The 200,529-nt window shown below is 65.5% G+C and carries 167 protein-coding genes, 1 tRNA gene and 1 pseudogene; 62 read left to right on the top strand and 107 right to left on the bottom strand.

Annotated elements, in window-relative coordinates; translation table 11 throughout:
• Positions 1-287 precede the first annotated feature (287 nt).
• The 4 genes from ACR9ZH_RS00845 to ACR9ZH_RS00830 all read right to left on the bottom strand — a co-directional run bounded on the left by ACR9ZH_RS00845 (position 288) and on the right by ACR9ZH_RS00830 (position 4,762).
• Positions 288-2,972, bottom strand: a complete 2,685-nt coding sequence (locus ACR9ZH_RS00845; RefSeq protein WP_481288858.1) for a M1 family metallopeptidase — start codon at positions 2,970-2,972, stop codon at positions 288-290.
• Between the two features lie 107 nt (positions 2,973-3,079).
• A complete protein-coding gene (locus tag ACR9ZH_RS00840; protein ID WP_481288857.1) occupies positions 3,080-3,439 on the bottom strand; it encodes a DUF1428 domain-containing protein in 360 nt (119 codons plus the stop codon).
• Positions 3,440-3,518: 79 nt separating this feature from the next.
• The gene (locus ACR9ZH_RS00835) at positions 3,519-4,061 is read right to left on the bottom strand and encodes a carboxymuconolactone decarboxylase family protein (RefSeq protein WP_481288856.1); all 543 of its coding nucleotides are present in this window, start codon (positions 4,059-4,061) and stop codon (positions 3,519-3,521) included.
• Positions 4,062-4,213: 152 nt separating this feature from the next.
• A complete protein-coding gene (locus ACR9ZH_RS00830) occupies positions 4,214-4,762 on the bottom strand; it encodes a peroxiredoxin (RefSeq protein ID WP_481288855.1) in 549 nt (182 codons plus the stop codon).
• A gap of 145 nt (positions 4,763-4,907) precedes the next feature.
• On the opposite strand from ACR9ZH_RS00830, the gene oxyR reads away from it, so the two are divergent.
• The gene (gene oxyR / locus ACR9ZH_RS00825) at positions 4,908-5,867 is read left to right on the top strand and encodes a DNA-binding transcriptional regulator OxyR (RefSeq protein ID WP_481288854.1); all 960 of its coding nucleotides are present in this window, start codon (positions 4,908-4,910) and stop codon (positions 5,865-5,867) included.
• 11 nt (positions 5,868-5,878) lie between these two features.
• Positions 5,879-6,484: a hypothetical protein gene (locus tag ACR9ZH_RS00820; protein ID WP_481288853.1), complete on the top strand. Its 606-nt coding sequence runs from the start codon at positions 5,879-5,881 to the stop codon at positions 6,482-6,484.
• Positions 6,485-6,491: 7 nt separating this feature from the next.
• Here the strand turns inward: ACR9ZH_RS00820 and ACR9ZH_RS00815 are convergent, their stop codons facing one another.
• Together ACR9ZH_RS00815 and ACR9ZH_RS00810 are read right to left on the bottom strand one after the other, a co-directional pair.
• The gene (locus ACR9ZH_RS00815) at positions 6,492-7,010 is read right to left on the bottom strand and encodes an adenine phosphoribosyltransferase (protein WP_481288852.1); all 519 of its coding nucleotides are present in this window, start codon (positions 7,008-7,010) and stop codon (positions 6,492-6,494) included.
• A 25-nt stretch (positions 7,011-7,035) separates the two neighbouring features.
• Positions 7,036-7,308: a putative signal transducing protein gene (locus tag ACR9ZH_RS00810; RefSeq protein WP_481288851.1), complete on the bottom strand. Its 273-nt coding sequence runs from the start codon at positions 7,306-7,308 to the stop codon at positions 7,036-7,038.
• Positions 7,309-7,404: 96 nt separating this feature from the next.
• On the opposite strand from ACR9ZH_RS00810, the gene ACR9ZH_RS00805 reads away from it, so the two are divergent.
• The 9 genes from ACR9ZH_RS00805 to ACR9ZH_RS00765 all read left to right on the top strand — a co-directional run bounded on the left by ACR9ZH_RS00805 (position 7,405) and on the right by ACR9ZH_RS00765 (position 16,824).
• Entirely contained in the window at positions 7,405-9,132 is a 1,728-nt protein-coding gene (locus tag ACR9ZH_RS00805) for a glutamine--tRNA ligase/YqeY domain fusion protein (protein WP_481288850.1), read from the top strand.
• A complete protein-coding gene (locus ACR9ZH_RS00800; RefSeq protein ID WP_481288849.1) occupies positions 9,132-9,689 on the top strand; it encodes a nucleoside deaminase in 558 nt (185 codons plus the stop codon). The genes ACR9ZH_RS00805 and ACR9ZH_RS00800 overlap by 1 nt, the downstream gene beginning before the upstream one ends.
• A gap of 16 nt (positions 9,690-9,705) precedes the next feature.
• Complete coding sequence (locus ACR9ZH_RS00795; RefSeq protein ID WP_481288848.1) at positions 9,706-10,413, top strand: TVP38/TMEM64 family protein; 708 nt, start codon at positions 9,706-9,708, stop codon at positions 10,411-10,413.
• A 76-nt stretch (positions 10,414-10,489) separates the two neighbouring features.
• On the top strand, positions 10,490-12,403 hold the full coding sequence (locus tag ACR9ZH_RS00790; protein WP_481288847.1) for an ATP-binding response regulator: 1,914 nt from the start codon (positions 10,490-10,492) through the stop codon (positions 12,401-12,403).
• An 88-nt stretch (positions 12,404-12,491) separates the two neighbouring features.
• Positions 12,492-13,178, top strand: coding sequence for a LuxR C-terminal-related transcriptional regulator (locus ACR9ZH_RS00785; protein WP_481288846.1), 687 nt, complete (start codon positions 12,492-12,494; stop codon positions 13,176-13,178).
• A 1-nt stretch (position 13,179) separates the two neighbouring features.
• Entirely contained in the window at positions 13,180-14,175 is a 996-nt protein-coding gene (phnD, locus tag ACR9ZH_RS00780) for a phosphate/phosphite/phosphonate ABC transporter substrate-binding protein (RefSeq protein WP_481288845.1), read from the top strand.
• A 180-nt stretch (positions 14,176-14,355) separates the two neighbouring features.
• Positions 14,356-15,666, top strand: coding sequence for a sensor histidine kinase (locus ACR9ZH_RS00775; protein WP_481288844.1), 1,311 nt, complete (start codon positions 14,356-14,358; stop codon positions 15,664-15,666).
• Positions 15,667-15,741: 75 nt separating this feature from the next.
• A complete protein-coding gene (locus ACR9ZH_RS00770) occupies positions 15,742-16,686 on the top strand; it encodes a DedA family protein/thiosulfate sulfurtransferase GlpE (RefSeq protein ID WP_481288843.1) in 945 nt (314 codons plus the stop codon).
• Between the two features lie 62 nt (positions 16,687-16,748).
• Positions 16,749-16,824: transfer RNA gene (locus ACR9ZH_RS00765), tRNA-Lys, on the top strand.
• Positions 16,825-16,846: 22 nt separating this feature from the next.
• Here the strand turns inward: ACR9ZH_RS00765 and queC are convergent.
• The 21 genes from queC to clpB form a co-directional block, all read right to left on the bottom strand.
• On the bottom strand, positions 16,847-17,533 hold the full coding sequence (queC, locus tag ACR9ZH_RS00760; RefSeq protein WP_481288842.1) for a 7-cyano-7-deazaguanine synthase QueC: 687 nt from the start codon (positions 17,531-17,533) through the stop codon (positions 16,847-16,849).
• Positions 17,534-17,548: 15 nt separating this feature from the next.
• The gene (gene queE / locus ACR9ZH_RS00755) at positions 17,549-18,241 is read right to left on the bottom strand and encodes a 7-carboxy-7-deazaguanine synthase QueE (protein ID WP_481288841.1); all 693 of its coding nucleotides are present in this window, start codon (positions 18,239-18,241) and stop codon (positions 17,549-17,551) included.
• A 4-nt stretch (positions 18,242-18,245) separates the two neighbouring features.
• On the bottom strand, positions 18,246-19,103 hold the full coding sequence (ybgF, locus tag ACR9ZH_RS00750) for a tol-pal system protein YbgF (RefSeq protein ID WP_481288840.1): 858 nt from the start codon (positions 19,101-19,103) through the stop codon (positions 18,246-18,248).
• 3 nt (positions 19,104-19,106) lie between these two features.
• Positions 19,107-19,616 (bottom strand): peptidoglycan-associated lipoprotein Pal, encoded by a 510-nt coding sequence (gene pal / locus ACR9ZH_RS00745; RefSeq protein ID WP_427461022.1) that lies wholly within the window; start codon positions 19,614-19,616, stop codon positions 19,107-19,109.
• Between the two features lie 239 nt (positions 19,617-19,855).
• On the bottom strand, positions 19,856-21,172 hold the full coding sequence (gene tolB / locus ACR9ZH_RS00740; RefSeq protein ID WP_481288839.1) for a Tol-Pal system beta propeller repeat protein TolB: 1,317 nt from the start codon (positions 21,170-21,172) through the stop codon (positions 19,856-19,858).
• 125 nt (positions 21,173-21,297) lie between these two features.
• Positions 21,298-22,242 carry a cell envelope integrity TolA family protein gene (locus tag ACR9ZH_RS00735; RefSeq protein ID WP_481288838.1) on the bottom strand — a complete coding sequence of 315 codons (945 nt, stop codon included), beginning with the start codon at positions 22,240-22,242 and terminating at the stop codon, positions 21,298-21,300.
• Complete coding sequence (gene tolR / locus ACR9ZH_RS00730) at positions 22,229-22,672, bottom strand: protein TolR (RefSeq protein ID WP_481288837.1); 444 nt, start codon at positions 22,670-22,672, stop codon at positions 22,229-22,231. The genes ACR9ZH_RS00735 and tolR overlap by 14 nt, the downstream gene beginning before the upstream one ends.
• 12 nt (positions 22,673-22,684) lie before the next feature.
• Positions 22,685-23,368: a protein TolQ gene (gene tolQ, locus ACR9ZH_RS00725; RefSeq protein ID WP_481288836.1), complete on the bottom strand. Its 684-nt coding sequence runs from the start codon at positions 23,366-23,368 to the stop codon at positions 22,685-22,687.
• 32 nt (positions 23,369-23,400) lie between these two features.
• Entirely contained in the window at positions 23,401-23,805 is a 405-nt protein-coding gene (ybgC, locus tag ACR9ZH_RS00720) for a tol-pal system-associated acyl-CoA thioesterase (RefSeq protein WP_481288835.1), read from the bottom strand.
• Complete coding sequence (gene ruvB, locus ACR9ZH_RS00715; RefSeq protein WP_481288834.1) at positions 23,802-24,842, bottom strand: Holliday junction branch migration DNA helicase RuvB; 1,041 nt, start codon at positions 24,840-24,842, stop codon at positions 23,802-23,804. Before ruvB ends, ybgC begins: the two co-directional genes overlap by 4 nt.
• A gap of 63 nt (positions 24,843-24,905) precedes the next feature.
• Positions 24,906-25,703, bottom strand: a complete 798-nt coding sequence (locus tag ACR9ZH_RS00710) for a hypothetical protein (protein WP_481288833.1) — start codon at positions 25,701-25,703, stop codon at positions 24,906-24,908.
• Between the two features lie 848 nt (positions 25,704-26,551).
• Positions 26,552-28,453 (bottom strand): potassium transporter Kup, encoded by a 1,902-nt coding sequence (locus ACR9ZH_RS00705; RefSeq protein ID WP_481288832.1) that lies wholly within the window; start codon positions 28,451-28,453, stop codon positions 26,552-26,554.
• 2 nt (positions 28,454-28,455) lie between these two features.
• Positions 28,456-29,052: a Holliday junction branch migration protein RuvA gene (gene ruvA / locus ACR9ZH_RS00700; protein WP_481288831.1), complete on the bottom strand. Its 597-nt coding sequence runs from the start codon at positions 29,050-29,052 to the stop codon at positions 28,456-28,458.
• The gene (gene ruvC / locus ACR9ZH_RS00695; protein WP_481288830.1) at positions 29,049-29,570 is read right to left on the bottom strand and encodes a crossover junction endodeoxyribonuclease RuvC; all 522 of its coding nucleotides are present in this window, start codon (positions 29,568-29,570) and stop codon (positions 29,049-29,051) included. Before ruvC ends, ruvA begins: the two co-directional genes overlap by 4 nt.
• 15 nt (positions 29,571-29,585) lie before the next feature.
• Complete coding sequence (locus tag ACR9ZH_RS00690) at positions 29,586-30,329, bottom strand: YebC/PmpR family DNA-binding transcriptional regulator (RefSeq protein WP_481288829.1); 744 nt, start codon at positions 30,327-30,329, stop codon at positions 29,586-29,588.
• A 163-nt stretch (positions 30,330-30,492) separates the two neighbouring features.
• Entirely contained in the window at positions 30,493-31,137 is a 645-nt protein-coding gene (locus ACR9ZH_RS00685) for an esterase/lipase family protein (protein ID WP_481288828.1), read from the bottom strand.
• Between the two features lie 13 nt (positions 31,138-31,150).
• Complete coding sequence (gene aspS / locus ACR9ZH_RS00680) at positions 31,151-32,923, bottom strand: aspartate--tRNA ligase (protein WP_481288827.1); 1,773 nt, start codon at positions 32,921-32,923, stop codon at positions 31,151-31,153.
• 74 nt (positions 32,924-32,997) lie between these two features.
• A complete protein-coding gene (locus ACR9ZH_RS00675; RefSeq protein WP_481288826.1) occupies positions 32,998-33,528 on the bottom strand; it encodes a DUF3011 domain-containing protein in 531 nt (176 codons plus the stop codon).
• Between the two features lie 87 nt (positions 33,529-33,615).
• Complete coding sequence (locus ACR9ZH_RS00670; protein WP_481288825.1) at positions 33,616-34,218, bottom strand: DUF3011 domain-containing protein; 603 nt, start codon at positions 34,216-34,218, stop codon at positions 33,616-33,618.
• A gap of 112 nt (positions 34,219-34,330) precedes the next feature.
• The gene (locus ACR9ZH_RS00665; RefSeq protein WP_481288824.1) at positions 34,331-34,621 is read right to left on the bottom strand and encodes an FmdB family zinc ribbon protein; all 291 of its coding nucleotides are present in this window, start codon (positions 34,619-34,621) and stop codon (positions 34,331-34,333) included.
• Between the two features lie 134 nt (positions 34,622-34,755).
• A complete protein-coding gene (gene clpB / locus ACR9ZH_RS00660; protein ID WP_481288823.1) occupies positions 34,756-37,338 on the bottom strand; it encodes an ATP-dependent chaperone ClpB in 2,583 nt (860 codons plus the stop codon).
• Positions 37,339-37,614: 276 nt separating this feature from the next.
• Between clpB and otsB the strand changes: the two genes are divergently transcribed.
• Together otsB and otsA are read left to right on the top strand one after the other, a co-directional pair.
• Positions 37,615-38,394 carry a trehalose-phosphatase gene (gene otsB / locus ACR9ZH_RS00655; protein WP_481288822.1) on the top strand — a complete coding sequence of 260 codons (780 nt, stop codon included), beginning with the start codon at positions 37,615-37,617 and terminating at the stop codon, positions 38,392-38,394.
• Positions 38,391-39,812 carry an alpha,alpha-trehalose-phosphate synthase (UDP-forming) gene (gene otsA, locus ACR9ZH_RS00650; protein ID WP_481288821.1) on the top strand — a complete coding sequence of 474 codons (1,422 nt, stop codon included), beginning with the start codon at positions 38,391-38,393 and terminating at the stop codon, positions 39,810-39,812. Before otsB ends, otsA begins: the two co-directional genes overlap by 4 nt.
• Positions 39,813-39,912: 100 nt before the next feature.
• Here otsA and pgeF read toward each other — a convergent pair whose 3' ends face one another.
• Both pgeF and rluD read right to left on the bottom strand, forming a co-directional pair.
• Positions 39,913-40,668, bottom strand: a complete 756-nt coding sequence (gene pgeF / locus ACR9ZH_RS00645) for a peptidoglycan editing factor PgeF (protein WP_481288820.1) — start codon at positions 40,666-40,668, stop codon at positions 39,913-39,915.
• Between the two features lie 2 nt (positions 40,669-40,670).
• Positions 40,671-41,645 carry a 23S rRNA pseudouridine(1911/1915/1917) synthase RluD gene (gene rluD / locus ACR9ZH_RS00640; RefSeq protein WP_481288819.1) on the bottom strand — a complete coding sequence of 325 codons (975 nt, stop codon included), beginning with the start codon at positions 41,643-41,645 and terminating at the stop codon, positions 40,671-40,673.
• Between the two features lie 69 nt (positions 41,646-41,714).
• Between rluD and ACR9ZH_RS00635 the strand changes: the two genes are divergently transcribed.
• Positions 41,715-42,542, top strand: coding sequence for an outer membrane protein assembly factor BamD (locus tag ACR9ZH_RS00635; RefSeq protein ID WP_481288818.1), 828 nt, complete (start codon positions 41,715-41,717; stop codon positions 42,540-42,542).
• 156 nt (positions 42,543-42,698) lie between these two features.
• Here ACR9ZH_RS00635 and ACR9ZH_RS00630 read toward each other — a convergent pair whose 3' ends face one another.
• The 6 genes and pseudogenes from ACR9ZH_RS00630 to ACR9ZH_RS00605 form a co-directional block, all read right to left on the bottom strand.
• Positions 42,699-44,315, bottom strand: coding sequence for an NAD+ synthase (locus ACR9ZH_RS00630; protein WP_481288817.1), 1,617 nt, complete (start codon positions 44,313-44,315; stop codon positions 42,699-42,701).
• A 209-nt stretch (positions 44,316-44,524) separates the two neighbouring features.
• Positions 44,525-45,562 (bottom strand): serine hydrolase domain-containing protein, encoded by a 1,038-nt coding sequence (locus tag ACR9ZH_RS00625; RefSeq protein WP_481288816.1) that lies wholly within the window; start codon positions 45,560-45,562, stop codon positions 44,525-44,527.
• Positions 45,563-45,564: 2 nt separating this feature from the next.
• Positions 45,565-46,265: pseudogene (locus ACR9ZH_RS00620) on the bottom strand (M15 family metallopeptidase).
• Complete coding sequence (locus tag ACR9ZH_RS00615) at positions 46,225-48,867, bottom strand: membrane dipeptidase (protein WP_481288815.1); 2,643 nt, start codon at positions 48,865-48,867, stop codon at positions 46,225-46,227. The pseudogene ACR9ZH_RS00620 and the gene ACR9ZH_RS00615 overlap by 41 nt, the downstream one beginning before the upstream one ends.
• Before the next feature lie 125 nt (positions 48,868-48,992).
• Complete coding sequence (locus ACR9ZH_RS00610) at positions 48,993-51,980, bottom strand: TonB-dependent receptor (RefSeq protein WP_481288814.1); 2,988 nt, start codon at positions 51,978-51,980, stop codon at positions 48,993-48,995.
• Between the two features lie 54 nt (positions 51,981-52,034).
• Positions 52,035-53,528: a transglutaminase-like domain-containing protein gene (locus ACR9ZH_RS00605; protein ID WP_481288813.1), complete on the bottom strand. Its 1,494-nt coding sequence runs from the start codon at positions 53,526-53,528 to the stop codon at positions 52,035-52,037.
• 206 nt (positions 53,529-53,734) lie between these two features.
• Between ACR9ZH_RS00605 and ACR9ZH_RS00600 the strand changes: the two genes are divergently transcribed.
• The 15 genes from ACR9ZH_RS00600 to ACR9ZH_RS00530 all read left to right on the top strand — a co-directional run bounded on the left by ACR9ZH_RS00600 (position 53,735) and on the right by ACR9ZH_RS00530 (position 68,485).
• On the top strand, positions 53,735-54,883 hold the full coding sequence (locus tag ACR9ZH_RS00600) for a DUF819 family protein (protein ID WP_481288812.1): 1,149 nt from the start codon (positions 53,735-53,737) through the stop codon (positions 54,881-54,883).
• A gap of 13 nt (positions 54,884-54,896) precedes the next feature.
• The gene (locus tag ACR9ZH_RS00595) at positions 54,897-56,291 is read left to right on the top strand and encodes a C40 family peptidase (RefSeq protein ID WP_481288811.1); all 1,395 of its coding nucleotides are present in this window, start codon (positions 54,897-54,899) and stop codon (positions 56,289-56,291) included.
• Between the two features lie 19 nt (positions 56,292-56,310).
• Positions 56,311-57,402 carry a dipeptide epimerase gene (locus tag ACR9ZH_RS00590; protein WP_481288810.1) on the top strand — a complete coding sequence of 364 codons (1,092 nt, stop codon included), beginning with the start codon at positions 56,311-56,313 and terminating at the stop codon, positions 57,400-57,402.
• Between the two features lie 8 nt (positions 57,403-57,410).
• Positions 57,411-58,256, top strand: coding sequence for a MurR/RpiR family transcriptional regulator (locus tag ACR9ZH_RS00585; protein WP_481288863.1), 846 nt, complete (start codon positions 57,411-57,413; stop codon positions 58,254-58,256).
• A 13-nt stretch (positions 58,257-58,269) separates the two neighbouring features.
• Positions 58,270-59,031, top strand: coding sequence for a L,D-transpeptidase family protein (locus ACR9ZH_RS00580; RefSeq protein ID WP_481288809.1), 762 nt, complete (start codon positions 58,270-58,272; stop codon positions 59,029-59,031).
• Positions 59,028-60,263, top strand: a complete 1,236-nt coding sequence (locus tag ACR9ZH_RS00575) for a dicarboxylate/amino acid:cation symporter (protein ID WP_481288808.1) — start codon at positions 59,028-59,030, stop codon at positions 60,261-60,263. The genes ACR9ZH_RS00580 and ACR9ZH_RS00575 overlap by 4 nt, the downstream gene beginning before the upstream one ends.
• On the top strand, positions 60,260-61,384 hold the full coding sequence (locus tag ACR9ZH_RS00570; RefSeq protein WP_481288807.1) for an NAD(P)/FAD-dependent oxidoreductase: 1,125 nt from the start codon (positions 60,260-60,262) through the stop codon (positions 61,382-61,384). Before ACR9ZH_RS00575 ends, ACR9ZH_RS00570 begins: the two co-directional genes overlap by 4 nt.
• A 104-nt stretch (positions 61,385-61,488) precedes the next feature.
• Positions 61,489-62,244, top strand: a complete 756-nt coding sequence (locus ACR9ZH_RS00565; RefSeq protein ID WP_481288806.1) for a COG4705 family protein — start codon at positions 61,489-61,491, stop codon at positions 62,242-62,244.
• Between the two features lie 92 nt (positions 62,245-62,336).
• Positions 62,337-63,707 carry an efflux transporter outer membrane subunit gene (locus ACR9ZH_RS00560; RefSeq protein WP_481288805.1) on the top strand — a complete coding sequence of 457 codons (1,371 nt, stop codon included), beginning with the start codon at positions 62,337-62,339 and terminating at the stop codon, positions 63,705-63,707.
• Entirely contained in the window at positions 63,707-64,840 is a 1,134-nt protein-coding gene (locus tag ACR9ZH_RS00555; protein ID WP_481288804.1) for an FtsX-like permease family protein, read from the top strand. The genes ACR9ZH_RS00560 and ACR9ZH_RS00555 overlap by 1 nt, the downstream gene beginning before the upstream one ends.
• Positions 64,837-65,568 carry an ABC transporter ATP-binding protein gene (locus ACR9ZH_RS00550; RefSeq protein WP_481288803.1) on the top strand — a complete coding sequence of 244 codons (732 nt, stop codon included), beginning with the start codon at positions 64,837-64,839 and terminating at the stop codon, positions 65,566-65,568. Before ACR9ZH_RS00555 ends, ACR9ZH_RS00550 begins: the two co-directional genes overlap by 4 nt.
• A 32-nt stretch (positions 65,569-65,600) precedes the next feature.
• Positions 65,601-66,491, top strand: a complete 891-nt coding sequence (locus ACR9ZH_RS00545; protein WP_481288802.1) for an efflux RND transporter periplasmic adaptor subunit — start codon at positions 65,601-65,603, stop codon at positions 66,489-66,491.
• A 10-nt stretch (positions 66,492-66,501) separates the two neighbouring features.
• Positions 66,502-66,861 (top strand): EamA family transporter, encoded by a 360-nt coding sequence (locus ACR9ZH_RS00540; protein WP_481288862.1) that lies wholly within the window; start codon positions 66,502-66,504, stop codon positions 66,859-66,861.
• On the top strand, positions 66,858-67,256 hold the full coding sequence (locus ACR9ZH_RS00535) for a DMT family transporter (protein ID WP_481288801.1): 399 nt from the start codon (positions 66,858-66,860) through the stop codon (positions 67,254-67,256). The genes ACR9ZH_RS00540 and ACR9ZH_RS00535 overlap by 4 nt, the downstream gene beginning before the upstream one ends.
• Before the next feature lie 5 nt (positions 67,257-67,261).
• Entirely contained in the window at positions 67,262-68,485 is a 1,224-nt protein-coding gene (locus ACR9ZH_RS00530) for a DegT/DnrJ/EryC1/StrS family aminotransferase (RefSeq protein ID WP_481288800.1), read from the top strand.
• Here the strand turns inward: ACR9ZH_RS00530 and ACR9ZH_RS00525 are convergent.
• The 7 genes from ACR9ZH_RS00525 to sucC all read right to left on the bottom strand — a co-directional run bounded on the left by ACR9ZH_RS00525 (position 68,482) and on the right by sucC (position 78,454).
• The gene (locus ACR9ZH_RS00525) at positions 68,482-69,360 is read right to left on the bottom strand and encodes an arginase family protein (protein ID WP_481288799.1); all 879 of its coding nucleotides are present in this window, start codon (positions 69,358-69,360) and stop codon (positions 68,482-68,484) included. The two genes, ACR9ZH_RS00530 and ACR9ZH_RS00525, sit on opposite strands and share 4 nt — an antisense overlap.
• A complete protein-coding gene (locus tag ACR9ZH_RS00520; protein ID WP_481288798.1) occupies positions 69,357-70,469 on the bottom strand; it encodes a GNAT family N-acetyltransferase in 1,113 nt (370 codons plus the stop codon). Before ACR9ZH_RS00520 ends, ACR9ZH_RS00525 begins: the two co-directional genes overlap by 4 nt.
• 15 nt (positions 70,470-70,484) lie before the next feature.
• Positions 70,485-71,888, bottom strand: coding sequence for an aspartate aminotransferase family protein (locus ACR9ZH_RS00515; protein ID WP_481288797.1), 1,404 nt, complete (start codon positions 71,886-71,888; stop codon positions 70,485-70,487).
• Between the two features lie 16 nt (positions 71,889-71,904).
• On the bottom strand, positions 71,905-72,612 hold the full coding sequence (locus ACR9ZH_RS00510; RefSeq protein ID WP_481288796.1) for an MtnX-like HAD-IB family phosphatase: 708 nt from the start codon (positions 72,610-72,612) through the stop codon (positions 71,905-71,907).
• 192 nt (positions 72,613-72,804) lie between these two features.
• Positions 72,805-75,813, bottom strand: a complete 3,009-nt coding sequence (locus ACR9ZH_RS00505) for a TonB-dependent receptor (protein WP_481288795.1) — start codon at positions 75,811-75,813, stop codon at positions 72,805-72,807.
• Between the two features lie 593 nt (positions 75,814-76,406).
• The gene (sucD, locus tag ACR9ZH_RS00500) at positions 76,407-77,279 is read right to left on the bottom strand and encodes a succinate--CoA ligase subunit alpha (RefSeq protein WP_166700972.1); all 873 of its coding nucleotides are present in this window, start codon (positions 77,277-77,279) and stop codon (positions 76,407-76,409) included.
• Positions 77,280-77,293: 14 nt separating this feature from the next.
• On the bottom strand, positions 77,294-78,454 hold the full coding sequence (gene sucC / locus ACR9ZH_RS00495; protein ID WP_481288794.1) for an ADP-forming succinate--CoA ligase subunit beta: 1,161 nt from the start codon (positions 78,452-78,454) through the stop codon (positions 77,294-77,296).
• Between the two features lie 255 nt (positions 78,455-78,709).
• On the opposite strand from sucC, the gene ACR9ZH_RS00490 reads away from it, so the two are divergent.
• Positions 78,710-80,353 carry a sensor histidine kinase gene (locus ACR9ZH_RS00490; protein WP_481288793.1) on the top strand — a complete coding sequence of 548 codons (1,644 nt, stop codon included), beginning with the start codon at positions 78,710-78,712 and terminating at the stop codon, positions 80,351-80,353.
• A 67-nt stretch (positions 80,354-80,420) separates the two neighbouring features.
• Positions 80,421-81,821: a sigma-54-dependent transcriptional regulator gene (locus tag ACR9ZH_RS00485; RefSeq protein ID WP_481288792.1), complete on the top strand. Its 1,401-nt coding sequence runs from the start codon at positions 80,421-80,423 to the stop codon at positions 81,819-81,821.
• Positions 81,822-81,842: 21 nt separating this feature from the next.
• On the opposite strand, the gene ACR9ZH_RS00480 is transcribed toward ACR9ZH_RS00485, so the two are convergent.
• The 8 genes from ACR9ZH_RS00480 to ACR9ZH_RS00445 all read right to left on the bottom strand — a co-directional run bounded on the left by ACR9ZH_RS00480 (position 81,843) and on the right by ACR9ZH_RS00445 (position 96,958).
• Positions 81,843-82,166, bottom strand: coding sequence for a DUF6984 family protein (locus tag ACR9ZH_RS00480; protein WP_481288791.1), 324 nt, complete (start codon positions 82,164-82,166; stop codon positions 81,843-81,845).
• Between the two features lie 819 nt (positions 82,167-82,985).
• On the bottom strand, positions 82,986-83,660 hold the full coding sequence (locus ACR9ZH_RS00475; RefSeq protein ID WP_481288790.1) for an ankyrin repeat domain-containing protein: 675 nt from the start codon (positions 83,658-83,660) through the stop codon (positions 82,986-82,988).
• Positions 83,657-84,610 (bottom strand): RHS repeat domain-containing protein, encoded by a 954-nt coding sequence (locus ACR9ZH_RS00470; protein ID WP_481288789.1) that lies wholly within the window; start codon positions 84,608-84,610, stop codon positions 83,657-83,659. Before ACR9ZH_RS00470 ends, ACR9ZH_RS00475 begins: the two co-directional genes overlap by 4 nt.
• A 16-nt stretch (positions 84,611-84,626) precedes the next feature.
• On the bottom strand, positions 84,627-90,518 hold the full coding sequence (locus ACR9ZH_RS00465; protein ID WP_481288788.1) for a hypothetical protein: 5,892 nt from the start codon (positions 90,516-90,518) through the stop codon (positions 84,627-84,629).
• A 99-nt stretch (positions 90,519-90,617) separates the two neighbouring features.
• Positions 90,618-92,180 carry a two-component system sensor histidine kinase NtrB gene (locus ACR9ZH_RS00460; protein ID WP_481288787.1) on the bottom strand — a complete coding sequence of 521 codons (1,563 nt, stop codon included), beginning with the start codon at positions 92,178-92,180 and terminating at the stop codon, positions 90,618-90,620.
• Positions 92,181-92,198: 18 nt separating this feature from the next.
• A complete protein-coding gene (locus ACR9ZH_RS00455; protein ID WP_481288786.1) occupies positions 92,199-92,648 on the bottom strand; it encodes a response regulator in 450 nt (149 codons plus the stop codon).
• Positions 92,645-94,441 carry a sensor histidine kinase gene (locus ACR9ZH_RS00450; protein ID WP_481288785.1) on the bottom strand — a complete coding sequence of 599 codons (1,797 nt, stop codon included), beginning with the start codon at positions 94,439-94,441 and terminating at the stop codon, positions 92,645-92,647. The genes ACR9ZH_RS00455 and ACR9ZH_RS00450 overlap by 4 nt, the downstream gene beginning before the upstream one ends.
• A gap of 168 nt (positions 94,442-94,609) precedes the next feature.
• Positions 94,610-96,958, bottom strand: coding sequence for a GH92 family glycosyl hydrolase (locus ACR9ZH_RS00445; RefSeq protein WP_481288784.1), 2,349 nt, complete (start codon positions 96,956-96,958; stop codon positions 94,610-94,612).
• Positions 96,959-97,124: 166 nt separating this feature from the next.
• Between ACR9ZH_RS00445 and ACR9ZH_RS00440 the strand changes: the two genes are divergently transcribed.
• The 4 genes from ACR9ZH_RS00440 (at position 97,125) to ACR9ZH_RS00425 (ending at position 101,790) form a co-directional block, all read left to right on the top strand.
• On the top strand, positions 97,125-98,174 hold the full coding sequence (locus ACR9ZH_RS00440; RefSeq protein ID WP_481288783.1) for a LacI family DNA-binding transcriptional regulator: 1,050 nt from the start codon (positions 97,125-97,127) through the stop codon (positions 98,172-98,174).
• 113 nt (positions 98,175-98,287) lie between these two features.
• Positions 98,288-99,517: an L-fucose:H+ symporter permease gene (gene fucP, locus ACR9ZH_RS00435; RefSeq protein WP_481288861.1), complete on the top strand. Its 1,230-nt coding sequence runs from the start codon at positions 98,288-98,290 to the stop codon at positions 99,515-99,517.
• A gap of 75 nt (positions 99,518-99,592) precedes the next feature.
• Entirely contained in the window at positions 99,593-100,573 is a 981-nt protein-coding gene (locus tag ACR9ZH_RS00430; protein ID WP_481288782.1) for a carbohydrate kinase family protein, read from the top strand.
• Complete coding sequence (locus ACR9ZH_RS00425; RefSeq protein ID WP_481288781.1) at positions 100,570-101,790, top strand: AGE family epimerase/isomerase; 1,221 nt, start codon at positions 100,570-100,572, stop codon at positions 101,788-101,790. The genes ACR9ZH_RS00430 and ACR9ZH_RS00425 overlap by 4 nt, the downstream gene beginning before the upstream one ends.
• Before the next feature lie 22 nt (positions 101,791-101,812).
• On the opposite strand, the gene ligD is transcribed toward ACR9ZH_RS00425, so the two are convergent.
• The 4 genes from ligD to ACR9ZH_RS00405 form a co-directional block, all read right to left on the bottom strand.
• Positions 101,813-102,685: a non-homologous end-joining DNA ligase gene (gene ligD, locus ACR9ZH_RS00420; protein ID WP_481288780.1), complete on the bottom strand. Its 873-nt coding sequence runs from the start codon at positions 102,683-102,685 to the stop codon at positions 101,813-101,815.
• Between the two features lie 3 nt (positions 102,686-102,688).
• Positions 102,689-103,651: a non-homologous end joining protein Ku gene (gene ku / locus ACR9ZH_RS00415; RefSeq protein ID WP_481288779.1), complete on the bottom strand. Its 963-nt coding sequence runs from the start codon at positions 103,649-103,651 to the stop codon at positions 102,689-102,691.
• Positions 103,652-103,845: 194 nt separating this feature from the next.
• Positions 103,846-105,753: a CocE/NonD family hydrolase gene (locus ACR9ZH_RS00410; protein ID WP_481288778.1), complete on the bottom strand. Its 1,908-nt coding sequence runs from the start codon at positions 105,751-105,753 to the stop codon at positions 103,846-103,848.
• A 183-nt stretch (positions 105,754-105,936) separates the two neighbouring features.
• A complete protein-coding gene (locus ACR9ZH_RS00405; RefSeq protein ID WP_481288777.1) occupies positions 105,937-106,173 on the bottom strand; it encodes a hypothetical protein in 237 nt (78 codons plus the stop codon).
• Between the two features lie 248 nt (positions 106,174-106,421).
• Here ACR9ZH_RS00405 and ACR9ZH_RS00400 point away from each other — a divergent pair, with 248 nt between their 5' ends.
• Positions 106,422-109,364 (top strand): autotransporter family protein, encoded by a 2,943-nt coding sequence (locus ACR9ZH_RS00400; protein WP_481288776.1) that lies wholly within the window; start codon positions 106,422-106,424, stop codon positions 109,362-109,364.
• A 4-nt stretch (positions 109,365-109,368) separates the two neighbouring features.
• Here the strand turns inward: ACR9ZH_RS00400 and ACR9ZH_RS00395 are convergent, their stop codons facing one another.
• On the bottom strand, positions 109,369-110,247 hold the full coding sequence (locus tag ACR9ZH_RS00395) for an EamA family transporter (protein ID WP_481288775.1): 879 nt from the start codon (positions 110,245-110,247) through the stop codon (positions 109,369-109,371).
• A gap of 27 nt (positions 110,248-110,274) precedes the next feature.
• Between ACR9ZH_RS00395 and ACR9ZH_RS00390 the strand changes: the two genes are divergently transcribed.
• A complete protein-coding gene (locus ACR9ZH_RS00390) occupies positions 110,275-111,411 on the top strand; it encodes an aminotransferase class I/II-fold pyridoxal phosphate-dependent enzyme (RefSeq protein WP_481288774.1) in 1,137 nt (378 codons plus the stop codon).
• Positions 111,412-111,417: 6 nt separating this feature from the next.
• Here ACR9ZH_RS00390 and ACR9ZH_RS00385 read toward each other — a convergent pair whose 3' ends face one another.
• The 5 genes from ACR9ZH_RS00385 to ACR9ZH_RS00365 all read right to left on the bottom strand — a co-directional run bounded on the left by ACR9ZH_RS00385 (position 111,418) and on the right by ACR9ZH_RS00365 (position 115,830).
• The gene (locus ACR9ZH_RS00385) at positions 111,418-111,918 is read right to left on the bottom strand and encodes a hypothetical protein (RefSeq protein ID WP_481288773.1); all 501 of its coding nucleotides are present in this window, start codon (positions 111,916-111,918) and stop codon (positions 111,418-111,420) included.
• 58 nt (positions 111,919-111,976) lie between these two features.
• Positions 111,977-112,750, bottom strand: coding sequence for a YdcF family protein (locus ACR9ZH_RS00380; protein ID WP_481288772.1), 774 nt, complete (start codon positions 112,748-112,750; stop codon positions 111,977-111,979).
• Between the two features lie 43 nt (positions 112,751-112,793).
• Entirely contained in the window at positions 112,794-113,165 is a 372-nt protein-coding gene (locus ACR9ZH_RS00375) for a response regulator transcription factor (protein ID WP_481288771.1), read from the bottom strand.
• An 86-nt stretch (positions 113,166-113,251) separates the two neighbouring features.
• Complete coding sequence (locus ACR9ZH_RS00370; protein WP_481288770.1) at positions 113,252-113,893, bottom strand: response regulator transcription factor; 642 nt, start codon at positions 113,891-113,893, stop codon at positions 113,252-113,254.
• Positions 113,890-115,830, bottom strand: a complete 1,941-nt coding sequence (locus ACR9ZH_RS00365) for a PAS domain-containing sensor histidine kinase (RefSeq protein ID WP_481288769.1) — start codon at positions 115,828-115,830, stop codon at positions 113,890-113,892. The genes ACR9ZH_RS00370 and ACR9ZH_RS00365 overlap by 4 nt, the downstream gene beginning before the upstream one ends.
• 259 nt (positions 115,831-116,089) lie before the next feature.
• Here ACR9ZH_RS00365 and ACR9ZH_RS00360 point away from each other — a divergent pair, with 259 nt between their 5' ends.
• Entirely contained in the window at positions 116,090-116,620 is a 531-nt protein-coding gene (locus ACR9ZH_RS00360; protein WP_481288768.1) for a helix-turn-helix domain-containing protein, read from the top strand.
• On the opposite strand, the gene wrbA is transcribed toward ACR9ZH_RS00360, so the two are convergent.
• Complete coding sequence (gene wrbA, locus ACR9ZH_RS00355) at positions 116,617-117,216, bottom strand: NAD(P)H:quinone oxidoreductase (protein WP_481288767.1); 600 nt, start codon at positions 117,214-117,216, stop codon at positions 116,617-116,619. The genes ACR9ZH_RS00360 and wrbA overlap by 4 nt on opposite strands.
• Positions 117,217-117,251: 35 nt before the next feature.
• Between wrbA and ACR9ZH_RS00350 the strand changes: the two genes are divergently transcribed.
• From ACR9ZH_RS00350 to ACR9ZH_RS00340, 3 genes are all read left to right on the top strand, one after another.
• Positions 117,252-117,521 (top strand): hypothetical protein, encoded by a 270-nt coding sequence (locus ACR9ZH_RS00350; protein WP_481288766.1) that lies wholly within the window; start codon positions 117,252-117,254, stop codon positions 117,519-117,521.
• Between the two features lie 75 nt (positions 117,522-117,596).
• Entirely contained in the window at positions 117,597-118,523 is a 927-nt protein-coding gene (locus ACR9ZH_RS00345; RefSeq protein WP_481288765.1) for a hypothetical protein, read from the top strand.
• Positions 118,513-118,716, top strand: coding sequence for a hypothetical protein (locus tag ACR9ZH_RS00340; protein ID WP_481288764.1), 204 nt, complete (start codon positions 118,513-118,515; stop codon positions 118,714-118,716). The genes ACR9ZH_RS00345 and ACR9ZH_RS00340 overlap by 11 nt, the downstream gene beginning before the upstream one ends.
• Positions 118,717-118,730: 14 nt before the next feature.
• On the opposite strand, the gene ACR9ZH_RS00335 is transcribed toward ACR9ZH_RS00340, so the two are convergent.
• A complete protein-coding gene (locus tag ACR9ZH_RS00335) occupies positions 118,731-120,299 on the bottom strand; it encodes an alpha-amylase family glycosyl hydrolase (RefSeq protein ID WP_481288763.1) in 1,569 nt (522 codons plus the stop codon).
• A 127-nt stretch (positions 120,300-120,426) separates the two neighbouring features.
• On the opposite strand from ACR9ZH_RS00335, the gene ACR9ZH_RS00330 reads away from it, so the two are divergent.
• The 3 genes from ACR9ZH_RS00330 to ACR9ZH_RS00320 are packed head-to-tail and all read left to right on the top strand — an operon-like array spanning position 120,427 to position 123,370.
• Positions 120,427-122,100, top strand: a complete 1,674-nt coding sequence (locus ACR9ZH_RS00330; protein WP_481288762.1) for an alpha-amylase family protein — start codon at positions 120,427-120,429, stop codon at positions 122,098-122,100.
• A 59-nt stretch (positions 122,101-122,159) separates the two neighbouring features.
• A complete protein-coding gene (locus ACR9ZH_RS00325; protein ID WP_481288761.1) occupies positions 122,160-122,918 on the top strand; it encodes a helix-turn-helix transcriptional regulator in 759 nt (252 codons plus the stop codon).
• 2 nt (positions 122,919-122,920) lie between these two features.
• Positions 122,921-123,370 (top strand): MarR family winged helix-turn-helix transcriptional regulator, encoded by a 450-nt coding sequence (locus ACR9ZH_RS00320; RefSeq protein ID WP_481288760.1) that lies wholly within the window; start codon positions 122,921-122,923, stop codon positions 123,368-123,370.
• 16 nt (positions 123,371-123,386) lie between these two features.
• Here the strand turns inward: ACR9ZH_RS00320 and ACR9ZH_RS00315 are convergent, their stop codons facing one another.
• Positions 123,387-124,016 (bottom strand): homoserine/threonine efflux transporter, encoded by a 630-nt coding sequence (locus tag ACR9ZH_RS00315; protein WP_481288759.1) that lies wholly within the window; start codon positions 124,014-124,016, stop codon positions 123,387-123,389.
• A gap of 108 nt (positions 124,017-124,124) precedes the next feature.
• On the opposite strand from ACR9ZH_RS00315, the gene ACR9ZH_RS00310 reads away from it, so the two are divergent.
• A complete protein-coding gene (locus tag ACR9ZH_RS00310; RefSeq protein ID WP_481288758.1) occupies positions 124,125-125,429 on the top strand; it encodes a NupC/NupG family nucleoside CNT transporter in 1,305 nt (434 codons plus the stop codon).
• 3 nt (positions 125,430-125,432) lie between these two features.
• A complete protein-coding gene (locus tag ACR9ZH_RS00305) occupies positions 125,433-126,287 on the top strand; it encodes a PfkB family carbohydrate kinase (protein ID WP_481288757.1) in 855 nt (284 codons plus the stop codon).
• 179 nt (positions 126,288-126,466) lie between these two features.
• Here ACR9ZH_RS00305 and ACR9ZH_RS00300 read toward each other — a convergent pair whose 3' ends face one another.
• The 4 genes from ACR9ZH_RS00300 to ACR9ZH_RS00285 form a co-directional block, all read right to left on the bottom strand.
• Entirely contained in the window at positions 126,467-127,213 is a 747-nt protein-coding gene (locus tag ACR9ZH_RS00300; RefSeq protein WP_481288756.1) for a glutaminyl-peptide cyclotransferase, read from the bottom strand.
• The gene (locus tag ACR9ZH_RS00295) at positions 127,213-129,846 is read right to left on the bottom strand and encodes a M1 family metallopeptidase (RefSeq protein ID WP_481288755.1); all 2,634 of its coding nucleotides are present in this window, start codon (positions 129,844-129,846) and stop codon (positions 127,213-127,215) included. Before ACR9ZH_RS00295 ends, ACR9ZH_RS00300 begins: the two co-directional genes overlap by 1 nt.
• A 123-nt stretch (positions 129,847-129,969) precedes the next feature.
• Complete coding sequence (locus ACR9ZH_RS00290) at positions 129,970-131,208, bottom strand: tetratricopeptide repeat protein (protein WP_481288754.1); 1,239 nt, start codon at positions 131,206-131,208, stop codon at positions 129,970-129,972.
• A 107-nt stretch (positions 131,209-131,315) separates the two neighbouring features.
• The gene (locus ACR9ZH_RS00285) at positions 131,316-132,191 is read right to left on the bottom strand and encodes an SDR family oxidoreductase (protein WP_481288860.1); all 876 of its coding nucleotides are present in this window, start codon (positions 132,189-132,191) and stop codon (positions 131,316-131,318) included.
• Positions 132,192-132,502: 311 nt separating this feature from the next.
• Here ACR9ZH_RS00285 and ACR9ZH_RS00280 point away from each other — a divergent pair, with 311 nt between their 5' ends.
• Both ACR9ZH_RS00280 and ACR9ZH_RS00275 read left to right on the top strand, forming a co-directional pair.
• Entirely contained in the window at positions 132,503-133,510 is a 1,008-nt protein-coding gene (locus ACR9ZH_RS00280) for a zinc-binding alcohol dehydrogenase family protein (protein ID WP_481288753.1), read from the top strand.
• A 131-nt stretch (positions 133,511-133,641) separates the two neighbouring features.
• Positions 133,642-133,995, top strand: a complete 354-nt coding sequence (locus tag ACR9ZH_RS00275; RefSeq protein ID WP_481288752.1) for a response regulator — start codon at positions 133,642-133,644, stop codon at positions 133,993-133,995.
• Positions 133,996-134,004: 9 nt separating this feature from the next.
• Here ACR9ZH_RS00275 and ACR9ZH_RS00270 read toward each other — a convergent pair whose 3' ends face one another.
• A complete protein-coding gene (locus tag ACR9ZH_RS00270) occupies positions 134,005-134,400 on the bottom strand; it encodes a nuclear transport factor 2 family protein (RefSeq protein ID WP_481288751.1) in 396 nt (131 codons plus the stop codon).
• 203 nt (positions 134,401-134,603) lie between these two features.
• Here ACR9ZH_RS00270 and ACR9ZH_RS00265 point away from each other — a divergent pair, with 203 nt between their 5' ends.
• Complete coding sequence (locus ACR9ZH_RS00265; protein WP_481288750.1) at positions 134,604-135,971, top strand: hypothetical protein; 1,368 nt, start codon at positions 134,604-134,606, stop codon at positions 135,969-135,971.
• 162 nt (positions 135,972-136,133) lie between these two features.
• Positions 136,134-137,507 (top strand): D-serine/D-alanine/glycine transporter, encoded by a 1,374-nt coding sequence (cycA, locus tag ACR9ZH_RS00260; protein ID WP_481288749.1) that lies wholly within the window; start codon positions 136,134-136,136, stop codon positions 137,505-137,507.
• A gap of 145 nt (positions 137,508-137,652) precedes the next feature.
• Here the strand turns inward: cycA and ACR9ZH_RS00255 are convergent, their stop codons facing one another.
• The gene (locus ACR9ZH_RS00255) at positions 137,653-138,972 is read right to left on the bottom strand and encodes a lysozyme inhibitor LprI family protein (RefSeq protein WP_481288748.1); all 1,320 of its coding nucleotides are present in this window, start codon (positions 138,970-138,972) and stop codon (positions 137,653-137,655) included.
• 152 nt (positions 138,973-139,124) lie between these two features.
• Here ACR9ZH_RS00255 and ACR9ZH_RS00250 point away from each other — a divergent pair, with 152 nt between their 5' ends.
• Positions 139,125-140,006 (top strand): intradiol ring-cleavage dioxygenase, encoded by an 882-nt coding sequence (locus tag ACR9ZH_RS00250; protein WP_481288747.1) that lies wholly within the window; start codon positions 139,125-139,127, stop codon positions 140,004-140,006.
• 42 nt (positions 140,007-140,048) lie between these two features.
• Here the strand turns inward: ACR9ZH_RS00250 and ACR9ZH_RS00245 are convergent, their stop codons facing one another.
• A complete protein-coding gene (locus ACR9ZH_RS00245; protein ID WP_481288746.1) occupies positions 140,049-146,006 on the bottom strand; it encodes an autotransporter domain-containing protein in 5,958 nt (1,985 codons plus the stop codon).
• 287 nt (positions 146,007-146,293) lie between these two features.
• On the opposite strand from ACR9ZH_RS00245, the gene ACR9ZH_RS00240 reads away from it, so the two are divergent.
• The gene (locus ACR9ZH_RS00240) at positions 146,294-147,367 is read left to right on the top strand and encodes an MraY family glycosyltransferase (RefSeq protein WP_481288745.1); all 1,074 of its coding nucleotides are present in this window, start codon (positions 146,294-146,296) and stop codon (positions 147,365-147,367) included.
• Here the strand turns inward: ACR9ZH_RS00240 and ACR9ZH_RS00235 are convergent.
• The 9 genes from ACR9ZH_RS00235 to ACR9ZH_RS00195 all read right to left on the bottom strand — a co-directional run bounded on the left by ACR9ZH_RS00235 (position 147,330) and on the right by ACR9ZH_RS00195 (position 158,632).
• Positions 147,330-148,505, bottom strand: a complete 1,176-nt coding sequence (locus ACR9ZH_RS00235; RefSeq protein WP_481288859.1) for a glycosyltransferase family 4 protein — start codon at positions 148,503-148,505, stop codon at positions 147,330-147,332. The two genes, ACR9ZH_RS00240 and ACR9ZH_RS00235, sit on opposite strands and share 38 nt — an antisense overlap.
• 5 nt (positions 148,506-148,510) lie before the next feature.
• A complete protein-coding gene (locus ACR9ZH_RS00230) occupies positions 148,511-149,554 on the bottom strand; it encodes a right-handed parallel beta-helix repeat-containing protein (RefSeq protein ID WP_481288744.1) in 1,044 nt (347 codons plus the stop codon).
• Positions 149,555-149,558: 4 nt separating this feature from the next.
• The gene (locus ACR9ZH_RS00225; protein ID WP_481288743.1) at positions 149,559-150,875 is read right to left on the bottom strand and encodes an asparagine synthase-related protein; all 1,317 of its coding nucleotides are present in this window, start codon (positions 150,873-150,875) and stop codon (positions 149,559-149,561) included.
• Between the two features lie 107 nt (positions 150,876-150,982).
• A complete protein-coding gene (locus ACR9ZH_RS00220; protein WP_481288742.1) occupies positions 150,983-152,020 on the bottom strand; it encodes an EpsG family protein in 1,038 nt (345 codons plus the stop codon).
• Positions 152,013-152,861 (bottom strand): glycosyltransferase family 2 protein, encoded by an 849-nt coding sequence (locus tag ACR9ZH_RS00215; RefSeq protein ID WP_481288741.1) that lies wholly within the window; start codon positions 152,859-152,861, stop codon positions 152,013-152,015. The genes ACR9ZH_RS00220 and ACR9ZH_RS00215 overlap by 8 nt, the downstream gene beginning before the upstream one ends.
• Positions 152,858-154,084 (bottom strand): polysaccharide pyruvyl transferase family protein, encoded by a 1,227-nt coding sequence (locus tag ACR9ZH_RS00210; RefSeq protein ID WP_481288740.1) that lies wholly within the window; start codon positions 154,082-154,084, stop codon positions 152,858-152,860. The genes ACR9ZH_RS00215 and ACR9ZH_RS00210 overlap by 4 nt, the downstream gene beginning before the upstream one ends.
• Entirely contained in the window at positions 154,084-155,064 is a 981-nt protein-coding gene (locus tag ACR9ZH_RS00205; RefSeq protein ID WP_481288739.1) for a nitroreductase family protein, read from the bottom strand. Before ACR9ZH_RS00205 ends, ACR9ZH_RS00210 begins: the two co-directional genes overlap by 1 nt.
• Entirely contained in the window at positions 155,061-156,395 is a 1,335-nt protein-coding gene (locus ACR9ZH_RS00200; protein WP_481288738.1) for an oligosaccharide flippase family protein, read from the bottom strand. The genes ACR9ZH_RS00205 and ACR9ZH_RS00200 overlap by 4 nt, the downstream gene beginning before the upstream one ends.
• Before the next feature lie 2 nt (positions 156,396-156,397).
• The gene (locus ACR9ZH_RS00195) at positions 156,398-158,632 is read right to left on the bottom strand and encodes a polysaccharide biosynthesis tyrosine autokinase (RefSeq protein WP_481288737.1); all 2,235 of its coding nucleotides are present in this window, start codon (positions 158,630-158,632) and stop codon (positions 156,398-156,400) included.
• A gap of 272 nt (positions 158,633-158,904) precedes the next feature.
• Here ACR9ZH_RS00195 and ACR9ZH_RS00190 point away from each other — a divergent pair, with 272 nt between their 5' ends.
• Positions 158,905-159,969, top strand: coding sequence for a polysaccharide biosynthesis/export family protein (locus ACR9ZH_RS00190; RefSeq protein WP_481288736.1), 1,065 nt, complete (start codon positions 158,905-158,907; stop codon positions 159,967-159,969).
• Positions 159,970-160,050: 81 nt separating this feature from the next.
• Here the strand turns inward: ACR9ZH_RS00190 and ACR9ZH_RS00185 are convergent, their stop codons facing one another.
• From ACR9ZH_RS00185 to ACR9ZH_RS00150, 8 genes are all read right to left on the bottom strand, one after another.
• A complete protein-coding gene (locus ACR9ZH_RS00185; RefSeq protein ID WP_481288735.1) occupies positions 160,051-160,419 on the bottom strand; it encodes a DUF6984 family protein in 369 nt (122 codons plus the stop codon).
• Positions 160,420-160,786: 367 nt separating this feature from the next.
• On the bottom strand, positions 160,787-160,927 hold the full coding sequence (locus ACR9ZH_RS00180) for a tautomerase family protein (RefSeq protein ID WP_481288734.1): 141 nt from the start codon (positions 160,925-160,927) through the stop codon (positions 160,787-160,789).
• Positions 160,928-161,076: 149 nt separating this feature from the next.
• Positions 161,077-162,273 carry an epoxide hydrolase family protein gene (locus ACR9ZH_RS00175; protein ID WP_481288733.1) on the bottom strand — a complete coding sequence of 399 codons (1,197 nt, stop codon included), beginning with the start codon at positions 162,271-162,273 and terminating at the stop codon, positions 161,077-161,079.
• Between the two features lie 141 nt (positions 162,274-162,414).
• The gene (locus ACR9ZH_RS00170; protein ID WP_481288732.1) at positions 162,415-163,188 is read right to left on the bottom strand and encodes an HD domain-containing protein; all 774 of its coding nucleotides are present in this window, start codon (positions 163,186-163,188) and stop codon (positions 162,415-162,417) included.
• Positions 163,189-163,358: 170 nt separating this feature from the next.
• On the bottom strand, positions 163,359-165,155 hold the full coding sequence (locus tag ACR9ZH_RS00165) for an XVIPCD domain-containing protein (RefSeq protein WP_481288731.1): 1,797 nt from the start codon (positions 165,153-165,155) through the stop codon (positions 163,359-163,361).
• Positions 165,156-165,167: 12 nt separating this feature from the next.
• Entirely contained in the window at positions 165,168-165,785 is a 618-nt protein-coding gene (locus ACR9ZH_RS00160) for a hypothetical protein (RefSeq protein ID WP_481288730.1), read from the bottom strand.
• A gap of 17 nt (positions 165,786-165,802) precedes the next feature.
• Positions 165,803-166,486: a hypothetical protein gene (locus tag ACR9ZH_RS00155; protein WP_481288729.1), complete on the bottom strand. Its 684-nt coding sequence runs from the start codon at positions 166,484-166,486 to the stop codon at positions 165,803-165,805.
• Positions 166,473-168,284: a type IV secretory system conjugative DNA transfer family protein gene (locus tag ACR9ZH_RS00150; protein ID WP_481288728.1), complete on the bottom strand. Its 1,812-nt coding sequence runs from the start codon at positions 168,282-168,284 to the stop codon at positions 166,473-166,475. The genes ACR9ZH_RS00155 and ACR9ZH_RS00150 overlap by 14 nt, the downstream gene beginning before the upstream one ends.
• Positions 168,285-168,977: 693 nt before the next feature.
• Between ACR9ZH_RS00150 and ACR9ZH_RS00145 the strand changes: the two genes are divergently transcribed.
• The gene (locus ACR9ZH_RS00145; RefSeq protein WP_481288727.1) at positions 168,978-169,259 is read left to right on the top strand and encodes a hypothetical protein; all 282 of its coding nucleotides are present in this window, start codon (positions 168,978-168,980) and stop codon (positions 169,257-169,259) included.
• Positions 169,260-169,410: 151 nt separating this feature from the next.
• Here ACR9ZH_RS00145 and ACR9ZH_RS00140 read toward each other — a convergent pair whose 3' ends face one another.
• Positions 169,411-170,070, bottom strand: a complete 660-nt coding sequence (locus ACR9ZH_RS00140; protein WP_481288726.1) for a hypothetical protein — start codon at positions 170,068-170,070, stop codon at positions 169,411-169,413.
• A 14-nt stretch (positions 170,071-170,084) separates the two neighbouring features.
• Here ACR9ZH_RS00140 and ACR9ZH_RS00135 point away from each other — a divergent pair, with 14 nt between their 5' ends.
• A complete protein-coding gene (locus ACR9ZH_RS00135) occupies positions 170,085-170,669 on the top strand; it encodes a hypothetical protein (protein WP_481288725.1) in 585 nt (194 codons plus the stop codon).
• A gap of 140 nt (positions 170,670-170,809) precedes the next feature.
• Here the strand turns inward: ACR9ZH_RS00135 and ACR9ZH_RS00130 are convergent, their stop codons facing one another.
• The 4 genes from ACR9ZH_RS00130 to ACR9ZH_RS00115 are packed head-to-tail and all read right to left on the bottom strand — an operon-like array spanning position 170,810 to position 175,679.
• Positions 170,810-171,391, bottom strand: coding sequence for a hypothetical protein (locus ACR9ZH_RS00130; RefSeq protein ID WP_481288724.1), 582 nt, complete (start codon positions 171,389-171,391; stop codon positions 170,810-170,812).
• A 45-nt stretch (positions 171,392-171,436) separates the two neighbouring features.
• Positions 171,437-172,246 (bottom strand): hypothetical protein, encoded by an 810-nt coding sequence (locus ACR9ZH_RS00125; RefSeq protein ID WP_481288723.1) that lies wholly within the window; start codon positions 172,244-172,246, stop codon positions 171,437-171,439.
• An 8-nt stretch (positions 172,247-172,254) separates the two neighbouring features.
• Positions 172,255-174,408, bottom strand: a complete 2,154-nt coding sequence (locus tag ACR9ZH_RS00120) for a peptidase domain-containing ABC transporter (RefSeq protein WP_481288722.1) — start codon at positions 174,406-174,408, stop codon at positions 172,255-172,257.
• Entirely contained in the window at positions 174,405-175,679 is a 1,275-nt protein-coding gene (locus tag ACR9ZH_RS00115; RefSeq protein WP_481288721.1) for an HlyD family secretion protein, read from the bottom strand. The genes ACR9ZH_RS00120 and ACR9ZH_RS00115 overlap by 4 nt, the downstream gene beginning before the upstream one ends.
• A 531-nt stretch (positions 175,680-176,210) precedes the next feature.
• Between ACR9ZH_RS00115 and ACR9ZH_RS00110 the strand changes: the two genes are divergently transcribed.
• Positions 176,211-177,359, top strand: coding sequence for a hypothetical protein (locus ACR9ZH_RS00110; protein WP_481288720.1), 1,149 nt, complete (start codon positions 176,211-176,213; stop codon positions 177,357-177,359).
• Positions 177,360-177,683: 324 nt separating this feature from the next.
• On the top strand, positions 177,684-178,193 hold the full coding sequence (locus ACR9ZH_RS00105) for a hypothetical protein (RefSeq protein WP_481288719.1): 510 nt from the start codon (positions 177,684-177,686) through the stop codon (positions 178,191-178,193).
• On the opposite strand, the gene ACR9ZH_RS00100 is transcribed toward ACR9ZH_RS00105, so the two are convergent.
• From ACR9ZH_RS00100 to ACR9ZH_RS00050, 11 genes are all read right to left on the bottom strand, one after another.
• Positions 178,162-179,157: an SOS response-associated peptidase family protein gene (locus ACR9ZH_RS00100; RefSeq protein ID WP_481288718.1), complete on the bottom strand. Its 996-nt coding sequence runs from the start codon at positions 179,155-179,157 to the stop codon at positions 178,162-178,164. The genes ACR9ZH_RS00105 and ACR9ZH_RS00100 overlap by 32 nt on opposite strands.
• Before the next feature lie 54 nt (positions 179,158-179,211).
• Positions 179,212-180,846: a hypothetical protein gene (locus tag ACR9ZH_RS00095; RefSeq protein WP_481288717.1), complete on the bottom strand. Its 1,635-nt coding sequence runs from the start codon at positions 180,844-180,846 to the stop codon at positions 179,212-179,214.
• A 251-nt stretch (positions 180,847-181,097) separates the two neighbouring features.
• Positions 181,098-181,391 carry a hypothetical protein gene (locus ACR9ZH_RS00090; protein ID WP_481288716.1) on the bottom strand — a complete coding sequence of 98 codons (294 nt, stop codon included), beginning with the start codon at positions 181,389-181,391 and terminating at the stop codon, positions 181,098-181,100.
• Positions 181,392-181,660: 269 nt separating this feature from the next.
• Positions 181,661-182,740, bottom strand: a complete 1,080-nt coding sequence (locus ACR9ZH_RS00085) for a DUF262 domain-containing protein (protein WP_481288715.1) — start codon at positions 182,738-182,740, stop codon at positions 181,661-181,663.
• Positions 182,737-183,576: an FRG domain-containing protein gene (locus tag ACR9ZH_RS00080; protein ID WP_481288714.1), complete on the bottom strand. Its 840-nt coding sequence runs from the start codon at positions 183,574-183,576 to the stop codon at positions 182,737-182,739. The genes ACR9ZH_RS00085 and ACR9ZH_RS00080 overlap by 4 nt, the downstream gene beginning before the upstream one ends.
• Positions 183,536-184,168, bottom strand: coding sequence for an Eco29kI family restriction endonuclease (locus ACR9ZH_RS00075; RefSeq protein ID WP_481288713.1), 633 nt, complete (start codon positions 184,166-184,168; stop codon positions 183,536-183,538). Before ACR9ZH_RS00075 ends, ACR9ZH_RS00080 begins: the two co-directional genes overlap by 41 nt.
• On the bottom strand, positions 184,165-185,385 hold the full coding sequence (locus ACR9ZH_RS00070) for a DNA cytosine methyltransferase (protein ID WP_481288712.1): 1,221 nt from the start codon (positions 185,383-185,385) through the stop codon (positions 184,165-184,167). Before ACR9ZH_RS00070 ends, ACR9ZH_RS00075 begins: the two co-directional genes overlap by 4 nt.
• Before the next feature lie 4 nt (positions 185,386-185,389).
• Positions 185,390-185,800 carry a very short patch repair endonuclease gene (locus tag ACR9ZH_RS00065; RefSeq protein ID WP_481288711.1) on the bottom strand — a complete coding sequence of 137 codons (411 nt, stop codon included), beginning with the start codon at positions 185,798-185,800 and terminating at the stop codon, positions 185,390-185,392.
• A gap of 90 nt (positions 185,801-185,890) precedes the next feature.
• Positions 185,891-186,661: a TSCPD domain-containing protein gene (locus tag ACR9ZH_RS00060; protein ID WP_481288710.1), complete on the bottom strand. Its 771-nt coding sequence runs from the start codon at positions 186,659-186,661 to the stop codon at positions 185,891-185,893.
• A 57-nt stretch (positions 186,662-186,718) separates the two neighbouring features.
• Positions 186,719-187,612 carry a histone H1-like repetitive region-containing protein gene (locus tag ACR9ZH_RS00055; protein ID WP_481288709.1) on the bottom strand — a complete coding sequence of 298 codons (894 nt, stop codon included), beginning with the start codon at positions 187,610-187,612 and terminating at the stop codon, positions 186,719-186,721.
• A 21-nt stretch (positions 187,613-187,633) separates the two neighbouring features.
• Positions 187,634-189,781, bottom strand: a complete 2,148-nt coding sequence (locus tag ACR9ZH_RS00050) for an adenosylcobalamin-dependent ribonucleoside-diphosphate reductase (RefSeq protein ID WP_481288708.1) — start codon at positions 189,779-189,781, stop codon at positions 187,634-187,636.
• Positions 189,782-190,155: 374 nt separating this feature from the next.
• Here ACR9ZH_RS00050 and ACR9ZH_RS00045 point away from each other — a divergent pair, with 374 nt between their 5' ends.
• The 4 genes from ACR9ZH_RS00045 (at position 190,156) to ACR9ZH_RS00030 (ending at position 195,553) form a co-directional block, all read left to right on the top strand.
• The gene (locus ACR9ZH_RS00045; RefSeq protein WP_481288707.1) at positions 190,156-191,526 is read left to right on the top strand and encodes a Do family serine endopeptidase; all 1,371 of its coding nucleotides are present in this window, start codon (positions 190,156-190,158) and stop codon (positions 191,524-191,526) included.
• 376 nt (positions 191,527-191,902) lie between these two features.
• Positions 191,903-193,399 carry a LysM peptidoglycan-binding domain-containing protein gene (locus ACR9ZH_RS00040; RefSeq protein WP_481288706.1) on the top strand — a complete coding sequence of 499 codons (1,497 nt, stop codon included), beginning with the start codon at positions 191,903-191,905 and terminating at the stop codon, positions 193,397-193,399.
• Positions 193,400-193,402: 3 nt separating this feature from the next.
• Entirely contained in the window at positions 193,403-194,101 is a 699-nt protein-coding gene (locus tag ACR9ZH_RS00035; RefSeq protein WP_481288705.1) for an HAD family hydrolase, read from the top strand.
• Positions 194,102-194,170: 69 nt separating this feature from the next.
• Positions 194,171-195,553, top strand: a complete 1,383-nt coding sequence (locus tag ACR9ZH_RS00030) for a leucyl aminopeptidase family protein (RefSeq protein WP_481288704.1) — start codon at positions 194,171-194,173, stop codon at positions 195,551-195,553.
• A gap of 196 nt (positions 195,554-195,749) precedes the next feature.
• On the opposite strand, the gene ACR9ZH_RS00025 is transcribed toward ACR9ZH_RS00030, so the two are convergent.
• Positions 195,750-196,034 carry a hypothetical protein gene (locus ACR9ZH_RS00025; RefSeq protein WP_481288703.1) on the bottom strand — a complete coding sequence of 95 codons (285 nt, stop codon included), beginning with the start codon at positions 196,032-196,034 and terminating at the stop codon, positions 195,750-195,752.
• Between the two features lie 91 nt (positions 196,035-196,125).
• On the opposite strand from ACR9ZH_RS00025, the gene ACR9ZH_RS00020 reads away from it, so the two are divergent.
• Positions 196,126-197,124, top strand: coding sequence for an alpha/beta fold hydrolase (locus ACR9ZH_RS00020; protein WP_481288702.1), 999 nt, complete (start codon positions 196,126-196,128; stop codon positions 197,122-197,124).
• A 170-nt stretch (positions 197,125-197,294) separates the two neighbouring features.
• Here ACR9ZH_RS00020 and ACR9ZH_RS00015 read toward each other — a convergent pair whose 3' ends face one another.
• The 3 genes from ACR9ZH_RS00015 to trpE all read right to left on the bottom strand — a co-directional run bounded on the left by ACR9ZH_RS00015 (position 197,295) and on the right by trpE (position 200,366).
• Positions 197,295-197,780 carry a DUF4019 domain-containing protein gene (locus ACR9ZH_RS00015; protein WP_481288701.1) on the bottom strand — a complete coding sequence of 162 codons (486 nt, stop codon included), beginning with the start codon at positions 197,778-197,780 and terminating at the stop codon, positions 197,295-197,297.
• 266 nt (positions 197,781-198,046) lie between these two features.
• Positions 198,047-198,706 (bottom strand): hypothetical protein, encoded by a 660-nt coding sequence (locus ACR9ZH_RS00010; protein WP_481288700.1) that lies wholly within the window; start codon positions 198,704-198,706, stop codon positions 198,047-198,049.
• A 184-nt stretch (positions 198,707-198,890) separates the two neighbouring features.
• Positions 198,891-200,366: an anthranilate synthase component I gene (gene trpE, locus ACR9ZH_RS00005; protein WP_481288699.1), complete on the bottom strand. Its 1,476-nt coding sequence runs from the start codon at positions 200,364-200,366 to the stop codon at positions 198,891-198,893.
• Between the last annotated feature and the right edge of the window lie 163 nt (positions 200,367-200,529).

Below are 200,529 nucleotides of genomic sequence, written 5' to 3'. Positions count from 1 at the left end.
TGGGAGGAGCCGGTGGCTGCCGTTTTTGGAGCGATTCCGCAGGGAGGCGTAGGCCGGACGAGGACTTAGCGAAAAAATGCAGGCGCCGGCGACCCGCCGCCACGCCCAAGCAAAACGGGATGGCGATAGCCGAGCCGGCAACCGCTCCCTGCGGCGAAGCCGCTTAAGACATGGGCACGCGCAAGCGGGGCAACCGACGCGAAAGGCTGTCGCGCGCGGTGCGCGCTCCTACAGAAAAAAGCCGGGCGATTGCTCGCCCGGCTTTCGTTACGCGAAGTGGAACGGGATCAGCGCAGGATGGCCTGCGGGTCCTGCTTGGCCTTCTGTGCCGAGCACAGCAGGATTTCCTCGCTGGTCTGGGCGAGGCCGCGTTCCGCGCCGCTCACCTGGCTCATACGCGGCTTGAAGAACGCGCTCAGGCGATCGGCTTCGGCCTTGGAGCAGCCGCCACCGCCGCCGAGGGCCGGGAGCCTGCCGCCGGCGAAGCTGCCCGTGCGGCCCACGATCTTGTCGTAGTTGGCGACGAACCACTTCCACATGTCCGCGCGCGAGGCTTCCGTGTCGCGACCGCCGTGGAGCACCATCGCCATCTCACCGACCTTCACGTCCTTGCCGAGCGCGAAATCGCGAGCCTTGTTGGCCAGCGCCGGATCCTTGATGTCGGCCAGCGCCGAAAGCATCGCGTTGCGCTTGGCCGGGTCCGAGGTCTTCGGGATCTCCGCGATGATCGCATCGACCGCCGGCGCGCCGCGTTCCTGCACCGCCACGCCCAGCGCGTCGCCGAGCAGGTCGGCATCGGCGGCTTCAAGGTCGAGGTGGCCGTCCTTCGTCTTCAGCGCGGCATCGCCCTGCTTCAGCAGTTCGGCACGCACCTCCGGCACGCCGATGTCCTTGTCGGCGAGGAAGCCGGCAAGCGCGGTGCGGGTCAGGGTGTCGTTATCCGGTTCGCCGGCCTTCTTGCGGTAGCCGAGTTCCTTGAGCTTCGGCAGGTAGGCGTCGCTGGCCCACTTGCGCAGGCGTTCGCGCTGCGCATCCGTCTGGGCCTCGTTGGCCACGATCCAGTGGAACGTGCCGAGCGGTGCGGTGAACACCTCGCGGGTCTTCGACGCGGTGAGCGGCTTGAACGCGGCCAGCACGTCGCCGGCATCGAGATCGCCATGCTGGAAACCGGCGCGCACGGCGTCGGCATAGGCCAGCTGCTCGGCGTCGGTCAGCGTACCCACCACCTTCGAGAGCGCGGCGAGATCGGCCTTGCTCTGCGCGAAGCGGTAGTAACCGCGGCCGTCGGCGTTCGGCAGCACCCAGCCGTTCTTCGCCGCGCCGTCGAGCACCATCGTGCCCGTCGCCTTGTCGAACAGTTCGCACTTGACCTTGTTGCCGCCGCCGTCGGTGCCGTAGCGCACGCACATCGGCACACCCCACACGCGCTTCGCGTCGCCGGTGCTGCCCAGCGGCAGGTAGCGGCTCTGCGAAAGATGCAGAACCGTCTTGCCGCCTTCGTTCTTCACTTCGGTGGCCACGTAGGGCACGCCGGACTGATCGAGGAAGCTGCGGAAGGCGCTCTTGAACTCATTGCCCTGGCCGGCGGCCTCGGCGATGGAATCGATCAGGTCGTCCGCCGTAGCGTTGGCGAACTTATGCTTCTGGATGTAGGCACGCATGCCCTTCTGGAACACCGGCTCGGTGACGTAGCCCTCGAACATGCCGAGGACCGCCGCGCCCTTCTGGTAGGTGATGCCGTCGAACGCCGTCTCGATGTCGCCGTTGCCGGTGATCGGCTGGCGGATCTTGCGCGCGCTGACCAGGCTGTCGTTGTTCATTGCGCCCTGGGCGCCGCGGACACGGTCGAGGTCGGCGCGATACTCCGGATGCACCTTGATGGTGACCTTCTGCTGCATCCAGGTAGCGAAGGCCTCGTTGAGCCAGATGTCGTCCCACCACTTCATCGTCACGGTGTCGCCGGTCCACTGGTGAGCCAGCTCGTGCGCATTGACGTTGAACGAGCCGCGCACGTACTGCGCCGCGGAATCCGGATCGATCAGCAGCAGCCAGTCGCGGAAGGTGACGAGGCCCGCGTTCTCCATCGCACCCGCGCTGAAGTCCGGCGCGGCAAGCAGGTCGAGCTTGTCATACGGATAGCCGAAGCCGTAGTAGTCCTCGAGCGTGTGGATGATCGAGCTGGTCTCGCCAAGCACGTGCTGCATGCGATGGCCTTCGCCCTTGGCGGCGATGCCGCGCAGCGGCGTCACATGCGTGCGGTACTGGGTCGGAGCGATATCCGGCCCCTTCACGACGTCCCACGGACCGACGGCGAAGGCGACCAGGTAGGTCGGCAGCGGCTTCGTGGTCGAGAAGGTCAGCGTCTTCCAGCCCGCGCCGGCCTTCTCTTCCTTGATCTGCGCGGTATTGGCCACGCCCTGGTCGTCGGCCGGAATGGTGAGGCTGATGTCGAACGGCACCTTGAACGACGGCTCGTCGAAGCCCGGGAAGGCATAACGGGCCGACACCGGCTCCATCTGCGTCATCGCATAGGGCACGCCTTCGTGCGAGACCTTGTACAGGCCCTGCAGCTGCTTGTTCAGCGGCGCGGTGAATTCCATCGCGAGGGTGATCTCGCCCTCGAGCTTCGCGCCCAGGTCGACCTTGGCGACACCTTCCTTCTCGGCCGCGACGGTGTACTTGCCGGCGTGCGTCTTGCCGGCGGCGTCGGTCACGGTGACCTTGGTGACCTTGAGGTCCTTGCCATGCAGCCAGACGAAGTCGGAGGGCTGGGTGAGCTTGATGCGGATGGCCGTGGTACCCGAGTAGTTCTCCTGCTTCGGGTCCACCTTGAAGGACAACTTATAGGATTCCGGCTGGGCCCAGGTGGGCAGGTGGCCGAGCGGCGGCGCGGCGTCCGTGCCGGCGGCGAGCGCGGCGCCACAGCAGGCGGCGAGCGCGGTGAGAACGAGGGGACGGACGAAACGACGCATGGCAGGTGGGACTCCCTGTGGGTAATCCCTGCATCCTGCGAACAGGGTGACCTTCGACACAGTGCCAGAAGGCACCCCCGGTTTCGCTGCAATGCGTCAGAACTTACTCAAAGCTCCACGATGGGCTTGAAGCCACCGAAGAACATCCGCTTGCCGTCGAAGGGCAGCGCCTTGGGGTCCGAGAAGGCGGCAAGCCGCGGATCTGCCATCACTTTCTTCAGGATCCTGTCGCGCTCACGGCGGCTCTCGTAGACGATCCAGGAGAAGACCACGACCTCGTCCGGCTTCAGCTTCACCGACTGCGGAAACGAGGTGACCTTGCCGGGTTTGACGTCGTCGGCCACGCATTCGGAATAGGCGAGCGCGCCATGTTCCATCCAGACCTTGCCGGCCAGGCGGGCCATCTTCTTGTAGTCGCCCAGGCGGTCGACCGGCACCGGTGCCACGAAACCGTCTACGTAGCTCATGACGAACCCTCCTCGCGTGGATGTGCGCGGAGAGTCGCCCATGAGGAAGAAAGGCCGTGTTAAGCGGCCTTTCGATGGATCAGCCTGCCGCGTCGGCCTGTTCGAGGACCACCGCCACCGCGTGGAGCACCGAAGCGATGCGCACGGCGCTCTGGATCGCCTGCACGCTGACCCCACCCTCGCGCAGCACGCGGTCGTGCGAGTCGATGCACATGCCGCAGCCATTCACCGCGGACACCGCGAGCGACACGAGCTCGAAGTCGTTCTTCGCGTCGCCCTTATAGGCGCCGATGACATTCATGCGCAGCTTCGCCGGAATGGTCTCGTATTCCGGGTGGCTGACGAGGTGCTGGAAGCGGTAATAGATGTTGTTCATGCCCATGATCGCTGCCGAGCCCTTGGCGGCGGTCAGCTGCTCGCTCGAGGCGTGCTCGGCGGCGAAAGCGGCGATCGCCTCGGTGAGCGGCTTGAAGCGGGAGGCATAGGCCGAACCCAGGGCGACCATCGCGATCTGGGCCATGCTGAGGCCCGGCGCGCCCGCTTCGCTCAGCACGGAGTCGAGGTTGAGCTTGAGGTCTTTCGCATATTCGGGAAGCTTGCTGCGCAGATCGGCGACGCTCATGGATGCACCTTTATCTTGGATGTAAGGGAAAGAGGCACGGAATGTCTCGGCGCCTGCGGGCACCGGTTCACGTGGGAACGCGAAAGAGGCGAAGGAGGGTGCCCCGCCGCGCGAGGGAGGGAACGCGGCGGGGACTTGGTGGAACGAGTCGATCAGGCGACCTTGAGGGTCTCGTCGCCGGCCTTCCAGTTGCAGGCGCATAGCTCGTCGGTCTGCAGGGCGTCGAGGACGCGCAGCACTTCGTCCGGGTTGCGGCCGACCGAACCGGCGGTGACGTAGGCGAACTGGATCACGCCATTCGGATCGACGAGGAAGGTGGCGCGCTGGGCAACGCCTTCATCGGTCAGGATGCCGAGGGCAGTGGTGAGGTCCTTCTTGATGTCCGCCAGCATCGGGAACTTCAGGTCCTTCAGGTCGGCGTGGTCCATGCGCCAGGCGCGGTGAACGAACTCGGAGTCGGTCGAGGCGGCCAGGATCTGGCAGTCGCGGTCCGCGAACTTCTCGTTCAGGTCGCTGAAGCCCTTGATCTCGGTCGGGCAGACGAAGGTGAAGTCCTTCGGATAGAAGAAGACAAGCTTCCACTTACCCTCGTAGGACTTGTCGGTCACGTCGACGAAGGCATCTTCGATCTTGTTGGCCAGCGGGCCACCGGCCACGGCCTTGAGGTTGAACTGGGGGAACTTGTCGCCAATGCTCAGCATTTAGACTCTCCGTTGAGGGTTGGGTGAAGGGCTTTCGGTGAACTCTTCCGTACAAGCTTACCGGCCGAGTACATATATTCCAAATCGATTGTAGGCATGAATGTGATAGGCTGCACCTATCACGAGGCCGTTCGAGACAGCCATCATGAATCTGCGCGATTTGTCCTACCTGGTTGCCCTGGCGGAATACCGCCATTTCGGGCGGGCGGCCGAAGCCAGCTTCGTCAGCCAGCCCACGCTCTCCACCCAGATCCGCAAGCTGGAGGACGAACTGGGCGTGGCGCTGGTGGAACGTACCCCACGGAAAGTCCTGCTGACGGAAACGGGACGTGAAATCGCGCGGCGTGCCCGTGCCGTGCTATCCCAGGTCGACGAGATCAAATCCATCGCCCAGCGCACCCGCGATCCCGAGTCGGGCACGATCCGCCTGGGCATCTTCCCCACCTTGGGCCCGTACCTCCTGCCCCACGTGATTCCGCGCCTGCGCGAGCGCTTCCCGCGGCTGGAACTCCTGCTGCGCGAGGAAAAGACCGAACAGGTGCTGCACATGCTGCGCGAGGGCACCCTCGACGCCGGCATCCTGGCGCTGCCGGTGCACGACGACTCCCTGCACGTGGAATTCCTCTTCGAGGAGCCCTTCGTCCTGGCCGTGCCGGGCGGCCATCCGCTGGCCGCGAAGCAGCACCTGCGCATGCAAGACCTTTCGCAACAGGACCTGCTGCTGCTCGAGGACGGGCACTGCCTGCGCGACCAGGCCCTGGAGGTCTGCCACATGGCCGGTGCGGGCGAGAAGTCCGGTTTCCGCGCCACCAGCCTGGAAACCTTGCGGCAGATGGTGTCGGCGAACGTGGGCATCACACTCCTGCCCGCCCTGGCGGTAAAGCCGCCTGTGGCGCAGTCGGCCAACGTGCGGCTGGTGGAGTTCGAGGCCCCGGCACCGAGCCGGCGGATCGCCATGCTGTGGCGGAAAAGCTCCGCCATGACGCCGTTCTTCGAAGCCCTGGCTGCCGTGATCCGCGACGTTCCCGCCGAACTCCTCAGCACGCGGGGCTGCGCCACGGGTCAACCGGAGGCGACGCCATCCGTTGCCCTCCCATCGTCCTAACGGTTCGTTCCATGCGCGTCTGGCTCGTCGTCCTGCTCCTGCTCTGCGGCTGGGGCGCGTACTCCTGGTGGAAGCACCGACCTTTTTACGAAGCATCGGGCATCCTCGCCCCCGATGCGCCCGCGCAGGAAGCCATCGGCGGCGGCAGCACGTTGAGCCGGGGACATTTCACCCTCAGCACACGGGCCTCCTTCGCGATGACCGGCCGCGTGCTGTCCCGCGAGGATTACCAGCTGGACGACCTGGCGCCGATCGCACCGACCGACCTGGCGATGGGCTGGGGGCGCATGTCGGACAGCGCGGTGCTCGACCGCATCCGCATCTCGCAGTCCAACCGCTTCTACTACTGGTATACGGACAACTTCCCGATCCCACGCCGCGAGATCGAGGATTCGAGCGCGAACATGCACATGATCCCGGCGAACGACGCCGCCGCCCGCGAACTGCGCGACGTCCGTCCCGGCGAGGTCGTCCACTTCGAGGGTTTCCTCGTCGACGTGAAGCGCGACGACGGCTGGCACTGGAATACCTCGCTGACGCGCGACGACACCGGTGCCGGCGGCTGCGAGATCGTGCTGGTGGAAAGTCTCCGGCCGGAGGCGCCGGCAGCCCGCTGAGCCGCGGTCAGTACCCGATCAGCACATGGAGCGGCGAACCCGCCGCCCAGCGGGAGCGCCCGTTGAGGCCGGCCAGTTCGATCACGACGCTGGCGCCCGCGACTTCGGCGCCCAGCCGCTCCACCAGCCGGCGGGCGGCTTCGAGCGTGCCGCCGGTCGCCAGTACATCGTCCACCACCACGACCTTCTCGCCCGGGGCGAGCGCGTGCGTGCCGATCTCCAGGCGATCCAGCCCGTACTCCAGGCCGTAGTCGACACCCACCACCGGCGGCGGCAGCTTGCCCGCCTTGCGCAGGGGCACGAAGCCGGCACCGAGCGCCCGCGCCATCGCCGCGCCGAAGATGAACCCGCGCGATTCGATGCCGCAGACGGCGCCGATGCCCATGCCCCGCCACGGTTCGCACATGGCGTCGATGCAATCGCCGAAGGCCGCCGCATCGGCAAGCAGCGGCGTGATGTCCTTGAACACGATGCCGGGACGCGGAAAGTCCGGCACGTCGCGGACGAGGTCGAGAATGGCCTGCATGGGTATCCTGGAAGGCGGAACGGGATCAGGCCGGGATGGTAACCGCGTCGAAGCCCTCGTCGGAGGCCGCTGCCTTGCGGGCCTCGGCCAGCTGGGCATCGATCTGCCGCACGATGCCCTCCGCCGCCTCCGCGGCGCCCTCCGGAACCATCACGGCCAGGAAGTCGCGGGCGGGCAGCTGGCCCACCGCGCCGGTGAGGAACTCCCCGGCGATGAACGCAGGAATCTCCTCCCGCTCCAGCGCGTCCTTCACGAGATGGGCGTCGATAAGGGATTCGGCGTGGTAGGCGATGCGCATGGGTGCACGCTACCCCGCCGGCAGGTTCGCGCGCAAGCGCGCTTCCCACAAGGTAAACTCGGAGGTTTGCCGCGCCCATCTCCCGAGCCTTTCGCGATGTCGACTGAAACACCCGTCCTGCAACAGCACTTCATCCGCCAGATCGTCCGCGACGACCTGGCGTCCGGCAAGCACGCGCAGATCCGCACGCGCTTCCCGCCGGAGCCGAACGGCTACCTGCACCTCGGCCACGCCAAGTCGATCTGCCTGAATTACGGGCTCGCCGCCGAGTTCGGCGGCGTCTGCAACCTGCGCTTCGACGACACCAACCCTTCGAAGGAAGACCTCGAGTTCGTGGAGGCCATTCAGCGCGACGTGAAGTGGCTGGGCTTCGAATGGGCCGAGCTGCGCCACGCGTCGGACTATTTCGAGGTCTTCTACCGCTCGGCACTGAAGCTCATCCGCCTGGGCGTGGCCTACGTGGACGACCTCAGCGCGGACGAAGTGCGCGAGTACCGCGGCACGCTCACCGAGCCGGGCCGCAACTCGCCGTACCGCGATCGTTCGATCGAGGAGAACCTCGACCTGTTCCGGCGCATGCGCGCCGGCGAGTTCGCCGACGGCAGCAAGACCCTGCGCGCGAAGATCGACATGAGCTCGGGCAACATCAACCTGCGCGATCCGGCGTTGTACCGCATCCGCAAGGTGCACCACCAGAACACCGGCGACGCCTGGCCGATCTACCCGATGTACGACTTCGCGCACTCACTCTCCGATGCGCTGGAAGGCATCACGCACTCGCTGTGCACGCTGGAGTTCGAAGACCACCGCCCGCTGTACGACTGGTGCGTGGACAAGGTGGACCTCGCCAACGACCCCGAACTCTGGGAACCGCTGGTCGAGTCCGGCTTGCCCACGGTGCCGAGCAAGCCCCGCCAGATCGAGTTCTCGCGCGGCAACCTCAATTACACCGTGATGAGCAAGCGCAAGCTGATCACCCTGGTGTCCGAGAACCTCGTGGACGGCTGGGACGACCCGCGCATGCCTACGCTGGCCGGCGTGCGCCGCCGCGGCTTCACCCCCGCGGGCATCCGCCTGTTCTGGGAACGCATCGGCGTGAGCAAGCAGAACAGCACGATCGACATGAGCGTGCTCGAAGGTGCCGTGCGCGACGATCTCGACGGCACGGCACCGCGCCGCCTCGCCGTCATCGACCCCCTGAAGCTGGTCATCACCAACCTCGACGAGGCGCACGCCGAGTCGCTCACCTTCCCGAACCATCCGAAGGACGAGTCGTTCGGCACGCGCAGCGTGCCGTTCTCGCGCGAGCTGTGGATCGAGCGCGAAGACTTCGCCGAAGTGCCCCCGAAGGGCTTCCATCGGCTGAAGCCGGAAGGCGAGGTGCGCCTGCGCGGCGTGGGCATCGTGCGTTGCGACGAGGTGGTGAAGGATGCCGGTGGCGAGGTGATCGAACTGCGCTGCACGCTCGACCCCGACACGCGCGCCGGCATGCCCGGTGCGGATCGCAAGGTGAAGGGCACCATCCACTGGGTGAGCGCGCGCGACGCCGTGCCCGCCATCGTTCGCCTATACGACCGCCTGTTCGACGTGACCGACCCGGACGACGACAGCGATGGCAAGACCTATAAGGACCACATCAATCCGCACTCGCGGCGCATCGTGCACGGCTACGTGGAACCGGCGGCCGCGGGTGCGATGCACGAGGACCGCGTGCAGTTCGAGCGCCTCGGCTACTTCGTCGCCGACATGCACGACCACACGCATGCCGCGCCCGTCTTCAACCGCATCGTGACCCTGCGCGACTCCTGGGCGAAGCAGGCCTGATGCTGTACGCGCAGGTCCACCTCACCCTCCCCGCCTGGGTGCACGAATCGGTGAACACCTCGGTGGACTACGCCGGCGACGAGGCCAAGGTCGCCCTCGCCATCGAGCTGTCGGCACTCAATATCGATCTCGGCACGGGCGGGCCGTTCGGTGCCGTGGTGTTCGACGGCAACGACCGCATCGTCGCCGTGGGCGTGAACCGCGTGGTACCGCACAACTGTTCGGTCGCGCACGCCGAGATGATGGCGTACATGACGGCGCAACAGCGCCTGCAGCGCTTCCGCCTCAACGAGGACGGGAGCCGCTTCGTGCTCGCGAGCAGTTCGCAGCCCTGCTGCCAGTGCTTCGGGGCGACGATATGGGCCGGCATCGACGAACTGCTGATCGGGGCCCGTTCCGAAGACGTGGAAGAACTCACCCCGTTCGACGAAGGTCCGCTTCCCCCGGACTGGATCGGTGAACTGGAACGCCGCGGCATCGCCGTACGGCGCGACATCCGCCGCGACGAGGCGCGCGCGGTGCTGCGCCGCTACGGCGAATCAGGCACGGCGTATTGAGCCCGGGGCGCGCCAGGTGAGCAGCCGTTGGCGCGCCCTGCTGCCGCTATGCCTGCTGCTGGTCGGCGGCGCCGCGCTGTTCGCCAGTGGAGCGCTCGACCGCTTCGAGCCGCACCACCTGCTCGCCGAGGAAGGCCGCCTACGCGCGGGAATCGCCGAACATCCCGTCACCTCGCGGCTCGCCTTCACCGGTCTGCTTACCGTGGCCATCGCCACCGGTGTGCCCGGCACGATCGTGCTGGTGATGGGTGGCGGCCTGTTGTTCGGGGCGGTCGAAGGCACCGCCCTGTCGTCGGTGTCGCTGGTGCTGGGCTCGCTCGCGCTCTACCTCGCCAGCCGCTACGCCTTCGGCTCCGGCCGGCGCGCACCGCCGGCCCTGGCCCAGCGCCTGCGTGCCGGCTTCGCCGCGCACCCTGTCACCTATGCGCTGGCACTGCGCTTCGTTCCCATCGTGCCGCTGGGCGCGATGACGGTGGCGCTCGCCTGGATGCGCTGTCCCCTGGGATTGTTCGTCTTGGCCACCTGGCTCGGCGGCACGGTATCGCTGTTCGTGGAGAGCTCGGTGGGCGCGGGACTGGGTGAAACCCTCGCGAGCGGCCATCCGATGGATGCCACGAGCCTGCTCGATGGCCGGATACTGGTTCCGCTGGCGGCCTTCGCTGTGCTGACCGTCCTGCCCCTCGCGGCGCGCACGCTGCTCGGCCGCCTTCGACGCGGGCCCTGACGCCGCCTCCACCGCGTTCTGCGCTAGGCTTACGTTCTCGCGCCGCCCTGGATGGGTGGTGCCAGGGGAATGATGCATGCGTGACGTATCCGCTCCATGGTTGGAAAAGGTCTGGCGCCGCACCTCGCTCGTGCAGCGCCTGACCTGTGTCGCCCTCGTGCCTACCGCGATCAGCGCGGTCCTGCTGGTCACCCTGCTCACCCGCCACCAGATGGACACCTTGCACGAGATGGGCCGCTCCACCGCGGACGCCATCGCCCAGCAGGCCGCGACCGTATCCGGCGAGGCCCTGCGCACCGGCGAACGGCGCGAGCTGGCCCGCATCGCACAATCCATCGTGCAGTTGCCGCAGGTGTCGCGCGTACGCATCAGCGATCGCGACGGCGAAATCCTGGCCGACCGGGTGAACGGCTCGATCGACGCCGGCGACGACAACAGTCTCACCGTGTCCCGCGAGATCCTCGACCCGTTGTCCCGCCGCGCGGTCGGCTCGGTCACCGTGGACGTGAGCGTGGAGGACGCCGTGGCCGCGCAACGCGCCAGCGTGCACAACGCCCTCGTCTGGCTGGCGCTCAGCCTGCTGATCGCGGTGGCGATCGGCTGGTCGACGGCGCGCTGGTTGAGCGCGCCGTTGCGCAATCTCGCCATCGCCGTGCGCCAGCTGGGCCTGGGCGACCGCACCGTGGTGGTGCCGGTCACCGACGATACGGAGATCGGCGACCTGCAGCGCGGCTTCAACGGCGCGGCTTCCAAGCTGCTGCATGCGCAGATCGGCATGGAGCGCGAGATCGCCACGGCCACCGACGAACTGGCGCGCAAGAACGCCGCCCTGGAGGCAGCCAGCGTCGCCAAGGCCCGTTTCCTCGCCGCCGCTTCGCACGACCTGCGCCAGCCGCTCTATGCGCTTACGCTGTTCTCCTCCGGCCTGGCCGTGGATGAGTACGATCCGGTGCGGCTGAACCGGATCGCGCACATCCAGGAATGCGTCGAGTCGCTCGACCACCTGTTCGGCGAGCTGCTCGACCTCTCCCGCCTCGAAACCGGCGCGATGCCTGCCGTCGTCCGCGACGTGCCGCTGGACGAGGTGTTCGAGGAAGTCAGCGTGAACTTCCGCATGGTGGCCGAGCAGCACGATCTCCGCCTCGTGGTGCGCACCACCCGGCTCTGGGTGCGCTGCGACCGGACCATGCTCGCCCGCATCCTCAACAACCTGGTGAGCAACGCGCTGCGCTATACGCGTACCGGCGGCGTGCTGGTCGGCGCCAGGCGCCGGCTCGACGGCACCGTGCGCGTGGACGTCTGGGACACCGGCCTTGGCATCGCCCAGGAACACCTCCAGCACATCTTCGACGAGTTCTACCGGATCGAAGGCGGCCCGGAAACCGGCCGGCCGGAAGGCACGCGGCGTGGCCTGGGACTGGGCCTGTCGACCGTGCAGAAGCTCGCCGGCCTGCTGGGTACGCGCGCTTCGGTCCGTTCGCGTCCGGGCAAGGGCACCCTCTTCTCCATCGTCCTGCCCGAAGTGCAACCCGGCATGATGGAAACCGTGTCCGTACCGGCCCCGGATCCCGGGATTCCGCGAGACATCGTGGGGATGCGCGTCCTCGTGATCGACGACGAACCGACGATCCTGGCCGGCATCAGCTACCTCCTGGGCAGCTGGGGTTGCGAGGTGATGACGGCGGAAGACGCCCAGCAGGCTATGGAGGCCGTCCACCAGTGGATGCAGCCGCCGGACATCGTCATTTCGGACCTGCGCCTGCGCGAGGGCACCGGCCTCGACGTCATCGAGCTGCTCGACCGCTATTACCGGCGCCGTCCCGGCGATCCCCCGCCGTTCGCTCGCGTGCTGATCACGGGGGAAACCCGCGGGGAGTTCCTGCGCCACATCGACCAGACGGCCACGCAGGTGCTGTTCAAGCCGGTTTCGCCCGAACGCCTCCACGAGGTAATGGTTTCCGCGTGGGCTGTCCATCGTGCGCCCGTCTGAGCCAGATGGCCTGCTTGCCGACCGGGGCCTGTAGGGCTATGGTCCGCTCAATGGGGTGGCTCGCAAGCCTGGCGGGCGGAGGAAAGGCATGCGTGTTCTGATCGCGGACGATCATCGTCTCATCATCGAGGGCGTGAAGCTCAAGCTTCGCGAGCTCGGCGATGATGTCCAGTTCGTCGAAGCCGAGAACGTCAAGGAACTCGAGCAGCGGCTGAAAGAGCTGCCGGCGCCCGACGTGGCCCTCATCGACATGGCGATGCCCGGCGCCGAAGGCGTCGACCACATCAAGGCCGCCGTGGCGGCCCTGCGCGATCCCAACGACGACACCGGTTCCCGGGGACGTCCGGTGATCGTCCTTTCGGGGACGGAGGACCCTTCGGCGATCCGCCATGTGCTGGATCTCGGCGTGCAGGGTTACATCCCCAAGTCTTCGCCGCCCGACGTGATTCTCAACGCCGTGCGCCTCGTGGTGGGCGGGGGCATCTACGTGCCGCCGGAAGCCATGAAATCGGCTGCCGCCAGCGTGGCCCCCTCATTCATGTTGTCCAATGGCAACGACGGTCTGACCACGAAGGAACGTCTGGCCACGGTCCTCACCGACCGCCAGATCGACGTCCTGAAGCTCCTTGCGAAGGGGCGCCCGAACAAGCTGATCGCGCGCGAACTGCAGATCAGCGAGGGTACGGTGAAGATCCACCTGGCCGCCATCTTCCGCGCGCTGCACGTACGCAACCGGCTCGAGGCGCTGGTCGCCGCCCAGCACCTCGGCGACTGACATGCGGGGCTGGCTGGCCGCGTGGCTGGTCTGCCTGCTCGCCACCCTGCCGGCGAGCGCCTCACCTCCTGGCGAAGTCGATGCCCAGGCGCCGCTGACCTTCGGCATCCTGCCCATCGGCGGCCCTGCCGAATCGCTGGAAGCATGGCGACCGATGCTCGACGACCTGCAGAGCGCCATCGGCCGGCCCGTGCGCCCCGTGTCGGTCACGACCTATGAAGGGATTGCGCAGGCGATCAGTGAGCAGCGCGTCGATATCGCCTTCCTGTCGGGAAGGCTCGCGCTGGATGCCGTCACGCGGCAGAACATGCAGGTGATCGGGCGGCTCACGCGCAGCGACGGTTCGCGTGGCTACCACGCCGTGCTGATCGTGGCCGCCGACGGACGTGTGCGAACCCTCGGCCAGCTCTTCGCCCGTCCAGGCCAATGGCGCTTTGCACGCGGCGAAGCCCTTTCGGTATCCGGCTACCTGGTGCCGGAAACCCAGCTGTTCGCCGCGCGTGGCGTCGACTCCGACACCTTCTTCGCCAGCGTGCACGTGGACAACCACCAGAACAACGCGCTGGCCGTGGCCAACGGGGAGGTGGACGTAGCGACGAACAACACCGCCGATCTCGAACGCTTCCGGCAACACTTCCCCGAGCAGTACGCGCGCCTGCGCATCCTGTGGACGTCCGCGCTGATACCGCACGCGGTCATCGTCATCCGTGGCGACCTGCCATCGTCGCTGCGCGCGCAGGTGGCGGCGTTCATCACCAGCTACGGCAAGGGTAAGGATGCCGCGCGGCAGGAGGCGAACCTCAAGCGCATCCACGACATCAGCGGCTTCGCTCCGGCGGGAAATGCCGAGCTCGTGCCCTTCGCCGACATCGAATACACGCTGGAGCAGCGCCGGGCGAACAGCGCCCAGTGGATCAGCGACGGGGCGCGCGCCGCGCGCTTCCGCAAGATCCGCAGCGACCACGACGGCATCGTGGCCCGCTTGCGCGGGAAGTAATAGGCCGGACGGCATAGGCCGGCGGGGTTAGCTCCCCTTGTCTATCGCGCGACCCATCCGCGTTTTCATAGATTCGTCATGAGACCCTGCGCCATAAGGCCCCTCATGACCGTGTCGCCGCGACCGCCAGGAAGGCCTGCGCCCCTGCGAAAGCAGCTGATCCTCAAGGGTCTGCTGCCCATGACGGTTGTCGGCCTGCTGTTGGCCGCCACGCTCGGCGTCCTGCACATGCGCGCGGCGGACGCCGATGCGCATGGCATGGCGCGCATCCAGGCGGAGCGTATCGCCGCCGTACTGGCGGGGGCGTCGAACGACGATGCCATTCGCGACGCCCTGGCCCGGGCGCTGCTGCGCAGCGCACCTACCCAGCAGGCCATCCTCCATCGCGATGACGGAAGCGACCTGGTCGTGGACAGCGGAAGACGGCTCGCCGCCGAGTGGCAGCTGCGCACGTGGACGAACACCGACGACGGCGAGCTGGAAACCGTCACGGATGCTTCCGCCCTGCACGAACGCCATGTCGCCGGGCTCCTGATGACGCTGCTGCTTTGCACGGGGGTGGTGTGGTTGTTCGCGATCACGCGGCGCAACCTCGAGCGCGACGTCATGGAGCCCGTCGAGCAGGTTCGCGCGCGCATCGACCGGTTCCTTCATCCACGCAATGCGCAAGCCTCCAGAGACGGCGACGAGCTGCGTGCGATCGACGAGCTGCTCGACGAACTCACTGAACTGCGTTCGCGCCACGATGCGGCCATGGCGGACGCATTGCGACAACGTCTTCAGGACATCGCACGGCATACGCGCTTCGTCGAGCAGGTCGGCGATCATTTCCGCCAGCCGCTGCAGGCGCTGGCCCTCTTCGTTGCCGGCATGCAGCCCGGGGAAGACCTCCGTCAACGCGCCGTGCTCGGACAGATGCGCAGCAGCCTCATGCGGCTCAGCGAATTGCTCGACGGACTGCTGGAGATGGCGCGCTTCGACGCAGGTGTGGTGGAACCCGCCGCCGTGGACCTCATCGCATCGGACCTGTTCGTGCGCGGACGCGCCGCGATCGAGACGGACGCGGCGCGGCTTGGCGTAGACGTGCGCTGGCGCGGCGGGCGCCTGCCGCTGCACGTCGATCCCGCCCTGTTCGGCGAGCTGCTGCACCGGCTGGTGTCCAACGCGGTGCTGAGCACGCCGGGCGGGCGCGTACTGGTGGCGATCCGCCGCCGCGGCGGCGCCATCCGCCTCGAGGTGCGCGACAACGGGATGGGTCTCGAGCCAGGCATGCAGTCCCGCGTATTCGAGGAGTTCACCCGCCTGCCCGGGCATCCCGGTTATGGCCTGGCATTGGCCGTGGCACGCCGTATCGCGGATACGCTCGGCGGCCGCATCGGGGTGCGCTCCAGTCCGGGCCGCGGAAGCCTCTTCTGGGCGGAATTCGACGGCGCCGCCGTAGGCCCTGCCACGCGTCCGGTGCCCGCGGCGCATTGGTACTCCACCTGGTAGCCCCTCCCTGTCGCCCGTCCGGCGACCGGCGTATCGTTACAGGGAGCACAGGAACCCTCTTCGAGGAACACGGGCGTGGCGAGCATCACCGGATCGGACGCGGCACCTATCGTGGCGTTCGTCGGCGTCTTCGCCGGCGCCATCGGATTGCCCGTCCCGGCAATGCCCACCCTCATCGTCGTGGGCAGCACGCTGGTTGCCGCACGCGACCCGATGCTGATCATCGGCACCTTCCTCGCCGCGCTCACGGGGGCCTTCCTCGGCGACGCTGCCTGGTTCCTCACGGGCCGCCGCTTCGGTTACCGCGTACTCGACGGCCTCTGCCGGATTTCGCTCTCCCCGGATACCTGCGTGCGCCGCGCGAGCGGTTTCTTCGAGAAGCGCGGCGTGAAGCTCCTGCTGGTATCGCGCTTCATCCCTGGGCTGTCCCTGGTCGCCATTCCCATCGCCGGCGCGGGCGACACGCGCTTCTCGCGTTTCACGGTCTACGATCTCGTCGGCGCCGCGCTCTGGGTGGTCGTGGGACTCTCCGCCGGCATGCTGTTCTATCGCCAGATCGATGCCGTGCTGGCCCTGCTCCGGCAGTTCGGCCTCGGCATGGCTGCCGTCGCCGGGATCGGACTGGTACTGTGGATCGCCTTCCGCTACGTGCGCCGGACGCTGCTCCTCATGCGACTGCGCAAGAGCCGGATTTCGGTCGACGAATTATCCGTCCTGCTTGCGAACGAACCGGGCGCACTCATCGTCGATGTCCGTTCGGCAATCAGCCGGCGCGACGATCCCTACGTGATTCCGGGATCCCGCCTGTTCGATCTTTCGACCGCCGACCGGGAACTGGCCACCCTGCCCCGGCACAGCGCCGTCGTGATCTATTGTTCGTGCCCTAACGAAGTTTCCGCCGCCAAGGTGGCGGAGCGCCTGAGCAAGCTGGGTTTCTCCAACGTAAGGCCCCTCAGCGGCGGCCTGACTGCCTGGCGCGACGCGGGTGGAGACGTCGAAGCCATCGCCGTCACCACCTGAACCCCTTGCGCTTGGGTTGTGCCGCCTGCGCCCGCCTCGTAAACTTGCCGGCTCCCGCGCTTGGGTCGTTAGCTCAGTTGGTAGAGCAGCGGACTTTTAATCCGTAGGTCGCCGGTTCGAATCCGGCACGACCCACCATTCGCGTCAGTGACTTATCGCCTCAGCGTGCGTAGCGCGTCGGGTCGGGCACGCCGGCCTTCGCGAAGCCTTCTGCGCGCAGGCGGCACGCGTCGCAGTGGCCGCAGGCACGGCCTTCGGCATCCGCCTGGTAGCAGCTGACGGTCGCCGCGAAATCCACGCCGAGGCGCATGCCTTCGCGCACGATGTCGCCCTTGCCCATCTGCATCAGCGGTGCGTGGATGCGGATGCCCGCGCCTTCCACGCCGGCTTTCGTGGCGACGTTCGCCAGCGTCTGGAAGGCTTCGATGAAGGCGGGGCGGCAGTCCGGGTAGCCGGAGTAGTCGACCGCATTGACCCCGCAGAAGATGTCGTTCGAACCGAGAACCTCGGCCCAGCCCAGCGCGATCGACAGCATGATCGTGTTGCGCGCCGGCACGTAGGTCACGGGAATGCCTTCGCCGCCCTCTTCCGGCACGTCGATATCGGCGGTGAGCGCCGAGCCGCCGATGCTGCGCAGGTCGACGTGCACGGTCTTGTGTACCACAGCCCCCAGCATGCTCGCGACGCGCTCGGACGCTTCCAGTTCGGAGCTATGGCGTTGCCCGTAAGCGACGCTGAGCGCATAGACCTCGAAACCCTGTTCGCGCGCCAGCGCGATCGTGACGGCCGAGTCCATGCCGCCGGACACGAGGATGACGGCCTTGCGGGAAGCGTTCGAAGCGTTCATGCGGTTACCCTGGAATCAATGGCCCGCGGCGTCGTTCCACAGCAACTTGTGCAGTTGCAGCTGGAAGCGCACGGGAAGACGTTCGGCGAGGATCCACTCGGCGAGCTCGCGCGGTTCCACCTTCGACCATACCGGCGAGAACAGCACCATCGCCTTACGGTCGATGGCATGCTCGCGCACGGCGTCGCGCGACCATTCGAAGTCGGCACGGCTCGCGATCACGAACTTCACCTGGTCGTGCGGAAGGAGATGGTCGAGGTTCGACCACAGGTTCCTCGCGCTTTCGCCCGAGTCCGGCGCCTTGAGGTCCATGACCTTGCGTACGCGCGGATCGACCTGGGACACGTCGAGCGCGCCGGATGTCTCGAGGGAGACTTCGTAGCCCGCATCGCACAGCCTGCGCAGGAGGATCAGGCAGCGCTTCTGCGCTAGCGGCTCGCCTCCGGTCACGCAGACGTGGCGGGCCCCGTGGCTTGCGACTTCCGCGAGGATGGCGTCGATGTCGTGCCACTGGCCGCCGTGGAAGGAGTACTCGGTATCGCACCACACGCAGCGCAACGGACAGCCGGTAAGGCGCACGAAGACGGTGGGCCAGCCGATGGCATCGGCTTCGCCCTGCACGGAGTGGAAGATCTCGGTGATGCGCAGCCGCTCCCGGACGGGCGTGGCCGGCGAGACGTCCGCCGGCGTTGCGGTGCTGCCGTTCATGGAATCAGTTGGCCGTCTGACGCTGCAGGCGGCGCAGGCGTTCCTGTGCGAGGCCCGCGGCCTTCGTGCCCGGATACTTGGCGGTAACCTGCTTCAGCGTGGCTATGGCGGCGTCCTGCTGCTTCAGCTCGATCTGGCAATAGCCGACCTTGAGCAGGCCGTCGGACACCTTGTCGCTCTGCGGGTACTGCTTCACCAGGCGCTGGAACGCCTCGATGGCCACCGGGTAGTTCATCGTCACGTAGTACGACTCGCCGAGCCAGTAGTAGGCGTTCGGCGCGAGCGGGCTGTCCGGATACTTCACCAGGAAGTCGCGGAAGCCGCGGGAAGCGGTGACGTAGTCGCCGGCACGCAGCGACTTGAAAGCTGCGTCGTAGGCGGCCTGCTGATCGGTGCCCACCGGCTGGCCCGGTGCGCTGGCGGAAGCGGCCTGCGCACTGGCGGCAGCGGCCTGAGCGGCGGCGGCCGGTGCGGCAGCCGTCGGCGCGGAAGGGGTCGGCGCGGTGGCCGTGGCCGCGGGCTGCTGGCCCTGCGGCGCCCCACCCTTCTCGATACGGCCCAGTCGCGAATCGAGGTCCGCGTACTGCGCCTTCTGGGAATCCTGGAGTTGCTGGTTCTGGTGCTGCAGTTCTTCGATCTGCCCCTGCAACTGCGACAGCTGCTGCTGCAGGTCGTTGACCTGGTTCACCAGGGAAGTCGTACCGGCCTGCGCCTGCGACTGCTGCTCCAGCCGCGACACGCGGTCGGCGAGGCTGAGGCGGGTGTCCTGGGCGGCGGCAGGCAGCGCGAAAAGCGTGGCGGACGCAATCGCGCCCGCCACGCCAAGCCTGGCCATGTAGCTGGTAGCCAGAGTCTTCTTCATTACTTACTTCGCGGTGTAGACGATCTCAACGCGACGGTTCTTGGCCCAGCAGTCTTCGTTGTGCTCACGGCAGGTCGGCTTCTCCTTGCCGTAGCTCGTCACGTTGACCTGGCCAGCCGAACCGCCAGCGGCCTGGAGGGCGCTGGAGACGGCATTGCCACGACGCTCGCCGAGGCCCAGGTTGTACTCGCGGGTGCCGCGCTCGTCGGTGTTACCCTCGAGGGTCATGGCCGACTGCGGACGGTCCTGCAGGTACTTGGCGTGGCAGGCGATGATCTGCTGGAACTCCGGCTTGACGTCGTTCTTGTCGAAGTCGAAGTACACGACGCGCTGACGGAGGCAGGCATCGGTGTCGAGATCGGACGGCTGGTACTTGCCGTCGCTGGTCGGGGCCTGGGTCTGGGCGACCGGCTGCTGTTCCGGCATGGGAGCCGGCTTGGTGTTCTTCTTGGAGCACGCGGCGGCGCCAACGCAGAGCAGGGCAGCCAGGGTGACGGTAACGGTCTTATTCATGGGACGTTCCTTCAACAGTTGAGTTCCGACAGTCGGTTTTCGGTTTCGGGACAGGCACCGCCGGTTGTCCGGCTGTTTTTTTACTTACATCTACTCCGACGGGGCGCTGTCCCGCGCCCGGCGTCTTCGCTCCGGCAGCCACCCGAGGGCGGCTGCCGGAAAACCTTTCGTCCGCGGAAAAGGCGCGGCCACGCCGCGCCCTTCCCTGGACGGTGCCGATGTCGCCCGTGAGGGCGCCATCAGCGCTGTCGATAGGGTCCCCAAGACGGCTCGCGCACGTCGCCGTCCGAGAGAACGAGACGCTGGCGTACGAGGCCATCGGCTGAAACAGCATACAGGACGCCGCGCGTACCCTGCGATGCCGCATAGAGCAGCATGCTGGCATTGGGCGCGAAGCTGGGCGAATCGTCCACGTTACCCGGGGAAACGAAGCGCACCTGGCCACCCAGACTGCGGTCCATGATGGCGATACGATACACGTTCCCGTTTCCCTGCACCATCGCAATCTGCTTGCCGTCGTAGCTCACCGAGGCGCTGGCATTGAAGCCGCCCTGGAAGGTGAGCCGCTGGGCGGCACCGCCGGAGGCCGGCATCTGGTAGAGCTGCGGCTTGCCCGAGCGGTCGGAGGTGAAAATGATGCTCTGCCCGTCCGGGGTGAAGGTGGGCTCGGTATCGATGGCAAAGTTGTTGGTCAGGCGGGTTTCGGCCCGGCTGGCCACGTCGATGACGAAGATCTCGGGGTTGCCCACGTAAGAGAGGCTCACCGCCAGCTTGCTGCCGTCGGGCGACCACGACGGAGCGCTGTTGATGCCGCGCGGGTGCGAGGCGATCAGGCTGCGCGAGCCGGTGGAGATGTTCTGCACGTAGACCTGGGAATTGCCGCTCTCGAAGGAGACGTAGGCGATCTTGCTGCCGTCCGGCGACCACGCCGGGCCGAGCAGGGACTCGCGCGAACGGGCCACGACCTGTGGGTTGTAGCCGTCCGAGTCGGCCACGATCAGCGAATAGGTGGTGTTGTTGCCGGTACCCACGGCCGTGATGTAGGCGATGCGCGTCCAGAAGGCGCCACGCACACCGGTGATCTTTTCGTAGATCTGGTCGGCGATCTGGTGGGCCACGCCGCGCAGGTCGCCCGCCGGGGCGGTGAAGGACTGAGCGAGCAGGCTCTGCTGGCGGTTCACGTCCCACAGCTCGTACTCGACCTTGAGCATGCCGCCGCCGGCGTCGCTGATGCGGCCGATGGTCAGGTAGTCCTGCTTGAGCAGGCGCCAGGTCGCGAACTTGATGTCGGAGCCCTGCGACGGGGTTTCGACGATGTCGTTCTTGGCCAGGGAGCGGAACTTGCCCGAGCGGTTGAAGTCGGCCCGGATGACGTCGGCGATGTCGGTCTGCAGCGGCGCGCCGCCGGCCTGGGCGAACGGGACGACGGCGATGGGAATGGCCGTTTTCAGGCCGCCGACGATTTCCACGTTCAGGGACTGGGCTGCGACCGGTCCGGCCACGAAGGCCGCCAGCGCGGCGAGAAGGAGGACGAAGCGGGAAAGCGTTCTGCGCATGGGCTGGTTCATTGCGGCCTGGGAAGGTGGGACAGCGGCGAAATGTTAACGCGATGGTCACTTCTTGCGTGACCCGAATCTGAACCGCCCTGCCCGGGCACATAGCCCAGGCAGGGCGCGCTACATCATTGCGGCCTGAACGTGAACGTTAGGTTGCGCTGGAAGACGTCTTCGAAGCCCTGGTAAGGCAGCGGCTGGGCGCGCAGTACGGCGTTTTCGACCGAGGCGCGGCCGGCGGCATCGTAGGGACAGCTCGAGTCCACCTTCGCGCTGAGCACCTGGCCGCCCGGCACCTGGACGATATGCACCACGCAGGACGTGGCCGGCATGCTGTCCGGCCTGAGCCAGTTCTGCGTCACCGAGTTCTGGATGGCGGCCAGGTACTGGCCCAGCTTGCCGGTATCGCGTCCATTAGTGCCCGACTGCTTCTGGTCGGCCGGGGGCAGATCCGGCAGGCCGTCGTCCTTCGCGTTCTGCAGGTCCTTCAGCTGCTGCTCGGCCTGCTTCTTCGTGGTGTCGGCTTTCCGGGTCTGGGCCTTCGCGGCGTCCAGCTGCTTGAAGATGTCGTCGATTTCCTTCTGCTTCTCTTTCTTCTTCTGCTCCTGCTCGGCGTCCAGTTCGGCCTGGCGCTGGCGCTGCTTCTCTTCCTGCAGGCGCTTGGCGTCCTCCGCTTTCTGCACGGCGTCGTCGACCACCTTTTCCTGGTCCTTGAGGTCCGGCTGCTTGGGTGGCGGCGGGAGGGTCTCGACCTTCGGCTTTTCCGGCTGCGGCGGCGGAGGTGTCGGCACCACCGGCGGCGGGGGCGTCGTGTCCGGGGTCGGCTTGACCTTGGTGGCCTTCGGCGGCGGGCTGCCGGTCGGGCCGACCAGGGTCGCCTCGATGATCTGGCCGGGCAGCTCCAGGGGCGCCGGGCACTTCAGCGGGTTCCACTCCGCGGGCAGGCCGATGGCCTCGGCCCATTTCTCGTAATCCGAGCACGGAATGACCGCGAGGCCCAGGAAGGCCACGATGCCGATGTGCAGGAGCGCGGCGAGGAAGACCGCGCGGGGCGTGCCGTTACGGTTTTCCATTCTGCGCCGACTGGGGCTGGCTCATCAGGCCGATCTTGGAGACACCCGCCTCCTGGAGGATCGGGAGGATCGAATAGACCTTGCCGTAGCCCACGCGCTGGTCGCCCGCGACCAGGACCTGGAGCTCCGGGTTCGCGTCATGGAAGGCGGTGACCTTCTTGCGGAATTCGTCCTCGCTGACCGGCTCGCGCTTGGCGCCGTTGGCGGTCAGGTAGATCTGCCCGGCCTCGTCCACCGAGACGACGATCGGATCCTTCTTGTCCTGCAGTGACTTGGCGTTCGTCTGCGGCAGCTGGATGTCGACGCCGAGGTTCATCATGGGCGTGGTGACCATGAAGATGATCAGCAGCACGAGCATCACGTCGATGTACGGGACGACGTTGATCTCGGATTTCAGCTTCCGCTTGTGCCGGCGGTAAGTAGTGCGCATCGCGTACTCCGCTCAGGCCACTTCGTCGGTATGGATCTGGCGCTGCAGCACGGAGGAGAACTCCTCCTGGAACACCTCGTAGCGCGATGCGATGCGCTCGACCTTGTTGGCGTAGCGGTTATATGCCCAGACGGCCGGGATCGCGGCGAACAGGCCCATCGCGGTGGCGATCAGGGCTTCGGAAATATGCGGGGCCACGACCGAGATGGTCACGTCCTTCATCTCGCCCAGGCCCTGGAAGGCGCCCATGATGCCCCACACCGTGCCGAACAGGCCCACGTAGGGGCTGATCGAGCCGACGTTGGCGAGGAATTCGAGGTTCTGCTCCAGCTTGCCGATCTCGCGGGTACCGGCCACGCGCATCGCGCGCTCGGACCCCTCGAGGATGCGGCTGGCGTCGGCGACGCGGCGCTGGCGCTGGCGGGCGAATTCGCGGAAGCCGGCTTCGAAGACGTTCTCGATGCCGTGCTGGCCGTCGCGGTTGCCCACCTCGCGGAACAGCGCGGCCAGGTCGGCGCCGGACCAGAAGCGGTCCTCGAAGGTCTCGGCGTTGTCGTGCGCCGTCTTCAGCTGGCTGTACTTGCGGATGATGATCACCCAGGACAGGAACGAGAACACCAGCAAGAGGAGCATCACCAGTTGTACGGGCAGGCTCGCTTCCGACACCAGCTTGAAAATGTTCAGTCCACCGTTCATCGCTTGAGGGCTCTCCGCCGGGTAATCTGGCTTCAGGTATGGGGGAATTCGTTGGAAAACAGGTCCGCGGGGATCTGCATCGGGCGCATCGTGTCCAGGTTGACGCAAGCCACGCGCACCTTGGCGCGGACCAGTGCCTCTTCCCCTCGCACGATCTCCTGACCGAACAGCATACTGGCTGAACGGCGCTCTTTGACGCTCACCGTGACCCGAAGTTCATCATCCAGACGGGCCGGGCGGTGGAAGTCCAGGTGCATGTCGCGGACAACGAAGCCCAGGGCGGTCGATTCGCGCAGGGCGAGCTGGTCGATGCCCTGTGCACGTAACCACTCGGTCCGTGCCCGTTCCATGAAGCGGACGTAGTTGGCGTGGTAGACGACGCCGCCGGCGTCGGTGTCTTCCCAGTAGATCCGCACGGGCCAGCTGAAAACCCTCATGCCTCGTCCGCGAACAGGTCCGGGGTGCCCGCCTGGCGGGGCGGCGGGGTCAGGCCGAGGTGCCGCCATGCCTTGGCCGAAGCCATGCGGCCGCGCGCGGTGCGGATCAGGTAACCCTGCTGGATCAGGTAGGGTTCGACCACGTCTTCGAGGGTGCCGCGGTCCTCGCTGAGGGCCGCCGCCAGCGATTCCACGCCCACCGGGCCACCGTCGAAGTTCTCGATGATGATGCCGAGCAGGCGGCGGTCGAGGTCGTCGAAGCCCTGGGCATCCACCTTGAGCATGTCGGTGGCCGCGCGGGCCAGCTCATGGGTGATCCGCCCGTCGCCGCGCACTTCGGCGAAGTCGCGCACGCGGCGCAGCAGGCGGTTGGCGATGCGCGGGGTGCCACGGGAACGCCGCGCGATCTCCACGGCGCCCTCGAGCTCGCATTCGATGCCGAAGATCCGCGCCGCGCGGCGGACGATCGCCGTGAGTTCCTCGAGGCTGTAGAACTCCAGCCGCTGGATGATGCCGAAGCGGTCGCGCAGGGGGCCGGTAAGCAGGCCTGCGCGCGTGGTCGCGCCGATCAGCGTGAAGGGAGGCAGATCGAGCTTGATCGAGCGGGCCGCCGGACCCTCGCCGATCATGATGTCGATCTGGAAATCTTCCATCGCCGGGTAGAGCACTTCCTCGACGACCGGGGAAAGGCGATGGATCTCGTCCACGAAGAGGACGTCGTTCTTCTCGAGGTTGGTCAGCAGCGCCGCCAGGTCGCCCGCGCGCTCGAGCACCGGGCCCGAGGTGGACCGCACGTTCACTCCCAGTTCGTTGGCGATCACGTGCGACAGCGTCGTCTTGCCCAGCCCGGGCGGCCCGAAGATGAGGGTGTGGTCCAGTGCCCCGCCCCGCCGCCGCGCCGCCTCGATATAGATGGCCATCTGCTCGCGCACCGTCCGCTGGCCGAGATATTCGGCCAGTCGCTTCGGACGGATGCTGGCCTCCAGCGCCTCGTCGTCCATGGCGGCGGCGGAGGAAATGATGCGGTGCTCGGACATGGCGTCATTATGGCAGGTCTTGAGAGCGGAACGGCTCGCGGCCGCCCCGCCCCGGCCTCCCGGTCAGCGTCCGAGACTGCTCGCAAGCGCCAGCAATGCCTCCTGGTTCGCTTTCACGGCGCTTGGATTCAGCGGTTGAAGGTCCAGGCGAAAAATCGTGCTGTCAGTGACCCAATCCAGCGACACGATGGCCTTGCCTCTGCGTTCTCGCTTTGTCTGGACGGATGCGGGGCTGCCGTTTACATCCGCATTGACCCACTCCTTGACCAAGGTGATCGAACCGCCACTCTCGCGATATTCCGATTCTTCGAGTTGAACATAGCCTAATCCGGCCACTTCCCAGGAACGCGAAAGGCCCGTCCACCGGCCGTCCACAAGGCCGCCGCCTGTCGTTGCTTCGACTAGGGGAATCTTCTCGAGAACGGTTCCCTTCACTGAAATGGGCTCATAGCGAAGCTTGGGGCGGATGGATTCGAGCGACCGATAAGGTCGCTCCGCGCCAGCCCTCCGACTACGACTCGCCCCTCCGGCTTGACCTGCGTTACGGAGATCCGGCACTTCTCCCCGCCTCGCTGTCTTTGCCCCCTTCCTTGCCTGCTCGGCAAGTTCCTTCTTTGCCTCTCGCGCGAGAGGTCCGACGAAAGGGGATTCCGCAAGGGGAACGATGTGCAGCCCTGGCGACGCAGGAATCCGGGTCATGTCGATACCGTCCTCCTTAGCCTTTCGGAGCTCGTCACTCGTAATCCCTGCCATCGCCGCAACGGAGTTCGCTGGCGGTTCGCCAGCGCTCTGGGCGCTCGACAACGCGCTTGCGCTCATGCCAAGACAGAGCGCAGTAATCTTTCGAATATCCGTTTTCATATTACCACTCCGTCAGGTTGCAGTCGGTCGCTGACGAGTACCTGGTAGTCAGCGCACGAAGATCGCGGCCGAAGACGTGGGTGCCCGTTACCGTATTCCGCGTAGGATCGCCAAGATCGCCCGCGTAAGAGCGCCAGGTAATTGTCAGTGGCGCCACAGACTGATGACCTGCTCGAGCGCCAAACCCCACGTGATTGCTAACGGTGTACATGAACTGGCTTTGAAACCGGGGCCGATCGTATGTGATCGACTCGTTAACCACTCCAGCGAGACAATTCGCGCGACTCAACCATTTCACGACGGCACCAGCATCTGGAGATATCCCCAGCGAGGCTAAGGGAATCAGGAAGATTATCTTCGCATCTAGCCTTCCAAGCATGTCCACGATTTGGACCTGGTCAGGCTAGAAACTCAGGCAGTAAGACGGCATCGGTAATCGCCACTAATGTTTGAGCGAAATATGGTCTCCGATGCATATGGAGACGCTTTACCTGCAGCAGGCGAATTGCGGGTCGTTTTCAGCTGGCACTTACTTTTGTATTGAGCCTATGCTCTCTTGCGCCGCATTGATCGCACTTCAGATTCGCGAAAGCGTGTACATCCCGTACGTGAAGCTAGTCGCGAAAGCCTGTCGCGCGCAAGCACGCTCCTACACAGGATGCGCTCACGGGTGCTGAATGGCGCTGCGGCATCTGTTGTAGCGGAGCGCGCTCGCGCTCCAGCGAGCGGTCCAGGCTATATCCCTCCGGGCGAGTTCGGTCGCTAGCCCGGAGGGGCACAACCCGGCGACTCCCCGCCGGAGCCACGATGTGCGGAACCAATACGATGGCGAAGCCGAGCCAGGGGCGCTAGATTTCCACCTGGGCGCCAAGCTCAATCAGGCGGTTGCCGGGGATCTGGAAGAAGGCCGTGGCGGGCATCGCATTGCGGGCCAGGAAGGCGAACAGCTTGTCTCGCCACAGGGCCATGCCGGGGCGGCGCACGTCGGCGACGATGGTTTCGCGGGACAGGAAGAACGTGGTGTCCATCATGTCGAAGTCGAGGCCGAGGGCGCTGGCGCGCGACAGCGACACGGGGATGTTCGGATCTTCGGCGAAACCGTAGCGCAACTGCAGGCCGTAGAAGCCGCTGCCGTACTCGATCACTTCCATACGCTCGTCGTGTTCCGCCACCGGCGTCTCGAGCATTTCCACCGTGAGCAGCACGTTGCGCTCGTGCAGCACCTTGTTGTGCTTCAGGTTGTGCAGCATCGCGTGCGGCACCGCGTTCTGGTTCGCGGTAAGGAAGACGGCCGTGCCCGGCACGATCAGCGGCGGGTGGTCGGCGATGTTCGCCACGAAAGGTTCCAGCGCCAGGCCCGACTGTTTGATCTCGCGCACCACGAGGTCGCGGCCGCGGCGCCAGGTGGTCATCACGGTAAAGATGATCACGCCGAGCACCAGCGGGAACCAGCCGCCATGGGCGATCTTGAGCGCATTCGCGCCGAAGAACGAAAGGTCGGTGATCAGGAAGATGATGCCCACGGTGATCACTGCGGACCAATGCCAGTTCCAGCGGCGGCGTGCCACCACCAGCGCCAGCAGCGTGGTCATCGTCATCGTGCCGGTCACGGCGATGCCGTAGGCCGCACCGAGGTTGTTGGACGAGCGGAACCCGATCACCGCGAGGAACACCAGTACGAGCAGCAGCCGGTTCACCCAGGGCACGAAGATCTGCCCGGACATCTCGTGCGAGGTATGCACCACGGCCATGCGCGGCGAGTAACCCAGCGACATCGCCTCGCGCGTCATCGAGAACGCACCCGAGATGACGGCTTGCGACGCGATGATCGCCGCCATCGTCGCCAGCGCCACCATCGGGTAGAGCCAGTCTTCCGGCACCAGCCGGTAGAACGGATTCTCGATCGCGGTCTGGTCGTGCAGCAGCAGGGCGCCCTGGCCGAAGTAATTGATCAGCAGCGCGGGGAGGACGAAACAGAACCAGGCGATGCGGATCGGGCGCTTGCCGAAATGCCCCATGTCCGCATACAGCGCTTCGGCGCCGGTCAGCGACAGGACCACGCCGCCGAGCGCGATGAAGGAAAGCCTGCCGTGTTCCTGGAAGAAGCGGACGGCGAAGCGCGGGTCCAGCGCCTCCAGAACCTGCGGGTGCGCCACGATCTGGCGCAGCCCGAGGAAAGCCAGGACCAGGAACCACGCCACCATCACCGGCGCGAAGGCCTTGCCGACGATGTTGGTGCCGTGCCGTTGCACGGCGAAGAGCACGAAGATGATGACCAGGCAGATCGGCAGCACGTATGTATCGAGCTGCGGCGCCGCGATTTCCAGGCCTTCCACCGCCGAAAGCACGGAAATGGCGGGCGTGATGACGCCATCGCCATAGAACAGCGACGCGCCGAAGATGCCGATGGCGGCCAGCACCCAGCGCGCGCGCGGCGAGCCGGCGACGCTGCGCTGGGCCAGCGCCATGAGCGCCATGATGCCGCCTTCGCCCTTGTTATCCGCGCGCATGACGAAGGTGACGTACTTGAGCGACACCACCATGATCAGCGACCAGAAGATCAGCGAGAGCACGCCAAGCACGGCCGTCGGGTGCGGCGTCATGCCGTGCGTGCCCAGCGTTTCCTTCATCGTGTACAGCGGGCTGGTGCCGATGTCGCCGAAGACGACGCCAATGGCGCCGAGCGCGAGCGCGCCCAACCGGCGGCCGTGCACGTGCCGTAGGTCTTCGGCGTGGTTTTCCGTCTTCACTCTCAACCTCCGAGCGCCGCGCGCAGCGCCTTGCGGATGATGGCCTCGGCCGAATCGCCTTCGGCGGCCGCCTTCTGCACCAGCCGCGACGCTTCCACCGGCTTGTAACCGAGTTGCTGCAGGGCGACCGTCGCCTCACCCACGGGATCCACAGGAGCGGCTTCGCCCATGCTGCCGGCCGGCAGGCGTACGCCGACGGCATCCACGCGGTCGCGCAGTTCCACCACCATGCGTTCGGCCGTTTTCTTGCCGATGCCGGGAATCTTGGTCAGCGCCACGACGTCGCCGGCATGCACGAGCCGCGAGAGTTCGTCGGTGGCGACGCCGGAAAGCACGGCCAGCGCGATCTTCGCGCCGATGCCGCTGACCTTGAGCAGGTTGCGGAACATCGCCCGCTCGGCCTCGCGCAGGAAACCATAGAGCGCCACCCCGTCTTCCTTCACCGCATAGTGGGTGAGCAGGATCACTTCCCTGCCGGTGGCCGGGAGGTCGTAGATGGTCGACATCGGTGCGTCGACTTCATAACCCACGCCGCCCACCTCGATGAGCAGGGACGGGGGCTGCTTGCTTACCAGGGTGCCACGCAGGCGGCCGATCATCGGCGACGTCTCCATGCCGTGCGCGGGATGCCCACGCGTTCGATGCTGGAACGGGTATGCGCATGGGCGATCGCGATCGCCAGCGCGTCGGCGGCATCCGCCTGCAGCGGGCCCTTGATGCCGAGGATGATGCCGATCATGTGCTGGACCTGGGCCTTGTCGGCACGGCCGGTGCCGACCACTGCCTGCTTCACCTCGGTCGCTGCGTACTCGTGCACGACGATTCCCTGGCTGACCACGGCACATACGGCCGCACCGCGGGCCTGGCCCAGCTTGAGGGCCGAATCCGCGTTGCGTGCCATGAACACGCGCTCGATCGCGGCTTCCGCCGGACCGTGCTCGCCGATGATGCCGCACAGTTCGTCAAATATGCGTTTCAGGCGCAGGGGAAAACTGGCCTCCGCCGCCACCATGAGCGCGCCGTGCCAGACGTGGCGCAGCGCGCCGTTCTCCGCCACGTCGATGACGCCGACGCCGGTACGCTGGCTGCCCGGGTCGATACCGAGGATGCGGATCATGGGGTAGACGGGGCTTCAGCCCTCGTCGCGGACCGGCAGGATGGCGTTGTGGTAGACCTCGTCGACGTCGTCGAGCGAGTTCAGGCGTTCGAGCAGCTTCTCGAACTGCTCCAGCGCCTCGCCGGCCGGCGTGACGAGCGGGCCGTTGGGACGCATGACGACGTCGGAACTCTCGACGTCGAAGCCGGCCGCCACCAGCGCCTTGCGCATGGCCTCGACGGCGATCGGATCGGAGGCGAGCAGCACGGTGCCCACGCCGTTCTCGATCGCGATGTCCTCGGCGTTATTCTCGATGGCCGCCTCTTCCAGCTTCGCCTCCACCCCGGCGTCGCCGCCGGTGTGCACCACCACCTGGCCCACGCGGGTGAACTGGAACGCCACCGAGTTGGTGGTGCCCATGTTGCCGCCGAACTTGTTGAGCGCGGAACGCACGTCCGCCACGGTGCGGGTCTGGTTGTCGGTGACGCAGTCGATGATCAGCGCGGTGCCCGCCGGGCCATAGCCCTCGTAACGGATCTCGTGCATGTCCGCACCGCCCTCGGCACCGGAACCACGCTTGATCGCGCGTTCGATGGTGTCCTTGGTCATGTTGGCGGCCAGCGCCTTGTCGACGGCGGCGCGCAGGCGCGGGTTGCCGTTCGGGTCGGGCACGCCGCCGCGCGTGGCGATGGTGATTTCCCGGATCAGCTTGGTGAACACCTTGGCGCGCTTGGCGTCTTCGGCATTCTTGCGACCTTCGATGGACGGGCCTCTACCCATGTTCGATTCCTGGACATACCGGACGGACAGGGGCGCGATTCTAGCGGAACTGCGCCCCCTGTAGGAGCGCGCCCTGCGCGCGACATGTTTTGGGGCGGTGAACTTGGGGCTGGCACGCACGCCTGCCCACCGGGGCGAAAGGCTGTCGCGCGCAGGCGCGCTCCTACGCGGGCGGGGCCGGAGGGGTGTCGAAGCGGCCTTCGCGCAGGAAGCATGCCACCTGGCGGGCCACATCGGCCGAAACCAGCATGCCCGTATGGCTGGTTTCCAGGACGCAGTGCGCCGTCAGGCCCGGAAGCCGGGTTTCCTCGACGCCGACGGAACCGTCGTGCTCGCTGCCTACGTCGCCGACCAGCGACCCGAGGCCCACCGGCTGGCGCCCCGCGATGACGCCCACCTCGCGGCGGCCGTCCCAGCGGTCGAGGCCGTGCTCGAGCAGCTCTTTCGAACGCCCCAGGAGCATGTCGCCGCCCCAGCGATGGGTGAGGCCGCGGGCGGCACCGCTACCGTTCAGCGGCGAGCCCAGGCAGACGATGCGCCCCTCCGGAAGGTCGTCTTCGCGGCAGGCCAGCAGGGCGAGGATGCCGCCCAGGCTGTGGCCCACCACGTGCACGGGACCGGGGGCCAGTGCGCGGATGCGCTTGCGCAGCCGCGCGATCGCCTGTTCCGGCGGCGCGGCCACGCTCATGTATTCGAACTGGTGCACCTGGAAGCCTTCCTCGCGGAGGCGCCGGTGCAGCATGGCCATGGCGAAGCCGCGCATCCACAGCCCGTGCAACAGCAGGACGTGGATCTGGGAGGCGGTCATCGGGCCATCCGGGTCAGGCTTTCGCCGGCTCCGCGGTGGCCACGCGCACGTGCAGCTCCTTCAACTGCGGCTCCGACACCTGCGACGGCGCGTCGGTCATGAGGTCCTGTGCGCTGGTGGTCTTCGGGAAGGCGATGACGTCGCGGATGGATTCCGTGCCGGCCATCAGCGCGGCGATGCGGTCGATGCCGAACGCGAGACCGCCGTGGGGCGGCGCACCGAGGCGCAGCGCCTTCAGCAGGAAGCCGAACTTGGCCTCCGCCTCTTCTTCGCCGATGCCGAGGAGCTCGAACACGGCGCTCTGCATTTCCGGCCGGTGGATGCGGATGGAACCGCCGCCGATCTCGTTGCCGTTGAGCACCATGTCGTAACCGCGGCTCACCGCCACGGCGGCGTTGGCGCGCAGGTCGGCGATATCGTCGACCTTCGGCGCGGTGAACGGATGGTGGAGCGCGACGAAGCGCTTTTCTTCCTCGTCGTATTCGAACATCGGGAAGTCGGTGACCCACAGCGGCTTCCAGCTGTTTTCGACCATGCCACGGTCGCGGCCCAGCTTGATGCGCAGCGCGCCCATGAAATCGGTGACGGTCTTCCAGGCGCCTGCGCCGAAGAACACGATGTCGCCCGTGCCCGCACCGGTGAGCTTGAGCACCTGCTCAAGCGCCGCGTCGTCGAGGAACTTGGCCACCGGCGAATTGATGCCGTCGCGGCCCTTGGCAAGGTCCTCCACCTTCAGCCAGGCGAGGCCCTTCGCGCCGTACTTGGCGGCGTATTCGGTGAGGCCGTCGATATCCTTGCGGGAGAGATCGGCGGCACCCGGCACGCGCAGCGCGGCCACGCGGCCGGCGGGATCGTTGGCGGGGCCGGAGAACACCTTGAACTCCACGTGCTTCACCGCGCCGGCGACGTCCACCAGCTCCAGAGGAATGCGCAGGTCCGGCTTGTCCGACCCGAAACGGCGCATCGCTTCCTCGTAAGTCATCCGCGGGAATACCGCGTCGAGTTCCACCTGGCGCACTTCGCGGAACACGTGGCGGATCAGGTTCTCGACGAAGTCCTGCACGTCGCGTTCTTCCACGAAGGCGAACTCGAGGTCGAGCTGGGTGAATTCCGGCTGACGGTCGGCACGCAGGTCTTCGTCGCGGAAGCAGCGGGCGATCTGGTAGTAGCGGTCGAAGCCGGCCATCATCAGGATCTGCTTGAACAGCTGGGGCGACTGCGGGAGGGCATAGAACTGGCCCGGATGCACGCGGCTCGGCACGAGGTAATCGCGCGCACCCTCCGGCGTGGCCTTGGTCAGGATCGGGGTTTCGATGTCCTGGAAGCCGGCGGCGTCGAGGTAGCGGCGCAGTTCGCGCACCAGCGCGGTGCGCGTGCGCATCATCTTCTGCATCTCCGGACGGCGCAGGTCGAGGTAGCGGTAGGTCATCCGCAGGTCCTCGTTCGGCGATTCGTGCAGCGCGAACGGGAGGTCGCGCGCGGCGTTGAGGATCTCGACCCTGTCCGCCAGGACCTCGACCGTGCCGGTCCTGAGCTTGTCGTTGGCCGACAGTCGCTTGCGGACCTGGCCGGTGACCTTCACCACGAACTCATAACCCAGCCCGCCGGCGACGGCGAAGGCGGCGGCGTTTTCACGCTCGATCACCACCTGGGCGATACCCTCGTGGTCGCGCAGGTCGACGAAGGCCACATGGCTCTGGAGGCGCAGGGTGTTGACCCATCCGCAGAGGGTGACGTTCTGGCCGATCAGCGACTCGTCGATGAGTCCGCAAAGGTGGGTGCGCATGCGCTGGTAACTCTGGAGAAAAGACCCCGGATCGTACCACGAGCCGGGGCTCTCCAACGCCTTGGGACAGGCGCTCAGCGGCCGATGGCGAACTTGCCGCGGCAGCCGTGATCGGCCCAGATGCCGTCCCGGGTGAAGCCGTAGCTGTATCCCTCGCGACAGTTGCTTTGCGAGGTCTGCTCCACGAGGCGCGCACCGCGACCGATCGGCCAACGGCAAAACACGCGCTTATTGTCGTTGCTGTCGCAGGAAACGATGCGGCCGTCGCCGCCGCCGGGACCGCCGCCCCAGCCCGGGCGGTCGTCCCAGCCCGGACGGCCGCCGCCACCCCATCCGCGGGCTTCCTGGAAGATGCCGCGGCAGCCGTTGTCGACCCACAGTCCGCCGCGATCGATGTCCCAGGTGCGGCCACGGATGCAGTCGGTCTTGGAGTCCTGCCGGACGAGGCGGGCGTCGCGCCAGGGCACCCGGCAGTAGGACCGGCGGCCGTTGTCGCTGTAGCAGTTGACGGTGTCGCCGCCGCGCTGTGCGTGCGCCGCGTGCGGAGCCGCGAAGGCCGCCGCGCCGAGGGCGACGGTGGCGGCCATGGCCAGGATGCTCTTCATGTCCCTACCTCCCATGTGTGTGATCGCAAATTATCGGAGGTATCCGCAACGATGATTGAACGGATCGCAAGAACGCTCTCCCGCACATCAGTGCCCGATGTCGAACTTGCCGCGGCAGCCCTTGGCGGCCCAAATGCCGTCGTGCATGAAGCCATAGCTGTATCCCTCACGGCAGTCGCTGCGCGAGGTCTGCTCGACCAGGCGCGCGCCGTGCCCGATGGGCCAGCGGCAGAACACGCGCCTGTTGTCGTTGCTGTCGCAGGAGACGATGCGGCCATCGCCACCGGCGCGGCCACTGTAGGCCGGACGGGCCGGGGCGCGCCATACCAGATCGCCCTCGTAGGCGTGGTGATCGTCGTCGTGGTGGCTGTCGTAGTGGTGGCTGTCGTAGTGGTGGCCGTCATCCCGGCCATGCCCGGCATAGGCGTCTGCGAAGATGCCGCGACAACCGTCGTCGACCCAGATGCCGCCGCGATCCATGCCCCAGGTATGGCCACGCACGCAGGCGGCGCGGGAGTCCTGGCGGACCAGACGTGCGTCGCGCCAGGGCACCCGGCAGTGTGAGCGGTGGCCGCCCTCGCTGTAGCAGTTCACCGTCGCCGCGCCCCAGCCCGCCTGTGCCTCTTGCGGGCCGGACAGGGCCACCATACCGATGGCCAGCGTGGACGCCAGCCCGAGAATTCCTTTCATGATTACCTCCATACGCGTCACCGCACGTTATCGGAGGCCGCTTCAACGCCCCTTAAATATGTCGTAGGACTTTTGAGGCGATTCCTGTCAGTTAAGGACGACGAGCGCCCGCTTACGTGGAAGACGACGAGCCCGACGCCGCGGCCGGTGCGGGAGCGGGCGCAGGCGCGGGAGCCGGTGCACCGGACGACCCTTCGGCGAGGTTCCGCTTCTTGTCGGTGTCCTTCTTGAAGTCGGTTTCGTACCAGCCGCTGCCAGCCAGGCGGAACTGCGGTGCGCTCAGCATCCTCCCGACGCGCGGTCCGGCGCAGCTGGGACAGGTGGCCGGGTCCGGATCGGAGATCTTCTGCAAACGGTCGAAACGATGGCCGCAGGCCTGGCACTGGAATTCGTAGATGGGCATGGTGATCTCGGTTGCTTGACAGTCATGAGGTGCACTGTAGGAGCGGACCTTGTCCGCGACAGCTCCTCGCGAAGAGCAGCAGGACCTGCCGCCCCACCGCGAAAGGCTGTCGCGGACAAGGTCCGCTCCTACAATTATGCCGCCTCGAAGATGAGGTGGTTTCCGTCGGAATCGACGCGCACCGTCTGCCCGGGCGAAAACGCCCCCTGCAGGATGCGCTGCGCCAGCGGATTCTCCAGTTGCTGCTGGATCGCCCGCTTCAGCGGCCGCGCCCCGTACACCGGATCGAAGCCCGCGCTGCCAAGCAGGTCGAGCGCCCGGTCGGTGAGGTCCAGCGACAGCTGGCGGTCGGCGAGGCGCCGGGCCAGGTAGTCGAGCTGGATGCGCGCGATGGAACGGATCTGCTTCTTGTCGAGCGGGCGGAAGACCACGAGGTCGTCCAGGCGGTTGATGAACTCCGGGCGGAAGTGCGCCTGCACCACGCCCAGCACCGAGGCCTTCATCTGCAGGTAGTCCGCCTCGCTGTCGCCAGCCTGTTCCTGGATGAGGTTCGAACCGAGGTTGGAGGTCATCACGATGACGGTGTTGCGGAAATCCACCGTGCGGCCCTGGCCGTCCGTCAGGCGCCCGTCGTCGAGGACCTGGAGCAGGATGTTGAAGACGTCCGGATGCGCCTTCTCGACCTCGTCGAGCAGGATCACGCTGTACGGGCGGCGGCGTACCGCCTCCGTGAGGTAGCCGCCTTCCTCGTAGCCCACGTAGCCCGGGGGCGCGCCGACCAGGCGGCTCACGGAATGCTTCTCCATGAACTCGCTCATGTCGATGCGGACCATCGCGTCCTGCGTGTCGAAGAGGAAATCGGCCAGCGCCTTGCACAGCTCCGTCTTGCCCACGCCCGTGGGGCCGAGGAACAGGAACGAACCGTAAGGACGGTTCGGATCGGAAAGGCCCGCGCGCGCGCGGCGGATCGCGTCCGAGACGGCTCGCACCGCTTCGTCCTGGCCGACGACGCGCCCATGCAGCGCCTCTTCCATGTGCAGCAGCTTCTCGCGCTCGCCCTCGAGCATCTTCGCCACCGGGATGCCGGTCCAGCGCGCGACCACCTCGGCGATCTCTTCCGCAGTGACGCGATCCTGCAGTAGCGTGAAGTCTTGCTTTTCCGCCTTCTGCGCGGCGGCCAGCTGGCTTTCCAGTGCCGGCAGGCGGCCATACTGGATCTCGCTCATCGCGCCGTAATCCTGGCGGCGTTGCGCGGCCTCCAGTTCCAGGCGGGCCTGTTCGATCTGCTCCTTGATCTTGGTGGCGCCCTGGAGCGTGGCCTTCTCCGACTTCCACACCTCGTTGAGGTCGGAGAATTCGCGGTCGAGCTTTTCGATGTCGGATTCCAGGTTGGCGAGGCGCTGCTTCGATTCCTCGTCCTGTTCCTTCTTCAGCATCTCGCGCTGGATCTTCAGCTGGATGAGCCGGCGCTCCAGGCGGTCCAGCTCTTCCGGCTTGGAATCGATTTCCATGCGGATGCGCGAAGCGGCCTCGTCCATCAGGTCGATGGCCTTATCAGGGAGTTGGCGATCGGGGATGTAGCGCGCGGACAAGGTCGCCGCCGCGACGATCGCCGGGTCGGTGATCTCCACGCCGTGGTGCACCGCGTAGCGCTCCTTCAGGCCGCGCAGGATCGCGATGGTGTCTTCCACGCTGGGCTCGCCCACGAACACTTTCTGGAAGCGGCGTTCTAGCGCGGCGTCCTTCTCCACGTATTTGCGGTATTCGTCGAGCGTGGTCGCGCCGATGCAATGCAGTTCGCCGCGGGCCAGCGCCGGCTTCAGCATGTTGCCGGCGTCCATCGCGCCATCGGCCTTGCCCGCGCCGACCATGGTGTGCAGCTCGTCGATGAAGAGGATTACCCGGCCTTCCTGCTTGGAAAGGTCGCTCAGCACGCCCTTCAGGCGCTCCTCGAATTCGCCGCGGAATTTCGCGCCGGCGATCAGCGAACCCATGTCGAGCGAAAGCACGCGCTTGTCGCGCAGGCCCTCGGGCACCTCGCCGTTGACGATGCGCTGGGCCAGGCCTTCGACGATGGCTGTCTTGCCGACGCCGGGCTCGCCGATCAGCACGGGATTGTTCTTGGTACGGCGCTGCAGCACCTGGATCGTGCGGCGGATTTCCTCGTCACGGCCGATCACCGGGTCGAGCTTGCCGCTCTCGGCGCGCTCGGTGAGGTCGATGGTGTACTTCTCCAGCGCCTGGCGCTGGTCCTCGGCGTTCTCCGACTGCACCTTCTCGCCGCCGCGCAGTTTCTCGATGGCGGCTTCCAGGCGTTCCTTCGTGGCGCCGGCCGCCTTCAGGGCGCCACCGGTCTCGCCGCGATCCTCCAGCGCCGCGAGGACGAACAGTTCGCTCGCGATGAACTGGTCGCCGCGCTGCTGGGCCAGCTTGTCGGTGAGGTTGAGCAGGCGATTGAGGTCGTTGCCCAGGCTGATGCTGCCTTCCTGGCCGCTGACCCGGGGCAGGCGCTCGAGGATCTCGCCCAGGCGCTGACGCAGCGCGGGCACGTTCACCTGGGCCTGGGTCAGCAGGGGCGCCGTGGAACCGCCCTGCTGGTCGAGCAGTGCGGCGAGCAGGTGGACCGGCTCGAGGATGTTGTGGTCGCGGCCGACGGCCAGCGACTGCGCGTCGGCCAGTGCCTGCTGGAAGCGCGACGTGAGTTTGTCCATTCGCATCGTGTTTTCTCCGAAGGTCATGGCGCGCCCCGGGCCCTCCCCGCGACCGCCTCTCTGGCGACACAGATGCGGGTTCCTTGCCCAACCTTCAACGGCGGGAGGGGTTGTAGGAGCGCGCCTTGCGCGCGACAGCTTTTCGCCAAGAGCACCAGGCCCTGTGGCTCACGGCCCCAAAAGCTGTCGCGCGCAAAGGCGCGCTCCTACACCGCTGCGGGCAGCGGTATTTTCACGGCCTGGCGTGCATGCTTGCGGGGATACCCCGACACCGGACTCCACGTGACCGCCGCCAGCCTGCCCCGCCCGCCCGCCGAACTCGTCACGCCCGCCACGGCCCTGTTCCTCGATGCCGACGGCACCCTCCTCGCCTTCGCCGACGATCCGGACCGCGTCGTGGTCCCGGACGGCATGCTCGACACGCTGGACGCCATCCGCGACGCGCTTGGCGGCGCGCTGGCCCTGGTCAGCGGACGCGCCATTGCGGGCCTAGACAGGATCTTCGGGCGACCACAGTGGGCGGCAGCCGGGCAGCATGGCCTCGAACTCCGTCGGGCGGACGGGAGCACGACCACCGTTCCCGTCGATGCCGGCGAGCTGGCCAGCCTGCGCGAGGCGGTCCACGCCGTCGCCGCGCGCATGCCGGGCGTACGCGTGGAGGACAAGAGCTGGTCGGTGGCGCTGCATTGCCGCGAGCATCCCGAATATTCGGCGGAACTGGAGCGCCTCGCGCCTGCCATTGCCGCGCGCTTCAGAGGTTTCGAACTGCAGCCGGGCAGCTACGTCTACGAATTCAAGCCACGGGGCATGGACAAGGGCGTGGCGGTGGCCACCCTCCTCGACGCGGCGCCCTTCCTGGGCAGGCACCCGGTGTACCTCGGCGACGACCTCACCGACGAACATGCCTTCGCCACGGTCAACGATCGCGGCGGCGCATCCGTACGCGTCGGTGCAAGAACGCCGTCATGCGCCGTGTTCACATTGTCTAGCCCGGCCGATGTCCATGCTTGGCTGAATTCCGTGAAAGCTGCATTGACGCGAGGAGCCGCAGCGAGACAATGAGTCGATTAGTCGTCATATCGAACCGCGTCGCGCTGCCGAAGCAGACGCAGACAGGCGGATTGGCGTCCGCCATGAACGCGGCGCTGCAGGAAATGGGCGGGCTCTGGTTCGGCTGGAGCGGGAACATCGCCGCGGAGACCGGCAAGGAGTTGCACGAGGTCCGCGACGGGAACATCAGCTACGCCACGATCGACATGTCCAAGACGGACCATGACGACTACTACAGCGGTTTCGCCAACCGGGCGCTGTGGCCGCTGTTCCATTATCGCGGCGACCTCGTCGATTACCGGCGGGACCACCTGGAAGGCTACCTGCGGGTCAACCGCATCTTCGCGGAGCGCGTGGCAAAGCTGCTGCACAAGGACGATATCGTCTGGGTGCACGACTACCACCTGATTCCGCTCGCGGCCATGCTGCGCGAGCTGGGGGTGGAAAACCGCATCGGTTTCTTCCTGCACACGCCGCTTCCGGCGGCGGGCTTGCTGATCACGCTGCCGCGCCACCGCGAACTGCTGGAGCCGCTGGCTTCCTACGATCTCGTCGGCGTGCACACGCAGCGCGACCTGCGCGCGCTGGAAGACTACTTCCTCCACGAACTGGGCGCCGCCATGCGCACGGGCGGCCGCATCCGCGCCGCCAACGGGCGGATCTTCCGCGCCGGAGTCTTCCCGATCAGCATCGATACCGCCGAAGCGGTGGAGCTGGCCCACCGCGCGGAGGACAGCGGCGCCGTGGCCAAGCTCAAGGCATCGATCGACGATCGCGCCCTGATCATCGGCGTGGACCGCCTCGACTATTCGAAGGGCCTTCCGGAACGCTTCGAGGGTTTCGCCCGGCTGCTGCGCGACCACAAAGAGATGCGCGGCCGCGTGTCGCTCCTGCAGATTGCGCCGCCGTCACGTTCGGACGTGCCGGAATACCGCTCCCTGCGCCGCGAACTGGAGCGCAGCGCGGGGCACATCAACGGGCAGTACGCCGAGCCGGACTGGGTGCCGATCCGCTACGTGAACAAGTCCTTCGCCCATAAGGTGCTGGCGGGGTATTTCCGCGTGGCGAAGGTCGGCCTGGTGACGCCGCTGCGCGACGGCATGAACCTCGTCGCGAAGGAGTACGTCGCCTGCCAGGACCCGCAGGATCCGGGCGTGCTCGTGCTGTCGCGATTCGCCGGCGCGGCGCAGGAACTCGATGCCGCGTTGCTGGTGAATCCTTCCGACCTGGACGAAGTGTCCGAGGCCCTGAAACGCGCGCTGGAAATGCCGCTCAAGGAGCGGCGCATGCGCTGGCAGTCGATGATGGACGTGCTGGAACGCAACGACATCACGACGTGGCGCAACGCATTCCTGCACGCGCTCACCGAGCCGCCGCGGGTGAAGCCGGAAATCTACATCCCTTCGCCGATGACGGTGTACGAGCGCTAGCGCGCTGTAGGAGCGCGCAACGCGCGCGACAGCCTTTCGCCCCGGTCCGCAAAAGCCCGTGCAGGCTCTCGCGAAAAGATGTCGCGCGCGGTGCGCGCTCCTACATGTCCCTGGAGGTCCAGATCAGGGACGCAAACCGCCCGCTCGCGGCACCCTCCCGGCGATACGAATACAAGCGCTCGTCGCGGAACGTGTCGAAGCCGCCGCCGGATACCCGCTGCACGCCCGCCGCCGCCAGCTTGCTGCGCGCCAGCATGTAAAGATCGCAGGTCCAATGCCCCGGCCGGGTCGGCGTAAAGGCCTCGTCCGCCGCCGGATCTCCTTCGACGAAGGCCGCGCGCACCTCGGCACCCACCTCGTAGGAAACCCCGCCGATGGCGGGGCCAAGCCAGGCGACCAGCGAACTGGGCGGCACGCCCATCCGGGCGACGGTGTTTTCGAGCACGCCGGCCGCCAGTCCGCGCCAGCCGGCGTGGGCCGCGCCGATGCTACCCCCGTCGGCGCTGGCGAAGAGCACGGGGAGGCAATCCGCCGTGAGGATGGCCAGCACCCTGCCCGGTCCCCGCGCCACCGCTGCATCGGCAACCGGCTCCTCGCCGGAGTCCGCCGCGACCGCCGCATCGGCTACCTCGTGGCCGTGCACCTGGCGCAGCCAGAGGGGTGGCGCCGGCAGCGCCAGAGCCAGCGACACGGCCGCGCGGTTCGCCGTGACGGCGGCCGGGTCGTCGCCGGAACGCAGACCGAGGTTCAACCGGTCGTACGGTGGAACGGACACGCCGGGGCCCAGGCGCGTCGACACGGCCGCCCCCACGTTCGCCGGAGCGTCCCATTCCGGCACGATCCACGCCTCGCCCATGCTCATTCCTCGATCGGATGCAGCGCGGTATCGGCCCGCAGCGCCTCGATCAGCGCGTCCTGGTCGGCCGGCCGCGGCGAATCGAACTCCAGGTACTCGCCCGAGACCGGGTGCTCGAAGGCCAGCTTCTCGGCATGCAGGGCCTGGCGCCGGAAGCCGCGCAGGGCATCGATCAGCTCCTGGCTCGCGCCGCGCGGCAGGCGCAGGCCGTTGCCGTAGAGCTGGTCGCCGACCAGCGGATGGCCCAGGTGCGCCATGTGCACACGGATCTGGTGGGTACGGCCGGTCTCCAGGTTGCACTGGATCACGCTGTGGGCCCGGAAACGCTCGCGCACCCGGTAATGGGTGATCGCTTCCTTGCCGCCGTCCTCGACATCGCGCACGCCCTGCTTCAGGCGGTCGTGCTGGTGCCGGCCGATGGGCTGGTCCACGGTGCCGCCGGCCACCATCGTGCCCAGCACCACGGCCTCGTACTGCCGGTGCACGTCGTGGCGGGCCAGCATGGCGACCAGGGCCGTATGCGCCGCCATGCTCTTCGCCACCACCATCAGGCCGGCCGTGTCCTTGTCCAGGCGATGCACGATGCCGCCGCGCGGCAGCTCGGCCAGCGCCGGGCTGTGGTGCAGCAGGGCATTCAGCAGGGTGCCCGCCGGATTGCCCGCGCCGGGGTGGACGACCAGCCCAACGGGCTTGTCGATCACCATCAGGTCGCCGTCCTCGTAGCGGATGTCCAGCGCGATGTCCTCGGGCTGGGCGTCGACCTCGGCCTCAAGCTCGGCCTCCAGGGCCACCTGCTCGCCGCCCCGGACGAGGTGCCGCGGGGCCACGCGGGCGCCGTCCAGCAATACCTTGCCCTCCTTGATCCAGCCGGTGAGGCGGGACCGGGAGTATTCGGGGAACATCTCCGCCAGGGACTGGTCGAACCGCCGACCCGCCGCCGCCACTGGCACGGTGGCCTCGTGTCTGACCGTCGTCATACCGCCCCGCCCGGCCAGAGGCCGGTTTCGGCTATCATGCCTTTTCGCTCAAGCATCCGAACTCTCTCAATGCGTGCAACCAAGATCACCATTCTGCTCGTCCTCGTCTTGTCGATGAGCGCCTGCTCGATGTTCCGCAGCAAGAAGGAGACGATCGACACGATGCCGGTCGACCGGCTTTATGCCAATGCCCATGAATCGCTGGAGCATTCCGACTACGCCGCGGCCGAGAAGGCCTATCAGCGACTCATCGCGCGCTTCCCGTCGGGTGACATCAACGAGCAGTCGCAGATCGAACTGGCTTACGCGCAGTACAAGGACAACAAGCCGGACGACGCGTACTCGACGATCAACCGCTTCATCAAGACGTTTCCGACCCACAAGCATGCGGATTATGCCTATTACCTGCGCGGTCTGATCAATTTCGACCGTACGGGGGGCTTCATCGAGCGCTACCTGTCGCGCGGCGACGGCGCTTCCACCCGCCGCGACCAGGGCTTCAACCTCACCGCATTCGACGATTTCAGCCAGCTGACCCGGCGTTATCCGAACAGCGCGTATGCCACCGACGCCCGCCAGCGCATGATCTTCCTGCGTAACCAGCTGGCCCAGTTCGAAATCAACGTGGCCGAGTACTACCTGCGCACGAAGTCGTACATCGCCTCCGCCAACCGCGCCCAGTACGTGGTGGAGCACTACCAGCAGTCGCCGCAGACGGCCGACGCGCTGGCCATCCTCACCCGCAGCTACATCGCGCTGGACCGCCAGCCGCTGGCCGAGCAGACCCGCAAGGTGCTGGCCCTGAACTATCCGAATCATCCTTACCTCGAGGACCCGGACTGGCCGTACCATCCGTCGATCTGGCGCAAGGCCATCCCGTTCTCCGGGCATCACTGACCCGACCCGCGCACGCTTGTACAGCCGGCGCGCTGTAGGAGCGCGCCTTGCGCGCGACAGTCTTTCGCCCCGGTCCATCAGACAGCCTTCCGCCCCGGTCCACCAGCCCTTGCAGGGAGTCGCGAAAAGCCGTCGCGCGCAGGCGCGCTCCTACATCTAGCGCCAGCCTGAGGTGATCGGGTAGCGGCGTTCTCGGCCGAAGGCCTTGGTGGTCACGCGCGGCCCCGGCGCAGCCTGGCGGCGCTTGAACTCGTTCACGTAGACCATGCGGATCACCCGGCGCACCGTGGCATCGTCGTAGCCGGCGGCGATGATGTCTTCCGCCGAAGCCTCGCCTTCGATGAACAGCTCGAGGATGGCGTCGAGCTGGTCGTACGGCGGCAGCGAATCCTGGTCGGTCTGTTCGTGGCGCAGCTCCGCCGAGGGCGGGCGGTCGATCACCGCCAGGGGAATCGCGCCGTCGATCGCCGCGCGCCAGCGGGAAAGCGCGTAGACCGTGGTCTTGTACACGTCCTTCAGCGGGGCATAGGCACCGCACATGTCGCCGTAGAGCGTGGCGTAACCGACGGCCATCTCGCTCTTGTTGCCGGTGGACAGCAGCAGCTTGCCGGTCTTGTTAGACATGGCCATCAGCAGCACGCCGCGCGTGCGCGATTGCAGGTTCTCCTCGGTGATGTCCGGCTCGCGTCCGGCGAAGACCGGCGACAGCGTGCCGGTGAAGGCCTCGTAGATGCCCTCGATGGGCAGCACGTGGTACTCGACGCCGAGCTGTTCCGCCTGTGCCTTGGCCTCGCGCAGGGACAGGTCCGAGGTGTACACGGTGGGCATCATTACCGCGGTGACCTTGTCCTTGCCCAGCGCATCGACCGCAATGGCGAGGGTAAGCGCCGAATCGATGCCCCCGGAAAGGCCGAGCAATACGCCGGAGAAACCGTTCTTGCCGATGTAGTCGCGCACGCCGCGCACGAGGCCGGCGTACATGATCGCCTCCGCCGACCGCGTGTCCGCCTCGGGCCAGTCGATCGCCGAAAGGCGCTTTGTCTCCGTGTCGTACTCCACGGCGAGGAGCATCTCTTCGAACGACGGCGCCCGGGCCGCGATCTCGCCATCGGCCTGCACCAGCAGGGAATGACCGTCGAACAGCAGGTCGTCCTGCCCTCCCACGAGGTTCACATAGGCGATGGGCACGCCATTCTCGGTCGCCCGGCGGCGCAGGAGTTCCTCGCGCGTGGCGGCTTGGCGGCGGTCGTAAGGCGACGCGTTGATCACGAGGATCAGTTCGGCACCGGCCTCCGCGGCATGCGCGGCGGGTTCGGCTTCCCAGATGTCCTCGCAAATCAGCATGCCCACGCGCACGCCGTCGATCATGAAGACGCGCGTGCTTTCCCCATGCTGGAAATAGCGCTTCTCGTCGAACACGGTGTAATTGGGCAGGGCCTGCTTGTGGTACGTCCACTCCATGCGGCCTTCGCGCACGAGCGTGGCGGCATTGAATACTTCGCCGCGCGTGTCCGGGTGGCCCACGACCGCGGAGATGCCTTCGATCCTCGGGGCCAGGGCCGCGAGCTCGTCCGCGCAGGCTTCGAGGAAGCTCGGGCGTTGCAGGAGGTCTTCGGGCGGATATCCAGAGAGCGTGAGCTCGGGGAAGGCGATCAGCGAGGCACCCAGCCGGTCGCGGGCTTCCTCGGCCAGCGCCTGCACGCGCCGTGCATTGGCAGCGGCAGCACCCACCGGGAAGTCGAACTGGGCCAGGGCGAAGCGGAACGTGGACATGGGGGATCCGTGCAGTCGCGGGGAACCACCATGATAAGCCAAGGTGTAGGAGCGCGCCTTGCGCACGACAGCTGTTGAGGCCGTGACCTGGAGCTGGCGCGCCAGCTTTCGGAGTGGAACGAAGGCCGTCGCGCGCGCAGGCGCGCTTCAGAGGAGCCACGGGGCCTGCTGCTCACGGCCTCAAAAGATGTCGCGCGCAAGGCGCGCTCCTACAGGTATCGGTGGGCTATCGCTAGGGCGGTTTTGTAGGGTTCGGGGTCGTTGCGGTTGGTCAGCAGGATCACGGTCAGGTGGCGGCCGGGGTAGCGGACGATCACGTTGCGGAAGCCGATGGTCTCACCCGAATGCCATAGGGAATCCCCCGTGATGCGCCAGCCGTAACCGTATTCCACCGTCGGATCGTCGGTGCGCGTCTTCGGCGTGAATGCCGCGGCACGCGACGATTCGCTGAGCAACCGGTTGTCGTACAGCGCGGCGTCCCAGCGGGCCATGTCGTCGATGGACGAATAGATGCCGCCGTCGCCCAGCACGGAACTGGTCATGCTCTGGTCGGTCCGCACCCAGCGACCGCCCTCTTCGCTGTAACCATAGGCGCGGTTGGGCACGGCGGGGCCCTCGTTCACGTACGCCAGCGTGTTGTTCATGCCCAGGGGCAGGAAGATGCGCTGGCGCAGGAAATCCTGGAAGGACTTGCCCGAGGCCTTCTGCACGATCAGGGCGAGCATCGCGTATCCGCCGTTGCTGTAGCGGTACGACGTGCCCGGCGCGAAATAGAGGTGGTCCGTTTTGGCCATCAGGTCCAGCACGTCCTTGTCGCGCAGCGGAACGCGTGTATCCGCCGGCATCACGTCCTCGTAATCGACCAGGCCGCCCTGGTGGCTCAGCAGCTGGCCGATGGTGATGGCGTCGGCGGCCGGAGGAAGCTCCGGAAGCCACTTCCTTGCGCGGTCGTCGAGGGAAAGCTTGCCGTCCTGTACCAGCAGCAGGATCGCGGCGGCCGTGAACTGCTTGCTCACCGAGGCGAGCCGGTAATTGGTTTGCGGCGCCGCCGGTATGCGGTGCTCCAGGTCCGCGAAACCGTAACCGCGCCGCACCAGCGGCACACCGTCGCGGATCACCAGCAACGAGGCACCCGGGACGTTGCCCTCGTAACGTGCCATCAAGGTATCCACCGACGCATCGGGCGACGGCCTGGCGGCGCACGCGGCGAGCAGCAGGCAGGAGGCAAGGAGGACGGCGATGCGCATGCTCACTCCACGGGGACGTCGTAGATGGTGTCGGCGGCTGCGGCGGAAGGCAGCGAGTAGTGCCACCATTCCTGCGGGTAGTTGACGAAGCCTTCCTTCGCCATGGCGCGCAGCAGGCGCTGGCGGTTCGCGCGCTGCGCGTCGTCGATGCCGGGAAAACCGGTATGTGCGCGAGGATCGAAGAAATCGAAGTCCGTGCCCATGTCCAGCGGCGTGCACCGCCCACCCTCGCAGCGCATGAGCGTGAGGTCCACGTGGCGCCGCGGCTGTGGCCGGAGACCGGGGCGATGTATTCGCCCAGGAGCTTATCCTTGCCCAGGTTCGGGTAATGCGCGGCTTTCGTCCGCGTGTCGTTGGGGTCGCGTGCCCAGCGGACGAAGTCCGCCACGGCGCGTGCGGGGCGATAACAATCCCATATGCGCAGCCGGTAACCCTCCTTGCGCAGGGCGTCCTCCACCCGCGCAAGGGCTTCGGCGGCCGCGCTGCGCAGGAAGCACTTCGGCGCGCGGTAGCCGTCGACGGGGCCACCGGTGAAATTGTCGCTGCCGGCGTAGTGGATGGTCTCCGCGATGTCGGGCACGAGCGCGCGGATATCCGTCATCCCTGCCTCGGCAGGGGTGCGCGCGGGCGACACGCGCGGCGGCGTGTCCGCGGCGTGCACGCTAAGGGCAAGCACGCACGCGAGTGAAGTCCAGGTCTTCATAATCGTTGCTGAAGTCGGCATCGGGATCGACCTTGGTGAGGCGCAGATTGTCCGGCGCGGCCAGATCGAGCCAGGGCTCGGCATCCATCCGCTCTCCCTTCCACTGCACGAGGTAACGCGTGCCCACGCGCTCGAGCGTACCCGTCATGACCGGCGATCGCGCCGCGACGAAGCCTACTCCACCTTTCGCGGGACAGATGCTCACCTCGCCGAACCACGAATCGCGCCATACGCCGAGCAGTGCCTTCGCCTCGTCAGCCGATGCCGCGACGCGCGACGACGTGTCGGGCGCCCGCGAGGCGCCGGGAGCGGCGGCTTCCGCCGCCATGAGGTCTGCGTACTCACCCACCGTGTGCTTCTCGCCGGGGGCCGTAAACCGTTTCAGGAGGGCTTCGGCCAGCGCATCGCGGGCGTCCTCGCCTCCGCCGTTCATCATGATCACGAAGCCGCTGCGTTTTTCCGGAAGCAGGCTGAGCGTGGAATACATGCCAGATAGCGTGCCGGTGTGCGACACGCTCCACTGCCCGTCCACGTCGGCAAGGCGCCAGCCATAGCCGTAGCCGTACAGATGGGTGTCGTTCCAGGCCTTGCGGCGTTGGCCGACCGGCATGGGGTTCTGGATCGACCACAACGGCTCGCGGTGCCTGGCATCCAGCCAGGCGAGCTGGGATGCGTCCGGAGTCAGCCAGTTGGCGGCCCAGCGCAGCATGTCGTCGAGATCGCAGCGCACGCCGCCGGCCGCTGCGGAGGTGATGGCCGGAATCGCCGATGCATCCGCATTCACCACCTCGTTGCCATGGTCGCCGTGGCGATGAGGCTGGGCGACGTTGCCGACGCCATCGCGCGACCAGCTGCCAATCTGGCAGCGGGAGAGGCCCAGCGGCTCGAACACCTCGCGACGAAGCAGGGTCTCGTAAGACGCGCCACCTGCCGCCGCGGCGACCTCGCCGGCAACGACGTACAACAGGTTGTCGTACGCATAGCGCGAGCGGAAGCTGTGCTCCGGTTTCAGGTAAGCGAGGCCTGCGAGGATGTCCTTGCGGCTGAAGCGGTTCGGTTCCGGCCACAGCATCAGGTCGCCCGCGCCCTCGCGCAGGCCGCTGTTATGGATCAGCAGGTCGCGCACCTGGATCTCGCGGGTGACCCACGGGTCGTTCATGCGGAAATCCGGAAGGTATTTCACCACCGGATCGTCCCAGCGCAGCTTGCCGGCCGCGACGAGGCGTGCCAGCAGGGCCGTCGTCATCGCCTTGCTGTTGGAAGCGATCTTGAACAGCGTGCGGCTGTCCACCTTGCGCCCCGATCCGGCCGCCAGCACACCCGACGTGCGCGTGTAGACGGTCTTCCCGCCCTCGATCACGCCCACGGCGATGCCCGGGATGTCGTAACGGGCGATCGCTTCGTCGACCAGCGCATCCAGCGATGCGGACGAAGCCGCTTCGTCGGCCGCCCAGACGCGCAGCAGGTTCCCGCTCCAGATCTTCGCGATGTCCGTGTCGGAGAAGCCCCGGTTCTTCAGGCCCGCGGTGACGTTGCGGGTTTCGGAAGCATCCAACCACCCGGTGATTTCGCCGCCGCCGTCGAAGTCGGACGCGATGCCCACATGGTCGACACCGGCGACCTTCACCATGTGCTGGATGTGGTCGAGGAAGTCGTCCAGCGTCGCCAGCGGATGCTCGCGCTGGATCGCCTTCATGCCTTCGATGTAGGACGGCAGGTAGTCGTGCTTCTCGCTGTCGTATTCCTTGTCGCCGGCCTCTTGCGCCACGCGCTTCTGCAGGGCCTTTTCGGCGGCCTCCCGCGCGGGATCCTTCTTCAGGAACTCCTTGTACGCCACCGCCTGGATCACGCCGCCCTGCGCCGCGATCGCCTTCAGCAGGTCGTCGGGCAGGTTGCGCGGATGATCGGTGATCGCGCGCGCGGACGAATGCGAGGCGATGATCGGCGCGGTGGATAGAGCCAGCACGTCGCGCACGCAGGCGTCCGACGCATGCGATACGTCCACCATCATGCCCAGCGCGTTCGCGCGCCGGACGACCTGACGGCCGAAGTCGCTCAGGCCGAGGTTGCTGTCGGGCTTGTCGCCCAGCTCCTTGCTGGGCAGCGAACTGCCGCAGAGGTCGTTATTGCCCACGTGCGCCAGGCCGACGTAGCGAGCCCCGCGTGCGTACGCGGCGTCCAGCCGCTTCAGGTCATGGCCGAGCGAATAGCTGTTCTCGATGCCGATCATCGCCGACAGCCGGCCGGCCGCCTTGTTGGCGCGCACGTCTTCCGGAGTGCGCGCCAGCCGGATCTGCTCCGGGTAGCGCTTGAGCACGAGGTCGATGCCGTCGTACTTGCGCGCGGCCTGGGCGACGGCTTTCGCATAGCCCGCAGGCGTCAGCGGACCCTGTTCGACATAGATGACGAAGAAAGCCGCATCGAGGCCGCCGCGGCGCATCTTCGGCAGGTCCACCTTGAGCGGACCGTCCTTGCCGGCGTCGAACTTCGGATCGTGCATGTACGACAGGGGGATGTCGACATGCGTGTCCAGGGTGAGGGGGTGGTCCTGCGCCTGCGCGGCGGCGCAGAACAGCAGGGCGATTGCCAACGCGTTTTTCATGCAGCTCCCTCTGTAGGAGCGCGCAAAGCGCGCGACATCTTTTCGCCCCTGTCCCCAGGCTGGCGCGCCAGCTCAAGGTCACGGCCTCAGAAGATGTCGCGCGCCCTGCGCGCTCCTACATGTCCTCAGAAGTCGATCGAGACCGTCAGCTGGCCGAACCGCGGCGGCTGGAAGCGGATCGGTTGCAGGTACGTGTTGCTGAAGCTGCCGATCGAGGTCTGCAGGTCCTGGTCGACGCCCGTGGTGCGCTGCTGGTTCAGCAGGTTGTATACGGCGAACTTCACCCGGAGGTTGTTCTTCTCGTCCAGCGGCAGCAGGTAGGTGATGCTGGCATTGAGGTTGAAGGTCCAGGGCGTGCGCTTCGCGCCGCGCGCCGACTCGACGTACACGCGGTTTTCCGAGACCGGGTCCGCGCAATTCTCCACGCAGATGAAATAGCTGTGGTACGAGGTCTTGTCGTAGGGGTTGCCCACGCCATAGGCGGTGATGGGGCTGCCCGACAGCGCCGTAACGTCTGCACCGATCTGCCAGTTCTTGCTGAGCGCATAGGTACCGCGGAACTTGAACTGGTGGCGGTGGTCGTTCGGCAGGTAGCCGCCCGACAGGTTCACCCACGGATCGTCGAAGTTCTCGGTACGGCCGGTATCGTCGAAGTTCGTGTCCGAGTTGACCGGACCTTCCGCGTTGCCGCGGCTCCACGAGAGCACGTAGGAGGCGTTGAACATCCACTTCTCGTCCCACGCACGGTCGACCTGGAACTCCAGGGAACCAAAGGTGCGGCGCGGCTTCTTCCAGCCGCGCTGGCCGAGGTAGTTGCCCGAAGCGTCGTACAGCGCCCAGCCCTGCTTCGACGTGTCGATGGTGAGGTAGCCATCCGGCGTCCCGTCGCAGTTGGTGTCGCCGTAGACGGTGACATTGCGGCCGGGATTGGCCATCACGTAGCCGACGTAGCCGTCGCCGCCGCATTGCGGCGTGGCGCTGATCTCCATGTCGTCGATGGCGTCATGCAGCTTGCGATAGGTGCCGCTCACGCCCCACGACCACTTGTCCGTCAGCATCTGCTGGAAACCGAGGATCGCCTCGTCCTGGTAGACCGGGTCCATGTTCTTGTCGACTTCGGAGCGCAGGTCGCCCACCGTGCCGTTGCCCTGCGAGGTGTCCACCGCACCGATCTGCTGGCCGAGGATGGGCACGGCGTACTGCGAGCCGTTGCGGTCGAGGATCTGGTAGCCCTCGAAGGTGTAGAACGTGCGCTCGTCGAGGAGGCCGCCGGCCTGCTTGATGTTGATCACGTTGGCCACCGGCAGGTAGTAGCGGCCGAGGTTGCCGAACACCTTCAGGCTGCCGTCGCCCTTGAGGTCCCAGGAGAAGCCCAGGCGCGGCGCGATCATGTTGTCGACCTTGATGTAGCTCTTCCCTTCGGCGGTCTTGTTGTCGAAGGAGTCGCTGCGCAGGCCCACGTTCAGCAGGAAGGTCGGCGTGATGTTCCAGTTGTCTTCGATGTAGTAGGCGTTGTTCGTCGTTTCGAACGTGCCACCGATGTTGTAGCGGCGCTGGCGGACGTACATGTCATAGCCCGGGGGCATCACGCCGTCGTTCTCGATGGTGGCGCCGGGATCGGCATGGACGATGTTGTAGTAGTACTCGCCGGGACCCGGATAGTGACGCTGGTATTCCGAGGTGTCGACCTCGTGGTCGTAGCCGAAGCGGACCAGGTGGTCGCCCAGCGTCCATTCGAAGTCGGCACGGCCCTGCTTGCGGGTGTCGTTGCGCTTTTCCACCATCGTGCTGGAGCTGCAACCCAGCGGCACGTCCGGCGCGTCGGCGCTGTCGTCGATGCGCACCGGGTTGCACTCGGCGTCGGCGAGGCCATGGGTAAACGCCTCGCGCTCGTTGCGCCCATACATCAGCTTCATCGACAGGTTGTCGACCAGGTAGCTGGTGAAGGTACCGTTCCAGTTCCTGCCGCCGGTATCGCTGGTGATGACGTCGTTCTTCGTGCCTTTCGTGCGCGTGGCGAAATCGTACGTGTAGACCGAGCCTTCGTTCGTGTCCTTGTCGGAGAAGGCCATGAACTCGAGCAGGTTCTTGTCGTTGATATGCCAGTCGACCTTGGTGCCCCAGAAGCCGGAGTCGGTGTCGTTCTGGGTCAGCAGGGTGCCTTCGTTATTCGTATTCTGCGGCGTGTAGCCGCGCGCCTCGTACATGGCGAAGAAGAACAGCTTGTCCTTCACGATGGGACCGGACGCGTACACGTTCATCTTCGTACGCGAGTAGTGGTCCTCGGACGAGGTGATGTAACGCTCGCCGTCCCAGTAGCGGTTCTTGGTCGTCGCCTGCCAGTCGCTGGGCTCGAAGGTCATCTCCGCGCCCGCCTTGAATTCGTTCGTGCCCGAGCGGGTCACGGCGTTCACGACGCCGCCGGTGGTGCGGCCGAACTCTACGGAATAGCCGCCGGTCTTGACCTGGAACTCCTGGTAGAAGGCGAACGGCGCCTCGGAGAAGCCATTGCGGTTATAGAAGTCGGTGACGTTGAGGCCGTTCACGTAGAACGAGTTCTCGGCGACCGACGAACCGCCGAAGGAGATGCCGCCGAAGCCGGCATTGCCCTTGTTCACGCCCGGCGCCAGCAACGCCACGGCCTGCACGTTCTGGTCCACGGGCAGGCGGCGGATTTCCTCACGACTGATGTTCGTCGCTATTTCGGTCGAACTGACGTCCACCGCGGAGATGACTACCGGGGCGCTCACCTGCACGCCTTCCAGTTCGGTGGTGCCCGTCGCGCCGCGCTCCACGAGGTTCACGGTGGTGGCGTTGCCGAGGCTTACGTTCACCTCCGCCGTCGTGCCCACCGGCTTGCCATCCTTGCTGCTGTCGAGCTGGTAGTGGCCGACCGGCAGGAACGGAAAGCGGAAATTGCCATCTGCATCGGCGGTCACTGTGCGGGTCAGGCCAGTGCCCGGGTCGCGCACGGTGACCGTGGCGCCCGACTTGGTGCGGCCTATGATCGAACCGTCCGTGTTCGCGCCCCAGGCCACGCCGGATACGGCAAGACCCAGGCCGATCGCCATACACAAGGCGCCGTGGCGCAATGCACGCCGGTTCGTCTTCATGTCCCCCATCTCCCCACTCCCATAAGATGATGTTTTCGGGTTGTGTACTGCCCGTCAGTGCTTCGCGTCGCCGGCCCCTTCCGGCGTGTCGACGCGATGCCAACGGAAGTCGTAATCCCACTGGTCGAAATACAGGTTGCCGCCCTTCCATTCGACTTCGCCGCGTTGCGAGTCGACCGTCTCCGAGCGGAAGAAGGTCTTCGCCGGCACGAACGGCCGCGAGTAGTCGTCGTTGAAGGCGATGCGATAGGCGTCCAGGCCGCCGAGGTAGAACCACTCGAGCTTGTCGTCGCCCGGCTTTGCGTTCGCCCCGGCCGCCAGGCGGCCGAAGGTCACGTCCATCGGTACCCATCCGTACGGTGCCAGGTACACCTGGCCCCAGTCGTGGATGTTGTTGTACTTGCCATCGGAGAAGATCCAGCCGGACTGCCAGCGCGCCGGGATGCCGTTGAGGCGCAGCAGGGTCATCAGCAGCAGGGTCTGCTCACCGCAATCGCCGTGGCCGGCATGCAGGGTGTAGTCGCCGATGTTGGAGAGGGTGGAATACTCGCGCGCACCGGCCCAGGGAATCGTGTCCACGGCGGCGAACAGCTTCTGCGCGATGCGGTACGGGTTGGTCTCGTTGCCCACCGCGCGCTTCGAATACGCGCGCATGGCGTCGGTGAACACGATGTGCGGCGCACGCTCGGCGACGAAGGGGGCCAGTTCGGGGGTGATCGGCGTGCGCGTGACCTTCGCGGGGTCGATGTCGACGTAGCGGGCGTAGAGGGTCAGTTCGTACGTGATCGAGAACTCGGTCGGCTTCCCCGCCACGGCCTTCTTTTCGAGGTACGCCGTGCGTTGGAGGGTCGACTCCGGCGCGACCTTCGCGCCCACAGGCTCACTGGAGACCAGGCGGATGTCCTCCTGCTGCCCCTTGATCGCGCGCGGATACGGGATCCACGCGCGGACCGTCTCGCCGGCGGGAACGGCGTCCGCCTTGACGGTGAGGATCTGGGTCACGCTTTCGCGTCGCGGCAGCACGCTGCTCGCATGCTGCGCGAGCGCGGCCTCGCGCACGGCGCGATGGTGGTCGTTGAGTACCTCGTTCGGGCCGTCGTCGAACGGCTTCTGTTCCGCGCGACGGGCACGGGCCTCCGCACTGATGCGGAACAGGTTGCCGGGCGAGCGCTTGAAATAGAGCGTGCGGCCGTCGATCACCTGCTTCTCGAGCAGGCCCGCCTCGTCCCACTTCGCGAATTCGGCATCGGTGAGGTCGGGGATCTGCTTGCGCAGGCGCGCCTTCACCGCCTCGGCATCGAGGGTGAAGTCGATGAGGATGCGGCGCATGCGTTCGCGCTGGAATTCGAGGGTGTTGCGTTGGGCAGGCGTCAGGCCCGGCTTGGACAGTGCCTTGGCAATGGCCGCTTCGGCTTCCTTGAAATGGCCGGCGTCGATCTGTTTCGACGCCGCGTCGCCGACAGGGTCGGTTGCCACCAGGCCACCCAGGCCCACGGGCGCCGGCGAGGTCTGTGCGTACGCGGGCGAGACCGCATAAAGGGTCGCCACCAGGCACGCCGCCAGCGCGGAACGAATCGCGTTTCGTAAAGCCGCTTTCACCGTTCGGTATCCCCGATGCAACCGTGGTGGGTGGACGTGCTGTGATGGCTGTGTAACATGCTTGCAAAGCGCGGTCAATAATTTATGCTTCGGGCTACTTCGTTAGGAATAGATATTCCTGACGACCGTTGAGACACCACCCGGGGAGGGGACGCGTGATCCAGTCGGTTTGGCCTTATCTGGCCGTGATGCTGCTTGCGGCGGGGTTCTGGCCGGCGATCGAGCGGCGCTTTGCCTGGAAGGCGTTCGACATCCTTCCGCCTATCGTCCTCACCTACCTCACCGTCACGGCGTTGTCCGTCGCCGGGTTCTGGACCGCAACGCCGGAAATCCACGAGGCGCAGCAGACGCTGGTGTCGCGGATGGTGCCCGCCCTGCTCTTCCTGCTGATGATCAACTGCGACCTGCGCGCCATCCTCGCGCTGGGTCCTCGCGTGCTCGGCGTGTTCGTCTGCACCTCGATCAGCCTGTTCACCGCCTTCGTCCTCACCTTCCTCCTTTACCGGCACTGGATGCCGGGCGATGGGTGGATGCCGCTCGCCTCGCTGTCGGGCAGCTGGATGGGCGGCACCGCGAACATGATCGCCGTGAAGCAGGCGATCGGCATGTCCGATACGTCACTGGCCACCACCCTGCTCACCGATGCCCTCTGTTATTCGATGTGGGTGGTGGTGCTGTTCGCCGTGGCACGCCTCGCGCCCGCCTTCAACCGCTGGACGCGGGCGACATCCAGCGCAGACATGAATGTGGCCGAGGCGGCCGTTCGCGCGCCGGCCACGGGGGACAGCGTGCTGCTCTGGCTCGGCCTCGCGGTCCTCGTCTCCAGCGTGTCCGCCCTGCTCGGCGAGCACATGCCCGTGGGCAGCATGGTCTCGCCGACGACCTGGACGATCCTCATCGCGACCATCGCCGGCCTCGTCGCGGCACATACGCGACTGGCGCGGCTTCCCGGAGCGCAGGCCGTGTCCAGCGCGCTGCTGATCTCGGTCGTGGCTGTGCTTGCCTCGCAGAGCAGCTTCGCCGGCATCGCCGCCGCGCCGCTCTACCTGGTCGCGGGGGTCACCGTCATCGCCATCCACGCCGTGCTGCTCTGCATCGCCGCACGGATCTTCCATTTCGACCTCTACCTCTGCGGCATCTCGTCGCTCGCCCACATCGGCGGCGTGGCGGCCACGCCGGTGCTTGCCGCCACCTATTCGCGATCGCTGGTGCCGGTGGGCATCCTGCTCGCGCTGCTCGGATATATCCTCGGGACCGGCTTCGGTCTCGTCGTCGCCGCGGTGCTTTCGGCGCTGGCCTCCTGATCAAGGAATCGCTATGAACACACTACGCCACACCCTGCTCGCGACCCTGCTCGCGCTTTCCATCGGCGCCACGCCCGCCCTGGCCGCCGAGATGAAGGCGCCGCCCTCGGGGATCCTGGGGGTCGAGGATGCGCAGCTCACGCCGGACTTCTGGGTAGCGAAGCTTCACGACGGGGACAAGCTCGTGCTCGACCGCGGCGCCATCGCGGCCCTGAACGAACGCGTCGCGACGCTCGACCCGTCCATGCACGACATCCGCCACCTCCCTGCCGCGCTGCCGCGCGACCAGGTGAAGGGCTGGATCGAGAAGCTGACCAGCAAGCCCACGAAGCAGCTTTACGACGTGGAAGGGAAGCCCGTACCGGCCGCCACTATCGACGGCATCGTGGCGAATGCCGCCATCGATGCGATTCCGGCGCAGGTCGCGCCACGCTACGGCATGGCGGTCCGGCGCAGCATGCTGCGCGGCTACCCGACCGATCTGCGCGTCTTCAGCCATGCCGGCGATACGGACATCGACCGCTTCCAGGAGAGCGCGTTGTTCCCGGGCGATCCGCTGGTGACGGTGCACACGAGCAAGGACGGCAAGTGGGCGTTCGTGGTGAGCCCGCGTTACGCCGCCTGGGTGCACGCCGACGATGTCGCCTATGGCGACGCCGCGACGGTCTTCTCCCATGCGGACGCGACGCCTTACCGGGTGATTACCGGTGCCAAGCCCCTCACCGTCTACACGCCCGAGGCGCCGGCCGTCTCGGAACTGCAGCTGGACATGGGTACGCGGGTTCCCCTGGACACCTCGCTGCCGCCGGACCAGCCGGTGAACGGGCAGAGCCCGTATGCCTCGTGGGTGCTCAGCCTTCCCGTGCGCGACGCAAAGGGCATGCTCTCGTTCCACCCCGCCCTGCTCCAGCGCAACCAGGATTCCTCGGCGGACTACCTGCCGCTCACCCGTGCCAACATCGTGCGCCAGGCTTTCAAGTTCCTCGGCGAACGCTATGGCTGGGGCCACGCGTACAACGGCCGCGATTGCAGCGGTTTCGTCTCCGACGTCTACCGCAGCATGGGCGTGCAGATGCCGCGCAACACGCGTGACCAGAGCATCAGCCCGGGCCTGGCCCATACCGTGTACACGGACAAGGACAGCCACGAGGCACGCCTGAAGGCCGCCATGGCGCTCGACGTGGGCGACATGGTCTACATCCCCGGCCACGTGATGATGGTTATCGGCAAGATCGACGGCCAGCCCTATGTCATTCATGACGTCGGCGGCATGAGCTACCGGCAGGCCGACGGCAGCCTGCGCCACGTGCAGCTCAATGAAGTGTCGGTGACCCCGCTCCTGCCGATGATGTCGAGTCACGACAAGACCTTCGTCGACATCATGACCAGCATCGTCCGCATTCGCTAATCCTGCCCAACGAGGCTCCATGAAAATCACCGACATCCGCTTCGGCATGCTCCGCGTGCCGCTGAAGACCCCGTTCAAGACGGCGTTGCGCACCGTCGACAAGGTCGAAGACATCGTGGTGATGGTGCATACCGACGACGGCCGCGTGGGCTACGGCGAAGCACCGGCCACGGCGGTCATCACCGGCGACACCCATGGCTCCATCCTGGACGCCATTCGCCATTACATCGCCCCCCGCCTCATCGGCCAGGACATCGCCGACCTCAACCGGATCACGAAGCTGATCCAGGGCACGATGGAGAAAAACACCAGCGCCAAGGCAGCGGTGGAGATCGCGGTGTACGACCTGTGGGGCCAGCTCTACAACGCGCCCCTGTACAAGCTGCTCGGCGGCGGCGACCCGGTGATCACCACCGACATCACCATCAGCGTGGATTACATCGACAAGATGGTCGCCGATTCGGTCGCGGCGGTGGAGCGCGGCTTCGAGTCGCTGAAGATCAAGGTCGGCAAGGACATCGGCGTGGACATCGAGCGCGTCCGCGCCATCTACGCCGCCGTGGAAGACCGGGCCCTGCTCCGCCTCGACGCCAACCAGGGCTGGACCGCCAAGGAAGCCGTGTACGCCCTGCATGCGCTGGAAGACGCCGGCGTGCGCCTGGAACTGGTGGAGCAGCCGGTGAAGGCGCGCGACCTGGAAGGCATGCGTTACGTCACCGAGCGCGTGCACACGCCGATCATGGCCGACGAGAGCGTGTTCGGTCCGGCGGAGGTGATGGACCTGATCCGCATGCGCGCGGCGGACATCATCAACATCAAGCTGATGAAGACGGGCGGCATTTCCAACGCCATCCGCATCGCCGACATCGCCGGCCTGTATGGCATCGAGTGCATGATCGGCTGCATGCTGGAATCCAGCATCAGCGTCGCCGCCGCAGTCCATGTGGCGGTGGCGAAATCCGACGTGATCACCAAGGTGGACCTCGACGGTCCCTCACTCAGCGCTTACGACCCCGTGGATGGCGGCGTGAACTTCAACGAATCGGAGATCTCGATCAGCGATGCGCCCGGCCTCGGCATCCGTGAAATCCGCGGCCTCGAACCCATCTGATGAACGCCATGTCGCCGCTGGTGAAGATCCGCTCCGAGCGCGACCGCATGTCGGCGGTGGAGCGGCGTATCGCCGATTTCATCCTCGAGAACGCCCATCTGCTGCGCGACTATTCTTCCCAACAGCTGGCCAGCGCGCTGGGCATCAGCCAGTCCAGCGTGGTGAAGTTCACCCAGAAGCTCGGCTTCCGGGGGTACCCGGACCTGAAGTACTCCGTGGGCGAAGCGATCGGCCGCACCGAGGATGGGGAAGGCGAGGATACGCAGCGCGCGGAGCGTCCCGGCGATGACACCCTCGGCGCCACGCTGTGGCAGCGCAAGACGCGCGCAGAAGAAGCCACGCGCCTCATCAACGATCCGGCGACGCTGCGCGAACTGGTGGATGCGCTCGACACCGCCGGCAAGGTCTTCCTCATCGGACTGGGTGAGGACGAGCTGCACGCGCGCGGCTTCGCCGTGCGCCTGTCGCTGCTGGGCATCGTCGCCATCCGCCACGTGGACGTGGGCCGCATGGCCGCGCAGATCGCGATGTCCGCGCCGGGCGACCTGCTGATGGTCTTCTCCGAACATGGCAAGCAGGCCGCGCTGGTGAAGACCGCCCGCTACTTCCGCGAGCACCGCGGGCGCGTCGTGACCGTCACGCGGCATACTTCCAATCCGCTGCGTGCACTCGCGGACATCTCGCTGGCCGTCGCGGCCCATGACGACGCGTCCTACGTGCAATCCCTGATCTACCAGTCCACCGTGCAGCAGCTGCTCGACACCGTCTTCGTGCACCTCTGCGAGGGCGACGAAGCCCGCCATGCGCGCCTCGTGGAGAACCTCGATCGCATCCACCAGATGCTCGAACCCTGACCGGAGCGCCACCATGCCGTCACCCCGCCTGCTTCCCCGTCTCTTCGGACTCCTGGCCTTCGCCGCGATGCTGCCCGCGGGGGCCTTCGAAACCCCGGCCGCCTGGTCGGTATCCAGGCAGATGATCGTGGTGACCACCGACGGCTGGGACGCGGACCACGGCAGCCTGCGTGCCTACGTGCGCGACGGAGCCCACTGGAAGCAGGAAGGGCCCGCCGCCGAGGTCACCATCGGCAGGAACGGGAGCGCCTGGGGCGTCGGCCTCAACCCGGCGGAACACGGCGGCCCGGTAAAGAAGGAAGGCGACGGGCGCAGTCCGGCCGGCGTGTTCCGGATCGGTGAAGCCTTCGGCTATGCGGACAGCAGCCCCACCGCGCTGCCGTATCGTGGCCTGACCGCTTCCGATTACTGCGTCGACGTGAACAGCTCGCCTTACTACAACCAGATCGTCGACGCGAAGAAGGTCGGCGAGAAGGCCGTTGCCGGTGCCACCGAACCGATGCGCCGCGACCTTCACTTCGACGGCGACCATGCCTACCGCATCGGCTTCGTCATCGAGCACGACCCCGACGGCCGCAAGGGCGCGGGCAGCTGCATCTTCGCCCACCTGTGGAAGTCGCCCACTTCGCCGACCGCGGGTTGCACCGCCATGACCGACACGACGATGGAGCGCCTGCTCGGCTGGCTCGATCCCGGGAAGAAGCCCGTCTTCGTGTTGTTGCCCAAGACCGAATACGCGCGCCTGCGCGAAGCCTGGAACCTGCCGGCCCCATGACCGCTACCCAACGTATCCTCCTCGGCCTCGCCCTCGGCGCGGCGGCCGGCATCGCCCTCGCCCACTGGACACCCGATGCCGCGCTGCGCGTGGCCGACGCGGTACAGCCGCTGGGCAAGCTGTGGCTCAGCGCGTTGCAGATGACCGTCGTCCCGCTGGTCTTGTCGCTGGTGGTGGTCGGCGCCAATACCGCGACCGATGCCGCCGCCTCCGGACGCATCGCCCGTCGCGCGATCGTCGTGTTCCTCGTGCTGCTGGCGCTGGGCGCTGCCGTCGCCGCCATCGCCGCACCCCGGCTGTTCCTGCTCTTCCCGCGCAGCGACTCGCTGCGCGCCGCCCTCGGCGCTGCCACGGGTCACCTGCCGGAGACCGCGCCCATAGGCTGGTCCGACTGGCTGGCCGGCATCGTGCCCACGAACGCCGTCATGGCGGCGGCGCAAAGCGCCATGCTGCCGCTGGTGGTGTTCGCGATGTTCCTTGGCTTCGCCCTCACCCGCATCGCGCCGGAGCGCCGCGCGCTCGCCGTGGAGTTCTTCAGGGCGATCGCCGACGCCATGATCGTGGTCGTCCGCTGGGTGCTGCTGCTCGCACCGTTCGGCGTGTTCGCGCTGATCCTTTCGGTCTGTGCCCGCGCCGGCCTGCACATGCTCGGCGCGCTCGGCGTCTACGTGCTGGTGGAGTGCATCGTGTACCTCATGGTCACCGCGCTGATGCTGGTGGTGGCGCGCGTGTGGGGGCGGGAACCCTTCGTGCGCTTCGCCTCGGCGATCGCGCCTGCGCAGATCGTTGCCGCCAGCACGCAGTCGTCGCTCGCGTCGCTGCCCGCGATGATCGAGAGCGCGGACCGCCGCCTCGGCTATCCCACCGCGATCACCTCGCTCGTGCTGCCGATGGCCGTGTCGTTGTTCCGGCTGACCAGCCCCGTGCAGTACATCGTCTCGGCCAGCTTCATCGCATGGGCGTTCGGCATCGATCTCGGCGCGGCGCAACTCGCGGCAGGTGCCGCGCTGGCGGTGGTGATCAGCCTGGGTTCGGTAGGCCTGCCCGGCCAGGTGACCTTCATCGCGACGAACGTGCCCGTCGCGCAAGCGATGGGCCTGCCGGTTGGCCCCCTGGGCCTCATGCTGGCCGTGGATACCCTCCCCGACACCCTCGCAACGCTCGGCAACGTCACCGCCGACCTCGCCGCGACGAGCGTCGTCGCGGCCCAGTCTTCGAAGGAGCAGGCATGAGCGCGAAGCCGCTTGACGTCATCGTCGTGGGCGCCGGCATCGCCGGGGCGTCGGTGGCATGGTTCCTCGCGCCGCATGCGCGCGTCGTCGTGCTCGAACGGGAATCCTTCGCCGGCTTCCATACCACCGGCCGCTCCGCGGCGCACTTCAGCGAGAGCTACGGTTCGCCGCAGGTGCGTGCCCTGAGCCGCGCCACCCGCCCCTTCCTGCAAGAGCCGCCCGCCGGCTTCGCGCGGCATCCGATACTCCAGCCGCGCGGCGCCCTCGTGATCGGCAGCGCGGACGAGGCGGACCGCGTGCGCGAGGAGTATGAGGCCGTGCGGCGCTTCACGCCGTCGCTGGCCTTGCTCGATGGCTCGGCGGTCGCCGACATCGTGCCTGTGCTCAGGCCGGAAGCCGCACGCGTCGCTTATCACGAACCCGACTCGGCGGATATCGACGTCAACGAACTGCACCAGGGGTTCCTGCGCGGAGCGAAAGCCAATGGCGTCGCCCTGCACGTGGACACCGCGGTCACCTCGATCCGGCGCGAACACGGTGCCTGGGTGGTGAACGACACATGGCGCGCGCCGGTCGTCGTGAATGCCGCCGGAGCCTGGGCCGACGTCCTGGCGGGCATGGCGGGCGTCACGCCCATCGGCCTCGAGCCGCGGCGCCGTTCCGCCTTCACCTTCGCGGCGCCGGAAGGCATCGATGCGGCCGCATGGCCCTTCGTCGTGGACATCGACGAAACCTTTTATTTCAAGCCCGATGCCGGCCTGCTGCTCGGCTCGGCGGCGAATGCGGATCCCACGCACCCGCACGACGTGCAGCCCGAGGAGCTGGACATCGCACTCGGCATCCATCGCATCGAGGAAGCCACGACGATGACGATACGCCGGCCTTCGCGCACCTGGGCGGGACTGCGCAGCTTCGTCGCCGATGGCGACCTGGTCGGCGGCTTCGCCCCGGACGCGGACGGTTTTTTCTGGCTGGCGGCGCAGGGCGGCTACGGGATCCAGACCAGCGCGGCGATGGCCGAAGCATGCGCTTCGATGATTCTTGGCCGGCCGATGCCATGGCACTTGCTGGACCAGGGTATCACGGCCGACCTCCTGGGCCCTGCGCGACTGCGTGCGTAAACCTGCGAGAGCCTGACACTGCCGCGCAAGTAATTGCGCTGCGCCTAGGGGCGATCTAAGCCACGAGCCTTAGTGTGGCGGAAAGCAGCTCGAGGCTAAGGCACGTGCAGGCAAAGGGAATCGTAAGCAAGGTACCCGAGGTCACCCTGGGGTTCTGGATCATCAAGATCCTCGCGACCACGCTCGGCGAAACCGGCGGCGACGCGGTGTCGATGTCGATGCAGCTCGGCTACCTGCTGGGCACGGGCATCTTCGCGCTGGTGTTCGCCATCGCCGTGACCATGCAGATCCGCGCGCGCCGTTTCCGGCCGTTCCTTTACTGGACCACCGTCGTCGCGACCACCACGGTGGGCACGACGCTGGCGGACTTCGCGGACCGCTCGCTCGGCATCGGATACGCCGGGGGCGCGAGCATCCTGCTGGCGCTGCTGCTCGCCGCGCTGTTTACCTGGCACCGCGTGCTTGGCACCGTGGCGGTGGACTCCGTCCGCACGCCGGGCAGCGAGGTCTTCTACTGGATCACCATCATGTTCTCGCAGACGCTGGGTACCGCACTCGGCGACTGGACGGCGGACAGCATGGGCATTGGCTATCTCGGCAGCGCGGCGATCTTCGGGGGAATGCTGGTGCTCATCGCCGTGGCGTACTTCCGCACGCGCATCTCGCGCACGCTGCTTTTCTGGGCCGCCTTCGTGCTCACCCGCCCGCTTGGCGCCGTCGTGGGCGACCTGCTCGACAAGCCGCTCGACCATGGCGGGCTCGCCTTCAGCCGTTATACGGCCTCGGTCGTGCTGGCGGGGCTCATCCTGGCCTGCATCCTCATTTTCCCGCAGGCGCCGGCGCGCCGGCGTGGTACCTGATTCGCAAGAATCCATCCGCCGGAACCGTGGCGAAAGGTACCTCGCCGACAATGTCGCCGATCCAGACGAAGCAAGCGGTCCAGGGTACGGCCATGCGTAACCTTATTGCCCTTCCCCTGTTGACCGCGTTCGTCACGCTGGCCGGCTGCGCCGGAACGCCGCTGCCCGAGCTGCGCCCACCCGCACCGGATCATTGGCGCCACGAGATGGCCGGCTCCGGCGCGCCCACCGACCTGCACGGCTGGTGGCATGTGTTCGGCGACCCCGCGCTGGACGCGCTGGTGGACACGGCGCTGGCCCGCAACATGGGCGTGGGCGAGGCGATGGAGCGCCTGCGTGCCGCCCGCGCGTTGCACGGTGAGGCCGATGCGCGCTTCAAGCCCCAGGTAAGCGCCAGGACGGAAGACATTCCCGATCCCGATGCCAGCGCCTCATTCTTCGTTGCAGGCTTCGACGCGCAATGGGAACTCGACCTGTTCGGCCGGCGTGACGCGGCACGACGCGTGGCGAACGGCGACCTGGATGCCGCCACCTCGGACCTGCGCGCGGCGAAGGTATCGCTGGTCGCGGAGGTGACGCGGGACTGGCTGGAACTGCGCGCGGCGCAACAGCAGGAACAGTGGCTGCAGCGGATACGCGACGCGCGGGCCCGGCAGCTCGCCATGCTGCAGACTCGCGCGCGCCTGCGCCTGGCGGGCGAGGCGGACGTGCAGCGCGCGTCGGCGGCACTCGCGCAGGCCGAAGCGGCGACGGTCGAACCGCGCGACACGATCGACGCGAGCGCCCAACGGCTGGCCGTCCTGCTGGGCCAGGCCGAACCCGATCCGGCATGGCTGCAGGCAGCGCCGATGCCTTCGCTCGGCAGCTGGCACCTCGATACGGCACCCGCCGACCTGCTTCGATCGCGGCCGGAAATCCTGCGTGCCCAGGCCGACGTACTTCGTGCTGCCGGCGAAGCCGGGCTGGCAAACGCCGAGCGTTACCCGAACGTGGCGCTGGGCGGTTCGCTGGCGTGGTCCACCAGTCTGCAGTCGAGTCCGCATACGGACGGCCATACCTTCGGCTCGGTCGGGCCCATCATCGATATTCCGCTGTTCGACTGGGGCATGCGCACGGCCCGGGCGCATGCCAGGGAACACGAACTGGCAGCAAGCGTGCTGGCTTACCGGCAGGCGGTCCTGCAGGGCGTCGCCGAGGTCGAAACCTCGCTTGGCCGGCTCGGCCGGCAGGCGGAGTACGAGCAGCGCTGTTCCGAGGCGGCGGCCGCCATGGACGAGTCGAACCGGATCGTCGTGCGGCGCGAGGGATTCAGGCTGGCCGGTCCGATGCAGGCATCGGAAAGCGCCATCGCGTACGACCAGGCGGCCCTTGCGCTAGTGCAGGCGAAGGAGAGCCACGGACTGGCCTTCGTCGCACTCTTCAAGGCCCTCGGGGGCGCGCCGCTACCGGTGGAGCCGGGCTGATGGTCGCTCTCGCGCGCAAGACCCTGCTGCACGAATGGCGGCGCTTCCTTCCCGCCGTCGTCGCGGTCGGTTTCGCCGGCCTGCTGCAATTGCTCCAGGCAGCGCTGGTGCTCGGCATCTTCGGCAGCGCCGGCGTCTACGTCACCGGCTCTTCCGCGGACCTGTGGATCGGCTACCCAGGCACGCGCAGCGTCGACCTCGGCCGCGCCATCGATCCGAACATCGAAAGCCGCCTGCTGATGGACCCCGCGATCACCCGGGTCGAGCCCTTCATCCGGCTCGACGCGGACTGGCGCGGCGCGGCGGGCAGCGGAAGCGAATCGGTCTTCGTCTCGGGCATCGACCCGCGGCCCGACGGCATGATGTTCGCGCATGCCTTGCCGCCGGACCTGCGCGCGCGGCTCGACGAACCGGATGCGGTCATCGTCGATCGCGCCGACATCGACAAGCTCGGCGTCGGTGTCGGCGGCACCGCTGCCATCAACGGCCACACCGTGAGAGTCGTCGGCGTCGGTAGCGGCCTGCGCGCGCTCGGCGGCGTCAACGTGATCAGCTCGCTGGCCACTGCCCGGCACCTGGACACCGATGCCGCCGATATCGGCCGACCTACTTACCTCGTCGCCCGGTTGAGCGAACCGCGCCTGGCCGACGCCGTGGCGCGCCGCGTGGAGGGCGGCGAAGGCTTCGGACCGTACGAGGCGTGGACGGCCGCCGGGTTCGCCCGCAGTTCGGCGCTCTACTGGATGCTCGATACCGGCGCGGGTGCCGGCGTGCTGTTCCTCGCCGGCGCGGTCTTCCTGGCGGGCGCGGCGATCACCGGGCAGACGCTGGCGGGCGCGGTCGCCGGCTCGGCGCGGGAATACGCCACGCTCAACGCGCTCGGCGTGGGTGTCGGCGCGTTGCGCCGGGTGGTGCTGGAGCAGGCGTTCTGGGTCGGCGCGGCAGGCCTGCTCGGCGCGGGCCTGCTCGGCACGGCGATCCTCGCGCTCGCGCGGACGCAGGACGTGCCCGTGGCGCTGAGCGTTCCAGTGGCCCTCGCCTGCGCGGCACTGGTGATGGGACTCGCGGCATTGTCCGGCCTCGCCGCGCTCCGCGGCCTGCGCCATGCCGACCCCGCGAGCCTCCTGCGATGACATCGGGCCAGGTTACCTTGCGCGCGGAACGCGTGAGCAAGTCCTTCGTCTCGGGCAAGGTGGCGACACGCGTCCTCCATGACCTGTCGTTGTCCATCCGCGCGGGCGAACTGACCCTGATCGCCGGACCGTCCGGCTGCGGTAAGAGCACCTTGCTCGCCATCCTCAGCGGTCTGCAGAAACCGGACGCGGGACGCGTGCTCGCGCTCGACAGCGCCCTGCATTCGCTGAAGGGCGGCGCGCTGGAACGCTTCCGCCTGCTGCACACCGGCTTCGTGTTCCAGGGCTTCAACCTCTTTCCCGCGCTGACGGCGCGCGAACAGGTGGCCCTGCCCCTGCGCTATCTCGGCATGTCCGCCCGCGCGGCGGACGAGCATGCGGCGCAAGCGCTGGACGAAGTGGGCCTGGCGCACCGCATGACGCTCAAGCCCGCTGAACTGTCCGGCGGCGAGAAGCAGCGCGTCGCGATTGCCCGCGCACTGGCAAAGCAACCGCAACTGCTGTTCGCCGACGAACCCACCAGCGCGCTCGACGCGGCCAGCGGGCAGACGATCATCGACATCCTGCATCGCATCGCGCGCGCGCACGGCACCACGGTCCTGTGCGTCAGCCACGATCCGCGCCTGATCGGCCACGCCGACCGCGTGCTGGCCATGGAGGACGGCCGCATCCTGAGCGACCGGCGCATGTCCGGGTCGCCCGCATCCATCGAAGAGTCCGTCTCATGATTTCGTTTCCATTGCGGCACGCGAGCTCTGCCGTGCTCCTGGCATCCCTGTTCCTTGGCGCGTGCACGCGGCAGGACGACGTCGCGGTCGCCGCGCCGCGGCCGTCGTATGCAGCCGTCGCACGCGGCAGCATCGACGTCGAGGGCGGCCTGCTTCGCCTGGCCATGCCGCGCGAGGGCATGCTGGCCGAGGTGAGCGTGCACGAGGGCGAGCACGTACGGCGTGGCCAGCCGCTCGCATCCCTGGATCCGCAAGCCGCCCGGCTCGCCATCGCTGCGGCGCAGGCCGCGCTCGACCAGGCAAGGGCGCAGCTGTCCCTGCTCGACGGCAGGCTGGCCGCCGCGAAGACGCGTTCGCGGCGCCTCGCCGAAGCCGATCGCGCCGGTGCCGGCGACGGTCCCGGCGCCGACGACGCCCGTGACGCGGCCACCGAGCTCGCCGCGCAACGCGACGCCGCCCGCGCGGGGGTGGACGAGGCCGCGCAGAAACTGGCCAGCGCCCGCTTCGAGCTGACCCAGCTGACGCTGCACGCGCCCGCGGACGCCGATGTGCTGCGCGTGACCGCACAGCCGGGCGCGAGCGTATCCCCGCAGTCGGGCGCGCTGTTCGTGCTATTGCCGAGCACCCCCCGGATCGTGCGCGCCGACCTGAGCGAGGCATACCTGGACGCCGTGCGGCCGGGCATGCCGGCACTGGTCACCGCCGACGCCTCGCCCGGTGCGCCGCCGTGGCACGCCCACGTGTTGCGGATAGGCGCAATGGTTGGAACATCAGCGCTGGAAGACGATCCCCAGCTCCGTGCCAACAGCCGCAGCGCCGAGTGCGTGCTCGCCTTCGACGGCACGCAGGCTCCACGCGTGGGCCAGCGCGTCATCGTCCGATTCGGCGCGGACGCACCGCCCGCATTCGCAAACAGGCGCTGAGACCATGGCGATGGCACCGGCGACCCTCGCCTTATGGCTGGCGAACATGCTGTTCGACACCGTCGGGCAACTGGCCTTCAAGGCCGCGGCGGGCGATCCGCACGCAGGCGACGGACTGGCGCGCTGGCGTCACATGGCCGCGCGCCCCTGGCTGTGGCTCGGCATCGGCTGCTATGCGGTGGAATTCCTCGCGTGGATTGCCTTCCTGTCGCTCGTGCCGTTGTCGGAAGGCGTGCTGCTGGGTTCGATCAATATCGTGGCGGTGATGCTCGCGGGACGGCTGCTCTTCGACGAGAAGCTCACGCGCCTGCGTGTCCTTGGCATCGTCCTGGTCAGCGTGGGCGTGGCCATCGTGGGAGCCGGCGGATGAGGCGCTTCTACCTGTTCGGTTTCCTGCTGCTGATGGCCTTCGACACGCTGGCGCAGCTTTCCTTCAAGCTGGCCGGCAATCACGCACTGCCGGTGTCGGCGGATCTGGCCTGGCTGCTGCGCGTGTTCGGGCAGCCCTGGATCTACGGCGCGCTGGCCGGCTACGTGGGCGCGTTCTTCACCTGGATGAGCCTTCTAAAACATGCGCCGATCGGGCCGGCGTTCGCCGCCTCGCACCTGGAGATGGTGAGCGTGATGCTGCTGTCGGTGTGGTTGCTGCACGAACCCCTGAACCTGGCGCGCGTAGCGGGTGCCGTCCTCATCGTCGCCGGCATCATCTGCCTCGGCGCGGCCGAGCGGGATGCGCACCCGGCACTGCCCGGCACGCCGGGCTGAGTGGCGTGCGCGGCCGGGCCCTCCACGAAGTTCCGCCGACCGCCGGGCTGCCGCTGCGCATCGCCGACCTGCTGCCGCGGCGGGGCGGCCTGGCCGGGACGATGGCTGCGCAGCTCGGCATACCGTCCCTTCTGCTGACCTGTTCCGGCACGGTCGCGCTGATGGTGGCCCTGCGTACGTTGAGCGAAAGGGCACCGCAACGGCGTGTCGTGGTGGTGCCTGCGTACACCTGCCCACTCGTGGCCATAGCGGTGCACCGCCTCGGCTTGCGCCTGCGGCTGTGCGATACGCGCCCCGGGCATTTCGACATGGCGCCGGAGGCCCTGGCGGATGCCTGCCGCGACGACACCCTGGCCGTCGTTCCCACGCACCTGGCAGGCCTCGTCGCGGACGTCGACACGGCATGCGATATCGCCTGGCGGCAAGGCGCGTTCGTCATCGAGGATGCCGCCCAGGCGCTGGGCGCATCTGATCGCGGCCGGAGCGTCGGCCTCCGCGGCGACGCGGGATTCTTCAGCCTGGCCGCAGGCAAGGGGTTGTCGATCTACGAGGGCGGCCTGCTGGCGGCCCGCGATCCTTCGTTGCGCGAAGCCTTGCGGCGCACGCACGACGCGATGGCGCCGCGCGACGGCTGGTGGGAGCTGCGCCGGAGCGCGGAACTGGCCGCGCTCGCCCTGCTGTATCGGCCACCTGGCCTGGCCCTGGCGTATGGTCTCCCGCTACGGCGGCGGCTCCGCCAGGACGATCCCGTCGGTGCGGTCGGCGACCGCTTCGGAGGGGATATTCCGATCCATCGCGTGGGACGCTGGCGACAGGGCGTGGGTACCCGCGCGGCGGCCCGTTGGCCAGGTTTCCTCGCCGAGCGCCGCGTCCGTGCCGGCCAACGCGTGGCCCGCTTGCAAGCCATCCCCGGGCTCCACGTGTTCGTGCCCGGCGAGGGTGCCGAAGGCAGCTGGCCCGTCCTGCTGCTGCGCCTGCCGGACGAGGCACGCAGGAACGCCGCGCTTGCCCGGCTCTGGACAGCGGGCGTGGGGGTCAGCCGGATGTTCGTGCACGCTCTTCCGGACTATGCCTACCTGGCGGACCGCGTACCGCAAGAGCCGATGCCAAACGCGCGCGACTTCGCGCGATGCACGCTCACGCTCACCAACAGTCCATGGCTCGAGGATGCCACGTTCGAACGGATTGCCGCGGTTCTCGAAGGCGTGCTCGCGAACGTGCGCGCTTAGCGCTGGCCCCCTGCGCGTCTGCCGATCGCCTCGAGCAGTGCCTCGTTGAGCGCATGTTGCTGCGCCTGCCACGGGCCCACGTCCTGCTTGTCGAACTCCGGCTGGGCGTCCATGGCCGACAGCCGCCGTTTCCACCAGCTGCGGTAGCGATAGACGGAAATCTCGCCGGTAATGTCGCTGCCCACCAGCCCGCTGCGCAGGCTGTCGATGACGGCGACTGCCTGGTCGAGCCGCAGCTGGCCCTGGTCCCAGTTGGTGCGGACGACCGCCTGGGAAAACACATCCTTGTCGATGGAAAGATAGGCCGGCTGCGGGTGCGCCGACTGGTGGCGGCAGAAGGCTTCGACGAGATCGGCGACCGTGTCGAAACCGCGGAATGCGTGGCCGAGCCCGGCTCGCGTGGCCCATGCGATGTCGACGCCGGTGCTCCAGTACGTCAGGCGCTCGGCGCGCAGGGGCCTGCGGTAGTTCTCCCAGGCATGGGCCGGGCCGATGTCGGACGAGGTGATGCCAACCACATGCACATGGCTGACCTGGGGCAGGCGCGCCACCCGGCGCACCCACGAACCGCAGTGCACGCCAAACGGAAAACGCATGTTGTCCGGATGATTATCCAGCACGACCACCTGGAACGGGCGGTCGGCGGGCAAACGCGCAATCAGCGGCCAACTCAGGTGGTGGAAGTCGCCACTACCCAGCATGACCGTGCCATGCTCTTCCGGCAGCAGGCCGTCGAGCAGGCGGCCGAAGCGCGAGAGTGAATGCACGGAGCAGCCGAAACGCAACGTTTCCTGCCATTGTCCCAGAGCCAGCACACGCGCTCCGGCGAGCGCTCCCACCGAGCTGTCGATGTCGAGCACGACCGGCGCGTTCATTGGCCCGGCTCCGTGCCGTTCGCGGAGACCGGCCCGGCCTCGAAACGATGTGCGATGCGGCGAAAGCAGGCGCGCAAAAGCGGATTGCGCAGGTAGACCGCATGTCGCGTATGGCTCAGCCGTGCACCGAGCTGCGTCTTGACCTGCGGATCGGTCCAGCCCGCGACGTAGTGGGTCAGGCCGCGCTGGCGCGCATATTCAAGGTTATGCATCCAGCTCACCGTGTACAGGTTGTGGTCGCGCGCCTGCGGATAGACGAAGCCGATGTACTTGTCGACGAGCATGCCCGCGAATTCGTAGCAGAGGTTCCAGCCGATCAGGCGTCCACCGGCGCGGTACATGAAGACGATGCCCGCGCTCGCGCCGTCGCGAAGCAGCGCCGCGATGAATGCCTTGTCCAGCAGGTCGAACTGGATCTCGCTTTGCGCGTGCACATTGCGGTAGAGCGCATAGCATTCGTCCAGCGCCGAAGGTTGTGAGAAGTACGCGTCACCGGTCGGCAGTGCCTCCACGTCCAGTTGTTCGCGGGAGCGGAGCTTGCGCCGGATATTCTTGCGCCGGGCCGCCGACAGGCGGGCGAGGTACTCCTCGACCGAGCCGAAGTCGACCGGCAGCCACGCCAGGTCCATGCCGTCGAGCAGCACGAAGCCGCGCGCCTCGAGTGCGGCGGCGAAGGCGCCGGCCCGTGCATTCGCCGCGGCATCCAGCAGCGGCGACACCTCCTCCGGCAAGTCTTTCACGACGAGCAACGCACGCTCTCGCCCGTGCAGGGCGAGCACTTCTTCGGCGAGCGCGGCGGGCTCCGGGTGCGCTGGCACGGGCGCGTATTCGGTCACGGTGCAGCCGATGAAGCGCGTGCGCCAACGCAGCAGCCGCCCCCAGAACCGGTACAGCGGCAACCGGGCGATCCGCCTGCGCAGCGAATCGTCCGCGGTCGTCAGCAGGTCGAAGGAGGCGAGAAACGTCGGCAGGCCCGAGGGCGAACGGCGAGCCGTGAAACCCGCCGGCGGATGCGCCAGGAAATGCTCCACCAGCGCCGGCGGCTCGAGGGCGGTGCAGGCAGGCGCGGCGCTGCTTCCGGCAGCGCCCTGTTCAGGATGCGTCCTCACGTCCGCCCGGTACGCTCAGCCGCGCTTCGCCCGGGTCAGCAACTGGTCCAGCAGCGAGATCGCGAGGTCGATTTCCTCGTGGGTGATGTCCAGCGACGGCGCCAGCGTGATGACGTTCTTGTACCAGCCACCCACATCGAGCACGAGGCCGATCTTCTTTCCGTTGTGCTCGAGGTCGCCGGCCAGACCGATGTCCACCATCCGGTCCAGCAGTTCCTTGTTGGGCGTGAAGCCGTCTTCCGTGCAGATCTCCGCGCGCAGCGCCAGGCCGAGGCCGTCGACATCGCCGATTTCCTTATGGCGCTTCTGCAGGTCGCGCAGGCCGTCGAGGAAGTGCGCCCCCTTGGCGGGCACACTGGTGGCGTAGTCCAGTTCGTAACCCATCCGGATGACTTCGAGGCCAAGCGCGGTGCCGAGCGGGTTCGAGTTGAACGTGGAATGCGTCGAGCCCGGCGGGAATACCGTCGGATTGATCAGCTCCTCGCGTGCCCACAGGCCCGACAGCGGATTGAGACCGTTGGTCAGCGCCTTGCCGAACACCAGCACGTCCGGCGTCAGGCCGAAGTGCTCGATGGACCACAGCTTTCCGGTGCGCCAGAAACCCATCTGGATCTCGTCCACCACCATCAGGATGCCGTAACGGTCCAGCACCTTCTTCAGGTCGCGGAAGAAATTCGGCGGCGGGATCACGTAACCGCCAGTGCCCTGGATCGGCTCCACGTAGAAGGCGGCGTATTCGGCCTGGTTCACCTTCGGGTCCCATACGCCGTTGTATTCCGTCTCGAAGAGGCGCTCGAACTGGCGCACGCAGGCATCGGAATATTCCTCCGGCGTCATGCCCTTGGGACGGCGGAACGGATACGGGAACGGAATGAACATGGCGCGCTCGCCGAAGTGCCCGAAGCGCCGGCGGTAGCGGTAGCTGGAGGTGATGGACGAGGCGCCCAGGGTACGGCCATGGTATCCGCCCTCGAAGGCGAACATCAGGCTCTTCCCCTGGCTGGCGTTGCGCACGATCTTCAGCGAATCCTCGATCGCCTGCGCACCGCCGACGTTGAAGTGCACGCGTCCCTTGCGACCGAACTTGCCTTCCACGTCGAGCGCGATCGTCTTGGCCAGCTCGATGCGGCTCTGGTGCAGGTACTGGCTGGCCACCTGCGGCAGGATGTCGATCTGGCGCTTGAGCGCGTCGTTGAGGCGGGGATTCCCGTAACCGAAATTGACCGCGGAATACCACATCTGCAGGTCGAGGAAGGGCACCTCCGCGCTGTCGTACATCCAGCTGCCTTCGCAGCGGCGGAAGATCTTCGGCGGGTCGACGTAATGCACCGTGTCGCCGAAAGAGCTGTACAGCGCCTCGTCGGCGAGCAGTTGCGCGTCGTCGACCACTATCGACGTGGTTTTTTCGAACAGGTTCATCGTGGCTCTTCCGGGATCAGGCGGGAATGTCTTGGGGAACGGGCAGCGCCGGCTCGCCGGTGAGGCTGCCGTCGAGCAACAGGGGCAACAAAGCGAGCACGTCCTCGAACCCGGTGATGGGTATGTAGGGAATGCCTGCCGCACGGCAGTGCTCGATCAGGCGGTGCTTCGCAAAGACGAAGTCGACATGGTCGGCCACACAGAAGTCCGAGGCGCCGTCGCCGATCAATAGCGTCTTGCGCACGCCGTCGGCGTGGCTCCGCATCAGGCAGGCGCACTTGCAGGTGCCGCTGGCGCAACCCTTCGCCTCGAAGGGCGAGGTCAATCGCCAGGACGTGCGCGACGGGCCGGGCGCGAGATGGTTCGCCGATACCGGCAGGTCGTACATGCCGTGACCGCCGAGGATGCTGCGAATGGCATAGTCCAGGCCGTCGCTCACCACGTGGATGGGAACGTCGAGTTCGCTTGCCATCGCCACGAAGGCGGGGAAAGCGTGGTCTATGCGTACTTCGGCGAGGTGCGCGTCGAGTTCGTCCGCGCTCAGGTCGAGCAGGGCCACCTGCCCGCTCATGCAGGTCCGCGACCCGATCTTCCCCTCCCGCCATTCTTTCTCGAGGCTTTCCCAGCCGGGCCGGCCGTAGCGGTCAAGCAGCGAATCGATCACGTCTTCCACGGAGATCGTGCCGTCGAAGTCGCAAAGCACGGTCCATTGATGCAGGGTCATCGGAGGGCCACGTCAGAAGGTTCGACGTGCACCCTAATCCGGGGTTCTTTCCGGCCCCTTTCCGCATCCATACCGCAAGCTTAGCTCCGGCCCCGGGGCTATTCCCGGCCTGCGCCGGCTACTGGCCGCCGCCGGAAGCGTAGCGCGGGAGTCGCCCGAGCGACTCCCGCGCTACGTATTGCTCACGTCACATCAGAAGTCGTAAGACACGCTCAGGCGTCCGTAACGCGGTTCCTGCCGCGCGGTGATCACCCCATAGGCGGGCTCAGGCAAGCCGGGACCGGCTTCCGAATACGGATACTTCTGCAGCGCGCGACGCTCGTTGAGCAGGTTGAACACGTTCGCGTTGAAGGCGAGTTTCCCGTCGCCGAACGATGGCCTCCAGGTCACGCCAAGATCGATCTGGCGGATCCACGGCAGCCGCCCCTGTGCGCCCGGCGGCGATGGCACGCCGTCGCAATAGTGGTAATTGCCCGAGTATCCCGCGGGGTCGCTGCGATCCGGTCCGTAATAGCCGAGGCAATGGCGCGGCGTACCCGACACCAGGCTGACGTTCGCGGACGCCAGCCACTCCGGGGCGATCTGCCAATAGCCGAACACCTTGAGCTGGTGCGTGTGATCGTTGCTCTGCGGCCCATTGGTATGTTCCATGATCTCCGCGTTGTCCCAGTCCTCGCTGGTGGATGCGGCCGTCTGGTTGAGGTCGGAGCGCAGCTGCCCTTCCGTATTGCCGTAGCTGCGTGAGAAGACGTAAGTGGCGCGTGCGTACCAGCTGCCGTCGAACGGATGTTCCAGCAGCAGCTCCAGGCTGTAGTACTTGCGCTTCAGGCCCTGGAAACCGAGTTCCTTGTTGCTCACCGGCACCTCGACGTGGTTGCCGGCCGTGTCCAGCAGCGTGAAGGTGTTTGCCTGGCCGGGATTGAACAGGTAGCAGCTGTTCACCTGGTTGGTGTCGATGTCCAGGCCCAGCGACTGCCCCCTCGCGACGATGCGATCGATGTCGCAGTAGTCGTCGATGGCATTGCGCAGCTTGCGATAGGTGAGCTTGGCACCGTAGACCCAGTCGCTGCCGAAGGTTTTCGTGAACCCGAGGATGTATTCGTCCTGGTTCTCCGCCTTCATGCCTTTCGCGGCAACCGTCTTCGGATCGGGCAGCTGGCCGAAGTAATTGTTGGAGGACACCGGCACGCCCGGTGCGATTGCCGTCAAGCCGGTCGGCTGGCCATCGGCGGCAATGCCGGTATACGTGAAGTACTGCGAGGTGGATAGCGCGCCGCCCGCCGCGTTGAGCGCGGGGTTCAGCGGCAGGCCCAGGTAATAGCGCCCCGCGTTGCCGTACACCTTGAACGTCGAGTCACCGTTCACGTCCCAGCTGAAGCCGAGGCGCGGCGCCCACTGCGGCGAGGTCTGCTTGATATAGACCTCGCTGTCCGCGTTGTAGTTGGTGAACTGGTCGTTGCGCAGACCGAGCGTGAGCAGCCAGCGATCGGAGACCTGCCACGCGTCTTCGATGTACTGCGCCCTCTGGCTGGAACGCACGGTGGCGAGGCTGGAGGACACGCCGCGCACCACGTAATAGCCTTCCTCGCCGCCGGGATAGTTTCCCGGCGCGTCGACGCCGAGGCCCGTGGAAATGGGAAGATCCGGCGAGCCCTGTCCATAGGTCCAGATATAGCCAGGACCGGAACTCGACGTGCCCTGGTCGCGCGCACGAGCCTGCTGGTTGTCGATGCCCGCGGTGATGGTGTGGTCGCCCAGTGTGTAATGGATATCGAAGCGCGTGTTCGTCGTTTCGTTGCCGCGGTTCGGGTTCGCCAGCGACGACACGGTTTGCCCGTTCTCCCGCGCCACGCCGCCGGTGTATGCGGGATTCTGGAAATCCTGGCCCGCGATGTACACCGCATCCGGCCTGTATCCCGATGGCACCACGTAGTTCACCGTACGCATCTTGCCGTACTGCGCGCTGATAGTGAGGTTGTCGGTGATGTAACCGGTATATTTGGCCGTGTACACGTCGCCGCCGAACTTCTCGTTGTTGGCACCGGAGAGCCGCTCGCCGCGCTGGCGGTCCGCATAGTCATAGTCGTAGACCGTGCCCGAGCGCTCGGTCTTGTCTGAGGCGCCGGTCACTTCGAGGATGTTCGCATCGGTGATGTTCCAGTCCAGCTTGGCGTACCAGCGTGGCAGTTGGTAGCGGTAATCGCGGTCGGGCGACTGCGGCTGCGTCACGTTGCTCACGGTATTGCCGGTCTGCCGCTCCACCTCCGCGGCGGCGAAGAGGAACAGCTTATCCTTGATGAGCGGTCCGCCCGCGTAAAGGCTGGCCGTGGTCGAGGTCACGCTGTTGGCGCTGTTCGGCGCGTAGAGCTTGCCCGCCTTCGGCTGTGGCGGCAGGCCGTTCGTGTAGTAGCTGTCCTTTTCCTTCGCGCGGAGACCGTTCGGCTCCCAGATCAGCTGTGCGCCGGCATGCCATTCATTCGTGCCGCGCTTGCCGACCACGTTGATCACGCCGCCGTCGGAACGGCCGTACTGCGCACTGTAGCCGCCGGTATACACCTCCTCCTGCTCGATCGCGCCGTAGGGCAGCGAGATGCCGCCGAAGCCGCGCAAGGGGTCGGTGGTGTTGAAGCCGTTGACGTAGTAAGCGTTCTCGCTCGCCGCCGACCCGCCGAAGGAGACCAGCGAATTGCCGGTGGCGCTGGTGTAGCTGCCACTGTTGTTCACCGCGCCCGGCGCCAGCAGGGCGATGGCCTCCGAATTCCGTCCCAACGGAAGCCTCGCCAGCTGCTGCGAGGTGACCACCGTGCGCGAGTCGACGGTCGTGACGTCGATCGCCGGCAGCGCGTTCGCCGAGACGTTCACGCCACCCAGGTCTTGCACGTCCTGCTGTACGAAGGACACTTCGACGCCCGAGCCGACGCGAAGCGTCACGTTCTCCCGGCTCTGCACCGTCGCGCCCGCGTGGATCACCGACACCGTATACGTACCCAGCGGAAGTTGCGCCGCCGAGTAACGGCCTCGCGCATCGATCGGTACGTCGCGGCTGAGGCCCGTGTCGTTCACGACGCGGACGACGTCGCCTTCGCTCGCCTGCACCTGCCCATAGATGGACCCCGTGGTGGACTGCGCCAGCACGGCCCCTGAAAACGCGGAAAACACCGCGACGGCCAGCAACGACCGTTGCAACGACAACATGTTCATGAAAACCCTTGATCGTGGAAGAAGGGCAAGCCCCGTCCGCATCGCCTTCCCCTTGCGAGGGCGATGGGTCGATCGCAGCGGCTTGCCGGTGTACGGGCGCGAACGCCCGTTACGCCTGCGAGGCGTTGATGGAAAGGAACGGAATCAGAGAGGCGCGCCGAGCCCGGCGCGGCCGCGAAGCGTTAGGGCCGCTGGATCAGCGGCAACAACAACATCGCACGACGGCGAAGCGCACGCGCGTGGCTTGGGAATTAACGAGTTCAGGGTGACGCATGACGACCCCTCGTTTTTTGCTGCGGTGCGACACCGTAACACGGTTGGATATGGCCGTGTCAAGCGTTTGGACGTCTAGATGGCTCGATAGTGGCGGAGGCATTGTGTGTGAGCCGCTTCAGCGGCGATGGGTGCTCGCGGCGAGCTTGCCCGCTGCCGCGGGATCGCCGGCATAGCCGGCTCCCACAGGTGTCGGCCATTCCCACATCTATCGGCCATCTCACATGTCTCGGCCACTCCACATGTGTCGGCCAAGTGCATGCAACAAAAAAGCCGCGGCCCGAAGGCCGCGGCTCTTCATGCACCGAAGTGCGCGAGGCTTACTTCATCAGGCCCGCGAGGGTCTTGCCGAGGTCGGCCGGGGACTTGACCGTGGTCACGCCCGCCTTCTCGAGCGCGGCGAACTTCGCCGCCGCCGTGCCCTTGCCGCCGGAGATGATCGCGCCGGCGTGGCCCATGCGCTTGCCCGGAGGGGCCGACGCACCGGCGATGAACGACACCACCGGCTTCTTCACGTACTGGCCGATGAACTCCGCCGCGTCTTCCTCGGCGCTGCCGCCGATCTCGCCGACCATGATGATGCCTTCGGTCTGCGGATCGTCCTGGAACAGCTTCAGGCAGTCGATGAAGTTCAGGCCGTTGATCGGGTCGCCGCCGATGCCGATGCAGGTGGACTGGCCCAGGCCCTCGTTCGTGGTCTGGAACACCGCTTCATACGTGAGCGTGCCCGAGCGCGAGACGATGCCGACCTTGCCCGGCTTGTGGATGTGGCCCGGCATGATGCCGATCTTGCACTCGCCCGGGGTGATGACGCCCGGGCAGTTCGGACCGACGAGCACGACGTCCGGGTGCGACTTCAGCACGTTCTTCACGCGCATCATGTCCAGCACGGGGATGCCCTCGGTGATCGCCACGATGACCTTGATGCCGCCGTCGATGGCTTCGAGGATCGAATCGGCCGCGAACGGAGGCGGCACGAAGATCACCGACGCGTCGGCGCCGGTCTGGTCCACGGCGTCGCGCACGGTGTTGAAGACCGGCAGGCCGATGTGCTCGGAACCGCCCTTGCCCGGGGTGACGCCACCGACGATCTTGGTGCCGTAGTCGATCGCCTGTTCGGCGTGGAAGGTGCCCTGCTGTCCGGTGAAGCCCTGGACGAGGACCTTGGTGTTCTTGTTGATCAGGACGCTCATGTTGCTTTCGCTCCTCAGGCCGCTGCGGCCACGGCCTTCTGGGCCGCATCGTTGAGATCGTCGGCCGGCGTGATCGCCAGGCCCGAGTTGGCCAGCAGTTCGCGGCCCTTCTCGACATTGGTGCCCTGCAGGCGCACGACCACCGGAATCTTCAGGCCCACTTCCTTCACGGCCGCGATGATGCCTTCGGCGATCAGGTCGCAGCGCACGATGCCGCCGAAGATATTGACCAGGATGGCCTTGACCTTGTCGGACGACAGGATGAGCTTGAACGCCTCGGTGACGCGCTCCTTGGTGGCGCCGCCGCCGACGTCGAGGAAGTTGGCCGGCTCGCCGCCCGCCAGCTTGATCACGTCCATCGTGGCCATCGCGAGGCCGGCGCCGTTGACCATGCAGCCGATCGAGCCGTCCATCGTGACGTAATTGAGGTTGTGCTGGACGGCGGCCGCCTCGGCGGCGTCTTCCTGCGTGAGGTCGCGCATAGCGGCGAGGTCGGCGTGGCGGAACTCGGCGTTGTCGTCCGAGTTCACCTTGCCGTCGAGGGCGGCGAGGTTGCCGTCGGCGAGGATCGCCAGCGGGTTCAGCTCGACCAGGGCGAGGTCTTTCTCGTTGAACAGCTTGTACAGGCCCATCATGATCTTGACGAGCTGGTTCACCTGCTTCGGATTCAGGTCCATCTTGAACCCGAGGTCGCGGCACTGGTACGGCTGCAGGCCTTCGACGTAATCCACCACGATGGTGTGGATGTCTTCCGGCGTGTCGTGGGCCACCTGCTCGATGTCGACGCCGCCGTGCTTGGAGGCGATGAACGAGATCGACTTGGTGTCGCGATCGGTGAGGATCGAGAGGTACAGTTCCTTCGCGATGTCGGTCGCGTCGGTGACCAGCACCAGGTTCACCGGCAGCGCGCGGCCGGCCGACTGGTAGGTTTCCATGTTCGTGCCGAGCATGCCCTTGGCAGCGGCGCGGACATCGTCCAGGCTACGGCAGAACTTGACGCCGCCGGCCTTGCCGCGGCCGCCTGCGTGGATCTGGGCCTTCACCATCCACTGCGTGCCGCCAAGGTGCTTGGCGGCATCGACGGCGGCGTCGGGAGAGTTGGCAATCTTGCCCGGCGGCACGGCGATGCCGTACTTGGCGAACAGTTCTTTAGCCTGGTACTCGTGGAAATTCATTCGATACCTCGAGCGAACGGGAGAAAACGTGTGAAAGCGCGCCGGCCGTGAGGCCTGCACGGGGAGGGGGGATCGATCGCGTCGCAAAAGACGCAATACGGCCGCGTATTTTCCCGGAAGGCGCCCCGGATGGAAAGGGGCGGTGCTCCATCCGCCCGCGGATGGCGGCTCCGGAGCGGCTTGCCGCCGGTGCCGGGGCCCCTATACTGGACCCTCATATCGGGCCCGGGGGGCCCACCGCGGAGAAGCATCCAGGTGTCCACGCCCGCGTCGACCATCGCCGCCCGAGTCAGCGCGAACCAGGCGACCTCGCGCCACGAACTGTTCTTTTTCAACTACTTCCGGCTGGGCCAGGCCGCGGTCTACACCGCGCTCGCGTTCCGCCCGGAGCACATGAACTGGCCGGCGCTGCCGGAACCCGTCATCGCCCGGGTCTTCGCCCTCGCCTACCTGCTGGCGGCCCTGGTGATCGTGGCGCGTACCCGGCATGCCCTGCACCGGCCGGTGCTGATGGTGTCGATCGGCCTGACGCTGGACGTGGCCGCGGCGCTGCTGGCCCTCGTGCTCATGCACGACGTGCGCATGGGCGTGGCGATGATGCTGGCCGTGAACATCGCCACCGGCGCGCTCCTGCTGCCTTTCCGGCTGTCGATGTTCTTCGCGGCGCTGGCCACGCTGGGCATGCTGGGACATTCGGTGTTCGATCTGGCCACCCCCGATCCATCGGACCGCGAACTGGCCGAATACGGCCTGTTCGGCGCGGCCTACTTCGCCTGCGCCTCGCTCTGCTACGTGCTGGGCCGCAATATCCGGGCGTCCGAGGCCCTGGCCGAGCAGCGCGGCATCGACCTGGCCAACCTTTCCCAGGTGAACGAACTCATCATCCGGCGCATGAAGACCGGCGTGCTGCTGGTCGACGAGGGCAACCGCATCCACCAGCTCAACGAGTCCGCATGGATGCTGATGGGCAACCCGTCGGCGGACCAGCGCGACCTGGGCAGCCTCGCCCCCGAACTCTCGCGCCGCCTCTACCACTGGCGCACGTCGGGCAAGCTGGACGAGAGCGCGACGATGCTGGCCGATGGCACCCCCGAAGTGGTGCCACGCTTCACCCGCCTCGCGCCGAACGACGATTCCCACGTATTGATCTTCCTCGACGACACCTCGCTGGTGTCGCGCCGGGCGGAGGAGCTGACGCTGAGCTCGCTGGGCCGGCTGTCCGCCTCCATCGCCCACGAGATCCGCAATCCCCTCGCCGCCATCCACTATTCCGCCCAGCTGCTGGCGGAATCCACAGACATGAACGACACCGACCTGCGCATGGTCGAGATCATCAACAACCATTGCTCGCGGCTCAACGAGATCATCGAGAACATCCTGCAGCTCTCGCGGCGCGAGCGCTCGCGCCCCGAAACGCTCGACCTGGGCCAGTGGGTACACCACTTCGTCACCGAGTACCGCCAGGGCAACGACCTGGGCTCGGACATCCTGCGCGCCGTGTCCGGCAGCGAGCCCGTGACCGCCGTGGCCGACCCCCAGCACCTGCAGCAGGTGGCCTGGAACCTCGTGCAGAACGCCCTGCGCTACGGCCGCCTGCCCGGGGAACCCGCCCGGGTCATGCTGGTGGCGAGGCATTCCGAGGCCGGCATTCCGACGCTCGAGGTGATCGACAGGGGCCCCGGCATCCCGCCGAAGGTGGCCGCGCAGATCTTCGAGCCGTTCTTCACCACGCACGAGTACGGCACGGGACTCGGCCTTTACCTCGCCCGGCAGATGGCCGAGGCGAACCAGGCGGCCCTCGAGTACGTGCGCGTGGCCGGCGGCGGCAGCTGCTTCCGTATCAGCCTCACACCGCCCGCGCGCACGGCCGCAGCGGCTCCCGTGGCGGTACGCGCGTGAAGCGCGCCCTTTGCGTATCGCGCCCGGCCGGTTACATTTGGACCATTAACCGAACCTTTCGGACCCAATGAGCAAACAGACCGTACTGGTCATCGACGACGAGCGGGACATCCGCGAGTTGCTGACCATCACCCTCGGTCGAATGGAACTCGACGTCGACGCCGTGGGGAGCGTCGGCGAAGCACGGAGCGCACTGGCCTCGCGGCGCTACGACCTGTGCTTCACCGACATGCGGCTTCCCGACGGCAGTGGCCAGGAGATCATCGAACTGATCGCCGCCAGCTTCCCGGACATGCCGGTGGCGATGATCACCGCATACGGCAACGTGGACGCCGCCGTGAACGCCCTCAAGGCGGGCGCGTTCGACTTCGTCTCGAAGCCGGTGGACATCCAGCTCCTCCGCCGCCTCGTCCGCACGGCGCTGCGCCTGTCCGAAGAACGCAAGGCCGAGACCGGAAACAAGACCTCGCCCGGCGCCGAGCGCCTGATCGGCGATTCCCCGGCCATGACCGAGGTGCGCAGCAAGATCGCCAAGCTCGCCCGCAACCAGGCGCCGGTGTATATCGCCGGGGAATCCGGCGTGGGCAAGGAACTGGTCGCGCGCCTCATCCACGAAATGGGCCCGCGATCGGCCGGTGCCTTCGTGCCGGTGAACTGCGGCGCGATCCCGTCCGAGCTGATGGAGAGCGAGTTCTTCGGCCACCGCAAGGGAAGCTTCACCGGCGCCCATGCCGACAAGGAAGGCCTGTTCCAGGCCGCCCAGGGCGGCACGCTCTTCCTCGACGAAGTGGCCGAACTGCCCCTGCACATGCAGGTGAAGCTGCTGCGCGCCATCCAGGAAAAAGCGGTACGCCCGATCGGCGGCCGCGACGAGATCCCGGTGGACGTGCGCATCCTTTCCGCCACGCACAAGAACCTTGCCGCGCTGGTCGAACAAGGCCTGTTCCGCCAGGACCTGTTCTATCGCATCAACGTGATCGAGCTGCGCGTGCCGCCGCTGCGCGAACGCCGCGGCGACGTTCCGCGCCTCGCCGACTTCATCCTGCGCCAGCTCGCCGCGGAATCGGGCGGCGCGCCCGGCAAGCTCAAGCCCGAGGCGCTGGCCGCGCTGGAGGCTTACCACTTCCCCGGCAACGTGCGCGAACTGGAGAACATCCTCGAACGCGCGATGGCCATGTGCGAAGGCGACACGATCGAGGCGGACGACCTCATGCTGCCGCAACGCAACGTCGTACCGTCCGCCGTCGCCGCAACGGAAGCCGTGCTCGCCGCGGCCGCCGCGCAACCGGCGCCGCGCAGCGTCGCTGCCGCGGACGGCTCGCTCGAGGATTACATCTCGAACATCGAGCGCGACACGATCATCAAGGCGCTGGAAGAGTCGCGTTATAACAAGACGGCGACGGCGAAGAAGCTGGGGATTACGTTCCGGGCGTTGCGGTACAAGCTGAAGAAGCTGGGCATCGACTGATGCCCATGTGGCGTCCCGCGATCAGGGATTTGGAAACATTGGCAACGTAAGTAGCGGCGTGTCGTCGACCTTCCAGATTTCCACTTCGTAGGGGACGCTTTCTCTATCCACGTACAGTGAAGCGAGCACGTGGACGCCATCCGAGTCCGTGAAGTCGACGTCGGAGATCAGTCGATCATAGTCGCGATCCGCCTTCCGGATGAGAACAAACCCCGATCTACTCCCGCTACTGTCCAGGTTTTCGACGCGCAGGTTGTCGAGCCACGAATCGAGCGGAGGCTTCAGTCCACCTTTCCGCATCAGATGCAACAACAGCGAACGCTCCTCTGCCGTAAGAATTCTCATCGCGCCTCTCCTGAATTCGTCATGCGGTATCAACCAGGCGGCAGGACTCGATCCTTGGGCTTGCAGTGTAGCGATCCCGAGCCAACGCATCTTACTTTAAGACATCCGGAGAATGACGGCCTCATTCTGCGAAGCCGCTTCTTTACAAAAAATCGCGGAGTCGTTGAAGGTGACAGGCAATGCAGTCCCGCCTGGCGCGCTCGTCGTTCGACCAGGAACCAGGAATACATGTCCTCATCATCCAGGGGGCTACCTAAGCGATTTTCATCGCCTATAGCGATTAGAAAGAAAAGTTGAACCATTTGCCATGGCTATAACAACACCGGCCTGAGCTTTCAATGTGACGCTAGCCCTAGCTGCCAGGCGGCATTCTGTCATCACGGAATGCGAAGATATCCACTCTCATAATGGGAACCGGAGCACTCAATAAGTGCTCTCGCTGCCGTCTTCAATCCGCCACCCTCGCGAGCGAGAAAAATCGGCTCGGAGTCGACATCAGCAGGATATCTTGCGTAGATGGCTCTCAACGAGGTGAGCTCATCCTCGCAAAGACGTCCTGACTGGAGCCCACGAGTGATCTCGGGAGGAAACAGTATCGGCATAAAGCGGAGGACCTGTTCCCCTGTCGCCGCTTCAATTAATGACACAAGTGCCCGTGTTCGTCCGGAAGCTTCACCGATTCTCATCGCTTCGTCGGCCTTTCGCCTAAATTCACTCGAAAGCGGCGCTGCATGGGCATTATCTGCTTTTGCCAAGACGTTCGATATGCTCCCGAGAAACACAGCACCCGAAGCCAGTACGATCAGCCTAAAGAACATGTTAGCGGATCCGCGTCGGTGGAGACGGCACTGCATTTATGCGCTGGCATAGTCTCGCCGCCTTCTCTTCGTCCGCGGCTATTGCCAGCAATGCATCCCAGAGCTTCCACTCCCCACGTTTTTTTCCAAGCTCCTGGAGCTTGCCGCGCTCAACTTCGCCCGGCTTATAGCCAATTAAGCCCAGAAATTGAGCAGCGTCGAGATTTCTCGATGCAAGAGCGGCCAGCATTGGTAGATGAGGCGGCTGTCCGGCAGTAAGGTCAATACCATAATCCGCGAGCAAACAAAGTGTCTCATTCTCACCCGTGACAACGGCATAAGTCAGGGCGCCTGCCCCACCACCATCAACGTCATTGGGACTGACGCCAGCGGCAAGAATGAGCCCCACGATATGCGGGTTGGGCGTCTGTATTGCGGCAAGAAGCGCCCCAGGTCCTTCAGTTCTACGCCTCGTGGGATCACCCAATAGCCTTACTACTACATCATCATATCCGGCAAGGACAGCATTGTCGGTTGCCGTACCTGGATAGGGAAACAGTTCGCGATCCCCTCTCAGCAGTATTGATCGAGTGTGTGCAGAAGGACCGTACTTTATGTTCGCGGAAAGCGATTCCGCGGACGCGCTTCCAACCACTAGCAGGACAACGATGAAAACCACGATTGCTGGCAGCTTCATGGGCGGGGTCCGTTCACGACGTTGTCGGTTGCAAAATTATAGTAAACCTGTCCAGCCGGCAGACTCATCTGAGGAGTGTCGTATGGACCCCAATCGAGCCTTCCCCAATTGATCAGCGAGCCCTGATACTGTCTTCCCGTGGGTCCAAATGTTTCACTTTGCTGTTTGAACTCGATATCTTCGATTGCCGCGCTGAAAGTGCGATCGTTAATATCCGCCGCTACGGTTCCCCACGCCTTCGCGCGCGCCGCAACGGAGAGACCACGCGATACGGCCGATACCCAGGGCCGTATCGCTGCAGGCATTGCGTTTACGATCAATTTTTTTGCGCCCATTTTTGCGAACTGGTTAGCCATCGCCGTTGCGATCAAACAACCGTCACGCTCTGCGCAACTCGGCTCTCGGCTCTGTTGCGCCCCCTCTGAGCCACCACCTCCGTCGCCTCCCGACCAGAAGGTTACGATTCCAATCGCTGTTGATTGACGACCACATCCATCCGAAGCATCTCGCATTCGCTGCACCCCCGAAGAGACTTCGCCGTTGCCGCCGCAAGCTCCGGTCGGATCGGTATAACGGAAGCCGTTGTTATTGGAATAGGTGTACCTATTCAGTGCCCAAAGTCGTCCCGGACTTGGCGCTAGCGGATCAACACTCAGGAATCTCCCTGTTGAAGGGTCGTAGTACCGCGCTTGCATGTAGATAAAGTCAGTATCTTCATCGACAAGATGGCCTGTATATCCAACCTCCTGCGAATCCATAATCGATCCGCCCCTCGCATCATAATCCCATCGAGCGGTCACGGTGCCACTAGCATCCGTAGCAGCCAGAGGCGACCCTTGTGCATCCGTGAGATAGTAGGTTACTTGTTTCGCCGCATTTGCAGGCTGGAAAATAAACATCGCGAGCAAACAAACCCCGAAGAGCCAGCGGGAATCTCGCCCGAGAAACATGTGCCTCGTCATTGGCTCAACCCCCCGAAACAAGATTGATGGCCACAGTCGGACTCCACCCCGAGCAACCCACGTCGTTGCACGCGCGGAACCTGTATTGCAGCGTCCCTGTGAAGAGCTTCAACGAACTCCAACTGGTAGCCGAGCTGTTCTGCACGGTCTGCGTGTAACCCGACGGCAGGATCTCCTGCAGTTCGTAGCGCGTGGCGTAGAGAACGCTCCCCCACTTCACGAGCACCACGGGCTTATAGGAAGGTCCGCTCTGGGAAACGGACGGCCAGCCGGGCGAAGATGGGATATGCGCTACGCTGACCACTGCCTGCGCGCTCCATGGCCCACAGCCACCCGCATTGCACGCTTGTACAGTGTAGTAGTAGGTGCCGTTTTCCTTCCCGCTGATGTTCCACGAACCTGCCAGTGTGCTACCAAGCCAGACCCAGCTCGCTCCATTGGCATTTTCATAGAAGTTGTAATACGTGGCCCCGGCAACGCCATTCCAGCTGATGACGTAGGTACCACTGTTACTGGTGCCGCCGCCATAAATGGGCGGAGCGGACGCAGGCGGCAAGGTAATCGCGACCGCGTTGCTTTGCTGGAACCCGCTGCAACCGCTGCTATTGCAGGCCTGCACCTGATACACGTACGTACCGCTCGCCGCCGGCGACAGGACCATGCTCGTGCCCGCCGCGTTGTAATACGTCGTCCAGGCCCCGCCATTGAACTGCTGATTCACCACGTAGCGGGTCGCCGTGGCGCTGGCGGCCCAGCTCACCGTGATCGGACCGGCCACCGGCGCCGACGCCGAGATCGATCCCGGGACCGGCGGCGGCAACAGGACGTTCACCGCCCAGGCCGGCCCATAGGGGGCGCAGCCGCCTGGGCCACAGGCTTGCACCTGGTACGCGTACGCACCGGTACCCCGGCCCGAGGCAGACCAGGAGGTAACGGCCGAGCTTTGTACCGTCGTCCATGCGCCGTTGTTGAGCCTCTCTTGCAGGGTGTATGACGTCGCACCGGGAATGGCCTGCCAGCTCAAGGCAAAGCTGCCGGTGATGCTGCTCGTCGCACCGCCGAGGGTGACATAGGGACCGGCGACGAGTGGCGCGAACCCGAAATCCCTGAACCAATGCAGCCCTTCCTGCACGAGCTCGAACTGCACCCGGCGCCCGCTACCAAGCAGGAGCGACGAGGGCGTGGAGATCGTGACGGCCGCATGCTGTCCCGGGGCAATCTCGGGTATCGGCGCACGCGTGATGTCGTTCTGGACCAGTGTGCCCGCAGCGTCAATCAGGTGATTGCCGAGCTGAACCGGATGCGGCGAGGCTGACGCTAGCGTGACCGTGCCGTGGTTGGCGATGTCCACAGTGGTCAGCGCGTTCTGACCGTCGGCCGACAAGGTGGGAGCGCTCGTAATCGTCAGCGTGACATTTACCTGCTGCTGCGTCAGTCCCGTGACGTTGTTGCACAGGTTGCCGGTGCCCGCCGTCGGACAGGCCGAGTACGGACCGGCATCCGCGGTTATGTTTCCGGACCAGTCCTGGAACCAGGCGACGCCCGACTGCAACAGACTGAAACGGATCTTCTTCCCCGTACCGAGCACGGCCGGCGCGGCCACGTGTATGGTGATCGAGCCATGCCCACCTACCGGGATATCCGCCGGCAGGTTCACCCCGGCTTCCGGCTGGGTCGATGCGCCGGCCGCATCGATCAGGTGGTACCCCATCTGCACCGGGTACTGGCTGTTGGACGTGAGCGGCCGGTTGCCGTTGTTGGCGATATCCAGGGTAACGTCGATCGTCGAGCCATCGGTCGACAGCCTTGGCACACCCAGGATGGAAAGCGTCGTCTTTACCTGGCTTGGATGCAGGATGTCGATATTCTCGGTCGACTTCGCGATGAGTTTCTTGCCCAGGTATACGTAGTTGCTGCCCAGCCGAGTGCTGGGATCGACCTCCCACATCAACTGGCCAGCGCTGTTGTACGCGTAGTATGTCGTGCCTGCTGGAGTGACCTTCTTCACGCGGCGCCCGGCGGCATCGTAGGTGTACTGGCCCTTGCCCGGGATCGAGGTCAACCGGTTGGCGAGGTCGAAATTGAGCACCTGCCCATCCTTGGCCACAGTATTGCCGCGGCCGTCGTACTGGAAGGAATGGATCGGTGCGGCGCCGTTGCTGATCGAGGCCAGCAGGTTGGAGCCGTCGTAGTTGTACGTATTGGTGCCGCTGCTGTTGGTCAACGTGCGAATGTTGTTGAGCGTATCGTAGGTATAGCTCTCGGTACCCCACAAATTGCTCGCCGTCCCGGACAGCAAGCGATTGAGGCCGTCATAGCTCATTGCCTTGGTGCGCTGGTTGCTCCCCGAAACGTCATCTATCCGGCTGACATTGCCATTGCCGTCATACGTGAAATCCTCGCTTACGGTCGGCACGCCGCCCTTGCCGTAAGTGAAGTTGGCGAGCAGGTTGCGCGCGTTCTTTTCGGCCGAATAGACGCCGCCGTTCCCGATGTAGTACGAAGCCACGTCGCCATCCGGGAAGTAGCTGATCCCGCTGGCGTACCCCCCGACCGTCGTCGGCCGGCCCCGGGCATCGGGGTTGTACGCGACGATCTCCTCGTCCGGATAGCGCACGGTGCTCAATGCACCGTTCCCATCGTAGCCATAGCCCAGGCCCCATATCCAGCCGTCCAACGAGAGTACTTCGGCGGTGAGTTGGCTCAGCGCATTGTGACCGAAGGTCCAGCTCACGTTACCCGAGGTCGCGGTAGCCGGATTACCCAGGGCGTCATAGGTGAAGGTGCTTGGCGCCGTGCCGACCGGGTAGAGCACCGACGTCACGCGGTTCATTCCGTCGTAAGCACGTACGGTTTTGGATTCTTCGGCGACCTGGTCCTGGCCGCAGGCGCCGGCCAGGTTGAATGACGCGCCGGACACGCTCCATGCCAGGTTGTCGGCACCGTCGTAGGCCATGATCTCGCTGCCGGATTCCGGCTCCCACGTACGGCACAGGCGGTGCCAGGCGTCGTAGGTCATGGTCTTGGTCACCGACTGTCCTGCGCCGCCCTGCGTGATCGACAGCGGGTTGCCGTAGACGTCGCGCTGGATCGTCTGTACGACGCCTTCCGGCGCCTGGACCTTCACGACGGTATCGTACGAGGGCTGGTCGAATACCTGGTACCAGCTCGTGGTGGCGTTGCCCTTCGGATCTGTAACCCTCTTCGACGCTCCGGCAAGGTACTCCGTCTTAGTCAGAAGGTCGCCCAGTTCGGAATGCTGGAAGGACTGGATCGGGCGACCTAAGGCGTCGTATCTGGTCAGCACGCCGTAGCCCATCAAAGAAATGACGTAAGCGGTATCGTAAGGGTACGACTGGAATGTCTTTCGGCCCTTCCAGTCATAGTCGGTACGCGCACTCGTATAAAGTGCACCATCGCTTCGGTAGGTATCGTTGATGATCGGTCGCAGCATGGCATCGAAGTAGGTCATCTGGACTTTGTTGCCCTGGGTGACCGATCGACGCCAGTGGTTGGCGGGTATGTCGCGCTCCGCGCTGGTGATATAGCCATAGCTGAACACCTTGGCGTTCATTCCTGCCGGATAGGTGATGCTCGCCAGGCGACCGATCGCGTCGTAGGCATACGACGTGGTCGCCTGGGCCTGGTTCGTGATCGACCTGATCTGGCCGAGGTCGTCCACCACCAGCGACTGCGAGGTACCGTCCGGATAGCTGATCGACTGGGGTATGCCCCGCTTGTAGCTGCCTAAGGTCGTCGTGTGGCTATTGCCGTCCGTGAACCCGACAAGCTGGCCTTGGGCATTGAAGGCGTAGCCCATCACCTTGCGGCCGAAACGGTAGCGCTCGGACAGGGTCAGGGTATTCGCATCGTAGACGTTCCGGCTGACTTGCTCTCCTGTCGTCACATTGGTCGTCTGCAAGGGCAAGCCAAGGACCCAATGCGCATAGTCATCCTGGAAACTGGTTCTTTCCTGGACCCCGTAGCCGGCGCTGCTGTACCGCTGCACGTCCACCGGACGTGCGAAGGCATCGAACGACACCGCATTCCAGGTGTATGAGTCGCCTGGGCTCGGGTCGTCATTGATCTGCACGACCTGCGAGGCCATCGGGAACTTTTTCTCCATCTGGTCCGAGTTCAGGCGAGCGCGAGTCGATCCCCATGGTGCTGGATAGGCTGCGGCGCGGCCATCCACGGCAGGGTTTGGATTTACATACGCGTATTGCACGAACTTCCGTCGGCGGGAGGCGTCGGCCGCACCATCGAACACTTCCTCCGACAACAACAAGCTCTCGCTATAGTCGTAGTGGTTGCTGAAGGTACTACGCTCCATATGGCCGTCCGGGTACTGCACCCGCGTCCAAACGGAGGTCACACATCCCGCCGAGCAATTGATCGACCAGCTTTCGTTCGAGGGCGAGTACGCGTACTGCCAAGTCTGCGTGCCGATGCCGGCACCAGAAAACTGCTTCTGGACGATGGCCATGCTGTACGAGGCATTCGGTATGGCAGCGTGCGTCCCGACACCATTGGGCGTAGCTGGCATGTTGGGACCGGCCTTGCACTCCTGCGGCACGTATGAGCGGCCGCGCTTGACCGGCGTGACGGTGAAGCTGGCGGACAAGCCCGATGGGTGAGTCATCGAGGACGTGTACGAGGTACCCAGGTTCGATGGCGTCCCGATCGCATTGCAATTTCCGGCTGACAAGCGCATGTCCACGAAGGCCGTATTGAAGCTCGCGAGGTCATAGGTCCAGCGCGATCCGTCGGGTTGCGTCACCGTGGTCAGTTGGTAAATCGGGCCGACCTGTGTATAGGCGTACTGCCAGGTTCGCGTGCCAGCGGCCCCACCTTGCATGGTGATGCTGGAAATGCGATTCCCGTCGGCGCCGTAGGAAATCGTGACATGCCGCTGATCATCGCCGTCGATGCTCGTGAGGTGATGGTTGCCGTCGTAGCTGTAGTTGATGCCGTTGCCGAAACGATCTTCGACACGGGTTACAAGCATCCGCCCTTCCTCACGATTGAGGATGTCATCCAGCGCCGCCATCGGCGACATCATGCCGTCCGTGCGCGCCAGCGCGAAACCCGGGCCGGAATTGGTGGGCCGGCTGACGCCTGGCATGGAACGGTACGACAGGCGGTTGAAGTAGTATTTCGTGCCGTCGGGAGCGATCGCCAGAAAACCTTCCGTCGCAGGATCGTTGACCGTCTGCGCAAGGCAGCCGATTGACCAGTCCTGCTTGGTGACGATGGGATATGCCGCGGGGTTACCGCCAGGTGCCGCGGTATTGGCGGCCGACCGGCGCAGCAGCTCCTGCGATCCCTGACCCGGAACGTGCATCTGGTACCCCTGCCACCAGCTGTCGGGCTCCCAGTCGGCCCGCGTCGTGTCGCCTCCGATACCGGCCACGCTCGGCGGCAAGGTGAAGCTGCTGCAGATCGCCTTCTTGTTCGTCGCATTTACGAGCCAACCAACTCGAATGCCGGACTTGATGGGCGTGATCGTCGTGATCAGCGGGATGTCGATGTCCCAGTCGCCGAACGCCCGGTACTGCTGTTCGCGACGCTCATCCGCGGTATGCAGGTTGAACACCCGCCCGAGCGTGATGGTCGGCCCCTGTCCGGGGAAGGAGATGTCGGTCTGCTCAAACGACAGGCTGCCGTCGTACAGGCTGATTCGCTCGCCAAAGGGCGTTTCCCCGAGTGGCTGGATATCCTCGCTCACCTTGATGAGCTTCTTGTACTCATCCTCCGGGCTGGACGCCGGCTGGGACTGCGCGTGAGCCGCCAGTACAGGAAGAAAAAACGAAGCCACCATGGTGGCAAGGCGGAGCGCCACGCGCCCACGAATACGCGCGCAGCCAGTCGCCGCGCCATGCACGTCCAGACCCATTCCCTGTTCCCCTGTGCACCGGCGCGTGCCGGCATTCGCAAAATCTAGCGAGCGCCCGACAGCGAAGTCAACCGGGATAAATTCCTAGGAGCGAGGACCTCAGCGCTTCCCCTCGCTCGCATCCAGCGCCTCGCGGACTTTCCGCAACAACCCCCTCGACTGCACCGGCTTCTCGATCACGTACAGGTGCTCGAGCGGCGGCAGCTCGTCGAAGTTCGGCGGCGAATCGGGGCGGGCCAGCAGCAGCACCGTGCCGGTGTAGCCATGGTCGAGGAGCGCGGCGAGCGTGCGCACGCCGGTGAAGAGGTTCATGTCGGCGTCCATCACCACGAGGTCGGGCACGCCGTGCGCCTCGATCCACTGGAGCGCCGCCGTACCGCTCTGGCTTGCGCCTGCCTGGTAGCCATAGGCGTCGAGTGTGTCCACGAGCAGCGAGAGCTGCACCGCTTCCTCGACCACAACCAGTACGCGTTCGGCTTCGCCTTGCAGGCTCGCGTCCATGACCTGGGGATCGAGCTGGTCGGAGTCCTCCGCGCGAAGCGGCAGGTAGAGATGGAACTCGGTGCCTTCGCCGGGCTGGCTGCGCACGCGCATGAGACCGCCATGGCTGGCGACGATGCGCTTGCACGAAAGCAGGCCGAGCCCGGTACCCGCGGGCTTGGTGGTGAAGAACGGTTCGAACAGGCGATCCAGCACCTCCGGCGGCATGCCCTCGCCGGTATCCATCACCGAGAGGCGCAGGTAACGCCCTGGGGAAACCGTCTCGGCTTCGACAAAGAAATCGTCGGTCAGGCTCACCACGTCGGTCTCGACCCTGAGCTTGCCGCCATCGGGCATGGCCTGGATGGCATTGAGGCACAGGTTCAGCAGGCACTGCTGCAATTCGGTATGGTTGCCCTCGAAAGCCACGTCGGGATCGAAGATATCTACTTCCATCTGCACCGTGCGGGGCACGCTGCCCTGCAGGAGCAGGTTCAGCGCTTCGATCAGTGCGCCGAGCTTCACCTGCTCGGCACGCCGGGCGCCGCGCGCGAACGACAGCATGGAGGAAACCATCTCCAATCCTCGCCGTCCGCAATCGCGCACCAGCTTGCCCAGGCGCGCGAGGCGCGGATCGTCCGCATAGTCTTCCAGCGTGTCGCCGGCGAGCAGCAAAGGCTGCAGCAGGTTGCGCAGGTCGTGGCTGAGGCCGCCGGCCAGCAGCGCGAGGCTTTCGAAACGCTGCGCACGAATCAGTTCGAACTCGGCGCGCTTGCGCGCCCGCTGCTCCTCGGCCTCGCGCAGCGCACGGCGCACCGCGGTAGCGAGACGGGCCGTGTTGTGCTTCAGGATGTAATCGGTGGCGCCGTTGCGCAGCGCCTCGATGGCGGCTTCCTCGCCCAGCGTGGCGGAGATGAAGATGAAGGGGATATCGGTGGAGCGCTCACGCAGGATGCGCAGCGCGCGCTCGCCGCTGAAAGCGGGCAGGCTGAGGTCGGACAGGACGATGTCGGGCTGGAAGCCGTCGAGGGCGGCGACATAAGCCTCCTCGCTGTCGACGAGTTGCACGTCGAAGTCGATGCCGTCCTGTTCCAGCTCGCCCTGCACGAGTTCCGCGTCGAACGCGTTGTCCTCCACCTGGAGGATCCTCACCTTCTGCAATTGTCCGCCTATGTCAGTCATACCTCCGCCCCACTTCCCTCAATCGCCGTCCGGACGCTGGTTGAGCACGGCCCAGAAGTGACCGAGCGTCTGCACGGCGGTGAAGAACTGCTGGACGTCCACGGGCTTCAGCACATAGGCATTCACGCCGAGGTCCCAACTGCGGGCGAGGTCGCTTTCCTCGCGCGAGGAAGAGAGGATGACCACCGGCAGACGCTTCCAGCGCTCCTCGTCCGTGCGCAGTTGCTTGAGCACCTCGAGACCGTCCATGCGCGGCATCTTGATGTCCAGCAGGATCACGGCCGGGTCGCCCTCGGCGCGGTCGGCATAGGCGCCGCGGCGGTACAGCCAGTCGAGGCAGTCCACGCCGTCCTCGAGGTGGACGATGGGATTGGCGAGGTTGGCCTCGCGCAGGGCGTCGATGGCCATCTCGGCATCGGCCATGGAATCTTCGACGAGGAGGATCGTGCGCAGGTCGCGCTTGTTCATGTGTCACCCGTTCTGGCGCCCGGAAGATCCGAGGCCGGCAATGAAAAATGGAAAGTGGCGCCGACGCCTGTTTCGCCTTCGGCCCAGGTACGCCCTCCGTGGCGCGCAATGATGCGTCGTACGTTGGCAAGACCGATGCCGTTGCCGGGGAATTCGGAAGCCCGGTGCAGGCGCTGGAACACGCCGAACAGCTTCCCGGCATATTGCATGTCGAAACCGGCACCGTTGTCGCGCACGCTGAATTCGTAGTCGCCGGCCGGGAGGCGGTTCACGCCGACTTCGATCGTCGCGACTTCGCGCTGGCCGGTGTATTTCACCGCGTTGCCGAGCAGGTTCTGCCAGACCGTGCGCAACATGTTCTCGTCGCCTATCACGATCGGCATGGGTGCGATCTTCCATTCGATGCGACGGCCGCGCGCGTCGGTTTCCACCAGGGCGCGCGCCTCGTCCACCAGGGATTGCATGTCCACGGGTTGCAGGCGCAGGGCGCCGCGGCCGAGGCGGGAGAACACCAGTAGATCGTCGATCAACTGGGCCATGCGGCGCGACGAGCTGATGATCACGTCGATGTAGTGGCGCGCGCGGTCGTCGGCCTGATCGCCCAGTTGCGCCTCGAGCTTGCCGGCGAATCCGGAGATGTGCCTCAACGGCGCACGCAGGTCGTGCGACACCGAGTAGCTGAAGGCCTCCAGTTCCCTGTTCACATCGGAGATCTGTTCCACCTTGCCTTCCAGCTGGCGGTTCAGTTCGATGACCTTCTGCTCGACCAGGGCACGCGCGGTGATGTCGCTTACCGTCACCAGCAGCGCCGGGTCGTCGCTGTCCGGCTGCTCGATGCGGCGCGCATTGATCACCACGAAGCGGTCGATGCCGTCGACGGTGCGCTGGGTCAGTTCGTAGTCCCACAGTTCGCGATCGCGCGTGATCACATCGCTGAGGCGCTGCAACAGCGCCGTGTCGGTCCATGCGCCGTCGCCGATCTCGCTCAGCGGTAGCTTGTCGTCCCGCTCCGGGTCGTAACCGTAGAGCTCGGCGAAAGCCGTGTTGACCAGCAGGGTGCGCAGTTGCCGGTCGAGCATCGCGATCGGCTCGCGCACGGCCTGCACGATGAGCTGCGAGCGCTTCACCGCATCGGCCACGCGCGATTCCGCGGCGAGGCGGATGGCGATCTGGCGTTCCGAAACGACCACCACGATGCCGAGCAGTGCGATCTGGGCGAGCGCGGCCACGAGGAGCACCAGCCGGTTGTTGTTCGCCAGCTTCTGGGCACGGCCGCGTCGCGCATCGAGCAGCTTGGTTTCGTCCGCCAGGACGGCGTCGATCTGCGAGCGGATGGGAAAGAGCTGCCGGGCGTCTTCCATGGAGGCGAGCGCGCCGGCGCGGTCGCCGGCGCGCAGGCGCTGCAAGGCCTGTTCGGTGAGGGCCATACGTCCGGCGGCGATGGATTCGAGCGCACCCAGCCGGGCCACCTGCTCCGGGTTGTCGCGGGTCATTTCACGCAGTGCCGAGAGGATGCCGGGGACCACCTTGCGCGGTGCTTGCAGGCGCTCCTCGAGCGGCCCGTTGTCGGACGCGCCGGCCAGACGGGCGTACATCGCGGCTTCGCTGCTGCGCAGGATCTCGGCGAGCTGGTAGACGCTCGCCTTCACCTCGGCCGTGTGACTGACCCAGTCCCGGGAATTGAGCGCCTCTTCTGAGCTCGAGCGCGTGACGACGTAGGGCAGCGCCACGATCACGAGCACGGCAGCGAGCAAGCCGACGAGGCGCCAGCGCAGTCCGATGCGTTCGATCATGCCTTCGTCATCCCCACGACGACTCCTGCCAAGGACGGACGTTCATTGTAGACGAGGACGGGCACGCCCTCCTCCCCCGCATGGCGAGAAAGGAAGGCGTACCCGTCCGGATGGAGGCGTGCTTAATGCCGAAGAGGCCGTGAAGCCCTCGTGACGGCAACAAGCTCCTCAGTTGGCTTGATCGCTCATCGAATACGGCTGCGCGCCCTGGCCCGTAGCCCAATCCTTCGCCGGGGTTTCCTGCATCGAGAAATGCAGTTCGCCGCCCGCCACGATTTCTTCGTGACGGATGAAGGTGCGCTCCAGCGGCTTGCCGTTGAGGGTGATCTTGCCCACGTACGGATGCTTGGCATCCAGATGGTCGGCGGATACCGTGAACTGCTTGCCGCCGGCCAGCTTGAGCGTGGCCTTCTCGACGAAGGGTCGGCCGATCACGTACTGGTTGCTGCCCGGCGCCACCGGGTAGAAGCCCAGCGAGGTGAAGATGTACCAGGCCGACATCTGGCCGAGGTCGTCGTTGCCGACCAGGCCGGTGGGCGTCGGGGTGTATTGCGTCTGCATGATCTTCACCAGGCGCTCCTGGGTCTTCCAGGGCTGGCCGGCATAGTCATAGAGATAGGCCACCTGGTGGCTCGGCTCGTTGCCGTGCGCATACCAGCCGATCAGTCCGGTGATGTCTTCCACGTGCGCGAACGACTTCGGGTCCACCTTCACATCGAACACCTGGTCGAGCTTCTTCACGAACGCGTCCTTTCCGCCCAGCGCCGCCATGAGGCCGGCGACGTCCTGCGGCACGTACCAGGAGTACTGCCAGGCGTTGCCTTCGGTGTAATCGGTGCCGTAGCCGGCCGACGACGGATCGAACGGCTCGCGATAGTTGCCGTCGCTCTTGCGGGCGCGGAGGAAGCCCGTCTTCGTGTCGAAGCTGTTCTTCCAGTTGCCGGCGCGCTTCATGAAGGTGGCGGCGACATCGTCCTTGCCCATGGCCTTGGCCATCTGCGCCAGCGACCAGTCGTCGAACGCGTATTCGACGGTCTTGGAGGCGGCTTCCGGCTGGCGGTCGATCGGCACGTAGCCGAGCTTCATGTAGTCGTCGAGGCCACCGTACGGACCGTACGTGGCGCTGGCGACCATCGCCTCCAGGGCGGCGTTGGCGTCGTAGCCGCGGATGCCCTTCATATAGGCGTCGGCGATCACGGGCACCGCGTGGTAGCCGATCATGCACCACGTTTCCATGCCCTGGTAAGCCCAGACCGGCAGGATGCCGAACGGGCTGGCCTGGCGAGCGGCGATCAGGGAGCTGACGAAGTCGTTGCTCTTTTCCGGCTCCAGCAGGGTCATCAGCGGTTGCTGGGCGCGATAGACGTCCCACAGCGACCAGGTGGAATAGAAGTCGAAGCCCTTGGCCGTATGCACCTGGTTGTCGGGGCCGCGGTATTCGCCGTTGACGTCCATGGAAAGGCCCGGCGCGATCATCGCGTGGTACAGCGCCGTATAGAACGTCTTGCGGGTCTGCGCCGGCGCCTGCACGTCCACGGACGACAGCGCCTTCTCCCACGCCTGGCGGGCTTCGGCCCGGCGGGCATCGAAGTCGAAGCCGGCACCGTCCTTGTCGAGGTTGGCCACGGCATTGTCCTCGCTCACCGAGGACACAGCGACCTTGACGATCAGCGGCTTGCCGAGGTCGCCGAAGTCGAACACGCCTTCGAGCGCCCGGCCGCTGATGGCATCGTTGTCGTCGGCGCGGTTGCCCGGACCGGCGAAGCCCCTGTAGGGAACGTCCTTCTCCCGGTTCTTCAGGCTCCGCGAGGACAGCGGCTGGTTGAAGCGCATGGCGAAATAAAGCTGGCGACCCGGGGCCCAGCCGCGGGTGGTGCGGCCGCCGGTGACCGTGCCGTCCGCGCGCACACGCAGCGAGGACCAGAGCACCTTGCCGTCGTAGTCGTAGATGCTGGGGCGCAGGTCGAGCAGCAGGTGGGCGGGCTTGCCCTTGGGGAAGGTATAGCGGTGCCAGCCCACGCGGGCCCCGGCGGTCAGCTCGGCACGCACGCCGTAGTCGGCCAGCGTGACGGCGTAGTACCCTGCCTCGGCTTTCTCGCTTTTGTGGTCGAACCGCGAGCGATAGCCGCTACCGGGCTGGTCGGGGGAACCGGGGTCCAGCTTCACATCGCCGGCGATGGGCATGACGAGCACGTCGCCCAGGTCGGAATGGCCGCTGCCGGAGAAGTGCGTATGGGAGAAACCCAGGATGCTGGAATCGCCGTACTGGTAGCCTGCGGCCCATTTGTACGCGTGCTTGAAGTCCGGCATGGCCGTATCCGGCGAGAGCTGGATCATGCCGAACGGCACCGTGGCGCCCGGGAAGGTGTGGCCGTCGCCGCCCGTCCCGATCAGGGGGTCCACCGCTGCGAAGGCGCTGTCGGCCTTGCCGGCTGGGGCCGCGGCGGACAGGGCCGGGAGGGCCAGGGTCAGGGCGGCGGCCAGCAGGCCCCGGCGCAGGCGGGTGGTTCTCGACATCGTGGGTTCCCCTCGGGTGGACGAATGGCGGGTCCCGATCATTTGGATCGTGACAAACGCGTCGAACGTAGCAAAGATAGCGTATTCGCGCATGTTGCAGTGCGTGATGCATCCCTGGCCCCCCCGCGCGATGATCGCCGGGTTTAGATCGTTTGAAGGAGTTCCGATGTCGAGGAATACCCCGCAGCGCCGCAAGGTGACGCTCGCCGATATCGCACAGGGCTGCGACGTCTCCCGGGCGACCGTCTCGCTGGTGCTGCGAGGCAGCCCGCTGGTGAACTCGGTCACCCGGGCCCGGGTGGAGGCCGAACTGAAGCGCCAGGGCTACGTCTATAACCGCGCGGCCGCCAATCTGCGCCGGCGTACCTCCTCGAGCATCGGCCTGGTCATCAACGACCTGGGCAACCCCTTCTTCGCCGAATTCGCCGCCGGTGCCGACGAGGCCCTGGCCAGCGCCGGATACGTCACCCTGCTGGGCAATACCGGCGAATCGCCGGTGCGCCAGCAGGCCGTGCTGAATTCCCTGATCGAGCATGGTCCCGCCGGCATCATCCTCTCGCCGGCCGAAGGCAGCGAGGGCGACCAGGTGCTGGCGGCCGTGGGGATGCATACGCCCCTGCTCGTCTTCAACCGCGAGCTGCCCGACGACGACGGCGCCCACCGCTGGGACACGCTCGAAATGGACAACGAGCACGGCGCGCGCCTCGCTACGGAACATCTCATCAGTCTCGGCCACCAGCGCATCGCCTTCTTCGGTGGCCACCGCGATTCCAGTTCGGTGGAACAACGCCGCCGGGGCTATGCGGGGGCGATGCGCGATGCCGGCCTGAAGGTCGATCCAGCCTGGCTTATCGAGAGCGCGCCGACGCGTCTTGAAGCGGCTCGCCAGACCGGCGCGCTGTTCGCGCGCGATCCGGCGCCTACGGCGGCGGTTTGCTACAACGACGCGGTCGCGCTGGGGCTTATGCTTGGCCTGACGAAGCGAGGCCGCCGTCCGGGCGAAGATTTCGCCCTGACCGGTTTCGACGACGTCGCTGAAGCCTCGGTGTGCGTGCCGCCCCTCACCACCATCGCGGTGGACCCGCGTGGCCTGGGACGTCGCAGCGCCGAACTCATCCTCGAAAGACTTGGCAATCCCGAGACGGAAGCTGCCTATACGATCGCGCCGGTAAGGCTGGTCGTACGCGAAAGCAGCTGTCCTCCGTCCTCCCCCTGAACCTGACAATGGAGCGCCCCATGGCCACCGGTTACACGCCATCGCCCAACTCGCCGTCCGCCGCGACACCCGGCGACGACCGCTACACCTATTTCCCGCTCGCGCTCGGCGTGATGACGACGATCTTCTTCATGTGGGGCTTCCTGACCTGCCTGAACGACATCCTCATTCCGCACCTGAAGGCCGTGTTCGAACTGAACTACGCGCAGGCGCTGCTTATCCAGTTCACGTTCTTCGGCGCGTACTTCATCATGTCGCTGCCCGCCGGCAAGCTTGTCGCGTCGCTCGGCTATAAGCGGGGCATCGTCGCCGGCCTCATCATCGCCGGCATCGGCGCCGCGCTGTTCTGGCCCGCCGCCGGCATGCGCATCTACGGGTTCTTCCTCGGCGCCCTGTTCATCCTGGCTACCGGCATCACGGTGCTGCAGGTGGCGGCAAATGCCTACGTGGCCCTGCTCGGTCCCGAGAAGACCAGCTCCAGCCGCCTCACCCTCGCCCAGGCGCTGAATTCCTTCGGTACGTTCCTCGCGCCGTTCTTCGGCGGCTTCCTCATCCTCTCCAGCGAGGTGAAGAGCAGCGCCGACATCGCAAAGATGAACGCCGCGGAGCAGATCGCCTACCGCGCCCACGAAGCCGGCACGGTGCAAGGCCCGTACATCGGCCTGGCCGTGGTGCTGGTGCTCCTGGCGATCGGCGTGTACCTGTTCAACCTGCCCGCCCTCGAGGAAACCACCGAGAAGGCCGACGACAGCCGCCACTCGCTGATGGACGCGCTCAAGACGCCGCACGTGTTCTTCGGCGTGCTGGCCATCTTCTTCTACGTTGGTGGTGAGGTCGCCATCGGCAGCTTCATGATCAACTACCTCGAACTGCCCGAAATCGGCAACATGTCGGGTGCAGTGGCCGCAAGTCACGTGGCCTTCTACTGGGGCGGCGCGATGGTCGGCCGCTTCATCGGCTCCGCCTTGCTCGCCCGGTTCTCGCCGCGCCTGCTGCTGGCCGTGTTCGCCGTGATCAACGGCCTGCTGGTGATCACCACGATGTCGACGACGGGCACCGTCGCCGTCTACAGCATCGTCGCCATCGGCCTGTTCAACTCGATCATGTTCCCGACGATCTTCTCGCTCGGTATCGAACGCATGGGCCCGCTCACCGGCAAGGCCTCCAGCCTGCTCATCATGGCCATCGTCGGTGGCGCGCTGATCCCCTGGATCCAGGGCGTCATCGCCGACCAGATCGGCCTGCAGCATGCCTTCTTCATCCCGCTGATCTGCTACGCGTACATCGTGTTCTACGGTCTCAGCGGTTCGAAGGTGCGCAACGTGCCGGTCGCCACCCGTTGATCGTTTTCTTCATCCGGGGGCCGGTCCAGGCCGGCCCTCGCGTTTTCTTACCCGCCCCTAAGGACAGGCCGTAGCATGTCTTCCATCCTCTGCTTCGGCGAGGCGCTGATCGATTTCCACGCACAGCCCCAGGGCGGCGCCGGTCAGCCTCCCGCCTTCGTTCCCTTTGCCGGCGGCGCGCCGGCCAATGTCGCCGTCGCCGCGGCGCGCCTCGGCGGACACGCCCGTTTCGCCGGCATGCTCTCGCGAGACATGTTCGGGGATTTCCTGCTGAAAAGCCTCACCGAACTCGGCGTGGGAACGGAGGATGTCGCGCGCACCGACGAGGCGCGCACTGCGCTTGCCTTCGTCGCGCACGACGACAAGGGCGACCGCAGCTTCAGCTTCTACCGGCCGCCCGCCGCGGACCTGCTGTTCCGTCCCGAGCACTTCCGCCATGGCGCGTTCGACCGCCTCGGCATCTTCCACGTCTGCTCCAACTCCCTGACCGAGGCCGCGATTGCCGCGACCACCGTCGAAGGCATGCGCCGCGCGCGTGCCGCCGGCGCACTGGTCAGCTTCGACATGAACCTGCGCCCCGCGCTCTGGCCACGCGACGAGGCTCCCCTGCCCCGCCTGTGGGAGGCCCTGCACGAGGCCGACGTGATCAAGCTGAGCGCGGAGGAGTTCGCCTTCATCCACGCCGGCGCCGGCTCCGACGACGCCGTGCTCGAGCGCCTGTGGCGCGGCAAGGCACGCCTGCTGCTGGTGACCGACGGTGCCGAGCCCATGCGCTGGTTCACCCGCTCCGCGCGCGGCACGCTGCTTGGCTACACGGTGGACGCCGTCGATACCACCGCCGCCGGCGATGCCTTCGTGGGCGGCCTGCTCTCGCGGCTCGCCGCGGAAGGCGTCACGCCGGAGCGCTTCGACGCGCTCATCCAGGACGAGGAACGCCTCATCGGGCTGATCCGCTTCGCCGCCGCGTGCGGCGCGATCACCGCCACCCGCAAGGGCTCGTTCACCGCCATTCCCGATCAGGCCGAAGTGAAGGCCTTCATGGAGCAACACGCATGACGACCGTCCCCCTCCCCGATTTCCATTCCGTCGATGTGCTGCGCGACCACGTCGCGAAGACGATGGCCTTCTACAAGCCGAACGAAGTCGATCCCGCCGGCGGCTTCTTCCATTACTTCAAGGACGACGGTTCGGTATACGACCGCAGCCATCGTCACCTCGTGTCCAGCACGCGTTTCGTCTTCAACCATGCGATGGCCTACCTCGAGTTCCACAAGCCCGAGGACAAGGAACTCGCCATGCACGGGCTGAAGTACCTGCGCGAGGTCCACCGCAATCCGGAAACCGGCGGCTACGCCTGGACGATCGCCGACGGCAAGCGCGACGACCAGATGAACCACTGCTACGGCCTGGCCTTCATGCTGCTGGCCTATTCCTGCGGCGTGAAGGTCGGGTTCGACGAGGCGCGCGGCTGGCAGGACGAGATCTGGAACCTGCTCGAGCAGCGCTACTGGGAGCCGGCGCACGGCCTTTACCGCGACGAAGCCGACAAGGACTGGAACTTCACCGGCTACCGCGGGCAGAACGCGAACATGCACATGACCGAGGCGATGATCGCCGCGTGGGAAGCCACGAAGGACGACCGTTACCTCGATCGCGCCATGCTCCTGGCCAACAACATGACCCAGCGCCAGGCCGCGCTCACGCCGCAGAAGCTGATCTGGGAGCACTACCACGAGGACTGGTCGATCGACTGGGAATACAACCTCGACAACCCCAAGCACCTGTTCCGTCCGTGGGGCTTCCAGCCCGGTCACCAGACCGAATGGGCCAAGCTCCTGATGATGCTGGAGCGTTACACCAAGGGCACGCCGCGGCACAAGGACTGGCTCGTTCCCACCGCGAAGCACCTCTTCGATGAGGCGCTGGACAAGGCCTGGGACAAGGAATACGGCGGCATCGCCTATGGCTTCGCCCCGGAAGGCGAGGTGTGCGACGACGACAAGTACTTCTGGGTGCAGGCCGAGTCCCTCGCCGCGGCGCAGCTGCTGTTCGAGACCACCGGCGAGAAGAAGTACGACGAGTGGTACGAAAGGATCTGGGCCTACAGCTGGGAACACCTCGTCGATCACAAGTACGGCGCGTGGTACCGCATCCTCAAGCGCAACAACGAGAAGTACGACGACGAGAAGAGCCCTGCCGGCAAGACGGATTACCACACCATGGGCGCGTGCTATGAGGTGATGGCTTCGTTGCGCCGGATGCAGGGGAACTGAATTTCGCCGCGCGCGGCTCTACCTACGGCAGCGTCTGCTTCAAGGAAGCGATCCCTTCCCAGGGATCCGCTTCCAGCGTCTTCGCCCGCTTCAGCGCTTTCTTCATGTCGAAGGCCCCGCCGCTCTTCAGGCGGGCGATTTCCTCCCAACGCAACGGCATCGCCACGGGCGCGCCGGGACGCGCACGCAACGACCAGCCGGTGACGCTGGTCGCCCCGCGGGTGTTGCGCAGCCAGTCGATGAAGATCAGGCCTTCGCGCTTGGCCTTGCTGGCCTCGGCGATGTAAAGCTTCGGCTTCTCCGCCACGAGCGCATCGGCGACGCCTTCGCAGAAGGCTTTCACCTTCTCCCAGGACGGCCCGCGGCGAATCGGCGCTACCACGTGCAGGCCCTTTCCGCCGGACGCGCGAACGAAGCTCTCCAAGCCCGCGTCCGAGAGGCGTTCGCGGATCATGCGCGCCCCGGCGACCACCTCCTTCCATGCCACGCCCTGCGCCGGATCGAGGTCGAAGATCATCCGGTCGGGCTTGTCGGGGTCGTCTGACCGGGAGCCCCAGGGATGGAACTCGAGGGTGTTCATCTGCACGAGTTCGAGCACGCCGCGCACGTCGTCCACGTAGATGTACTCCGCATCGTCGCCGCCCTTCTCTTCCAGCGTGACCGCGTGGACATGTTCGCCCAGTGTGTCGGCGTGGTGCTTCTGGAAGAAGCACGGACCCGTAGAGCCCTGCGGGCAACGGACCAGCGAGAGCGGACGTTCGCGCAACTCGGGAAGCATCCAGCGCCCCACGGCTTCATAGTAAGCCGCCACTTCGCCCTTGCTCGGTCCGCCCTCCCCAAAGACCTGGCGCTCCGGATGGGTGATCGTGACGCCGCCGACGACGAGGCCCGCCATCGATCAGCCCGCCCGCCGCTTGGACGGCGCCTTGCGGGTGGCGGTCTTCTTCGCAGCCTTTTTCGCCGCGGTCTTTTTCGCGGCGCCCTTCTTCGCCGTGGATTTCCTCGACGAGGTCTTCTTCCCCTCATCCTCCCCGGCCGATACATTCTTCGCCGCCGGCGTACGCGTCTTCGCGCCGATGCTCTTCTTCAGCAGCGCCATGAAGTCCACCACGTTGGTGGCGGCGTTCTCCGGCGTGCGCTCATCTTCCTCCACCGTCGCGGTGACACCCTTGCTCTTCAAGCGCTTCTCGATGGCGCTGCGCAGCTTCGCGCGGAACTCGTCGTGGTAGTTCTCGGGCTTCCACTTGCCCGACATGGACTCGATGAGGTCCTGCGCCATCTCCATCTCGCGCGCAGAGATGCGGTACTCGGAAGCCGACTTGGCGGGGAGCTCGAAGTCGGCGACATCGACCACCTCGGACTGGTAACGGAGGAGGTTCATGACCAGCGCATCGTCTTGCGGCATGACGGCGGCGAGGTATTCCTTCGTGCGGATGACCACACGGGCGATACCGACCTTGCCGGTCTTCTTCAGCGTCTCGCGCAACAACACGTAGCCCTTCTCGGCCTTCTTCGCCGGAAGCAGCACGTACGGCTTCTCATAATAGGCCGGGGAAATATCCTTTCCGTCGACGAAGCTGTCGATCTCGACCGTCTCGTGCGCATCGCTGGCGGCGTTGCGGATGTCCTCTTCCTCGAGCACGACGTAATTGCCCTTCTGGTACTCGAAGGCCTTGACGATCTCCTTCCAAGGCACCTCTTCGCCCGTTTCGGCATTCACCCGCTCGTAGCGCACCGGGGTGTTGTCGCGCTGGTCGAGCATGCGGAAATGCAGGTCGTTGCGACGCTCGCCCGACATGAGCCGGATGGGAATGTTGAGCAGACCGAACGAAAGCGTTCCGGTCCAGATAGGGCGGGCCATGGCGCGGTCCTCGGGGCGTAGATGCTGCGAGGATACGGACGCAGGCGTGCAGGGATTGCAAAAATCGCCGGGTGGGAGGCCAATGTAGGAGCGCGCCATGCGCGCGACGGCTTTTGGGGCCGAGAGCTACAGGGCCTGTAGCTCCTGGCGAATAGCTGTCGCGCGCAGGGCGCGCTCCTACAATGCCGCGCGCGTTACCTGGCGCCTGCCACCGGCAACTCGATGGCGCTGGCCGTGCCGGGCGCGTGCCACACCTGCTGCGTCGCCTTCTGGTAGTCGGAGGGCTTGGCGAAGAAGATGTTCGGCACGAAGGTCTGCGGGTTCCTGTCGTAAAGCGGGAACCACGAGGACTGCACCTGCACCATTACGCGGTGGCCCGGCTGGAAGGTGTGGTTCACCGTCGGCAGGCCGAAGCGGTACTCGAGCGGCGTGTTCGCGGTCAGCGGCTTGCCCTCGGCGAACCCTTCGCGATAGCGGCCGCGGAAGATGTCCATCGACACCGGAAGCTCGTAGCCGCCCATGACGGGGTTGCTGGCGTTCGCCGCCGGGTAGACGTCGATGAGCTTCACCACCCAGTCGCTGTCGGTACCGCTGGTGGAGGCGTACAGGTTCACCTGCGGAGCGCCGGCCACCTTGAGCGGCGCGGTGAGCGGTTCGCTCACGTAGGTCAGGACGTCTGGACGGCCGTCGACGAAACGCTGGTCGTGCACCAGCCAGGTGGTCCATTCCTTGTGGTCGGCGAAGCTCACCGGCCGGGGCAGGTAGGGCACCGGTTTGGCCGGGTCCGACACGTACTCGTCATACTTCGCGTCGCCCGCGGCAGGGGCGTTAAAAGACAACTTTCCATTGGCGCCAAGGTACAGCGGACGGGTCGTCTTCCCCTGCGGCCAGGACGGGAAGCGGTCCCAATGGTTCTCGCCCGTGTTGTAGATGAAGACCGGCGGCGTATTGGCCTTGGGCGCGCCGTCGACCAGGTACTGGTTGAAGAACGGCAGCAGCACGTCGCGGCGGAATTGCAGCGCGGTGTCGCCATCCCATTGCAGCGCACCCAGCGAGAAGGCGTCGTAGTTCACCTGGCTGTGCCGCCACGGGCCCATCACGAGGAAGTTCTTGTCGTTGCCCTTGTCCTTCGGCTCCACGGCCTCGTAGCTGTGGATCGCACCCCACATGTCTTCCTGGTCCCACAGGCCCTGCAGCCACATCGTGGGCACCTTCAGCGGCTGCTTCGCCATCACCTTGTCCAGCGCCTGTTCCTGCCAGTAGGCGTCATAGGCGGGATGCTCGCTGAGCTTGCGCCAGTAAGGCAGCTGGTCGAAGCCGTTGGCCCGGGCGTAGTCGCCCGCCGAGCCCGCTTCCAGGAAGTTGGTGTAATCGTCGAAGCCGGCTCGCGGAATGGTGGCGCCCTTGCCGCGCTTCACGTTCTGGCCCGCGATGTAGTCGAAGTTGGTCTGGCGGAAGGCCCCGTAATGGAACCAGTCGTCGCCCATCCAGCCGTCGACCATCGGACTTTCCGGAGCGGCCACCTTGAGTGCGGGATGCGGGTTCACCAGGGCCATGACCACCGTGAAGCCCTCGTACGAGGAACCGATCATGCCGACCTTCCCGTTGGACTCGGGCAGGTTCTTCGTCAGCCAGTCGATCGTGTCGTAGGCATCGGTGGAATGATCCACCTTCGTATCGTTCAACGGACCGCGCAGCGGCCGGGTCATCACGTAGTCGCCTTCGGAGCCGTACTTGCCGCGCACGTCCTGGAACACGCGGATGTAGCCGGCGTCGACGAAGACTTCGTCGCCCACCGGCAACAGGTTGCGCATGCTGGTCGCATCGGAGCGCGCGGCGCGGCCGTCGGCATTGTAGGGCGTGCGGGTGAGGAGGATCGGCGCGTGTTTCGCGTTCTTCGGGATGACGATGACGGTATGCAGCTTGACGCCGTCCCGCATCGGGATCTCGACGACACGCTTCACGTAATCGTTGGCCGCGTTCGGCTGCTCGAATTTGGCGGGGATGTCCGGCGTCATCGGCGCGGTTTGCGCAGCGGCGAACGCGGAGGCGACAGCCAGGGACAGGGCGAGCATCGGCAGCAACATGGGACGATGTGGCATGGGCATTCCTGTGGCAGTGGGACGGACGGAACCCCCTAAGCGTGCCGCATCCTGAACGGTAGAGCCATGCATGCCACCAGTCACGGTATGGCTGGCACAAACCGTGCTTTCAAAAAAAACGCCGCTGCATGGCAGCGGCGTTTTTTTTTCCAGCCGGTCCGGAAAGGACCGGCGGCAGGCAGCTTACTGACCGCTGGCGGTCGAAGCCGGGGCGGGAGCCGTGCCGGCCGAGGTCGGCGCGGTCATGGTCGAAGCCGGTGCGGCGGTGCTGGCGGCCGGCGGGGTGGCCTCCGGAGCAGCGGCCGGGGCGGCGGTGGAAGCGGCCGACGGCGCCGGGGCGGCGTTGTCGTCCGACTTGTTGCAGCCGGCGAGCAGGGCTGCGGCGACAAAAGCCAGGGCGGTAATCGAAATAACCTTCATGATGCTGGGCTCCTCATTCGTTATGTATACACAGGCAAGTCTCGCATCCCCGGCGTTTCCCTCCGAAGACGGGCCCGTCTAGGGTGCGACGACAATTATGAAGCGTGGATGTCCAGCGGCGCAGCGCAGACGCGATCGCAGACATTTTCAGAATAATCGCGTTCCCCGGTCCGAAGCCAGTCCCTAACCTGTCATCCGGAAGTTGCCACCGGCATATCCGCCCGGCATCCAGACAAGGAGCGACTCGCTTGAAACCATTTATCCCCCACCCCCGAGGCTATCTCGCGGCTTTCGTCATGGCCGCCTTCGCCCCTGCCGCTGCGGCGGCCGAGCCCCCTCCGCTCGTCGTCGATGGGGAAGAGAAGACCATCCCCTCCGGATCCTACGAAACCGTGGCTGACTCCCAGGCCGGGCTCCGCGTGCTCAATGGCGGCCGCGCCACCGGCAGGGACGTCGACATAACCACCGCCGGCAAGAACGCCTATGCGGTTGAAACGACCTCGTCCAACAGCTTCGTCTCACTGACCCGGGGCACGCTGCGCACCACGGGGAACAGCGCCTACGGCGTGCACGTGATGGCCGGCGGCGAAGCCGAGCTGGAGAACGTGGCGATACTCACGGCGGGAGGCAGCGCGGCGGGCGCCCGCTTCAATGGCGCCGAAGCGCGGGGCGAGTTCCGCGGCGGCCGTATCGAAACCACGGGCTACGGTGCCACGGGCATCGCCGCGGAATACGGCGGCGCCTTCTCCCTCGAAGCCGGTACGCGGGTATCGACCAGGGGCACCGCCGCCAGGGGCCTGCTCGTCAGTGGCGGCGGTGACATGGAAGCCGACCTGGCCATCGTCGAGACATCGGGACAAGGCAGCCATGGCCTGCACGTGGACAACGGCTCGTCGGTCACGCTCAGCCAGACCACCCTGACGACGAGCGGCTGGGGGGCACACGCGATAAATGCCGACCGGAGCAGTGGCCTGATCACGGTCGTAGCCGGCAGCAGGCTGCGTACCGAAGGCGACGAGTCCATCGCGGTCAATGTCCAGGACGGCGCCAGGCTGGTGATTCGACGCTCCCACATCGAAACGCTCGGCGCGAACGCTCCGGCCGTCTACGATCGCGGCGCCTCCGTCGCGCTGCAGGACACCGACGTCGTGACCCACGGGAACTTCTCCTATGGCGTGACCGCCCGGGGCGGCGACTACGCGGGAAGAACCCCGCAGATCGATGTGCGCGGGTCGCGCATCGAGACGCACGGCGCATCGGCCTATGGAGCCGTGGCATCCGGTGGCGGCCGCCTCGATCTGTTCGACACCGCGATCAAGACTGCCGGTGCGAGGGGCCACGGGCTGTTCGTCCACGCGGGCTTCGTCAATGCAAGGAATGTCGTCATCGAGACGACAGGCACCGGCGCCTACGGCATCGCCGTCCAGAACGGAGGCACGCTCCAGCTCGACGGTGGCAGCGTAACCGGTGCGCAGGCGGCGATGCGATTGAACGATCCGGGAGCCATTCGCATTCGCGGCGGTGCGGAACTGTGGGGACGCAGCGGCGTCTTCGCCGACGTCGATCCCGCATCCGCCAAGGCCTTTACCCTGGTACTCGAAGACAAGGCGCGGGCCATCGGCGACATCCGCCTCTCCGCGCCGCCGAATCCGTCCGCGTCCGACGAGACGCAACTGTCCTTGTCCATCAGCGACGACGCGGTCTGGTCGGGCGCATCCTCCATCGTTCGCGAGCTTTCCCTCGAACGTGGCGGCACATGGATCGTCACCGGCGACAGCCGCGTCGGCACCCTGCGCAACGACCATGGCGTGGTCGCCTTCGCGCACGCCACGCCCGATGCATTCGGCACCCTGACGATCGCCGGCGACTACGAGGGCAACCAGGGTCTGTTCCGCATGCGCAGCCGGTTGGGCGGCGACAACTCGCCCAGCGATCACATCCACGTGCTGGGGAATACCGCGGGCACCAGCTTCATTGCCGTGGACGCCCTCGATGGCGCAGGCGATCACACCCAGGACGGTATCCAGCTGGTCGTGGTGGATGGCCGGTCCGATGGCCGCTTCGCATTGTCGGGCCGTGCCGTCGCGGGCGCACACGAGTATTTCCTGCACCAGGGTTCGCTGAGCCAACCCGGCAACGGCGGCTGGTACCTGCGCTCGTCGCTGCCCGATCCCATCCTCGAGCCCGAGGAAGGCAAACAGCCGGTCGTTCCCGCTCCGGTCGATCCGATCGATCCTGTCGATCCCCCGTCTCCCGTCACGCCGCCTCCTTCCGTGCTCCGGCCGGAGACCGGCACCTACCGCGCCAACCAGACCGCCGTGCTGGACATGTTCCAGGCGGGGCCCGGTGCCGGCAGGGACGACGAACCCGACGTCGCCCGCGGTAGCGCCTGGGCACGCTTCGAACGGAAGCACACTGCTTTCGACGTCGGCGGCCAGATCACGACCACCACCTCCACGAACGAACTCACCCTCGGCACGGACCTGTTCCAGGGCAGCGGCGAAGTGGAAACCCATCTCGGGATCATGGCCGCGGCGGGCCGGTCGGACACGCGCGGCACTTCGTTGCTTACCCGCTATTCGGCGAAGGGACGCGTGAGGGGCGCCGGCGGCGGCATCTACGGCGGCCTGCGCACGACCGCCGGCACCTACCTGCGGGGCTGGATGCAATACGCGCATTTCAACCAGCGGGTCGAAGGCGACGCCCTCGCCGCCGAGCGCTACGGCAGCGGCGTCCTCACCGCCAGTGCGGAGGCAGGACACCGCTGGCGGAAGGCGCTCAATCGCGACACCGACGTCTACCTCGAGCCGCAGGCACAGATCCTCGCCACGCGCCTGCGCAGCCGCGCACATACGGAAGCCGGCGGCACCCGGGTGACGCCGTTGCATGCAAGCGGCAGCAGCGCCCGTGTGGGCATGCGGGCGGCGGCGCGCTGGCACACGCCCGGCGGGCATGTCGCTTCACCCTACTTCACCGGCAGCTACCTGCGCCGGCTCGGCAGGCTCGATGCCACGCAATTCAACACGGCCTCGTTTGCCGATGGCGTGCCACGCAACGCCTATGCGTTGAAGCTGGGGCTCAGCATGCTGCGCAATGACGGCTGGCGCCTGTGGGGGGATGTGGAAACCCGCTTCGGCGCGCAACGCTACCGTCGCGTGGCCGGTACGCTCGGCGTTCGCAAGACCTTCTAGCCGGTCAGCCTGCCAGCTCCGCCGCGTCCGGCCCTGCCCGCCGCGCCGTCACCGTGCTTCCGATGGACGCAAGCACGATGAAGCCGATCGCCAGCCACTGCAACGATGTCAGGTGCTCTCCGAGCAGAACCATCGCCAGCAGCGAGGCGACGGCGGGCTCCAGGCTCACCATGATGCCGAAGGTCTCGCTGGGCAGGCGTTTCATGGCCATCATCTCCAGCGACATGGGCACGGCGCTGGAGACGATGGCTACGCCCAGGCCGGCGGCGAGGATGGCCGGATCGAGCAGCGCCGCGCCTGCATGGATCACCCCGTAGGGCACGACCACCAGGCTGGCCGCCACGAGGCCGAGCGACACCGAGTGCCCCGCGTGCAGATGCCCTGCCCGCTTGCCGAACACGATATACAACGCCCAGCAGACGGCAGCCCCCAGTGCGAGCAGCACGCCCGTCGGATCCAGCGTGCTCCCGTGCCCGAGCGGCAGGATCATCGCCAGCCCGGCAATGGCCGAGGCGAGCCACAGGAAATCCATCGGCCGGCGTGACGACCACATGGCCACGGCCAGCGGACCGCTGAATTCGATCGCCACCGCGATGCCGAAAGGGATGGTACGCAAGGCCAGGTAGAACAGCAGGTTCATCGTGCCGAGCGTGAGTCCGTAGCGAACGATGGAGCCCGCGTCGGGTCGGCTGAGCGGCCACCGCCACGGACGCCACACCGCCAGCAGGACGAGGGCCGAGAAGCCGACCCGCAGTGCCGAGGTGCCTTCCGCGCCGACCAGCGGAAAAAGCTTCTTCGCAAAGGAGGTGCCTATGCAGAGCGAAGTGACCGAGCCGAGGACGGCCAGCGCGGGCAACCATGGGGTGGAACGCAAGGATGTCATCGACACGCTCGGGGCAACAATGCTTAGATGCGCATCATGACATCGCTGCCCGACTTCCGTCTCGAAACGTATTTCTCGCGCTGGGAATTCGCCGCGCGTTACCACCTCACCGCTTCCGACGCCCAGAGCATGAGCCTGTCGGAACTGCTTGCCCTGGCCGAACCGGCCGACCGCGAGGCCTTCGAAACGCTGCACCTGGGCTACACGCAGACCTATGGCGCACCCGCCCTGCGCGAAGCGATCGCCGGAACCTATGACGAAAGGAGCGCGGACGACGTGCTCTGCTTCGCGGGCGCGGAAGAAGGCATCTACATCGCCATGCGCGTGCTGCTGGAGCCGGGCGACCATGCCATCGTCGTGACGCCCAACTACCAGGCCGCGGAGACGGTGCCGCTATCCATCTGCGAAGTCACCGGCGTAGCCCTGGACCCGGATGATCGCTGGTCGCTCGACATCGACAGGGTCGCGGCCGCGATCCGGCCGAACACCCGCGTCGTGTCGATCAACTTCCCGCACAACCCCACCGGCAAGATCCTCGAGCGCGAGCGCTTCGACGCATTGATCGCGCTATGCCGGGGCCACGGCATCTGGCTCTTCAGCGACGAGGTCTACCGGCCGCTGGGCGCCTCCGGCACCGTCCACCTGCCTAACGTCGCCGACGTGTACGAACGCGGCGTCTCGCTCAACGTGATGTCGAAGGCCTACGGGCTGCCGGGACTGCGCATCGGCTGGATTGCCTGCGCCGACCGCGACCTGCTGCGGCGCATGGAGCGCTACAAGCATTACCTGTCGATCTGCAATGCGGGGCCATCCGAACAGCTGGCCCTGATCGCCCTCAAGGCGAGGGAAACCATCCTGGCAAGGCATCGCGAGCGGCTCGATCGCAACCTGGCGACCCTGGACGGTTTCTTCGGCCGCTGGAGCGACCGCTTCGGGTGGTACCGGCCCGACGGCGGATGCATCGCTTATCCCCGCTATCTGGGCGCCGAGGGCGTGGACGCGTTCGCCGCGGACCTGGTGGAGCGTGCCGGCGTGCTCCTGCTGCCGGCATCGAACTACCGCTCGGCCCTTACTGACACGCCCACGGACCGGTTCCGCATCGGCTTCGGCCGGGCCGATTTCGACGACGCCATCAGGGCGCTGGACGGATACCTGCGGGGGTAGGACGACTTACTGCCCGTCGTCCTGCGACATCAGCGCGTTGATCTGGGCCTTGTGCTTTTCGTAGAAAGCCACGTTCGCCTGGTTCACCTTCGACTGGTCCACGTACTGGGCCATCTGCGGATTGTTCTTCGCTTCCGAGGCAATGGCCGCGTTGGTCACCGCCAGATTGGCCAGGAGGAATTCGCGGGGCGTGAAGTTGTACTTCTGCAGCAGTGGCCCGATGCGCGGATCCGCGTCGGTCACCTGCTTCGCGAGGTCGTCGAGCGAGTGAATCTTCGAAAAGTCGGTCTTCGCGTCCTTCGGCTTGATGCCGGTCTTCTTGGCCTCCTCCGAGACCTTCACGATGCGGTTGAAGACGTCTTCGTTGAGGTTGTAGTTCTGGATCGCCTGCTTGTCCGAGGCGGGGATCTGCGAAGCGGGATTGGGCGCATCCTGCTGTGCGAAGGCAGCGACGGGCGCAACCGAAGCGAGGGCCAGCAGGGCGGCAAGAAGATAGCGAGACTTCACGGGCAACTCCTGTGATGGGATACGTGCTGGACGGCGGTACAGCATAAGCGGGCAATTGTTAGGTATGTGTCTGCGTGGTCACGGTTTCTTCAGGAACCTTGGGCACGTTCCAGCCTAGCGCGTTGTACAGGCGGTAACGCGCCACGCCGACGTATTCGTGGATCGCAAAATCGGCGAAGGAAAGGTTTTCCGAAGTGGGCAGCCAGTCGTATCGCGCTCGCACGTAGTCGCCACGCACGGTCTCACCGCGAATGCCGAAGTGGGCGAAATAAAGCGCTACGCGCTTCAGGTGCACCGCCGAGGACACGAGCACGACTTTGTCAGCGCCGTAGGCCGCCAGCAAGGGCCTGCTGAACTGGGCGTTCTGGAAGGTGTTCATGCTGCGCCCTTCCAGGATCAGGTCGGCACGCGGGATCCCGAGCCGGTCGAGGGAGATCGCATAGACATCGGCTTCGGACTGTTTCAGCCTCGCCGCGTCGCCGCCACTCACCTCCAGCTTGCACTCCGCGCCCGTGGCGACGCATGCGTGATAGAGCTGCGCGGCGCGAAGGATGCGGCCGTTGGCATAGAGACTTGGCTCGACCGCGCCCGCGCTGCCGCGCACCGTTCCCGCGCCGAGCAGGATGATCGCGTTGCGCTTGCCCCATTGCGTCACATCGGGTGCGAACCCGGCCTGCAGCTGGGTGAGCAGCATGTCGGTAAGCGGCCCGCAGCCGGCGAAGAACAGCCAGGCAAGGGCGAGGAGGGAAAACGTCCACCCTCCGCGCGCACGGCGGCGAGCGAGCAGGACGAGACCGATGACCAGCAGGATGAGGAACAGTATGAGTGTCATGGGCGCGGAGCGTAGCAAACCCGGATGACGAAAAGTCCTGACCTCATTCGCGGTGCAGCGCACGCTCCAGGCACTCAACCAGTTCGGCGCCGCTATAGGGCTTGCCGAGGTAGCAGAAGGCGCCGGCCGCCATAACGCTGTCGCGCATCGCATCGTCGGGGTACCCGGTGACGAAGACGACGGGATAAGTGCGGCCGCGCTCGATCAGGCAACGGTGCAGGGCCATGCCGTCGAGACCGGGCATATGCACGTCGGTCACGAGGCAATCGACCCTCGCGTCGTCGCCCTGACGGAGGAAATCCTCAGCCGAGGCAAAGCTTCGCACCTCGTGTCCAAGCGACCGCACCAGACTGGCCGTGGCCGCTCGCACAGCCTCGTCGTCGTCCACGATCGCCACGATCCTGTTAGCGGTCAATGTTACATCCTCGCCGGCATGTGCCGACCCTGCCACAATTACAGTGCGCTGCCCCACGCCGGATGGGAATCATACTGAAGTGTGCATCAGGGCCGGGTTGCCAGCGCTTCGGCCTGTTTCACCAGCTCCGCCAACGACTTCGCGCGCATCTTGCGCATCACGTTGCCGCGGTGGATCTTCACGGTGATTTCCGACAAGCCCAGCAGCGCCCCGACCTGCTTGTTCATGAGGCCGGCCGTCACATGGGCCATCACCTCGCGCTCGCGCGGCGTGAGCGATGCATAGGCGGTACGCAGGGCGTCGAGGGCCACCGCGTCGCGCCGGTAGGCGGCGTCGCGTTCGATCGCGTTCGCCACGGCGTCCAGCATGTCCTGGTCGCGGAAGGGTTTCGCAAGAAAATCCACCGCACCCGCCTTCATCGCGCGCACGGACATCGGAATGTCTCCGTGCCCGGTCATGAAGATGATCGGCAGGCGGTTGTCCATCGCGGCCAGCTGGGCCTGGAAATCGAGCCCGCTGACCCCGGGCAGGCGCACGTCGAGCACCAGGCATCCGGGCGCCCCGGCATTGTCGCGCGCGAGGAAGTCGGCGGTGCTCCCGAACGTCGCGACGGCCAGGCCCACCGACCGGAACAGCGAGGACAGCGCCTCGCGAACGGAGGCATCGTCGTCCACCACGCAGACAACCGGCGCGACCGTCTGGCTGGCGGCGATGGTGGCACGGGTCATGCCTGCGCCTCCTCGGCCACCACGAGCGGCAGGGTGAAGTGGAAGGTGGCTCCGCCACTCGGGCGGTTCGTGGCCCACAGCCGTCCGCCGTGCGACTCCACGGTGGAACGGCAGATGGCGAGGCCCATGCCCATGCCGTCGCCGCGCGTGGTGACGAAGGCGTCGAACAGGTTCGGCGCGATGTGTTCGGGTATGCCGGTGCCGCTGTCTTCCACTTCCACCAGCAGACCATGTGCGGAATCGGCACGCGCGCGCACGACCAGCCGGCGGGCGCCGCAGGTATCGGACATGGCGCGAATGGCATTCGCCATCAGGTTCACCACCACCTGCTGCAACTGCACGCGGTCGCCGCGGGGCATCGGAGCGTCCCGGGCGATCTCCACGCAGAAGGCGATGCGATGCTTGGCGAGTTCGCCGTCGAGCAACTGCGCGCACTCCTCGATCAACGCGGCAAGGTCGAAGTGCACGTGCTGACGCGGCTCCTTGCTGGCCAGGCTGCGCACGCGGTGCACGAGTTCGCTGGCCCGGCGCGCATCGCGCACGACGCGCTCGATGCCGTCGCAGGCTTCGCCGATATCGGGGTCGGTGCGGCGCAACCAGCGCAGGCTGGCCTCGCCGTGGGTGACGATCGCCGCCAGCGGCTGGTTCACTTCATGGGCGATCGACGCACTCATCTCGCCGAGGGCGGTGATCCGCGCGGCCTGGGCGAGCTCCGCCTGCACCGCGATGAGCGCGCGTTCGGCGCGCTTGCGGTCGGTGATGTCCACCACGCTGACGAGCACGCGGTCGTAGCGCGTGGGACCGAGCGGCATGTTCAACGCGAACAGCACGGTGAGACGCTCCCCGTCCAGGTTCATGAGCTGCGTCTCGCCCTCGGCGACGCCACCGCGCTCGATCGTCGCGAGCATGCGCGCGAACGTGCGATGCGAGGGGGCGAGGATGCGGGCGAGCGGGCCGATCAGATCCTCGCGCCGGCGCGCGCCGAGCATGCGCACCGTGGCCTGGTTCACGTCCACGATCCGGGTGAGCGCGGTCGCTTCGCTCACGAACGCCGGGTGCGCCTCCAGATAGGCTGCGAGATCGGTCACGCCGTCCTCGCGGAGGAGGCGGACACGCTCCATCACCAGCGAATAGTCCTGCTCCCAGAAGCAGAACCGTGCGTGCTCGAACATGCTGCGGTAACGGCGTTCGCTCTCCGCCAGCGCGGCCGCGGCGGCACGGCGGCCGGTCACGTCCGTGCCCGCTTCGAGGATCACCCGCGGCTTGCCGTACTCGTCGCGCAGCAACGCGCAGCGCGATTCGACGATGACGATGCGGTCGTCGCGATGGCGCTGGAACACCTCGCCCTCCCAGCGCCCGGTACCGAACAGCGCGGCTTCCGCTTCGGCATGGTCGCCCGGGAACGCCGTGCCGAGCAGGTCGCTCGCCCGCCGCCCCAGCGCTTCCTGCGCCTTCCAGCCATACAGCTGCTCGGCGCCGCCGTTCCAGAGCACGATCACGTCATCCATGTCGCGTACGAAGATCGAATCGTGGGTGAGCTCGATCAGCCGGGCCTGGCCGGCGATGGTGATCATGCGTTCGCGGTTACGCAATGCCAGCGCGCCGGTGATGCCGATGGCGCCGAGGCTGACCGCACAGCGCAGCATGGACGCATCCATGGAAGGCCAGCCGTGGCCGCGCGCATAGGCCACGGCAGTGAGACCCATGCAGCCCACGGTCGCGCCCACGATCGCACGGCGGCTGCCACTGGCCGCGACGAGCAGGATCACCACGACGTACACCACTGCGACCGCACTTTGCAGCGGGGTGAAGGTATCCACCAGGAACACGCCCAGCGCCAGCAGGGCGCCTGCTCCCATGAGCAGAACGGCGACCAGCCGCCGGGGACGCGTGGCAGGTGCGTAGGCCTGACTTTGCAGGGGCCGGAATCGGGTCATCGGGCAGGCCGCATCTCGCTGTCTTGTACGGAATGAGCGTGGAGTCTTTCTGAACTGCCTTTCGTTCGTCTTGCACGCCGGTGATGGTTTTTGACCGTTACGGTACGAACGCTACAAGAAAAAGTCACACGGCGCTGACTCATCCTTTGGTATGGCGCCCCCCGACCGAATGTAGAATTTCGGCAAGATCCGCATCGCGCATACGCTCCCCGTCATGGGCAGTCCCGCCCATGACCTACCCGCCGTGGAGCAGACGCACATGCGCATCGAACTCAATGTCCCCGAGGCCGTGCACGGCATGCCGCCGTTCGCCAACGTTACCAGCCTGCTCGAACAGGCGCTCACTGCCGCGGAAACCGACCTTGCCACCACCCGCGCCTGCGTCGCCCAGGTGGCGGCGCTCCTCGAGCGCGAACAGACGACCCCGGCGTCGGTCCGCCGCCGCGTCGGAGCCGGCCTGGCCCCATGGCAGGCGCGCCGGGTGGCGGCCCACGTGGAGGAAAACCTGGGCTTTTCGATCACCATCGACCAGTTGGCCGCGATCGCCGGCCTCTCCAGCAGCTACTTCTGCCGCGCCTTCAAGGACAGCTTCGGCGACCCGCCGCATGCCTACATCATGCGCCGCCGCGTGGAACGCGCGCAGACCCTGATGCTGCAGACCCGCGAACCCCTGAGCCAGATCGCCCTCGCCTGCGGCCTTTCCGACCAGGCCCACCTGTGCAACCTGTTCCGCCGCCTGGTGGGGCAGAGCCCCAGCCAATGGCGGCGGTCCCGCTGGCAGGAGGCTTAACCGAACAGCTTGGTGGCGACTTCCGCTATGTGCTTGCCCTGGAATCGCGCCCCGGCGAGTTCATTCTCGCTCGGCTGGCGCGAACCGTCGCTCGCGGCGATGGTGGTCGCACCGTAAGGGCTGCCGCCGGTGATTTCGTCGAGTCTCATCTGTCCCTGGAAGGCATAGGGCAGACCCACGGGAATCAGGCCGAGATGAAGCAGGTTCGTGATGATCGAGAAGAGCGTCGTCTCCTGGCCGCCGTGCTGCGTGGCCGTGGACGCGAAGGCGCCGCCGACCTTGCCATTGAGCGCGCCGCGGGCCCACAACGGACCGGTCTGGTCGAGGAAGTTGGCCATCTGCGAGGTCATCCGGCCGTAACGCGTGCCGGTACCGATGATGATGGCGTCGTAATTGGGAAGGTCGTCGACCGTCGCCACGGGAGCGGCCTGGTCGAGCTTGAAGTTGGATTTGCGCGCCATGTCCTCGGGCACCAGTTCGGGAACGCGCTTGATGTCCACGGTGGCACCCGCTTCGCGGGCGCCTGCGGCGACGGCTTCGGCCATTTTTTCGATGTGACCGTAGGTCGAGTAATAAAGGACAAGAACTTTAGCCATGGATGTGTACTCCTTCGGGGTTCGAGGTGAAGAGCATGTTTGCCAGCGTCGTCGATATACGTTCCATCGTTCGCGCCGATAACTACCATGCCCACGCCTGGCATGTCCTGCACGAAGCTGCCCGCATCGAACCGGACGAATTCGCGCGGATGGCGTGGTATCGGGACGATCCCATCGCCGCGCTCGGCCAGCAGACGGCCGAGTCCCTCGTCGCCTGCGGCCGTCACGAAGAAGTGCTGGCTTTCCTTCGCCACGTGAACCGCGACCTGGGCCTGGAACCGGCAAGGATCTTCGCCCCGTTCTGAGCTCCCCCGTGGTGGCGCCCCTCCCGGCGGCGCCGGGTCGCGGTAAAGTCGGACGAAACGGAACCGGGCCACGACGTGTCGATCGAAGAAGCCACTACCCCCGACCGCGACGAACGGCTCACCGCCGAGCGCGCCTATGAGCTCTACTGGGCCGACCTGCTTGGCCGCGACGCGCCCTTCACCTGTGTCGGCACCGGCTGCTCGGCCCCGTTGATCTGCGCATGCCTGGACAAGCCCGAGCAGAACCTGAGAATCCGGCCCTATTTTCGCTCCTACCGCCTGGAAGACCATGCGGAGAGCTGCGAGGTCGCGCACGGGCGCGGCGGAACGACACCCACCAGACGTGCGGACGTCTTCGAGGCCGAGCGTCCGGCGGGGCATTTCCGTGCGGAAAAGCAGGCACCGAAGGCCCCGGCGGGCGATCTGCCCGCACGGCGCGTCGCACCTGCGCCGTCGGCTGGCCTGACCCCGCGCGCCAGCCACTATTACCGCCTCTCCTCACTGGTGCAGAAGTTCCTGGAGCATCGCCGGGACAAGGACCTGGCCGAAGCCACCGTCGAGATCGGCGGCGAAACCACGACCTACGAAGCGCTGTTCCGCAACATTTACCGGCAGAAAGTGGCCGACCTGCTCGGCACGCGCGCCGTGTGGTGGGGCACGGCGTCCATTCGCGCCACGAAGGAGGGTGGCTACTACCTTCGCTTCTCGCGCCCCTTCCGGCATGAGGACAGCGAACTGCGTCCGACGATCACGTTGACCGCGAAGGACATCGAGGCCTATCCCGTGCGCAAGCTGCTCCGGGCGCGCCTGGACAAACTCATCGAGGAATCGGACGGCTATTGCGTAGCCTTCGTCTGGGCGAAGCCCTGGATGCCGAAGGACGCGGAGAAGCCCTTCGTCCGCTTCTACGTGAACAACCTCGACCACATCGACGTGCGCGGGCCGGAGATACTGGAAGAGTTGAAGAACACATCCAGGGTAACATCGGGTCATGTCGCCTGAACGCCGCAAACGGCGCAAACGCCTGCGCCTCCCCTTCGTCCGCCATCCGCGCGATGCGTCGCACGATTACGACGATGCCAGCTACGACGGTGGCGTCTCGGGTGGCGCCTACCTGCGCCATGTCGTGATACTGGTCATCGTGCTCATCGCCGTCGTCGCCCTCCTCCGCTGGCTCCTGCCTGCCTCCGCGTAGGAGCGCACGAGGGACTATCCCGCCTGATAGATCCTGGCCTCCGCCGGGCGCAACCGACCGCGCATGCCATCGCCGTACGTCGACAGCAGTATCTCGCCCGGAGGCTCCTGGCCAGGAATATCCGCGAAAGCGTCGGTGAAGTTCAGCACGACCACGATACGTTCGTCGCCATAAGCACGTTCGTAAACGAGCACCGCATCGTCGGCGTGCGAGATGCGGACATCGCCCCTGCTCAGTGCCATCCTCTGCCGCCGAAGCCTCAGCAAGGCCTTGTACAGCGATAGCATCGAGCGCGGATCGTCCGACTGCGTCGCCACGTTGCAGGTCGCGACATCGTCGCCCATGCGCAACCACGGCCTGCCCCGCGTGAACCCTCCACCTTCGTCCGGGGTCCAGCGCATCGGGGTGCGCTGTGGGTCCCTGCCAAGTCCCTTGTGCGGCTCGTTGAGTTCGAACGGATCGCGCACTTCCCCGAACGGGATCGCCACGTCGTGCATGCCGATCTCGTCGCCGTAGTACATCGTGGGCGTCCCCCGCAGGGTCAGCAGGAGCACGGCCGCGACCCGCGCCTGGGCGTCTCCCACGCGGGAAGCGATGCGTGGTTTGTCGTGGTTGCCGAGTACCCAGTTCGGCCAGCCCCCGGGCGGCAGCGCGGCTTCGTAGCGGGCGATCAGGTCCGCGATCGCCTGCGCCGTCCACGGCGTGCCGATCAGCAGGAAGTTGAAGGGCAGGTGCGCGCCCGAGAGGTTCTCGCCGTAATAGACGACGATGCGCTCCAGCGGCAGGTACAGCTCGCCGATGAGCACGCGGTCGGGAAACTCGTCCACCACCGAGCGCATGGCCGAGACCGCGCCCTGCGTCTCGGGAATGTCCGCCGTGTACAGCGGTAGGTAACGGTGTGCCTCCGCATCGATGCCTTCGCGGAATGCGGGGTTCGGCGGGTTATCGCGGAAGGCCGCGTCTTTCATCACGTGGTAGATCACGTCCACGCGGAAGCCGTCCACGCCACGGCGCATCCAGAAGCGCATCGACTCGTACATCGCCTCGCGCAGCGCCGGGTTGCGCCAGTTGAGATCGGGCTGCCTGTCGAGGAACAGGTGCAGGTAGTACTGCGCGGTCAGCGGATCGAAGGTCCAGGCGCTGCCGCCGAAATTCGACAGCCAGTTGTTCGGCGGGCCGCCGCCAGGCGCGGGGTCGCGCCAGATATACCAGTCGCGGAACACGCTGTCGCGCGAACGGCGGCTTTCGCGGAACCAGGGATGTTCGTCGGAACTGTGGTTCGGGACGAAGTCGAGGATCACCTTCAGGCCGAGCGCATGGGCATCCGCGATCAGCGCGTCCATGCCGGCGATGTCGCCGAAGAGGGGATCGATGCCCCTGTAGTCGCTCACGTCGTAGCCGAAATCGGCCATGGGCGAAGGGAAGACCGGCGAGATCCACAGCGCGTCCACGCCGAGGTCCGCGAGGTACGGCAGCTTGCAGCGGATACCTTCGAGATCGCCGATGCCGTCCCCGTTCGCATCGGCGAACGAGCGTGGATACACCTGATACACGACGCCATCGCGCCACCACGACTTTTCCATGGTCCTCGTCCATCGCCGCTGAAGCGGCTCACGCACAAAGCACCAAGCCTCGCCGGTGTGGCGTGTACGAAATGCCTTCACACCTCGTCCTCTAGCCTCCGGGACATCCCCAGCCCCGGATGCCGTCATGATCAACGACCTCTGGTACAAGAACGCCGTCGTCTACTGCCTTTCCGTAGGCTCCTTCCAGGACTCCAACGGCGATGGCGTCGGGGATTTCCAGGGCCTGGGCCGGCGCCTGGACTACCTGCAAGGCCTTGGCGTCACCGCGCTCTGGCTGATGCCGTTCCAGACCTCCCCGGGCAAGGACGGCGGCTACGATATCTCCGACTACTACAATGTCGATCCGCGCTACGGCACCCTCGGCGACTTCGTCGAGTTCACCCATGCGGCGCGCCAGCGCGGCATGCGCGTGCTGATCGACCTGGTGGTGAACCACACCTCGGACCGCCACCCCTGGTTCCGCGAAGCCTGTCGCGACCCCTCGTCGAAGTACCGCGACTGGTACGTCTGGTCGAAAACGCGGCCGGACAATGCCGATAAAGGCATGGTCTTCCCCGGCGTGCAGAAGAGCACCTGGAGCTACGAGAAGACCGCAAAGGCCTGGTACTTCCACCGCTTTTACGATTTCCAGCCGGACCTCGACACGTCCAATCCCTACGTGCAGGCGGAGATCCTGAAGATCATGGGCTTCTGGACGCAGCTCGGTGTGTCGGGCTTCCGCATGGATGCCGTGCCCTTCGTCATCTCCACCAAGGGCGCCGGCATCAAGCGCCCCAGGGAGCAGTTCGACATGCTGCGCAGCTTCCGCGAACTGCTGCAATGGCGGCAGGGCGACGCGGTGATCCTCGCCGAGGCGAACGTGCTGCCGCGCGACGACATGGAGTACTTCGGCGCGGACGGCGACCGCCTGCAGATGATGTTCAACTTCCAGGTGAACCAGCACCTGTTCCACGCGCTGGCATCGGCCGACGTCCGTCCACTGGCGGGCGCGTTGCAGAAGACACGCCCGCGCCCGGCCACGGCGCAATGGGCGCAGTTCCTGCGCAACCACGACGAACTCGACCTTGGCCGGCTCACCCCCGCGCAGCGCGAGCGCGTGTTCGCGGAGTTCGGTCCCGACAAGGACATGCAGCTGTACGACCGTGGCATCCGCCGGCGCCTCGCGCCCATGCTGCGCAACGACCGCCGCCGCCTCGAGCTTGCCTACAGCCTGCTCTTCACCCTACCCGGTACGCCGGTGCTGCGTTACGGCGACGAGATCGGCATGGGCGACGACCTGTCCCTGCCCGAACGGGAATGCGCTCGCACCCCGATGCAATGGTCCACTGAGCCCTACGGCGGTTTCACCCGACTGCGCCGCGGTGGAAAGACGGTGATTTCGGACGGCCCCTTTTCCTACCTACACGTCAACGTGGCGCAGCAGCGCCGCGACCCCGCTTCACTGCTCAACTGGATGGAGAGGATCATCCGCATGCGCAAGGAGATTCCGGAAGTCTCCTGGGGCGATTTCGAGGTGTTGCCGCTCGATGACAACGCCGTGCTGATGATGCGTTACACCTGGCGCGGGAACGCCGTCCTGTTCCTCCACAACCTCGGCGACGCGCCCGTGGAAGCCGACTTCGCGGGGCCGGCGCAACTCACCAACCTGTTGTCGGAAGACCACAGCCAGCCGGACGGCCAGGGCCATCACCACGTCATGCTGGAGCCCTACGGCTACCGCTGGTTCCGCGAAGGCGGGCTGGGTTACATCCTCGACCGGAAGGAAATCGACGGGGCTACCTCTTATGGGGGTAGGTGACGATCCTTGCATGCGCAATGCTTGGGTTGTCCTCCGATACCTCGAAAGGATCGGCCCCCATGTACCGCGCCGAACCCATCAGCAGCATCCGCCGTGCGGACTTCCCCACGGTCATCGTCGATCTCGCCCAACGCTCCGCCGCCGTCGACCACGGCGACCGCCAGGGCAGCACCCGGCTCGTGGAAGACTTGCGCGGCCGGGCGCAACTGACCGAGATCCCGCTCGACGACGCCGTCAACGACCTGCTCCTGGTCTACAGGGCGACCTGCGCGGCCGACGCGGAAGGCGCCGTGGCCATCCTGTTCCGCCGCCAGGCCGAGGGCGACGTGGAGGCGGGGCACCCGCCCGCCGTGCGCACCCTGGCCCAGGTGCTGTTCGAGAGCCTGCGCGCCGACTCACCCAACACGCCCTTGCTGGCCCATGTGGCGCTGGCCCTGCGTGCCCTGGTCCGTGGCTCCGCGCCGCGCGAGGACGGCGGCATGCCTCGCGGCGGCCTCGCCACATGGCAGGAACGCCGGGCCATCGCGTACATGGATCAGAGGCTGGACCAGTCCTTCCCGGTGTCGGACGTCGCCGAGGCGTGCGGTCTCTCGGTCAACCATTTTTCGCGGGCGTTCCGCCGCAGCATGGGCAAGCCCCCGCACCGCTGGCTGCTCGACCGGCGGATCGACCGGGCCCGCGAGCTCCTGCGCGATACCACGCTCTCGCTGGCCGACATCGCCCTGGCCTGCGGTTTTGCCGAACAAAGCCACTTTACCCGCGTGTTTACCCGTACTGTCGGCATGCCGCCGGGAGCCTGGCGGCGCGCGGCGGACTGACTATGGGTAACGACGAAAACACAGCTTCCGCCCTCGGACTGGGACGCGACCTCATGCTGGCCGGCTCGCGCTTGCGCGATGCCGTGGGCCGGCGTGCGCAACGCGAGTTCGGACTGACCGCGCTGCAGAGCGACATGCTCCTCCTGCTCGCCCTGCGCGGCAGCATGATCTCCACCGAACTCGCCACCGCCTGCGGCGTCAACGCCAGCACGGTGACCCACGCGGTGGACGCCGGGATCGAGCGCGGGCTGATGCTCCGCGAGCGGAACGAAGAGGACCGCCGCCTGGTCGACATCGCGCTGACCCCCGCGGGCAAACGCATGGCCGAGCGCGTGCGGGCGCTGGTGGCCGATCTGGCCCGCACGGCCCTGGAAGGGGTGGACCAGCCGGCCGTGCTCGCCGAGAGCCTGGCCCAGGTCACCCGCAACCTGGAAAAGGGGCAGATCCCCTAAGGCCTGTTCACAGGCCCTAGGCCGCGCGGCGGCCGAAGATCAGGTGCAGGCCGAACAGCGCGAAGATGGCCCCGGCTCCGCCGTCGATCCAGCGGCTGGCACGCACGTAGCCGCGTCGCATGGCCGGCAGCGCGAAGATGCCCGCCACCACCGAGAACCAGAGCATGGTCTCGAGGGTGACCATGGCCCAGAGGCCCCAACGCGCGGCGGCGGACATGCCGTCGCCCACGAAGGCCGAGAAGATCGAGGCGAAATAGATCGCCGCCTTCGGGTTGGCCAGATTGGTCGCCAGGCCCCTGACCAGGGCACGCCACGGACTGGAGCCGCGGACGTCGACCACCGGCACGGCCGCATCGGGCTTCGCCTTCCACGACGCGCGCAGCATCTGGAAGCCCATCCAGCACAGGTAGGCGCCGCCGGCGATGGCGATGCCGCGCTCCAGCCAGGCCAGCCGGTGCAGCAGGATGTGCAGGCCCAGAAGCGCCAGCGCGGCCCACACCGCCACGCCCAGCGCGATGCCTACCACGCCCGCGAACGCCTCGCGCCGCGAGCGGCTGGCGGCCAGTTGGGAGACGAAGAAGAAATCGGGACCCGGCGTGACCAGGGCGACGATCTGGACGATGGCGATGGTAAGGAAGAGGTTCATAGGGCGAGGTTACCGCAGCGCGCCTTGCCCGCAAGGGCCCCGTCCCGTAACCTCGCGTTTTTTAAGCGGTCACGGGGCTACCCCCGGCCTTCGAAGGGGTAAGTCACGATGCTGGTTCTGCTGGGCCACGTTCTCTTTGGCCTGTTCGGCCTGATGGTGCTCGTCGCCATCGCCTTCTGTTTCTCCAACAACAAGCGCCAGGTCGACTGGAAGCTGGTCGGCACCGGCGTGCTGCTGCAGATCGTGTTCGCCGCCATCGTGCTGAAGGTGCCGCTGGGCCGCGACGTCTTCGACGCGATCGCCACCGGCTTCGTGCGCCTGCTTGACTACGTGGACGTGGGTTCGCGCTTCATCTTCGGCAGCCTGCTCGACAGCGACAAGTTCGGCGTCATCTTCGCCGTGAAGGTGCTGCCGACCATCGTCTTCTTCGCAGCCCTCACAGGCGTGCTCTACCACCTCGGCGTGATGCAGCAGATCGTGAAGGGCATGGCCTGGGTGATCACCAAGGTGATGCGCGTGTCCGGCGCCGAGACCACCAGCGTCTGCGCCAGCGTGTTCATCGGCCAGACCGAGGCCCCGCTCACCATCAAGCCGTACATCGAGCGGATGACCCAGGCCGAACTCATGACCGTCATGATCGGCGGCATGGCGCATATCGCCGGTTCGGTGATGGCCGCTTATGTGGCGATGCTCGGCGGCGACGATCCCGCGCAGCGCATGTTCTACGCGAAGCACCTGCTCACCGCGAGCGTAATGGCCGCGCCGGCCACCATGGTGCTGGCGAAGATCCTCGTGCCCGAGACGCAGGAGCCGCTCACCCGCGGCACGGTGAAGATCGAGGTCGAGAAAACCACCGCCAACGTCATCGATGCCGCCGCGACCGGCGCAGGCGACGGCCTCAAGCTGGCCATGAACGTCGGCGCCATGCTGCTGGCCTTCATCGCGCTCATCGCCCTCATCAACGGCCCGGTGCAGTGGGCCGGCACGATCGGCGGCGAGCACAGCCTCAACGCATGGCTCAGCGCCAGCGCGGGCCATCCCGTCGCGCTCAGCCTGGAAACGATCTTCGGCTGGATCCTCGCGCCGGTGGCCTGGCTCATCGGCGTGCCCTGGCAGGACGCCACCCTCGTCGGCAGCTTCATCGGCCAGAAGGTGGTCATCAACGAGTTCGTCGCCTATGCCGATCTCGCCCGCCACCTCGACGACCTGCTGCCGCAGAGCCGCCTCATCGCCACGTACGCGCTGTGCGGCTTCGCCAACTTCTCCTCCATCGCCATCCAGATCGGCGGCATCGGCGGCCTCGCCCCGAACCGTCGCGGCGACCTCGCCCGCCTCGGCCTGCGTGCCGTGCTGGGCGGCTCCATCGCCACCTTCATGACGGCGACCATCGCCGGCGTGCTCGAGCAGTTCTGAGGCATGGCCGGCGTACGCCTGCTGGTCGTCGGTGGCTATAGCGAGGAAGAGCGCTGGCGCACGCCGCGCCTTCCGCGCGCCGGCGAACCTGCGTACGCCGACGATTTCGAACGGCGTCCCGGTGGCAAGGCGTTCCACCAGGCCGTCGCCGCGGCGCGCTCCGGCGTGGCGACCGGCCTCGTCGCCGCGATCGGCGACGACACCATCGATCCTTCCGGCCTGCCGGCCAACGTCGTCGCGCGTTGGCAGGTCGTGTCGGGCATCCGGACCGGCCGCACCGCCATCGTCGTGGATGCGAAGGGGCAGACCCTTTCGGTGTTGTCGTCCGGTGCCAACGATCATCTCGATGCCGGCTTCGTCGCCGCGCAGACGGACCTGTTCGACGGTGCGAAGGTATTGCTCATCTCCACCGAGGCGAACATCGACGCGGTCGCCGCGACGCTCGAACTGGCCGGCGCGAAGCGGCTCCTGCGCGTGCTCGATCCGGGGCCGTTGCCGCCGGCGCTGTCGGTGCGCGAGTTCGCCAGCACCGACGTGCTGCTGCTCGATGTGCACGAGTTCGCGCGCGCGTCGGGGCGTTTCCTCTCCATCGACATCACGGCGCAGGCGGTGACGGCGATGGACGATACGACCATCAATGCGCTGGCCCGGCGCCTGTGCGCCGGCACGGTGGTGGTGTCGCTGGACCGCAGCTGCCTCATATCCCACGGCAGCGATCGGCATGGCGACGAGGCGGATCTTTACCGTGTGCCTACCTGCGGCGCGGGCGACGTGTTCAAGGGCACCTTGGCGGCGCGGCTGGTCGATGCGCCGTGCTTCCGCGAAGCACTCCTGGCCGCCTGCACAGCCGCCGGCTGACAATTCCCGCTGATGCCGGGACCATGTAGGAGCGCGCCCTGCGCGCGACATGTTTTGAGGCCGTGCCCTGGAGCTGGCGCGCCAGCTTCGGGACTGCGGCGAAAAGATGTCGCGCGCGAGGCGCGCTCCTACAAGTGCGGTGGACTGTGGCGAAAAGATGTTGCGCGCGGGGCGCGCTCCTACGGGTGCGGAGGGTTGTCGCGGGTGGGGCTCAGGCGGATTTCGTAGACGGCGTCCCAGCGCTTGCCGGTGACGAACAAGCGGTCGTGTGCGGGGTCATATGCGATGCCGTTGAGCACGTCGTCGGCTGGATCCTGCACGTGCTGCATGGCGGCGAGGTTGCCCAGGTCGATCCAACCGACCACGTGGCCGTTCGACGGATCGATGCGCGCGATCCGCGAGGTCTGCCATACGTTCGCGTAGATCTCGCCCTTCACCCACTCCAGCTCGTTGATCTGCTGCAACGGCTCCCCGTCGACCGTCACGTCGATCGCGCCGGTCTGCGCGAACGTGGACGGATCGAGGATGCGGATGCGCGGCGTGCCGTCACTCATGAAGATGTGTGAGGCGTTCCGCGTCATCGCCCAGCCTTCTCCGGGATAGTGGATCTCGCCCAGCAGCGCGAAGCTCGTGCGGTCGTAGAGGAACCCCACGCCCTCGCGCCACGAAAGCTGCAGGATCTTCGAACCGCTGGCGACGATGCCCTCGCCGAAGACCTGCCGGGGAACCTCCCGCTGCTGCACGACCTCGCCGGTTTCCAGGCGCACCTTGCGCAGGCCCGCGCCCGCAAAACCGCCCGTACTTTCGAAGAGGAACCCATCGTCGTAGTACAGGCCTTCGGTGAAGGCCTGGCGGTCATGCGGGTACGTATGCACGATGCGCGCGGTGGACGTCGGAACGTCCACCGGCGCCGGTAAGGCTGCCATCATCCGTTCTTCTTCAACCAGGCATCCACGGCGGGCAGGCGCTCGTTCCGCACCATGACGCGATACCGGATGTTGACCATGCTGGTCTCGGCGTCGCGGCGCGAGCTGGCGGCAATGTACTTGTCGGCGAACGCCTTGATCTTGTCGACCATGGCGATGTCCATCGAACCGCTCGCCAGCCTCGGGTAGTAGCGGGAGGTCGAGGTCGAATCGACGAAGTGGTCGACCTTGTCCTTGTTCGCCACCGCGAAGTCGAAGGCCAGTTCCGGATGCGCGCGGGAGGCCGCGGAGATCATCGCCGCACTGTTCGTGGCGCCCGGCTCGTCGGTGAGGGCGAGGGCCAGCGCGCGCTTGGCGAGGGCCTCGTCTTCCGGCGTGGCCAGCAGCGCGTACAGGCGGTCCTTCACCAGCGGGGTCTTCTCCGCCTTCGCTTCCGCGTGCAGCTTGTCCCAGGTCGCGGCGTCGGCATGCGCGGCCACCACGGCCAGGATCGACTTGCGCAGCTCGGCCGGCATCGTGTTGGTTTCATAGCGGCGACGCGCCTCGGCGATCACCTTGGCATCGCCCAGGTGCGCCAGCGTACCGATCAGTTGGGTGCGAAGGATCGCCACCGGCGCTTCCTCGCCCGGCCTGGCTTCCCAGCCCACCTGCGCGAACTTCGGTTCCAGGCGCGAGATGGCGTACTTGCGCAGCGCTGCCTGGCGCTTCGCGTCGCCCTGGTAGTAATCGTCCAGCGCGGACATGTCGCCGGCCACCTCTTCCCACAGCTGCGGCGAGGCATCCAGCGGCACGGCCTTGACCAGGTCGAGCACGTCGGAGGCCGGCTGCAGGCCGGCCATGCCCAGCGCCCACACGTCGGCGGTGAGACCGAGCTGGTCGATCGGATCCAGCTTCGCGAAGGCGCCCTGCAGCGCCTTGATCTGCGCCGGCGCGTACAGCGTGCGGTAGTAGCCGGTCTGTCCGGCGTTGACCAGCACCGGCGTACAACCGGCGACGGTCAGCGTGCCTGCGCCGTCGGTCAGCAGCGTCGACGCCGGCTCGCCACCCACGGTCTTCGCGAGCACCGGCACGTGCCAGGCGAGCGCCTTCTTCCCCGGACGGTCGCGGGTGAACTCACCCTGCGACAGCTTCAGCGTGGTCGAACCGTTGGCGCAGGACACGGATTCCACGCGCACCAGCGGTATACCCGGCTGCAAGGTGAAGTCGTGGGCCACGGTGCTCACCGGCTTGCCGGCGGCCGCGTCGATTTCCTTCCAGAGGTCGTCGGACACGGTGTTGGAGTACTTGTGCGCCTTGATGTACGCCTGCACGCCCTTCTGCCAGGTGTCCGCACCGACATAGGCTTCGAGCATGCGGATCACCGATTCGCCCTTGGCGTAGGTGATCGAGTCGAAGGCCTGGCTGGCCTGCTCCACCGTCTCCACGTGCTGCACCACCGGATGCGTGGTCGCAACGGCATCGCGTGCCATCGCGCCCTCGCGGATGGACACCGCCTCGAGGTTGGTATGCCATTCCGGATGCAGGCGCTGCGTGGTCCGCGACGCCAGCCACGACGCGAAGCCTTCGTTGAGCCACAGGTCGTCCCACCAGCGCATAGTCACGAGGTCGCCGAACCACTGGTGCGCCATCTCGTGCGCGGCGGTGTTGAACACTTCCTGCTTGTCCGACTGCGTGGAGATGGACGGATCGAGCAGCAGCGCGTATTCGAAGGTGTAGATCGCGCCCCAGTTTTCCATGGCGGAGAAGAACTGGCTCTGGCCCGGCGACGCGATGTTGTCGAGCTTGGGCAGGGGGTAAGGCACGCCGAAATACGCGTTGTATTCCTGCAGCACGGCCTTGCCCGAGTCGAGCGTGAACTGCGCCTGGGAAGTGAGTCCCTTCTGCGTGATCACGCCGATTTCCACGCCGTCGCTCTTCGTCGTGGCGCGGTCGAACTCGCCCAGGCCGAAGAACAGCAGGTAGGTGGACATCTTCGGCGACGGCTGGAAGGTGACCAGGGAGAGGCCATTGCCGAGGTCCTTCTTCGACGCGGCCGGCATGTTGCTCACGGCCATGTCCTGGCTGGGCACGGTGGCCTGCAGCGTGAAGGTGGCCTTGTAGGCCGGCTCGTCCCACGACGGGATGAAGCGGCGCGCGTCGGAGTTCTCGAACTGCGTGTACAGGGCGCGTTTCTTGCCGTCGGACTTGGTGTCGTAGTCGATGGCGAACAGGCCGTTGGCCTGGGTACCGATCTTGCCGGTGTAGTTCATCGACAAGGTGTACGAACCCGCCGGGAGAGCGTGGTCGAAGGTGAAGGTGGCGGTCTGCGCCTTGTCGTCGACGGACACCTTCGGCGCCGCGAACTTCGCCTTGCCCTTCGCAGGGACGAGGGTCACGTCGGCGAAGCTCATGTCGATCGCGTTGAGGGTGATCGACGCGGTGGGCTCGAGCACGTCGATGGCGATGGACACCTTGCCGTCGAACGTGAGGTTGTCGGCATGCGGCACCACGGCCACGTCGTAATGCGTCGGCCGCACGTTGCGCGGCAGCTGGGTGGTGGCGAGCTGGCTGTTGTCGGCGGCAGGCGCGGCTACCGCGGCAAACGAAAGACCGGCGAGCGCGAAGGCGATCGCACTGACGAGAGGTGTACGCATGGAGAGACCCTTGGTTCGCGCCCCGCCGGACATCCGGCGGCGGTCGATCCGCCGATGGTCGCCGGGACGGCGCGAAAGGGGAAGCGCCGGAAGTCACATCCGCAAATTCTTACTGCCGCAAAATCACCAGACTCTCCACCACGCGCGTTTCTCGAGCTTGCGCAGCGCCTTCAGGTGTCCGCGCGCGGCGGCCTTGCGGAACCATGCCCGCGCGGTGGATGCGTTGCGCGGCACGCCATCGCCACGCTCGTGGAACAGGCCCAGTTCGAACTGCGCATCGGCATGGCCGGCATTCGCGGCCTGGCGCAGGAGGCGAACCACCTCAGCCACGTCGCGCGGCAATCCGCGCCCCGCGTCGATCATGCGTGCGAGGGCGTACTGCGCGGGTGCGTGCGCCCGCTCCGCCGCCAGCGCCAGCCAGCGGACGGCTTCGCGGTCGTTGCGCGCCAGCCCATCGCCGGAAGACAGGCGCTGGCCCAGCAGGAACTGCCCGGCGGGATCCTGCGGGCCGGGCCGGGACACGCCGTCTGCCGCAGCTTCGTCCGCCCCGGAAGCCGCCTCGAGCCCGGCAAGCAGACGGCGCGCCTCGCTGTCGCCCTGCTCCGCCGCCCGGGCGAACCAGTAGCGTGCCTGCTCACGGTCCTCCGCCAGCGCACTGGCTTCGAGGTGGAGCTTGCCGAGGACGAACTGCGCGGTACCGTTGCCCAGTTCGGCGGCACGCCGGTAATGGTGTTCGCCGGCCACCGCGTCGCGGGGCACGCCGATGCCGTCGCAATACATATGCGCGAGGCTGCACAGCGCATCGGCATAACCGGGCGCATAGGCCTGGCCGCGTTCGACGGCCCTGCTGTAATAGGTAAAGGCAAGCTCCGCGTCGCGCGGCACACCTCGCCCGAAATAATGGGAAACGCCGAGGTTCACGCACGCCTGCACATGACCCTGGTCCGCGGCGAGCGTCCACCAGCGCAGCGCTTCGGCGCGATCGGTCGCCACCCCATGACCGCGCGCGTAAAGCGCACCCAGGGCGCACTGCGCATCCGCCGAACCGGCCTCCGCCGCACGCCGGTACCACCCGGCCGCCTCGAAGGGATCCCTCGGCACGCCGAGGCCCTCCGCATGATGCGCGGCGAGGCGGCACTGGCTTTCGAGGTGTCCCTGCTCCGCCGCACGGCGGAACCACTGCGCCGCGCGGAAGCGGTCCTGTGCGACGTGCTCGCCTTCGGCATACATGCGCGCGACCTGGAACTGCGCGCGCACGTCGCCCAGTTGGGCAGCCTTTTCCAGGCGCCCGAATTTCTGCAGGCCATCCATCTCCGCGACGAACCGATGGTCGCCGAGCACGGCCGATCTCCCCTGCGACATCCCGTTCCCCTGCAAACGCCTGCCGATCGTGGGGCGGGATCATAGGCGGAAGCGACCGGGGAAGATATCGGCTTTTTGGACAGGTCCCGAGGCCGGCGCGGCGGCCGTCACGGATTCCCCGCACCTCCGGAGGCGCCGAAGATCTGCCCCGTTTCGTAGCTGGCCTCGGTGGAGGCCAGCTGCACGTAGATCGGTGCGATTTCCGCCGGCTGGCCCGGCCGCCCCATCGGGGTGTCGCCACCAAACTTCTGCAGCTTGTCCGGCGTCTGTCCGCCCGACACCTGCAACGGCGTCCAGAACGGACCCGGCGCCACACCATTGACGCGGATGCCCTTCTTGATCAGCTGCTTCGCCAGGCCCTTGGTGAAGATCATGATGCCGCCCTTGGTCATGGCGTAATCGAGCAGGTTCTCCGAGGGGTTGTACGCATTGACCGAGGCGGTATTCACGATCGCCGCTCCGGGCGGCATGTGCGGCACGGCGGCCTTGGTGATCCAGAACATCGCGTAGAGGTTGGTCTTCACCGTCCAGTCGAAATCCTCGGTGGAAATATCGAGGATCGAATCGAAGCTGTGCTGTCGGGCTGCGTTGTTCACCAGGATGTCCAGGCCGCCCAGCTCCTGCACGGCCTTCTGCACCATCTCTTTGCACCAGCCCTCGTCGCGAATGTCGCCCGGCAAGGCCACGCCCTTCCGGCCCGCCTTGCGGACCAGTTCCATCACTTCCTTCGCATCGTCCTCTTCGGCCGGGAGGTAGCTGATCGCCACATCCGCGCCTTCGCGCGCATAGGCGATGGCCACGGCGCGGCCGATACCGGAGTCGCCACCCGTAATGAGTGCCTTCCGTCCCGCCAGGCGCCCGCTGCCCTTGTAGCTGGTCTCGCCGTGGTCGGGGCGCGGTTGCATCTTGCCGGCGAGGCCCGGCCAGGGCTGGCTCTGCACCGCGAACGGCGGGTGCGGGAAGCCCTGTCGGGGGTCGCCCATGCCCCGGGTGCCGCCCGGTCCCGCGGTGGTCGCCGCGCCGGTGGCAGCGAAGGTCGGCGTCCCCGCCAGCGCCGCGGCGGCGACGCCGAGCGAAGCGTTCTGGACAATGCGGCGGCGGGAGGGAGAGAACTCGTCGGTCATGGCTGGGTCCTCGGATGCGGGCTTGTCGAAAGCTTCCCCAGCGGCCGTCGTCGGAACGCGAACATCGCGCGATCTTCGGCGGAACACGGAAACCGGACCCGCCGGCGGACGCTTCACAGCCCCGCGCGAAGGGAGGACCATGCGCCCATCGCTAACGGAGTCCTCCCCTCATGAAAGCCATCGTCTATACCCGCCAGGGCCTGCCCATCGACGACCCCGAGTCCCTGGTCGAGATCGACCTGCCGCAACCCGTGCCGGGCGCCCGCGACCTCCTCGTGGCCGTCCGCGCCGTATCGGTGAATCCCGTGGACACCAAGGTCCGAAACGGCACGCCCACGAACGAGCCGCGCGTCCTCGGCTTCGACGCCGTGGGTACGGTGGCGGCGGTCGGTACCGGCGTCACCCTGTTCAAGGAAGGCGACGAGGTCTACTACGCCGGCTCCCTCATCCGAGCCGGAAGCAATGCGGAGTTCCAGCTCGTGGACGAACGCATCGTCGGCCACAAGCCCCGCTCGCTCGACGACGCGCACGCCGCTGCCCTGCCCCTCACCACGCTCACCGCATGGGAAATGCTCTTCGACCGCCTGAAGATCGTGGAAGGCGGCAACGACGGCGAGTCGCTCCTCATCATCGGCGCCGGTGGCGGCGTGGGTTCCATCCTCGTCCAGCTGGCCCGCCGGCTGACGAAGCTCACCGTCGTCGGCACGGCCTCGCGCAAGGAGACCGCCGACTGGGTCCGCGAACTGGGCGCGCAGCATGTGATCGACCACGGCAAGCCCCTCGCCGCGCAACTGGAGTCGCTCGGCATCGCGCAGGTCGATCATGTAATCAGCCTGACCCATACCGACGAGTACTACGAGCAGATCGTGGAAATCCTGAAGCCGCAGGGACAGTTCGGCCTCATCGACGATCCGCGTTCGCTGGATGCCACGAAGATGAAGCGCAAGGCGATCTCGCTGCACTGGGAGTCGATGTTCACCCGCTCGACCTACCAGACGCCGGACATGGTGAAGCAGCACGAGATCCTCGACCGTGTCGCCGGCCTCATTGACGACGGCACGCTGCGCACGACGCTGGGCGAGCACTTCGGCGCCATCACCGCGGAGAACCTGCGCCGTGCGCACAAGCTGATCGAGAGCCATAAAGCGAAGGGCAAGATCGTCCTGGAAGGATTCTGAGCCCGGAAGCCCTCGCCGGATGAAGCTTCGGCTTCGAACGCGGGGCGCTTACGTGGAGACGCGATCTTTGACGAAGTTTTCACGCAACACGCTGTATCTGCGTCGCCCACAACCTACCCAGAGCGCACTCCATGGCCACCGATCGTCCCCTCGTCGTACTCCTCGTGGAGGACGACGACGCCATCCGCGAATTGTCCTCGATGATCCTCGAGGCCGCCGGCCACGAAGTGCATGCCGTGCCGGACGGCGATGCGGCGGAACAATGGCTGGAAACCCGCAAGGCCGACGTACTGTTCACCGACGTGCGCATGCCGGGGAAGATCACCGGCGAGCAGCTCGCGCTTCGCCACACCGACATGCACGTGCTGGTGACCTCAGGGGAAATGCGGGAACAGCACACGTGGCTGCGCAGCGGCATGGAGTACCTGGCGAAGCCGTACGACCGGAAATCCCTCATCGCCGCCGTGGAGCGCGCGGCGGCCTGAAGCTGCGCCTCAGGCCTTGTCGATCACCCGGCTGATCCGCCCGTCCGAAAAGGCGAACTTCGACGTGCCGCGCATCTCGATGACCGTGCCCGCACGCGGGCCGTCGGGGATGTCGTCGGCGGTCTCGCCGTGGAAGTCGATCGTGGCGAGGATCGCATCGCCCTGCTCTTCCAGCGCCACCAGCGTCTGCTGCCGCGAGGCAAACATGGCGGCACCCACGCGCGCCAGCTTCTCGAAATCGGCCTTGCCGTCCGTCGCCACGCTGACCTGGCCGCCCGCGTGGTGCTCGAAGCGCACGTCGTCCGACAGGACGGCGAGCATGCCTTCGATGTCGAAGCCATTGTAGGCGTTGAGATAGGCCTCGATGAGCGCCAGGCGCGTAGGGTCGATCGTGTGGGTTGTCATGCCTCCATAGTACACAGCGTCCGCAGTGTCCGCCCCACTTGTCCGAGGACACTTGTAGGAGCGCGCCTTGCGCGCGACGGCTTTTCGCGAGGAGCTACAGGCCCTGTGACCGGATCGCGAAAAGCCGTCGCGCGCAGGGCGCGCTCCTACATCCCGAGCGTGGCCCGTCTATTGCTAGGACTCCCTGACCACAAGGAGCAGCCATGGCAGGTCCCCTCACCCGCACCGGCTTCCTCATCGCGGCCATGCTCGCCGCGTCCTCCCATGCGGCCGACGTGGCAGCCCCAATCCGCTACGACCTGTCCTTCCACATGCAGGGCGAGGCTCTCGAAGCGGTCGGGGTCCGCGTTGCCGCCCGCACCGGTCCCGATGGCCTGGTGGGCTTCACCATCCCGGCGAAGCCAGCCGACGATGCCCATGCGGAACAAGGCTTGCTCGACACCTCCATTCCCGGCCACCTGATCCTCCGCGGCACGCCGGACACCGACGTGGCGATGTCGTGGCGCAGCCCAGTGGCATCGCTCTCGCGGGCCCTCACCGGGGACCTTCTTCAATCCGTCCTCATCCGCCCGGACGCGATCGCCGCATCCACGAACGTCCTGTTCCCCATTCCGGAAGGTTCCGGCGACCTGCCCGTGATCGTCCACTGGAAGGCCCCCGCAGGGTGGACCGTCTCCACCTCGCTCGTGGACGGAGCGCAAAGCGCGGCGCAACTCGCGGGCGGCACGTTCATGGCAGCGCGCCACGCCCGAACGTCGACGGCCCACGCGGGCGACGCCCGGATCACGGTCACGACCCTGGACGGAACCCGCGACGTGAAGCGCGCGGCCAGCGAAGTCGCACGTGGCGTCGCGGAAGTCACGCCACCCACCGCACGTCACGATTACACGCTCAACATCGTGGACTTCGATGGCGGCGGACCGGGTCTGTCGATGAGCACGCAGCCTTTCGGAGGCACGGCTTACCTGACGTCCGGCGTGCCGGAAAACGCCTGGCTGCAATGGCTCACGGTGGCGGCCGCACTGCCCAGGCGCCAGGGATCCGACCCAGCCACCGCCTGGTACACCGAGGGCTTCACCTCGTTCCGCACGGTGCGCAGGCTCTTCGCCCGAGGCTACCTGTCGCCGGTCGCATTCGCCATCGTGACCGACCAGGCCACGACGAGCTACGGCAATTCCCCCTACCGCCGCGCACCGCAGAGTCAGGTGTCGGAGGAATACGCCAACTCGAGCGACATGCGCGATCTGCCGGTGAACCGCGGTGCCCTGTTCGCCCTGGTCCTGGACGCCCGTATCCGCGGCGCTACCGGCGGGAAGAAGTCGCTGGAGGATGCATTGGCGCGGATGGACGTCCGATCCGGCGACCCCGGAGCTTCCCTGATCGAGGCCGTTGCCGCCACCGGCGGCGGCGACATCACGCCTTCCTACCGCCGCTACATCGTCGAAGGCGACCTGCTCCAGCTCCCCCGGGACGCCCTGGGCCCCTGCTTCACCATCGGCACCGTCGCCGACTGGTCCGGCTGGCAGGTCCAGCATGTTTTTGCGAAGCCGTCGTGCCACGCCTCCCAGTAACACCGCCCACGAGGCCAGAGAAGATCGCGGCAAGGAGAGCCCGCGGCTGTAGCGGGCGGCGCGCGGGCTCTGCCAGGAGCGTGGCCCGCAGCACGTTTGTGCCTTGCCGCCACCCCGCCCGACCCGTATGGTTCCGGCTTCCGTCCCGACCCGAGCACGCCGATGTCGCATCCGCAGGAGCAGTCCCCCGAGCACCTCAGGCGCAGCCTGTCGAACCGCCACCTGCAGCTGATCGCCATCGGCGGTGCCATCGGGACCGGCCTGTTCATGGGATCGGGCAAGACCATCAGCCTCGCCGGGCCGTCCATCCTGCTGGTGTACCTCATCATCGGCGTGATGCTGTTCTTCGTGATGCGGGCGATGGGCGAGCTGCTGCTCTCCAACCTCAACTACAAGTCGTTCATCGATTTCTCCACCGACCTGCTCGGCCCCTGGGCCGGCTTCTTCTGCGGGTGGACGTACTGGTTCTGCTGGATCATCACCGCCATCGCGGACGTGATCGCCATCGCTTCCTACGCGCAGTTCTGGTTCCCGGGGCTTGCGCCGTGGATACCGGCCCTGCTCTGCGTGCTCCTGTTGCTTGCGCTGAACCTCACCACGGTACGCCTCTTCGGCGAACTCGAGTTCTGGTTCGCGCTGATCAAGATCGTCGCCATCTGCGCGCTCATCGTCACCGGCTTCGGCATGGTGGCCTGGGCCTTCCGCTCGCCTGACGGTCACGTCGCCGCGCTAAGCAACCTGTGGAACGACGGCGGCATGTTCCCGATGGGCATCGGCGGATTCTTCGCGGGCTTCCAGATCGCCGTGTTCGCCTTCGTCGGCATCGAACTCGTGGGCACCACGGCGGCGGAAACGGCGGACCCGGAACGGAACCTGCCCAAGGCGATCAACTCGATCCCGGTGCGCATCATCCTGTTCTACGTGCTGTCGCTCGTCGTGATCATGTCGGTGACGCCGTGGCGACAGGTGCTGCCGGGCAAGAGCCCGTTCGTGGAATTGTTCGTGCTCGCGGGTATCCCCGCGGCCGCTAGCCTGATCAACTTCGTCGTGCTCACCTCGGCGACCTCGTCCGCCAACAGCGGCATCTTCTCCACCAGCCGCATGCTCTTCGGCCTGGCGGAGGAAGACCATGCGCCGAAGGCCTTCCATCACCTGTCGAAGGCGGCCGTCCCGTCGCGTGGCCTGTACTTCTCGTGCATCTGCCTGCTCGGCGGCGCCATGCTGGTGTACGTGATCCCGAACCTCGTGACCGCCTTCACGCTGGTGACGACGCTCGCCGCGATCCTCTTCATGTTCGTGTGGTCGCTGATCCTGGTGGCCTATATGGCTTACCGGAAGAACCGCCCGGAACTGCACGCGGTATCGAGCTACAAGATGCCCGGCGGCGTCTTCATGTGCTGGGCCTGCCTCGTGTTCTTCGCCTTCGTGCTCGTGCTGCTGGCGCTGGAGAGCGACACACGGCAAGCGCTGATTGCCAGCCCGGTATGGTTCGCGATCCTGGGCATCGGCTACGCACTGCGCCGGCGCAAGGCCTGATCGCCAACCTCGCGCGGCCACGTGAGTCCCATCACCGCCTGGTGTAGGAGCGCGCCTGCGCGCGACATCTTTTGAGGCGGTGGGTAGCAGGGCCTGTCGCTTTATCGCGAAAAAATGTCGCGCGCAGGCGCGCTCCTACATGGGCTCAGGGGGCCGTGATCGACGACAGCAGCAGCGAGCCCCGCTTCACCTTCACGTAGACCGACGCCACGGGCTCCAGCTTCCCGTCCTTCAGCCGCCACGCCGACACCAGCCAGTCGCTGTTGATGCGCCAGCCGACGTGACCGTGGCCGATGAAACCCAGGAGCGTGTCGCCCCGGAAGTCGATCGGGAAGAAGGTGGCTTCGGGACCGTAGCCAGTCATCTCGCTCTCCGCGATGGATGCGCCGAAGGCCGGAAGCTCCGGGTACGAGTTCGTGTCGCCTTTCGGAGCGATGCCGGACGGCGCCTGGGCGGCCGCGAGCATGGCGTCATAGACCTTTTTCGCCGGGTCCGCCAACGAACGAGCGAGAGTGCTCGCGAGGGGACTGCGGTCGTAGCGGGCGACGGATGCCATGGCCGCGGTGACGAAATCGTCGCACGGCGACTGCTTCGGCGCGCATGCGCTACCCAGCGGGGAAAGCGCATGGTCGAAGCGCAAGGTCAACTGCGCGCCGGGCCCGAACCTGTTCCCATCCCATCGGCTGACCTGGAGATTCATCTCATCGGGCGACGGGTTGGTCAGGACCGTGGCGACGACGTCTTCGCCGATACGCGCCATGCCGTGCATCGTCATGCAGTCGCCGTCCCACGCAGCGGGGACATCGACCGCGACGGCCTTCTTCCCTTCGATACGGAACGGCGTCTCCGTCCAGCAATGCGCCGTCCCGCCCACCGAAAAGAGTGAGCTCACCGGCGTGCCGGGCAGTCGGCGGTAACCCGACGAAGCGTCCAGTTCACCCAGGGCCTTGCGCAGTCGGGCATCCGGCTCGTACGGAAAGGCCTTCGCATCCTCAAGAGAAACGTCCGTGGCCAGGGTGACCGGCAAGCCGGCCTTCGCGAGGTCAGCCAGCGCATCGTAGGAACCCGGCGGGAGGCCGGACAGTGCAGCCTGCACGGTATCCAACGGCCTCGACGCCTTCGCATCGAGACCGCGAAGGAAATTGATCCGCGCCTGGTATTGCCCGGTGCTGTCGTTCGCGGGCTTGCCGGGGTTGTCGCGCAGGAAGTCCGCGATCCAGGCATCGCGATCCGCCAGCCAATGCAGCTGGTCGGGCTTCAGCGAAGCAGCTTTGTCCGGATGGTTTTTCAAGGCAACACGGAACGCGTCGCCGAGCTTTCCGTCGAGGGCGGAGACCTTCGGCGATGCGCAGATCGCCTTCTCGACCGGGGTGGAAGCCTTGCCGCAATCGAAGCCGGCGCCATAAGCGAGGGCGGAAGCCAGCAGCAGCGGCGTGCCCAGCATCCATCGAATCGTCCTTCTCACGCGCGACCTCCATCCAGCCGGCCTCCCGGCAGTCTCGCCATTCTAGAAGAACGGCGAATGCCGGCGCATCCGAGCCCTGAATGCTAGTAAACGACAAGCCGCGAGGCGCAGGCCTCACCCATCATGGTGATTCCGTCTCGAAGGAACCGTCCATGCGCAACCTGACCGAAGAGAACCTCACCCGCGTGGTACTGGCGGGCATGGGCACGGACATCGACCCGCGCACGCGGGAAATCGCCGGGGCGCTGATTCGCCACCTGCACGCGTTCATCCGCGAGGTCGAGCCGTCGGAAGCGGAATGGCTCAAAGGCATCGAGTTCCTGACCCGCACCGGGCACGCCTGCGACGGCGACCGCCAGGAGTTCATCCTGCTTTCCGACACGCTGGGCGTGTCGATGCTGGTCGATGCGATCAATCACCGCCGTCCCGGCAACAGCACGGAAAGCACGGTGCTGGGGCCGTTCCACGTCCAAGGCGCGCCCGAACTTCCCATGGGCGCGAACCTCGCCGAAGGCATCCCCGGCGGGTCCCCGGCGTTCGTCGAAGGCCGGGTGCTCGACGATGCCGGGCATCCCATCGCCGGCGCGCGCCTCGATGTGTGGCAGGCGCGGCCCGACCGGCTCTACGACGTGCAGGATCCGGAGCGACCGTCGATGCAGCTGCGCGGCGTGTTCCACACCGGTGACGACGGCCGCTATCGCTTCCGCACCGTGATGCCGGTGAGCTACACCATTCCCGACGACGGTCCGGTGGGCGAGATGTTGCGCGCCCTCGGCCGTCACCCTTGGCGTCCCGCGCATATCCATTTCATCGTATCGGCGCCCGGTCATGCGCCGGTCGTCACCCATCTCTTCGTCGAAGGCGATCCCTACCTCGATACCGACGCTGTGTTCGGCGTGAAGGACTCCCTCGTGGCGGCCTTCGTAGAGCGGCCGGCCGGCACGGCCCCGGACGGCACGGAAATGCAGACTCCCTTCCACGAAGCGCGCTACGACTTCGTCCTCGCTGCCAGCGAGCAGCTCTCGCTGGCCTGAGCCGGAGAAAGCGCGCCGGGCCCGGAAACCGGGCCCTTCGCATCAGAACGCCCAGTTCAGACTCAAACGGGCCGACTGATCCTTTGCATCGCTCGCGAACTGTCCGCTGTACGACGCGTCGATGGTGACCGATGCGGCCGGCTGAAAGCGCAGGCCGAAGGTGGCCACGCCTGCGTTGTCGGCGATGGGCGTACCGGCGATCTGGAACGCATCGCCGCCGCTGGCGAAGCGCTGGCGGCTCAGCATGGCCGTGTCGCCCCAGGCATGTTGCCAGCCCACGCTGCCGAACATGCCGATACCGCCCTCGGCGGTCAGGTCCCAGCGGCCGCGCAGTCCGAGCGTGCCGAACGTCTGCGCGCTCTTGTCGCCCGCGACATCGAGCGCGGCATCGCCGCCGTGCTCATGCAGGCCGTCCGTGCGCAACTGCTGCCTGGCGAGGTTGAGGTACGGCGCCAGCGCAGCATGGTCGAAACGGAACTCGTAGGCACCCTCGACGAACAACTGCGCGGAACGCGCACGCATGTTCCCGCCAAGGTGCTCCTGCAGGTCGCCGGCGTCCACGCTGCGATGCGTATCGATGTCCCGGTGGCTGTAGAGCGCGCCGGCCTGCAGCAGCAGGTTCCCGTAATGACCACTGCCATAAAGACCCGCCGTGCGCGTGTCGCCGCTGGCCGAATCGCCACGCGCGGAAGCGGATACATGCCCCGCGCCGAGGGCGAAGCCCAGGCGCGTATCGGTGCCCACGCCCGTGTCCGCACCGACGAGCATGCCGCCGCCGTTCGCGCGCAGGCGCGCGGCATTGCCGTCGGCGTCGTGGTTATCCCAGTGACCCCAGGCCGATGCCCAGGCCGCCGTGGCCTCGCCCGTCCCGTCGGCGTACTGCGTGAGCAGGTGCTGGTTGATCGCGTCGCGCTGGTAGCGGTCGTCGTCCACGATGGCGCCGCGGAGATTGGCGTGGATCTCGCCGGACAGCGCGTCGAACGCCGTGCGTGCGCCCGCCGCGTCGAGATGCAGGATCGTGTCGTACAGCGCTACGCCCTCGCCCAAGGATTCCACGGCGCCCGCCGTTGCCCGCTGATTGCGGGTTTGCGCCACGTCCGGGAAGGCCACCTCGTTGCGGCTGAGCGTGAGCTCCACCGCGTTCGCCGTATAGGCTAGCGACGGCGTGAGGAACGCGAGGTTCGTCGACACATCGGCGAACGTGCCCGCGACGCCGCCCGCCGCCGAGAGAATGGTGTACGTAGTCGACGTACTCCAGTTGGCGCCGGTACCGAGGCTGACCACCGAACCCCCCTGCAGGTTGGCCTTGCCGCCGACGGTCACGCTGTCGCCCTGCCCTGCATCGTTCATGTCGACGGCATAGCGCGAACCCGCCGCCATCGTGAGATCGCCGGTGAAGCCAAGCGTGCCGATGGCGCCGTTGCCGCCGGGCGAGAGTTCGCTGCCGGGGGCGAACGACGCCGTACCCGCCTTGCCGTTACCGGTGACCACCACGCCGCTCGCAAGCAGCAGGTTGCCGCCGAGCGAACCATCGAGCTGCAGCGTACCGCCGTCGATGGTCGAGGTACCGGTGAACGCGCTGCTGTCACCGGTGAGATGCAGCCCATTGCCGCCCAGCTTGTGGAAGGCACCTTCGCCGGACAACGTGCCCGCGTATGCGACGTCGTCGGAACGGTCGAGCACGAGCGTGCCGTGGTTCACGATGTCCTGCGGCAGTGAACCGCGCGTGCCGCCGTCGCCCACCTGCAGCGTGCCCTCGGCGATGGTGGTGGTGCCCGTATACGCCGCGGCGCCCAGCAGCGAGAGCGTGCCCGCACCCGCCTTGGTCAGGCTACCGGCGGATGCGCCGTCGGTGATGTCGCCTGCGATGGCGGCCATGCCCGTCACATCCACCGTAGCGCCGCCAGCGATGCCGAGGGCGTTGCCGAGTTCGGCTCCGTCATCCAGTGCGAGCGTCGTGCCGTCGTGCAGCGACAGCGCACCCGTGCCCGCCGCCGTGTCGTTCGCAAGGCGGAGCGTACCGGCGGCGAGCACCGTGCCCCCGGTGTAGGTGTTGGCGCCGGACAGTACGAGCGTGCCCGTACCCGTCTTGGTGAGCGCGCCCGCCGAGACACTGTCTGCAACCGTCCCCGTGAGTTCCACGGCGTCGCTTGCGCCCACGTCCACCGTCGCATGCCCGGTCACGTTCACGGCATTGGCAAGGGAGAGGCCATCGGCAGCGAGCGCCAAGGTCGTGCCGTCGCGCAGATAGAGGCCCTCTCCGCTGATCGCCCCGCTGTCGCCGAGCCGCAGCGTACCTGCGCTGACTACCGTGTTGCCGCTATAGACATTGGCACGGTCGAGCGCCAGCGTGCCGGCGCCGCGCTTCTCGAGGCCGCCGGCGCCGGTGATCGCGCCGTTCCAGGTGAACACATTCGCCGCGTCGTCGACGTCGATGGCACCGCCCGACACCAGTGACAGCGTGCGATCGGTCGACTTATAGGCGGTACCCGTCACGCGCAGGCTGCCGCCCTCGAGGGCTACGGTATTGGCCGCGTCGCCCAGGTTGCGGTCGTCGCTCGCCGAGACCGTGCCGCCGCCGATGGCGAGGCCACCCGAGAAGGTATTGATGCCGCCGAGCACTAGGGTGCCCGCATCGGTCTTGGTCAGACCCGCGACACCGGTGAGCACCGAGTCGATGGTGGCGACGTAGCCGGCGCCTGCTGCCGTGCCATCGCCCACGCGTATGACCACGCCGCCACCGGAACCCGACAACGCGAGCGCATCGCCGGTGAGGAGGTAGCCGTCGCTCAGGAACTGCATGCCCGTGGCGGCGACCGCGCCAGCCGTGCCGTCGATCGTCACGGTACCTTTTGCACCGCCGAAGATCGCAAAGCCCGGCTGCGGCGTCATGGGCGCGGTGACGCTGCCCTGCTCGTCGGTCCAGGTCGGCGAAGTGACGGACCACGTACCGTCGCCACCGCCCATCTGCGTGGGGCTGGCGAGGCCGTTTGCATTCCAGTAATTCAACGTGGCGTTGGAATAGTCGATCAGGTTGATCCGCTTGTCGCCGAGCAGGGTCTGCAGTTGCAGGAGATGCCCCGCCGGCGTCGAGCCGAAGTGGATGCCGCCATTGGTTTCGGTGAGTGTGCCGCCATAAGCGAACAGGTTGTAGACGCCCGGACCCATGCCGCCGGCGTCGGCGACGTTCAGCGTCACGCCGTTCAGGGCGAGATCCCCACCGACGATCACCTTGTCGCCTGCCCCGGCCGCACCGAACTCCGCGTCGAAGGTGCTGCCCTGGTCCATGCTGAGGTCGCCGTTCACCGTGAGCGTGCCGACGGAGTTGCCAGGGGACAAGGTGCTAGCCGACCCCACGCTCACGTTGCCGCCGATGGTGCCGTGTCCGCCGAGCGAGCCATGGCTCACGTCGACGTTACCACCCAGCCGCGCGGAGGAACCCGGCATGCTGCCGATGACCAGGTCGCCGTTGGTCACCGACGTGTCGCCCTGGAACAACGAGCCGTCGCCGTCGTAGAGCAACCGGCCGGGGCCCGCCTGGACGATGACCCCGGCGCCCTGCAAGGCGCCGTCGAACACGACATCGCCTGAGCGCCAGAACGTCAGCGCCCCATCCACGCTGACGTCCGCATCCAGCGTGCCCGCGGTCGAGCCATTGCCCACGATCAGTCCCGTGCCGGGGTTCACCTGTACGCCCATGCCATCCGCAAGCGTGCCATCGGCTCGAAGCGTTCCGGTCACCAACACGCCGCCTGACTGGGAGTCGAACGTGATCTTCTGGGAGGCATGCACCGTGCCGGTGACCGTCAGTCGCTGGGCATCGGTTATCGATATCGTGCGGGCGGTCACGTCGCCGAGGTTGGCGATCGCGTTGCCGCCGCTCGTCAGCGAAAGGTCCTGGCCGATGTTGCCTGAAAGCGTGTCCGTCGTGACGGTGCCGGACGTCTGGGTCACGGAATGCGTTGGTGAATCCACTGAAAGCGAGGTGGCCGTGAGGTCGCCGGCGAGCACGATGTCGCCGCCCGAGTGCAGCGTGGTGGCGCCGGCCGACACGTCGTCCAGCAGCAATGTACCGCCATTGGCACCGGAGTAGAGGTTCAGGCTGGCCGGCAAGCTGATGGAGGTCGGCACGCTCAGCAGGCCGACGCTGCGCAGCGTGACGTCGCTGCCCGCGCTGAGCGCGGCGACGTTAAGGTTTCCACTGGCGCTCAGGTCGATCTTGTTGCCCGCCAGTTGGACGGCACCGGCGAAACTGTTGCCCGCATTGGTGAGCGTGATGTCGCCGTTCGAAAAGATCTGGCTGGCGCCGGAAACGTTGAATGCGGCGGATTGGGTGATGTTCGATGCCACGTCCAGGCGCAGCGCCCCCGTATGGACGGCGCCGATGGCGAGCGACTGCGCGGTTACATCGAGACCGGTCAGCCGCGTACCGGTACCAATGTCATCCTGGAAGCTGAGCGCACCACCAGACAGCACCGTAAGGTCGTGGGCGCCGTCGAGGATGCCTGCGAAGGTCACCGGGCCGTTGTCGCTCCGCACGGTCGTGTCGCCGCCCAGCGACACCGGCGTGCCATAGCTCTGGGAACCAGTGGTATGCAGCATGTCGGAGAGCGTGGTGGTGCCGGGATGGGCAAGAGCCAGCGACCCGACGAGGTCGACCTTGCTCAACGAGAGATTGCCGGAGCCACCGGTGCTGGTCACGGTGCCCGTTCCGGTGATGGAACCGATGGTGAAGTTCCTGGCACTGACCGGGGAGAGGTCGACCACGGCGGTCTGGCCGTCCAGCCTGACCATGTCCAGCGATGCGTCGACGTTCGCGACCAGCAGCGCGTTCGACGCGTCCGCGACTTCCACGGCACCGTGGACGACAGCTCCCGTTTCCATCGTCAGCGTGTTGTTAGCGCCCTGGAAGAGAATGGCTGAAGCGAAGGTGTTGTCGCTGCGCTGGCCGCCTTCGATGGTGCCCTGGTTCTGGATGGTGCCGAAGCCCTGGGTGACGATGCCGACACCGGCCGCGCCGCTGCCGGTAGCCGCACCGCCGCTGATCGTGCCGACGTTCGTCACCGTCAGGTGATCGGCCAGGGCGCGGATGCCTGCGCCTGCGTCGCCGGCACCGCCCGGGGACAGCGCGTCGCCGCCCGCGCCACCGGCCCCGCCGGTGATCGTGCCGCCGACGTTGTTTACCTGCGCACCGGCGCGATACAGCAGCACGCCGTCACCACCACCGCCGCCGCCACCGCCGAACGCCTGGAAATTCAGATCGCCGGAGCCGCCCGCGCCGCCCGAGCCACCGGTGATCGCTGTGCCTGTGCCAAGCGTGAGGGTCAGGTTCTGGGTGATGCCCGCGAAGCCGGTGCCGCCACCGCCGCCGCCACCGCCGCCTGTGCCGCTGTTTGGCGTCACCGCGCCGCCGGACCCGCCCTGGCCACCGGTCACCAGGGTGCCGGGTGCGAAAGAGAGCGGTGACCCGCCGGTGTAATAGACGCCCGCGCCACCGCCGCCACCACCGCCGGGCGCGGCGATATCTTGGCTACCGTCGCCGCCACGGCCACCTGCGATGGTGCTGCCCGATTGGATACCCAGGGTGCCAGCACTGCCACCGCTGCCAGCGGGGGTGCCGTCGCGGCTACCGGTGGCACCCTGGCCTCCCACGCCATTCGAAGGCAACGCGCCGGGCAGCGGCGTGAAAACATCGATCGTAATGATGTTGCTTCCGCCACCCTGTCCGTTGCCCGCGCCACCTCTCCCGGGACGTTCGCCCGCTCCGGGACCGCCTTGCGCACTGCAAGCAGTAGCGTCCGCCGTCGTACAGACCTGAGCGAATCCTGGCGACGAAGCCGCGCCAAGCCCCATGGCGGCCAAGGCGATCCACAACGAGCGACGACGGGGCGAAGCGGCTTCACTGCGCGCGCAGCAACCACCCTGCGACGACGCCAATTCCGAAGCCACCTGCACGACGCGCAGCGCTCCGTTCCACACGAGATGGTAAACGCGGTTCATTGAGGGATCCCCTGCCGATGGCCCGCCCGGCGGGCTGGCGCAATGGCGGCATCTTATCGCCGTTCTCGCGGTCTTGCCTGCGCGCCACTACTCATCTCGCGGGGGTAAGGCAGTTCCAAAGCAATCCTTCACATACGTCGTTTTGGCCTATCGCCCCATGTACTCCTCCTGCACGAGGCGGCAGGCATCCTCGCGCCAGCTTTGAAAGCCCACGCGTGGCAGGCGCAACGGCGAACCCATGACTTCCCTGAAGGGAGGCAGGGAAGCCGATACGAGGACCCTGCCGCATGTTCGAGCCACGACTTGTGTTGGCGTGTGCGGTCTCCGCCATCGTCACCGCATCGATGATCGTGATCATGTGCCGCCTTGCCGGACCGTGCGGCATGGTCGACCGGCCGGGTGGCCGCAAAAAGCACGCCGGCGACATCCCCCTCATTGGCGGTCTCGCCATCCTGACGGGACTTCTCGCCAGCCTGCCGCTGCTACGCATTCCGCTGGGCCTGCAATTCCACCTGGTGGCCACGGCCGCCATCCTTTCCTTGGCGGGCGCGGTCGACGACCGCTTCGGCATGGGCGCGAGGGCACGGCTTTCCCTGGAGATCTGCGCTGCCGCGTGGATGATCATCGCGGGTGCGCCGCATATCGCGTGCCTCGGCCGCGTCGGCGATGCGGTGGTCTTCACCGGCGACCTCGGCGTGCCGCTGACGATCATCGCGGTAGTAGGCCTCGTGAATGCCTTCAACATGCTCGACGGCATCGATGGCCTGGCTGCGGCGCTGGCCCTCGTCGCGATCGGCGCCATGATCGTCTATGCCGACGGCAATACGGGGATGGTGCATATCCTGCTGGTGCTCGCCGCCGGCATCTTCCCCTTCCTGCTCGCCAATCTCGGGGTCTTCCGCCAGCGCATCTTCCTCGGTGACGCCGGCAGCATGCTGATCGGTTACCTCATCGCCTGGGCGCTCATCGCCGTGAGCCAGGCCACGCCGCGCGACGTGTCCCTTCCCGCCGCTGCGTGGTGCGTCGCGCTGCCCGCCTTCGATACGTTAGCCGTCGTGTACCAGCGCATGCGCAGCGGGCGTTCGCCGTTCGCCGCGGACCGGTGCCACATCCACCATCTCCTGCTGGCGGCCGGGCTGACGCCGCGGCAGACCTTGCTGGTCCTCGTCGTGCTAGCCAGCGCGCTCGCGGCCACCGGCTATGCGCTGCGTCACCTCGCGCCGGGCAGCAGCCTCGTCGTGCTCGCGCTTTCCGCACTGGCGTACGTCGGCGCCCGGAAGCTGGCGTGCCGCGCGCTGGCCCGCAAAGCCATGATCCGGCGGGTCAGTGCGCCGGTCCTCCGGCCGCTCGAACCGGAGTGACCATCGTGGCGCGCAGACGCTGACAGCCGAGTAACTCGGCATATACGCGCAAGGTCTGTTCGATGACGATCGACTGGTCGAAGTGCGCCACCGCGTTCGCGCGCGCACGCGAGCCCAGACGGCGCAGGAACGCACGGTCCGCATCCAGCCTGACGATCGCATCGGCCAGCGCCACGGCGTCCTTGCATGGCACCAGGAGACCGTCGACGCCATCGATCGCCACGACTTCATGGCAACCCGGCCGGTCCGTCGTGACGATGGCCAGGCCCGCGGCCGCGCCCTCGATCAACGAGCGGGGCACGCCTTCGCCGTAGTAACTCGGCAAGACCATCACATCGGCGGTGGCAAGCAGCGAAGCCATGTCGTCGACATGGCCCACGCAGCGGACGACGCCTTCGTGGTTCCACGCCTCCACGCGTTCCGGGGGAATGGAATGAGGGTTGCCCGGATCCGGTGCGCCCGAGAGCACGAAATCGATGTCGCGGCCGGCGCGCCGCAGCAGCCGCGCCGCCTCGACGAACTCCTCCACGCCTTTTTCCCTCAGCAGCCGCGAAGCGAGCACCACGCGCAGGCGCCCTTCGGGATGCGGCACCGGATGGAACCGCGCGGTGTCCACACCGGAACCCCGGATCACCCTGATCCGCAATGGATCGACGAGTCCCGCACGTGCCACCGCCGCGGCATCGTCCGGGTTCTGCAGCACCAGCAGGGACGAGCGGCGATCCAGCGTCCGCCGCATCAGGAAGGTCAGCACGGGCCGGAGGGTGCGTGCCAGCACGTCGTTGCCGGCATACACATAACCCATGCCGGTGATGGCGTTCACCACGGACGGAATGCCCGTGAGCCGCGCGGCAAACGCACCGTAGATGGCGCAGCGGAGGGTGAAATTGTGCAGGACGTCCGGCCGCTCCTCCCGCAGCACGGCAAGGGTCGCGTGCACGGTGCGGGCTTCACGCAACGGGTCGATGCGGCCGCGGCACATCGGCACCTCCCGCCAGCGCAGGCCTTTGCGCGCGAAGCGCGCTGCGTAGGCGTCCGAAGGAGATGCAAGGAGCACGTCGTGGCCGAGCTCCCGGAGACGGAGCGCCGTATCCAGGCGGAAGTTGTACAGGTACCACGCCGTGTTGGCGAAAAGCATGATCTTCACGGTGCACTCCGGGGAAGGTCGATCTTCACGTTCAGCCGCGGGGCCGTGCCGCTGGGAGCGGGATGCCATTGCGTGCCGTTGTCGCGGATGTCGTTCGTACCCAGCGTGGCGCCGCGCACGTCGCGTGCCACCACCAGGCCCTGCCTGCCCTGTCGCCGGATGGTGCAGCCGCGGATGTCGACGCCCTCCACGCCGCGCGCGAGGATGCCGTGCGTGCGGTTGCCTTCGATGACGCAGTCGGCGATCTCGAGGTCGTGCACGTCGCCGCTGCATTCGATGCCGCAACCGTCGTTCCGCGACAGCGTGCTGCGCAGCACGCGAATGCCGCGTGCGGCACCCTGCCGCTGCGGTTCGATATCGATGCCGGAGGAAGGCGCCGTGCCACGGGCGTCCACGAAGGCGCATCCGTCGACCAGCACGTCGCTCGCGACGGTAATCGACAGGCCCTGCCGGCGATTGTGGGTGCAGGTAAGCCGTTGCAAGCGGATCTGCTGGCTAGGTCTCGCCTCGCGGGCCTTTCCCAGGGCGCCGACATAGACGCCGTCGCCCCAGCATTCGGCAATGGCGATGTCCGCCAATGCGATACGGCTCGACGAGACGATACGTATCCCGTGCCCCCACTCTCCCCCGCCGCCGTGCCCCTCGCGATTGCCCACGAGCCTTCCGCCACGAATGGCGACGTCGCTGACGCCGGTCAGGTCGATGATGGCAGAGCGTGGTGCGTTGTCGGGCAGCGCCTGCAAGACCGCATCGTCGTCGAAGACGATGGAAGAACCCGCTTTCGGACGAAGCGAGCGCAGTGCATCGATGAGGTAATGGCCCGCCGGGACATGCACCGTCACACCCGTACGCGCGGCATCCAGCGCCGATTGCAGTGCGGCAGTGTCGTCCGCCTGCCCGTCGCCGCGGGCCCCGAACGAGCGCGCATCCATGGCATGGGCCGTGCGCACGGCGGGTACGGCCAGGCCGCCGAGCACCGATGCCGCACCCATCAGGAAGTGGCGGCGGCCGGCGAAGAACGGTAAGCGCGTGCGCGACACCACGTCACTCCTCGATCCTGGAGCGCAGCCGGCTGTGCACCCAGGGCAACACCACGGCCAGCAGGTAGAACTTGGACGCGTGGTACTTGTTGTCCAGGCGGCGACGATGGCGTTCCAGCCACGCCGTGGCACCGGGGACCACGTCCGCGCAGTCCGTCGAGAAGGCATGCACCTGTTCGAAGCGCGCCTGGGCGAGCTGCCTGACGTTGAAGCGGAAGCAGCCCTTGGCACGCACGTACGGAAGTCCCTGGAAATACCGCGCGATATGCGCACGCACGAGGCGCTTGTTCTCGCCGTTGGGACCCATCCGCCACGAGGGAGGCACCTCGCGGAGGACGAAGCCGGAAACCGCCGCGTCGCAATAGGGATACGCCACGCCCATTCCGGTCGCCGCGGTGACGAACATGCCCTTGCCGAAGCTGGCCGCTTCCACGATCGTCGCCGCCAGGCCGCGCCGGGTTTCAAGCCGCGTGGCCGCGGCGATTTCCGGCCGGAACAGTTCCAGGCGATGGCGCGACGCGAGCACGGGCCCGGGCGTACCGAGCAGGCCGTCGACTTCGCCGTCGCTGAAACGCGAGCCGGGAAACAAGCGCTCGAAGGCGTTCATCTGCAAGGTGCCCAGCGCATAGCCCAGGCGGAACCATTGCGTCAGCGGCTGCCAGTCGGCGATGCCGCGCGGCACGCGCATGCCACGCGCCAGCAGTGCCAGCATGCGATGGCGCAAGTGGGCGTGCATGCCGAAGTAGGAATCCGATCCCGTCGCATCGATGACGCCGTCGCCGCCATTTTCCGCGACGTGCGTAACCAGGTCCGCATATGAGAGCAAGGCGAAATCCGCCGTGAGCAGCGGCATCCGCGGGATCATCGTCAGGTAGCGGTCGTACGCCCGCGGCGCATCGCATTCCAGGCATTCATGGCGAAGGCCGAGGTGGCGCGCAACGAACCGCGCCGAGTCCAGTTCGTCTTCCTCGGTGCCGCCGCGATACGTGATGCAGGTGGCGTCGGGCCGGGCATCGGCCAGGGCGATGGCCATGGAGGTGGAATCCTTCCCTCCGCTCTGCAGCAGCCAGGGAGAGGCCATGCGCGACGTCGAACTCGCCGCCGCGTCTGCCAGCAAGGCGTGGTAACGCGTCACCAGCGTCTCGCCGTCTACGTCCGCCACCGCCGGCGCCAATGCCAGATAAGGGAAGCGAAAGCGAACGTCACCGTGCAGGTCGGTCGCATCGTCGAAGCCCGCGGTAATCGCCACCTTCACGTCTTCGTAGATGGAGTGCGGAGGGTAGACGAAGGCGTTGCGCAGCAGGTCCGCGACGGACGCCATGTCGACGGCGCCGCTGCTTTGCTCGAGGTTGCTGAAATCTGGGCGCCGTGTCCCCGGCGTGAGCCGGACCTGCACCCCGCGCCTGGCCGGACCATCCGCTGGAACACTCATAGCGCCACCCCATGGCTTACATAGAAGGCGAAGACACCGGCGCTCAGGAGCAGCCCGAGCCCGATCACGACAGGGTGGCGCAGCGGCGCCAGCCGCGAGTGGACGCAGAGGGCCGCGACCACCAGCGAGGCATAAAGCCAGGCAGGCAGCAGGAACCGGTTCGAGTAGTTGCCCCATCCCACCAGCAGGAAGGGCAACACCAGCACGAGGTAGACGCCTTGGAGGTCCACGATGCGGCCTGCCCACGGCTCGCGGACGGCCCTCGCCACGAGCATCGGCAGCCCGTACCAGAACAGCGTGAAGACGGCGAAGTCGAGGCGAACGCCGGCGCGGTAGACGGCGTAGGGACCATAAGCCATCACCGCGGCGTAGGCCGAGGGCGAAAGTATTCGCACGGCGAGCATGGTGAGCCCCAACGCATAGGCGGCGAAACCGGCGGCGGCCACCAGCTGCAACCAGCGTGGCCGCAAAAGCAGCACGGGCGCCAGCGCGATGTACAGCAGCGCGGAGTAATGAAAGCCCGTGGCCACGGCGGAGAGCACGGCGAACGCCACCCAGCTTCGCCTCTGGAACGCCAGGAGCGCGGCGATGATGGGGAACGCGGCAAGCCCCTGGCGCGTCGCATTGATCGCCGCGTTGACGAACACGGGCGACAGCAGCAGGAACATCGTGGCCGCGGGCAGCAGCTTGCCGGCAGCCGAGCCGAGGCTGCGCGCATAGGCTCGCGTCGCCAGCGCGCCGCCCCCGGCCAGGAGCAGGAACAGCAGGCCCTGCCATGCCTGCACGCCGAGCCCGGCAGCACTCGACAGGCGCGACGCTAGCACGAACAGAGGCTCGAAGCGCGTCACCACGACGCCGCTGCGCAGGGACAGGTACCACGCGGCGTAGATCGGCGTATCCGTCCCCTGCCATGGCTCGCGCCAGGCCACCGTGCCCAGCGCCACCAGCCCCGCGAGCGCCAGGACGGCCGCGCCGAGGACAGCCCACGCATTGGCGGCGGCCAGGCGCCGGGACGGAAGCACGATGCTATTCACGATGCGCCTCCCGCCTCGTCCATGAAGGACGCGAGGTCCGTTCCCGCATACGCGTGATGACGCGCCTGCGCGCATAGCGCGCATTGGCGAGAAGATCCGCCGCGCGGTAATGCCACCATCCGAGAAGGCCTTCCTTGTACAGCTCCGCCCGCGCCCGGCGGCCTGCGGCGTACATCGCATGCAGGTCGCCACTGAGCCCGCTCGCACCGAACGCTGGTTTGTGCAGGGAACCGAGCACGTGTTCGATCTTGGCGCAGCGGTAACCGGACAACAGGATCCGCGCCCAGAGCAGGAAGTCCTCCGAGCGCCGGAAGTTCTCATTGAAACGGAAGGGAAGGTCGCGCCGCAGCACGATCGAGGGTGTCTGGAAGGGGCTGCGCCACTGCAACAGGTGCGGACTCACCACGCGCACCTTCAACGGGTAGCGTTGAGGAGGTGGCGGCGCGCCGCGCCGCTGCACGTTCATGCGGTGGGCCAGCAGGGCGACGTCCGGCTGGTCCTCCATCACGGCCATCTGCACGGCGAGCTTCTGCGGGTGCCATGTGTCGTCGGCATCGAGGAAGGCGATGCATGGCTGCGTCGCGTGGCGCCACGCCCTATTGCGTGCCGCGGCGGGACCGGCATTTTCGTCGCTTCCCAGCACACGGATCCAGCCTTCCTCGTGGCGGCGTGCCACCACGTGCAGGTAATCCAGCGTGCCGTCCCTGCTGCCATCGTCCACCAGCAGCACTTCCGCGGGGCGCAGGCGCTGGGCTGCTACCGAAGCGACGGCGGCGTCGATGGTGTCGGCACAGCGATAGCACGGGATGATCGTGCTGACGGGAGCGCATGCCTTGCTCATGCGGCCTTCCCCGACAGGCCGAGTGCGGCGGCGGTCCTTCCCGCGGCGCGCCGCGCCTCGTCGCGTGCGTGCGCCGCGCGCATGGCCAGCCGTGCGCGGATGCCGTCCTCGTTCACCTGCAGGCCGTCCAGTGCCGTCCGCAACGCATATTCACTCACATCCTGCGCGGGCAGCACCTCGTTCTCGTCGCCGAGCAGATCGCGGTGGATGCCGCGGGCCTTGACGCTGTAAGCAATGGACACGGTCGGCACACCGCTGGACAGCGCGGCGATCGCGGCGTGCGTCCGTGCACCGATGAAGTAGCGCATGTGCGAAATGGCGGCCTTCGTCTGCGGCGCGTTCAGCCCCGGCGGCAACAGGCGCACCGCATCGCCCAGGTCGGTGAGCATGGCGAGCAGTCCCGAGAGATAGGCGCGGTCGCCGTCTTCGACCGTGCGCAGGCCGTCCACGTGCGGGACCAGCACGACATCCAGCCCCCGTTCGCGCACGGCATGACGGATGAATGCCGCCGCGCCCTGGCGCAGATCACGGCCATCGCGCCGGTACCGCTGGAGCAGGGGGCTCAGGTTGAAGCCGAGCGCGCCGCCTCGTGCCGCATGCCCTTGCGGCACATGCTTCGGATCCGGAGCAAGCGCGAAGGCCGGGTCTGCCATGCGCGTCACATGGCCCATGCCCATGCGCTCCTGCAGGTATGCCTCGCTTATCGATTCGCGGACGGCGAGCAGGTTCATGCGTGCCAGATGGGCCGTGACGGTATCGACGAAATGCGGTTCGCGCTCGAACGGCCCTACGGAAGCGCCCCACAATGCCACGGGACACCCGGCGTCCATGGCCCATCCATCCACGGCCATCACGGGCGTCGGCAGCTGGTAATCCAGGGAATAGTTGTCGCCGCCGATCGCAAGCACGGCATCGACGGACTCCAGCTGCCGCCGTAGCCACAGCGGGGGCGGCACCGGCCAGCGAGCGCGCTTGAGCATGGGAACGGGCAAGCGTTGCAGCCGCACCCACCACCGGCCGTGCATCGGCTGCCATGCGCGCACGAAATGCACGCCCTGATCGGCCGCGCCGGGCCACTGCCGGCCGTCGCGTGCGACGTCGGTACTCGGCACGAGGAATTCCGCCGAAGGCAGGTGCTCGCGCATCAGCGCGACCGTGGCGCGGACGATGGCCTCGCAACCGCGGTTACCGAACGTACGCTGGCCCGAGAGGTAAATGCGCATCACGGCTCCCGGTCGAGGTCGGTGAGGATGTCGGACGGCGCGCGGCGCGCCGAATAGCAGACTTTCAGCGTGTCGCTCGGATGGCCCACCGCGAGCATCATGATCACCGTGTGCTGGGGCGCCAGCGGCATGGTGCGGCGCAAGGCCCTGTCGTCGCGCGGGCCGCGGCTCCAGTTGAGGCAACAGGTGGCCAGGCCTAGCGAATGCAGGGCCATCACCAGCGCCATCGCGAACATGCCGCCGTCGATCCAGTGCTGGTAGCGCTCGCCGAGGGTGTCGAAAGCGCGCAGGTCCGCCGCCAGCACCAGCAGGCACGGCACGGTGTGGCCGAAACCCGCGTTGCCGTCCTGCCGGGCGAGAATGCGGTCGATCGTTGTCCGGCGCTCCGCGCGGTAAACGTGCCACGCCTGCCGGTTGCACACCGACGGACTGCGCATCGCCAGGGCGATGGCGCGCTCGATGGCGCCCTCCTCCACGGGCGCATCGCTGAAGTCGCGCACGGAATGGCGGCTCTCGAAGAACCGCTCGGGATCGTCCAGACGACCCTGCCGGATACATTCGGCGCTGGTGGCGAGCGCCCCGCCGCGCGTGGTGAGCGGCGGCACCGAATCCACGAACGCCGGCACACGCGACGCCGCGGGCGGATCCCCTGCGGCCGCCCTGAAATCGTGCAACACCTTCACGCCCACGGACGCATGCATTCCCGCTGGCGCCACCTCGCGCGGCCGTTGCTGCAGCAGGGCGACCAGGTCCTCCGCCGCGCTCCACCCCGCGCCAGTCCTGCGCTGGGCGAAGGCCAGGCTCTTCTCGAGACGGTGATAGGTCTTGACGGTGCGGAACTCATGGCGCTCGGGCTCGCGCGGACCAGGCCAGCCGCCGTACCGGGCATAACGCCAGGCGTCGTAAGCGAAGCCTCCGATCGCGCCGGCGAGATGGCGCCAGGGGCGAAGCATGCGGATGAGGTGCCGCGGCCGGTTCATGATCGCGCCGCCCGAAGCACGGGCACCGAGTGGCGCACCGCCAGCCACGACAAGACGAGCAGGACGGCCTCGCCGCCGACGGTGGCAAAGGCCGTTCCCAGCGCCTGGTAACGCGGGATGAGCACAAGGTTGAGAACGACGACGGCGGCAGCACTGCCGCCCATCATCAGCACGCGAAGGCGGGCTTGCCGCTCGTCCAGCAGGGCCGAGGCGATGGCGACGGAGAGGAAGCGCAGTGGCGCGCAGGCGGCAAGCACGACGAGTACCGCCGCGGCACCGGCGAACGCCGCACCGAACGCCATTCGCACGAAGACCTGCGCAAGCGCCGCCACCAGCACGCCGCACACCAGGCCCGCCACCAGCATGATCCACGCGCCATGGCGGTGCACGCGGCGGAATTTTTCCGGTTCGTGCACCGCCCAGCGGTGCAGTCGCGACAACAGGTACTTCTGGTACACGGTCGCGGGCAGCAGGTAGACCGCCATCATTACGCTCAATCCGATGCCGAACAGGCCCGCCTCGCGTGGCCCCGACATGCGATCGAGCATGACCGTGCCTACCTGGAAGAACACCGGATAGAGCAAGGCGGAAAGGCCATATGCCCAGCCCATGCGCCAGACCGCGCGCATCGATGCGTCGCGCTCCCCTCCGCCCCCCTCCTCCCGCGCCACATGGCCGCGCAGGTTGAATTCCCCGCGCCGCATGGCCATGAGCGCCGGCGCGCCCGCCAACGCCACGGCCACCCCCACCAGGCCAAAGCCCGCCGCCGCCGTGGCGGCGCCAAGGGCATGCCACGGCCATACCGCGAGCACGAACGCGAAGCGCGAGCCGGGCAAGGCAAGCTGCCACGCCGCCAGCCCCCGGTCGTCCTCTTCGAGCCGAAGCTTGCTGGACACCAGTCCGACGACCAGCGTGCAGGGAATCGCCGGCAACAACCACCACGCCAGCACGGCCGTTCCGTCGGGTGCGCCGGCCAGCGACCACGCGACGGCCGCGGTGCACGCGACCACGGTCGTCCATGCGACGAAACGCAGCGAAGGCCGCAGCCACCTCTGCGCGCGCCAGCCTTCCGCGCCATACAGGCGCAGCCATAGCTGCGGCAGGCCGAAACCCGCGACCGGCGCGAGCATGGTGACCGTCGCCAGTGCGGCGACGAAACGGCCGAAGTCCTCCGGACCCAGGCGGCGCGCGAGGAGCACCTGGACCAGGAAGGTGAGCACGGCGCCCAGCGCCGTCGCCATCCACAGCAAGGAAATGCCCGCGGCGGCCCTGCGCCACGCCGGCGGCAACAGCATCCAGGGCGCGCGCAGCGTTCCGGCGGAAGGCCGCATGGTCACGCCTGCACCAGCGGATAGTTGTAGCGGGTGTCGGTTTCGTCGCGCCGCCTCGGCCGGTCCACGGCATTGAAGATCGCCCCGCGTACGGTGGCCCGCCCCTGGGCCAGCCGCTGCCACACGGCCGCCACGTCGCGCGGCTGGTCCACGCCGTAGCGCACCACCAGCAAGGTGGTGCCAGCGTGCTTGCCGATCAGCGTCGCGTCGGTGAAGGCCAGCGCAGGCGGCGCATCGATGACGACGGTGCCGTAACGGGAGCCGAGCTCTTCCAGGAGCTTCACGAAGCGCTCGTGCATGAGCAGCTCGGACGGATTGGGCGGCAGCGCGCCGCGCGGAATGAACATGAGCCGCGCCACGCCGGGTACGGGCCTGACGGCATCTTCGATGGTGGTGTCGCCACGGATCAGTTCCGACAACCCGGGACCGGCCCCGCTGCTCAAGCTCGCATGCAACTCGCCGCCGCGCATGTCGCCATCCACGAGCAGCACTTCCTGGCCGGCGTTGGCGATCACGGTGGCAAGGTTCGCGCTGACGAAGCTCTTGCCGCTGCCTGTCCAGGCGCTGGTCACCAGCAGCACGTTGTTCGGCGCCTCGAGGCGCGTGGCGTCCAGGCAGGTGCGCAGGCCCCGCAGCGCTTCCACCGCCACCTCCCGTGGACGGTTGGCGAGGAGCAAGGCAGGCGAACGTATGTCGCGCGCCAGCCGCCGCGTCGACGTCGCGCGCCCGGCGCGGCTCCAGGGAATGCATGCGAACACCGGCAGGCCCAGTTCCTCGATCTCGGCCTCGTCTTCGATCGTCCGGCGAAGCAACTGGCGCAGGAACACGAAGGCCAACCCGAAGATCCCCCCCAGTAGGATCGCACCGGGAATCATCAACAACGGCAGCGGCCACACGGGGCGGGAGACATCCACCGCGGCGGGATCGATCAACCGGGCATCCCCGATGGCGGCCTCGCGCACTGCCTCCAGCTGTTGCGACTGGTGCAGCAGGTTCGCGTACGTCCGTTCGGCTTCCTGCACGTCGCGCGTCAGCCGCGGCAACTCCTGTTGCGCCACGGGCAACTGCCTCATCTTCCGGGTAAGCGCCGCCTTCCTGCCTTCCAGGATGCCGAGTTGCGTATCGAGCGCGCGCATGACGGGATGGCCTGAGGCGAAGCGCTGATCGGCATCGACGCGTTGCAGGCGCAACTGCTGGATGCTCGTCTCCAGCGTGGCCGTCTCGTTGAGCAGGCTGCCCGCCTGCAGGTTCGTGTCGATCGCCCCCGTCTTGCTCTGGTAATCGTTCAATGCGTGGCTTGCCCGGTCCAGGTCCGCCTTCGCTCGTGGCAATTGCCGCTGCACCACCTCGAGGCTGCTCGTGGCCTCCGCCGTGTTGCGCTGCACGTTCTGCCGCAGGTACCCGCGCGTGATGCGGTCGAGCAAGGCCGTCGCAGCGACGGGGTCGGTACCGCGGAAACTGAGGGAGATGATCCCGGAATCCTTGCCCTGTTCCGTTGCCACCAGGTTCGCCTGGACCATGCCCACTGTCGTCAGGGGCGCATGGCGAACCACGTCGAAGCGTGTCCCGGGGTTTGCGCGGAGCCGGTTCACGAGCAGCGTCACGTCGTGGCCATTCGCCAGCGCGCCGGCACGTCCGTCAACGAGCGTGTCACCGTCGTCGCCGAGGAGACGGTAGCTGCCACCTTCGCCCACCACGAGTTGCATGCGCTGGTCGAGCAATGCCGCGGGCACGTCGAGGCGGCCGATGGCGAGTTCCGAACCGCCCCAGTCGTACTGCGGCATCCCCAGCCAAGGTGCCGCGACGTCACCCGGGTTCGCTGCGCGGAAACGCCGCGCGAGCCATCCACCAATCACCGGAAAACGCTGGGGACGCACCTCGGTGAGCAAGCCCAGTTCGAGCACGGCGCGATTGACGACACTGCGCGAAGTCAGCAGCGGAATCTCCGTGGACGCACGCGATGCGGATGCATCGAGCATCTTCGCCATGTCGTCGACGGCGGGCACGCCCTGGCCCACCTGGATGACCGCATTGGCCTCGTAAACGGGCGACGCAAGCGTGGAATACAGGAGCGCGACACAGGCGAAGCCGGCCGCGAAACCCATCACCGTCCAGCGATGATCGTGCACGGTACGCAGCAGGGCGCGAAGGTCGATGTCGTCCTGACGCGCGGGGTTCTGCACGTCGGTATATACCTGCGCACGGGGCGCAGAGGGGATAGGCAAGTTGTTGAACACGGTTCGCTCCCTCGTCGATGCGAGAAGAAGAACGAGCCGCGGAACCCTGCCTGATCCGGGCGCAATATGTCGCGGAGCCGAGCATACGCACGAGCACGCCGCGAACGCAAACGTCCATTCGTGATCCTTCGGTGAATGAATCTGTGTTCAGAAGATCACGCGATTTTCTTGACGCGTGCGTCACGCGATGCGTGGCTTAACTCCCGCCACCTTCGTCCATCGAGGGTGCGCCGGCAGGGCGGTAATGCACAGCTTGCACAGGAGTCCTGCCGATGCACCGTCTCGCCCTGCTCGTCCTCTGTTGCGCCGCCTTCAGCGCCTGCGCGATCGTTCCCGGCCAGCGCATGAACGTCGGGGACTTGAAGGACGATCCTCACGTAACCTTCGTTCCCATTACTTACGAATTGCTTACGTCGACGCAGCAGGAGACGGCGATACCGCCAGAGTTCGGCAGCACGAAACCCGTCGACTACACCATCGGTCCCGGCGATACGCTCTACATCACCGTGTGGAACCATCCCGAGCTGACCTCGCCCGCAGGATCGCAGCAGCAGACCGTGGCCAACGGCCGTCCCGTGGGCACGGACGGCACCTTCTACTTCCCCCACGTGGGCGTGATCCACGCGGCGGGCATGACCGTTCCGCAACTGCGTGAGCACCTTTCGAAGGCGCTCGTGGACTACGTGAAGGAACCGCAGGTCGACGTGAACGTGGTGCAGTACGCCAGCCAGCGCGTCACCCTCGAAGGGGCCTTCCGCCGCACCGATCCGGTCATCATCGGCGCGGTGCCCTACACCCTGGGCGAAGCCATCGGCACGGCGGGCGTCGACCCCGCGCTCGCGGACCTCTCCGGGCTCACCCTGACGCGGGATGGCAAGACGTACCACATCGACGCGAGCGGCACGTCGGGACAGCCGCTACCGGTGATCTGGCTGCAACCGGGAGACCGGATCTACCTGCCGTTCAACGATAACCACGAGGTGTACGTGGTAGGCGAGGTGATGCGACCGGCCGCCTTGTCGTTCAAGACCTCGCACATCAGCCTCACCCAGGCGATCGGTCGCGCCGGCGGCATCAGCCCGGTGACTGCGAATGCGAGCGAGGTCTATGTCATCCGCGGGTCGAAGAACCTCACCCAGACGCCGACGCAGGTATATCACCTCGAGGCGACGTCACCCGCCGCGTTCGGGCTGGCCGACGCGTTCCCCGTCCAGGCCGGCGACGTGGTGTTCGTCGGGGCGGCTGGCGTGACCAAGTGGAACCGCGTGCTGAGCCAGTTGTTGCCGCTGTCGGGGTTCATCTATAACGCGTCGCGTGTGGATAATCCTTCGAACTAGGCCGCGGTGAGGTCGTAACCTCAAAGACACCGCCAATGAAGAGTTGATTACACGGCCGTCACCCAGTGTCAGTCTGCCAGCTCACATCCACTTGCTTGTGAGCGTAGACCAAACCGGGCTAATCACATCCTCGCCGTCAAGCCGGATCAACTCGAGTTCGAAAATCCTACCGTCAACTACATAGATTACTACGTCGACATTAGCGCCATCGGCATCTTTGACGATTCCTTCGACTGGGAAACCGTCCTTACCGCGGAAGGTGTCCTGTCCCTCGTATCGCGGTCGCTCGTATCCTTCGATGTGGAACGACAATATGGATGCATCGTGCGTCTCTTCGCTGACGGTACAGCGACTCAGATCGGAAAGCACCTGTTCGCGTTGTTCATCGGATCCGATTTCCGATGCCAGGACCCGAATAGCCGACAGCTCTTCGGCGGTCAGATGGCGCATGATTACCTCCCCGGAAATGGCGATCACGACTTCGACGGCGGAGCCTCATTCCGACGCTTCCTCTGCTTTTTCGAAAGGTCGGAAATGGCCTGTGGCGTCTCGTCCCTCAGCATGGCCACAGCATCGGAGATGCCGATGCGGAGCGACCGTCGCGCTAGTGCATGACTTTCCTGTTCGATCTTATTTCGAATCCGCACCGGATGTGCCTCGCCCTCGATTCAACGAGGATTAAAAACGGTTTCCACCACGGTTTGATAGAACAGCTTCAAATCAGCGTAGTCGATCATGCGTTTCCCAGGCAGGGTCCGTGACTCCGAAATCCCCCAGGAGCGCACGCAGCGCCTCAGCCTGTCGATGACGAGCCCACCTAGGAGTACTGCATCTCACCCCCACCGAAAGACCAGTCCTCGCGCCCCGTGCTCACCAGATTGATCCAGACATCTTCCTTCCGGATGCCGGTGCGCTCGTGAATGAGGTCGGCGACGGTCCTGTAGAAGGCCTTTTTCACGATTGAATAGATACTTGAATAGATTCAGAGCACCTAATCTTTTTAATTTCAAACAGATATGCGCCCTGGGGAGCACAGTACTGAATAGATTTTTGTACGGATCTTGGCAGGTGGTCGGACCGCCAGCGGTCCGAACCAGCCGGCTCAGCCTACCCCCTCAACGGCCGGAACATCGCCCTGAGATCCTCGATCACCGCCGCCGGGTTCTCGTAATAGCCGAAGTGTCCGCCGCCGTCGTGCGCCTTGAGGTACGCGGTGTTGAAGTACTTCGCCCGTGGTCCCGCGAGGAAGAAGTCCACACGCTGCGACGTGGATACGCCGGCAGGATTCTCGCCGCTCAGGAAGGTAATTCCCGTGGGCGCCTCGACCATGGGCTGGCGATCGTGGCAGGGCGTCCAGGGATGGCGGGCCGCGTCGGCATAAGCACGCATGGACGATCCCGCCGTCCCCGTGGCCCAGTAGATCATCGCCGTGGTGATCATGTGTTCGGGCGGGAAGACCCGTTCGGGATCGCCATGGCTGTCGCCCCATGACCGCCAGCGTTCGAGCAGCCACGCCAGCAAACCCACGGGCGAATCCGAAAGGGCGTAAGCCAGCGTCTGCGGATCCAGTACCTGTACCGCGAAATGGGATGCGAACTTGACACTGCCCGCGGGCGCCCGGTTCCCGGTGTCCCAGGCGCGCGCCGTGACGTCCCAGGGCCGCTCGGTGTTGAACTGGTCGAGCAGCATGGGATGCATCAGGTGAACGCCGTAAAGGCTCGCCGCGTACTTGTGTCCCAGCTGCGACGAAACGAGCGCACCCCAGTCGCCGCCGCTCGCGGCGTACCGGCGATAGCCCAGTATCTCCGTCATGAGGTGTTGCCACAGGTCCGCCGTGCGCCAGAAGTTGATCCCCGCACGGGGCGGCGGTCCGGAGAACCCGTAGCCCGGCAGCGAAGGCACGATGACGTCGAACGCATCCGCGGGGTCGCCGCCGAAGGCACCGGGATCCGCGAGAGGGCGGATCACCTCGCGCATATCCCAGAACGACCAGGGCCAGCCGTGCGTGATGATCAGGGGAACCGGCTTCGGCCCCACCCCGCGCTCATGGATGAAGTGCACCGGCACGTCGTCGATACGGACCTGGAACTGCGCGAAGCCGTTGATCTGCGCTTCTACCGCCCGCCAGTCGTAGCCGGTGCGCCAGTAAGCGACGAGCCGCCGGAGGTAGTCGCCGTTGACACCGTAGCTCCAGTCTTCGTTGCCGGGATCGTCAGGCCACGCCGTACGCTCGAGGCGATGCGCCAGATCGGACAGGACGGTGTCCGACACCTGGATGCGGAATGGTCGTGGGCGTTGAATCATCCGTCGGGCTCCTCGAGGCGAAGCACGGCACCGTTCGGTGACCTTGCCGGTCGCCGGGCCGTACACGAGGTGACCGTCGGAGGCGCCGGTTCCTTACGGCATGCTTCCGGCATCCGGACCTATGGGCCGACCGAGTTCCCGTTACTTGCCAACTTCCCAGCGCGACTTGAGCATCAAACGGCTGAAATCCCTGCGGACAAACTTGGGATCCTTGTAAGCCATGATGTCGGCTAACCCCGTGCCCTGGGTGGTCTCGGGTCGATGCTTCAGGCTGTCGTAGGCCGTTTGCATGAAGCCTTCCGCGAAGTGCGGCGGATGCGGGTGCGCCGCCTCGACAGCGTTGCGCTCGGCTGCGGTGAAGTCGTCATACCCGGCACCCACGAGATCCATGTTCGCACCCTCGGCCAGGAGAGTAGCGATGGGAAACAGGTGCGGGGAGATTCCATTCGTCGTATGCAGGGCGATGGCGAACCAGATGTTCTGGCTCTCCGCCTCCGACTTGCCGTGCTTCTTCAGGAAATCGCGAGCGGCGTTCGCACCATCCACCTCGAAGCGCGAATGGCTTGCGCCATAGCCTGAGGTCAGGCCGAAGTCGTGGAACATGGCCGCGACGTAGAGGAGTTCCGGATCGAAATCCAATCCCCTGCGCTTTCCCGCCAGCGCCGCCCAGTAGTACACGCGCACGGAGTGCTCGAACAGGAGGTCGCCTTCGGCATCGCGCACGAGCCGGGTGACGTCGCGGGCCATCTTGCTGTCGGGCAGTCGCATACCGGACACCTCGTTGCTGGCATTGGAGACCGGGCGCGCTGCTTCACGCGAGGGTGCCGGCGTCTGGGCATCCTGTGCCGTGACGGATCCGGCCATCGCGACGGCGAGGCCGATGCACATGCTGGCGATGGGCTTGCGGATCGTCATGGGGGGGGGTTCTCCCGCTTTCAGGGCGAATGTAAGCGGAGCGCGGGTCTCAAATCTTGCAAATAAACCATCGTCTCTTGGATGTCCTCCGGCTGCCGCCCTACGAACCGGAAAGCCGGCGTCCGGCAGCGATGGCACACAGCAGGCTAATGGTTACATGCGGCATGTTTTCAAAGTGAGCGTCCCATGCTCATTTGCGCCTGCTGCATCTGGACCGCCTCCAGGATCTGCGCCTCCTGCCTATCGTGCTGCTGAATCTGAGCGATCGCCTGCTCAGGAGGTGGAGGTGCCCTGTCGAGATCGATCTTTGCCGGCGTGGCGTGAAACCCGGTCCCGATAAAGGTCAAGGCTCCACGCTCCTCGTCCAGCCGGATTTCGGAGAGATTCCGCGCGTTAATCAGGTTCTCATGACAGGCCGCCGTGAACTGCATAAGGCGATCCTCCGACGCGTCGGGAATGCGCCGATGAAGCTCGTTGTAGAGATCGTGGTTCGGGTTATCGGGGTGGCGCGGGTCGCCGTAGCCGAGATTCGACTCGACCGGAAGGGACTGTGACCGCGGGGCCAAAGGCATCTGACGCTCCTGGCTCCGCTCCACCGACCGCTCGTGCACTGGCTCCGTACACCGCTCGAAGGCCTGCATGGCCGCTGGCCATTGCCTGGAACACCGATCCACCGAGGTGTTCAGGGATTCCACGACTGGCGCCTCCGCCCGCTTTTCGGGCTGCCCGAAAGACGATTGGACCGCGGAAATCGTGGACGCGTCTTCGCTCAACTCAATCCGGTGAATGCGGGAAAGTCCTGACGCCCGTGCTGCGACAACCAGCGCCGCGCTCAGGTTGTCGCTCCGCTGATCCGGGACCCGTGCAAACTGCCGGTCCAGTTCGTACACGTGCGCTTGCGCTTCCTGGTACAGGTCGTTGTCGGGATGGCCGGGTTCGTCAAGTCGCACTGTCGGCATGGTCGGCATGGTCGGCATGGTCGGCACGACTATCGCTGGTTCCGGTGCCGCCGATCGATAGGCCGAGAGGGCTTCGCTGGGCTCGTCAGACTGGAGGTAGGGCGCGTCTCGCTGACCGATGGTTCGCGTCTCCACTTTCTCCACCGCGCCACGTAGGGTGTCCAGCGTGGCGGGACCAGCGATGCCATCGGCCACCAGATCGTGGTCGCGCTGAAAGGCTTCGACGGCCTGTCGAGTGCTGGGGCCGTAGTTACCGTCAGTGACCAGGGCGCGGCCTTGCGCATCGAAATAGCGAAGGCGATTGAGGTCTGTTTGTAACTTTTGCACGGCTTGGCTTCGACCGCGTTGAAAGACTGAATGCTGAGCAGACTCCGTTGCAGCCAACTCGTCCAGAGAAATCGCACCAGTCTGCACGTCTCTCACCAGTTCGGGTGTAATGAGCGCACCCCACTCGCGGGCTGCAGCGACACGCTCATTCGCACCATTCGTATGCCCGTTAATCTTCAATCCTGCCGCCAAGACATCCTCACGCTCATGCGGCAGGACTCTGTCATTCCAAAATGCAAGAGCAAGTTTCGTAGAGACCTCGGGATCCGCAGCTATCTCTGGATCGGTAATAAGATCCACGTCGAACTTCTTCCCGAAAGTTTCGTAGTTGTACCGTCCGGTGAACTGAAAGTATCCCCTGCCGTGGAAACGCCATCCGTCGCCCGGCTCCGTGTTGCCTAGGCTACTTCGTCCCTCGTACATGATAGTTGCGACCTTCTGGCGGTCACGACTGTCTATCGCCTCCTGAACCTCCTCACGGGTATATCTGTCCTTGATGGACTTAACCTTTGACATCAAAAGATCGGCGCTTCTGTATCCGAACCTCTCGTGCATTGTCGTGAAGTTGGCAGTCTCGACGGCGGCATTCCCCATAAGATTCGAAAGTTCGGCCGGTGATGTTATGCCGGAATCAATCGCGGCCTTCAGTAGCCTCGCGGAAGAATCATTAAGACGTGGCATCTACTTCTCCTGTTATCCGCGATCCACTGTTTTATTCTTCTCCATCACTGGATCGATGTCCTCGGGCTTGAAATCATCCATGGAGATAAGGCCAAAGTCTTTCGGATAAGCAGCCGATCCTGTTGTCTCCCGGAGGTATCCATCGTCCGACGCCGGACCATATGAGTGCGAGAACTCGCCACCCGACAAGTACCACTTACCCGAGGAGTATCTGAACGAGTAGCTATACCAACCTCCTTGAACGGTGTTTGCGTAATTGGTGACTTTCAACTGGTCCGGAGACAAATCTAGATTGTCGTCCAGCTCTCTGTACCCGGCATTCGCGTTCTCCAATATGCCAACGCAATTGAACGCGCGCTTTGTTCGGCCGGTCACATGCGGTTGTCCATGGTCTGAATGGAAAGCGATCAGTTCGCATATGCGCTCACGTCGAACCACCATGGCCGCGGTTCTACCACCTGTCTCTTCGGAACCCACTGACTTGTAGGCAATCACGGTTCCGCCTGAGTCAACCAAGGCCTTGATATCCGCCGAGACCGGATCGTTCATTGGCTGGGTTTCGGTTGCGGAAGTAGCTTGCACAATGGCAAGACTGACGATCGCTGCCGCGGGAATGTTTTTGATATACATAATATTCCTCCGGATCCCTACCAGTCCGTTTTCTTGCTTTTGGCTAGCGCGTCACGAATCTTCTTGGGCTTGAATTTCTCCATCGGAATGAAGCCAATATTCTTCGGATACGAGACGTTCTCCTTGGCGAAGATAACCTCGTCCCTGCCCTCTTGCGCATCCTTGAAAATTGAGGTCGCGCTGGACAAGTGCCATTGTCCGTCCACCATCGAGAATGAATAGCTGGTCGACCCTCCATAGATGTTTTCATTTCTGAAGGTCACATGATTCGGCGTGAGACTGAGCTGGTCGTCCAGTTCGAGCCGTTCGGAAACTAAGTTGATCTGATTGGAATCGCAGTTCACCGCGTCGTGGGTGCGCCCGGTCACTTTCAACTCTCCAGCAAGCTCCCTGATGAGCACCAGCTCGCACGAATAGTTGTCGCCGTCAGCAGTAAATATGCCCCGGTTGGGGGCTGATTCTTTTGGGTTTCTAAGCACGATGGCAGCCACGCTTCCGCCTTCGCCATCGTTAACTGACTTGTATGCAAGCAATTCCTTGTTGTCTCCAACCAGATCCAGAATAGCCTGAGGAATAGCCCTTTGATCCGGCGCTTTCGCTTCCAATGCTCCTGCCCATGCCGCGGTAGCGGTCATGCCCGTTGCCGTTCCCAAAAACAGATGCTGTAGCTTCATTTCGTATCGCTCCTTAACCTCGCTCATGTCGCACTTGCAGTTTCGCCATAGACTGCCGCTCCCTTGGCCGGGTAACGCTGGAAGATCCATCCTGGCGATCGACGTGTTCATCGAGACGGGCAACTACGACAGGCTTCAACCCGGCCCGTTCCTTGAATCTCCTATCCTTGAAGAACCAATTCTTCTGGGCCCGAATCGGCTTACACCCCTCATAGAAGATCAGTTCGTCGTCCCCCGGAAGCTCCTTGATTTCCTGCGGTAGCAGCAGCGCACGCCGCTCTTCTACATGGCTGGTTGACACCTGTCGTCCGCCGCCGCCCTGACTGGTGCTGCGCTGCTGCTTCCGCACCGTCTTGTAGCCCAGCATCTCGCTGTATTCGTTCGCATCCGCCTGCTCGCGCGGCGCAAACACGATTTGCGCACCATGGTTCGTGATGAAGTTCTGCGCGTCGTGATCACCGTAAGTCGCCCGAAGCTGCGAGCGGCTCTGGATGATGCAGAGGTCCCGCACGCCATAACTTGCCGAGATCGAGATGCGCTTGGCCCACACGTCCACCCGGCCCATGGCGGTGAACTCGTCCATGAGCATCAACATCTGGTACTTGAGATCGGGGTCTTCGCCCTGTTGCTTGTCGAGGTTGTTGCCGATCACCGTGCTGAAGAAGATGTTGAGCAGCTTGCTGCTCTCGTCCAGCTTGTTGGTCGGAATGATCACGTAGAGGGTGGTCGGGGTCCGGCGCAGACTGTGAATGTCGATGTCCGTAGCGTTTGTCGCAGCAGCCAGTATCGGGCTCAGGAACTGCTGGAGCGGCGCCTGCATGCCGGCAATAACCGAGGAAAACGTGTCTTCTGCTAGACCCGCCAGGTTCTGGAACACCGTGCGCGTCTGCGGACTTATGTGTCCGGCGCCGGAGCGCTTGAGGATGCAGCCCAGCATCTCCCGGGTCGTCTGCCCGTCAGTACCGCTGGAAAGGCGCAGGATGCGCTCGAAGCTGGGAAAGTCAGGCGAGGTGTTAACCTCCTCCCCCGCGTCCTCTGGGTAGCGCTCGTCCCACACCTCGAACATATAGGAGGCAAAGGCGACAAAGGCCGCACGGCTCTGCGAGACCCAAAAGGGATCGCTACCTGGTTGGTCCGGATAAAGGATGGCGGCGATGGTCTGAAGCTCGCCGATCCGTTTCGCCGGACTCATGCCGGCAAGCAAGGTCATCGGATTGAAGCGATGAGTATTGCCGTCTTCGTCGTACGGAGCCCAGACCCGGATGACCTGCCCTTGGGCTTGACGCCACCCACTCGTGGCCTTGTGCAGTTCACCCTTCAGGTCCAGAACCACCATGGAGTGCTGATAGGTCAATAGCACCGGGATGGCAATACTCGTCGTCTTTCCCGATCGCGTCGGGCTGATCGTGATGACATGCTGCGCCCCATTCAGCCATATCTCTCGTCCCTTGTATTTACCGATGAGAATGCCCTGAGGCGTCTGCGTCAGCAGGCCGGCCTTCCTCAGATCGGCCAGTGTCGCGAAACAGGCATCGCCATGCGTGGACTCGGGGTTTGTGCGGCTCTTGAACAGCGACGCCAACGCAGCACACCAGCCGAGGAACGGCAAGGCGCACCCCACCGCCACGCCAAGCTTGATGCGCCACGCGTAAGGCACGTACGCCGGCTGATCCAGCGCCTGCACATAGCGCCACGCCGTATCCCACTTCACCGCGTATCCCTCGACGCCGAGGAACTGATAGGTGAAGTAACCTGAGCCATAGGCTGCCGCGGCAACGGCGGTGGAGGTGACAACGACGGCAGCAGCCGCCTTCCATGGATGCATGTGGGAACACTCCGTGCGAGACCGGCGGAAATGCTCGTGAATGTCGTCAGCGATGGCAATCATTCGTTGCCGTCTTGCGCTGTAGGCCTTGCTGTGCAGCGCCTCGGCGAGTTGCCGGAATCGCGTGTCGTTCTGTGGCGGCTTCCGATGATTCTTAAAGCAGATCGTTCGGACGATGCGGCGCAACGGCTACGCGACGGGCCTAGATGCCCGTACTCCAACGTCTTCGTTGGCCCTACAGACAAGCCCGAAGTGGATTGTTATCTTCGGGCCGTTGCCTGCACGCCGCTTCGAGATGCACGGTGCAGGCAACCATCGCTTTCATGCGGTGAGAGACGCGAGTCAAGGGTGCGCTAACACCCCTGACCCGCTGGCCATAACCAACCACTAAGGAAATTGATCATGGTTGCTTGCCATTGTACGGCACCCGCCCGTCCGCCGGATTCCTTCGGCGGTTCCCCCACCGGTCACCGAGCCGTCTGCGCATCTCGTAGACCCGGTTAACGCACCGGCGGCGTCGCCGTCTCGCCAAGATGTTTCTCAGCCGTTCCCTCCCACGGCGCATACGCGCACGCGCGGCTGAAGGGGCGTCGGCGCCGCCTTTCCAGATTCGAGCAAGACCGTACGGCGCCTGCGAAGGGCAGCTGGCGGACACGCGCGCCTGTCTTGCGATGGCAGGCCGAGGAGAACGCAATGAACGGATCGAAAGAACGCACCTACATGGTCGACCCGGATGCGACGGCACACGACCTGACCAACGACGCGACCGAGCTTCTGCAATCCGCACGCGGCTTGAGCCGTCTGCTGGCCGCGCTGATCTATGAAGCAGACGAGGTGGATTGCACCGACATGGCCTCCGCGCTCGATGCCATCGAGGCGCTGACGCAGTTGGGTCTTCTGTGTGCTACGCAGGCGTATACGCGGATGGTGTGGGATCAGACGCCGGCGGTGAGTGATGTTCTCAGGGGTGTGTGAGGCGCGGCTTTCTGGCGCCGGCGCGCTTACCACACGAACCATCGTCCCCTCTTAAGCTCTTGGGGAAGCGCGCTCGCGCGAAGAAGCCCCTTGCCTCCTCGTCCTCCGAGGGTGACGACGCCAGGGAGCGGGATGGGCTCACGCTCCCGCCTTAGTGTGATCCAGTTACGAACCGTTCCTGAGTCCTCAGGTGCCCGGACTGCTTGTTCGTCGCCGCCTGGCTCTTTGCCCACGCCTCAATCTCGAGTGAAAGCGCGGCTTGATGCGTGTCCTTGGCCGAATAGAAGATGGTCAATGTCGGAGCAGTGTCGCAGGACGAAGGCGGCGTCTTCCCGCGCTTCAAGAAGTAGTCCCCAACGGCGCACTTCACGTCGAGGAACCCGGCGGACCGGACGATCTGGCCGTCGCCATCCGTCACGAGGAACGCCCTCTTCCCCAGGCAGTTGTGAACCTCGCACGCGGTGTACAGTTTTGCTCCATCCGCAAGCGTCACCTCGGATGACGGAACGCCACCGAACACATAGTCGAACTGGGTGGGGAGGTCGGGCTCCGTGGTGGCTATCGCGCCTGTGCCGGCCGCCTGCGACGCAAATCCGTTGGCTCGTATCGACTCATGGCTGACGAATGTTCCCGTTCCGCCCTTGAGGAATGCGGCACCCTTCTCGATGAGCGCTTCATGGGGTCCAGGCCGTGTCCAGGCGAGGCTTTGCGAGTCGGGGGTATCGGCGGCCTGCGCCAAGCCTATCCCCGCAGCAACCAGCGACAGGCCGACGGCCACAGCACGACTTAGCTTCGCAAGATTCTTCGGCATCACGGAGTCTTCCCTTGAGCGCACTACAAGCCCTTCCACCTCTTCGCTATTCTTACGCGGGCGCCAGTGCGCGCCAATGGATGAAAAGGGGAAACGGGTTGATCATGGAGCGTCTTTGTCTTTCCGCCATCTGCGCGATCGGGCTCAGCACCGCTTTCAATGTAGAGGCAGCCGCTTGCACTTACGAGCGCGCGCACTACACGTACACAGCGGACCCTGGCCTGACCACGTCCTTCGTGAAACTTCCGCCCACCGCGGATTTCCTGGGCGACCTGGGCATGTTCCTCGATGTCCATGGCGAACACCGCTACGCCTTCGTCTTTGATGGGGGCTCACGGTTCACAAAGACGGTCATTCCTGTGCCGTTTACCGGCGCCATGGCCTGGACCATCGTGGAAGGGAAACGGAGCGAAACCGGCTTGCAGCCGATGGATTTCCATCAGTGGAGCGGGGACAAGCTCTTCGATACGGTGCCGCGAACCGGCGCACCGGCTCCGGAGGTGCTTTTCATTCCGGCGTTGGACGAGGCGTTACGGCATCCGCCAAGCCCCACGCTGAGGCCGTGGCCAGGGTTCTTCAAGTTGTCGCGGTGTGGGTGAGTTCCCGCTTTTCTCTCTCAGCTGCTGATACGACGAGCGCACGAAGCTCGCATGTCCGATGTAGTTCTCCGCCACGCTTGTCTTGTGCAAGGCGTGCAACAATCGTCGCACGCCTTGCAGTTCTGCAACCTTGGCAAGGATCAATACACCGCGCAGTGGTCGAGTTCTACGACCGCACCTCCTTGCACGCCGTAGTTGCCCATAAGCATTGCCTCCTTCCCAAACACGACTTCGTTCCCTCGGACTGAGACCAATACCGACTTTCCACTCAACAGAGGGATACTGAAAGGATGATTCTCATCGATAACAACCTTTCCCCTCATATCGTTCGATTCGGGGAAGTAGGTGACTCTTATGAGTCGTCCACCCTCCCTGTAAATCGCGATCTGGCCAGGGAAAGCATGCTCGAGAACATATGCTTTCGCAGTTCCTGGGTCATGGAGGCGTTCGAGGGCGGTTCGGTCGCCATCCGAACAGGTAGCGTCACGAGGCACGACAGCCGTTAAGTACGCCTCGTGAATATCATTCCGGCTAAGACCGCTTACCTTTAGGACGCTGCCAAAAAGCTGCTCTCCCGGGTTATTACTGATGGCATCGAACAATGTCTGAGGAACGGGCGTCGGCGCCGACGGAGCGGGAACAGTTTGAGACTGTGCCCGCACACCAACGCCGCATGCCACGAAAGCGGCGACAACGCAGAAGCCTAACTTCGATGGATTCAAACGTAACCTCCTAAATCAGGGGCATCGCATCAACGGAGCGCACCGTCACTGAGTTCCGCCATGAGCGTAATAGTACTGCCTGTAGTACGACTCATAGGAAATCCCGCCGGTCATTTCATGCTGGCCATATAGCGATCCGATATTCTCGGCCGCCTGAAATAGCAGTTCATGACCCTGCGAATAGCTCGTGTACTCAGCATCATAAATAGGGCGGTTCGCAGCTTCGTTCCCTGTAGCAATCTGGATATCGTGACCACCCGCTGCGACAATTTCGTGCTGGACGCGCTCATTCCAGATGGTGGCGTACCCTTCACCAGTGAGATTGTCCCTCACGTACTGGTCAGCGCTGACCTTGCTTGGGTCCTCCGCAACTGGATGCTCCATATGGCCGAACTCGTGCGCAAGTTGCTGAACGATATTGTCGGCATTGCCCTGGTATGCGCTGCCTATGTGGATCGTTCCCGAAACAGAGTTGGTAAAAACAGTCTTACTTCCCGACGGGTCGTATACGAAATTGAAATTGTATGTCGCCGTTGCGTTAGCAATTTCTTGTGCCAGCGTGGGTGACATCTGCGCATATGCAGTGAGATCAATTCCAAGCTGCGCCTGTATACGGGCCAATCCGGATTTCTGTTGAGTGGTCAGCCCGCCCCCGGTTCCGCCAGGCGTGCTTGAGCCACCGCCGCCCGAGTCGGGCCCCGTAGTCGGCGGGCTGTATGGGAGGCTTCCACCTTGACCAGGATCCGGGTGCACCGTAATCCCGCCGAGATCCACCGGGTCCTGGGGCTGAAGGCCGCCGGCAACAAAATAGAGTTCTTCCAGAAGCAATTCGCGCACTTTGATGTCCTTTTGCAAGTGATGTTTCAGCTAACTAGTCCCGCTTTCTCAACTTCTTTAATCCCTCCCTGACTTACAACCATGATTCGGTTCGCTGAGCGTATGGTCTCGACTCGATGAGCCACTATCATCCGGGTCATCTGCAGGCGAGAAAATTCTTGATTGATGCGCATCTCAGCGGCGATGTCCAAATGACTCGTAGCTTCGTCCAGTACCGCAATAGAGGGTTCTCGATAAAACAACCGAGCCAACCATAGCCGCTGCTGTTGCCCCCCAGACAGCGTCGATCCCATGTCCCCAACCAGAGTGCGATAGCCCATGGGCATAGAAACGATATCGCCATGGAGCTGGGCGCGGCTCGCCGCTGCAATTACCGCGGCCATGGTCGATGTAGGGTCGAAAAATGAAATGTTATCCTCGATCGTGCCGGCAAACAGGCGATCGTCTTGCATTACGCTGGCAGCCATTGCGCGGTACGCCGTCTTTCCAAGGTGCCTGAGGTCGACGCCACCGATGCGAATGGCGCCCGATGCTGGCTCAAGCAAACCGAGCGCAAGTCTTGCAATCGTGCTCTTCCCGCACCCAGACGGCCCTACGAATGCCACGGCCTCGCCGGCTTCGATTCGGAAGGAGCAGTCCCGAAGAATCCACGGTTCGCCATCGGCGTATCTGAAGCTGACACGATCGAATTCGATGGAAGCTTCAGGCAGGGGTCCCCGATAGACCCCTTCGGTGAAAGGTTCAACGGGAGTTAGTGCTATGTCCGCCAGCCGCTCAGTCTGCAGGTGGAGCAGGCGATACTGAAGAAAATAGTCAATCAAGTTTGAAGCCCGCGCCAAAAACTGATCGGCGTATGCCACGAAGGCCATTAGGGACCCAGCGCTAAACTCGCCTTTCAGGGAAAGCCAGGCGCCGAACCATAGCACTGCGATACGCTGCCCCCCTGACACAAGGCCATGCACCGACGAGAATGCGAGATTTAGCTTCTGTATCCTTACCGACGTATTGAGCGCCTCGGCTACCGTGTTCAGATAATGACTGGTTCTCGCAGATCCTTTGTTGTATAGGCGTATGGTCTGGCTCCCCCTAACAGATTCCATGAACGCAGTCTGTTGCTTTGCATTGACTACAATCTGGCTCAAGTTGGCTTCTTTTAGAGTGGAGAAGTAGAGCGCGCGAAGCCCGCCGTAAAGAGCCACACAGAACGCGATAAGCATTGCCAATGGCACGCTATACACACAGAGCAACGCGAGCGTAAGTACAGCCATCAAGCCATCAAGTAACCCGCCGACGAATTGCGTTGTCAGGGTCTGCTGAATGGATGTGACTGCGTTGAACCTCGATACGATGTCACCAAGATGTCGCTTAAAAAAATACTCTTGTGGAAGCTTCAGAAGATGCTGAAAGATGCGCCCTGTCCACGACAGGTTGAATTGCGTTCCTATCCAGACTAGAAGCCATGTACGCATCGCAGTTACTGCTGTCTGCAACAGCATCAGAAACGTGAAGCTGACCCCGAGCAAGCTGAGAAGTTGATGATCCCCATCCGCAAGAACCTGGTCTACCACCAACTGCAAGTACTGAGGTGACAAGAGAGCAAATAGCTCCAGGACCAGCGCAAGGAAAAACACCTGCACCAAACCCTTTCCTAGTCCCTGAATCGATCCACCAACTGATCGAATCGTCACTTGCGCGCCTGGCTTTCTCCGTTGAAATTCGGGACCTGGAGTCAACTCAAGTGCAACACCTGTAAAGTGGTCTCCGAAAGCATCGACACCCATCCGTCGAACGCCTGAGGCTGGATCGTATATTGTGACTTTCTTCGGTGAGATTGAGGCAAGCACAACAAAATGGTCGAGGTCAATATGGACTATGCACGGCAGCTTGAGATGTTTCAGCTCATCAAGCTCCAGCCGTACTGCTCGTCCAGCCAGGTTCATCGCCTGAGCCATGTCCAGGAGATGGGAAAGCCTCACGCCTTTCAGCGACAGTGAAAAGCGTCGGCGTAGGTCCATCAAACTGTAGTTTGCGCCGTAAAAGTCCATCACCATGGCAAGGCAGGCAAGACCGCATTCGGCACTTTCCGCCTGGCGAACGAGGCGCAAACGCCTCCGCCATCGGAATCTCAGCAGCTGATCCGACTCGCCGTTCTCGTGATCATCAACAGTTTTCGTGCTCAAGGCGCGCGCTCATCCAGCCTTTGGCTTGCACCGAACAATGGTTCGAGCAACCATTCAAGCAAAGTACGCCGGTCTAACAACATATCGGCTTCTACAGCCATCCCGGGGAGCAGCCTTTCTTCTCTGCCATAGGCAGATATGGCTTGCCTATCGAGATTCACGCGGACACGGTACTGAGGCATGCCGTCGCGGTTCCCAGCTCCGCCAATAGCGTCGACCTCGCTTGGTGTTAATGCGCTTTTCGACAATTGCGAGACTCGACCCCTCTGGATGCCAAATTTTTGATAAGGGAACGCAATGTAATGCAGTCGGACCTCTGTCCCCACATGCACAAATCCAATGGCAGAACTAGGCACTAAAAGCTGGGCTTCAAGAGGAGAAGAAGCCGGCACTATCGAAAGAAGAGGTTCGCCTGTGCTTATAGTCTGCCCCACCTCTGCCAAAAGGGAGGAAACAACGCCAGCACCAGTAGCAACGATAGTACTTGAGCGGCCTGCTTCGTTCTCGAAGCTTTGTTGCCTGAGTTGAGCTCGCTGACGGCGAATCTCATTACGACGACTCTCGGAATTAGCGGGGATTTGTTCCAACTGGCTTCGAACTTCGGCCAGCTGACGCTGTGTCTCCGACTTTTGCCGCAGCAAGGATTCAATTTCAGACTTTGAATCGATGGCTTGCGCCTCCTGTTGCTGAATTTGAAGCTGCGACACATAGCCCTTCTTCACTAACGGCCGGATACGCTCAAGGAGGGCCACATAGCCCGCCGACTGTTGGCGACTTAGCTCAAGCTGCTTAGAGAACTGGCTGACCTGTTTGACCAGCAGGGCTTCACTTTGCCTAAAGGCTTCGGTCTGGCGCGAGGCGATCTCTTCGAGACCTTTCTCTTCGTCGCTCAAAGCACGGTCTTGCAACTGGAGGCTGTCGGCAACTCCCGCACCAGTAGCACCTAATGCTTGACTGTTTCTTTCTCCGGAGACTCGCAGCAATACTTGGCCCACAGCGACTGCATCGCCTTCGGAAACCAACACCGCAGATACTGTCCCCGACGAGCGTGAGGTTATGCGGACTAGTCCTCCGTGTGGAACGAGCATTCCAAATACTCTTTCACGGCGGGTGTAATGACCGAAGACGAGCCACATAACGATGGCCGCCGCGACCAATACAGCCACGCCTACCCAAACGTAATGGGCCAAAGGAGACGCAATACTGACTGGACCGAGTCCGTCGTCGCGTTTGACAGTGAATGACTGCGGACGAAAAAGCGGCGCGTCCATTCAAGCTTCCCAAGATTCCATTCGTCCCCCCATCCCTATCGGCGTAAGTTTGTCACCGCTTGTGGAAGAACTATGCACAAGACTCTTGCCCTGTGCAAACGCAATTTCTTGCTACCTGATCTAGCCAACAGATGCGTTTTTTCCGACGACAGACCACGGCACGTACCCCAACCCGGTTGCAGTGCCAAAGTTATTAGGGAGCATTGCGCGCTCGGCCATCGCCGGAAGTGTTATGGCGATGGTCTATCTAAATTTCGTCAAGACGATCGGGTCGTTAATAACAAGCGAGCCGTGCGCTCGTACCACCAGGCAAGCTGGCAGGTACCTCGGCGTAAGCGAAAGAATATTCCGCTGGCCGAGGGGTGGCCGCCGCTTCGTCCGGCAAACCGCAAACGAGACCTCTCAACCCGCTGATATGACGAGGGGGCACGATCACGGTAGAGCAGTACGACGTTGTGCATATTCGGCATCGGTCTAAAATTTTTTGCTCATGTGCCGATATATCGCTGACCCTAGATCAGGAGATACGTCGTGACATCACCACCCAATCCGTCGCAATTCGAGCAACTCTCGGTCTTGCTGAAGTGGCTTTCGAACAGAGCAGCCTCACTGGGTGCAGCCGCGCTATGTATTGCGTCGCTTCTATGGGTCGACTTCCGACATGAGTTTGCGCTACCGGTCGGATTCGCAGACGGAAGCGTTCTCGCCGCGCTGCCTGCACTTGTGGGGGTTACTTGCACATGCATCGGCATGCTTGTGGGAACCCTGAGCTTTCCTGCGCAAATGCTTACCGCCAAACTGCATAAGGATGGACCGACCCTAGCCAGCGTCTTCCAGCGATCGCTTCCGGAAGGAGAGAAGGATTCGAGCGCTTCTTCCATAGCTTCGATACGTCGATCGCTGATCTGGCGCTGGGCGCTTGTCATGCTCTTTCTCGGCGCCACTTGGGCCCTGTGCATTGCCTGGGCTTCATTGAACCCCGAGGTCGCCGTCTGGAAGCCGCTCTTGGTATTCATACCGGCAATTGGCTTATCGGTCCTCGCCCTGCGACCGGTGGCCAAGAGAGTGGCGACAGAGAAGCCCGTCTCTCGGTGGTACTACGCTGGACTCGCCCAGGCATTTGGCTTCCAGGCCATGCTCGCCTTCTTCTTTCTCTACGGTGTTTTGACGGGTGCCACAGAGGTCGACCTCACCGATCTTATCGAGAGAGCCTTGTGTCTGTTCGTTATTCTTCTCTTTGTGGCGATGATGCAACTCGCCGTAGCAAAAATCATCATTCGAGGCTGGTACCCGAATCTACTCAAGCACCTTGTTTGCGTCGCATTCGTGGTGACCACCATTGCCGCCAGCGCTCCTCCGGTAGGAGCTCGCTTAGCGGGATTCGCATTCCTTTCCAGTGCGACGCCTCGCCAACTCTGCACGATATTCGTCGTTCGTCATCAGGCAACCGATTCGCCCTTGTCCCCGCTGTTGTCCGATAAGAACAAGGGTAGAACCCGCCCTATGCATTTTGTTTTCCCGTTCAACGGCGCGTTCTTCGTGAAGGAGAAGGCTGACTATCCGACTTACATTCTCGATGCCAAGGAAGTTACTTCTACGGAATCCTGCATCGATACTAGCGAAGGTCAGGCTACGAAAGGCGAAGTCGACGGCAAAAACTCTGGGCATGCAGCCACCTGACAGCACTACACCGCCATGCGCCAGCGCCACGTCTTCTGAACTGATGCGCATGGTGATGTCGATGGGATCGCCAAGGATGGCCTCTAGATCGGCATCGCGACAAATACCCGCTGCGATGAATGAGATCGGTTCGCGCAATATTCCCGAATGAATTGTCTCGGGGGTGGCCCGGACAAAGAGTCCGCCTCAGGCGGCAGCATGAAAATGCCGGCCGCCGAGCACCGCGCTGAGGCCGGGCCCAGGATTCTCAAGCTGTCGCAATGCGGCTGAGTCCCGCCTTCACATCTCTCAACTGCTGATACAACGAGGGAGCACGATGCGCGCATGGCCGAGCTCGAACCTCCTTCTTCCTCACTCTCCGACGATGACGTGCGCTGGCTCATGGTGCGCACGGCGCGGTCGCTTGGGCGGCTGTGGGCTCGCCTCAGGCGCTTTAGCCGTCAGCCCGGGCGGCCGCCGATGTACCCGTTGTGTGCCAGGGATGTGACACCGCCCGAACCCTGGCTGGAGTCCGTGCCGGGGAACACCAGTCTGAGTGGCGTCATCAGCGCGGTGCTGCTGGCTCAATGCCTGCTCATCGATGCCGCCGTCTCGCCAGAGCCGCCTGACCGGCGGCGGGTCTGTCTGATTGTCCAGCACGTGAGTTGCGGCGCATTGGGATGGTCGGCCTGCACCTTGCGCATCGCGAGGAAGCTGGGCGTGGCTCTGTCCGATACCCTCTGGGACGAGACCCATGGCACTTCCCTGCACCGCGAAATCTATAGACTGGACGGGACCTTCGACGAATCCGCGCGAGCCCGGGCTACTCCGCTTTCCCAGCGTCACGCTCGCTGAGCTGGTGCTCGTAGTAGACGTCGATGGGGTTGTCGAGGATGGCTTCCTGCTCGGCGAGGTGCCGGGGATCGGGATCCAGCCAGGTGTCCAGGGACTCCGGCCTGATCGCGATGATGCACCGGTCGTGCCCCGCCGCCCGGACTTCCGGTGGCGGCGGTCGGCTGATGGCCGCGAAGGAGTAGAAGCCGGCCTCGTCATCCGTGGATTCGCTGTAGCTCCACAGGCAGGCCAGGAACATGTCCTGGGTCGGCTCGGGGCGAAACTCGAGCTCGACCGAGATCTCCCGTTCGCCTGGGGCGAGCGGCCGGCGCTGGAGGTCGTGGAGCTTCACGGCTTCGAAGAAACGGCTCGCCACGACCACCGCATGGTTGTATCCCCATAGCTTCCGCCAGACGGTGGACAGGCTGTCCCGCCGGGCCATGTACGTACCCGGCTTTTCGCGCTCGTCGGCAGCGGTCCAACCGGGCAGCCGGCAGCGGTAACGCATGGGGACCACCCTCTTCTCGCCCGTTGCCGGATCGCGAATAAGGACCGGGGCGTAGTGGCCGGGCCAGATGCGGTCGAAGCCGTCCTGGATGGCGAAATCGTTGACTTCACTGAGTTTGCGGCGGGCTTCCGCGACCTTGTTGGTGGCTACGCGCTTGTCGGTGGCCGCCTTCTTGGTGGGCTTGGGGCCAGCGAGGACCGCCTCGGCACGGGTCAGGCGGTCGGTCTGTTCGGCGATCAGCTGTTCCTGGGCAAGCGCCGCGACGCGGTACGCCTCCAGGGCGGCGTTCCTTGCCTCCTCGTCCTCCGGGAGAGACGAGGCCAGGAAGGCGTTGCGCATGGCCTTGGGAACAGCGCTCATCCAGGTACCGGCTTCCGCCGCCCAGCCTGCCAGGCGGGCGAAGGCGGGCATGTCGAGGGTGCCGCCGTAGCGTTGGTAGATGCGGAAGTCGGCTAGGATTTTGGCGGAGTAGCACATGGGGGGAGGTAGCTACCTGCGTATCGTGGCTGTGGCACTAGTTAGAACGTATGGCTACGACGGAGTGCCCTCGCTGATCTGCATGTACTCGATAGGAAGCAGAAAGTCGTTCGAAAGTCGGGCCAAGAATTGACGCGTGGGGCCGTCAACTTCGGCCTCAGCCACGACTACAATTTTCTTCGGTTGGAGACCGTGGGGACGGAAACCGTATTCGAGCAACTGCCCTATAGCTTGCCTAATGGCCTCGGAAGCTGTCTTGGCGACCTTAATTTCATATAGCGACGACACAATTCCTTCCTTCACAACCACAGCATCAGCATAGCCGCCCGTCCCTGTTGGCAACTCGGTTCGCACGTAGTCCTCGCCAAATTCATTGCAAAGCTGCTTATACAAAGCCGTTTGCAACTGGTTGTGCTTCAACACTACCTCGCGTCTTTCGGGAGCAATTGTCGCAAAAGCTGACACCGGCTTAGGCACGTGGCCGGGTCGGAAATTGTTGACCAAATTCTTTGCTCGAAGTTGATCAATCACGAACCAGGGGAAAATATTCCTCGTAAGATGGTCGCCATCGAAGTCGCACGCTCGATCGAGATGCGAGGTGAGCGCAATTGCTTTTACAGCCCAATTGTCAGAATCTGGGATTCTGAAGTGAGTGTTTTCCGCGAACCAAGCCAAAACTTCGTCGTGGGACTTGCCATCCACAGTGGTGTGATAGAAGGTCGGATGGATGGCCGAGAACGCTCGCGCAATCAGCATCCGCGGAACCTTGTTGATACGGCCGGAAGCTTTCCAAGCGACGAAAAGCTCCACTACCCTTTGATAATTTTCGGGTCTATAGTCGGACGCAATATCGGCTGTTACTTCGAGAATGTCGTCCCAATTCGCATCGATACTTTCGAAACTTAGCAATCCCTGCCCGGAATTGCTTACTTGATTATCCCGAGCCCTCCAAACCGTCGAAGCCACATCCGCAAATCGTCCTTCTGACAGTGCGATTTGGATGTCCGAAACGGTACGTGTATACGCAGGTAGCCACCGGTCAACGAACCAGGTTTCACCGGCACGAAAGGAGTCCAGGAACCGAACCGCATCCTCTTTCAGGACAGGACCACGCAGCCGCATTCTTGTTAGCTCCGATGTACCATCCCCGGAAGTTGCCTCAATCTCTTCCAGTATGGCTTCGATACGACTTACCACATGCCTACCAACGTTATTGGCGGGAAGAAGACCTCTTATCCAACTACGACCTAGCCGATCAAGCACCGCAGATATATTTTGCATCCGTAGTTCGATTGAACCCTCGGTCCTTCCAAGCTTCGCTGCGAGTTCGCGGTAGACCGCGAGCTTAGTTGGCGCCAACCCGCGCTGCTCCTCGTCAAGCATCCTTCGATACTCAACGATGCATTGCCTGAGCTCGCCATCCGTCCAACTTCTTCCACTCGCGGCAAGCGAAATCTTGAGCGTATCGCCTGATTTATCGCGAATGAAGCGCGTCGAATTCGGTCCTGCGGCTGTAGCAACTGCACGACGCAACGCTTGATGCGGAGTGAGTCCAATAGGGCTGTTGCGTCGCCCAGGCGTACTTAGCAGTTCTGGAAAGCGCAATCCGACGAGATCGGCTAGCTCACTTGCGCTCAATGCACCCATATGCTCCGACAAAATCAGAGCCATTGCTTCTGGCAGGTTCATTCCTCCCCCCCTCTGATAGTCAATAGAACTGACCCTTGTCTCAATCAACAGTCCAGCTTCATTAATCGTCACGCGTTCTGCGGTGGTAGCCTTCCTGTCGGCTTAGACCAGGACGGGGCTAGGCGCCGCCAGACGAGCCTGCTAGTAACGATCAGCTCCTTGGCAAGTGCAGCTATACCGCTCGTCTCAACGGCATTGATGCTCACCCCTTCCGTTGACGGCACTGGCAGAGCATTCTCACGCTCAGCCCTCTACCTGCCGTGGTCGCAATTTATCTGCAAGCTCGCGAGTACGTTGCCGGGCGCCGTCTTAGCTGGATTGACTTCTTGGCGGGGGCCGTGATCGCCATGATGTACTTTCTGTTTTGGATTGCGGCGTTGACGAAGGCCCGCATCGAGGCGCTCGTCATGTACTTGCAGATCGCGGTCGAGTAGAAGAGCACTAATGGCACCAACGAACTCCGGGAGTTTGAGCCGGCCATCGATCGAAAAAAGGTCCATTGACATCACCAACCCCATGCCCTTCCTCACAAGTTCAACTTCCATATGAACTTGATTGCCAGCGACGTCACCCCGTCTTTGGTAGCGTTGAGCTTCGGGGCCAAGGGCCGGAAGTCAATTGTCGCCTCACAAGTATGCAATTCGGTAGACCGGTTATGGCCTTACCTTCCTTGTGAATTGACCCGAAAACTTCGCCGGGCAGCCTTCACCCGAAGCCAAGCCTTCCCATTGGCTCTATACCAAGAGTTGTCCGATCGCATAAGAAATGCGCTCAAAGAATTTCAGCAGGAATGAGGTGAGCTCTGCTAAGGTCACTAATCGGCTACTAAAGTCGGCCGCCCTTCAACCGGCCCCACATACTGTCGTAGCACCGAATATCTAAACCGCAAAGCAGTTCCGTCGTTCGGACTTTGCGCGAAACGGTCGTATTCGAGCATTGTGAAATCAACCCCTTCCCCTCCCTTCTCCGCCAAAATCCGATTCGCTTCCCTACGCCTTTCAAAACTTACAAAGTCACCGCGGTCAATTTGATCTACCCATCCCCTACCGAGGGCGTCTAGAAACAAATAAAAATAAACGGTCAACGAGCCAACGGATTTCAAGAGAGCATCTTTATCAACAAAGACACGCTCCATGGCCTTGAGTGTCTCACTCACACGAAATTGCAGCGATGCTGTATCAAAGCTTGCTGCCCTCTTGGCTTCCTTTACAAAATCGTCAAGATGGACTTTCTTCGTATCGACCAACGCGTCGCGATGGCAAATATAAAGGAACTTCGTCGCCATATCGAGATGTCGATATCGAAGGTTAGTAAACGGAACTTTCTTAACGAAAAACGAGTGTTCAGAGACGCGGCGAACGGTATCCGGTAAAGGTCCACCGAAGGCGTTTCGCTTCTCCGCGGCATTGAGTGGCACTGCTTCGTTTAACCGAGAGAACATATCTTCGATAAGCTCGATCTCATCGGTTAGAATCGTCACTATCGGCAAAACATAGCCGTCGAATCTTGTTTTTAGATCTGGATATTTCTTGGCAAGCTCGGCATACGTGAGTCCCGCAGCACCCATTCCAGCGTCGTCTATGAATTCCATATCGTCGCTAAGGGGAAATGCTCCTTCGATAAAGGAAAATATCGTTTGCAACCTCTGTTTGCCGTCGACAATAGCAAACTTATATTTCTTGCCCCCAATGTCCTTCGCGGGAAAGAACTCATGAAAATAGAGCTTAGGCAAATCATACCCGTTGATTATCGAATCAATGAGCAGTTGTCTCTTGTCGAGCGGCCAAATATCGCCAAGCCGCTGGTACGGCGGGTCAAACCATATCCCTTCGCGCAATGAGTAGACATGTAGGATCGAACTGCTCGGGACGTTTCCTAGCCTGAAATCCGTCACTGCAAGATCTCCTTCGTCACTTCCGCCACGCTTGCAAGTTCTGGGAAAAGCATAAGTCGATTGACTCTTAAAGACGCCAACTCCAAGCGAAGCCGCTGCTTCGCGGCCGCCGGGATGATCAACTTTGCGAGATGAGCAGCAGCTAGGTCTTCGATTGGGGTTACGTCTCGATGCATAATTGTGAAGACGCCGAGCTGAGCCATTATCCTCTCGTTACGGCGATGAGCTATTGCCGCAGCTGGAAACCGACTCGTCATAACCTCCATGTGCATCTTCTCGGGCCCATAGTCATCTAATACCGAATCCACCCCGAAACAAGGGATATCAACAGAGACGACAGGCCTAAGCCTCGGGACCTCGTAGTTATACCGTGCCGGCAGAAGGGCCCAGATTGCACCATCCGCGCTCTCCTGGGCGACGTCCGGATCGTTCACCGCAAAATATAAAGCGACGAGCGGGCTCTCTGTCCAATCCAAAAGACGCGTTGGGATGCCGAAGTGCTGCATCAAGAACATCCACTCCCATTCATCCTGAGGAGCTTGCTGGCGAAACGGATACGCATTTTGCTTGAAGCGCTTTGACAGCAGAGCCTCTCGCTCTAAAGCTCCAGCTGCGCGCGCTATGGATGGCAACAAGGTAAAGTTCGTGTTGCTATGGCCACGAAACCAAACCGCCTCGTCTCCGATTTTGGTCGCCAGCTCAGTCAGCTTCAATAGAAACCCAGCCAGACTGTCGAAGTCTCCCTCCAGTAACATCTCTCCCCCTGGTTCCTTGAGAAACGATCGTAAATCGCTCTTACAGTTCTTGCTGGAAAGCTGTGAGGAACGACTCGACATCTCTCGCGATCTCCTCCGCGGACTCGTCACGCACCTCCAGGTTTCCTACCCACCGTCTCCCTGGATGCAGTACGTCCCAACGAGACCTCTTCCCCTTATACCGACCCTTTCCAGGATCGTGGTTTCCGAATCCGTCCACGAGCTTGTTCCACAACGGCCGGTAACGAGATATGACCAATGACTCCCCTAGCGGAATCCATACGTCATCTAGGACGAGTGAGCGGCATACGAAGTCTTTCAGATGGATTCCAGCTTCAGGGAGATCGCTGACAGCCGCAATACTATCGGCATGCTCTGAGAGCCGCTTATAAAGAACTCGACCTGCTAGGGCATTCAAATCACTTCCTCGCCTAGCACCTTTGGGCACAGCCTTTCCCACGTAGATCGGAACTCCCACGGCTCCCGAGCTTAAGAGCGAAAGAGACTTATATGGGACATATTCGCCACGGTAGTAAATCGCGTAAATTCCGGCTCCTTCAAACGGGGCGAGCTTCCCTAAATCGATCATGGGCTGCTCTAGTAGCGCTTTGACGATACTGTCTCCAAGATTCCTTTTATCAAGGGGATTGAATGGAACAACTTTTCCAGTCATGCGGCACACCACGAAGGTTGCACCCGACGAGCAAGCTCCTCGGCATCATAGTTCAAGAGGCACTCGGCGACGCTTGTGGCAACTTTTTGCGCAAGCAATACCGGCACGGCATTTCCCAATTGACGCATCGTTTCACTCCATGCGCCATGAAACGTAAATCCATCAGGAAACGTCTGAAGTCTCGCGCTCTCCCTCACCGTAAAATAACGCACACTGCCATCGTCCTCCACGAGCATATTTTCCCCGCCGGGAACACCGTGCCCGCCAGCTTTCAACGTTTTTGCTGGCAAATCCCAAGGGCTCCCGGTGTGCCCTGGATACGCACGCGCTCCCGCTTGAAACACATGATTACTGAATCCCTTCGCGGCCCGTGATCTGGGATCCGGCAGGCCACGGAGTGCATCCCGCACCGTACGCCAAGGACGCGTATCTAAAGGCAAGAGGTCTGAGCGGAGCTGCTCTACTCTTCGCGCCGCAGCCTTGGATATCGATGGCCTTCTCTTCACCGAGACACGATGGCGATCCCAATATTCTCCGGTGATCCACTGCTCGACTAACAAGGCATCGAGCGAGTGGGATGCTTTTGGAAAGGACCACTTACCATCCACATCGGACCGAAATCCTACGAGAAATATGCGCTCACGGCGCTGCGGAACGCCATAATCCGCAGCATTAACCAACGTAGGGATTACGTTATAGGTGAGGTCTTTAACTCGTGACCTCGTACTCGTATGGCGAGCATGCAAGCGCCGAAGATGGTCGAACCAAGACTCACCTCTACGACTCATCATCTCAGGATACGACAGTTGAAGAATGATGTACTGAAAGTAATTTGCAAACGCCGCTCGCGTAAGCCCTTTTACGTTCTCAACAATAAACGCCCGAGGCTGCAATCTTCTTATAATACTTACGGTTGCCGGAAACATGTCACGCCGATCGTCATGCGCTTGATGCTTTCCTCCCATGGAGAACGGTTGGCATGGCGGCCCCCCTGCGACGAGATCGACACCTTCAGTCACGCTCGACCAGTCGACGGCACGAACATCTCCCTCGTGAACATACGAATCTCGTAGCAGCGGGAAATCCCGCTTCGCGTTTTCGCGCAAGGTATCACACGCCCATCGATCCCATTCAGCGACCACCTCCGGCTCGAAGCCCGCGAGAGAACAGCCCATAGCGAGCCCACCGGCGCCAGCGAATAGCTCAACCGACCTCACATCGTTACTCCAAATCTAAAAATTTTTGAAGACGCGTGGCAAGTGCAAGAGGCTCTCTTAGTTCACATTCCCAAACGACCGTGACAGACCATCCGAGACCTTCAAGTGCACTCATGACACGCATATCTCTTTCACGGTTCGCCGCGAACTTGGGCAGCCAGAAGTCCAATCGCGACTTGGGTACTCTGCAAGACGAGCATCCTTCGTGCCGATGCCAAAAGCAGCCATGCACGAAAATGAGCTTACGACGTGTCCTAAAAACGATATCCGGCCGTCCTGGTATTCCCTTCCCGTGTAGACGAAATCGGTACCCTAGCCGATGGAGCAAGCTACGGACTGCAATTTCCGGCTTCGTGTCCCTACTTCGAACACGTCGCATCAGCTCACTGCGTTGCTCGTTTGTGAGGTTATCCACAGCACCCGTCTCGCGCGTGAGGGATCAACATTAACAAGCGTGAGGGCAATAGGCGTCGTGTCTTTGACGAAGCCTAGTCATACTATGGAACTACCCGCACTTCGAATACCCACAATTCAAACAAGTCTGGCACCCATCCATCAGCACCAGCGCCTGCGTATTGCACTTCGCGCAGAGGGTGGCGCCGGGTGGGAAGCCGGAGGCTGAGGTCGTCGGGGCCTCGGCGGTGGCGCTAACGGCGTCGCGAGCGGGGCTCGCTCCTACAGGGGCGGAGGCGGCGGGCTTGGCGGCAGCCTTCTCGTAAGCCGCGCGCTTCTCCGCGATGAGCTGGCGCGTGGCGTCGCTCATTTCCGGGTCGTGGATCAACCCGATCGACTTCATGTGCTGTTCGATCACGCCGCCGATCTCGGCGACGATGCTGGGCATGTAGATGCCGCCGGCCTTGAAGTAGCCGCCGCGGGGGTCGAAGACGGCCTTGAGTTCTTCGACGATGAAGGTCACGTCGCCGCCCTTGCGGAAGACGGCGGACAGGATTCGGGTGAGCGCCACGATCCACTGGAAGTGGTCCATGTTCTTCGAGTTGATGAAGAGCTCGAAGGGGCGGCGCTGTTCGTGCGGGGTGCCGGCGTTCAGGACGATGTCGTTGATGGTCACGTACAGCGCGTGCTCGAAGAGCGGCGACTTGATCTTGTACGTGTTGCCGACGAGGGTTTCCGGGCGCTCCAGGCTTTCGTGCATCTGGATGACCTCGGCCACGGGCGCGGTGTCTTTCACCGGTGCCTGGGCGGGGGCCGGGGCGGCCTTGTCCTCGGGCTTAACGACGTTGTAGCCCTTGATCTTCTTTTCGATCTTGATCGCCATGACTCTTCTCTCTTAGGTATCCGGCCCGGCGCGTACGCCGGGCCGGATGGGTACTACTTACTTGCGACGGCCACGGGCGGCGGACTTGCGCGCCGGCGTACGGCCGGTCTTGCTGGCAGTGGACCTCTTTGCCGCCTTGGAGGCGGTTTTCTTACCGACAGCCTTGCGGGCGGTCGTCTTGCCGGCGGCCTTGCGGACCGTCTTCTTCGCTGCGACGCGGCCGGCACCCTTGCGGGCGCTGCGACCGGCGGACTTCTTCGCGACGCGACCGGCAGCCTTGCGGGCGCCGGCCTTCTTCGCCGCACCCTTGCGGGCGACCTTCTTGGCGGCGACCTTGCGGCCGGCCGACTTCTTCACGGCCGCCTTGCGGGTGGCCTTGCGGGCTGCCGACTTCTTCGCCGGCGCCTTCTTCGCGGCGGACTTCTTGGCGACCGCCTTCTTGGCCGTGCCCTTCTTCGCCGCGGCTTTCTTGGCAGCCGACTTCTTCACGGCCGCCTTCTTCGGAGCGGCCTTCTTCGCCGCAGCCTTCTTGGCCGTGCCCTTCTTGGCGGCAGCCTTCTTCGCCGTGCCCTTCTTCGCGGCAGCGGCCTTCTTGGCCGGCGCGCGCTTGGCGGCCTTCTTCGCCGACGGGGCCGCCGGCACGGCCGTGGTCTCGGTGGATTCGGCGGAGCCGCTGCTCTGCGCAGCAGCCTTCTTCGGGGCCGTCGCTGCGCGCGTGGTGCGCACGGCGGGCTTGCTGGTCTCGTCGCGCACCGGGGCGTTGGCGCCCGGTGCCGGCGTGGGCTCGATCACCTTGCGGGCAACCGGCTTGCGCTTGACGACTTTCTTGGCGACGGCCGGCGCCGGGGTGGCGTCGGTGGTGTTTTCCACCGTCGACTCCTCGCCGGTATCGGTAAGGCTGGTCTCGGTCGAGGGCAGTTCGCCCTCGACAGTCTGGTTCTCGATCGACATACGTATTCCCTCTCCGCGGGGTCAGAACTTGCCGTAATAGCCTTCCTTCAGGGCATCGAAGAGGTTCGCGGCGGTGTGCATTTCACCGTCGTACTCGACCTCGTCGTTACCCTTCAGTTCGACAACGCTACCGTCTTCCAATTCGAAGCGATAGAGGGTGTTCTCGAGATCGGTTTCCTTGACCAGCACACCCTGGAACGCGGCGGGGTTGAAACGGAAGGTGGTGCATCCCTTCAGACCCTGCTTGTACGCGTAGAAATAGATGTCCTTGAAGTCTTCGTACGGGTAGTCCGTGGGCACATTGGCCGTCTTGGAAATGGAGGAATCGATCCACTTCTGCGAGGCGGCCTGGATGTCCACGTGCTCCTTGGGGCTGATGTCGTCGGCCGACACGAAGTACTCCGGCAGGCGGGTCTTCGGGTCGTCGGAGAACGGCAGGGCGTCGCCGTTGATCAGCGCGCGATAGGCGAGCAGCTCGTAGCTGAACACCTCCACCTTCTCCTTCGACTTCTTGCCCTCGCGGATCACATTGCGCGAATAGTGGTGGGCGAAGCTGGGCTCGATGCCGTTGGAGGCGTTATTGGCCAGGCTGAGCGAGATGGTGCCGGTGGGCGCGATGGACGAGTGGTGGGTGAAGCGCGCACCGGTCTCGGCCAGGGCGTCGACCAGGTTCGGGGCCACCTCGGCCACGCGCTGCATGTAGCGCGAGTATTTGGCATGCAGCACGCTGCCCTTGATGCGCTGGCCGACCTTCCAGCCGTCCTTCACCATCTCCGGGCGCTTGCGCAGCATGTCGCCGGTCACTTCGTAATCGCGCGCCAGCACGGGCGCCGGGCCCTTTTCCTTGGCGAGCTCGAGGGCCACTTCCCAGCCGGCCACGGCCATCTCGCGGGACACGTCCTCGGTGAAGGCCACCGCGTCCGGTGCGCCGTAGCGCATCTTCAGCATGGTGAGGGTGGAACCCAGGCCCAGGAAGCCCATGCCGTGGCGGCGCTTGGAGAGGATCTCCTCGCGCTGCTGTGGCAGCGGCAGGCCGTTGATCTCCACCACGTTGTCGAGCATGCGGGTGAACACGCGCACCACTTCGCGGTACTCGTCCCAGTCGAAGCGGGCCTTCGGACCGAACGGATCGCGCACGAAGGTGGTGAGGTTGATCGAGCCCAGCAGGCACGAGCCGTACGGCGGCAGGGGCTGCTCGCCGCAGGGGTTGGTGGCGCGGATGTGCTCGCACCACCAGTTGTTGTTCATCTCGTTGACGCGGTCGATGAGGATGAAGCCCGGCTCGGCGTAGTCGTACGTCGAGACCATGATCATGTCCCACAGATGACGGGCGCGGATGTGACCGTAGATCTTGCAGGCCACCAGGCCGTCTTCGCGGGTGACGTAGTTTTCCTTGGTGGGCCACTCGCGCCACACGACCTTGGAGCTGTCGCCCAGGTCGATCTCGCCCTGCTCCTTCACGTGGATGGGGAAGACGGTGGGCCAGTCCTGGTCGTTTTCCACGGCGTCCATGAAGCCGTCGGTGATCAGCAGCGACAGGTTGAACTGGCGCAGGCGCCCGTCCTCGCGCTTGGCGCGGATGAATTCCTTGGCGTCCGGATGGCTCACGTCGAACGTGCCCATCTGCGCACCGCGGCGGCCACCGGCGGACGAGACGGTGAAGCACATCTTGTCGTAGATATCCATGAACGACAGCGGGCCCGAGGTGTGGGCGCCGGCGCCGGACACGTAGGCGCCGCGCGGGCGCAGCGTGGAGAACTCGTAGCCGATGCCGCAGCCGGCCTTCAGCGTGAGGCCCGCCTCGTGCACCTTCTCGAGGATGTCGTCCATCGAGTCATGGATGGTGCCCGACACGGTGCAGTTGATCGTGGAGGTGGCGGGCTTGTGCTCCAGCGCACCGGCGTTGGACGTGATGCGGCCGGCGGGGATCGCACCGCGGCGCAGCGCCCAGAGGAAGCGCTCGAACCAGTGGGCGCGCAGCTCGTCGGTGGCTTCCACGTCGGACAGGGCGCGGGCCACGCGCTTGTAGGTCTCGTCGACGGAGCCGTCCACGGGCTCGCCCGTCTTGGCCTTCAGACGGTACTTCTTGTCCCAGATGTCATACGAGGCGGGCTGAAGCGGAATGGCCGCGGTCTCAAGCCCCATGGCTTGCGCACGTGCAGTGCTCATGAATTTGTCGTCCTCGATGTGGCGGCCTTTGTGGGGCCTTTCTTATATGCATGCGTCGGCGCAAGTACCGTCGACGGTCCCTCCCCCGGAGACACCTGTCGACCATCCCTGTCTTCCCTTCGCCAGCCTTTCAAAAAAGCCTTTGCCGACGATGGTTTGAAGCTCGAACCTGACTATCCGCAGCACCAGCACTTGGTAAGTGGCGAACGAAGGAACACAAGATGTTGTGGTTGCGGCCGAAGTGAACCTTAAACCCGGAGGGGGTCGATGTAAAGTATCCGGCACACGCGTCTCACCGGCTGAAACCCGCGCGGCGGGTTGTTGTCGAAGGCGCCGATGAACGTGCCCGGAGCACACCAGCAAAGGAACTTCCCATGCCCGCCTACAGTTACCGGCGAACCACTCGACTCGCACTCGGCGCCGTCCTCGCCCTGGCCCTGTCGTCGCCCGCTTTTGCGTCCCTGCCGCCGGCCGTCGACGGTCAGCCGATGCCTTCCCTGGCACCGATGCTCGCGAAGGTCACCCCGGCCGTGGTGAACATCTCGACCAAGACCCACGTGCGCGTGCGCGATCCCTATTTCGACGATCCGCTGTTCCGCCAGCTGTTCGGTGGCGGCGGCCTGCCGCGCGAGAGGGTGGAGCAAAGCCTGGGCTCGGGCGTGGTGATCGACGCCGCGAAGGGCTATGTGCTCACCAACAACCACGTGGTGGGCGGCGCGGACGACATCACGGTCACCTTGCAGGACGGCCGGGACCTGAAGGCGAAGCTGCTCGGCAGCGACCCGGATACCGACGTGGCGGTGCTGCAGATTCCCGCGGAGCGGCTCCAGGCGCTGCCCATCGCCGACTCCTCGCAGCTGCGCGTGGGCGACTTCGTAGTGGCCGTGGGCGATCCGTTCGGGCTGGGGCAGACGGCCACCTCCGGCATGGTCTCGGCGCTGGGCCGATCCGGCCTGGGCAAGGGCATCCAGAACTTCATCCAGACCGATGCCTCGATCAACCCCGGCAACTCCGGCGGCGCGCTGGTGAACCTGCGCGGCGAACTGGTGGGCATCAACTCGATGATCTTCACGCCTTCCGGCGGCAACGTGGGCATCGGCTTCGCCATCCCCACCGACCTCGCGACGAGCGTGATGAAGCAGCTGCTCGCCTACGGCAAGGTGCGCCGCGGCAACCTGGGCGTGGAGGTGCAAGACATCACGCCGCGCATCGCGAAGGCCCTGGGGCTGAAGGACAGCAATGGCGCGGTGGTCACGCGGATCAATGAGGATTCGCCCGCTGAAGGTGCGGGATTGCAGCCGGGCGACGTGCTCACCGCGGTGAACGGCAAGCCGGTGCGCGCGGCCCAGGACCTTCGCAATGCCGAGGGCCTGTTGCCGCTCGGGGCGAAGGTGAAGCTCACGGTGCAGCGCGACGGCAGCACGCGCGACGTCGTGGCCACCGTGGCGGCGGAGAAGATCGACACGGTCGACGGGGCCAAGGTGGACCGGCGCCTGGCCGGCGTCACCTTGAGCGACCTGTCGCCGGAGCAGAAGTCGCAGGGCCTGTACGGCGTGGCCTTGAGCGGCGTGAAGCGCGGCTCCGCGGCCGCGGCCGCCGGCCTGCAGGACGGCGACATCGTGGTGGCGATCGCGCAGCGGCGCATCACGGGCGTGAAGAGCCTGCCGACCACCGGCTCACTGGGCGGCAGGCAGCTGCTGCTCACGGTGGTGCGTGACGACGCTGTGTATTACGCAGTCCTCTGAGCCCTGATGGCGCGCCGGATGCCCCCGGCGCGCGCTCCGATCCCTTTGGCCGCGTCTGTCCCATGCGCGCCCCGCCCCATGCGCGCCCCGCCTTATGCGCGTCCCCGCCTTATGCGCGTTCCGCCCCCCGTAGGAGCGCGCCTTGCGCGCGACAGCCTTTCGCCCCGGTCCGGACGCTGGCGCGCCAGTTTTGGGGACTGGGCCGAAAAGATGTCGCGCGCAAGGCGCGCTCCTACATGTGAAGGAAGCCCTACAGCCTACGTTCTGTTTTCTGACGGCAGGATGCTGAACGATGTCAATGCTGCGCGTGGCGGCGGGATGCCCCACAATGGCGGCTTGCTCGCCTATTAGCCCCGTCCCGAGGTCCCAGCCGTCCATGTCTCTTCGTTTCGCGCGACTGTTTACCGCCACGCTGATCGGCCTTAGCGCCTCCGCCACCGTTCTTGCCGCCGCCGGCACACAGCTGGTCTGGCGCGGCGACATCACCACCGCCCGCGGCGTCGTCACCGACGTCGCCAAGGCCTGGGAGAAATCCGGCAAGGGCAAGATCGAACTGCAGCCGTTCAACACGGCTTCCGGTATCGACGCCGTCTCCAAGGGCACCGCCGACCTCGCCGGTTCGGCTCGTCCCGCCATCGGCGCCGCCGAGCAGTCGCTGACCTTCACGCCGGTGGCATGGGACGCCCTGGTGATGGTCACCTACCCGTCGAACCCGGTCAGCAACATCACGCTGAAGCAGCTCCATGAGATCTACATGGGGCACATCACCAACTGGAAGGAGCTCGGCGGCAGCGATGCGCCGATCAACCTCTATGCGGTGGCCAGCCCGGCCGACGGCGTGGAATACAGCCTGCGCCGCCTGCTCTTCGGCCGCGGCAACCAGCCGGTGGCCGCGCCGCGCCTGTACGTGAACGTGGCGAAGCTCGAAGAAGGCGTCACCCTCGACAAGCAGGGGCTCGGCGCCACCACGCTCGCCGGCGCCTCGTCGAACAAGAAGGTGAAGATCCTCTCCATCGACGGCGTCGCGCCGTCGATGTCCACGGTGGGCAGCGGTGCCTATCCGCTGTACACCGAGCTTTACCTGGTCAGCAACGACAGCGGCCCGAAGGCGGCCGACGTGAAGGAATTCATTTCCTTCGTCACCTCCAGCCAGGGCAGCTCGCTGCTCCGCGCGCACAGCCTCGTGCCGTACGCCGACGGTGCCGCACTCGCCTCGAAGGATGCGTCGCGCCGCGCGGCCATCGCGTCCGCCGTGGGCACGCGCGCCAACGCCGGCCAGCCGATGACCACGCCGACCGCCGTGGCCGCCGCGCCGACGGCCGCCGCCGTCGCAAAGGAAACCGCGCTCGCCAAGGCGCAGGTCGCCGGCAAGGGTGCGAAGGCTGCGAAGGAAACCAAGGGCTCCGTCGCCACCACCGCCGAGCCCTCGCAGTTCGCCCACGTCGCCGCCAGCGTCAGCACCACGGCGCACATGGGCTTCGCCGGCGTACGCGCGGAAGCCTTCACCGTCTCGGATAACGCCCGCATCGGCGGCCGCTTCGCCAAGGTGCGCGCCGACGCGGTGACCGTGCGCGGCAAGCCCGTGGCGAAGGCGGCGGTTGCTGCCAAGCCGGCGGATGCGTCGGAGAAGTCCACGGCCGTCGCCACGCCGAAGGTCGCGGAGGCCAAGCCGGCCGCGAAGCCGGCGAAGGCCGTGGCCAAGGCCGCCGCCGAGAAGCCGGCCGCCTCGCGCACCTACAAGGTGGCCGCGGGCGACACGCTGTATTCGATCGCGAAGAAGAACGCGGTCGACGTGAACAAGCTGCGCGCCATGAATGGCCTGAAGGACAATAACGTCCGCCTCGGCCAGGTGCTCAAAGTCGGCGCGCGCTGAGCCGTGCCGGTTCGCGCAGTCACCCTCGACCTCGACGACACCCTGTGGCCGGTGCTCCCGGCCCTGATCGAGGCCGAGCACTGCGTGAACCGCTGGCTGCGGGAACACCATCCCGATGTCGCGGACGCGTGGCCCGTCGAGGCCATGCGCGAGCTGCGCGAAAAGATCGCGCAGGAAAACACCCACCTTTCGCACGATTTCAGCGCACAGCGGCGCCTGACGATCCGCCACGCCTTCGCCGCCTGCGGCATCGAGGACGCGCCGGTGGACGAGGTGTGGCGCATCTACTTCGCCGCGCGCAACGCGGTGGAGTTGTATCCGGACACCCTGCCCGCCCTGGAACGCATCGCCGCGCGCATGCCGCTGGCGAGCATTTCGAACGGCAACGCCGACCTGGAAATCATCGGCCTGCACCACCTCTTTCATACGCGTCTCAACGCCAGCGGCGTGGGCGTGGCGAAACCGGCCCCGCAGATCTTCCTCGCCGCCGCCGAGGCGCTGGGCCTGCCGCCGGGGGATATTCTTCATGTCGGCGACGACCCGCTGCTCGACGTGGTCGGCGCGCGCGAGGCCGGCATGAAGACGGCCTGGCTCAATCGCACCGGCGAGCGCTGGTCGCACGGCCCGGCGCCGGACTATGAATTCCCCGACATGACCCATCTTGCGGACTGGATTGACGCGTCAGCCGCGACGGACCGTTAGAATGGCGGTCCAGTATTGGACAGAACCCATTGACGCGGCCCGCTGCGACCGCGAGGCACGGGAGGCCTGATGTCATCGCTGATCGACCGCAAATCCGGAAAACGCGCTGTCCCCATCGAGACCGTCGATGCCGGCAGCATGGCTGCCACCGAGGCGCGCCTGGATGCGGCGCAGCGCCAATGGCTGGCCTCCACCGGATTCCGGCCGAAGCCGGGCGCCCTGGCGGTGCTGCCGGGCGCATCCGGTGAGATCGCGCGGGTGCTGGTGGGCGTGGATCGCCGCCTTCCGCTGCCGGCGCTGGGCGGGCTCCCGAACCGCCTGCCCGAAGGGATTTACGAACTTTCCCCGGAAGGCGTCTTCCAGGAGCGCGACCAGGCCGAGCTCGTGGTGCTGGGCTGGGCGCTGGGCGCCTACCGCTTCGATCGCTACCGCGCGGCGGAGCGCAAGCCGGCGCGGCTCGTGGTGGTCCCGGCCCTGCTGCGCACGGTGCAGCCGCTCATCGACGCCACGAAGGAAGTGCGCGACCTGGTGAATACGCCCACCGAGGATATGGGCCCCGAGCAGCTTTCGCAGGCGGTCCACGCCCATGCCGACCAACACAAGGCCACGGTGCGCGAATGGGTCGGCGACGAGCTGCTCAAGGACAACTTCCCCACCATCCACGCGGTGGGCCGCGCCAGCCATCGTCCGCCGCGCCTCATCGAGCTCACCTGGGGCAAGGCTTCCAGCCCGAAGCTCGTGCTCATCGGCAAGGGCGTGTGCTTCGACACCGGCGGCCTGGACATCAAGCCGGCCGACGGCATGCGCTGGATGAAGAAGGACATGGGCGGCGCGGCGCACGCCATCGCGCTGGCCGGCCTGGTGATGAAGGCGAAACTGCCGGTGCGGCTGACGCTGCTGGTGCCCGCGGTGGAAAACGCCATCGCCGGGAATGCCATGCGTCCGGGCGAGGTGATCCGCACGCGCGCGGGGCATACGGTGGAGGTGGACAACACCGATGCCGAAGGCCGTCTGGTGCTGTGCGACGCCATCGCTTACGCCGTGGAGCAGTCGCCCGACCTGATCATCGATTTCGCGACGCTGACGGGCGCCGCGCGCGTGGCGCTCGGTCCCGAGCTGCCGGCGCTGTTCACCAACCGCGACCCCTTGGCCGATCATGTGATCGGCTCCGCCGAACTCGTGCAGGATCCGCTGTGGCGCCTGCCGCTGTGGCGGCCCTACCGCCGCATGCTGGAATCGTACGTGGCCGACTTCGCCAACGCGGGGCCGTCGCGCCACGCCGGCGCGATCACCGCGGCGCTGTACCTCGAGCGCTTCATTCCCGATGGCCAGAACTGGATGCACCTGGACACCTACGCCTGGAACGACGGCGACCGCCCGGCCCACCCGCGCGGCGGCGAAGCGCAAGGGTTGCGCGCGTTCTTCCGGTTCCTGTCGGAACGTTATTCCTGACTCGTGGGCTGCGCCTCGCGACCGGCGCCTCGTGACCGGCGCCTCGGACCGGCACCTCGTGACGGGCGCCTCGGACCGGCACCTCGTGACGGGCGCCTCGCGCATGTAGGAGCGCGCTTGCGCGCGACAGCTTTTCGCGAAACGTAACAGGCCCTGTTCCTCACGGCCTCAAAAGATGTCGCGCGCAGGCGCGCTCCTACTCTGGCTTTGATTTGTGGGCAATGACCGAGCGCAGGTTGCGCTCCAGTTCCGCGATCGTCAGCGGAAAATAATTCGCGTCGTCGTCGGTTACCTGCCAACTGGCCATCCGCTTGTCGGTAGCGGCGACGCCACTTGCGATCAGCGCGTCGCGCACATCGGTGGGGTCGAGTCCGGTCGCCTCGAGAATAAGCTGCCAAAGCCAGTTCATCCGCTGCGGATCCACGCCGCGTGTCATCGGCGGGCGCATATAACTGCGAGCCGGTGCGTCGAAGTCGGACATGCTGTACTCCCTGCGTGCACGTGTACCGAGTATGGCAGCGGCTCTCGCGTAAGATGCCGGCATACATCCTGAGTTGCTGTAGGAGTTCGTGATGCGCCCTCTCGTCCCCGCCCTGCTCGTCACCCTTGCGTTCGCCCTGCCCGCCTTCGCCGAGGACACGCCGAAGGTCGAAAACCTCGGTGCCCGTCTCGAACGGCTCCCATACCCTTATCCCGTCACGATGTTCCCGGTGAAGAACCAGGGCCAGTCGCTGGAGATGGCCTACATGGATCTCAAGCCGGAACATGCGAATGGCCGCACCGCCGTCCTGCTGCACGGAAAGAACTTCTGCGGCCCATACTGGGCGGCCACGGCGGAACACCTTCGTGCCGAAGGCTACCGGGTGGTGATTCCCGACCAGATCGGCTTCTGCAAATCGTCGAAGCCGCATACGTTCCAGTACAGCTTCCACCAGTTGGCTGCGGATACGCATGATCTGCTCGCGAGCCTCGGTGTGGACAAGGTCACAGTCGTCGCACATTCGATGGGCGGCATGGTGGGTGCGCGTTATGCGCTGATGTATCCGCAGGGCGTGGAGAAGCTGGTGCTGGTGAATCCCATCGGCCTGGAGGATTGGAAGGCCAAGGGCGTGCCGTGGCAGAGCGTCGACGCATGGTACGCGCGCGACCTGAAAACATCGTACGCCGGCATCAAGCGCTACCAGATGGCGCATTACTACGCCGGCCAGTGGAAACCCGAATACGACCGCTGGGTGCTGATGCAGGCCGGGCAGTACGAAGGCGACGGCAAGGAAACCTCGGCCTGGGCTGGCGCGCTTACCTACGACATGGTGTTTACCCAGCCGGTGGTTTACGAGTTTCCGCAGATCAAGGTGCCGACGGTGCTGATCATCGGACAGCGGGATACGACGGCAATCGCGGATGGTGCATCGGACGAAGTGAAGGCGAAGCTGGGCAATTATCCGGAATTGGGGAAGGAAGCTGCGGCCCGCATTCCCGGTGCGAAGCTGATTCCGCTGGAAGGCCTCGCCCACTCACCGATGATCGAGGCGCCGGAGCGCTTTTACAAAGCGCTCGACGAAGCGCTGTGACTCGCGCATTACCGCCAACTCTGTGGGAGCCGGCTCCGCCGGCGATCCCGCGGCAGCGGGCAAGCTTGCCGCGAGCACCCATCGCCGCTGAAGCGGCTTCCACAAAAGACAGTTGCTCCCACATACGGCGGTCGCTTCTATAAAAAGCGATGGGTTCTTGTTGCAGTAGTTTATGTGGTGAACGCGATTTCGCGTTGCACGGGTCTGATCACGTAGCCGACGGGAAGCCACCTCGTACCGCCGGGCGCCAGCGATACGGTTTCGAACAGCACCGCCCGCGTGTAGTGCGACACGAAGATCACGTTGAGGTAGTCGCCCGCGGGCAAACCCACCGGGTCGCGCACGCGCGTGACCTCGAACCATTCGCGCCCGACGAGTTGGCCGCGGTCCAGGCGTATCTTCCGCAGGTACCGCACCCACTCGGCGCGCGGCACCATCTTCTGCATCATCGCGCCGGCCTCGAGCCACATGGCATCCGCCCGGCGGCCATCGGACATGCGTACCCAATGGGTGGCGCAGCTCACCGCGTTGTCGAGCGAATTCGGCTGCGGGCCGAGCCGCGGCGTGTTGTTGATGCTTAAAAGCGGGCCGAAAGCGTTCGTTCCGGGAACGCCGGCGGCAGGAATTTTCCGGGCTTGGACCGGCACCGAGGACATGGCCCCTTCTCCGTCGTGGGACAGGCACAGCTTCCGGCGCCCGGACCCGGCTGCCAAGTCGGCCGGATGGGATAAGCAGCTTGGCCTGCCGGGTCGGGTATGCCGTCTGGCCCGCGGCTGGGCTACGGAGGCTGGCCCTACGGCGGCTGGCCTGTAGGAGCGCGCCTTGCGCGCGACAGCTTTTAGCGAAGAGCAACTGGCCCTGTTACTCAAAGCCCCAAAAGCTGTCGCGCGCAGGCGCGCTCCTACAGTGCGTGGGGCGGGGGCTAGCGGCGCCCGAAGGCCAGGACGTCGGAGGTGTAGGTTTCTACCACGAGGCTGAAGGGCTGGTTCGAGGCCGTGAACAGCACCGCCCGGTGGCGCAGGACCTCGTGCGGAATCGCCAGCGGCCCCTTGTGTGGCGGGGGCAGCGGCGCGTCCATCTCCCAGCCTGCCGGCAGCGGGGCCCACAGCAGGTCGGCGCTGAGCGTCTGGCGGCGGAAACGCAACGCCTGGACCACCTTGCCGAACGGCTGGTCGGTGGTGTCGAGGATCTGGTTCATCTCGGGCGTGAGACGCGAGGGCACGTACCAGTTGTCCGCCTCGGACAGCACGTGATCGCCGCAGGCCAGTTGCACGCGGCGGTAGCGCACCGGTTCTTCCGGGCCGATAGCCAGGGTCGCGCGCTCGGCATCCGGCAGCGGCTTGTCCTGGCCCTTCACGCGGCGGGCCAGGATCTTCGCTTCCGGCGCCAGTCCGTGGGCGCCGCACCAGCGCTCCAGCGTGAGCGTTGCGCTCGGGTGGCTCAGCAGGTCGGCATTGAGCGATTGCAGCAGCGCCAGCGCCTGCGTGCGCGAGGCGACGTCGTCGCTCCACGGCTCGCGCGCCTGCGCGGTGGCCGCAAGCACGGCGAGGGAGGTGGCAGCGATGATCGTACGGCTATTCATGGGGTAATCCTTCACGATGTTCGGTTGCTTTGTGTGGGAGCTACTTCAGCGGCGATGGGTGCTTGCGGCGAGTTGCCCGCTGCCGCGGGATCGCCGGCGTAGCCGGCTCCCACATGGAACTGGAAAGGCCCTTGGCTGCCTGGGCCATCACCGGAACGGGCACCTGGCTCCCACACATGGAGCTTCAAAGGCCTTTGGCGGCCTGGGCAACGGCGCGGAACAGTGCGCGGCCCTTGTTCATGGTTTCTTCCCACTCGGCCGCGGGATCGGAGTCGTGGACGACGCCGCCGCCGGCCTGCACGTGGAGGCGGCCGTCCTGGATGACAGCGGTGCGGATCGCGATCGCGGTATCCGCGTCGCCCCACCAGCCGAGCCAGCCGATGGCGCCCGCATAGATGTTGCGCTTGAACGGCTCCAGTTCCTGGATGATCTCCAGCGCGCGGATCTTCGGCGCGCCGCTGACCGTACCGGCGGGGAACGTCGCCTTGATCACGTCCATGTACGAAAGGCCGTCGCGGATGTCGCCCTCCACCTGGGACACGATGTGCATCACGTGCGAGTAGTGCTCGACCACGAAGGACTCGGCCAGCTTCACCGTGCCCGTCTTGCTTACCCGGCCCACGTCGTTGCGGCCGAGGTCGATGAGCATGAGGTGCTCCGCGCGTTCCTTGGGATCGGCGAGCAGTTCGGTCTCGAGCGCGATGTCTTCCGCGGCGTCCTTGCCGCGGCGGCGCGTGCCGGCGATCGGGCGCAGCACCACGCGGCCGTTCTTCAGGCGCACGAGGATCTCCGGGGAGGAGCCGACGATCTGGGTGGGGCCGATGTCGATGAAGAACATGTACGGCGACGGGTTCATCGCGCGCAGTGCGCGATAGACGTCTACGGGGCGCGCATTGAAACCGACGCTCAGGCGCTGCGAAGGCACCACCTGGAAGATGTCGCCGGCGCGGATGTATTCCTGCGCCTTGCGGACCATCGCCTCGTATTCCTCGCGGGTGAACGAGGACTTGAAGTCGGACTCGTCGAGCGCCGCAGGCTGCAGCAGCTGCGGGTACGACACTCCGCCCTGGCGCAGGCGGAAGGCCAGCGTATCCAGGCGGCGCGACGCTTCCGCGTACGCCTGGGGGCGCGCCGGATCGGCGTGCACGATGAGATAGAGGCGGCCCTTGAGGTTGTCGAACACGGCCACTTCGTCGGCGAGCATCAGCAGCACGTCGGGCGTACCGAGTTCGTCCTTCTTGTCCCACTGCGCGAGGCGCTGCTCGATGTAGCCGATGGTCTCGAAACCGAAGTAACCGACGAGGCCGCCCGTGAAGTCGGGCAGGCCCGGCAGCTTCGGCACGTCGTACTGCTTGCGCAGGGTCTCGATCTCGGCGAGCGGGTCCTCGAGGTGGCGGCGCTCGACGACCTCGCCGCTCTCCTCCACTTCCAGCTCGTGGCCGCGCAGGCGATACACCCGGCGTGCCGGCAGGCCGATGATGGAATGGCGTCCCCAGGTGGCGCCGCCCTCGACCGATTCGAACAGGAAGGTGTACGGGCCGTCGGCCAGCTTCAGGTACACCGAGAGCGGCGTGTCGAGGTCGGAAAACACCTCGCGCACCAGCGGGATGCGCGTGTGGCCCTGCGCGGCGTAGGCGTCGAATTGTTCGCGGGAGATCATCGGGCGAGGGAGTGTTGGGGTGATCGGCGATTGTAGGGGATGTTGCCCCGCAAGATTTGGTGGGGAGAGGTGTAGGAGCGCGCCTGCGCGCGACAGCTTTTCGGACCGGTCTTCCAGGACTGGGAGGGGGTCGCGAAAAGATGTCTGTCTCTTATACACATCT

It is taken from the genome of Luteibacter sp. SVR4-7G, assembly GCF_056755555.1.
This window is presented reverse-complemented; position numbering and strand designations above follow the sequence as displayed.

What these genes read in the sequence shown, in the direction of transcription:
- ACR9ZH_RS00845 (WP_481288858.1), bottom strand. Translation starts at nt 2,972, where the DNA reads ATGCGTCGTTTCGTCCGTCCCCTCGTTCTCACCGCGCTCGCCGCCTGC.
- ACR9ZH_RS00840 (WP_481288857.1), bottom strand. Translation starts at nt 3,439, where the DNA reads ATGAGCTACGTAGACGGTTTCGTGGCACCGGTGCCGGTCGACCGCCTG.
- ACR9ZH_RS00835 (WP_481288856.1), bottom strand. Translation starts at nt 4,061, where the DNA reads ATGAGCGTCGCCGATCTGCGCAGCAAGCTTCCCGAATATGCGAAAGAC.
- ACR9ZH_RS00830 (WP_481288855.1), bottom strand. Translation starts at nt 4,762, where the DNA reads ATGCTGAGCATTGGCGACAAGTTCCCCCAGTTCAACCTCAAGGCCGTG.
- oxyR (WP_481288854.1), top strand. Translation starts at nt 4,908, where the DNA reads ATGAATCTGCGCGATTTGTCCTACCTGGTTGCCCTGGCGGAATACCGC.
- ACR9ZH_RS00820 (WP_481288853.1), top strand. Translation starts at nt 5,879, where the DNA reads ATGCGCGTCTGGCTCGTCGTCCTGCTCCTGCTCTGCGGCTGGGGCGCG.
- ACR9ZH_RS00815 (WP_481288852.1), bottom strand. Translation starts at nt 7,010, where the DNA reads ATGCAGGCCATTCTCGACCTCGTCCGCGACGTGCCGGACTTTCCGCGT.
- ACR9ZH_RS00810 (WP_481288851.1), bottom strand. Translation starts at nt 7,308, where the DNA reads ATGCGCATCGCCTACCACGCCGAATCCCTTATCGACGCCCATCTCGTG.
- ACR9ZH_RS00805 (WP_481288850.1), top strand. Translation starts at nt 7,405, where the DNA reads ATGTCGACTGAAACACCCGTCCTGCAACAGCACTTCATCCGCCAGATC.
- ACR9ZH_RS00800 (WP_481288849.1), top strand. Translation starts at nt 9,132, where the DNA reads ATGCTGTACGCGCAGGTCCACCTCACCCTCCCCGCCTGGGTGCACGAA.
- ACR9ZH_RS00790 (WP_481288847.1), top strand. Translation starts at nt 10,490, where the DNA reads ATGCGTGACGTATCCGCTCCATGGTTGGAAAAGGTCTGGCGCCGCACC.
- ACR9ZH_RS00785 (WP_481288846.1), top strand. Translation starts at nt 12,492, where the DNA reads ATGCGTGTTCTGATCGCGGACGATCATCGTCTCATCATCGAGGGCGTG.
- phnD (WP_481288845.1), top strand. Translation starts at nt 13,180, where the DNA reads ATGCGGGGCTGGCTGGCCGCGTGGCTGGTCTGCCTGCTCGCCACCCTG.
- ACR9ZH_RS00775 (WP_481288844.1), top strand. Translation starts at nt 14,356, where the DNA reads ATGACGGTTGTCGGCCTGCTGTTGGCCGCCACGCTCGGCGTCCTGCAC.
- queC (WP_481288842.1), bottom strand. Translation starts at nt 17,533, where the DNA reads ATGAACGCTTCGAACGCTTCCCGCAAGGCCGTCATCCTCGTGTCCGGC.
- queE (WP_481288841.1), bottom strand. Translation starts at nt 18,241, where the DNA reads ATGAACGGCAGCACCGCAACGCCGGCGGACGTCTCGCCGGCCACGCCC.
- ybgF (WP_481288840.1), bottom strand. Translation starts at nt 19,103, where the DNA reads ATGAAGAAGACTCTGGCTACCAGCTACATGGCCAGGCTTGGCGTGGCG.
- pal (WP_427461022.1), bottom strand. Translation starts at nt 19,616, where the DNA reads ATGAATAAGACCGTTACCGTCACCCTGGCTGCCCTGCTCTGCGTTGGC.
- tolB (WP_481288839.1), bottom strand. Translation starts at nt 21,172, where the DNA reads ATGCGCAGAACGCTTTCCCGCTTCGTCCTCCTTCTCGCCGCGCTGGCG.
- ACR9ZH_RS00735 (WP_481288838.1), bottom strand. Translation starts at nt 22,242, where the DNA reads ATGGAAAACCGTAACGGCACGCCCCGCGCGGTCTTCCTCGCCGCGCTC.
- tolR (WP_481288837.1), bottom strand. Translation starts at nt 22,672, where the DNA reads ATGCGCACTACTTACCGCCGGCACAAGCGGAAGCTGAAATCCGAGATC.
- tolQ (WP_481288836.1), bottom strand. Translation starts at nt 23,368, where the DNA reads ATGAACGGTGGACTGAACATTTTCAAGCTGGTGTCGGAAGCGAGCCTG.
- ybgC (WP_481288835.1), bottom strand. Translation starts at nt 23,805, where the DNA reads ATGAGGGTTTTCAGCTGGCCCGTGCGGATCTACTGGGAAGACACCGAC.
- ruvB (WP_481288834.1), bottom strand. Translation starts at nt 24,842, where the DNA reads ATGTCCGAGCACCGCATCATTTCCTCCGCCGCCGCCATGGACGACGAG.
- ACR9ZH_RS00710 (WP_481288833.1), bottom strand. Translation starts at nt 25,703, where the DNA reads ATGAAAACGGATATTCGAAAGATTACTGCGCTCTGTCTTGGCATGAGC.
- ruvA (WP_481288831.1), bottom strand. Translation starts at nt 29,052, where the DNA reads ATGATCGGCCGCCTGCGTGGCACCCTGGTAAGCAAGCAGCCCCCGTCC.
- ruvC (WP_481288830.1), bottom strand. Translation starts at nt 29,570, where the DNA reads ATGATCCGCATCCTCGGTATCGACCCGGGCAGCCAGCGTACCGGCGTC.
- ACR9ZH_RS00690 (WP_481288829.1), bottom strand. Translation starts at nt 30,329, where the DNA reads ATGGGTAGAGGCCCGTCCATCGAAGGTCGCAAGAATGCCGAAGACGCC.
- ACR9ZH_RS00685 (WP_481288828.1), bottom strand. Translation starts at nt 31,137, where the DNA reads ATGACCGCCTCCCAGATCCACGTCCTGCTGTTGCACGGGCTGTGGATG.
- aspS (WP_481288827.1), bottom strand. Translation starts at nt 32,923, where the DNA reads ATGCGCACCCACCTTTGCGGACTCATCGACGAGTCGCTGATCGGCCAG.
- ACR9ZH_RS00675 (WP_481288826.1), bottom strand. Translation starts at nt 33,528, where the DNA reads ATGAAGAGCATCCTGGCCATGGCCGCCACCGTCGCCCTCGGCGCGGCG.
- ACR9ZH_RS00670 (WP_481288825.1), bottom strand. Translation starts at nt 34,218, where the DNA reads ATGAAAGGAATTCTCGGGCTGGCGTCCACGCTGGCCATCGGTATGGTG.
- ACR9ZH_RS00665 (WP_481288824.1), bottom strand. Translation starts at nt 34,621, where the DNA reads ATGCCCATCTACGAATTCCAGTGCCAGGCCTGCGGCCATCGTTTCGAC.
- clpB (WP_481288823.1), bottom strand. Translation starts at nt 37,338, where the DNA reads ATGCGAATGGACAAACTCACGTCGCGCTTCCAGCAGGCACTGGCCGAC.
- otsA (WP_481288821.1), top strand. Translation starts at nt 38,391, where the DNA reads ATGAGTCGATTAGTCGTCATATCGAACCGCGTCGCGCTGCCGAAGCAG.
- pgeF (WP_481288820.1), bottom strand. Translation starts at nt 40,668, where the DNA reads ATGGGCGAGGCGTGGATCGTGCCGGAATGGGACGCTCCGGCGAACGTG.
- rluD (WP_481288819.1), bottom strand. Translation starts at nt 41,645, where the DNA reads ATGACGACGGTCAGACACGAGGCCACCGTGCCAGTGGCGGCGGCGGGT.
- ACR9ZH_RS00635 (WP_481288818.1), top strand. Translation starts at nt 41,715, where the DNA reads ATGCGTGCAACCAAGATCACCATTCTGCTCGTCCTCGTCTTGTCGATG.
- ACR9ZH_RS00630 (WP_481288817.1), bottom strand. Translation starts at nt 44,315, where the DNA reads ATGTCCACGTTCCGCTTCGCCCTGGCCCAGTTCGACTTCCCGGTGGGT.
- ACR9ZH_RS00625 (WP_481288816.1), bottom strand. Translation starts at nt 45,562, where the DNA reads ATGCGCATCGCCGTCCTCCTTGCCTCCTGCCTGCTGCTCGCCGCGTGC.
- ACR9ZH_RS00615 (WP_481288815.1), bottom strand. Translation starts at nt 48,867, where the DNA reads ATGAAAAACGCGTTGGCAATCGCCCTGCTGTTCTGCGCCGCCGCGCAG.
- ACR9ZH_RS00610 (WP_481288814.1), bottom strand. Translation starts at nt 51,980, where the DNA reads ATGAAGACGAACCGGCGTGCATTGCGCCACGGCGCCTTGTGTATGGCG.
- ACR9ZH_RS00595 (WP_481288811.1), top strand. Translation starts at nt 54,897, where the DNA reads ATGAACACACTACGCCACACCCTGCTCGCGACCCTGCTCGCGCTTTCC.
- ACR9ZH_RS00590 (WP_481288810.1), top strand. Translation starts at nt 56,311, where the DNA reads ATGAAAATCACCGACATCCGCTTCGGCATGCTCCGCGTGCCGCTGAAG.
- ACR9ZH_RS00585 (WP_481288863.1), top strand. Translation starts at nt 57,411, where the DNA reads ATGTCGCCGCTGGTGAAGATCCGCTCCGAGCGCGACCGCATGTCGGCG.
- ACR9ZH_RS00580 (WP_481288809.1), top strand. Translation starts at nt 58,270, where the DNA reads ATGCCGTCACCCCGCCTGCTTCCCCGTCTCTTCGGACTCCTGGCCTTC.
- ACR9ZH_RS00575 (WP_481288808.1), top strand. Translation starts at nt 59,028, where the DNA reads ATGACCGCTACCCAACGTATCCTCCTCGGCCTCGCCCTCGGCGCGGCG.
- ACR9ZH_RS00570 (WP_481288807.1), top strand. Translation starts at nt 60,260, where the DNA reads ATGAGCGCGAAGCCGCTTGACGTCATCGTCGTGGGCGCCGGCATCGCC.
- ACR9ZH_RS00560 (WP_481288805.1), top strand. Translation starts at nt 62,337, where the DNA reads ATGCGTAACCTTATTGCCCTTCCCCTGTTGACCGCGTTCGTCACGCTG.
- ACR9ZH_RS00555 (WP_481288804.1), top strand. Translation starts at nt 63,707, where the DNA reads ATGGTCGCTCTCGCGCGCAAGACCCTGCTGCACGAATGGCGGCGCTTC.
- ACR9ZH_RS00550 (WP_481288803.1), top strand. Translation starts at nt 64,837, where the DNA reads ATGACATCGGGCCAGGTTACCTTGCGCGCGGAACGCGTGAGCAAGTCC.
- ACR9ZH_RS00540 (WP_481288862.1), top strand. Translation starts at nt 66,502, where the DNA reads ATGGCACCGGCGACCCTCGCCTTATGGCTGGCGAACATGCTGTTCGAC.
- ACR9ZH_RS00535 (WP_481288801.1), top strand. Translation starts at nt 66,858, where the DNA reads ATGAGGCGCTTCTACCTGTTCGGTTTCCTGCTGCTGATGGCCTTCGAC.
- ACR9ZH_RS00525 (WP_481288799.1), bottom strand. Translation starts at nt 69,360, where the DNA reads ATGAACGCGCCGGTCGTGCTCGACATCGACAGCTCGGTGGGAGCGCTC.
- ACR9ZH_RS00515 (WP_481288797.1), bottom strand. Translation starts at nt 71,888, where the DNA reads ATGAACCTGTTCGAAAAAACCACGTCGATAGTGGTCGACGACGCGCAA.
- ACR9ZH_RS00510 (WP_481288796.1), bottom strand. Translation starts at nt 72,612, where the DNA reads ATGACCCTGCATCAATGGACCGTGCTTTGCGACTTCGACGGCACGATC.
- ACR9ZH_RS00505 (WP_481288795.1), bottom strand. Translation starts at nt 75,813, where the DNA reads ATGAACATGTTGTCGTTGCAACGGTCGTTGCTGGCCGTCGCGGTGTTT.
- sucD (WP_166700972.1), bottom strand. Translation starts at nt 77,279, where the DNA reads ATGAGCGTCCTGATCAACAAGAACACCAAGGTCCTCGTCCAGGGCTTC.
- sucC (WP_481288794.1), bottom strand. Translation starts at nt 78,454, where the DNA reads ATGAATTTCCACGAGTACCAGGCTAAAGAACTGTTCGCCAAGTACGGC.
- ACR9ZH_RS00485 (WP_481288792.1), top strand. Translation starts at nt 80,421, where the DNA reads ATGAGCAAACAGACCGTACTGGTCATCGACGACGAGCGGGACATCCGC.
- ACR9ZH_RS00480 (WP_481288791.1), bottom strand. Translation starts at nt 82,166, where the DNA reads ATGAGAATTCTTACGGCAGAGGAGCGTTCGCTGTTGTTGCATCTGATG.
- ACR9ZH_RS00475 (WP_481288790.1), bottom strand. Translation starts at nt 83,660, where the DNA reads ATGAAGCTGCCAGCAATCGTGGTTTTCATCGTTGTCCTGCTAGTGGTT.
- ACR9ZH_RS00470 (WP_481288789.1), bottom strand. Translation starts at nt 84,610, where the DNA reads ATGTTTCTCGGGCGAGATTCCCGCTGGCTCTTCGGGGTTTGTTTGCTC.
- ACR9ZH_RS00465 (WP_481288788.1), bottom strand. Translation starts at nt 90,518, where the DNA reads ATGGGTCTGGACGTGCATGGCGCGGCGACTGGCTGCGCGCGTATTCGT.
- ACR9ZH_RS00460 (WP_481288787.1), bottom strand. Translation starts at nt 92,180, where the DNA reads ATGACTGACATAGGCGGACAATTGCAGAAGGTGAGGATCCTCCAGGTG.
- ACR9ZH_RS00455 (WP_481288786.1), bottom strand. Translation starts at nt 92,648, where the DNA reads ATGAACAAGCGCGACCTGCGCACGATCCTCCTCGTCGAAGATTCCATG.
- ACR9ZH_RS00450 (WP_481288785.1), bottom strand. Translation starts at nt 94,441, where the DNA reads ATGATCGAACGCATCGGACTGCGCTGGCGCCTCGTCGGCTTGCTCGCT.
- ACR9ZH_RS00445 (WP_481288784.1), bottom strand. Translation starts at nt 96,958, where the DNA reads ATGTCGAGAACCACCCGCCTGCGCCGGGGCCTGCTGGCCGCCGCCCTG.
- ACR9ZH_RS00440 (WP_481288783.1), top strand. Translation starts at nt 97,125, where the DNA reads ATGTCGAGGAATACCCCGCAGCGCCGCAAGGTGACGCTCGCCGATATC.
- fucP (WP_481288861.1), top strand. Translation starts at nt 98,288, where the DNA reads ATGACGACGATCTTCTTCATGTGGGGCTTCCTGACCTGCCTGAACGAC.
- ACR9ZH_RS00430 (WP_481288782.1), top strand. Translation starts at nt 99,593, where the DNA reads ATGTCTTCCATCCTCTGCTTCGGCGAGGCGCTGATCGATTTCCACGCA.
- ACR9ZH_RS00425 (WP_481288781.1), top strand. Translation starts at nt 100,570, where the DNA reads ATGACGACCGTCCCCCTCCCCGATTTCCATTCCGTCGATGTGCTGCGC.
- ligD (WP_481288780.1), bottom strand. Translation starts at nt 102,685, where the DNA reads ATGGCGGGCCTCGTCGTCGGCGGCGTCACGATCACCCATCCGGAGCGC.
- ku (WP_481288779.1), bottom strand. Translation starts at nt 103,651, where the DNA reads ATGGCCCGCCCTATCTGGACCGGAACGCTTTCGTTCGGTCTGCTCAAC.
- ACR9ZH_RS00410 (WP_481288778.1), bottom strand. Translation starts at nt 105,753, where the DNA reads ATGCCACATCGTCCCATGTTGCTGCCGATGCTCGCCCTGTCCCTGGCT.
- ACR9ZH_RS00405 (WP_481288777.1), bottom strand. Translation starts at nt 106,173, where the DNA reads ATGAAGGTTATTTCGATTACCGCCCTGGCTTTTGTCGCCGCAGCCCTG.
- ACR9ZH_RS00395 (WP_481288775.1), bottom strand. Translation starts at nt 110,247, where the DNA reads ATGACATCCTTGCGTTCCACCCCATGGTTGCCCGCGCTGGCCGTCCTC.
- ACR9ZH_RS00390 (WP_481288774.1), top strand. Translation starts at nt 110,275, where the DNA reads ATGCGCATCATGACATCGCTGCCCGACTTCCGTCTCGAAACGTATTTC.
- ACR9ZH_RS00380 (WP_481288772.1), bottom strand. Translation starts at nt 112,750, where the DNA reads ATGACACTCATACTGTTCCTCATCCTGCTGGTCATCGGTCTCGTCCTG.
- ACR9ZH_RS00370 (WP_481288770.1), bottom strand. Translation starts at nt 113,893, where the DNA reads ATGACCCGTGCCACCATCGCCGCCAGCCAGACGGTCGCGCCGGTTGTC.
- ACR9ZH_RS00365 (WP_481288769.1), bottom strand. Translation starts at nt 115,830, where the DNA reads ATGACCCGATTCCGGCCCCTGCAAAGTCAGGCCTACGCACCTGCCACG.
- ACR9ZH_RS00360 (WP_481288768.1), top strand. Translation starts at nt 116,090, where the DNA reads ATGCGCATCGAACTCAATGTCCCCGAGGCCGTGCACGGCATGCCGCCG.
- wrbA (WP_481288767.1), bottom strand. Translation starts at nt 117,216, where the DNA reads ATGGCTAAAGTTCTTGTCCTTTATTACTCGACCTACGGTCACATCGAA.
- ACR9ZH_RS00350 (WP_481288766.1), top strand. Translation starts at nt 117,252, where the DNA reads ATGTTTGCCAGCGTCGTCGATATACGTTCCATCGTTCGCGCCGATAAC.
- ACR9ZH_RS00340 (WP_481288764.1), top strand. Translation starts at nt 118,513, where the DNA reads ATGTCGCCTGAACGCCGCAAACGGCGCAAACGCCTGCGCCTCCCCTTC.
- ACR9ZH_RS00335 (WP_481288763.1), bottom strand. Translation starts at nt 120,299, where the DNA reads ATGGAAAAGTCGTGGTGGCGCGATGGCGTCGTGTATCAGGTGTATCCA.
- ACR9ZH_RS00330 (WP_481288762.1), top strand. Translation starts at nt 120,427, where the DNA reads ATGATCAACGACCTCTGGTACAAGAACGCCGTCGTCTACTGCCTTTCC.
- ACR9ZH_RS00325 (WP_481288761.1), top strand. Translation starts at nt 122,160, where the DNA reads ATGTACCGCGCCGAACCCATCAGCAGCATCCGCCGTGCGGACTTCCCC.
- ACR9ZH_RS00320 (WP_481288760.1), top strand. Translation starts at nt 122,921, where the DNA reads ATGGGTAACGACGAAAACACAGCTTCCGCCCTCGGACTGGGACGCGAC.
- ACR9ZH_RS00315 (WP_481288759.1), bottom strand. Translation starts at nt 124,016, where the DNA reads ATGAACCTCTTCCTTACCATCGCCATCGTCCAGATCGTCGCCCTGGTC.
- ACR9ZH_RS00310 (WP_481288758.1), top strand. Translation starts at nt 124,125, where the DNA reads ATGCTGGTTCTGCTGGGCCACGTTCTCTTTGGCCTGTTCGGCCTGATG.
- ACR9ZH_RS00305 (WP_481288757.1), top strand. Translation starts at nt 125,433, where the DNA reads ATGGCCGGCGTACGCCTGCTGGTCGTCGGTGGCTATAGCGAGGAAGAG.
- ACR9ZH_RS00300 (WP_481288756.1), bottom strand. Translation starts at nt 127,213, where the DNA reads ATGGCAGCCTTACCGGCGCCGGTGGACGTTCCGACGTCCACCGCGCGC.
- ACR9ZH_RS00295 (WP_481288755.1), bottom strand. Translation starts at nt 129,846, where the DNA reads ATGCGTACACCTCTCGTCAGTGCGATCGCCTTCGCGCTCGCCGGTCTT.
- ACR9ZH_RS00290 (WP_481288754.1), bottom strand. Translation starts at nt 131,208, where the DNA reads ATGTCGCAGGGGAGATCGGCCGTGCTCGGCGACCATCGGTTCGTCGCG.
- ACR9ZH_RS00285 (WP_481288860.1), bottom strand. Translation starts at nt 132,191, where the DNA reads ATGGGCGACCCCCGACAGGGCTTCCCGCACCCGCCGTTCGCGGTGCAG.
- ACR9ZH_RS00280 (WP_481288753.1), top strand. Translation starts at nt 132,503, where the DNA reads ATGAAAGCCATCGTCTATACCCGCCAGGGCCTGCCCATCGACGACCCC.
- ACR9ZH_RS00275 (WP_481288752.1), top strand. Translation starts at nt 133,642, where the DNA reads ATGGCCACCGATCGTCCCCTCGTCGTACTCCTCGTGGAGGACGACGAC.
- ACR9ZH_RS00270 (WP_481288751.1), bottom strand. Translation starts at nt 134,400, where the DNA reads ATGACAACCCACACGATCGACCCTACGCGCCTGGCGCTCATCGAGGCC.
- ACR9ZH_RS00265 (WP_481288750.1), top strand. Translation starts at nt 134,604, where the DNA reads ATGGCAGGTCCCCTCACCCGCACCGGCTTCCTCATCGCGGCCATGCTC.
- cycA (WP_481288749.1), top strand. Translation starts at nt 136,134, where the DNA reads ATGTCGCATCCGCAGGAGCAGTCCCCCGAGCACCTCAGGCGCAGCCTG.
- ACR9ZH_RS00250 (WP_481288747.1), top strand. Translation starts at nt 139,125, where the DNA reads ATGCGCAACCTGACCGAAGAGAACCTCACCCGCGTGGTACTGGCGGGC.
- ACR9ZH_RS00245 (WP_481288746.1), bottom strand. Translation starts at nt 146,006, where the DNA reads ATGAACCGCGTTTACCATCTCGTGTGGAACGGAGCGCTGCGCGTCGTG.
- ACR9ZH_RS00240 (WP_481288745.1), top strand. Translation starts at nt 146,294, where the DNA reads ATGTTCGAGCCACGACTTGTGTTGGCGTGTGCGGTCTCCGCCATCGTC.
- ACR9ZH_RS00235 (WP_481288859.1), bottom strand. Translation starts at nt 148,505, where the DNA reads ATGCTTTTCGCCAACACGGCGTGGTACCTGTACAACTTCCGCCTGGAT.
- ACR9ZH_RS00225 (WP_481288743.1), bottom strand. Translation starts at nt 150,875, where the DNA reads ATGGCGTCCGTCGCGGACCTGCTGCGCAACGCCTTCGTCTACCCTCCG.
- ACR9ZH_RS00215 (WP_481288741.1), bottom strand. Translation starts at nt 152,861, where the DNA reads ATGAGCAAGGCATGCGCTCCCGTCAGCACGATCATCCCGTGCTATCGC.
- ACR9ZH_RS00210 (WP_481288740.1), bottom strand. Translation starts at nt 154,084, where the DNA reads ATGCGCATTTACCTCTCGGGCCAGCGTACGTTCGGTAACCGCGGTTGC.
- ACR9ZH_RS00205 (WP_481288739.1), bottom strand. Translation starts at nt 155,064, where the DNA reads ATGAACCGGCCGCGGCACCTCATCCGCATGCTTCGCCCCTGGCGCCAT.
- ACR9ZH_RS00200 (WP_481288738.1), bottom strand. Translation starts at nt 156,395, where the DNA reads ATGCGGCCTTCCGCCGGAACGCTGCGCGCGCCCTGGATGCTGTTGCCG.
- ACR9ZH_RS00190 (WP_481288736.1), top strand. Translation starts at nt 158,905, where the DNA reads ATGCACCGTCTCGCCCTGCTCGTCCTCTGTTGCGCCGCCTTCAGCGCC.
- ACR9ZH_RS00185 (WP_481288735.1), bottom strand. Translation starts at nt 160,419, where the DNA reads ATGCGCCATCTGACCGCCGAAGAGCTGTCGGCTATTCGGGTCCTGGCA.
- ACR9ZH_RS00175 (WP_481288733.1), bottom strand. Translation starts at nt 162,273, where the DNA reads ATGATTCAACGCCCACGACCATTCCGCATCCAGGTGTCGGACACCGTC.
- ACR9ZH_RS00170 (WP_481288732.1), bottom strand. Translation starts at nt 163,188, where the DNA reads ATGACGATCCGCAAGCCCATCGCCAGCATGTGCATCGGCCTCGCCGTC.
- ACR9ZH_RS00165 (WP_481288731.1), bottom strand. Translation starts at nt 165,155, where the DNA reads ATGCCACGTCTTAATGATTCTTCCGCGAGGCTACTGAAGGCCGCGATT.
- ACR9ZH_RS00160 (WP_481288730.1), bottom strand. Translation starts at nt 165,785, where the DNA reads ATGTATATCAAAAACATTCCCGCGGCAGCGATCGTCAGTCTTGCCATT.
- ACR9ZH_RS00155 (WP_481288729.1), bottom strand. Translation starts at nt 166,486, where the DNA reads ATGAGCGAGGTTAAGGAGCGATACGAAATGAAGCTACAGCATCTGTTT.
- ACR9ZH_RS00150 (WP_481288728.1), bottom strand. Translation starts at nt 168,284, where the DNA reads ATGCATCCATGGAAGGCGGCTGCTGCCGTCGTTGTCACCTCCACCGCC.
- ACR9ZH_RS00145 (WP_481288727.1), top strand. Translation starts at nt 168,978, where the DNA reads ATGAACGGATCGAAAGAACGCACCTACATGGTCGACCCGGATGCGACG.
- ACR9ZH_RS00140 (WP_481288726.1), bottom strand. Translation starts at nt 170,070, where the DNA reads ATGCCGAAGAATCTTGCGAAGCTAAGTCGTGCTGTGGCCGTCGGCCTG.
- ACR9ZH_RS00115 (WP_481288721.1), bottom strand. Translation starts at nt 175,679, where the DNA reads ATGGACGCGCCGCTTTTTCGTCCGCAGTCATTCACTGTCAAACGCGAC.
- ACR9ZH_RS00105 (WP_481288719.1), top strand. Translation starts at nt 177,684, where the DNA reads ATGGCCGAGCTCGAACCTCCTTCTTCCTCACTCTCCGACGATGACGTG.
- ACR9ZH_RS00100 (WP_481288718.1), bottom strand. Translation starts at nt 179,157, where the DNA reads ATGTGCTACTCCGCCAAAATCCTAGCCGACTTCCGCATCTACCAACGC.
- ACR9ZH_RS00095 (WP_481288717.1), bottom strand. Translation starts at nt 180,846, where the DNA reads ATGAACCTGCCAGAAGCAATGGCTCTGATTTTGTCGGAGCATATGGGT.
- ACR9ZH_RS00090 (WP_481288716.1), bottom strand. Translation starts at nt 181,391, where the DNA reads ATGGAAGTTGAACTTGTGAGGAAGGGCATGGGGTTGGTGATGTCAATG.
- ACR9ZH_RS00080 (WP_481288714.1), bottom strand. Translation starts at nt 183,576, where the DNA reads ATGTCGAGTCGTTCCTCACAGCTTTCCAGCAAGAACTGTAAGAGCGAT.
- ACR9ZH_RS00075 (WP_481288713.1), bottom strand. Translation starts at nt 184,168, where the DNA reads ATGACTGGAAAAGTTGTTCCATTCAATCCCCTTGATAAAAGGAATCTT.
- ACR9ZH_RS00060 (WP_481288710.1), bottom strand. Translation starts at nt 186,661, where the DNA reads ATGGCGATCAAGATCGAAAAGAAGATCAAGGGCTACAACGTCGTTAAG.
- ACR9ZH_RS00055 (WP_481288709.1), bottom strand. Translation starts at nt 187,612, where the DNA reads ATGTCGATCGAGAACCAGACTGTCGAGGGCGAACTGCCCTCGACCGAG.
- ACR9ZH_RS00050 (WP_481288708.1), bottom strand. Translation starts at nt 189,781, where the DNA reads ATGAGCACTGCACGTGCGCAAGCCATGGGGCTTGAGACCGCGGCCATT.
- ACR9ZH_RS00045 (WP_481288707.1), top strand. Translation starts at nt 190,156, where the DNA reads ATGCCCGCCTACAGTTACCGGCGAACCACTCGACTCGCACTCGGCGCC.
- ACR9ZH_RS00040 (WP_481288706.1), top strand. Translation starts at nt 191,903, where the DNA reads ATGTCTCTTCGTTTCGCGCGACTGTTTACCGCCACGCTGATCGGCCTT.
- ACR9ZH_RS00030 (WP_481288704.1), top strand. Translation starts at nt 194,171, where the DNA reads ATGTCATCGCTGATCGACCGCAAATCCGGAAAACGCGCTGTCCCCATC.
- ACR9ZH_RS00025 (WP_481288703.1), bottom strand. Translation starts at nt 196,034, where the DNA reads ATGTCCGACTTCGACGCACCGGCTCGCAGTTATATGCGCCCGCCGATG.
- ACR9ZH_RS00020 (WP_481288702.1), top strand. Translation starts at nt 196,126, where the DNA reads ATGCGCCCTCTCGTCCCCGCCCTGCTCGTCACCCTTGCGTTCGCCCTG.
- ACR9ZH_RS00015 (WP_481288701.1), bottom strand. Translation starts at nt 197,780, where the DNA reads ATGTCCTCGGTGCCGGTCCAAGCCCGGAAAATTCCTGCCGCCGGCGTT.
- ACR9ZH_RS00010 (WP_481288700.1), bottom strand. Translation starts at nt 198,706, where the DNA reads ATGAATAGCCGTACGATCATCGCTGCCACCTCCCTCGCCGTGCTTGCG.
- trpE (WP_481288699.1), bottom strand. Translation starts at nt 200,366, where the DNA reads ATGATCTCCCGCGAACAATTCGACGCCTACGCCGCGCAGGGCCACACG.